The 228,098-nt window shown below is 57.0% G+C and carries 219 protein-coding genes, 6 tRNA genes, 2 pseudogenes and 2 riboswitches (2 of these 229 only partly in view); of the genes and pseudogenes, 125 read left to right on the top strand and 102 right to left on the bottom strand.

The genetic code is table 11. The features are described 5' to 3' along the window. Together DL239_RS02220 and DL239_RS02215 are read right to left on the bottom strand one after the other, a co-directional pair. Positions 1–24 carry the beginning of an ArsR/SmtB family transcription factor gene (locus tag DL239_RS02220; RefSeq protein ID WP_167681970.1) on the bottom strand. 315 nt of this gene lie to the left of the window's left edge, so the window shows 24 of its 339 coding nt (coding positions 1–24); it begins with the start codon at positions 22–24; its stop codon lies beyond the left edge, outside the window. A 65-nt stretch (positions 25–89) separates the two neighbouring features. Continuing rightward, positions 90–458 (bottom strand): thioredoxin fold domain-containing protein, encoded by a 369-nt coding sequence (locus tag DL239_RS02215; RefSeq protein ID WP_167681790.1) that lies wholly within the window; start codon positions 456–458, stop codon positions 90–92. Between the two features lie 70 nt (positions 459–528). On the opposite strand from DL239_RS02215, the gene DL239_RS02210 reads away from it, so the two are divergent. Next, positions 529–1,269, top strand: coding sequence for a cytochrome c biogenesis CcdA family protein (locus tag DL239_RS02210; protein ID WP_167681788.1), 741 nt, complete (start codon positions 529–531; stop codon positions 1,267–1,269). A gap of 460 nt (positions 1,270–1,729) precedes the next feature. On the opposite strand, the gene DL239_RS02205 is transcribed toward DL239_RS02210, so the two are convergent. Further along, entirely contained in the window at positions 1,730–2,791 is a 1,062-nt protein-coding gene (locus DL239_RS02205; protein ID WP_167681786.1) for a YeeE/YedE family protein, read from the bottom strand. Positions 2,792–3,076: 285 nt separating this feature from the next. Here DL239_RS02205 and soxX point away from each other — a divergent pair, with 285 nt between their 5' ends. From soxX to DL239_RS02165, 8 genes are all read left to right on the top strand, one after another. Continuing rightward, positions 3,077–3,532 (top strand): sulfur oxidation c-type cytochrome SoxX, encoded by a 456-nt coding sequence (gene soxX, locus DL239_RS02200; RefSeq protein WP_167681784.1) that lies wholly within the window; start codon positions 3,077–3,079, stop codon positions 3,530–3,532. A gap of 29 nt (positions 3,533–3,561) precedes the next feature. Continuing rightward, on the top strand, positions 3,562–3,984 hold the full coding sequence (gene soxY / locus DL239_RS02195; RefSeq protein ID WP_167681782.1) for a thiosulfate oxidation carrier protein SoxY: 423 nt from the start codon (positions 3,562–3,564) through the stop codon (positions 3,982–3,984). A 20-nt stretch (positions 3,985–4,004) separates the two neighbouring features. Then, complete coding sequence (gene soxZ / locus DL239_RS02190; protein ID WP_167681780.1) at positions 4,005–4,334, top strand: thiosulfate oxidation carrier complex protein SoxZ; 330 nt, start codon at positions 4,005–4,007, stop codon at positions 4,332–4,334. A 28-nt stretch (positions 4,335–4,362) separates the two neighbouring features. Further along, the gene (soxA, locus tag DL239_RS02185; protein WP_167681778.1) at positions 4,363–5,199 is read left to right on the top strand and encodes a sulfur oxidation c-type cytochrome SoxA; all 837 of its coding nucleotides are present in this window, start codon (positions 4,363–4,365) and stop codon (positions 5,197–5,199) included. Positions 5,200–5,295: 96 nt separating this feature from the next. Next, complete coding sequence (gene soxB / locus DL239_RS02180) at positions 5,296–6,999, top strand: thiosulfohydrolase SoxB (RefSeq protein WP_167681777.1); 1,704 nt, start codon at positions 5,296–5,298, stop codon at positions 6,997–6,999. A 31-nt stretch (positions 7,000–7,030) separates the two neighbouring features. Beyond that, positions 7,031–8,314 carry a sulfite dehydrogenase gene (gene soxC, locus DL239_RS02175; protein WP_167681774.1) on the top strand — a complete coding sequence of 428 codons (1,284 nt, stop codon included), beginning with the start codon at positions 7,031–7,033 and terminating at the stop codon, positions 8,312–8,314. Beyond that, the gene (locus DL239_RS02170) at positions 8,298–9,323 is read left to right on the top strand and encodes a c-type cytochrome (protein ID WP_167681772.1); all 1,026 of its coding nucleotides are present in this window, start codon (positions 8,298–8,300) and stop codon (positions 9,321–9,323) included. Before soxC ends, DL239_RS02170 begins: the two co-directional genes overlap by 17 nt. A gap of 110 nt (positions 9,324–9,433) precedes the next feature. Further along, positions 9,434–9,883 carry a DUF302 domain-containing protein gene (locus DL239_RS02165; protein WP_167681770.1) on the top strand — a complete coding sequence of 150 codons (450 nt, stop codon included), beginning with the start codon at positions 9,434–9,436 and terminating at the stop codon, positions 9,881–9,883. A 72-nt stretch (positions 9,884–9,955) separates the two neighbouring features. On the opposite strand, the gene DL239_RS02160 is transcribed toward DL239_RS02165, so the two are convergent. Together DL239_RS02160 and DL239_RS02155 are read right to left on the bottom strand one after the other, a co-directional pair. Continuing rightward, on the bottom strand, positions 9,956–10,900 hold the full coding sequence (locus DL239_RS02160) for an MBL fold metallo-hydrolase (protein ID WP_167681968.1): 945 nt from the start codon (positions 10,898–10,900) through the stop codon (positions 9,956–9,958). A gap of 2 nt (positions 10,901–10,902) precedes the next feature. Then, on the bottom strand, positions 10,903–11,823 hold the full coding sequence (locus DL239_RS02155) for an MBL fold metallo-hydrolase (protein ID WP_167681768.1): 921 nt from the start codon (positions 11,821–11,823) through the stop codon (positions 10,903–10,905). A 220-nt stretch (positions 11,824–12,043) separates the two neighbouring features. On the opposite strand from DL239_RS02155, the gene DL239_RS02150 reads away from it, so the two are divergent. The 12 genes from DL239_RS02150 to DL239_RS02095 all read left to right on the top strand — a co-directional run bounded on the left by DL239_RS02150 (position 12,044) and on the right by DL239_RS02095 (position 24,263). Then, positions 12,044–14,335, top strand: a complete 2,292-nt coding sequence (locus tag DL239_RS02150; RefSeq protein WP_167681766.1) for a bifunctional salicylyl-CoA 5-hydroxylase/oxidoreductase — start codon at positions 12,044–12,046, stop codon at positions 14,333–14,335. Next, a complete protein-coding gene (locus DL239_RS02145) occupies positions 14,332–15,072 on the top strand; it encodes an SDR family NAD(P)-dependent oxidoreductase (RefSeq protein ID WP_167681764.1) in 741 nt (246 codons plus the stop codon). The genes DL239_RS02150 and DL239_RS02145 overlap by 4 nt, the downstream gene beginning before the upstream one ends. Continuing rightward, positions 15,069–15,527 carry a MarR family winged helix-turn-helix transcriptional regulator gene (locus DL239_RS02140; RefSeq protein ID WP_167681762.1) on the top strand — a complete coding sequence of 153 codons (459 nt, stop codon included), beginning with the start codon at positions 15,069–15,071 and terminating at the stop codon, positions 15,525–15,527. The genes DL239_RS02145 and DL239_RS02140 overlap by 4 nt, the downstream gene beginning before the upstream one ends. After that, the gene (locus DL239_RS02135; protein WP_439650836.1) at positions 15,520–16,323 is read left to right on the top strand and encodes an enoyl-CoA hydratase family protein; all 804 of its coding nucleotides are present in this window, start codon (positions 15,520–15,522) and stop codon (positions 16,321–16,323) included. Before DL239_RS02140 ends, DL239_RS02135 begins: the two co-directional genes overlap by 8 nt. Continuing rightward, positions 16,323–17,480: an acyl-CoA dehydrogenase family protein gene (locus tag DL239_RS02130; protein WP_167681758.1), complete on the top strand. Its 1,158-nt coding sequence runs from the start codon at positions 16,323–16,325 to the stop codon at positions 17,478–17,480. Before DL239_RS02135 ends, DL239_RS02130 begins: the two co-directional genes overlap by 1 nt. A 1-nt stretch (position 17,481) precedes the next feature. Continuing rightward, positions 17,482–19,104, top strand: a complete 1,623-nt coding sequence (locus DL239_RS02125) for an AMP-binding protein (protein WP_167681756.1) — start codon at positions 17,482–17,484, stop codon at positions 19,102–19,104. Between the two features lie 173 nt (positions 19,105–19,277). Next, positions 19,278–20,411, top strand: coding sequence for an ABC transporter substrate-binding protein (locus DL239_RS02120; protein WP_167681754.1), 1,134 nt, complete (start codon positions 19,278–19,280; stop codon positions 20,409–20,411). A 51-nt stretch (positions 20,412–20,462) separates the two neighbouring features. Beyond that, positions 20,463–21,380 carry a branched-chain amino acid ABC transporter permease gene (locus DL239_RS02115; protein WP_167681752.1) on the top strand — a complete coding sequence of 306 codons (918 nt, stop codon included), beginning with the start codon at positions 20,463–20,465 and terminating at the stop codon, positions 21,378–21,380. A 1-nt stretch (position 21,381) separates the two neighbouring features. After that, positions 21,382–22,365, top strand: a complete 984-nt coding sequence (locus DL239_RS02110) for a branched-chain amino acid ABC transporter permease (protein WP_167681750.1) — start codon at positions 21,382–21,384, stop codon at positions 22,363–22,365. Next, the gene (locus DL239_RS02105) at positions 22,358–23,119 is read left to right on the top strand and encodes an ABC transporter ATP-binding protein (protein ID WP_167681748.1); all 762 of its coding nucleotides are present in this window, start codon (positions 22,358–22,360) and stop codon (positions 23,117–23,119) included. The genes DL239_RS02110 and DL239_RS02105 overlap by 8 nt, the downstream gene beginning before the upstream one ends. Continuing rightward, positions 23,116–23,805: an ABC transporter ATP-binding protein gene (locus DL239_RS02100; RefSeq protein WP_167681746.1), complete on the top strand. Its 690-nt coding sequence runs from the start codon at positions 23,116–23,118 to the stop codon at positions 23,803–23,805. The genes DL239_RS02105 and DL239_RS02100 overlap by 4 nt, the downstream gene beginning before the upstream one ends. Positions 23,806–23,861: 56 nt before the next feature. Continuing rightward, on the top strand, positions 23,862–24,263 hold the full coding sequence (locus DL239_RS02095; RefSeq protein WP_167681744.1) for a RidA family protein: 402 nt from the start codon (positions 23,862–23,864) through the stop codon (positions 24,261–24,263). A 104-nt stretch (positions 24,264–24,367) separates the two neighbouring features. Here DL239_RS02095 and DL239_RS02090 read toward each other — a convergent pair whose 3' ends face one another. From DL239_RS02090 to DL239_RS02070, 5 genes are all read right to left on the bottom strand, one after another. After that, the gene (locus DL239_RS02090; protein ID WP_167681742.1) at positions 24,368–24,937 is read right to left on the bottom strand and encodes a thermonuclease family protein; all 570 of its coding nucleotides are present in this window, start codon (positions 24,935–24,937) and stop codon (positions 24,368–24,370) included. A gap of 330 nt (positions 24,938–25,267) precedes the next feature. Then, positions 25,268–25,474 carry a cold-shock protein gene (locus DL239_RS02085; RefSeq protein ID WP_138161676.1) on the bottom strand — a complete coding sequence of 69 codons (207 nt, stop codon included), beginning with the start codon at positions 25,472–25,474 and terminating at the stop codon, positions 25,268–25,270. Between the two features lie 555 nt (positions 25,475–26,029). Then, positions 26,030–26,878, bottom strand: coding sequence for an alpha/beta fold hydrolase (locus DL239_RS02080; RefSeq protein WP_167681740.1), 849 nt, complete (start codon positions 26,876–26,878; stop codon positions 26,030–26,032). Between the two features lie 526 nt (positions 26,879–27,404). Next, positions 27,405–29,819, bottom strand: coding sequence for a M10 family metallopeptidase (locus DL239_RS02075; RefSeq protein WP_167681738.1), 2,415 nt, complete (start codon positions 29,817–29,819; stop codon positions 27,405–27,407). A 550-nt stretch (positions 29,820–30,369) separates the two neighbouring features. After that, positions 30,370–31,407 carry a LacI family DNA-binding transcriptional regulator gene (locus tag DL239_RS02070; RefSeq protein WP_167681736.1) on the bottom strand — a complete coding sequence of 346 codons (1,038 nt, stop codon included), beginning with the start codon at positions 31,405–31,407 and terminating at the stop codon, positions 30,370–30,372. A 195-nt stretch (positions 31,408–31,602) separates the two neighbouring features. Here DL239_RS02070 and DL239_RS02065 point away from each other — a divergent pair, with 195 nt between their 5' ends. The 5 genes from DL239_RS02065 to DL239_RS02045 all read left to right on the top strand — a co-directional run bounded on the left by DL239_RS02065 (position 31,603) and on the right by DL239_RS02045 (position 37,467). Further along, positions 31,603–33,126 carry a sugar ABC transporter ATP-binding protein gene (locus DL239_RS02065; protein WP_206188303.1) on the top strand — a complete coding sequence of 508 codons (1,524 nt, stop codon included), beginning with the start codon at positions 31,603–31,605 and terminating at the stop codon, positions 33,124–33,126. A 38-nt stretch (positions 33,127–33,164) separates the two neighbouring features. After that, positions 33,165–34,142: an ABC transporter permease gene (locus DL239_RS02060; RefSeq protein ID WP_240931682.1), complete on the top strand. Its 978-nt coding sequence runs from the start codon at positions 33,165–33,167 to the stop codon at positions 34,140–34,142. Between the two features lie 97 nt (positions 34,143–34,239). After that, positions 34,240–35,196: a substrate-binding domain-containing protein gene (locus DL239_RS02055; protein WP_167681730.1), complete on the top strand. Its 957-nt coding sequence runs from the start codon at positions 34,240–34,242 to the stop codon at positions 35,194–35,196. Between the two features lie 71 nt (positions 35,197–35,267). After that, the gene (locus DL239_RS02050) at positions 35,268–36,326 is read left to right on the top strand and encodes a sugar phosphate isomerase/epimerase family protein (protein ID WP_167681728.1); all 1,059 of its coding nucleotides are present in this window, start codon (positions 35,268–35,270) and stop codon (positions 36,324–36,326) included. 1 nt (position 36,327) lies between these two features. Further along, positions 36,328–37,467 carry a Gfo/Idh/MocA family protein gene (locus DL239_RS02045; protein ID WP_167681726.1) on the top strand — a complete coding sequence of 380 codons (1,140 nt, stop codon included), beginning with the start codon at positions 36,328–36,330 and terminating at the stop codon, positions 37,465–37,467. Positions 37,468–37,512: 45 nt separating this feature from the next. On the opposite strand, the gene DL239_RS02040 is transcribed toward DL239_RS02045, so the two are convergent. Next, the gene (locus DL239_RS02040; protein WP_167681724.1) at positions 37,513–38,718 is read right to left on the bottom strand and encodes a cation:proton antiporter; all 1,206 of its coding nucleotides are present in this window, start codon (positions 38,716–38,718) and stop codon (positions 37,513–37,515) included. 265 nt (positions 38,719–38,983) lie between these two features. On the opposite strand from DL239_RS02040, the gene DL239_RS02035 reads away from it, so the two are divergent. The 18 genes from DL239_RS02035 (at position 38,984) to nuoG (ending at position 58,426) form a co-directional block, all read left to right on the top strand. Beyond that, positions 38,984–41,923, top strand: coding sequence for a PAS domain-containing protein (locus DL239_RS02035; RefSeq protein ID WP_167681722.1), 2,940 nt, complete (start codon positions 38,984–38,986; stop codon positions 41,921–41,923). A gap of 192 nt (positions 41,924–42,115) precedes the next feature. After that, complete coding sequence (gene nuoH, locus DL239_RS02030; protein WP_167681720.1) at positions 42,116–43,102, top strand: NADH-quinone oxidoreductase subunit NuoH; 987 nt, start codon at positions 42,116–42,118, stop codon at positions 43,100–43,102. A 17-nt stretch (positions 43,103–43,119) separates the two neighbouring features. Next, positions 43,120–43,692 (top strand): NuoI/complex I 23 kDa subunit family protein, encoded by a 573-nt coding sequence (locus DL239_RS02025; RefSeq protein ID WP_167681718.1) that lies wholly within the window; start codon positions 43,120–43,122, stop codon positions 43,690–43,692. Between the two features lie 71 nt (positions 43,693–43,763). Beyond that, entirely contained in the window at positions 43,764–44,189 is a 426-nt protein-coding gene (locus DL239_RS02020) for a CBS domain-containing protein (RefSeq protein WP_206188302.1), read from the top strand. Positions 44,190–44,247: 58 nt separating this feature from the next. Next, positions 44,248–44,790, top strand: a complete 543-nt coding sequence (locus tag DL239_RS02015; protein ID WP_167681714.1) for an NADH-quinone oxidoreductase subunit J family protein — start codon at positions 44,248–44,250, stop codon at positions 44,788–44,790. Then, positions 44,787–45,089, top strand: coding sequence for an NADH-quinone oxidoreductase subunit NuoK (gene nuoK / locus DL239_RS02010; RefSeq protein WP_167681712.1), 303 nt, complete (start codon positions 44,787–44,789; stop codon positions 45,087–45,089). The genes DL239_RS02015 and nuoK overlap by 4 nt, the downstream gene beginning before the upstream one ends. Then, positions 45,086–46,588, top strand: coding sequence for a monovalent cation/H+ antiporter subunit D family protein (locus DL239_RS02005; protein ID WP_369410524.1), 1,503 nt, complete (start codon positions 45,086–45,088; stop codon positions 46,586–46,588). The genes nuoK and DL239_RS02005 overlap by 4 nt, the downstream gene beginning before the upstream one ends. Then, positions 46,588–46,842 carry a hypothetical protein gene (locus DL239_RS02000; protein WP_167681708.1) on the top strand — a complete coding sequence of 85 codons (255 nt, stop codon included), beginning with the start codon at positions 46,588–46,590 and terminating at the stop codon, positions 46,840–46,842. The genes DL239_RS02005 and DL239_RS02000 overlap by 1 nt, the downstream gene beginning before the upstream one ends. Beyond that, positions 46,835–48,607 carry a Na(+)/H(+) antiporter subunit D gene (locus DL239_RS01995; protein ID WP_167681706.1) on the top strand — a complete coding sequence of 591 codons (1,773 nt, stop codon included), beginning with the start codon at positions 46,835–46,837 and terminating at the stop codon, positions 48,605–48,607. Before DL239_RS02000 ends, DL239_RS01995 begins: the two co-directional genes overlap by 8 nt. After that, positions 48,607–50,082 (top strand): NADH-quinone oxidoreductase subunit M, encoded by a 1,476-nt coding sequence (locus DL239_RS01990; protein WP_167681704.1) that lies wholly within the window; start codon positions 48,607–48,609, stop codon positions 50,080–50,082. The genes DL239_RS01995 and DL239_RS01990 overlap by 1 nt, the downstream gene beginning before the upstream one ends. Before the next feature lie 10 nt (positions 50,083–50,092). Continuing rightward, positions 50,093–51,544: an NADH-quinone oxidoreductase subunit N gene (locus DL239_RS01985; protein ID WP_167681702.1), complete on the top strand. Its 1,452-nt coding sequence runs from the start codon at positions 50,093–50,095 to the stop codon at positions 51,542–51,544. Between the two features lie 87 nt (positions 51,545–51,631). After that, positions 51,632–51,994 (top strand): NADH-quinone oxidoreductase subunit A, encoded by a 363-nt coding sequence (locus DL239_RS01980; RefSeq protein WP_167681700.1) that lies wholly within the window; start codon positions 51,632–51,634, stop codon positions 51,992–51,994. After that, positions 51,982–52,491 (top strand): NuoB/complex I 20 kDa subunit family protein, encoded by a 510-nt coding sequence (locus tag DL239_RS01975; protein ID WP_167681698.1) that lies wholly within the window; start codon positions 51,982–51,984, stop codon positions 52,489–52,491. Before DL239_RS01980 ends, DL239_RS01975 begins: the two co-directional genes overlap by 13 nt. Then, a complete protein-coding gene (locus DL239_RS01970) occupies positions 52,491–53,000 on the top strand; it encodes an NADH-quinone oxidoreductase subunit C (RefSeq protein WP_167681696.1) in 510 nt (169 codons plus the stop codon). The genes DL239_RS01975 and DL239_RS01970 overlap by 1 nt, the downstream gene beginning before the upstream one ends. Beyond that, positions 52,997–54,214 (top strand): NADH dehydrogenase (quinone) subunit D, encoded by a 1,218-nt coding sequence (nuoD, locus tag DL239_RS01965; RefSeq protein WP_167681694.1) that lies wholly within the window; start codon positions 52,997–52,999, stop codon positions 54,212–54,214. The genes DL239_RS01970 and nuoD overlap by 4 nt, the downstream gene beginning before the upstream one ends. Then, positions 54,211–54,723: an NADH-quinone oxidoreductase subunit NuoE family protein gene (locus DL239_RS01960; protein WP_206188301.1), complete on the top strand. Its 513-nt coding sequence runs from the start codon at positions 54,211–54,213 to the stop codon at positions 54,721–54,723. The genes nuoD and DL239_RS01960 overlap by 4 nt, the downstream gene beginning before the upstream one ends. Continuing rightward, the gene (gene nuoF, locus DL239_RS01955) at positions 54,720–55,979 is read left to right on the top strand and encodes an NADH-quinone oxidoreductase subunit NuoF (RefSeq protein WP_167681692.1); all 1,260 of its coding nucleotides are present in this window, start codon (positions 54,720–54,722) and stop codon (positions 55,977–55,979) included. Before DL239_RS01960 ends, nuoF begins: the two co-directional genes overlap by 4 nt. A 14-nt stretch (positions 55,980–55,993) precedes the next feature. Next, positions 55,994–58,426 (top strand): NADH-quinone oxidoreductase subunit NuoG, encoded by a 2,433-nt coding sequence (gene nuoG / locus DL239_RS01950; protein WP_167681690.1) that lies wholly within the window; start codon positions 55,994–55,996, stop codon positions 58,424–58,426. A 15-nt stretch (positions 58,427–58,441) separates the two neighbouring features. Here nuoG and DL239_RS01945 read toward each other — a convergent pair whose 3' ends face one another. The 9 genes from DL239_RS01945 to DL239_RS01905 form a co-directional block, all read right to left on the bottom strand. After that, complete coding sequence (locus tag DL239_RS01945) at positions 58,442–60,364, bottom strand: beta-galactosidase (protein WP_167681688.1); 1,923 nt, start codon at positions 60,362–60,364, stop codon at positions 58,442–58,444. A gap of 9 nt (positions 60,365–60,373) precedes the next feature. Further along, positions 60,374–61,225, bottom strand: coding sequence for an SMP-30/gluconolactonase/LRE family protein (locus DL239_RS01940; protein ID WP_167681686.1), 852 nt, complete (start codon positions 61,223–61,225; stop codon positions 60,374–60,376). Continuing rightward, positions 61,222–61,827: a 2-dehydro-3-deoxy-6-phosphogalactonate aldolase gene (locus DL239_RS01935; protein ID WP_167681684.1), complete on the bottom strand. Its 606-nt coding sequence runs from the start codon at positions 61,825–61,827 to the stop codon at positions 61,222–61,224. Before DL239_RS01935 ends, DL239_RS01940 begins: the two co-directional genes overlap by 4 nt. Further along, positions 61,824–62,735 carry a 2-dehydro-3-deoxygalactonokinase gene (locus tag DL239_RS01930; protein WP_167681682.1) on the bottom strand — a complete coding sequence of 304 codons (912 nt, stop codon included), beginning with the start codon at positions 62,733–62,735 and terminating at the stop codon, positions 61,824–61,826. The genes DL239_RS01935 and DL239_RS01930 overlap by 4 nt, the downstream gene beginning before the upstream one ends. A gap of 11 nt (positions 62,736–62,746) precedes the next feature. Beyond that, positions 62,747–63,517, bottom strand: coding sequence for an SDR family NAD(P)-dependent oxidoreductase (locus tag DL239_RS01925; protein ID WP_167681680.1), 771 nt, complete (start codon positions 63,515–63,517; stop codon positions 62,747–62,749). 112 nt (positions 63,518–63,629) lie between these two features. Then, a complete protein-coding gene (locus tag DL239_RS01920; RefSeq protein WP_167681678.1) occupies positions 63,630–64,997 on the bottom strand; it encodes an alpha-glucosidase/alpha-galactosidase in 1,368 nt (455 codons plus the stop codon). A 33-nt stretch (positions 64,998–65,030) separates the two neighbouring features. Beyond that, positions 65,031–65,879 (bottom strand): carbohydrate ABC transporter permease, encoded by an 849-nt coding sequence (locus tag DL239_RS01915; RefSeq protein ID WP_167681676.1) that lies wholly within the window; start codon positions 65,877–65,879, stop codon positions 65,031–65,033. Positions 65,880–65,882: 3 nt separating this feature from the next. Continuing rightward, the gene (locus tag DL239_RS01910; protein WP_167681674.1) at positions 65,883–66,767 is read right to left on the bottom strand and encodes a carbohydrate ABC transporter permease; all 885 of its coding nucleotides are present in this window, start codon (positions 66,765–66,767) and stop codon (positions 65,883–65,885) included. A gap of 89 nt (positions 66,768–66,856) precedes the next feature. Beyond that, positions 66,857–68,095, bottom strand: coding sequence for an ABC transporter substrate-binding protein (locus DL239_RS01905; protein WP_167681671.1), 1,239 nt, complete (start codon positions 68,093–68,095; stop codon positions 66,857–66,859). A gap of 129 nt (positions 68,096–68,224) precedes the next feature. Here DL239_RS01905 and DL239_RS01900 point away from each other — a divergent pair, with 129 nt between their 5' ends. From DL239_RS01900 to DL239_RS01870, 7 genes are all read left to right on the top strand, one after another. After that, entirely contained in the window at positions 68,225–69,034 is an 810-nt protein-coding gene (locus tag DL239_RS01900) for an IclR family transcriptional regulator (protein ID WP_167681669.1), read from the top strand. A 3-nt stretch (positions 69,035–69,037) separates the two neighbouring features. Beyond that, the gene (locus DL239_RS01895; RefSeq protein ID WP_167681667.1) at positions 69,038–70,099 is read left to right on the top strand and encodes an ABC transporter ATP-binding protein; all 1,062 of its coding nucleotides are present in this window, start codon (positions 69,038–69,040) and stop codon (positions 70,097–70,099) included. A 105-nt stretch (positions 70,100–70,204) separates the two neighbouring features. Then, positions 70,205–71,197: a BMP family protein gene (locus DL239_RS01890; protein ID WP_167681665.1), complete on the top strand. Its 993-nt coding sequence runs from the start codon at positions 70,205–70,207 to the stop codon at positions 71,195–71,197. Between the two features lie 146 nt (positions 71,198–71,343). After that, the gene (locus tag DL239_RS01885) at positions 71,344–72,861 is read left to right on the top strand and encodes an ABC transporter ATP-binding protein (protein WP_167681663.1); all 1,518 of its coding nucleotides are present in this window, start codon (positions 71,344–71,346) and stop codon (positions 72,859–72,861) included. Continuing rightward, positions 72,861–73,931, top strand: coding sequence for an ABC transporter permease (locus tag DL239_RS01880; RefSeq protein ID WP_439650835.1), 1,071 nt, complete (start codon positions 72,861–72,863; stop codon positions 73,929–73,931). Before DL239_RS01885 ends, DL239_RS01880 begins: the two co-directional genes overlap by 1 nt. Further along, entirely contained in the window at positions 73,928–74,872 is a 945-nt protein-coding gene (locus tag DL239_RS01875; protein ID WP_240931658.1) for an ABC transporter permease, read from the top strand. Before DL239_RS01880 ends, DL239_RS01875 begins: the two co-directional genes overlap by 4 nt. 124 nt (positions 74,873–74,996) lie before the next feature. Further along, complete coding sequence (locus DL239_RS01870; RefSeq protein WP_167681659.1) at positions 74,997–76,289, top strand: amidohydrolase family protein; 1,293 nt, start codon at positions 74,997–74,999, stop codon at positions 76,287–76,289. A 9-nt stretch (positions 76,290–76,298) separates the two neighbouring features. Here the strand turns inward: DL239_RS01870 and DL239_RS01865 are convergent, their stop codons facing one another. Both DL239_RS01865 and DL239_RS01860 read right to left on the bottom strand, forming a co-directional pair. Continuing rightward, positions 76,299–77,129 (bottom strand): DeoR/GlpR family DNA-binding transcription regulator, encoded by an 831-nt coding sequence (locus DL239_RS01865; RefSeq protein ID WP_206188300.1) that lies wholly within the window; start codon positions 77,127–77,129, stop codon positions 76,299–76,301. Further along, the gene (locus DL239_RS01860; protein WP_167681655.1) at positions 77,095–77,898 is read right to left on the bottom strand and encodes an inositol monophosphatase family protein; all 804 of its coding nucleotides are present in this window, start codon (positions 77,896–77,898) and stop codon (positions 77,095–77,097) included. The genes DL239_RS01865 and DL239_RS01860 overlap by 35 nt, the downstream gene beginning before the upstream one ends. 458 nt (positions 77,899–78,356) lie before the next feature. Here DL239_RS01860 and DL239_RS01855 point away from each other — a divergent pair, with 458 nt between their 5' ends. The 3 genes from DL239_RS01855 (at position 78,357) to DL239_RS01845 (ending at position 82,663) form a co-directional block, all read left to right on the top strand. Then, complete coding sequence (locus tag DL239_RS01855; RefSeq protein WP_167681653.1) at positions 78,357–79,376, top strand: putative 2-aminoethylphosphonate ABC transporter substrate-binding protein; 1,020 nt, start codon at positions 78,357–78,359, stop codon at positions 79,374–79,376. Between the two features lie 129 nt (positions 79,377–79,505). Next, complete coding sequence (locus DL239_RS01850; protein ID WP_369410522.1) at positions 79,506–80,642, top strand: putative 2-aminoethylphosphonate ABC transporter ATP-binding protein; 1,137 nt, start codon at positions 79,506–79,508, stop codon at positions 80,640–80,642. Continuing rightward, positions 80,642–82,663, top strand: a complete 2,022-nt coding sequence (locus DL239_RS01845) for a putative 2-aminoethylphosphonate ABC transporter permease subunit (RefSeq protein WP_240931657.1) — start codon at positions 80,642–80,644, stop codon at positions 82,661–82,663. The genes DL239_RS01850 and DL239_RS01845 overlap by 1 nt, the downstream gene beginning before the upstream one ends. Before the next feature lie 51 nt (positions 82,664–82,714). Here DL239_RS01845 and DL239_RS01840 read toward each other — a convergent pair whose 3' ends face one another. After that, on the bottom strand, positions 82,715–83,581 hold the full coding sequence (locus DL239_RS01840) for a LysR substrate-binding domain-containing protein (protein ID WP_167681651.1): 867 nt from the start codon (positions 83,579–83,581) through the stop codon (positions 82,715–82,717). Between the two features lie 115 nt (positions 83,582–83,696). Between DL239_RS01840 and DL239_RS01835 the strand changes: the two genes are divergently transcribed. From DL239_RS01835 to DL239_RS21885, 5 genes are all read left to right on the top strand, one after another. Beyond that, a complete protein-coding gene (locus tag DL239_RS01835; protein ID WP_167681650.1) occupies positions 83,697–84,884 on the top strand; it encodes a 2-aminoethylphosphonate--pyruvate transaminase in 1,188 nt (395 codons plus the stop codon). Positions 84,885–84,902: 18 nt separating this feature from the next. After that, a complete protein-coding gene (gene phnA, locus DL239_RS01830) occupies positions 84,903–86,147 on the top strand; it encodes a phosphonoacetate hydrolase (RefSeq protein ID WP_167681648.1) in 1,245 nt (414 codons plus the stop codon). 19 nt (positions 86,148–86,166) lie between these two features. Then, positions 86,167–87,618 (top strand): phosphonoacetaldehyde dehydrogenase, encoded by a 1,452-nt coding sequence (phnY, locus tag DL239_RS01825; RefSeq protein ID WP_240931655.1) that lies wholly within the window; start codon positions 86,167–86,169, stop codon positions 87,616–87,618. A 67-nt stretch (positions 87,619–87,685) separates the two neighbouring features. Next, on the top strand, positions 87,686–89,044 hold the full coding sequence (pbfA, locus tag DL239_RS01820; RefSeq protein WP_167681644.1) for a (R)-1-hydroxy-2-aminoethylphosphonate ammonia-lyase: 1,359 nt from the start codon (positions 87,686–87,688) through the stop codon (positions 89,042–89,044). Next, positions 89,041–89,880, top strand: coding sequence for an EamA family transporter (locus tag DL239_RS21885; protein ID WP_167681642.1), 840 nt, complete (start codon positions 89,041–89,043; stop codon positions 89,878–89,880). The genes pbfA and DL239_RS21885 overlap by 4 nt, the downstream gene beginning before the upstream one ends. Positions 89,881–89,899: 19 nt before the next feature. On the opposite strand, the gene DL239_RS01810 is transcribed toward DL239_RS21885, so the two are convergent. After that, entirely contained in the window at positions 89,900–90,373 is a 474-nt protein-coding gene (locus DL239_RS01810; RefSeq protein WP_167681639.1) for a tRNA (cytidine(34)-2'-O)-methyltransferase, read from the bottom strand. 353 nt (positions 90,374–90,726) lie between these two features. On the opposite strand from DL239_RS01810, the gene DL239_RS01805 reads away from it, so the two are divergent. Continuing rightward, on the top strand, positions 90,727–91,506 hold the full coding sequence (locus DL239_RS01805) for an MBL fold metallo-hydrolase (RefSeq protein ID WP_167681638.1): 780 nt from the start codon (positions 90,727–90,729) through the stop codon (positions 91,504–91,506). Between the two features lie 176 nt (positions 91,507–91,682). Beyond that, positions 91,683–92,522, top strand: a complete 840-nt coding sequence (locus DL239_RS01800; protein ID WP_167681636.1) for a GNAT family N-acetyltransferase — start codon at positions 91,683–91,685, stop codon at positions 92,520–92,522. 162 nt (positions 92,523–92,684) lie between these two features. Here the strand turns inward: DL239_RS01800 and DL239_RS21970 are convergent. After that, a pseudogene (locus DL239_RS21970) lies at positions 92,685–94,709 on the bottom strand (methyl-accepting chemotaxis protein). Positions 94,710–95,424: 715 nt separating this feature from the next. Next, positions 95,425–96,174, bottom strand: coding sequence for a precorrin-6A synthase (deacetylating) (gene cobF / locus DL239_RS01785; RefSeq protein WP_167681632.1), 750 nt, complete (start codon positions 96,172–96,174; stop codon positions 95,425–95,427). A gap of 234 nt (positions 96,175–96,408) precedes the next feature. Here cobF and DL239_RS01780 point away from each other — a divergent pair, with 234 nt between their 5' ends. Further along, the gene (locus DL239_RS01780; protein ID WP_240931652.1) at positions 96,409–96,852 is read left to right on the top strand and encodes a globin domain-containing protein; all 444 of its coding nucleotides are present in this window, start codon (positions 96,409–96,411) and stop codon (positions 96,850–96,852) included. A gap of 97 nt (positions 96,853–96,949) precedes the next feature. Here DL239_RS01780 and DL239_RS01775 read toward each other — a convergent pair whose 3' ends face one another. The 9 genes from DL239_RS01775 to cbiE form a co-directional block, all read right to left on the bottom strand. Beyond that, the gene (locus tag DL239_RS01775; protein WP_167681630.1) at positions 96,950–97,450 is read right to left on the bottom strand and encodes a hypothetical protein; all 501 of its coding nucleotides are present in this window, start codon (positions 97,448–97,450) and stop codon (positions 96,950–96,952) included. Between the two features lie 61 nt (positions 97,451–97,511). Next, positions 97,512–98,204: a CbtA family protein gene (locus tag DL239_RS01770; RefSeq protein ID WP_167681628.1), complete on the bottom strand. Its 693-nt coding sequence runs from the start codon at positions 98,202–98,204 to the stop codon at positions 97,512–97,514. A gap of 3 nt (positions 98,205–98,207) precedes the next feature. Then, positions 98,208–98,378: a CbtB domain-containing protein gene (locus DL239_RS01765; protein WP_167681626.1), complete on the bottom strand. Its 171-nt coding sequence runs from the start codon at positions 98,376–98,378 to the stop codon at positions 98,208–98,210. Positions 98,379–98,411: 33 nt separating this feature from the next. Then, positions 98,412–98,631: riboswitch (cobalamin riboswitch) on the bottom strand. A gap of 168 nt (positions 98,632–98,799) precedes the next feature. Beyond that, positions 98,800–99,135 (bottom strand): DUF1636 domain-containing protein, encoded by a 336-nt coding sequence (locus DL239_RS01760; RefSeq protein WP_167681624.1) that lies wholly within the window; start codon positions 99,133–99,135, stop codon positions 98,800–98,802. After that, the gene (gene cobA, locus DL239_RS01755) at positions 99,132–99,854 is read right to left on the bottom strand and encodes a uroporphyrinogen-III C-methyltransferase (protein WP_167681622.1); all 723 of its coding nucleotides are present in this window, start codon (positions 99,852–99,854) and stop codon (positions 99,132–99,134) included. The genes DL239_RS01760 and cobA overlap by 4 nt, the downstream gene beginning before the upstream one ends. Further along, positions 99,851–101,167 (bottom strand): cobyrinic acid a,c-diamide synthase CobB, encoded by a 1,317-nt coding sequence (locus DL239_RS01750; protein ID WP_167681620.1) that lies wholly within the window; start codon positions 101,165–101,167, stop codon positions 99,851–99,853. Before DL239_RS01750 ends, cobA begins: the two co-directional genes overlap by 4 nt. Next, positions 101,167–101,952, bottom strand: coding sequence for a precorrin-4 C(11)-methyltransferase (cobM, locus tag DL239_RS01745; protein WP_167681618.1), 786 nt, complete (start codon positions 101,950–101,952; stop codon positions 101,167–101,169). The genes DL239_RS01750 and cobM overlap by 1 nt, the downstream gene beginning before the upstream one ends. Then, complete coding sequence (locus tag DL239_RS01740; RefSeq protein ID WP_167681616.1) at positions 101,949–102,329, bottom strand: cobalamin biosynthesis protein; 381 nt, start codon at positions 102,327–102,329, stop codon at positions 101,949–101,951. Before DL239_RS01740 ends, cobM begins: the two co-directional genes overlap by 4 nt. Beyond that, positions 102,326–103,513 carry a precorrin-6y C5,15-methyltransferase (decarboxylating) subunit CbiE gene (gene cbiE, locus DL239_RS01735; RefSeq protein ID WP_167681614.1) on the bottom strand — a complete coding sequence of 396 codons (1,188 nt, stop codon included), beginning with the start codon at positions 103,511–103,513 and terminating at the stop codon, positions 102,326–102,328. Before cbiE ends, DL239_RS01740 begins: the two co-directional genes overlap by 4 nt. Between cbiE and DL239_RS01730 the strand changes: the two genes are divergently transcribed. Next, complete coding sequence (locus DL239_RS01730; protein ID WP_167681954.1) at positions 103,512–104,246, top strand: cobalt-precorrin-6A reductase; 735 nt, start codon at positions 103,512–103,514, stop codon at positions 104,244–104,246. The two genes, cbiE and DL239_RS01730, sit on opposite strands and share 2 nt — an antisense overlap. Here the strand turns inward: DL239_RS01730 and cobJ are convergent. From cobJ to DL239_RS01695, 7 genes are all read right to left on the bottom strand, one after another. After that, the gene (cobJ, locus tag DL239_RS01725) at positions 104,243–105,001 is read right to left on the bottom strand and encodes a precorrin-3B C(17)-methyltransferase (RefSeq protein WP_167681612.1); all 759 of its coding nucleotides are present in this window, start codon (positions 104,999–105,001) and stop codon (positions 104,243–104,245) included. The genes DL239_RS01730 and cobJ overlap by 4 nt on opposite strands. Then, complete coding sequence (gene cobI / locus DL239_RS01720) at positions 104,998–105,714, bottom strand: precorrin-2 C(20)-methyltransferase (protein ID WP_167681610.1); 717 nt, start codon at positions 105,712–105,714, stop codon at positions 104,998–105,000. The genes cobJ and cobI overlap by 4 nt, the downstream gene beginning before the upstream one ends. A 2-nt stretch (positions 105,715–105,716) precedes the next feature. Next, on the bottom strand, positions 105,717–106,346 hold the full coding sequence (locus tag DL239_RS01715) for a precorrin-8X methylmutase (RefSeq protein WP_167681608.1): 630 nt from the start codon (positions 106,344–106,346) through the stop codon (positions 105,717–105,719). A 1-nt stretch (position 106,347) separates the two neighbouring features. Then, entirely contained in the window at positions 106,348–107,508 is a 1,161-nt protein-coding gene (gene cobG / locus DL239_RS01710) for a precorrin-3B synthase (protein WP_167681606.1), read from the bottom strand. Beyond that, positions 107,505–110,750 carry a cobaltochelatase subunit CobN gene (gene cobN / locus DL239_RS01705; protein ID WP_167681604.1) on the bottom strand — a complete coding sequence of 1,082 codons (3,246 nt, stop codon included), beginning with the start codon at positions 110,748–110,750 and terminating at the stop codon, positions 107,505–107,507. Before cobN ends, cobG begins: the two co-directional genes overlap by 4 nt. Before the next feature lie 138 nt (positions 110,751–110,888). Next, positions 110,889–111,923: a cobalamin biosynthesis protein CobW gene (gene cobW / locus DL239_RS01700; protein WP_167681602.1), complete on the bottom strand. Its 1,035-nt coding sequence runs from the start codon at positions 111,921–111,923 to the stop codon at positions 110,889–110,891. A gap of 4 nt (positions 111,924–111,927) precedes the next feature. Next, positions 111,928–112,302 (bottom strand): DUF1636 family protein, encoded by a 375-nt coding sequence (locus DL239_RS01695; protein ID WP_167681600.1) that lies wholly within the window; start codon positions 112,300–112,302, stop codon positions 111,928–111,930. A gap of 95 nt (positions 112,303–112,397) precedes the next feature. Further along, positions 112,398–112,607, bottom strand: a riboswitch (cobalamin riboswitch). Between the two features lie 51 nt (positions 112,608–112,658). Here DL239_RS01695 and cobO point away from each other — a divergent pair. Continuing rightward, entirely contained in the window at positions 112,659–113,294 is a 636-nt protein-coding gene (gene cobO / locus DL239_RS01690) for a cob(I)yrinic acid a,c-diamide adenosyltransferase (RefSeq protein WP_167681598.1), read from the top strand. 93 nt (positions 113,295–113,387) lie between these two features. Here cobO and glpD read toward each other — a convergent pair whose 3' ends face one another. From glpD to metG, 11 genes are all read right to left on the bottom strand, one after another. Then, positions 113,388–114,965, bottom strand: a complete 1,578-nt coding sequence (gene glpD / locus DL239_RS01685; RefSeq protein WP_167681596.1) for a glycerol-3-phosphate dehydrogenase — start codon at positions 114,963–114,965, stop codon at positions 113,388–113,390. Further along, entirely contained in the window at positions 114,958–115,743 is a 786-nt protein-coding gene (locus DL239_RS01680) for a DeoR/GlpR family DNA-binding transcription regulator (protein WP_167681594.1), read from the bottom strand. The genes glpD and DL239_RS01680 overlap by 8 nt, the downstream gene beginning before the upstream one ends. A gap of 185 nt (positions 115,744–115,928) precedes the next feature. After that, positions 115,929–117,008 carry a DUF1513 domain-containing protein gene (locus DL239_RS01675; RefSeq protein WP_167681592.1) on the bottom strand — a complete coding sequence of 360 codons (1,080 nt, stop codon included), beginning with the start codon at positions 117,006–117,008 and terminating at the stop codon, positions 115,929–115,931. A gap of 1 nt (position 117,009) precedes the next feature. After that, entirely contained in the window at positions 117,010–118,008 is a 999-nt protein-coding gene (locus DL239_RS01670; RefSeq protein ID WP_167681590.1) for an imelysin family protein, read from the bottom strand. 3 nt (positions 118,009–118,011) lie between these two features. After that, complete coding sequence (locus DL239_RS01665) at positions 118,012–119,595, bottom strand: di-heme oxidoreductase family protein (protein ID WP_167681588.1); 1,584 nt, start codon at positions 119,593–119,595, stop codon at positions 118,012–118,014. Continuing rightward, on the bottom strand, positions 119,531–120,016 hold the full coding sequence (bfr, locus tag DL239_RS01660; RefSeq protein WP_167681586.1) for a bacterioferritin: 486 nt from the start codon (positions 120,014–120,016) through the stop codon (positions 119,531–119,533). Before bfr ends, DL239_RS01665 begins: the two co-directional genes overlap by 65 nt. Further along, positions 119,964–120,257 carry a (2Fe-2S)-binding protein gene (locus DL239_RS01655; protein ID WP_167681584.1) on the bottom strand — a complete coding sequence of 98 codons (294 nt, stop codon included), beginning with the start codon at positions 120,255–120,257 and terminating at the stop codon, positions 119,964–119,966. The genes bfr and DL239_RS01655 overlap by 53 nt, the downstream gene beginning before the upstream one ends. Positions 120,258–120,510: 253 nt before the next feature. Continuing rightward, positions 120,511–121,779 (bottom strand): imelysin family protein, encoded by a 1,269-nt coding sequence (locus tag DL239_RS01650; protein WP_167681582.1) that lies wholly within the window; start codon positions 121,777–121,779, stop codon positions 120,511–120,513. 27 nt (positions 121,780–121,806) lie between these two features. Continuing rightward, the gene (locus DL239_RS01645) at positions 121,807–122,283 is read right to left on the bottom strand and encodes a hypothetical protein (RefSeq protein WP_167681580.1); all 477 of its coding nucleotides are present in this window, start codon (positions 122,281–122,283) and stop codon (positions 121,807–121,809) included. Further along, complete coding sequence (gene hemP, locus DL239_RS01640; protein ID WP_167681578.1) at positions 122,280–122,444, bottom strand: hemin uptake protein HemP; 165 nt, start codon at positions 122,442–122,444, stop codon at positions 122,280–122,282. The genes DL239_RS01645 and hemP overlap by 4 nt, the downstream gene beginning before the upstream one ends. A gap of 402 nt (positions 122,445–122,846) precedes the next feature. After that, positions 122,847–124,565: a methionine--tRNA ligase gene (gene metG, locus DL239_RS01635; RefSeq protein ID WP_167681576.1), complete on the bottom strand. Its 1,719-nt coding sequence runs from the start codon at positions 124,563–124,565 to the stop codon at positions 122,847–122,849. Between the two features lie 259 nt (positions 124,566–124,824). Between metG and DL239_RS01630 the strand changes: the two genes are divergently transcribed. Then, a complete protein-coding gene (locus tag DL239_RS01630; RefSeq protein ID WP_167681574.1) occupies positions 124,825–125,556 on the top strand; it encodes an OB-fold-containig protein in 732 nt (243 codons plus the stop codon). 35 nt (positions 125,557–125,591) lie between these two features. Further along, positions 125,592–127,295: pseudogene (locus tag DL239_RS01625) on the top strand (flotillin family protein). A gap of 85 nt (positions 127,296–127,380) precedes the next feature. Here DL239_RS01625 and DL239_RS01620 read toward each other — a convergent pair. The 6 genes from DL239_RS01620 to DL239_RS01595 all read right to left on the bottom strand — a co-directional run bounded on the left by DL239_RS01620 (position 127,381) and on the right by DL239_RS01595 (position 132,730). Further along, positions 127,381–129,063: a saccharopine dehydrogenase family protein gene (locus DL239_RS01620; RefSeq protein WP_167681572.1), complete on the bottom strand. Its 1,683-nt coding sequence runs from the start codon at positions 129,061–129,063 to the stop codon at positions 127,381–127,383. Then, positions 129,060–129,518: a thiol-disulfide oxidoreductase DCC family protein gene (locus tag DL239_RS01615; RefSeq protein WP_167681570.1), complete on the bottom strand. Its 459-nt coding sequence runs from the start codon at positions 129,516–129,518 to the stop codon at positions 129,060–129,062. Before DL239_RS01615 ends, DL239_RS01620 begins: the two co-directional genes overlap by 4 nt. Before the next feature lie 63 nt (positions 129,519–129,581). After that, positions 129,582–130,805: an MFS transporter gene (locus tag DL239_RS01610; protein ID WP_167681568.1), complete on the bottom strand. Its 1,224-nt coding sequence runs from the start codon at positions 130,803–130,805 to the stop codon at positions 129,582–129,584. Positions 130,806–130,886: 81 nt separating this feature from the next. After that, entirely contained in the window at positions 130,887–131,480 is a 594-nt protein-coding gene (locus DL239_RS01605) for a YceI family protein (RefSeq protein WP_167681566.1), read from the bottom strand. Between the two features lie 171 nt (positions 131,481–131,651). Continuing rightward, on the bottom strand, positions 131,652–132,266 hold the full coding sequence (locus DL239_RS01600; RefSeq protein ID WP_240931649.1) for an ImuA family protein: 615 nt from the start codon (positions 132,264–132,266) through the stop codon (positions 131,652–131,654). A 62-nt stretch (positions 132,267–132,328) separates the two neighbouring features. After that, on the bottom strand, positions 132,329–132,730 hold the full coding sequence (locus DL239_RS01595; protein WP_167681564.1) for a rhodanese-like domain-containing protein: 402 nt from the start codon (positions 132,728–132,730) through the stop codon (positions 132,329–132,331). Between the two features lie 145 nt (positions 132,731–132,875). Here DL239_RS01595 and DL239_RS01590 point away from each other — a divergent pair, with 145 nt between their 5' ends. Beyond that, positions 132,876–133,919, top strand: a complete 1,044-nt coding sequence (locus DL239_RS01590) for an aldo/keto reductase (RefSeq protein ID WP_167681562.1) — start codon at positions 132,876–132,878, stop codon at positions 133,917–133,919. A 106-nt stretch (positions 133,920–134,025) separates the two neighbouring features. On the opposite strand, the gene DL239_RS01585 is transcribed toward DL239_RS01590, so the two are convergent. Beyond that, positions 134,026–135,009 (bottom strand): GlxA family transcriptional regulator, encoded by a 984-nt coding sequence (locus DL239_RS01585; protein ID WP_167681560.1) that lies wholly within the window; start codon positions 135,007–135,009, stop codon positions 134,026–134,028. A gap of 132 nt (positions 135,010–135,141) precedes the next feature. On the opposite strand from DL239_RS01585, the gene bcoG reads away from it, so the two are divergent. The 3 genes from bcoG (at position 135,142) to DL239_RS01570 (ending at position 138,402) form a co-directional block, all read left to right on the top strand. Continuing rightward, positions 135,142–136,059 carry a 3-dehydrocarnitine:acetyl-CoA trimethylamine transferase BcoG gene (bcoG, locus tag DL239_RS01580; protein WP_167681558.1) on the top strand — a complete coding sequence of 306 codons (918 nt, stop codon included), beginning with the start codon at positions 135,142–135,144 and terminating at the stop codon, positions 136,057–136,059. A 115-nt stretch (positions 136,060–136,174) separates the two neighbouring features. Then, positions 136,175–137,647 carry a carnitine 3-dehydrogenase gene (locus DL239_RS01575; RefSeq protein WP_167681556.1) on the top strand — a complete coding sequence of 491 codons (1,473 nt, stop codon included), beginning with the start codon at positions 136,175–136,177 and terminating at the stop codon, positions 137,645–137,647. Continuing rightward, the gene (locus tag DL239_RS01570) at positions 137,647–138,402 is read left to right on the top strand and encodes an SDR family oxidoreductase (protein ID WP_167681553.1); all 756 of its coding nucleotides are present in this window, start codon (positions 137,647–137,649) and stop codon (positions 138,400–138,402) included. The genes DL239_RS01575 and DL239_RS01570 overlap by 1 nt, the downstream gene beginning before the upstream one ends. A 67-nt stretch (positions 138,403–138,469) precedes the next feature. On the opposite strand, the gene DL239_RS01565 is transcribed toward DL239_RS01570, so the two are convergent. Further along, positions 138,470–139,333, bottom strand: a complete 864-nt coding sequence (locus DL239_RS01565) for a helix-turn-helix domain-containing protein (RefSeq protein ID WP_167681551.1) — start codon at positions 139,331–139,333, stop codon at positions 138,470–138,472. 104 nt (positions 139,334–139,437) lie between these two features. Here DL239_RS01565 and DL239_RS01560 point away from each other — a divergent pair, with 104 nt between their 5' ends. From DL239_RS01560 to DL239_RS01550, 3 genes are read left to right on the top strand one after another with little or no spacing between them, the layout of a single operon-like run. Further along, on the top strand, positions 139,438–139,644 hold the full coding sequence (locus DL239_RS01560; protein WP_167681549.1) for a DUF2061 domain-containing protein: 207 nt from the start codon (positions 139,438–139,440) through the stop codon (positions 139,642–139,644). After that, entirely contained in the window at positions 139,637–140,539 is a 903-nt protein-coding gene (locus tag DL239_RS01555; RefSeq protein ID WP_167681547.1) for a fatty acid desaturase, read from the top strand. Before DL239_RS01560 ends, DL239_RS01555 begins: the two co-directional genes overlap by 8 nt. 17 nt (positions 140,540–140,556) lie before the next feature. After that, the gene (locus DL239_RS01550) at positions 140,557–141,459 is read left to right on the top strand and encodes an EamA family transporter (protein ID WP_167681545.1); all 903 of its coding nucleotides are present in this window, start codon (positions 140,557–140,559) and stop codon (positions 141,457–141,459) included. A 17-nt stretch (positions 141,460–141,476) separates the two neighbouring features. On the opposite strand, the gene DL239_RS01545 is transcribed toward DL239_RS01550, so the two are convergent. Together DL239_RS01545 and DL239_RS01540 are read right to left on the bottom strand one after the other, a co-directional pair. Then, positions 141,477–142,202: an NUDIX hydrolase gene (locus DL239_RS01545; RefSeq protein WP_167681543.1), complete on the bottom strand. Its 726-nt coding sequence runs from the start codon at positions 142,200–142,202 to the stop codon at positions 141,477–141,479. A gap of 26 nt (positions 142,203–142,228) precedes the next feature. After that, entirely contained in the window at positions 142,229–142,633 is a 405-nt protein-coding gene (locus tag DL239_RS01540) for a DUF983 domain-containing protein (RefSeq protein WP_167681541.1), read from the bottom strand. Positions 142,634–142,860: 227 nt separating this feature from the next. Here DL239_RS01540 and DL239_RS01535 point away from each other — a divergent pair, with 227 nt between their 5' ends. From DL239_RS01535 to DL239_RS01520, 4 genes are all read left to right on the top strand, one after another. Beyond that, positions 142,861–143,352 (top strand): EF-hand domain-containing protein, encoded by a 492-nt coding sequence (locus DL239_RS01535; RefSeq protein ID WP_167681539.1) that lies wholly within the window; start codon positions 142,861–142,863, stop codon positions 143,350–143,352. 64 nt (positions 143,353–143,416) lie between these two features. Next, positions 143,417–144,001, top strand: a complete 585-nt coding sequence (locus DL239_RS01530; RefSeq protein WP_167681950.1) for an RNA polymerase sigma factor — start codon at positions 143,417–143,419, stop codon at positions 143,999–144,001. After that, positions 143,994–144,377, top strand: a complete 384-nt coding sequence (locus tag DL239_RS01525; RefSeq protein ID WP_167681537.1) for a hypothetical protein — start codon at positions 143,994–143,996, stop codon at positions 144,375–144,377. Before DL239_RS01530 ends, DL239_RS01525 begins: the two co-directional genes overlap by 8 nt. Beyond that, positions 144,377–144,862, top strand: a complete 486-nt coding sequence (locus DL239_RS01520) for a periplasmic heavy metal sensor (protein WP_167681535.1) — start codon at positions 144,377–144,379, stop codon at positions 144,860–144,862. The genes DL239_RS01525 and DL239_RS01520 overlap by 1 nt, the downstream gene beginning before the upstream one ends. Before the next feature lie 24 nt (positions 144,863–144,886). Here the strand turns inward: DL239_RS01520 and DL239_RS01515 are convergent, their stop codons facing one another. Further along, positions 144,887–146,389: a diguanylate cyclase gene (locus DL239_RS01515; RefSeq protein ID WP_167681533.1), complete on the bottom strand. Its 1,503-nt coding sequence runs from the start codon at positions 146,387–146,389 to the stop codon at positions 144,887–144,889. A gap of 94 nt (positions 146,390–146,483) precedes the next feature. On the opposite strand from DL239_RS01515, the gene DL239_RS01510 reads away from it, so the two are divergent. The 5 genes from DL239_RS01510 to DL239_RS01490 all read left to right on the top strand — a co-directional run bounded on the left by DL239_RS01510 (position 146,484) and on the right by DL239_RS01490 (position 151,267). Then, positions 146,484–146,768, top strand: coding sequence for a DUF3572 domain-containing protein (locus DL239_RS01510; protein WP_167681523.1), 285 nt, complete (start codon positions 146,484–146,486; stop codon positions 146,766–146,768). A 39-nt stretch (positions 146,769–146,807) separates the two neighbouring features. Continuing rightward, positions 146,808–147,497 carry an HAD family hydrolase gene (locus tag DL239_RS01505; RefSeq protein ID WP_167681514.1) on the top strand — a complete coding sequence of 230 codons (690 nt, stop codon included), beginning with the start codon at positions 146,808–146,810 and terminating at the stop codon, positions 147,495–147,497. 181 nt (positions 147,498–147,678) lie between these two features. After that, complete coding sequence (locus tag DL239_RS01500; RefSeq protein WP_167681512.1) at positions 147,679–149,235, top strand: trimethylamine methyltransferase family protein; 1,557 nt, start codon at positions 147,679–147,681, stop codon at positions 149,233–149,235. A gap of 344 nt (positions 149,236–149,579) precedes the next feature. Then, positions 149,580–150,167, top strand: a complete 588-nt coding sequence (locus tag DL239_RS01495) for a heme NO-binding domain-containing protein (RefSeq protein WP_167681510.1) — start codon at positions 149,580–149,582, stop codon at positions 150,165–150,167. Beyond that, a complete protein-coding gene (locus tag DL239_RS01490) occupies positions 150,164–151,267 on the top strand; it encodes a GGDEF domain-containing protein (protein WP_167681508.1) in 1,104 nt (367 codons plus the stop codon). The genes DL239_RS01495 and DL239_RS01490 overlap by 4 nt, the downstream gene beginning before the upstream one ends. Before the next feature lie 300 nt (positions 151,268–151,567). Here DL239_RS01490 and DL239_RS01485 read toward each other — a convergent pair. The 6 genes from DL239_RS01485 to DL239_RS01460 form a co-directional block, all read right to left on the bottom strand. Then, positions 151,568–151,642 (bottom strand) — tRNA-Glu (locus DL239_RS01485). Positions 151,643–151,871: 229 nt separating this feature from the next. After that, a tRNA-Glu gene (locus DL239_RS01480) sits at positions 151,872–151,946 on the bottom strand. 102 nt (positions 151,947–152,048) lie between these two features. Beyond that, positions 152,049–153,791, bottom strand: coding sequence for a single-stranded-DNA-specific exonuclease RecJ (recJ, locus tag DL239_RS01475; protein ID WP_167681506.1), 1,743 nt, complete (start codon positions 153,789–153,791; stop codon positions 152,049–152,051). A gap of 118 nt (positions 153,792–153,909) precedes the next feature. After that, complete coding sequence (gene glpX, locus DL239_RS01470) at positions 153,910–154,893, bottom strand: class II fructose-bisphosphatase (RefSeq protein WP_167681504.1); 984 nt, start codon at positions 154,891–154,893, stop codon at positions 153,910–153,912. 143 nt (positions 154,894–155,036) lie between these two features. Beyond that, complete coding sequence (locus DL239_RS01465; RefSeq protein WP_167681502.1) at positions 155,037–156,323, bottom strand: homoserine dehydrogenase; 1,287 nt, start codon at positions 156,321–156,323, stop codon at positions 155,037–155,039. A gap of 404 nt (positions 156,324–156,727) precedes the next feature. Further along, complete coding sequence (locus DL239_RS01460) at positions 156,728–156,988, bottom strand: hypothetical protein (protein WP_167681500.1); 261 nt, start codon at positions 156,986–156,988, stop codon at positions 156,728–156,730. Between the two features lie 95 nt (positions 156,989–157,083). Here DL239_RS01460 and DL239_RS01455 point away from each other — a divergent pair, with 95 nt between their 5' ends. Continuing rightward, positions 157,084–157,671 carry a TetR/AcrR family transcriptional regulator gene (locus DL239_RS01455; RefSeq protein ID WP_167681498.1) on the top strand — a complete coding sequence of 196 codons (588 nt, stop codon included), beginning with the start codon at positions 157,084–157,086 and terminating at the stop codon, positions 157,669–157,671. Positions 157,672–157,682: 11 nt separating this feature from the next. Further along, on the top strand, positions 157,683–158,150 hold the full coding sequence (locus DL239_RS01450) for a GNAT family N-acetyltransferase (RefSeq protein WP_240931648.1): 468 nt from the start codon (positions 157,683–157,685) through the stop codon (positions 158,148–158,150). A gap of 15 nt (positions 158,151–158,165) precedes the next feature. On the opposite strand, the gene DL239_RS01445 is transcribed toward DL239_RS01450, so the two are convergent. Both DL239_RS01445 and DL239_RS01440 read right to left on the bottom strand, forming a co-directional pair. Next, complete coding sequence (locus DL239_RS01445; protein WP_167681494.1) at positions 158,166–159,044, bottom strand: lysophospholipid acyltransferase family protein; 879 nt, start codon at positions 159,042–159,044, stop codon at positions 158,166–158,168. A 182-nt stretch (positions 159,045–159,226) separates the two neighbouring features. Further along, positions 159,227–160,138: a pirin family protein gene (locus DL239_RS01440; protein ID WP_167681492.1), complete on the bottom strand. Its 912-nt coding sequence runs from the start codon at positions 160,136–160,138 to the stop codon at positions 159,227–159,229. 234 nt (positions 160,139–160,372) lie between these two features. Between DL239_RS01440 and bioB the strand changes: the two genes are divergently transcribed. The 18 genes from bioB to DL239_RS01350 all read left to right on the top strand — a co-directional run bounded on the left by bioB (position 160,373) and on the right by DL239_RS01350 (position 177,341). Then, positions 160,373–161,350: a biotin synthase BioB gene (bioB, locus tag DL239_RS01435; protein ID WP_167681490.1), complete on the top strand. Its 978-nt coding sequence runs from the start codon at positions 160,373–160,375 to the stop codon at positions 161,348–161,350. Beyond that, positions 161,347–162,489: an 8-amino-7-oxononanoate synthase gene (locus tag DL239_RS01430; protein WP_240931647.1), complete on the top strand. Its 1,143-nt coding sequence runs from the start codon at positions 161,347–161,349 to the stop codon at positions 162,487–162,489. Before bioB ends, DL239_RS01430 begins: the two co-directional genes overlap by 4 nt. Further along, positions 162,486–163,199 (top strand): dethiobiotin synthase, encoded by a 714-nt coding sequence (gene bioD, locus DL239_RS01425; RefSeq protein WP_167681488.1) that lies wholly within the window; start codon positions 162,486–162,488, stop codon positions 163,197–163,199. The genes DL239_RS01430 and bioD overlap by 4 nt, the downstream gene beginning before the upstream one ends. Next, entirely contained in the window at positions 163,196–164,494 is a 1,299-nt protein-coding gene (gene bioA / locus DL239_RS01420; protein WP_167681486.1) for an adenosylmethionine--8-amino-7-oxononanoate transaminase, read from the top strand. The genes bioD and bioA overlap by 4 nt, the downstream gene beginning before the upstream one ends. Continuing rightward, positions 164,494–165,183, top strand: a complete 690-nt coding sequence (locus tag DL239_RS01415) for a pimeloyl-ACP methyl esterase BioG family protein (RefSeq protein WP_167681484.1) — start codon at positions 164,494–164,496, stop codon at positions 165,181–165,183. Before bioA ends, DL239_RS01415 begins: the two co-directional genes overlap by 1 nt. After that, positions 165,180–165,971, top strand: a complete 792-nt coding sequence (bioC, locus tag DL239_RS01410; RefSeq protein WP_167681482.1) for a malonyl-ACP O-methyltransferase BioC — start codon at positions 165,180–165,182, stop codon at positions 165,969–165,971. The genes DL239_RS01415 and bioC overlap by 4 nt, the downstream gene beginning before the upstream one ends. A gap of 385 nt (positions 165,972–166,356) precedes the next feature. Then, positions 166,357–167,322, top strand: a complete 966-nt coding sequence (locus DL239_RS01405; RefSeq protein WP_167681480.1) for an ABC transporter substrate-binding protein — start codon at positions 166,357–166,359, stop codon at positions 167,320–167,322. A 10-nt stretch (positions 167,323–167,332) separates the two neighbouring features. Beyond that, the gene (locus DL239_RS01400) at positions 167,333–168,385 is read left to right on the top strand and encodes a quaternary amine ABC transporter ATP-binding protein (protein ID WP_369410521.1); all 1,053 of its coding nucleotides are present in this window, start codon (positions 167,333–167,335) and stop codon (positions 168,383–168,385) included. Continuing rightward, positions 168,385–170,421: an ABC transporter permease gene (locus tag DL239_RS01395; protein ID WP_167681476.1), complete on the top strand. Its 2,037-nt coding sequence runs from the start codon at positions 168,385–168,387 to the stop codon at positions 170,419–170,421. Before DL239_RS01400 ends, DL239_RS01395 begins: the two co-directional genes overlap by 1 nt. Before the next feature lie 124 nt (positions 170,422–170,545). Next, positions 170,546–171,211 (top strand): NnrU family protein, encoded by a 666-nt coding sequence (locus DL239_RS01390; protein ID WP_167681474.1) that lies wholly within the window; start codon positions 170,546–170,548, stop codon positions 171,209–171,211. 90 nt (positions 171,212–171,301) lie between these two features. Then, a complete protein-coding gene (locus tag DL239_RS01385) occupies positions 171,302–171,832 on the top strand; it encodes a DUF2478 domain-containing protein (RefSeq protein ID WP_167681472.1) in 531 nt (176 codons plus the stop codon). A 260-nt stretch (positions 171,833–172,092) separates the two neighbouring features. Beyond that, positions 172,093–172,266 (top strand): periplasmic nitrate reductase, NapE protein, encoded by a 174-nt coding sequence (locus tag DL239_RS01380; RefSeq protein ID WP_167681470.1) that lies wholly within the window; start codon positions 172,093–172,095, stop codon positions 172,264–172,266. Positions 172,267–172,271: 5 nt separating this feature from the next. After that, positions 172,272–172,763 (top strand): ferredoxin-type protein NapF, encoded by a 492-nt coding sequence (gene napF, locus DL239_RS21880; protein ID WP_167681468.1) that lies wholly within the window; start codon positions 172,272–172,274, stop codon positions 172,761–172,763. Then, positions 172,756–172,995, top strand: coding sequence for a chaperone NapD (locus DL239_RS01370; protein WP_167681466.1), 240 nt, complete (start codon positions 172,756–172,758; stop codon positions 172,993–172,995). Before napF ends, DL239_RS01370 begins: the two co-directional genes overlap by 8 nt. A gap of 47 nt (positions 172,996–173,042) precedes the next feature. After that, entirely contained in the window at positions 173,043–175,547 is a 2,505-nt protein-coding gene (napA, locus tag DL239_RS01365; RefSeq protein WP_167681463.1) for a nitrate reductase catalytic subunit NapA, read from the top strand. Positions 175,548–175,550: 3 nt separating this feature from the next. Then, a complete protein-coding gene (locus tag DL239_RS01360; RefSeq protein WP_167681461.1) occupies positions 175,551–176,021 on the top strand; it encodes a nitrate reductase cytochrome c-type subunit in 471 nt (156 codons plus the stop codon). Next, positions 176,021–176,656: a NapC/NirT family cytochrome c gene (locus tag DL239_RS01355; RefSeq protein WP_167681459.1), complete on the top strand. Its 636-nt coding sequence runs from the start codon at positions 176,021–176,023 to the stop codon at positions 176,654–176,656. The genes DL239_RS01360 and DL239_RS01355 overlap by 1 nt, the downstream gene beginning before the upstream one ends. Positions 176,657–176,807: 151 nt before the next feature. Further along, entirely contained in the window at positions 176,808–177,341 is a 534-nt protein-coding gene (locus DL239_RS01350; protein ID WP_167681457.1) for a hypothetical protein, read from the top strand. A gap of 426 nt (positions 177,342–177,767) precedes the next feature. On the opposite strand, the gene DL239_RS01345 is transcribed toward DL239_RS01350, so the two are convergent. The 3 genes from DL239_RS01345 to DL239_RS01335 form a co-directional block, all read right to left on the bottom strand. Then, positions 177,768–178,463, bottom strand: coding sequence for a hypothetical protein (locus DL239_RS01345; RefSeq protein WP_167681455.1), 696 nt, complete (start codon positions 178,461–178,463; stop codon positions 177,768–177,770). A gap of 298 nt (positions 178,464–178,761) precedes the next feature. Beyond that, positions 178,762–179,688, bottom strand: coding sequence for a 23S rRNA (adenine(1618)-N(6))-methyltransferase RlmF (rlmF, locus tag DL239_RS01340; RefSeq protein WP_167681453.1), 927 nt, complete (start codon positions 179,686–179,688; stop codon positions 178,762–178,764). A 166-nt stretch (positions 179,689–179,854) separates the two neighbouring features. Beyond that, on the bottom strand, positions 179,855–180,478 hold the full coding sequence (locus DL239_RS01335; protein WP_240931646.1) for a Crp/Fnr family transcriptional regulator: 624 nt from the start codon (positions 180,476–180,478) through the stop codon (positions 179,855–179,857). A 297-nt stretch (positions 180,479–180,775) separates the two neighbouring features. Between DL239_RS01335 and DL239_RS01330 the strand changes: the two genes are divergently transcribed. After that, positions 180,776–182,197, top strand: a complete 1,422-nt coding sequence (locus DL239_RS01330) for a cytochrome P450 (protein ID WP_240931645.1) — start codon at positions 180,776–180,778, stop codon at positions 182,195–182,197. Next, entirely contained in the window at positions 182,194–183,345 is a 1,152-nt protein-coding gene (locus DL239_RS01325; RefSeq protein WP_167681449.1) for an alkane 1-monooxygenase, read from the top strand. Before DL239_RS01330 ends, DL239_RS01325 begins: the two co-directional genes overlap by 4 nt. A 59-nt stretch (positions 183,346–183,404) precedes the next feature. Here the strand turns inward: DL239_RS01325 and DL239_RS01320 are convergent, their stop codons facing one another. From DL239_RS01320 to ubiT, 5 genes are read right to left on the bottom strand one after another with little or no spacing between them, the layout of a single operon-like run. Further along, the gene (locus tag DL239_RS01320; RefSeq protein ID WP_167681448.1) at positions 183,405–183,917 is read right to left on the bottom strand and encodes a DUF2478 domain-containing protein; all 513 of its coding nucleotides are present in this window, start codon (positions 183,915–183,917) and stop codon (positions 183,405–183,407) included. After that, a complete protein-coding gene (locus DL239_RS01315; protein WP_167681446.1) occupies positions 183,917–185,170 on the bottom strand; it encodes an NnrS family protein in 1,254 nt (417 codons plus the stop codon). Before DL239_RS01315 ends, DL239_RS01320 begins: the two co-directional genes overlap by 1 nt. Beyond that, positions 185,167–186,084 (bottom strand): ubiquinone anaerobic biosynthesis protein UbiV, encoded by a 918-nt coding sequence (gene ubiV, locus DL239_RS01310; protein ID WP_167681444.1) that lies wholly within the window; start codon positions 186,082–186,084, stop codon positions 185,167–185,169. The genes DL239_RS01315 and ubiV overlap by 4 nt, the downstream gene beginning before the upstream one ends. A 4-nt stretch (positions 186,085–186,088) precedes the next feature. Beyond that, the gene (ubiU, locus tag DL239_RS01305) at positions 186,089–187,066 is read right to left on the bottom strand and encodes a ubiquinone anaerobic biosynthesis protein UbiU (protein ID WP_167681442.1); all 978 of its coding nucleotides are present in this window, start codon (positions 187,064–187,066) and stop codon (positions 186,089–186,091) included. Then, positions 187,066–187,608 carry a ubiquinone anaerobic biosynthesis accessory factor UbiT gene (gene ubiT / locus DL239_RS01300; protein ID WP_167681440.1) on the bottom strand — a complete coding sequence of 181 codons (543 nt, stop codon included), beginning with the start codon at positions 187,606–187,608 and terminating at the stop codon, positions 187,066–187,068. Before ubiT ends, ubiU begins: the two co-directional genes overlap by 1 nt. 130 nt (positions 187,609–187,738) lie before the next feature. Here ubiT and DL239_RS01295 point away from each other — a divergent pair, with 130 nt between their 5' ends. Next, positions 187,739–189,247: a UbiD family decarboxylase gene (locus tag DL239_RS01295; RefSeq protein WP_167681439.1), complete on the top strand. Its 1,509-nt coding sequence runs from the start codon at positions 187,739–187,741 to the stop codon at positions 189,245–189,247. Then, positions 189,244–189,816, top strand: a complete 573-nt coding sequence (locus tag DL239_RS01290) for a UbiX family flavin prenyltransferase (protein ID WP_167681437.1) — start codon at positions 189,244–189,246, stop codon at positions 189,814–189,816. Before DL239_RS01295 ends, DL239_RS01290 begins: the two co-directional genes overlap by 4 nt. Before the next feature lie 108 nt (positions 189,817–189,924). Here DL239_RS01290 and DL239_RS01285 read toward each other — a convergent pair. Next, positions 189,925–190,008, bottom strand: a tRNA-Tyr gene (locus tag DL239_RS01285). A 119-nt stretch (positions 190,009–190,127) separates the two neighbouring features. Between DL239_RS01285 and rlmB the strand changes: the two genes are divergently transcribed. From rlmB to DL239_RS01270, 3 genes are all read left to right on the top strand, one after another. Beyond that, the gene (rlmB, locus tag DL239_RS01280; protein ID WP_167681435.1) at positions 190,128–190,904 is read left to right on the top strand and encodes a 23S rRNA (guanosine(2251)-2'-O)-methyltransferase RlmB; all 777 of its coding nucleotides are present in this window, start codon (positions 190,128–190,130) and stop codon (positions 190,902–190,904) included. Positions 190,905–191,001: 97 nt separating this feature from the next. Next, positions 191,002–191,466 carry a YHS domain-containing (seleno)protein gene (locus tag DL239_RS01275; RefSeq protein WP_240931644.1) on the top strand — a complete coding sequence of 155 codons (465 nt, stop codon included), beginning with the start codon at positions 191,002–191,004 and terminating at the stop codon, positions 191,464–191,466. Between the two features lie 190 nt (positions 191,467–191,656). Continuing rightward, positions 191,657–192,127 carry a CoA-binding protein gene (locus tag DL239_RS01270; RefSeq protein ID WP_167681433.1) on the top strand — a complete coding sequence of 157 codons (471 nt, stop codon included), beginning with the start codon at positions 191,657–191,659 and terminating at the stop codon, positions 192,125–192,127. 67 nt (positions 192,128–192,194) lie between these two features. On the opposite strand, the gene DL239_RS01265 is transcribed toward DL239_RS01270, so the two are convergent. The 5 genes from DL239_RS01265 to hisA are packed head-to-tail and all read right to left on the bottom strand — an operon-like array spanning position 192,195 to position 194,945. Then, a complete protein-coding gene (locus tag DL239_RS01265; RefSeq protein WP_167681431.1) occupies positions 192,195–192,512 on the bottom strand; it encodes a phosphoribosyl-ATP diphosphatase in 318 nt (105 codons plus the stop codon). Then, positions 192,509–193,270: an imidazole glycerol phosphate synthase subunit HisF gene (gene hisF, locus DL239_RS01260; RefSeq protein ID WP_167681429.1), complete on the bottom strand. Its 762-nt coding sequence runs from the start codon at positions 193,268–193,270 to the stop codon at positions 192,509–192,511. The genes DL239_RS01265 and hisF overlap by 4 nt, the downstream gene beginning before the upstream one ends. Before the next feature lie 56 nt (positions 193,271–193,326). Further along, on the bottom strand, positions 193,327–193,758 hold the full coding sequence (locus tag DL239_RS01255) for a YqaA family protein (protein WP_167681427.1): 432 nt from the start codon (positions 193,756–193,758) through the stop codon (positions 193,327–193,329). Then, positions 193,755–194,219, bottom strand: coding sequence for a DUF2867 domain-containing protein (locus DL239_RS01250; protein ID WP_167681425.1), 465 nt, complete (start codon positions 194,217–194,219; stop codon positions 193,755–193,757). Before DL239_RS01250 ends, DL239_RS01255 begins: the two co-directional genes overlap by 4 nt. Positions 194,220–194,222: 3 nt before the next feature. Then, on the bottom strand, positions 194,223–194,945 hold the full coding sequence (gene hisA, locus DL239_RS01245; RefSeq protein ID WP_167681941.1) for a 1-(5-phosphoribosyl)-5-[(5-phosphoribosylamino)methylideneamino]imidazole-4-carboxamide isomerase: 723 nt from the start codon (positions 194,943–194,945) through the stop codon (positions 194,223–194,225). Between hisA and DL239_RS01240 the strand changes: the two genes are divergently transcribed. Beyond that, complete coding sequence (locus DL239_RS01240; protein ID WP_240931643.1) at positions 194,889–195,476, top strand: DUF2147 domain-containing protein; 588 nt, start codon at positions 194,889–194,891, stop codon at positions 195,474–195,476. The genes hisA and DL239_RS01240 overlap by 57 nt on opposite strands. 26 nt (positions 195,477–195,502) lie before the next feature. Here the strand turns inward: DL239_RS01240 and DL239_RS01235 are convergent, their stop codons facing one another. Together DL239_RS01235 and DL239_RS01230 are read right to left on the bottom strand one after the other, a co-directional pair. After that, positions 195,503–195,754 carry a WGR domain-containing protein gene (locus DL239_RS01235; RefSeq protein WP_167681421.1) on the bottom strand — a complete coding sequence of 84 codons (252 nt, stop codon included), beginning with the start codon at positions 195,752–195,754 and terminating at the stop codon, positions 195,503–195,505. Positions 195,755–195,832: 78 nt separating this feature from the next. Beyond that, positions 195,833–196,369 (bottom strand): peroxiredoxin-like family protein, encoded by a 537-nt coding sequence (locus DL239_RS01230; RefSeq protein ID WP_167681419.1) that lies wholly within the window; start codon positions 196,367–196,369, stop codon positions 195,833–195,835. Between the two features lie 85 nt (positions 196,370–196,454). Here DL239_RS01230 and DL239_RS01225 point away from each other — a divergent pair, with 85 nt between their 5' ends. Then, entirely contained in the window at positions 196,455–197,183 is a 729-nt protein-coding gene (locus DL239_RS01225; RefSeq protein ID WP_167681417.1) for a helix-turn-helix transcriptional regulator, read from the top strand. On the opposite strand, the gene DL239_RS01220 is transcribed toward DL239_RS01225, so the two are convergent. The 3 genes from DL239_RS01220 to DL239_RS01210 form a co-directional block, all read right to left on the bottom strand. Then, positions 197,180–197,950 carry a tetratricopeptide repeat protein gene (locus tag DL239_RS01220; protein WP_206188296.1) on the bottom strand — a complete coding sequence of 257 codons (771 nt, stop codon included), beginning with the start codon at positions 197,948–197,950 and terminating at the stop codon, positions 197,180–197,182. The two genes, DL239_RS01225 and DL239_RS01220, sit on opposite strands and share 4 nt — an antisense overlap. A 122-nt stretch (positions 197,951–198,072) precedes the next feature. Next, entirely contained in the window at positions 198,073–198,711 is a 639-nt protein-coding gene (gene hisH, locus DL239_RS01215; protein ID WP_167681939.1) for an imidazole glycerol phosphate synthase subunit HisH, read from the bottom strand. 55 nt (positions 198,712–198,766) lie between these two features. After that, entirely contained in the window at positions 198,767–199,378 is a 612-nt protein-coding gene (locus DL239_RS01210) for a TetR/AcrR family transcriptional regulator (protein ID WP_167681414.1), read from the bottom strand. 86 nt (positions 199,379–199,464) lie between these two features. Here DL239_RS01210 and DL239_RS01205 point away from each other — a divergent pair, with 86 nt between their 5' ends. Further along, complete coding sequence (locus tag DL239_RS01205) at positions 199,465–200,082, top strand: DUF2306 domain-containing protein (RefSeq protein ID WP_167681412.1); 618 nt, start codon at positions 199,465–199,467, stop codon at positions 200,080–200,082. Positions 200,083–200,099: 17 nt separating this feature from the next. Here DL239_RS01205 and hisB read toward each other — a convergent pair whose 3' ends face one another. Further along, positions 200,100–200,687 carry an imidazoleglycerol-phosphate dehydratase HisB gene (gene hisB / locus DL239_RS01200; protein WP_167681410.1) on the bottom strand — a complete coding sequence of 196 codons (588 nt, stop codon included), beginning with the start codon at positions 200,685–200,687 and terminating at the stop codon, positions 200,100–200,102. Between the two features lie 169 nt (positions 200,688–200,856). Between hisB and DL239_RS01195 the strand changes: the two genes are divergently transcribed. Next, the gene (locus DL239_RS01195; RefSeq protein WP_157022216.1) at positions 200,857–201,096 is read left to right on the top strand and encodes an Lrp/AsnC family transcriptional regulator; all 240 of its coding nucleotides are present in this window, start codon (positions 200,857–200,859) and stop codon (positions 201,094–201,096) included. Between the two features lie 85 nt (positions 201,097–201,181). Here the strand turns inward: DL239_RS01195 and DL239_RS01190 are convergent, their stop codons facing one another. From DL239_RS01190 to DL239_RS01165, 6 genes are all read right to left on the bottom strand, one after another. Further along, on the bottom strand, positions 201,182–202,537 hold the full coding sequence (locus DL239_RS01190; protein ID WP_167681408.1) for an aminotransferase: 1,356 nt from the start codon (positions 202,535–202,537) through the stop codon (positions 201,182–201,184). 172 nt (positions 202,538–202,709) lie between these two features. After that, positions 202,710–202,784, bottom strand: a tRNA-Gly gene (locus DL239_RS01185). Between the two features lie 164 nt (positions 202,785–202,948). Further along, positions 202,949–203,023 (bottom strand) — tRNA-Gly (locus tag DL239_RS01180). Between the two features lie 89 nt (positions 203,024–203,112). After that, positions 203,113–204,015, bottom strand: a complete 903-nt coding sequence (locus DL239_RS01175; RefSeq protein WP_167681406.1) for a NaeI family type II restriction endonuclease — start codon at positions 204,013–204,015, stop codon at positions 203,113–203,115. Between the two features lie 105 nt (positions 204,016–204,120). Beyond that, positions 204,121–205,080 (bottom strand): DNA cytosine methyltransferase, encoded by a 960-nt coding sequence (locus DL239_RS01170; RefSeq protein ID WP_167681404.1) that lies wholly within the window; start codon positions 205,078–205,080, stop codon positions 204,121–204,123. 144 nt (positions 205,081–205,224) lie between these two features. Then, positions 205,225–205,299, bottom strand: a tRNA-Gly gene (locus tag DL239_RS01165). A gap of 152 nt (positions 205,300–205,451) precedes the next feature. On the opposite strand from DL239_RS01165, the gene DL239_RS01160 reads away from it, so the two are divergent. Beyond that, on the top strand, positions 205,452–206,351 hold the full coding sequence (locus DL239_RS01160) for a YHYH protein (RefSeq protein ID WP_167681402.1): 900 nt from the start codon (positions 205,452–205,454) through the stop codon (positions 206,349–206,351). An 89-nt stretch (positions 206,352–206,440) separates the two neighbouring features. Here DL239_RS01160 and DL239_RS01155 read toward each other — a convergent pair whose 3' ends face one another. After that, positions 206,441–209,881, bottom strand: a complete 3,441-nt coding sequence (locus DL239_RS01155; protein ID WP_167681400.1) for a pyruvate carboxylase — start codon at positions 209,879–209,881, stop codon at positions 206,441–206,443. 125 nt (positions 209,882–210,006) lie between these two features. Further along, positions 210,007–211,167, bottom strand: a complete 1,161-nt coding sequence (locus DL239_RS01150; RefSeq protein WP_167681398.1) for an alpha-hydroxy acid oxidase — start codon at positions 211,165–211,167, stop codon at positions 210,007–210,009. Between the two features lie 282 nt (positions 211,168–211,449). On the opposite strand from DL239_RS01150, the gene DL239_RS01145 reads away from it, so the two are divergent. Beyond that, complete coding sequence (locus tag DL239_RS01145; protein ID WP_167681396.1) at positions 211,450–213,876, top strand: ATP-dependent helicase; 2,427 nt, start codon at positions 211,450–211,452, stop codon at positions 213,874–213,876. A 644-nt stretch (positions 213,877–214,520) separates the two neighbouring features. Here DL239_RS01145 and DL239_RS01140 read toward each other — a convergent pair. Continuing rightward, a complete protein-coding gene (locus DL239_RS01140; RefSeq protein ID WP_167681937.1) occupies positions 214,521–214,739 on the bottom strand; it encodes a DUF1127 domain-containing protein in 219 nt (72 codons plus the stop codon). Positions 214,740–215,032: 293 nt separating this feature from the next. On the opposite strand from DL239_RS01140, the gene DL239_RS01135 reads away from it, so the two are divergent. The 9 genes from DL239_RS01135 (at position 215,033) to murD (ending at position 226,183) form a co-directional block, all read left to right on the top strand. Next, positions 215,033–216,097: an Mrp/NBP35 family ATP-binding protein gene (locus DL239_RS01135; RefSeq protein WP_167681394.1), complete on the top strand. Its 1,065-nt coding sequence runs from the start codon at positions 215,033–215,035 to the stop codon at positions 216,095–216,097. 780 nt (positions 216,098–216,877) lie between these two features. Continuing rightward, a complete protein-coding gene (gene mraZ / locus DL239_RS01130) occupies positions 216,878–217,384 on the top strand; it encodes a division/cell wall cluster transcriptional repressor MraZ (protein ID WP_167681392.1) in 507 nt (168 codons plus the stop codon). After that, positions 217,384–218,376: a 16S rRNA (cytosine(1402)-N(4))-methyltransferase RsmH gene (gene rsmH / locus DL239_RS01125; RefSeq protein WP_167681390.1), complete on the top strand. Its 993-nt coding sequence runs from the start codon at positions 217,384–217,386 to the stop codon at positions 218,374–218,376. Before mraZ ends, rsmH begins: the two co-directional genes overlap by 1 nt. After that, a complete protein-coding gene (ftsL, locus tag DL239_RS01120; protein ID WP_167681388.1) occupies positions 218,373–218,735 on the top strand; it encodes a cell division protein FtsL in 363 nt (120 codons plus the stop codon). The genes rsmH and ftsL overlap by 4 nt, the downstream gene beginning before the upstream one ends. Then, entirely contained in the window at positions 218,732–220,513 is a 1,782-nt protein-coding gene (locus tag DL239_RS01115) for a peptidoglycan D,D-transpeptidase FtsI family protein (RefSeq protein ID WP_167681386.1), read from the top strand. Before ftsL ends, DL239_RS01115 begins: the two co-directional genes overlap by 4 nt. A 14-nt stretch (positions 220,514–220,527) precedes the next feature. Next, positions 220,528–222,012 (top strand): UDP-N-acetylmuramoyl-L-alanyl-D-glutamate--2,6-diaminopimelate ligase, encoded by a 1,485-nt coding sequence (locus DL239_RS01110; RefSeq protein WP_167681384.1) that lies wholly within the window; start codon positions 220,528–220,530, stop codon positions 222,010–222,012. Continuing rightward, positions 222,009–223,445 carry a UDP-N-acetylmuramoyl-tripeptide--D-alanyl-D-alanine ligase gene (locus DL239_RS01105; RefSeq protein WP_167681381.1) on the top strand — a complete coding sequence of 479 codons (1,437 nt, stop codon included), beginning with the start codon at positions 222,009–222,011 and terminating at the stop codon, positions 223,443–223,445. Before DL239_RS01110 ends, DL239_RS01105 begins: the two co-directional genes overlap by 4 nt. Before the next feature lie 23 nt (positions 223,446–223,468). Further along, complete coding sequence (gene mraY, locus DL239_RS01100; RefSeq protein WP_167681379.1) at positions 223,469–224,551, top strand: phospho-N-acetylmuramoyl-pentapeptide-transferase; 1,083 nt, start codon at positions 223,469–223,471, stop codon at positions 224,549–224,551. A 234-nt stretch (positions 224,552–224,785) separates the two neighbouring features. Beyond that, on the top strand, positions 224,786–226,183 hold the full coding sequence (gene murD / locus DL239_RS01095; protein ID WP_167681377.1) for a UDP-N-acetylmuramoyl-L-alanine--D-glutamate ligase: 1,398 nt from the start codon (positions 224,786–224,788) through the stop codon (positions 226,181–226,183). Positions 226,184–226,378: 195 nt separating this feature from the next. Here murD and DL239_RS01090 read toward each other — a convergent pair whose 3' ends face one another. Next, positions 226,379–227,557: a BaiN/RdsA family NAD(P)/FAD-dependent oxidoreductase gene (locus DL239_RS01090; protein WP_167681375.1), complete on the bottom strand. Its 1,179-nt coding sequence runs from the start codon at positions 227,555–227,557 to the stop codon at positions 226,379–226,381. A gap of 131 nt (positions 227,558–227,688) precedes the next feature. Between DL239_RS01090 and ftsW the strand changes: the two genes are divergently transcribed. Continuing rightward, positions 227,689–228,098 carry the beginning of a putative lipid II flippase FtsW gene (ftsW, locus tag DL239_RS01085; RefSeq protein ID WP_167681373.1) on the top strand. It continues 760 nt past the right edge of the window, so 410 of the gene's 1,170 nt are visible here — the first part of the coding sequence; the start codon lies at positions 227,689–227,691; its stop codon lies beyond the right edge, outside the window.

Below are 228,098 nucleotides of genomic sequence, written 5' to 3'. Positions count from 1 at the left end.
ACCGTCAAATACTGGCAGGCCCATCTGGTTGTCTTCCTTTAGATCTGTATTGGCCATTTCGTCGCTGTGCTTGCCATAACAACTGGAGTTCATCCAGATATATCAATGCTGGCGTCCGACAACATCTGCCCTAACAACCCCCAGAAAAAGTCCTCTCCAGGGTATCCTTCGATCCTAGAGGCTTCTTTTCCGTCGACCATCAAAACAAATGTAGGCGTGAAGTTAAGTGATTGGCTAAACGTCAAATCATCGGGCCGCGCTGCGTGAATATCCATACGCCGCAGAGGCGCGGCTTTGCCCTCGGTAGTTTTTGGATAAATATGCGCGATCTCATCGTTCCATTGCGCGCACCAGACACAGCCCTTTTCCTCTACCATCACCAAAACAGTTTCAGCCGCAGCGGACAATGCGGACGACAGGCTTAGAACCAAGCTGAAAAGGAGAAGACGGAGTGACATGTGAAATTGACCTTTGCTTAACAAACAACGTAATATGAATATGTGAATTACACAAGAGAGAGTGCCTGCCTTGTTGGATATTACGTTTGCAGGTGCTGCATTTGCGGGCATTTTGTCATTTTTGTCGCCCTGTATCTTGCCCATTGTGCCGTTCTATCTGAGCTACCTTGCCGGTGTCGGCATGAACCAGATCTCTGCGGAGACGCCGATTGACGGCAAAATGCGGCTGCGTGCGGTGCTTGCGGCCTGTTTCTTCGCGGCGGGTGTCATCACCATCTTCATGGGGTTGGGCGCTGCTGCGACAACGTTTGGTCAGGTGGTACGTGAGTATTTTGGCGTTCTGCGCTGGTTTGCGGCGGCAATCATTATCGCGATGGGGCTGCATTTTCTTGGGATCATGCGGATTGGCATTCTGTATCGGCAGCTCCGGTCTGATGCGGGCGAGACATCAAACGTTAGCCTGATAGGGGCCTATGTTATCGGCCTGGCATTTGCATTTGGTTGGACACCCTGTGTAGGGCCCGTTCTGGCGGCGATCCTGTTCACCGCAGCAGGGGCCGAGACCGCGTCATCCGGGGCTGGCCTGTTGTTTGTCTATGGCTTGGGCATGACAGCGCCTTTTGTATTAGCGGCGCTCTTTATCGGTCCGTTCATGCGGTGGATGTCCAAATTCCGCAGGCATCTTGGGGTCGTTGAGAAGGTGATGGGGGTAATGTTGATTGTGTTCGGGCTGCTGATTGCGACGAGTTCAATGAACTATATTGCGTTTTGGATGTTGAGCATCGCACCGGATATTGGCGTTTTGCGTTAGGTCTAGCGCACTGGTTGAGGCGGTATCTATTAGGGCATGTGTGGGGATTTGAGTATTTTCAGCAAAAAGAAGCCGTCATGTTGGAACTCCAGTTTTTCTCGTTGCTCCAAATACTCATAAGGCTGCAGTTCAGCAAAGTCTGACGTTTCGGCAAGGGTGTTGCCTGGGCAGCGCGCGGTCTGTTTACGGTAAATTCTGCCGTATGCCGCAGTATTTGGCCAATCGCGATTACTGCCGGGACTGACAACCCCGGCATTTGGAACTGGGTCCCGATACGATAGGGGCGCGCAGAGACAACGTTTAGCACGCGGGGTTTGATCCCCGTCCACATCCGCTTTGGCGGTACCGCTATTTCTAAGGCTTCTTGGAAATTCAGAACGACAAAATGATCAATTGTAAGGGGGAACCGGGCAGGGCGGCAGTCTTGGCTGTGAGTTCGCCTGTGCGGCGGACCGACCTGTCAGGCTGTTCTGACCGCGCCACGCTGATCCACCAGCCAATCGGTTGCCATTGCGCCAATCCACATACAAAACAGGGCCAGCCAGGCGGTGCCGACAAAGATAGATCCGCCGGTAACACCCGCGCCGATGGCGCAGCCGCCGGCCAACATGCCGCCAAAACCCATCATGGCTGCGCCGGTCATTGCCTTGCGCATTGTGGGCGCATCGTCAAAGGCTTGGAATTTCAGTTCCCCGCCGAGAGCAGCCGCAATCAGGGCGCCGATGAAGACGCCGGGCACCAAGCCAATGTCGAATTGCAGCACAGAATCGCGTTCGAGAAAGAACATCAGTGTATTGGCCGAGGGGCCAGTGAATGTCGCGCTTTCCACTTGCACCGGATCAAAAGCCACTTGGCTTAGGGAGAAGGTCAGCACCCAGCCCAAGGCCACCGCAAAGCCTACACCCGAGGCAAACACCAGCCGTGTGGCGCCGATCCGGTTGCGGCGGGCAAGGACCAGCGCCAACATTGCAATGCCAGCTCCGATCAGCAGTCCTGCAAAATCGGGTAGGCGGGTGGCTGCGAGCAGATCCATGTTGCGGCCGCCGCTGGTGACCCAGAGTGAGGCCAGTTGGTTACGCAGAGGGGTCAAGATGCCGGACAAGCTCATCTGCGCGACAACGGCAAAGATTAGTCCTGACACCACTGAACGCAGGTTGCCGGTGGCAGCGAGAACTAACAGTCGTCCGGAACAGCCTCGGGCCAGCACCATACCGACGCCGAATATCAACCCGCCGATCATAGCGCCAGACCAACTGCCGGGGACGGCCATCATCCGGGCGCTATAGGAATCCATCAGCCCTAGCATCTGCGCGCCCTGAACCCAGACCAGCGCGGTGGAAAAGGTCAGCAACCAAACGGCGACGCTGTCTTGCATCTTGCCGCGCGCAAATTCCACCGTCGCGGCGCGTAGACAGAATCGGGAGCGTTGGGCAGAGGCACCGAACACAACTCCGGTGAGTAAACCGAATAGAGCCGCAGTGGGGGCTTCGCCAATCCGCTCAATCAGGGTGATCAGGTCCATGACATGCTCCGTTCAATTCACATATTGTGATATGTAATGGCAAGTTTCCAGATCTGCTTTGATACAGATCAGATGTACATCCGCCTGTGGAAACGCCGAAACATGGGTCTGTGGTGAATTGGTGGGGCTTTCAATTGACCGAAATACTGTTCTGCTAATTAGGGGAGGCGGAGAGTATGTCTTGGCCCCCGAACAAATACAATAATTCAAGTAAGTGAATTTGTTGTTGCGTCATCACAGAGTCGTGCGCTAACGTACATCAAAATGAAATGTTTGGGAGGACGCATGAGGATCATCGGTATATCAATCGCGGTGGCGGGGGTGCTGGCAAGTCCGCTGGCAGCTGAACCCGTGGCACCAGGCGATGTCAAATATGAAGATGGCGTGGTTATGGCCTCTTTGACTGGCGTTGCCGGAGACGCGGCAAACGGGCGTGACGTTTTCAAAAACAGAAAACAGGGCAATTGCCTGGCCTGCCATGTCAACGCAGACATGCCTGAGGAATCGTTCCATGGCGAAGTTGGCCCTGAAATGACCGGCGTTGCGGATCGTTGGAGCGCGCAAGAGCTGCGCGCCATCGTCGCCAATTCCAAGATGGTTTTCGAAGACACCATCATGCCAGCGTTTTATCAGGACGCAGGTTTTGAGCGTACGCTCGAGAAATTCGAAGGTCAGAGCATCCTGACCGCGCAGCAGGTCGAAGATGTCATCGCCTATCTTCAAACCCTGAAAGAACAATAATTTACCCAGATTCCATGGGAGGAAATGAAATGGACCTAACACGTCGAAAAGCGCTTGCGCTGGGCACTGGCACACTTGCCTTTGCTACGCTGGCTGGCCTTCCGGCATTTGCGTCGCTGACTGATGATGCGATCGCTGCCATGACTGGCGGAGCGGAAGTGACCGAGGGTGGTATCGATCTGACCGCCCCGGAAATTGCGGAAAACGGCAACACTGTTCCGGTTGAGGTTTCGGCCGCTGGCGCGGTTGAGATTTCCCTGTTTGCAACCGGCAACCCAACACCAGCTGTTGCGACCTTTAAGTTCGGGCCTCTTGCTGGCTCGCGTTCGGGATCAACCCGTATCCGTTTGGCCAAGACACAGGATGTTGTTGCGATTGCCAAAATGGAAGACGGCTCGTTCCGTAAGGCAAGTGCAACCGTAAAAGTAACAATCGGCGGCTGCGGCGGCTAACTCAGACGAGGAGAACAACAATGGCTTCTGGTGTAAAACCTCGTGTCAAAGTTCCAAAAAAGGCTGCGGCCGGTGATGTCATCACAATCAAAACTCTGATCAGCCACAAGATGGAATCTGGTCAGCGCAAGGGTGATGACGGCAACCTTATTCCGCGCTCGATCATCAACCGGTTTACTGCAGATTTTAATGGTCAGAACGTCATCGACGTCACCATTGAACCTGCGGTTTCGACAAACCCGTATTTTGAATTTGAAGCAATGGTCCCCGAGGCCGGCGAGTTCAAGTTCACTTGGTACGACGATGACGGATCTGTCTACGAAACAGCGAAAAAAATCGCAATCGGCTGAGGTCGGACGGATTAGGGAGGACGACCGAATGAAGACACTTAAAGTACTGGTAAGTACGGCATGTTTTATGGGGATGGCAGTCAGTACCCATGCGGATGAAACCGCAGCACTATCTATTGAAGGGCAAGAGTTCACCATTCAGACTGCAGCCCCTGCGCACGCGGAAAACCTTGATGAAGTGACATCAGGGTGGATCTATCGTGCCAAGGAAACGCAGGCCCTTCAGCTTGATGATTTTGACAATCCTGGATTTGTCTTTGTCGATCAGGCGATTGACTCGTGGAACGAGGTAGACGGCAAGGAAGGTAAAGCCTGTGCCAGCTGCCACGAGGATGTCGAAGACTTTGCTGGTCTGCGGACCACATTGCCCCGTGTCGAAGACGGCAAGGTAGTCACCATGGAGGATTTGGTGAACAACTGCCGTACTGAGCATATGGGTGCGGAGCCTTGGAAGTATTCTGGCGGCCAGATGGTCGCTATGACGGCCTTGATCGGGCTGCAGTCGCGCGGCATGCCGATGAATGTGGCTATCGATGGTGAGGCTGCCGAGTTTTGGGAGCAGGGTAAAGAGCTATACTATACCCGCGTTGGTCAGCTGGATATGTCCTGTTCCAATTGTCACGAAGACAATTATGACACGATGATCCGTGCCGATCACCTAAGTCAGGGCCAGACCAATGGTTTTCCGACTTACCGCCTAAAGAACGCCAAGCTGAATTCGACCCATGCACGTTTCAAGGGCTGCATGAAGAATATTCGGGCGCAGCCTTACAAGGTTGGTGGCGACGAGTTCAAATCGCTTGAGCTGTATATCGCTTCGCGTGGTCAGGGGCTTTCCGTTGAAACGCCTTCGGTCCGCAACTAATACACAAACAGGGCCCCAATGCCGGATGGTATTGGGGCTTTTGCACCTCAAAACGAATTCATATATGCGTATATGTCGTAACAGCTAGGACGGACTATGATATCTCGCCGTGATTTTTTGCAAACCAGCATGGCCGCCGCTGCGCTTTATGGGGCGTCAGGGTTCGGAAACTGGGCGCGGGTGGCTGCGCAGCAATCGCTGACGCAGGACAAACTGTTAGAGTTTGATACCTTTGGCAATGTCTCGCTAATCCATGTCACCGACATTCACGCACAGCTAAAGCCGATCTATTTCCGCGAGCCTTCGGTTAATATCGGGGTCGGGGGAAACAAGGGCGCGGTTCCCCACGTAACGGGCGCCGATTTCCGCAAGCTGTATGGCATTGATGACGGTAGCCCATCGGCCTATGCGCTGAGCCACAGTGATTTCTCATCCCTTGCGCAGGCCTATGGCCGCGTGGGCGGGTTGGACCGTGTTTCGACAGTCATCAACTCGATCCGCGCCGCGCGCCCGGATGCACTGCTGTTGGATGGCGGCGACACATGGCATGGCAGCTATACCTGCCACCAGACCGCTGGTCAGGACATGGTCAACGTCATGAACGCACTAAAGCCTGACGCGATGACGTTCCACTGGGAATTCACGCTTGGGTCAGAACGGGTGAACGAAATTGTCGAAGGCCTGCCGTTCGCCGCGCTAGGTCAGAACATTTTCGATGCGGAATGGGACGAGCCTACCGAGCTGTTCCCGCCGTATAAGTTCTTTGAAAGTGGCGGTGTAAAGGTCGCTGTGATCGGTCAGGCATTTCCCTATATGCCAATCGCCAACCCCGGCTGGATGTTCCCCGAATACTCGTTTGGTATCCGCGATGAGCGGATGCAGGAGATGGTCGACGAGGTCCGCGCCCAAGGGGCTGAGCTGGTTGTCTGCCTTAGCCACAATGGCTTTGACGTTGATAAGCAGATGGCGGGTATCGTCACCGGAATTGATGTGATCCTGTCTGGTCACACCCATGACGCACTGCCGGAACCTGTTCTGGTGGGAGAAACAATTATTGTGGCGTCTGGGTCGAACGGTAAATTCGTCAGCCGTGTGGATCTGGATGTTCGCAACGGCCGCATGATGGGTTTCCGCCACAAACTGATCCCGATCTTCTCCGATGTGATTACGCCTGATCCTGAAGTGGCACAGCTGATTGATGACCAACGCGCGCCGTATATGGATGCGCTGAGTGAGGTCATCGGTCAAACGGCGGATGATCAGACCCTGTACCGCCGTGGCAATTTTAACGGAACATGGGATGATTTGATTTGCGATGCGCTGATTTCGGAACGTGACGCGGATATTGCCTTGTCACCTGGTGTGCGCTGGGGGCCTTCTATCCTACCGGGGCAGGACATCACCCGCGAGGACATCTGGAACGTGACTTCGATGAGCTATGGCGAGGCTTACCGGACTGAAATGACCGGTGAATTCCTGCATGTGGTGCTAGAAGACGTTGCTGACAACCTGTTCAATCCCGACCCCTATTATCAGCAGGGTGGCGACATGGTGCGTGTTGGTGGTCTTGGCTACCGGATTGATGTGACCAAGCCGCAGGGCAGCCGCATCACTGAAATGACCTTGTTGAAGACAGGCGAGATCATTGATCCATCCAAGACCTACCAGGTTGCCGGCTGGGCGTCGGTCAATGAAGGCACCGAAGGTCCAAAAATCTGGGACGTGGTCGAGGCGCATATCGCCAAACAGGGCACCATTTCGCTTGATCCAAACAACAGTGTGAAAGTCGTCGGAGCCTAGGCTCTGCACTCACAAGTAAGAGGCATCTGATATGTCAGATAAAGACAACAATATCGTCAGCTCTCGGCGCGCCTTCCTAGGTGGTGCGGTGGCTGCGGGGGCAGGGGCGTTGACGGCGAATGCGGCAAATGCGCAAACACCAGATCCGTTGATCACCGAGATCCAACCATGGGCACAGGAATTCGGCGATGGCGTGGACGCGGTGCGCTATGGGTTGCCAATCGAACACGAAGGCGATGTTATCCGCCGCAACGTGGAATGGTTGACCGCTGATACTGTCAGCTCAATCAACTTCACTCCGATCCATGCTCTGGATGGCACCATCACCCCACAGGGCTGCGCGTTTGAGCGGCATCACTCGGGCGCGATTGACCTGAAAAAGGAAGATTATCGCCTGATGATCAACGGCTTGGTCGATACGCCTCTGGTCTTCAGCTATGCCGATCTGGAACGGTTCCCGCGCGAAAACCACGTCTATTTCTGCGAATGTGCGGCCAACACCGGCATGGAGTGGGCGGGCGCACAGCTGAACGGTGCACAGTTCACTCATGGTATGATCCACAACATGGAATACACCGGCGTGCCACTGCGTACCCTGTTGGAAGAAGCCGGGCTGGATACGGCGGGTGATCTGGCGGGCAAGTGGGTGTTTGTTGAAGGTGCTGATGCCTCGTCCAACGGGCGGTCTATTCCGATGGAGAAAGCGTTGGATGACGTCTTGGTCGCGTTCAAGGCCAATGGCGAAGCGCTGCGCAAAGAGCATGGCTACCCCGTGCGTCTGGTTGTGCCCGGTTGGGAAGGCAACATGTGGGTCAAATGGATCCGTCGTATCGAGGTGATGGACGCCCCGGTTGAAAGCCGCGAAGAGACCAGCAAATACACCGATACGCTGGAAGATGGCACCAGCCGCAAGTGGACCTGGGCGATGGATGCCAAGTCAGTCGTGACCAGCCCCAGCCCGCAGGCGCCGATCAAACACGGCACTGGGCCACTGGTTATCACAGGTTTGGCTTGGTCCGGGCGCGGCGCAATCACTCGTGTGGATGTGTCCAAGGATGGTGGCAAGAACTGGGAGACAGCGCGTCTAGCGAAGCCGGGTGAGAAGATGGCGTTGACGCGGTTCTATCTTGATACCGATTGGGACGGATCAGAAATGATGCTGCAATCGCGTGCCATGGATGACACCGGATATGTGCAGCCCACCAAGACCCAACTGCGCGAGGTGCGCGGGTTGAACTCGATCTATCACAACAACTGTATCCAAACCTGGCTGGTGCGTTCTAACGGTGAGGCAGAAAATGTCGAAGTTTCTTAAATCAACTGCTTTGGCTGTTGCGGTTTCTCTGATCGCTGCCCCAGCGTTTGCGGGCAAGTTTGGTCTGGGTCGTCCGGCGCTGCCAGAGGAAATCTCCGCTTGGGATGGCGACATCACTCCGGACGGAACAGGGTTGCCTGTTGGGTCGGGGGATGCGCTGGATGGTGAAGAGATTTTCGCTGAAAAATGCGCGTCGTGTCATGGTGACTTTGCCGAGGGTCTTGGCAATTGGCCCAAGCTGGCAGGCGGGGCGGATACGCTGAACCACGAGGACCCGCTTAAGACGGTTGGATCTTACTGGCCGTATCTGACAACCACCTTTGACTACATCAAACGCTCGATGCCTTATGGTGATGCGGGCAGCCTGACGGATGATGAAGTCTATGCGATGGTGGCCTATATTCTTTACTCCAACGATCTGATTGAGGATGATTTCGTTCTTTCAAACGAGACGTTTTTTGACGTTGAGATGCCCAATGCAAACGGGTTCATCGTCGATAACCGGGCTGAGACTGAATACGCCCAATGGACTGGTGAACCCTGCATGCAGGACTGCAAGGATGTGGTCGAAGTGACCATGCGGGCGCTGGTCTTGGATGTGACCCCAGATCAGGGGGGCGCGGCTGAGGACGCGGTTGCAGAAACAGCTGAGGACGAAGTGGTCGAGGTGGCGGTTGATGTCATCGACGCAGAACTGGCTGCTGCCGGGGCCAAAGTGTTCAAGAAATGTAAGGCGTGTCACCAGATCGGCGAGGGGGCCAAGAATAAGTCCGGGCCGCTTTTGACTGGCATCGTGAATGGTGAAGCTGGCGCGGTTGAAGGCTTTAAATACTCGAAGCCGATGAAGAAGGCTGCTGAGGGCGGATTGGTTTGGACTGAGGCTGAGCTGGCTGCGTTTCTGGCTAAGCCGCGTGCCTATCTGAAGGGGACAAAAATGTCCTTTGCTGGGCTAAAGAAAGAGGCCGATCAGAAGGCATTGATCGAATACCTGAGGTCGTTCGAAAACTAAGAACCGGGATGCTGTGTTCGGTGTCTTGTAACCCTTGCGACTATTCTGGTTGCAAGGGTTTTAAATTGGCAGAATTGCAGCAATGCTATTGGTATCAAGGGAGTGAAGTCATGAGATCATTTTTATCCGGCGCTGTATTGGCCGTTATGACGACAATCACCACTGCTGGTCTTGCCAGTGCAGATGGGACTTCGACGATTTACAAATACGATGGAAGCTTTGAGGACGCAGCATTTAGCCTGGAAAGTGCGATCATCGATAAGGGACTGAATATCGACTATGTCAGCCATGTCGGCGAAATGCTGAGCCGCACGGGGCAGGACGTGGGCAGTGATGTGACCCTGTTTGATAATGCTGAGATCTACATTTTCTGCTCGGCTGTGCTGTCACGGAAAATGATGGAAGCAGACCCCCTGAATATCGCCCATTGCCCCTATGGCATTTTTGTTGCCGACCGTGAGGGAGAGGTGATGGTTGGGTATCGCAATTACCCCGAAGGCCCGATGCAAGAGGTTCAATCCCTGCTGGCTGAGATTGTCGAAGAGGCACTGTCGTTTTGAAGGAATAGCAGTTGCTTAAACTGTGAAAGAGCCAATCAGGTGGAGATCTGATTGGCTCTTTTCATGTTTGGGTTATTCGAATTCCATCTGTTCGTAGACCCGACCTGCGTTTTTGGTGGCCAGCTCTTCAAAGGTATCAAGGTTGGCGTAGGGCGATTGGTCAACGTAATAGGCATCTGCCAGATCGCCGTCATTTTCCAGGTGAGCACCGATTTGGGCGCGCAGGTAGACCAGATAGTCACGGGTATAGCGCCGCACCTGATCCATGTTGGTGGGGTGGCCGTGACCGGGAATGACGTAGGTAGCGTTCAGCGCCTCGAACTCGGTCTCCCAAGTTTCGATCCAGTCGGCGGTCATTGTGTGCTCAAAAATCGGCAACATGCGCTCGTGGAACGCCATGTCGCCAGATATGACCATGCTCTTTTCAGGTAGCCAAACAACGATGTCGCCGGGGCTGTGGGCTGGGCCAAGGTAGCGAGCTTCGATCTTCATATCGCCCATCTCAACCACATAAGCGTCGTCAAATGTCTGCGTAGGTAGGGCGACACGGGTGTTGTCTGCTTTCTCCATCACCCGCGCCTGAGCGGCCCGCAGGGATTGCCCGCCGTGGCTTTCGAATTCAGCGGCGGCGTCTGTGTGGGCTACAATTTCAACGCCCTGATCTGCCCAGTAAGAGTTGCCAAGCATGGCGTGGCCCTGGCCGTTTTCGTTGAACACCAGTTTTACTGACTGATCTGTCACGGCCATGATTTCATTGTGCAGCGCCTCGGCCAGTTGGTAGGATGCGCCGCCGTTGATCACGACAACCCCATCGCCGGTTATGATGAAGCTCAGGTTGTTGTTGTGACCGGCGTTTTCATATGTCGGCGGTGCGGTGGCCCCAATCGCCGAGAAGACACCCGGGATCACTTCGTATGGTTTGGAATACAGCACCGAGCCGGGGTACTGATCGGCGATGTCTTCGCTGGCAAGGGTAGGGGTGGCGAGCAGGGCGACGGCAAGGAAGGATTTTTTCATCATTATGCCTCCGCCACAAAGGCATAGCCGTCGGATGTCTTGTCGACATAGCCGGTGCCATTGCCGGTTAGGTGGTAGCCGATCACGCGGGTCTTTTCGTGTGAGAGCTGATCCATCAGAGAGCTACGTGTTGCGGCGGCTGTTTCGGGGTCTTGGTCTGATCCGGAAATCCAGCCCGGTCTTGCAAAGGCGATGTGATCGTTGCCAATGCTATCCCCCAGAACCATTACGGACTCGGACCCATTGCGGATTTCCAGCGCCATGTGGCCGGGGGTGTGCCCAACCGTTGCGCGGGCGGCGATGCCTGTCATAATTTCTTCTCCGTCCTCAAATAATCTAATCTGATCCTCGATCATCGATAACCTGCGCTGTGCGCCGACGGCAAAGGACGCTCGGGCCTCGCCTATGTCAGTGATGGTGTTGGGGTTCATCCAATACTCCCATTCCGTTTTGCCAATCATGTAGCTGGCTTCTGGAAAGAGAGGGTCGTCAAAATCGTCCAGCAATCCCCACAAATGGTCTGGATGAGCGTGGGTGAAAATGATGTCTGTCACGTCGTCTGGTGAGACACCTAACGCATCCAGCGAGTCCAATAGAATTCCGGAGTTCGGAGAGAAGTCTGGCCCGGCCCCGACGTCAAACAAGACTGTCCGGTCGCCGTGCCGCAGCAGGGTAACATTGCAGGGTGGGGTCAAAACCTCGGCGGATTGGCCGTGTTTTTCGAGAATGGGCAGAAGTTCGTCCTGTGGCATTGGGTCGAATATGAAACTGCCCGGCAATGTCAGAGATCCATCGCTGACTACGTCAATTTTGAAGTCGCCCAAGGCGAGTTGTGCGTGTGATGGACTGGAGTGCAGACCGAGTGCCGCGCCAGCCGTTAATGCTGCGCTGCCCGCAAGAAACTGTCTTCTGGGTAAGGTCATCACTCTCTCCAATAATTCTTCTATTCGAATATGTATTATTGTTTTCGATGGAGCAAGAGGTTCGGTGAAACTGCAAAGTGTTTTCTGGGGTTTGGTGCGCAACCTGGGAAAAGCTGTGTTTGCGGTGTTTTAAATCCAAAGCTTTAAGCTTGAAATAATTATTCGCCGTGCTAACCTCAATAGTGAAGTGCCGGGAATCGTGTGAACAAAGGGCTGTGTCATGAAAGTAATGTGTCTGGGCGGCGGGCCTGCAGGTTTGTATTTCGCAATCAGTATGAAGCTGCGCGATCCGGATCATGACGTCACAGTTCTGGAGCGTAACAAGGCCAATGATACCTTTGGCTGGGGTGTGGTTCTGTCTGACGATGCGTTGGAGCAGATGCAGGAGAATGACCCGCAGAGCACGAATGCGATCCGCGATAATTTTGCCTATTGGGATGACATCGCGGTCGAGCATAACGGTGATCGGACGGTTTCGGGTGGGCATGGGTTTGCCGGGATTGGCCGCAAGCAGATGCTGATCCTGTTGCAGGCGCGCGCCCGTGAGCTGGGCGTGAAGATGCAGTTTGAAACGATCTTCAAGAGCGCCGAAGAATACCGCAAAGACTATGATATTGTGGTGGCGACTGACGGCATCAACTCGGTTGTGCGCAAAGAGTACGAGGACGTCTATAAGCCCGATATCGACACGCGGCTTTGCAAGTTTATCTGGCTGGGAACGCATCAGAAATTTGATGCCTTCACCTTTATCTTTGAAAAGACAGAGTTCGGCTGGATGTGGGCGCATGTCTACCAGTTCGATGACAACACGGCGACGTTCATTGTGGAATGTCTGCAGCCAACCTGGGATGGGTTCGGCTTTGCAGATATGACCAAGGAAGAGACCGTTGCGACCTGTCAGAAGGTGTTTGCCAAGTATCTGGATGGCAACGATCTGATCTCTAATGCGGACCATTTGCGCGGCTCAGCGGTTTGGATGAACTTCCCGCGGGTCATCTGCGAAAAGTGGTACAATGAAAACGTTGTGCTGATGGGGGATGCAGCGGCGACGGGGCATTTTTCAATCGGGTCCGGGTCGCGGTTAGCGTTTGATAGTGCGATTGCGCTGGCGAATTATGTGCATTCGGAGCCAACGCTGGAGCAGGCGTTTCAACGGTATCAGGAAGAGCGGCGGTTAGAGGTGCTGCGGTTGCAGTCAGCGGCGCGCAACTCGTTGGAATGGTTCGAGGAAGTGGAGCGGTATCTGGATCAGGATCCAGTGCAGTTCAATTACAACCTGCTAACGCGGTCACAGCGTATCAGCCACGAAAATCTGCGCCTGCGTGACCCTGAGTGGGTTGAATCAGCAGAGCGCTGGTTCCAGACCAAGGCGGGTGTGCCAGAGGATGCGCCTGTTCGGGCGCCGATGTTTGCGCCTTATAAACTGGGTAACATGGAGCTGAGTAACCGCATCGTGGTGTCACCAATGGCGCAGTACAAGGCGGTGGATGGCTGCCCGACTGACTGGCATTTCGTGCACTACAGCGAGCGTGCCAAGGGCGGTGCTGGTTTGGTTTACACCGAAATGACCTGTGTCAGCCCTGAGGGGCGTATCACCCCAGGCTGTCCTGGACTGTATGCGCCAGAACATCAGGTCGCGTGGTCGCGTTTGAATGCGTTTGTGCATGCGGAAACCGCTGCCAAGACTTGCTGTCAGATTGGCCATTCGGGGCGCAAGGGATCAACGCAATTAGGCTGGGATGAAATGGATGCGCCTTTGGGCGAGGGGAACTGGGATCTTGTTTCAGCGTCGCCCATACCGTGGTCTGTTCGCAATGCAACGCCGCGGGAAATAAGCCGCGCGGAAATGGATGTGGTGCGGGACCAGTTTGTTGCTTCGACCCAAATGGCGGATCGCGCAGGGTTTGACATGGTGGAGCTGCATGCGGCGCACGGCTATCTGATTTCGTCGTTCATTTCACCATTGTCCAATATCCGGTCTGACGAGTACGGCGGCAGCTTGGAAAATCGTATGCGCTATCCGGTAGAGGTGCTGAAAGCGATGCGGGCGGCCTGGCCTGCTGAAAAGCCGCTGTCGGTTCGGATTTCAGCCAATGACTGGGTCGAGGAAAACGGTGTTACACCAGAAGACGCGGTAGAGATTGCCCGGATGTTCCGGGATGCGGGCGCCGATATCATTGACGTGTCAGCAGGGCAGACCAGCACCGAGGCCCGCCCGGTTTACGGTCGGATGTTCCAAACCCCGTTTTCGAACCGGATCAGAAATGAGCTGGGTATGCCGACAATGGCGGTGGGCAATATCTTTGAGACCGATCACGCGAACTCTATTCTGATTGCCGGGCGTGCGGATCTGGTTTGTTTAGGGCGGCCCCATTTGGCTGATCCTTACTGGACCCTGCATGCGGGGACCGCGCTGGGCGATGGGGCCGTTCAATGGCCGGATCCGTATTTGGCCGGGCGTGATCAGGCCTATCGCCTGCAAGAAAAGGCGCAGGAGGCCATTCGGGTATGACACTTGCGGGTAAGCGCGTTTTGATAACCGGTGGCGGAACTGGGCTAGGGGCCGACATGGCGGCGCATTTTGCCGGTGCTGGTGCCGAGGTGGTGATATCCGGGCGCAGGCAGGACAGGCTGGATGCGGTTGCCGGTGAAATTGAAAACACCCGCGGTGTTCAGGCTGATGTGACCAATGAGGGCGATGTGCAGGCGCTGTTTAAGGCCGCGGGACCGGTGGATATTGTCATTGCCAACGCCGGGGCGTCGTCCAGTGCGCCGTTTGGCAAAACGTCGCTGGACGACTGGAACGCCATGTTGGCGGTCAATTTGACAGGTGTTTTCCTGACGTTGCGCGACGGGTTGAACCAGATGCAGGGCTGGGGGCGGTTAATCTCGGTCGCGTCTACTGCGGCGCTAAAGGGATATGCCTATGTCGCGCCCTATGCGGCGGCCAAACATGGGGTGGTTGGACTGACCCGGTCATTGGCGCTGGAGACAGCGAAGCGGGACATCACCGTCAATGCGCTGTGCCCCGGATTTCTGGAGACGGAAATGACCGAAAGGTCGATCCAGAATATTGTTGAGAAAACCGGAAAATCGCGCGCCGATGCTGTTGCGGCATTGGCGTCGCATAATCCGCAGAAACGATTGGTGCAGCCGCATGAAGTGTCCCGTGCGGCGTTATGGTTGTGCGGTGATGGGTCCGAAGGGATCAACGGGCAGGCAATTTCCATCGCTGGGGGAGAAGTATGAGCGAGACCATTTCACTGTCACGGCGGCGGTTGCGCACCTGGATCAGGTTGCTGCGGTTGACGCGCAGGTCTGAAAGCCATCTGCGCGAATTCCTGCGGGTCAATCATGACACCACCTTGCCCCGGTTTGATGTGATGGCTGCCCTGCATCGCAATGAGGCTCCGATGAAGATGAGCGAGCTTAGCCGGATGTTGTTGGTTTCAAACGGCAATGCAACCACGGTCATTACCCGGTTAGAGCAAGACGGGTGGGTGGTGCGCACCCCTGTGAAAACGGATCGTCGGGTCATCGAGGTTCAGATGACAGATCAGGGACGGGCCGAGTTCGAAGTCCTGGCCGCCGCGCACGAGGCCGAGGTCGACAAGCTGTTCGCGGACTTGGGCCACGACGAGTTGGATGCACTTCGTGATTTGCTGCAGCGCGCCAGAGGAGATGATGATGACACGGATGAGTGAATTGCAGCCGCAGCATTTTGAAATGCAGGTGAAGGATCAGATCGCGGTGATCCGGTTGAACCGGCCTGACCGCAAGAACCCGCTAACGTTCGATAGCTATGCCGAGCTGCGCGATACGTTCCGCGCCATGGTCTATGCCGACGATGTGGATGTCGTGGTGTTTGGATCGAACGGGGGCAATTTCTGCTCTGGTGGTGATGTGCATGACATCATCGGGCCTCTGGTTAAAATGGACATGAAAGAGCTGCTGGCGTTCACGCGGATGACTGGTGATCTGGTCAAGGCGATGATTGGCTGTGGCAAGCCGATCATTGCGGCGGTGGACGGAATTTGCGTCGGCGCAGGGGCCATTGTTGCGATGGCGTCAGACCTGCGGCTGGCTACGCCTGACGCGAAATGCGCGTTCTTGTTTACCCGTGTTGGGTTGGCGGGTTGTGACATGGGGGCCTGCGCGATGTTGCCGCGTATTATTGGGCAGGGCCGTGCTGCCGAGTTGCTGTACACTGGCCGATCATTCGGGGCGCAGGAAGGGCAGATTTCAGGGTTCTGGAATGCCATTCATGAGGCCGAGGAGTTGGACGCGGCTGCGTTGAAAATGGCGTCGCGACTGGCTGCCGGGCCAACGTTTGCGCATGGCATCACCAAGACGCAGTTGAACCAGGAATGGAACATGGGGCTAGAGCAGGCGATCGAGGCTGAGGCTCAGGCTCAGGCGATTTGCATGCAGACCGGTGATTTTGAGCGCGCATATCACGCCTTTGTCGGGAAAGAGAAACCAGAGTTTGAGGGCAACTGATGGCTGATAAGACCTTTCTGGATTGGCCGTTCTTTGAGAACCACCACAGGGCGTTGGCGCAGTCGCTGGATGCCTGGGCGGCAGAGGCCGTGGCTGGGGTGGATCATAGTGATACGGATGCAGCTTGCCGCGCACTGGTCAAGGCGCTGGGCCAGGATGACTGGCTGCAGCATACAGCAGCCGCCGAGGGCGAGGCATTTGATGTGCGCGCCCTGTGTCTGACACGGGAAACGCTGGCGCGGCATGATGGATTGGCGGACTTTGCCTTTGCGATGCAGGGGCTTGGGACCGGGGCGTTGTCACTGTTCGGGACATCCGAGCAGCAGGCGGAATGGTTGCCGTTGACGCGGACGGGTAAAGCCATTTCAGCCTTTGCTCTGACCGAGCCACAGTCGGGGTCGGACGTTGCCAATTCGACCATGACGGCGACACGTGACGGCGACAGCTATGTGCTGAACGGTGAAAAGACCTGGATTTCGAATGGTGGGATTGCGGATGTCTATACCGTATTTGCCCGGACTGGCGATGCACCTGGTGCGCGCGGGCTTTCTGCCTTTGTGGTGTCAGCGGACACGCCGGGATTGGAAGTCGCTGAACGGCTTGAAACTATTGCCCCGCATCCACTGGCGCGGCTTCGGTTTGCGGACTGTCGGATACCGGCGTCGGCCTTGATTGGCGCGCAGGGGCAGGGGTTCAAGATCGCGATGTCGGTTTTGGATGTGTTCCGGTCTACGGTGGCGGCAGCGGCGCTGGGGTTTGCGCGTCGTGCGCTGGATGAAGCACTGGCGCGGGTTGCAACCCGTGAAATCCAAGGCGCTACGCTGTTTGATTTGCAAATGGTGCAGGGGCACATCGCCGATATGGCGACGGACGTCGATGCCGCAGCCTTGCTGGTGTATCGGGCGGCATGGGCCAAGGATACCGGCGCGCCCCGGATTACCCGAGAGGCGGCGATGGCCAAGCTGTTTTCCACCGATCAGGCGCAGGTTGTCATTGATCAGGCGGTTCAGCTGTTTGGTGGCGATGGCGTCAAGTCGGGTGAAGTGGTTGAGAAATTATACCGCGAAATCCGCGCCTTACGGATCTATGAGGGTGCCTCTGATGTTCAGAAAGTCATCATTGCGCGCCAGACAATGGCTGCATTCCAGGGAGATTGAGATGTTGGGACCAACCGGACATGTAGACACGTTTTCACGAGATGGGTTGCCACCGGTTGAGCTACAGCCGGACTATCTGCTCGATGGGTTTGATTACCCTGACCACCTGAACGTTGGGTACGAACTGACCGATGCCATGGTGGCCAAAGGGTTTGGCGATAACACCGCGCTGATTGGCAATGGTCGGCGGCGCACCTACAAAGAGCTGACGGATTGGACCAACCGACTGGCGCATGTTCTGGTCGAGGATATGGGGGTTCAGCCGGGAAACAGGGTTCTGATCCGGTCGGCCAACAATCCGGCAATGGTGGCGTGCTGGCTGGCGGCCACCAAGGTTGGGGCGGTTGTGGTCAATACCATGCCTATGCTGCGGAGCGGTGAAATCGGGCAGATTGTCGACAAGGCCGAAATCACCCATGCGTTATGTGACACACGCCTGATGGATGATCTGGTGAAATGTCAGAAGGCCAGTAAGCACCTAAAGCACGTTATGGGCTTTGATGGCACGATGAACCATTCGGCGGATCTGGACCACTTGGCGTTGGAAAAACCGGTTCAGTTTGAGACCGTCAAAACCGGTCGTGATGACGTAGCGCTGTTGGGGTTCACGTCGGGAACGACGGGTGAGCCAAAGGCGACGATGCATTTCCACCGTGATCTGCTGATCATTGCGGATGGCTATGCCAAGGAAGTGCTGAATGTTCAGCCAACGGATGTCTTTGTCGGCTCACCACCGCTGTCGTTCACTTTTGGGCTGGGCGGTTTGGCCATTTTCCCGCTGCGGTTTGGGGCGGCTGCGACCCTGTTGGAAAACGCATCTCCGCCGTCGTTGATTGAGATCATCCAACAGTACAAGGCCACGATCTGCTTTACCGCGCCGACGGCCTATCGGGTTATGCTGGCCGCGATGGAGAAGGGGGCTGATCTGTCGTCCTTGCGCGCGGCGGTGTCTGCAGGTGAGACCCTGCCAGCGCCGATCTATCACGACTGGATCAGGAAGACAGGCAAGACCATGTTGGACGGCATTGGTGCGACAGAGTTGCTGCATATTTTTGTCTCTAACCGGTTTGAAGATCACATGCCGGGTTGCACCGGGAAAACTGTCGGTAGCTATGAGGCCAGGATCGTTGATGCCGATATGAACGATGTGCCGCAGGGCGAGACGGGGCGGTTGGCTGTGCGTGGGCCGACTGGCTGCCGGTATTTGAATGACGCCCGACAAACGGCCTATGTCCGCGAGGGTTGGAATATCACTGGCGACAGCTTCACCATGGATGAAGATGGCTATCTGCACTTTGCGGCCAGAAATGACGACATGATCATTTCGTCTGGCTACAACATCGCGGGCCCCGAGGTCGAAGCGGCGTTATTGGGGCATCCGGCGGTATCGGAATGCGCGGTTGTGGGTGCCCCAGACGAAGACCGTGGCATGTTGGTCGAAGCGCATGTGGTGTTAAAGCCGGACAACAGTGCAACCGACGAAATGCGCAAAATCTTGCAAGATCATGTGAAGGATACCATCGCACCTTATAAATACCCCAGATCCATTAAATTCCGCGAAACCTTGCCCAAGACAGCTACTGGGAAAATTCAGCGCTTTTTGCTGCGTGAAGCAGACGCGTAGAGAAGTAGGGCTGAGGGAGCGTGGTTGTTGAAACTTTTTCTCGACGATCACACGGATATCGGGCACTTCTTCAATGGCAAACTGCTTGATGTTGACGGGATCGGGCAGACCATAAGGCGCTGACCTATAAAGCGTTTTAAAACCGTCAAGGACAACACTGGAGGATTTAAAATATGAAACTGAAATTTCTGGCGCTTGTAACTGCGCTGACGTCTGTTGCCAGCCTGGCGCAGGCCGACGTGAAGGTAGGCATGATTACCACCCTGTCTGGTGGTGGTGCTGGTCTTGGGATCGACGTGCGTGACGGCTTTATGTTGGCGATCAAACAGTCGGGTCGTGATGATATCGAAGTGGTGATCGAAGACGATCAGCGCAAGCCTGATATCGCTGTGCAACTGGCGGATCGCATGATCCAGTCGGAAAAAGTTGACGTTCTAACCGGTATCATTTGGTCCAACCTTGCCATGGCTGTTGTGCCAAGCGCGCTGGCGCAGGGTAAATTCTATCTGTCGCCTAACGCAGGCCCATCGCAACTGGCCGGTAAGGGCTGCCACAAGAACTATTTCAACGTTGCTTGGCAGAACGACAACCTGCACGAAGCAGGCGGCGCTCATGCGAATAGCACAGGGTACAACAACACCTTCGTTCTGGCACCAAACTACCCGGCTGGCAAAGACGCGTTGACCGGCTTCAAACGTGTTTATGAAGGTGGGCTTTCGGGTGAGCTGTACACAAAGCTAGGTCAGAAAGACTATGCATCTGAGATCGCTCAGATCCGGGCATCTGGTGCTGATAGCGTGTATTTCTTCCTGCCGGGCGGAATGGGTATTTCGTTCCTGAAGCAATACGCAGACAGTGGTCTGGAGCTGCCTTTGGTTGGACCGGCGTTCAGCTTTGATCAGGGTATTTTACAGGCTGTTGGTGATGCCGCGCTGGGCGTTGCAAACACTAGCCAGTGGTCAAAAGACACTGCCAACCCAACAAACGAAGCCTTTGTTGCGAGCTTTCAGGCGGAATATGGCCGTCTGCCATCGCTGTATGCGTCGCAGGGTTTTGACACTGCGAACCTGCTGATCAGCGCGGCGGGCTCGGCTGATGTTGCTGACGGTGATGCATTTCAGGCTGCGCTGAAGGCGGCAGATTTTGCGTCGACACGCGGCGACTTTGCCTTTGCGGGCAACAACCACCCGATCCAGGACATCTATGTTCGTGAAGTGATCAAAGAAGGTGACATCTACACAAACAAGATTGTGTCGACAGCGCTGGAAGATCACTCAAACGCATATGTTTCTGACTGCAGCATGTAAAAAGACTGCCGGGCCGTTCATGCGGCCCGGCACCAAGATAAGGGGCAGGAAATGTCACTAGTTCTGCTCATCGAGCAAGTATTAAACGGACTACAATTCGGAGTGATGCTGTTTTTGATGGCGGCCGGTTTGACCCTAATTTTTGGGGTGATGGGGCTGATCAATCTGGCGCATGGCTCGTTCTACATGATTGGCGCATTTGCGGCTGCTGCGACGGCTGCTGCAACGGGGTCGTTCCTGTTGGCACTGGCGGCCAGCCTGGTTGCGGCGGCGGTGGCTGGGGCCATCGTTGAAATGACGGTGATCCGGCGGCTGTATAACCGGGACCATCTGGACCAAGTTTTGGCGACATTTGCGCTGATCCTGATCTTTTCCGAGGGCACCAGATGGCTGTTTGGGTCGTTCCCGTTGTTCCTGGATATTCCTGATTACCTTGCTGGGCCGATTAGTCTGCCGTTTGGTATTCAGTACCCCCAGTACCGATTGGCGATCATCGCGGTGGGGCTGGTTGTTGCCGGTGGTTTGTTTGCGCTGATTGCCAAGACGCGCATTGGTATTCAGATCCGCGCGGGCGAGAGCGATCGCGAAATGATCGCCGCCTTGGGCGTTGATATCTCAAATCTATATACATTCGTTTTCGCCCTAGGCGCGGCCTTGGCTGGTATCGCTGGCGCATTGATCGGCGCCATTCAATCGGTGCAGGTGGGGATGGGCGAACCCGTTCTGATCCTTGCCTTTGTTGTCATCGTGATTGGCGGAATTGGTTCGATCAAAGGCGCGCTCTTGGGGGCGCTGTTGGTCGGGTTGACCGACACATTGGCCGGGTTCCTGCTGCCCAATGCATTTGGTTTGGTCATGGACCCCGCTGCGGCGTCGGCGGTGGGATCATCACTGGCATCGATGTCGATCTACGTTCTGATGGCCGGTGTACTGTTGTTTAGGCCCACTGGCCTGTTTGGAAGTTCATAAGATGCGCAAAGAAACAATCCTGAACGCCTGCGTTCTGCTGGGCCTGCTTGCGGTGCCACTATGGGCTCTGAGTGTGGATGAGCCGTTTATCATTACCCTTGCAACCAAGGCCGTTATTTTTGCCATCGCTGGGGTCGGGTTGAACTTTGCCCTGGGACTTGGTGGGCTGGTCAGCCTAGGGCATGCCGCCTTTTTCGGAATTGGTGGCTATACGATGGGCATTCTGGCCAGCCACGCACAAAATTACGCGCCGTTGATGGAATGGCCGCTGGTCATTGAGGGCACGAAATCGATGCCGGTGATCTGGCTGTTTGCGGTGCTGTTCAGTTCCCTGGCCGCCCTGGTGATCGGGGCGCTTAGTCTGCGGACCTCTGGTGTGTATTTCATCATGATCACGCTGGCGTTCGGTCAGATGTTGTTCTTTTTCATGATCAGCTGGCCTGCCTATGGGGGCGAGGACGGATTGGTTATCTATGTTCGAAACGGGTTCCCCGGATTGAATACGCTTGATCCGATCCAGTTCTTTGGCATCTGCTTTGCGATCCTGTGCATCGTTCTGTTTCTGGTGTCGCGCATGGCAAGATCGTCGTTTGGTTTGGCCCTGAGTGGTGCGCGCCAGAACGAAGAACGGATGCAGGCTGTTGGGATGGTTCCTTACCGGCTCTACTTGATCGCATTCACGATTTCCGGCGCGATTACTGGGCTGTCGGGCGCACTGTTTGCGGATCTGAACAGGTTTGTCAGCCCGACAATGTTCAGTTGGCAGACCTCGGGTGAGATTATGATCTTTATCATTCTTGGCGGGACAGGGCGCTTGTTTGGGCCGGTTGTCGGTGCGGCGGTGTTTATCCTGCTTGAGCACATGTTGGGTGGATTGTCAGAGTTCTGGCATGTCTATCTGGGGGCTATCCTGCTGGGTGTGGTGCTGTTTGCGCGTGGTGGCCTAATTCACTTGGTCGCCGGTCGGGAGGTTGCCCATGACTGATCCTATTCTGGACGTCCGCAATGTCTCAAAATCTTTTGGCGCGTTAAAGGCCAGTGACAACATTTCACTGACTTTGGTTCCGGGTGAAATTCACGCTTTGATCGGCCCAAACGGCGCCGGGAAATCGACGCTGATCAAACAGATCGCCGGTGGGCTAAAGGCAGACAGCGGTGAGGTTTGGTTTGATGGCGAGGAAATCACTCATAAAACCACGGTAGCGCGGGCGCGACTTGGTCTGGGGCGTACGTTTCAGGTGTCGTCGCTGGCAATGGATTACACGGTTGCGCAGAACGTCGTGCTAGGGGCGCTGGGTCACCGGGGGAAGATCGGGCTGAAAGGGTTTTTCCGTCCGGCGATGAAGGACAAGGCGCTGTTAGAGGTCGCCCATGATGCGTTGGCGCAGGTTGGGCTGGAAGAGTTTGCAAATACCATCACATCCGAGCTGTCGCATGGACAGCGCCGCCAGTTAGAAGTTGCGGTGGCGCTGACCTTGTCGCCCAAGGTGTTCCTGATGGACGAGCCGATGGCCGGGCTGGGGGCGGAAGGGTCACAGCGGTTGACCGGGTTCCTGGATCAGCTCCGTCACAAGGCGCCGATCCTGTTGGTTGAACACGATATGGACGCGGTGTTTTCACTGGCGGACCGGATCAGCGTGCTGGTCTATGGCGAGATCGTTGCAACAGGGACGGTTGATGAAATCCGCTCTAACCCAATTGTTCGGTCGGCCTATTTGGGTGAGGAGGACGAGGTATGAGCCTACTGAAGCTTTCGCATGTATCTGCGTTCTACGGGTCTGCGCAGGCCTTGTTTGATGTTCATCTAAGCATCGACGAGGGGCAGGTACTTGCCGTTATGGGGCGCAATGGGATGGGTAAGTCGACAACCGTTAAAGTGATTTGTCGCATGCTGGAGAACCGTGGTGGCAAAGTACTGTTTGCCGGGCAAGACCTGGCGAATGTGCCTACGCACCGCGCCGCGCGTTTGGGGCTGGGGCTGGTTCCGGAAGGGCGGCGTTGCTTTCCGAACCTGACAGTATATGAAAACCTGATTGCCTCGGCGCGTCCCGGTGCGTGGAATTTTGCGGCGATTGCCAAGCTGTTCCCCCGGCTAGAGGAACGCCGAGATCAGTTGTCGACGTCGCTGTCTGGCGGCGAGCAACAGATGCTGGCGATCGGTCGGGCGCTGATGACGAACCCACGGCTGCTTATTCTGGACGAGGCGACCGAGGGGTTGGCGCCGGTTGTACGTCAGGAAATTTGGGCTGCAATCTCGCGGCTGAAAAATGAGACCAATATGGCCATTCTGGTGATCGATAAGTCGTTGAAGGAACTAGGAACTGTGGCTGACACCGGGGTTATCCTTGAAAAGGGCCGCACAGTTTGGAGCGGCGCGTTTTCAGACCTTACGCCGCAGATCACTGATCAGTATCTGGGCGTCTAAGAGAATAGATTTCGAATTGCTGCCCCGCTGGGGCAACATTTGCAGGAGAAAAGCACATGAACAATACGGTAATTCACCCCGAAGGTTGGGCTCCGGCAAAGGGTTATGCGAACGGCGTTCTGGGGGGCGATGGCACGCTGTATATCGGCGGGCAAATCGGCTGGACCGCAGATCAGGTGTTTGTCGAGCACAGTTTCATCGGCCAGATGGAGCAGGTACTGAGGAATATTCTGGCGGTTCTGGAAGCCGCCGGTGGAACGGCCGAAGACCTTGTGCGTCTGACTTGGTTTGTGAAGGACAAAAAGGAATACATGGCCAATCAGGGGCAGATCGGCCAGACCTACCGCCGTGTGTTGGGGCGTAATTTCCCGGCGATGTCGCTGGTTGTTGTCGCGGACCTGCTGGAAGACGAGGCGCTTCTTGAGGTGGAAGGGACCGCGTTTCTGGGTGAGAAGTAAGACCGAAAATTGCGTTGTTACCTAGCGCAGCCATAACTCGGCTGCGTCAGTATAGAGTGCCGCCGCTCTTGCAGAGTGGCGGCAGTTTAGTGCGGACCAAGCGGTTAGTGTTGTTCCAGGCGCCATTCCCATGGGGGCTGTGTGTATGCCTGCCAAATGCCTATGCTATTGGCCTGAGCCGAGTTCGTTTCGGAAACGTAATAGCTTTGATCCCGATCAGGCCATGCCAGGCCTTCTTCGACCAGTAATGCACCAACATCACGTCCGTCTGCTTGGCAGGATGCCACATAAAGCCCATGGCTGCCGTCTTCACTGGTGAAGCATTCAACACGGGAAGCCTTGTTTATGATACTTCGAGCCCGATCACTTGATTTGGCAGAGCAATCCCACGAGGCGCCATCTGGTGTGTTACAGAGCTGTGCTGCCTCAGGCGCGTCGATGCCAACCAAACGTATTCTGAGATTGCCCAGTGCAAAGAAATCACCGTCGATGATCCGAAAGGCTTCGCCCGGAGCAGAGACGAGAGGGCGGATGTTGGCAGAAAGCGTCTGAAGACTGTGCAATTCCAAAAAGATCTTGGCCGAAATTGGATCTGTCGGCGGCAGCTCAGTGGCTGAGGTTAAGCTGGCTATTGTCGCAAGAGTGGCGGCTGCAATGGAACGCAAAATAATCATGGTACTGATCGCTCAAGTTATTGGGTTGGACCGTTGTCTGGTCAAATAATGCACCCAAAGAGAGAAAATTTCAGTTAACTCACCACAATTCATTGTGACCCAACACGCCGCATTTTGTGGTGGAGATAGTATGCCCTGTGTCCAGACCTCTACAAACTCCACTGGTAATGGATTGCGAGGCATGAAATGGGCTTTAGCCTAGCAGCCTCAATTCTTAGCCCGAAAAGGGGAGAAGAAGAGGTAAAGAGCTGCCGTCAGATTTAAGAGCTGAAATGCGAAGCGCGGCCCGCAGAAAAGGGGCCGCGCCTCAGAATTTGTCTTCGAAAAGGCTTAGGCCAGTGCGAGATTCACAGCGGACTCACGACCGTCACGGCCGGGCTCGATGTCAAAAGTCACTTTCTGGTTGTCGGCCAGGCCAGTCAGGCCGGAACGCTCAACGGCGGAAATGTGAACGAACACATCTTTGCTGCCACCTTCAGGTGCGATGAAGCCGAAGCCTTTAGTAGAGTTAAACCATTTTACGGTGCCAGTGGCCATATCCGTAGTCTCCTATTTAGTTGCTGTCCGCGTTGGTGCGACAGCCCGGCATGTCAGGTCTGGATCGAAAGACTGAACGCCGTAGAACGGGAGACAGTAGGCCGAAAAAGAAAAACGTAAGCCACCTTCATGTGCTGGATTGTGGCGCAGCTATCAAGAGTAAATTTTTCAATAGGCATAGTTTAGCTTAAACCTTTGATTTCAAGTCAGCTTGGGCTTTTGGGTGGTCAGAGTTCCATTGGGACGTGAAGTGAATGAAAGCGCTGGTGTGGTGTTGCTGTACTGCCTTGAAATCAATCGATAAATATGACTTATCGCGGTGTCTGGCTGTTGGTTTTCAGATCTGTGAGTTTGATTTGACCACCTTCCACCGCTTGGAAACGGTGGTTGCTGCGAGGTGGTCTATAGGCTGATGCTACTTGGGAAAGCGATTAAAAGTCAGTTGTAAACTACCGGTGATAGTAGCGTAAAAGAGGGGGAATAGGCTGATCTGCCCTGCAAATTAGGCTGTTTGGCGAGTGATTCGTTTCCGGAATCGACCGGTTGTTTGGGTCTTTAACTACAAAGGACCGCTAGTAATTCGCTGACCATCTGAATGTCTTTGGGCCGTGAAAGGGTAGGGGCGTGTCCGCAGTCTGGTATCTGTGTCACATGAGGGCGCGGGCCTTTGAGCTGCATGCGGGTTAGGATCTCAGTTGTCAGGATGTCCGACGACATGCCACGGATCACATGGGTTGGCAGGGTTATCGTGGCGTAGTCGCTCCATGTGGATTTGATGCCTGCGGATGATAAGAACTGTTGGGTAATGGCGGGGTCGTAATGGAGTGTGATATTGCCCTGATCTGTCCTCCGTATAGAGGCGCGTGTCATGCGCTGCCAGAACTCTGGACTGGCTGGGCCAAAGGGGGCGTAGGTGTTGCGCAGCCAATCGTGGGCCGCGGATATGTGATCAAACACTGGCGGTTCGCAGACGTATTGAACAATCCGGTCAATGGCTGACTGCGGAACTTCGGGCCCGATGTCGTTGACAATCAGGCAAGAGATGCGGCTGGCATCGGGGCTGGCGGCCAAGTGCATGCCTATTGCCCCTCCCATAGAGGTTCCGAGCCAAGCCACGCTGTTCATGTCGTAGTGATCCATCAGTGCAATGGCGAGGCGTGCGTAGGCGTCGATACAGTAGTCAGATTTCGGATCGCTCGACCAGCTGGACAGGCCACGGCCGATTGTATCGGGACAGATGATGAAATATCGGTCTGACAGTGCTGCGGCCAGTTCATCAAAATCCCGACCTGTTCGTGCCAAGCCGTGCCACATGACCAGCGGTTGATTGTTCCGGGTTCCCCATTCGGTGACGTGCACTTTGTGGCCTAGTGCCTTGACCAGTGAAAATTGGGGGCCGCGCATTTGGTCATTCCTTTTACAATCAAGTTTCGGCGACCCCATGGGCGAAAGTCGCGGCTTGTTAAATTTAGCTTTTCAGCGGAAAATTATCTGTCGTCGGATCTGATGAATGAGGCGCGGCGGGCCTGCGTATAGACCTGTTGAAAGGCATCGACGGACATATAGCCGCCGGTCTGGACTGCGCCAGCGGGGGCCCTTACTGATCTGCGCCCCGGTAGTGAGAATGAACCGTTATGTGCATGGTATTGCATACACTGGTTGTCCCAGCAGTTCAGGTTTCCCTGAAGTTTTATCTCGGTGCTGCCATTCGTCGACGTTCGCGCTGCACTATTAGGGGTGTCGCAGGCGGCCAAGATCAAAAGAGCCGGAAGAATATAATGTGCTTTCATTACCGTATCCTCAGAGCCGTTGTTTTTCGCGGGGTGGCTAGTGCTGCCCAAAAAAGAAGGCGAGCGGCCAGTCTGGATACTACTTGAAATCGGCCCAAATGCAATTTGGGCCGGTCTTGTTTTTTTGGCGTTCAGTCGACTTAGAAAATAAAGTCACTTCTATCCAGATCGGCAAGCAGCAGGTTCTCCAGCAGCACTGATCCGCCGTTGCCGATGTCAATCAGTAGCCCGTCAGCTATCTGCGAGGCCGCGGCTGTTACATCGGCAAAGGATGTCAGTGCTGTGACGCCTGTAAACAGGATCCGGTCGCCTTCCGTGGTGGAGAAATCGGTAATCCGGTCCGCCCAGCTGCCATCTGTAAAGACAAAGACATCTGCCTCTGTTCCGCCAATCAGGATGTCATCGCCGTCCTCACCTTCTAACCGGTCGGTGCCGCTGTTACCCAGCAAAAAGTCATTGCCAGAACCGCCGATCAGCCTGTCAGCGCCATCCTCGCCGTACAAGCGGTCATTCTGGTTGCCTCCGTGCAAGAGATCATTGCCGTGGCCACCAAACAACCGGTCAGAGCCGTCTTCTCCGAACAACCGATCATTTCCTTCGTTTCCGTACAGCCTGTCAGAGTTGGTTCCGCCGCTTAAGGTGTCGTTGCCCAAGCCACCAAACAGGCTGTCTGCGCCGTCTTGCCCATATAGTTTGTCCGCGTCATTTCCGCCGCTGAGGGTATCGTTGCCCGATCCGCCAAATAGGTAGTCCAGACCATCCTCTCCATATAGTTTGTCGGCGTCATTCCCACCGCTGAGGGTGTCGTTCCCCAATCCGCCGAACAATCGGTCTGTACCGTTTTCGCCATATAGCTTGTCGGCGCCGTCTTCGCCGACGAGTGTATCGTTGCCCGATCCGCCAAAGAGCCGGTCTGCGCCGTCTTGTCCATATAGCTTGTCTGCGTCATTCCCACCGCTGAGGGTGTCGTTCCCCGATCCACCATACAGGCTGTCTAACCCGCCTTGACCATATAGCTTGTCTGCGTCATCGCCACCACTGACGGTATCAGCGCCAAGCCCACCGATTAGCCGGTCCATACCGGTTTCTCCGTAGAGTTTATCCGCGCCACTGCCACCTGTTACGGTGTCGTTGCCTGCCTGTGCGTAGGCTCGGTTGTCGCCGTCGCCCAATTCAATGGTGTTGTCGGCGGTATTGCCTGTGACTGTGTCGTTACCGGAGCCGGAAATCAGGTTCTCTAGCAGGGTGCCCACCGCAATGCCTACATTGCCGATCAGGCCGCCCACATCAGAAAAATACCCACCCCGCATTTCGATCCGGTTTGCGGTTGAAAAGGGGCTGGTGTCCAGTGTGTCTGTGCCCTCGGTATCGTGGATCGTAAAGGCAATGGTGCCGCCACCGTAGGTGTTGGTGCTTGTTGTCAGGTTGCCAAAATACACGCCAAGTGGACCGCCGAGGTTAGAATTGGCTCCCCAGATTGTGTCGCCTGCTGTTTCGCTGTTGCCGTTGGCCGCGCCGTAGAGGTCCTGAATGGCGATGATATCCGCCATCATTGGTGTAAGTACCAGTGCTCGGCTGGCGTCGGTTTCGGTGTTTTCTGCCTGACTAAAGTAGGACATCAGCGACAGCTGCCAGCTGTCATTTGTAAACCTGTTATCCGTGCCGTAGGCGGCTCTTCCGTTGTAATCGCCCTGATGGCCTAACCCCAAGGCATGGCCGATTTCGTGGAGATAGGTCTGTAAGGAATAGCTGTCGATAGTGGTTCCGTAAGAGTCGATCCAGGATGTAGAGACATTGACGATGGAATATCCTGTGTTGCCGCCAACGACATTATGCGAGCTTGAGTAGGCGCCACTATCGTGATCCTGAAAACGGATATCCGCATCGGTATTGGTGGTTTCGTCGAACAGGATATCAGCGACCATTTCCCAGGCGTCAAATGCCCAACGCGCCAGTTGTTGTCCGGCTGCGGTTAGGCCGGTCAGGTTTACTGAGATGACGTTGCTAGACGATGTATCAAAGCTATGGCGAATAAAGCTGTTGTCCGCCCAAAAACCGTCGGTCAGGTAGGCGGCCAGTTCATTCAGTGTTCCCAGTACTGGGTCCGGGCCTGAGGGGCCGCCCGAAGTGACTGATAGTTCGTAGGTTCCGGCATATCTGTCCCTGTAGCTGCCAGCAGAGACATAATAGGTGCCACTGACGTCAACAGCCCCAACCATTGTCGAATTCAGGCTTTTGCCATTGTCGTCATTGGAGGCAACCATTTCGCCGGCGGAGTTGTAAAGGCGTAGATACGGGTCGGCGAGTGTACCGCTGCCGCCATATGCGCCTTCGAGATTGAATGTATTGACCTCTCCGGCGTGCAGCTCGATCCCAATCCAATCTCGGTCACCGGTGGACAGGTTTCCGGCAAACGTATCACCAACAGAAATAGAGTAAGTCGTCGCGGTCGTCGCCGCAGCGTCTATCGTTTCTGACACTCTGGCAGACGATGTGGGCCCTTCTGTGTGATGAAGCTGGTTTGGGTAAGTTTGCAGGTTTGAAAAAGTAGTCATTCAGTCTTCCCGTCTCGTTCCAAGCCGTGCTGATCCAGCGACGCAATGAAGGTTTTGCGTCTGGCTTGATGCTTCTTTAGGTTGTGAGTACTGCGTGTGACTCAACTATGTTACGATCGCCCTTTGAGCGAGTTTCGCCAAGTCAAAATCCTTAGTCTTGCGGCGTTTTATCGACGTCGGCACCATTGCAGCAGTAACTTAAAATCGGGTTTTCCGGGCAGGCCGACTAATTCAGTTTTTACAGGTCGCGCCGAATGTGACGTTCTAAAGGCATCCTGTCGCTGTGGCTTGCAGCTTGGCCTGGGGGAAGTGGTGTAAGCACGCCGGGGTGGTGTAGCGCAGAATTTTCACTTTGGCGAAAAAGCATTAGGCCAACGCAGCGTCAGCTGTGGCCAGAAATTGGCGGGGCGGGGAAACAAATAAAGCTGGCTCAAGATGCTATGAAACTGGCCATCGAGCCCAGTTTTAAAAGATGCTGAGGATTTTAGACAGCTTTACACGAGGCTTGGTTTGCAAGTCCTGTGGTTGAAAATAGAGAATTCTAGTTAGGTTAGCGGTTGCGATCAGTGGGCGCTGGGCCACAACTTTCACGAACAACTAGGTCGCCGTGCAACAGTGTTTCAAGCGTCGTTGTGTCCTTGCCTGCCAGTCGATCCAGCAGTTGCTCCATCGCCAGTTCGCCGATCTGGTTTCGGGGCTGACGGATCGTGGTCAGTGCTGGGGTAATGTTGTTGGCAAAGGGGATGTCGTCAAATCCGATCACCGAGAAATCCTCAGGTATTCGGTAGCCGCGCAGTTTCAGCGCGCTGATGACACCAATTGCTGTATCATCGTTGTAGCAGAAGAATGCAGTCGGCAGCGTGTCCTTGATGAACAGCCGTTCAACAGCCGCGCGACCGCCTTCGCTGGATCCATCGCCGTCAACGCGCCAGACGGGCAGGGGGTCGGCTGCCTCGGCCAGGCCTTTGCGGTATCCATCGTGGCGCAGGTCGGATACAGCGTCGCTGCTGTCGCCGGCAATATAGGCTATTTTGCGATGTCCCAGAGAGATCAGGTATTCGGTCGCCATCTTTGAGGCTGCAACATCATCGACCCCGACATAAGGCAGGTCAGCGCGGCTGACTGGGCAGCTTGCGGCCACGATTTGCGGGAAAGCTGAGACGGGGTTGCTGGGGCTGCCCGCAACAGGCAGGTGCCCGGTTAGCAGGATCAGCCCATCCACCATGCCAGAGGACAGGAACCGCATGTGGTTTTCCTCGAGCGAGATGGTGCCCTCGGTATTGCCGATCAGAACCCCATAGCCGCGGTCATTGGCGATCTTTTCCAGACCGATCAGAATGCCAGGGAAATTTGGGTCGGCGATGGATTGGGTCAGGACCATTACCATCCGCGATCGCTGCATGCGCAGGTTTTGCGCCATGGCGTTGGCGATGTACCCCGTACGGGCAATGGCGGCGGTGACTTTCTTGCGGGTGCTCTCGGCGACCTTCTCGGGTTTTCGAATCGCCCGGCTGACCGTCGCGATAGAGACGCCTGCCAGCTTGGCAACGTCTTCGATAGTCGCTGGTCTGTCAGGTGTTTCTTCCAAAACTCATGATCCTCAATTTCGGCGTGCTTGCGGTAGGTTTCGCCATTGTTTTGCAAGTGTTTAGGCAGGTCTATAGCGGCTTTGGCTGCCCCTGAAAAGGTTTGCATTGGTAAATGTAAAGGTTTACACCGCGAATGAAAAGGTTTACATCGAATTTGTGTTTACGAGTTTACTCAGCTGTTAATGGGGAAGAAGATGTTTGACGAGGCACCGGCAGTTACGTCAGTTTTGACGGCAGACCACATTAGCAAGTCTTTTGGGTCTGTGCCGGTGTTGTTCAGTGTCAGCATGGAAATTCACCCAGGTGAAGTACACGCGTTGATTGGTGAAAACGGCGCCGGCAAGTCCACATTGATGAAAATTCTGTCTGGGTTTCACGCGCCGACGTCAGGTCGCATCCTGTATGACGGTGCCGAGGTGACGCTGCCGCCGGATGGTGCGGCCGAGACGCTTGGGATTGTCCTGATCCATCAGGAACTGAACCTGGCCGAGCAGATGACGGTCGAGGAAAACATCTTTCTGGGTCGGGAGCTGACCAGCCGGGGCATGCTACAAAGTGAGAAAATGCGCACGTTGGTGTCTGGCTATCTGCGGGACATCGGCGTTGATATCTCCCCCTCGGCGCGGATTTCGGACCTGTCTATTGCTGAAAAACAGATGGTCGAGGTGGCTAAGGCGATTAGCCGTAATGCCCGTGTGTTGATCATGGATGAGCCTACGGCAGTACTGACCGAGGCTGAAACGGAGTTGTTTTTCCGTCAGGTTGAGCGGCTGAAAGCCAAGGGCGTCGCAATCGTGTTTGTGTCGCACAAACTGTCTGAGGTGAAACAGATCGCAGATCGCGTGACGGTTCTGCGGGATGGCCAGTGGATTGGTTCGCAAGAGGCTGAGACGCTGACACCGGATGCGATGGCACAGATGATGGTGGGTCGCGAGCTGTCTGATTTGTATCCGCCCATGCACGAGGCCGACGTTGATGCGGTGCGGGTGCTAGAGGTTCATGATCTTTGTGCAACGGATGTTCACAATGTCTCGTTTGACCTGCGCAGGGGGGAAATCCTGGGGTTCTCGGGGTTGATTGGGGCAGGGCGCACTGCCGTGTTTGAGGCAATTTGCGGTCTAGCGCCGATCGTGTCGGGACAGATTTTGGTTGATGGGGTCGAAACGCGGTTTGAAAACGTCGCATCGGCGCGCAATGCAGGTGTGGCTTATCTGACCAAAGATCGCAAAGCCAAAGGTCTGTTGTTGGACAAAAAGATGCGGCCCAACCTTACGCTTTTCTCGCTGCCAAAGTTCGTGCGTCGATTTGGTCTGGATGTCGCCGCCGAGGATAAGGCGCTGGAGCGGGCTATTCGCCGTTTTGATATTCGCACCCGTGACGCGAATATCAACGTGGGTGAAATGTCGGGTGGCAACCAGCAAAAACTGTTGTTAGCCAAGGTGATGGAGAGCGATCCGCGTATTGTGATCATTGATGAACCGACGCGCGGTATCGACGTTGGTACCAAACAACAAATCTATCACTTCATTGCCGCGCTGGCCGCCGAAGGCGTGTCGGTTGTGATCATCTCGTCTGAAATGCCCGAGGTTATCGGCATCAGCCACAGGGTTGTGGTGATGCGCGAGGGGCAGGTGATGGGCGTGCTGACAGGCGACGACATTAATGAAAATGAGATCGTGCGCTATGCCGCAGGACTGAAGCGGGAGAGCAAGGGATGAGCGACGTGACAGCAAGCACCGACACAAAAGTCAACTGGATGCGGATTGACATCAAGACAGCAGGCCCTGCCATTGCGCTGATCCTGTTGTGCATCATCGGCTTTCTATTGAACCCGGCGTTTTTGAGTGAGGGCAACCTGACCAATCTGCTGACCCGCTCGGCCTTTATTGGCATCATCGCGGTTGGCGCCACATTTGTGATTACCGCCGGAGGTATTGATCTGTCGGTTGGATCCATGGCTGCGGCGATTGCGGGGGTGATGATCATTATCATGAATTCAGCCATGGAAACGCTGGGGCCGGGGCTGGCCACTGTGTTGCTTGGCTGTGGCTGTTCTATTCTGTTGGGGCTGGGTGCCGGGTGGATCAATGGGATGTTGACCACCAAGGGTAAGATTGAAGCCTTTATTGTGACGCTGGGCACCATGGGCATCTATCGCTCGCTGGTCACCTACTTTGCTGACGGCGGCACGCTGTCGCTAGAGTTTGCCATCCGTGGCGTCTATCGCCCGGTCTATTACGGCAGCGTGCTAGGCCTGCCAACGCCGGTTTGGGTGTTCATCGTAGTGGCGATCTGTGGATGGCTGCTGATGAACCGGACCGCATTTGGCCGCTACTGCACCGCGATTGGGTCCAATGAATCCGTTGCCAAATACTCGGCCATCAAAGTCGACCGGATCAAGACCATGACCTATGTGATCCAAGGGCTATGTGTGTCGCTGGCGACCATCATCTATGTGCCACGGCTTGGCTCGGCGTCATCGTCTACCGGGGTGCTGTGGGAGTTGGAGGCCATCGCGGCGGTGATCATTGGCGGTACCGTGCTGAAGGGTGGGTATGGCCGGATTGGCGGCACCATTCTGGGCGCGCTGATCCTGACCACCATCGGCAATATTCTGAACTTTACCGATCTGATCTCAAATTACCTGAACGGTACGATGCAGGGTCTGATCATTATCATCGCGGTGTGGTTGCAGCGCGGAGATTGGGGCAAGGCAAAAGCCAACAAGAGCTAAGAACTTAAAACTAAGGGAGAAAGTATTCCTAAGTGAGACGAACCGGGCGTCACCGGATTGGAGAGGTGCGCCCAGATTTAAGAGTGGAGGAGTTACTATGAAGACCTTGAAAACCCTGACAGCACTGGCCTTTACCGGCGCATTGTCACTAACCGCAGGTGCGGCGACTGCTGAGAAACTTAGAATTGGTGTCAGCTATCCTACGCCGACCCATGCCTGGGCTGCCGGCATGAACTGGCACGCAGAGCAGGCTGAAAAACGGCTTGAGGCGCTGTATCCTGACATTGACCTGATCCTGGTGAACTCACCTGATCCAAGTGCACAAGCAAGTGCGCTGGAAGATCTGGTGTCGGTCCACAAGATCGACGCGCTTGTTGTTCTGCCGTTTGAATCCGAGCCGCTGACAGACCCTGTGTTGAACGTTAAAAACACAGGCGCGCGGATTACGGTTGTTGACCGTGGTCTTAGCCAGCCGGGGATCGAAGACATCTATGTGGCAGGGAACAACCCGGAAATGGGACGTGTGTCTGCGGTCTACATGAAAAGCCGCCTAGAAGCTGGCGACAACATCGTGATCCTGCGGGGCATTCCGACCCTGATCGACAACGAGCGCTTTGACGCCTTTATGGCTGAAATCGATGGTTCGGGTATCAATGTTCTGGATCACAAACATGCCAACTGGAACCGGGATGACGGGTTCGAAGTGATGCAGGATTTCCTGAGCCGATTCCCGGACATCGATGCCGTCTGGGCGCAGGATGATGACATCGCAATTGGTGTTGTGGCTGCGCTGAAGCAAGCGGGTCGTGACGGTGATGGCATGTTCGTTGTTGGCGGTGCTGGCATGAAGGAAACCATCAAGTCGATCATGGACGGCGATGAGCTGGTCCCAGTGGATGTTCTGTATCCACCATCGATGATTGCAACTGCAATGGATGTAACGGTTGCGTCTTTCAAATCTAATGGTCCGGTAGCTGGCCGCTATATTCTGGGTGCAACTCTCATCACCCAGGACAACGCGAAAAGCTTCTATTTCCCTGACTCGCCGTTCTAACTCTTAGGTTTGAAGTTGCAAAAGAAGGGGGCTGGCGAAATGGCCCCCTTCATTTTTCGGGAGGGACTATCATGAAAACGATCAAGGGACCGGCCCTTTTTCTGGCGCAGTTTGCTAGCGACGAGGCCCCGTTCAATTCCTGGGCGGATATTACAAAATGGGCGTCTGATTGTGGCTACAAAGGCGTGCAAATCCCCAGCTGGGATGGGCGTCTGATTGACTTAGTCAGGGCTGCCAGCTCACGGTCGTATTGTGACGAGTTGGTTGGTGTTGCCGCTGAAAATGGCATAGAAATTACCGAATTATCCAGTCACCTGCAGGGGCAGTTGGTTGCTGTGAACCCAGCCTATGATCACGCCTTTGACGGGTTTGCAGCCGAGCATGTGCGCGGCGATCCAAGGGCGCGTCAGGCCTGGGCGGTGGAACAGGTGAAACTGGCAATCACTGCCAGCTACAATCTGGGTATTACCGAGCACGCAACGTTTTCCGGTGCGCTGGCCTGGCCCTATATCTATCCGTGGCCACAGCGCCCCGAAGGCCTGGTTGAAACCGCCTTTGACGAGTTGGCAAAACGCTGGCGGCCTATTCTGGATCATGCAGAAAACATGGGCGTTGATGTGTGCTATGAAATCCACCCCGGTGAGGACCTGCACGACGGTGTGACATTCGAGATGTTCCTGGAACGGCTGGATAATCACCCGCGATGCAACATGCTGTATGATCCGTCCCACTATGTGCTGCAGTGTCTGGATTATCTCGACAACATCGACATATACAAAGACCGGATCAAAATGTTCCACGTTAAGGATGCCGAGTTCAATCCGACGGGTCGCCAAGGGGTTTACTCGGGCTATCAGTCTTGGGTGAACCGCGCGGGACGCTTTCGTTCATTGGGCGATGGGCAGGTCGACTTTGGCGCGATCTTTTCCAAAATGGCGGCTAATAATTTTGACGGCTGGGCGGTGGTTGAGTGGGAATGCTGTCTGAAGCACCCCGAAGACGGAGCCCGCGAAGGCGCGCAATTCGTCAAGGACCATATCATCCGGGTTACAGAACACGCCTTTGACGACTTTGCAGGCGGTGGCGCGGACGAGGTTGCAAATCGTAAGATGCTGGGACTGGGGGACTGATATGAGCAACAAGAAACCTATCCGGCTTGGTATGGTTGGCGGTGGCAATGATGCCTTTATTGGCGCTGTCCACCGCATTGCGGCCCGCATTGATGGTGAGTTTCAGCTGGTGGCGGGGGCGCTGTCCTCGACGCCGGAAAAGGCGATGGCGTCGGGGGCTGCGCTGGGGCTTGATCCTGCGCGCACCTATGAAGATTTCAAAACGATGGCCGCTGCGGAGGCCGGGCGGGAAGATGGGATTGAGGCGGTGGCGATCGTCACCCCCAACCATATGCATTACCCGGTGGCGCGTGAGTTTCTGAAACACGGCATTCACGTGATCTGCGACAAGCCGCTGACCTCGACCTTAGAGGACGCCAAGACCTTGGTGAAGGTGGTGGAAAGCTCGGATGGGCTGTTCATTCTGACCCACAACTACACCGGCTACCCCATGATCCGGCAGGCGCGCGAGATGGTCGCCAACGGCGATTTGGGTGATATCCGGGTGGTACAGGCGGAATATCCACAGGACTGGTTGACTGAGCCTGAGGACAACAAGCAGGCCGAGTGGCGTACCGATCCGGCCCGGTCAGGGGCAGGGGGATCAGTCGGTGATATTGGCACCCACGCTTTCAACTTGCTCAGTTTTGTCACCGGACTGCAGACCGAGGCGCTGGCGGCAGATCTGCAAAGTTTTGTGCCGGGTCGTGCGTTGGACGACAACGCCCATGTTATGCTGCGATTTGCTGGTGGGGCGCGGGGAATGCTGTGGTGCAGTCAGGTTGCGCCGGGCAATGAAAACGGGCTGCGTTTGCGGGTCTATGGCGCCAAGGGCGGGATCGAGTGGGATCAGGAAGAACCAAACAAGCTGTGGTTCACGCCGTTTGGCGAACACAAGCGTTTGATCACTCGGGGCGGCAATGGGGCTGGTGAAGCGGCAAACCGCGTCACCCGTACACCTGGTGGCCACCCCGAGGGATACCTGGAAGGCTTTGCCAATATCTATGCCGAGGCGGCGCTGGCTATTCGCGCCAAGCAGACCAATACGCCGTTGCCGCCCGAGGTGGTGTTCCCAACGGTTCAGGATGGTCTTACAGGCATGTTGTTCATTCAGGCCTGTGTGAATTCATCCAACGAAAATGCGGCTTGGGTTTCGCTGTAGGGCTTTGGTTGCCACTGCTGATTTCAGAATAACATTCGGGTGCGGTTAGTCGCCTGTGCCCGAATGTTGTCTGGAAATCCATTTCGACAAGGGTTTGGCCGTGAACCCATGGGCGATAAGGCTAAGGAACACAGTCAGAATTACAACAAGAGCAATAACCTCGCCGCCCGGCAGATCACTGTCCAAAACGATAACAACAAATACGATGCTAGCCAGACCGCGGGGGCCGAACCATCCTAGAAATAATCGATCTTTCTTGGTCGAGGCCGTTCTGGTTAGCGAAATGAAAATGGGCAGGATCCTGACTACGGTCAAACTGAGCAGGGCGTAGATCATAATTTGCCACGTCACCAAGCCAATAATACCGGCAACGACTGCTATTCCGAACACAAGCCAGGTCAGCATGGCAAGCGCTTCGCCGATGCCCTCGGCCGCTACAACAAATTGGTGCTTGGACTTTCCCAAAAGACGCCCGAACAACAGGCCACCGGTAAAGGCTGCGATATAACCGCTTCCGTGTAGCTCTGTTGCCAAGGCAAAACAGGCTAACGCTAATGCCGGGACTGTCACCTGCGCCCAAACTTCCGTCAGCCATCCCTTTGACATGCTGAATTTAAGGAGGAGGCCTGCCACCCAAGTCAGGCCCAAGCCTACCACCAGGCCTATACCTATCTCTTCGATAACAATGAGCAGCGGATCGACACTGCTGGCCGCTGTTCCAGTTGCCTCTAATGCCAGAGCAATGAAAATAAACAGGAAAGGAACGCAAATTCCGTCGTTTAATCCGCTTTCAGCATTCAGGCTGGCCCGGATCCAATCTGGCACACGCTCGTCTGCGATGACTGCCTTGCCCAGGGCTGCATCGGTGGCTGCCAGGATGATCCCTAATATGGCGGCTTCATAAATGCTCAGCGTATCAAGCAGTACTAGGGCCAGCACAAAACCCAGCAAAATAACACCGGGCAGGCCGATCAACAGCATCCTTGCCGGGATTTTCAATTTGGATCGTAATACCGACAGTTCAGCATTCGCCGCGTCGCTGAACAGGATCAGAACCAGTGTCATGTCTGCAAGCGCCCGCAGCCCTTGAAGTAGTATCTCGCCTTCAAACCATCCAAGAACCAGAGGGCCCATCAAGATGCCTGACGACACAAATACTACCGGCCCCGAAACCACGCTGCGCTCTATTCGACCAGCCACTATGCTGTAGAGAAACGCAAATATCGCCAGTATGAGAACTTCGCTATGCATTGTTATGTTCCGTTTCTGCAGCGACCATTGCCCATGAGATGGCCTCGCCAATTCATTTGCCACCCTAGCACAAAGAAATTGTTGAGGGAGATTTGTCTGAACACTGGAAAAATCCCCGGGCAGGAGAAGATGAAGATCGCCAAATGGTGTTTATTGCGAGTACGATAAACCAACAAAAAAAGCTTTATTAAGCGATGTTGAACTCTTGCCGCTTATCAAGGCTGGATAGTCTGGAACCGAAACCGAAATTGGGAATGAAATTCATATGACATTTGGCTTTCGCCCCAGCTCTTGGCTTGGTCCCATTCAAACGCGAACTCACCTTCCAACATTGGTGACTTTTGTTGCCGTTCTTGTCGCTTCTTTTTTAGCGGAAAAGCAAAATCTGACGATCCATGACCAAAGTCTTCGTGCGAGTGTCCAACACGAGGCCAGTTTGATCGCGACACGGTTACAGGGGCAGCTGAGCGCTGACATTCAGCTGGTTCAGGGACTGGTGGCGGTGCTTTCAACCGAACCAGACATGAGCCAGGCTCGATTCAGCAAACTGGCCGAACAGGTGCTTGGAGACCATAAAGAGATACGTATCTTGGCCGCCGCTCCGGATCTGATTGTCTCATTGCTATACCCAGTGAAGGGTAATGAGGCGGTATTTGGCTTGGACTACAACAAGAACGAGGCACAGCGTGAGGCCGCTTATCGTGTGCGCGACAGCGGTGAAATGGTGCTGGCTGGACCGGTTAACCTAGTTCAGGGCGGTCGCGGTTTTATCTGCCGCTTTCCAATTTTCGTAGGAACCGGTTCCGACCGAAAGTTTATCGGTATTTTTTCAGCCGTCATAGATGTTGATGCTCTGTACGCGGGAACTGGTGTTACAGATCCGGAATTGGGTATTGAACTGGCGCTGATAGGCCATGATGGAAAGGGCGTGACGGGGGCCCAGTTCCACGGGGACAGCAGTATAGTTGAAGACAACCCGGTACTGGCAGATATCTCATTTCCGGTTGGCAATTGGCAATTGGCGGCACGTCCATTGGGGGGGTGGTCAGTACAACCCGCAAATCTATGGTCCCTTAGGTTTGCACTATTGGTTGCGGGAACGGTCATATTGTTCCCGACGATTCTGTCCGGGCGACTTTCTGCCGCGCGCCGATCGGCAATTCGCACGCTAAAGAGACGTGAACGGGAATTGGAAACGCTTTCATGGCGGTTAAAAGTTGCGTTGGAATCCTCAAAGATGGGGGTCTGGGATTTTGAACCTGACAGCGGCAGTCTGATCTGGGATCAACAAATGTGCGACCTCTCTGGGTACTCCGGAGAGCCCGGCAGTCTTGGGTTGGATGTCTGGTGGAAGTGTCTGCATCCCGATGATCTGAAGACCTCAAGTCAATTCTTTGAGGGGGCACTGCGGGATGGCGGACATTATTCTGAGGATTTTCGCGTTCTTCACCCAAACGGGGACGTACGTCATATTCGTGGAGTTGGCGTCTCGTTCATGGATGCTGATGGCAAAAAACGAATGATCGGGGTGAACTGGGATGTTACCCGTGACATGGAGTTGCGGGACGAACTGATGCGTACCAATGAAGCCCTGCAGCACCAAAATATCGAGCTGTTTGACGGTCAACAAGCGTTGGAACAAGCCCACGCTGAGCTACAGAAACAACAGGCCGAGCTTCACCGGCTCTCGCTGGTTGCCAAACATGCATCTGACAGCATTATTTTGACCGACGCCGACCGTAAAATTGTTTGGGTCAACGATGGATTCACGCGGGTTACGGGATATTCTCTGGGAGAGGCGATTGGCTCTACCCCCAAAGAATTGCTTGTCGGCCCGAAATCAGATCCGACAGTGATGGAGCATATTGCGGCCCATCTGGCGCGTGGTGAGCGGTACCATACAGAGGTGCTGAACTACAAAAAGTCAGGAGAAGAAATCTGGATTAGTACTCACCTGGTTCCGATTTTTGACGATGAGGGGCAGGTTGAACTGGTTCTCGGGATTGAGCGCGATGTCACCGGCTCCAAAACGCGTCAGCGTGAATTGGCAGAGGCTAAAATCGCGGCTGAACTGGCTGACCGGGCCAAGTCAGAGTTTCTGGCAAATATGAGCCACGAAATTCGCACTCCGATGAATGGGATCATTGGAATGGCGGGTCTTTTGGCGGAATCTGATCTTGGCGCGGATGAAAAACAATACGTGGAAACGATTCAGGATTCTTCTGATGCATTGTTGAAAATCATCAATGATATCCTTGATTTATCCAGATTGGAGGCCGGACAGTTTGAAATTTCATCAACTGCCTTCGATCTGCGCCACTGTGTTGACCGTTCGGTAGATCTGCTAAGACCCAAAGCCAGCGAGAAAGGGATCTCAGTTGATGTCCATTATGCCGACGGCCTGGTGGACCGCGTGCTTGGCGATGATGGGCGAGTGCGGCAGATCCTGGTGAACTTGATTGGCAATGCGGTAAAGTTCACCTCTGAGGGAAGTGTGACGATCAACGTAGGGGCCGATCGCGATGATCCTTATCGGTTGTTGATAGAGATTGAGGATTCCGGGATTGGTATTTCTCCAGATCAAGCAGAGCATATTTTTGACCGGTTCTCGCAGGCGGACGCGGCCATTACGCGGGCCTTTGGCGGTACCGGTCTTGGGCTGACCATCTCTAGTGCCTTGGCCAAAAGAATGGGTGGTGACATCACGTTGCGGTCAGAGCTGGGCGAGGGATGTTGTTTCACCCTCTGCCTGCAAATGTCGCCTGCTGAAAGTGATGGGAAAGACGCAGATATGGCTGTCGTATCCCCCGCAACCATGCTGAGCGAAAGTCGAATACTATTGGCAGAGGACAACCGCGTTAATCGGCTTCTGATCCATAAATACCTGAATGATCAACCTCTTGAGTTGGTTGAGGCGGTAAATGGACGCGAGGCTGTGACCCTGTGTCAGACACACGCTCCGGATATTGTGCTGATGGACATGTCGATGCCAGAACTGGATGGCATCGCAGCCACACGTGAGATCCGGGCGCTAGATATCGAGCAGCCGACAATTGTTGCCCTGACAGCCAACGCCTTTGAAAGTGATCGTGAGGCCTGCCTGGCAGCGGGGATGGATCATTTCCTGTCTAAACCCATCAACAAATCCCATCTGATCGATACACTTGCGACCCTACAGGCTGAACGGCGGCTTGGGTTGAGCTAGCAGTAAACTGATCGACGACTAGACGGCGCAAAGCGGCTGAAACAGCTGGGATGCGCACACCTGTTTTCTGACAGGTATGCAGTTTCTTGCGGCAATTTTTCTGAACTGCGCCATCTATCTATTCCAGAACAGCAGGATCCAAGCGCAAATAACCGGATCTGCTGGTGTTGGTCGACCCGGAGGTTCGGCACTATGGAATACGTTTTGAGTTTGGCTCCACTGTTTATCAAGATGGCAATAGTCGTGGGCATTCTGCTGCTTCTGCCGCTGCCTTTGACCTGGTTGGAACGAAAAATTGCCGCGCATATCCAACAACGGCCTGGCCCGATGCGGGTTGGGTGGCATGGACTGCTGCAACCACTGGCTGACGCAATCAAACTGCTGACCAAAGAAGATCACATTCCGGCGCAAGCTGATCGGATGTTGTTTGCGATCGCTCCTGTGGTGGCGCTGGTGCCGCCGTTTCTGGTGTTTGTCGCCATTCCGTTTGGTGAGCCCGTTCAGATCTTTGGCACCACGGTCACGCTGTCATTGGCGGACCTGAATGTTGGATTACTGTTCATTCTGGCAGCTTCCGGGATCGGGGTGTTCGGCACTATTCTTGCTGGGTGGGCCTCGAACAGCAAATATGCGGTTTTGGGTAGCCTGCGGTCCATTGCGCAGATGATTTCCTATGAAATTCCAATGGGGTTTTCTGTGATCGGCGTTGTGATGCTGGCCAACTCTATGCAGTTGAGCCAGATCGTCGCAGCGCAGGAGGGGTTGTGGAATATCGTAGTGCAACCGATTGGATTTTTTGTATTCTTTGTCGCTGGTCTGGCTGAGGCACAGCGAATTCCATTTGATCTGCCCGAGGCCGAAGGCGATCTGGGTGCAGGCTATCACACTGAATACAGCGGTATTCGGTTCTCTTTGTTCATGCTGGCGGAATACCTGGTTTTGGTTTTTTTAGCCTTTCTGAACGTGCTGCTTTTCTTTGGCGGTTGGCTAGGTGGTCCGGCGTTTTTGCCGCCTTTCCTGTGGCTGTTTATCAAGGTCGGTTTCTTCATTTGGGTGTTTATGTGGTTGCGTTTCACTTTTCCGCGCTACCGTTATGACCAGTTGATGACCATCGGCTGGAAAGTTTTGTTGCCGCTTTCGTTACTTAATATTTTAGTGAGCGGCTTTTTGATGTTGTAGAAAACGGGTCAATTGCAATGGCTAGAACAGGAGTAAAACAAAGCAGTTGGATTGGGCGGGTATTCTTTGCCGATTTGTTGGCCGGGTTACGTCTGACACTGGGATACATGATGTCCAAAACTGTGACACATCACTACCCTGATCATGAAAAATGGGTGCCTTACCAACGTCACCGGGGCCACCATTTTATGAATACCAATGAAGCGGGCGAGGTGAATTGCGTTGCTTGCGGGCTGTGTTCAAAAATCTGCCCCTGCAATTGCATTACCGTTATCCCGTTCGAAAATGATCAAGGTGACCGCCGACCCAAAGTGTTTGATATCGATCTGGCTCGCTGTCTGTACTGTGGATTGTGCGAGGATGCCTGCCCGGCGGACGCGATCAAACTGGGGCAGGAATATGAGGTCTCGACTACCAACCGCGCCACACTGAAGGTGCATTTGGAGGACCTGATCGCGGCGCCGCGAAAGTCCGAGGATGGCGGCGACATCAAACCAGCAAAATTGGATTCAGCCGGTAGTCAGCATTCAATTCTGAGACCTGAATCGGATGCTGGCCGGGATTGGTGGTCCCGAGTCCGAAGGGATTAACAGCCAAGATTGTTTGGCAATTGGCCCGCAACAGCAACAGGAAAGGGCGAAAAATGTATGTCAGCACAATATTGCTCCAGAAGGGAGCTGATATCTATTCGGTTGGGCCAGATGACAGCCTGATGACGACGGCTCAGTTGTTTGACGCTAAAAAAATTGGTTTTGCGCTGGTTATGGATAAAGACGGGAACCCGTTAGGTGGGATCTCGGAACGTGAGATTTGTTCAGCAATGGCGAGCCCAGATGGTGCCGGGCGGCAGACACCAGTTCGGGATGTTATGCATTCAGAAGTGGCCAGGTGCGCGCCGGGTGACAATCTGATCCGGATTATGGCGATGATGACCGGCGGACGAAACCGCCACATGCTGGTCTTTGACAATGATGAATTGAAGGGCGTGATCAGCATTGGCGATGTCGTCAAGCACCGGCTGGACGAGATCATGCGCGAGGAAGAGGAACTGCTCAAATACATCGAGGGGACTGGCTACAGTCATTGAATTTCGCGCCACCTGATCGCGTGAAAACCTGATCAGGAGCCACACTCAGGGGACGGAAATGGAACGTGAGTTTTTTCTGCTGCTGTCAGGGGTTGCAATCATATCAGCGCTGCTGGTGATTGTGGCACGAAATCCTGTCCATAGTGCCTTGGCCCTTGTCGCTTGTCTGGTTCAGGTCGCTGCGATTTACATTCTGCTAGGCGCGCCGTTTTTGGCGGTGATACAGATTTTTGTCTACGTCGGGGCAGTGATGGTGCTGTTTTTGTTCGTCATCATGATGCTGGACGTCCGCAAGGAAGCGAAAACCCGATATCTAAAGAAAGCGGCATGGCCCGGCCTAGTGGTGCTGGTGGTCTTGGCGGCAGAACTGTTTGTCTTGTTGATGCAAAGTGCCAAGATACACACGGTCATGGGACCGGGACTGGCGATCACCGAACAGCCATCCGTCGAAGATCTTAGCCTCTTGCTCTTCCAGGATTTCCTGCTTCCGTTTGAGGTCGCCTCGGTGATTTTGCTGGTTGCCTTGATCGGGGCGGTGATTTTGGCCCGCCCAGATGAGGCTGTGGCAGCTGACAAACCCCAGAATGGGGGGCGCCGATGATCCCGACGCTTTGGTATTTGATCCTTGCAGTGACTTTATTTGTGATCGGGGCGGCGGGTGTTTTGCTGCGCCGTAACGTGCTGATCGTTCTGATGTCGCTAGAGCTGATGTTGAACAGCGTGACCATCAATTTGCTGGCCTTTGGACACGTGCTGCAAGATCTGCGCGGCCAGATCATTGCCATTTTCGTTATCGCCATCACAGCCGCCGAAGTCGCGGTGGCCTTGGGCATTCTGGTTGCCCTGCTGCGCAATAAAGACACGTTGGAAGTGGATGAACTGACCATCTTGAAGGGTTGAGATTTTTGGAATTATTGTTATCGATCAGACCACTACTGGCAGTTTTAGTCAGCCTTATGGCTGCTGTCTTGATCTTGTGTCTGCGCCGCCGGGCTAACCTTCGGGATACGGTTTCGGTTGTGGCGGCGGTGGTGAAATTTCTGATCGTGATCTCGCTGGCCCCGCTGGTGATGGCAGGTGGCACCCATGATCTGACCCTGTTTGAGGTGCTGCCAGGGGTGGCGTTTTCTTTTCGGGTTGATGCGTTGGGCATGGTGTTTGCAACGGTTTCCAGCCTGCTGTGGATCCTCGCGGCGCTGTATTCCATCGGCTATATGCGCAGTCAGAACGAACACGCGCAGACCCGGTTTTTTGCCGCCTTTGCGGTGTCGCTGTCGGCTGCCGTTGGCGGTGCATTTGCGGCCAACCTGTTCACATTGGTGATTTTCTACGAGGTCCTGAGCCTAGTTACCTATCCACTGGTTTACCACAAAGAGGATGATGCCAGTTGGTCAGGCAGTCGCCGCTATATGGTCTATTTGCTTGGCGCGTCGAAATCCTTGCTGCTGGCCGCATTGGCGCTGACCTATCATCTGGCGGGTACGTTGGATTTCATGCCGCGTGGCCTGTTTGGTGGTGTCGACGCATCCGGCGCGCTGCTTAGCGTGGTCTATTTCTGCTATCTGTTTGGTTTTGCCAAGGCGGCGATCATGCCGTTCCATGCGTGGTTGCCAGCCGCGATGGTTGCGCCAACCCCGGTCAGCGCCCTGCTGCACGCGGTGGCCGTGGTCAAAATGGGTGTGTTCTGCCTGTTGCGGGTGATTTTCCATGTCATGGGTGTTGATCTAATGGGCAGCCTTGGGCTTGGCATCGCCACGGCCTATCTGGTGTCGTTCACCATTGTCATGGCGTCGATCTATGCGCTGACACGTGATGACCTAAAGGCGCGGCTGGCCTATTCAACGGTCAGCCAGCTGTCCTACATCATCCTTGGTGCAGTGTTGCTGACGCCGATGGCGGCCGTTGGTGGAGTGACCCATGTCGCTGCGCATGCGTTTTCAAAAATCACGTTGTTCTTTTGTGCCGGGTCAATCTACTGCGCCTCGCACCGTCGCAATATCAGCGATCTGGCTGGCATCGGGCGGCAATTGCCCTGGACAATGGCGGCGTTTTTCATTGGTTCGCTTGGGATGATAGGGCTGCCGCCGACCGGTGGGTTCATCAGTAAATGGTATCTGGTGTTGGGTTCTGCCAACGCGGGCGAGATGGTGTTTTTGGCGGTTCTACTGGTCAGCGCCGTGTTGAATGCCGCGTATTTCCTGCCGGTCACCTACACCGCCTTTTTTGAACGCGCGAAACCCCAACAGGATCAATCGTTGGTCGCCATGCAAGAGGTGCGCGAGATCCCGATGGTGGCGGTGCCGCTGATGGTAACGGCTGTTTTGTCTGTTCTGCTGGGGCTGACCCCTGGATTTTTTGTTGAACTGTCGCAGCTTGTTATGCGCGGGGCGGGGTTGTGATGATTGCTGGTTTGGTGAATTTCTTTGGAGAGGCCCGATACGCAAAACAGCGCTGGCGGCTATTGCAAGCGGTGCTGGTTGTGATTGTCATCGCCGATTTTTTCGTGCCACGTGCGCATACCTATTACTTTTGGCAGACCATTCCGGGGTGGTCGGCGGGCTTTGGGTTCGTCAGCTGCGTCGCCATAATTTTCATCAGTAAGTTCATCGGCCACAGCGGCGGCATAATGCGCGATGAGGATTACTATGATTGAGTGGCTGCACCCTGCATTTCTGATGCTTCTGGGCGCGCTGGTGCTCCCCTTGCTGCGCGGGGTTTGGCAGAAATCGCTTTCAGTGCTGGTGCCTATACTGGCCCTCATTAGCGTTGCGCAGATGACTGCCGGTAGCAGCGGGCACGTCCATTTCGCCGGGGTGGATCTGGTACTGTTTCAGGCCGATCAACTGTCGTTGGTCTTTGCTTGGGTGTTTGCGATCATGGCGGTGATTGGCAATATCTATGCTTGGCACATTACGGACACTGGCCAACGGGTTGCGGCGTTCTTGTATATCAGTAGCGCATTTGGTGTGGTCTTTGCCGGTGATTGGTTCACCCTGCTGGTGGCCTGGGAGGTAATGGCCTTAGCCTCGGCCTATCTGATTTTTGCCTCGGCTAATGCAGCAGCGGTGGCTGCTGGGTTTCGCTATCTGATGGTGCATGTCGCCGGTGGAGTACTGCTGTTTGGTGGCATCATATTGCACGGTGTGCAGACCGGGTCGTACCTGATTGGGCCGCTGGATCATGGGCAGGGTGGGTTGGCCTATAACCTGATCCTTATATCCTTCATGCTGAACGCCGCCGTGCCGCCGCTTAGCGCGTGGCTAACGGATGCCTACCCCGAGGCAACGGTGACAGGCGCGGTATTCCTCAGCGCTTTTACCACCAAAACTGCGGTCTATGTGTTGATCCGCAACTATCCGGGGGCCGAGGTGCTGATTGGGTTTGGTGTCGCAATGGCGCTGTACGGCGTGGTGTTTGCGGTGCTGGAAAACGATTGCCGCCGGTTGCTGGGCTACCACATCATCAGTCAGGTCGGGTACATGGTGGCCGCCGTGGGCATGGGGACAGAGATGGCCCTGAACGGTGCTGCCTCACATGCCTTTGCACATATCCTGTACAAGGGGCTGCTGTTCATGGGCGCAGGGGCGGTGATCCTGATGACCGGGCGCCGCAAGCTGACCGAGCTGGGCGGGTTGTATCGCACCATGCCAATAACGGTCTGCCTGTATATGATCGGGGCGCTGGCGATCTCGGCCTTTCCCCTGTTCAGCGGCTTTGTCAGTAAAAGTATGATCATTTCTGCCGCCGCCGGGGATCATCGCGCGGCCGTGGCATTGCTGCTGACCGTGGCCTCGTCCGGGACGTTTCTGCACACCGGACTAAAGCTGCCGTATTACATGTTCTTTGGCAAAGACTGCGGGCTGCGACCGGCCGAGCCGCCACGGAATATGTTGTTGGCAATGGGGATTGCTGCGGTGTTCTGCATTGGGATTGGTGTGTTCCCGCAACTGCTGTACGCCCAGTTGCCTTATCCGGTGGACTATCACCCCTACAGCGGCGCCCATGTAACCGAGAGCCTGGGGGTGCTGATGTTCACCCTGTTGGCCTTTGTTCTGTTCTTGAAATATCTGGATCCGGAAAAGACCATAAGCTTGGACACCGACTGGGTCTATCGTCGTGGTGCCAGCCTGTTCATGTGGATCGCCCGCCGTCCGGTGCTGATCTGGGAACAATGGCTGACTACGCTGGGCGACGGGGCAGGGCTGCGGTTGTTGCACCGTCTGTCACGGGGCAGCCTGCGTGTTGATATGATGGTGATTGATGCGATCGTGAACGGGGTCGCATTGACTGCGCTGCGCCTGGGGTCCGTGTTGCGGCAGTTGCAAACTGGGATCGTGTCGCATTACGCGGTGGTGATGGTCGCCGGGTTGATCCTGCTGCTTGGTTGGCCGCTATACATCGCGATGGGGGCACCATGATGGGCGTGCCGCTCCTTAGCCTCATGATCCTGTTGCCCGCTGTTGGGGCTGTGTTGGTGCCGTTTTTGCGGGATGCGCAAACCGCCCGCTGGTTCGCCTTTGTGTTTCTATTCGCCGACTTCCTGCTGGCGGTTTGGGTGTTGGTGGGCTTCGACGCCAGTTCGGCAGCGATGCAGTTTGGCGAGCATTATGCCTGGGTGCCGTCACTGGGCATCAGCTATCGCTTGGGCCTTGATGGGATCAGCGTTTGGTTCGTGTTGCTGACAACGCTGTTGGGCTGGATTTGCGTGTTGGCGTCCTGGACATCGATCACCACTCGGGTACGCGAATTCATGACCTGCCTGCTGGCAATGCAAGGCCTGATGGTCGGGGTGTTCTGCGCGTTGGATATGATCCTGTTCTACATCCTATGGGAGGCGATGTTGGTGCCGATGTACCTGATCATCGGCATCTGGGGCGGCGACAATCGGATCTATGCAGCGTTCAAGTTCTTTTTGTATACGTTGGCGGGTAGCCTGCTGTTTCTGATCGGTATTCTGCTGCTGTATTTCAACGGCGGGCAAACCTTTGATGTGCTGGCCCTTATGGATGCAGAGTATCCGTTCACCTTGCAGGTCTGGGTCTTTCTGGCCTTTCTGGTGGCCTTTGCGGTTAAGGTGCCTATGGTGCCGCTGCACACTTGGCTACCGGATGCCCATGTGCAGGCGCCGACGGCGGGCAGTATCATTCTTGCAGGTGTATTGCTGAAAATGGGTGCCTATGGCTTCCTGCGGTTCTCTCTGCCGATGCTGCCCGAGGCCTCGCATTATTTCGCACCGATGATGATCGCGCTGTCGGCTGTGGCGATTGTCTATGGCGGCTTTTTGGCGCTGGTGCAGCGCGACATCAAAAAGCTGATTGCCTATTCGAGCGTCAGCCACATGGGGTTCATCACTTTGGGCCTGTTCACATTTGATACTATGGGCCTGTCCGGCGCGGTGATTCAGATGTTCAACCACGGCATCACCACCGGTGCGCTGTTCCTATGTGTGGGGCTAATCTACGAGCGTACCCACTCACGCGAGATCGCGAGTTATGGCGGGCTAATCAAGGCGGTGCCGCTGTTTGGCATATTGTTTGCGGCTTTTCTGCTGGCCTCGATGGCGGTGCCGGGGCTGAACGGGTTTATTGGAGAGCTTCTGGTACTGGCCGCAGCCTTTGGAGTTAGCGGCTGGGCCGGGGCCGCCGGGGTTCTGGGCGCGCTGACCGGTGCGGCCTATCTGATGGGCGTCTATCGCCAGATGTTGCTGGGGCCAACTGCCGCGCCGTCCGAGGCGCCGCTGTGGGATCTGAACCCGCGAGAGCTGCTCTGTACCCTGCCGCTTATACTGTTTGTGGTCTGGTTCGGGCTCTATCCGAAGCCATTTCTGACCATTCTACAGCCTTCACTTGATCACCTAATGATCCAGTTGTCCCTGCCAGTGGTGACACCATGAGGAGGGCAAGATGGATCTAACCCAAATCAAGATGTCTGTGCAGCTGTCTGGCCCCGAGATCATCGTTATCCTGGGGGCATGTGTCGTGTTGATGCTGTGTCTGGTGCCGCGACCGGGGCAGGGTGGGCTGATTGCCGGCCTGTGTCTGCTGATGATCGCGCTGGCTGCTGGGATGAGCGCAACACTGGGGCACGTGCCGCAGTCCGCCTATCAGGGGATGTTCGTCGTCGACGGAATTTCGACCTATTTCAAACTGGTACTGTATCTGGGCACGGCGCTGACCGTGCTGATGTCAGGCGGCTACCTTAGGGCGGAAAACACCGACAAGGGCGAATACTACGTGTTGTTGCTGTTTGCCCTGTCGGGGGCGATGATCATGGTGTCCGGCACGGATTTGCTAATCATCTACATCGGGATCGAGCTACAGGCCCTGTCGATCTATGTGCTGGTGGGGTTCCTGACCACCAATACCCGCTCAAACGAGGCGGCGCTGAAGTATGTCATTTTGGGTGCGTTTTCGTCCGGGTTGCTGCTGTTCGGCCTGTCGCTGTTCTACGGGTTGACCGGAACCACTCAGTTGGGCGCAACGGCCACGGCGCTGGGCAATGCGGATGCACAGGACCCGATGTTGATACTGGCAACGCTATTTCTGCTTGCTGGGTTGTTGTTCAAGGTCGGCGTGGTGCCGTTTCACATGTGGTTGCCCGACATCTATGAGGGCGCGCCGTCGCCCGTGACTGGCTTTATGTCCACCGTCGGCAAGGTTGCCGCCTTTGCGGTGGTTCTGCGCGTGCTGATGCAGGACCTGACAGCGCTGGATCCGGTTTGGCGTGACAGTGTTGTGGTTGTGGCGGTGCTGACCATGGCTGCGGGCAGTCTGGTGGCCTTGGTGCAGACCAATATCAAACGGATGCTGGCCTATTCCTCGATTGCGCATGGGGGCTTTCTGCTGTTGGGCCTGCTGGCGGGTGGCAGCGACGGGTTGGCCAGCGTGATGCTCTATCTGTTGGTGTTTACGCTGATGAACCTTGGTCTGTTTGCGGTGATTATCCTGCTGAACCAAGGCGCGGACCGTGGAGAGCCGATTTGGGATTTCAGCGGCCTAGCCAAGAGCCACCCCGGATTGGCGCTGATTACACTGGTCCTGTTGCTGTCGCTGGCGGGTATCCCACCAACCGGGGGCTTCTTTGCCAAATTCTATGTTCTGGCCGCACTGGTTTCCTCTGGCCAAGTCACACTGGCGGTGATCGCGGTGCTGTTCAGCGCGGTGTCAGCCTGGTTCTACCTGCGCATTATCATGTTGATGTATATGGATGAAACGGATCACCCAGCCGAGGTTCTGATGACGCCGTCGTTGCGTGTGGCGCTGGCGGTGACACTGATCGGTACCATTATGACTGGCGTTCTTCCTGCCTTGTTTCTTGACGTGGCGCAGGCCGCAGCAAGCGCCGGTTTGGGTTGAAATTGCCCAGTTTGATTTACGTTGTTCTGAAGACCCCTGTGACAATGATTTGAGGAAAAAGCAGGGCCACACCAATAAGGATATGACATGCCAATAGACTTCCTACCGGTGTTTTTGATGGTTGCAGTGATCGTGGCGCTGTCGGTGTTCATTCTGACGCTGTCACGGCTGATCCGCCCGCATAATCCATACCCCGAGAAAAACCGCCCCTATGAATGTGGGGTGGACCACGTGGGCGAGGCCTCGGCTGGATTGTTCAAGGTGCAGTACTTTGTGATCGCCATCCTGTTTGTGGTGTTCGACGTTGAAACCATGTTCCTGTTCCCTTGGGCTGTGGTGCTGCAGGACATGGGGCTGTTTGGTTATATCGAGATGTTTGTCTTCATCGTGCTGCTGCTGGTCGGCTTTGCCTATGCCTGGATAAAGGGGGCGCTGGAATGGGTGTCCTGAGCAATCGATTTCAAGACAACGTGTTTTTCACCAATTCTGACGCAATCATCAATTGGTCGCGCAAGTCGTCGCTATGGCCGCAGACCTTTGGCATTGCTTGCTGCGCGATCGAGATGATTTCGGCTGGGTGCGCGCGGTATGATCTGGACCGGTTCGGCGTTGTGTTTCGCCCGTCGCCCCGGCAGTCGGATGTGATGATTGTGGCGGGTACTGTGACGCGGAAAATGGCGCCGATTGTGCGCCGCCTGTATGACCAGATGGCTGAACCGCGATATGTCATCGCCATGGGGACCTGTGCCATTTCCGGTGGGGTATATAACACCTACGCCGTGGTGCAGGGGGTTGATCATGTTGTGCCGGTGGATATCCACGTTGCAGGATGCCCGCCACGCCCCGAGGCCCTGTTGCATGGGTTTGTGCAGCTACAGGAAAAGATTACCGGCACTCGGGTTCTTAGGGTTCAACATCCTGATGACGCCGCGATGGAGCCCTCCTGATGGTCGCGGGGGACATGCCTCTGGCTGCGGTGCTGCAACCCTATGATCAAAGGGTCAGCCTAGATCAGGGCGCGGCGGATATGCCTTGCCTGCTGGTGCCGCCTGATGATCTGGTCGCGCTGTGTACCCAGTTGCGTGACGATCCGTCCCTAAGGTTTGATTTCCTGTCTGACATCTGCGCGGTTGATATCTTTCCTAAAACACCGCGTTTCATGCTGGTCTATCATCTGTTTTCCGTGACGCATAAATGGCGGCTTCGGTTGAAATGCTGCTTGGACGATCCCGCCATTGCTCCGACGGTTATTCCTGTTTGGACAACCGCCAATTGGCACGAGCGTGAGGCCTATGACATGTACGGTATCCACTTCGACGGCCACCCCGACTTGCGGCGGATTTATATGTGGGACGGTTTTGATGGTTACCCCATGCGTCGGGATTTCCCATTGCGCGGCTACAAGGATGACTACAATCCCTTGGGTGTCGAACCCGTGGCCGAGGGCTCCGAATGACGGAGGCAACTGTCATCAACGAGGTCACAACGGACACTGGCCTGTCGCGCGAAGTGCTGTTGAACCTTGGCCCTCAGCATCCCAGCACCCATGGTGTTCTGCGCCTGTTGTTGCAGATGGATGGGGAAATCATCGAGCGGGTCGAGCCGCACATCGGGTTGCTGCATCGGGGCACGGAAAAGCTGTTCGAGAGCTTCACCTATACGCAGATCTTCCCCCTGACGGATCGGCTGGATTACCTGTGCCCACCGTCTAACAACCTGGGCTACGCACTGGCGGTTGAGGGGCTGCTGGGGATCGAGGCCCCTGAGCGGGCGCAGTATATCCGGGTGATCATGGCCGAGCTGTCGCGGATTTCGGGCCATCTGCTGATCACAGGGGCGCTGCCGATGGACGTGGGGGCGATGACTTCGCTTCTGTATACTATGCGCGATCGCGAAATGGTCATGGACCTGATGGAAATGATCACGGGCGTGCGAATGCATACTTCGTTCTGCCGGGTCGGCGGGGTACGCGAGGACCTGCCCGAAGGTGCCGAGGCTAGGATACTGGAGTTCTGCGATATCTTTGCGGCGCGGATTTCTGATTATGAGACGCTGTTGGATAACAACCGGATCTTTCTGGCTCGTGTCGAAAACATTGGTAATATCACCGGCGAAGATGCCATCGCGCTGGGTCTAAGCGGCCCGAACCTGCGTGCCTCGGGGGTCGACTGGGACATCCGGCGGGATGAGCCTTATGAGATTTACGGTCAGGTTGAGTTTGATGTTATCGTTCGCCAAGACGGTGATTGCTATGACCGTTGGAAATGCCGCGTGGATGAAATGCGCGAGAGCCTGCGGATCATTCGCCAGTGCATTGGTCAGATGCCCAAGGGCGACGTTCTGGTTGATGACCCCAAGATCGCATTTCCGGTCGACAAGGATCTGCTCTCCCACTCGATGGAGACCCACATCCACCACTTTCTCCTGTCCGCCAATGGCTTCAAGGTTCCGGCGGGTGAGTTCTACTCGGCGATAGAGGCTCCAAAGGGAGAGCTGGGCTATTATCTGATTTCGGACGGCAGCGAAAAACCATTCCGGCTCAAGGTACGCTCGCCGTCTTTTGTCAATCTTCAGTCACTGACCGAACGCACCACCAATATCAAATATCTGGCGGATGTGATTGCGATGTTGGGCAGTCTGGATCCGGTAATGGGAGAGGTCGACAAATGAGCGATACCCGCAGTCTGGACGAGATCAAGAGCGACCTTGCTGAGAGGGTTGAGCAGATCATGACCCGCTATCCCACGGCCCGCAGTGCTATCATGCCCTCGCTGGATTTGGCGCAGCAGGAATATGGTAGCGTCGATGAACTGACCTACCGCGCCATTGCCGAGCTGCTGGACGTTCCCGAAATCTGGGTGTTTGAAGTGGCCAGCTTCTACAGCCTCTACGATCGGTCAAAGATGGGGCGCCACCACATTCGACTGTGTACAAACCTGCCCTGTATGCTGCGCGGGGCCGAGGCTTTGATGCAGCACCTGCAACAACGGCTGGAGGTGGAACCGGGCGAGACCACATCGGATGGCAGTTTTACATTGTCAGCAGTCGAATGCCTGGGCGCCTGCGAGGTGGCTCCGGTTTTGATGGCGCATGCGCAGTATCACGGGGATCTGACGGTTGAAAAACTGGATGCGCTGCTGGCCACGTTTGCGGCTCAGCCTGCCGAGGAGATGTCATGAGCGAGCAGGTCCTTCTGAAAAACATCGACAACCCCAGTGCCCACCGGATTGAAACCTACGAGGCCTCGGGCGGCTATCAGGGGTTGCGAACGGTGCTGCGCAATTTCGCCCCGGACGAGGTGATCGAAGAGGTGAAATCCGCAAACCTGCGTGGTCGCGGTGGGGCAGGGTTTCCGACCGGGTTAAAGTGGAGCTTTGTGCCCAAGGACAGCCCGTTGCCCCGTTACCTGTGCTGCAATGCCGACGAAGGAGAGCCAGGCACCTTCAAAGATCGCATTCTGATGGAGCGCGACCCACATCAGTTGATCGAAGGCATGATAATCGCGGCCTATGCCATCGGCTGCCGGACGGCGTATCTGTACATTCGCGGTGAGTATGGGTTGTCGATCGAACATTGCCAGCAAGCCATAGATGAGGCCCACGCGCTGGGCTATCTTGGGCCCAATATTCTGGACAGTGAGCACTCGCTGGAAATCCACATTCACAAAGGGGCCGGGGCCTATATCTGTGGCGAGGAAACTGCGCTGTTGGAATCCATCGAGGGGCGGCGTGGTCAGCCCAAGCTGAAGCCTCCGTTTCCGGCGGTGGCGGGGTTGTACGAATGCCCGACAGTGGTGAATAACGTAGAAACATTGGCCTGCCTGCCACATCTGTTCAGTCGCGGTGGTGAATGGTTCGCCTCTATCGGGCCGGACCATTCTCCGGGGCCGAAACTGTTTTGTATTAGCGGGCAGGTGAAACGGCCGGGTGTGTATGAACTGCCGATGGGGCGGACACTTGGTGAAATGCTGGAGGACTACGGCGGTGGCGCCTTGACCGGGCAATTCAAGGCCGGAATTCCCGGAGGGGTTTCGGCGCCGATGTTTCCGCGCAGCGAATTTGATATCAAGATGGACTTCGCCTCGCTGGCCGAGGCTGGCAGCATGTTGGGGTCCGCCGGGATAATCGGTTTGGATGAAACCGCGTCAATCCCACAGGTGGCGCGTCGGGTGACCGAATTCTTCAATCATGAAAGCTGTGGCAAGTGCACCCCGTGCCGCGAAGGGCTGACCTGGGCCGCCAAGATCCTGCGCCGGATTGAGGCCGGGCGGGGGCAGCGCGGCGATGTGGAACAGCTGGAAATGTTGTGCGGTGGGATTTTTGGCAAATCCTTTTGTGCGCTAGGCGACGGGGCCGCTTGGGCGTTGGGTGCGGCTCTGAAACATTTTCGCCATGAATTCGACGCCCTGATCATCCCGCAATCAAAGGCTGGCTGAAAGGAGCCGCAGCAATGGTAACCTGCACAATGGACGGCCAGACACTAGAGGTGGACCCTGGTACAACAATCCTGACGGCTGCCAGCTCGGTTGGGATCAAAATCCCGACGTTTTGCTTTCATGAAAGGCTGTCACTGTCGGCCTCGTGTCGTATGTGCCTGGTCGAGGTCGAGGGGCGCGGCAAACTGGAACCTGCCTGTGCGACGGTTATCGCGCCTGACATGGTCATCCATACCCAGTCTGCTCAGGTGGCAGGAACGCGTCAGGACATGCTGGAAATCCTGCTCGCCAATCATCCTCTGGATTGCCCCGTTTGCGACAAGGGCGGCGAATGTGAGCTGCAGGATACGGTGTTTCGATACGGCAAAGGCGACTCGCGGTTACGCGATCCTAAACGGGTGTTTCGTCAGGACGATATCGAACTGAACCAAGTGATCGTGTTCAATGCCAACCGCTGTATCCAATGCCAACGCTGTGTGCGCGTCTGCGAGGAAGTGGTCGGCGACGTCGCGCTGGGTACATCTGAACGAGGGCTGGACAGCGAAATCACCGGGGTTGGAAACAGCCTGAAAGATTGCAGTCACTGCGGTAATTGCATCGAGGTTTGCCCCGTAGGGGCGCTGATGAGCATTCCCTACCGCTATAAGGCGCGGCCTTGGGATTTGGAAAAAACCGAAACGATTTGCGGCATGTGCGGCTCTGGGTGCTCCATTTCAGTGGAATTTGCCGATGGCAGGTTCAAGCGGGTCAAAAGCGACCCCGACACAGGCATGAACAAGGAACTGTTGTGCGCCAAGGGCAGGTTTGGATTTGATGCCATTGATGGCGGCAAGCGGATCGAACACCCTATGATCCGCAAAAATGGGGTGTTGAAGCCGGTTGGTTGGCCCGAGGCGATCCAGCTAATCGCCACTAGGGCCTGTGAAATCAAAGAGAGACATGGCCGTATTCAGGGCCAGATTTCTCCACGTCAGAGCAACGAAACGGCCTATAAATTCCAACAGTTGATGCGGCGAGTGTTTGAATCGCAGGACATTCATTCTAGCACCCGGTTTAGCGGCTTGCAGGCTCCCGGAGCCGTGGCTGCCTTGGCGCGATTGGTGACCGGCCCCATGCAACGCAAACCCTTACAGTCGTTGCTAGAGGCGGACTGCATTTTCCTGTTGGGTGCAAACGTAAGCGAAGAGAACCCGGTATCGGGTTATCTGCTGCGGTCTGCCATGATCGACTCTGGCAAGCGGCTGATTGTTTCCTCGTCCAGACCCAGCGGGTTGGACGCTATCGCCTCCGCCAAACTGCGTCTGTTGCCGGGAAAAGAGGCCAGTCTGATGTCTCGATTGATCAGTGACGCGTCTTCGCTGGGTGACGATCCCAAACCAACTGACAATATGATCGCCAAGGCCCGTGGCATTCTGAACGGTGCAGAACGCATTACTCTGCTTATCGGGACCGAGTTTTTGCGCACCTCAAAGGCCGCTGAATGTCTAAGGTGGATTGAAAAGGCTGTTGGCCATTTTGGTGCGCAAGGGAAAACAGTTGAGTTGCAGTTTTTGTTCGACAGGCCAAATCAGTTGGGGCTGTGGGATATGGGTTGCCTGTCTGGGGTCGCGCCCGGATGGCAGGGCAGTCTGACACCATTACCTGAACCAGAGGACCCGGTTGAGCTGCATTATATCCTTGGCGCCGATCCACTGCCCAACGAGCCAAGTACCGACAGGCCTGCTTTCTTGGTGGTCCATACTTCTCACTTCAACAAAACAGTTGAACGAGCAGACGTTGTGTTGCCGTCGGCGTCTTATGGCGAGGAAAGCGGGACCTACACCAACAATGAAGGCCGGGTGCAAACGCTTCGCCCGGTACGGTCGCCGCTGCCTGATCTGCTTGCGGCGCGGCAGGTGTTTAACCTGATTTCCCGCGCCATGTGGCAGGGGCCATTACCGGTAGAGGAAGGCTCGGTTCGCAACAGGATAAAAGCGAAGTACCCGGCGTTTGGCCTGTTCGATCAGGAAACCATCCAGAGCGAGGCTGGGCAGACCTGTATTTGGCCTAAAGAAGACAGCCTAGAGCCGCCAGAGGATGATCTCTCGCAAGGCAATGGCGCAGCGCAAGGCAGGCGTCACTTGATAACCGGTGACAACCAGTTCCAATCAGGCAAACTGGCGACCCGGTCGTCCATTCTGTCGTCGCTCGACAAAGGTCCCTATGTGGAAATGAACCCGGGGGCGGGGGCTGACCGAGAATATGAGGGCATGATGGTCACGCTCTTTTCCACCGGTGAAAGCTTTACCGCGCCTCTTAGGATCAACCGGAATTTGGATGAGGACACCGTATTCGTGCCCGAGAGTTTTCTGATGGAACATGGCAAGAAAATTCTGTCTTGCGTCGACTACCCCCGAGACGTGGATGTTGTGCTGTCTGGTTTCGGGCATGCGTCCAATAAGGGGTGAACCAATATCGGCGCGCTACGGCAATTTCACACGCAGTACTCCGGCGGGTGGCAGGGTTCCAGCGTCACTGGTGACGGGCTCAGCATTGTAATTGAACCAGAACCGTTCGTTCGCGGTGTCACGAATGCGCACCCCTTCGGGTAGGGCCAGCGTGGCTAAACTGGCTCGCGCGCACAGATCGCCAATCAGAGTATCCAACGCCGCATCATCGCCCCATCCACCCATATAGGTCACATGGCCCGTCCGCATTGCCACTGCGGCCCCGGCTGTGGTTTGCAGGGTGACTTCTGCCGATCCTTCCAGCTCTTCCAGGTATCCAATGGCCGCGCCGCCTGAATGCAGTGCAACGGGTCGGTCTGGGCGCATTGTTTCAACGCGGGATACGGTGACATCCAAACCAGGAAAGGCTGGGGGCAGGGGCACTGGGATCGCCATATTGGCATCCCGTGCGGCGGTCCGTGGTCCAACTAGCACCTCAGCGTCGCAGGTGCTCAGCGCCTGTTTTAAATCCTCCGGCATATGCATCATGCCCGGAGCAAGCACCAAGCTATATCCGCTGAAATCGCGGCTGTCCGGCGGCAGGATATCGACCGACAATCCCGCTCGACGAAGGGCGCGATAGTGATCAAAGATCAAGCCAAAATAGCTTAGCCCGGTGCCCTGCGGCTGAATGGTCCAGGCCCAGTCAGCATCATAGTCGAACATCAGTGCGACCTTGGCCTGCATGGGGTGTAAATCCGGCGACTGCTGGATTTCGTCTGCGACCTGACGTGCCTCGACAATTGCAGGGGCGTCTGCGCTGTCTGGGCGCAGCAGGCCTGCATGCATCTGTTCCTGCGCAAATGGTGCCTGCCGCCAGCGGAAATAGCACACGGCCTCAGCGCCATGGGCAAAGGCCTCCCAGCTCCACAACCGGACCATGCCGGGCAGCGGAGCGGGGTTGTAAGGCGCCCAGTTCACCGGTCCCGGTTGCTGTTCCATCACCCACCAACGCCCACGCCCGACGGCGCGGTACAGATCGTGGTGAAAGGCCTGAAAATCGGGGTGCCCCTGATTGGCATATTTTCGCTGTTCATCGGCACTGGCGCCAACGCGATCCTCTAGGAACCCCAGCGGATAGCTGTCCCAACTGGCGATATCCAGATCCGCGCCGACCTTGAAGTGGTCGAAATCTGTGATGCGCCCCATATAATTATGGGCAACCGGCGCCTGTGAATGCGCCCTGATGATATCCACCTGCGCGCGGTTGAACGCCACCACCTGATCCGAGGTATAGCGGCGAAATGCCAGCACATGGGACGGGTTCGGGTCAGTTACGGTCAAGTTAGGTAGGTCGATGTCGTCAAATTCGCTGTACTCCATCGACCAGAACACATTGCCCCAGGCCGTGTTTAGCGCCCCGATACCGTCGTTCTGACCTTGATCCGAAAATTGTTTCCGCAGCCAGTGGCGAAATCCCTGACGCGCCGCGTCGGAATAGGACAGGGTGGTATCGTGACAGCCATACTCATTATCCGTTTGCCAGGCCGCCACATGCGGGTTCTGCCCATATCGCTCGGCCATCAACTCAACGATACGGCGGCATTCCTCTAGGTATCCGCTGTGGCTGAAACAGTAGTGCCTGCGCGAGCCGAACTTGCGGGGGCGGCCCTGATCATCCACCGCCAGCATATCGGGATGCTTGTCCAATACCCATTTTGGCGGCGTCGCGGTTGGGGTGCCTAGCACCACCTTTAGCCCGGCCTGACCCAGCACATTGATCGCCTGATCCAGCCAGTCCCAGTGCAACTCACCCGGCTTGGGTTCAATCCGCGACCAGGCGAATTCACCAATCCGGACCCAGGTCAGACCGGCCTCGGCCATGCGCCGTGCGTCTTCGGCCCAGATGTCAGGTGACCAGTGTTCCGGGTAATAGCAGGTGCCAAGGGTGCGTTGCATTTTCTGACCTCAGAGGATGACTTGGTGTTCACGTTGTCCGGTGGTGTTGGTGGCTAAGCAAAAGGTTTGCCCAGCTTGTACATCACTGCTGTTTTCGGCGGCGGTGGTGACAAACAGAGTGGTCAGGTCAGGCCCGCCAAAGGCTGGGCAACTGGCCTGTGTAGCTGGAACGGATAGCGTCGATAACAACTCACCCGAGGGCGAATACCGTGCCACCCGCGCGGCGCCCCATTGGGCGTTCCACAAACAGCCCTCGGCGTCGACCACCGCGCCATCCGGGCCAAAGTCCTCGGCTGAGAAGTCCAGAAACACCTCGGGCTCTCCCACAGGCCAGCCATCTGTCTGTTCCAGCGGCTGACGCATGATGCGGCCATCGGCGGTGTCGGTGTAGTAGGCACAGGACCGATCCGGGGCAAAGCAGATTGCGTTGCTGATAGTGACATCGCTGATCAACTGCTTCAGCTCGCCTCGATAAAACCGATAGATCGCGCCAGCACCGGGTTCGGCATTGAACCCCATGGTGCCAATCCAAAACCCACCCCATGGGTCGGCGCGGCCGTCGTTTGACCGGGTCACCGAGTTGTCAGCCTCTAGCGGCACCACCAGTTCTCGCTGCCCTGATGGGATGTCGAACTGGTACAACCCGTTTTCGCTAGCCATCAACAGGGTTTCGTGATCTACCCAACCCGCGGCGGAAACACATTCATCAAAGCACCATTTTTGCTCGCCGTCTTCGTTACGGGTTAGCAACTTCTTGGACAAGATATCGAACCAGAACAATTGCTTTCGTTCAGGATGCCAAAGGGGGCCTTCGCCTAGGGTGCAGGCAGTGTCGCTAAAGACTTGGGCCTTATCGGTCATGTGTAGGCCGCGTCATAGGAGGCAACAATTTCTTCCGCCCGCGTTTTGACATCCTCGGGGGTGAACCCGATCTTGTAGATGCCTGATCCAATTCCAAACCCGGTGACACCAGCCGCCTGCCAGTCGGCAAAATTGGCTGGGCCAACACCACCAACTGCATAGGTTTTGGTCTCAGCAGGCAGTACGGCCTTTATCGCTGCCAAACCATCCAGCCCCAACTTGAAGGCCGGGAACAGCTTGATCCCATCGGCGCCAGCGCGCAGGGCGGCAAAACATTCGGTGGGGGTCATGACACCGGGATAAGACAGCATACCTGCGGCCTTGGTCGCGGTTATCACTTCAGTGCAGGCGTCGGGTGATACTACCATCTGCGCGCCGATCTCGGCCAAGTGGGCAACTGCATCCGCGTCCAGAACCGTGCCCGCGCCAACAACCGCGCGGTCGCCTGCATGGCTGACCAACTGCGCGATGGTTGCAAATGGATCGGGAGAGTTCAGCGGAACTTCGATCTTGGTGATACCCGCAGCGATCAGCACATCGGCGATGTCACAGATTTCGTGGCTTTGAACACCACGTAGAATGGCGATGATTTCGCGTGTCATTGGGCTATTTCTACCATCTTGGCGTGGGCAGCCCGCAGGCCGTTCAGGGTCATGTTCTCGGCCGTCACACGGCGCGCCATCGCGCCCTGTTGGATCAGACCGACCTCATAGGCCGAGGCAATGCCGCTCTCGCCGACAATCACCACATCCTGACCCAGCCAATAGGGGCGGGCGGCTGCCAGTTCGATACCGATCAACAGGCCAGAGATCCGTGAGCGTGCAGCGGCGGCGCTTAGGCCAGACAGCAGCGATTCTGCGCGGATGGAAAACAGGTTGCCTGCAATCGCCGCCGGTCTAGAAATCGCATCGGACACAGCCGCGTCAAACGCTTCGGCGTCCCAGCCCTCATCGTCGACCGAATGGCGCAGCACTGATGAACCGCAAATTAGCGCAAACAGCTCGCCGGTCATGAAGGTGCGAAAGCTGACGACCTCGCCCGCGCTGATATGGACCCATTTACAATGTGTGCCCGGCAGGCAGATCACCCCGTCAAAGTCAGAGTTTTCGGCCAGAAAACCGGCAATCTGCGTCTCTTCTCCGCGCATGACATCGGCAGCGGGTAGCTGTTTGATGCCGGGCAGAATAAAGACGCTGATCCGGGAAACCTTGGTGCTGACCCGAGTCGCCGCATCGATTGACGGCGGCGTGCAAGGGGCCTTGCCATAGGGGGCCTCGGCCCATCCCTGACGTGACCCGGCCATGCCGCAGCAGATCACCGGGATGCTACCCTGATCGGGCAGGGCGTCGCCGACCATCTCTATCAGCGTGGCCTCATACTCTTCGGGTTTCAGGCTGGACATCCCGCGATCTGATGCAAGGTGCTGTAGTACTTTGCTTTGGTCATCCATCAGCCATACCCGCAGGTGCGAGGTGCCCCAGTCAACGGCGATCCAATTTAGCTTTTCCATGTCCTGTGTCCTCACCCTGATACCACCACGCCGCCGTCAACCGCCATGGTTTGGCCTGTCATCATGCGGCTGGTTTTTGAGGCCAGGAACAACACAGCGTCAACGATATCCTGTGGTTTTAGGTGGTCCTTTAGACACTGGCGTTCCAGATGCGCCGATAGCGCCTCGGGTGTGGCCCATTTCTCTATTTGCTTGTCTGTCAGAACCCATCCCGGCGCCAGCGCGTTGACGCGGATGCCATCGGCGCCAAACTCACGCGCAAGGCCACGTGTCATGCCGGTGATGCCAGCGTTGGCCGTGACATAGGCCGGGTATCCTGCATTGCCCATCATATAGCTGATGGAAGAGAAGTTGATAATCGACCCGGCACCCGCTGATTTCATACCTGACAGGACGGCCTGACAGGCAAAGAAATAGGCCTTTAGGTTGATCTCCTGCATCCAATCCCAGAACTCTTCGGTTACTTCCAGTGTCTCATGGCGCTGGTCGTTTGCAGCGTTGTTGACCAGAACGCTGACCGTGCCATGGGCCTCTGCGCTTTGGGTGATTGCAGCCTGCAATGCTGCGGTGTCAGTGATATCGCACTGGATGAACAGTGGCCGCTGGCCTGTCTCACGTTCCATTTCATCGACAAACTCTGACGCATCTGATCTCCCGACAAATGCCACCTTGGCCCCTTGACGCAAGAACCCTTCGGTGAGCGAGGCGCCAATACCTGAGCCCCCGCCGGTGATGAAGACAGAGGCGCCCTCAAGATCGTGAAATGTGGCTGTTTTGCTCATTGTTCCATCTTCCGTCTTCCGTCTGAAAGGGGACAGGGATGCCCCCAATTAAATTAGCTATCTGTGTCCGCGACATGCGGTTTTAAAATGGGTAAATAAATACGTGATAGGGTCATGTTGTAGGTCCGCCTGTCTTACCGCCAACCCAATCAGGCATCCAGTCACCATGTGCGGTTAGCAAATCATCCACCAGCTTGCGGATCTGGCGCAGGTCCAGCTCGGCGGCGGTGCGTGGGTCCATCATGGCGGCGTGATAGATATGTTCGCGGTTCTCGGTCAACAGTGCCTGCACCGTTAGGTCCTGAACGTTGATGTTGGTGCGCATCATTGCGATCAGCTGGGGTGGGATGTCATCGACGACCGTGGGCTGAATACCATTGCCATCCACCAGACAAGGGACCTCAACCGCTGCTCCCATGGGCAGTTGTGGGATCTGACCGCTGTTTGGAACGTTGCCATAGATCACCGCAGGTGCGCCGGTGGTGATTGCGTTCATGATGGTCGCTGCATATTCGTGGCTTTGAGCCACGTCGAGCGTTGGCGCATCGCGCAGCGCCTCGGCCTGAGCAGCCCAGTCGGCAATCTGCTCTTCGCAGCGCAGCGGGTATTCATCCAGCGGGATCTGAAACTGTTCGATCAGATCTGGGCGGTGTGACTTGATGAACCAGGGTACATATTCGGCAAAATGCTCGGACGATTCAGTCACGAATAGCCCGAAATGCTTCATCACCTCATAGCGCACATAGTTTGGGCACCGCGCATTGGCTCCGGTGGCAGTGGGATAACGGCCTTCCTCATACCCGGTTTTCAGGGCAGGGTAGAGATCGCGGTAAGAGCCGTCCTTTAGGCGCTGTTCGAATTCCAGATAGAACGCCATGTGGTTGATACCGGCCGCACGATAGCGCAGGCCAGCGACAGACACATCCAGATCCCGCGCCAGTTCTTCGGCGGTGCCTTGAACTGAATGGCACAATCCGACCTGCTTGATCTGCGGATACTTGGCGCCAATCGCCCAGGTGTTGATCGCCATCGGATTGACGTATTGAAGCAGCGTTGCCTCGGGGCAGACCGCCAGCATATCTTCGCACACCGACCACAGATGCGGCACGGTGCGCAGGCCACGCATGATGCCGCCAATGCCCAGCGTGTCAGCAATTGTCTGATCCAGGCCATAGTTTTTGGGAATGTCGAAATCGGTGACCGTGCAGGGTTTGTATCCCCCGATTTGAAAGGCCACTACGACGAAGTCCGCCTCGGCTAGGGCTGCGCGCTGGTCGGTATGGGTGGTGATCTGTGCCGCAACACCCATGGATGCGACCATCTTGTTTGCCACCAGCTCGGATTCTTCAAGCCGGGTTCTATCGATGTCCATCAGCGCGATCTTGGCATCGCTCAGCGCAGGGTGGTGCAGGACATCGCCGATGATGTTGCGCATGAAGATGGTCGAGCCTGCGCCGATGAAGGCAATCTTGACAGCCATTGGCTTTCCTATTCGATATTCGCTCTTGGCGGTTTACTTGACGGCACCCAGGGTCAGACCTGCGATGAAGTGTTTTTGCAGAAGAAAGAAGATCGCAACCGGCGGCAGCGCTGCCACGATCGACCCTGCGGAGACCAAGTGCCAGGCGGCAACCCACTGGCCGTTTAGCGAGTACAGTCCCGCCGTGACAGGCTGGCTCTCGGCGCCTTGGGTCAATACAGTGGCCCAGAAATAGTCGTTCCAGATGAAGGTAAAGATCAGCACCGCAAGCGCAGCAATCGCCGGGCGCATCAGGGGCAGGATAATGAACCAGAAGATCCGCCATTCCTTGACGCCCTCAACCCGCGCGGCCTCGATCAGCTCTACCGGCAAGGATCGGATAAAATTGCGCATGAACAGGGTGCAGAACCCGGTTTGAAACGCGATGTGGAACAGCGCCAGCCCGGTAACGGAATTGTATAACCCCATTTGCAGGGTCAGGTCGCGCACTGGTACCATAAGGATCTGAAAGGGAACAAAGTTGCCGGCCACAAACATGAAGAACACCAGCATGTTGCCCTTGAACTTGTAAACTGCCAGCGCAAAGCCGGACATGCACGACAATGCCAGTGTGCCTATCACCGTAGGGATGGTCACCCGGACCGAGTTCCACATGTAATTGCCCAGCGGCGTGTTGGTGAAAATGTCCGAGTAGTTCTGCACCAGATTAAACGATGTGGGCCAGCCCCAGTAATTGCCAGCGGTGATATCACCGGCAGATCGGATAGAGGTCAGTGCAACTGCAATCAGCGGTAGCAGCCACATTATCATGGCGATGGGCAGGGCGGTTTTATACATCCGTTGCAGAGCAATGGAACGGCGCTCAATGGGGGTTGGGAACATGGATCAGCGCCCCTTTTCGTCGCGGTACATCTTCACAAGGAAGAAGGTGATGTAGATCATCATGATCAGGAACAGGATAACGGCGATTGCAGCGCCATACCCCATGCGGAAGCCGTATTCAGAGAAGGCTTTTTCGTACATGTAAAAGGCCAGCACCCGTGAGCTGCCCCAGGGGCCGCCAGCCGTCATGATCGAAACAAGGTCGAAACTGCGGAGCGCGCCGATAACGGTGACGACAATGGCAATGAAGGTGGCAGGTTTTAGCTGCGGCAGAATGATATACCACAGCATGTTCCAGCCCTTGGCATTGTCCAGTCGCCCGGCCTCGATCTGTTCGGGGTCAACTGCGTTTAGCCCGGTGATATACAGGATCATGCAATAAGCCGTCTGCGGCCACAAACCCGCAAAGATGATGCCATAGGTCACCCAGGTCTCATCGCCCAGGATCGTAACAGGCCCTAGGCCAAACCATCCCAATATCACATTCAGCAGTCCGAATGACGGATCATAGAACCAGGTGAACACCAGACCAACCACCACTTGGCTGATCACGAAGGGAAAGAAAAACAGCGACTTGTACAGGCGCATGCCAAACACAGTCTGGTTCAGGAATAGCGCGATGAACAGACCTGCCGGGATCGCCAGCATGTACAGAATCAACCAGATCACGTTGTTTTTCAGCGAGGTATAGAAGGCCTCGTCGTCCATCAGTTCAACATAGTTGTCCATGCCGACATAGGTTTTTTCACCTAGCCCGTCCCAGTCGTACAGTGAGATCTGCATCGATTGGAAAATCGGAAAGATCACGTAGAACATGAAAAACAGAATGGCCGGAGCCAAGAATAGCACCGGGGCAATGCTGCGCTGATTGAAGCGGGAGGTCGACATAGGTCAATCCTGTAAAATTCGGGAGAAACTTGGCTGCCTTAGGCAGTTGCACAGGACCCGCAGGCCCTGTGCTATTTGTAGTACTGCTCTTATTTGTAGACCCGCATGCGGGTTTTCTCGAGACGGGTCAGGATGGCGTCCAGACGATCAGGCTTGACCATGAACTCCTGGAAACCTTCCATGCCGATTTTGGCCATTTCAGCTGGCGCATCCCGGTCAAAGAACTGAGCAATGCCGCCTTCGGTGGACGACAGCATGGTCAGACCAGCCTGCAGGAACTTGTCGTCGCTAACGGTCGATGCATTGTTGATCGGTAGCTGACCCAATGTAGCGTTGATCTTGGTCTGCTGCTCAGCCGTGGCCAGGAAGGCAAGGAACCGTCTTGCGTCTTCTTTGTTGGTGGCGTTTGCAGGAATGTGCAGCGTATCGGTTGGCGCTTCCTCGGCCAGTGGTACGTCCGGGTTGATAATCGGGAACTGGAAGAAGCCCAGTTGGTCGTCGGTCAGACCAGCTTCACGTAGCGGAGCCACAGCGAAGTTGCCCATGACATACATGGCCGCATCCCCAGCAACCATTGGTGCCAGTGCTTCCTGCCACGAATAGGATGTGTGGTTTTCCAGGAAGAAGCCCGCGTCGATCAGCTCTTTCCAATTGTTCATGGTGTCAACAACACGTGGATCGGTCCATTCGACTTCACCCTTGGTCAGCGCCATGTGGAAGTCATAGCCGTTGGTGCGCAGGTTTAGGTAGTCAAACACACCGCCCGCAGTCCACAGGTACTTGGTGCCGATGGTGATCGGGGTAACGCCCGCCTCGGTTAGCTTGGCGCCTGCTGCCTTGAACTCGTCCCAGTTAGTTGGAACTTCGATTCCTTGGGCTTCAAAGATGTCTTTGCGGTAGTAAACGCCCCACTGGTAGTATGTGTAAGGCACCCCCCAGATCTTGCCGTCGATGGTCATCGACCCTTCAGCCGAGCCGAGGCTCTCGCGCAGGCCATGTTCATCCCAGACGTCGCTGACATCTTCGAACAGGCCGGCGTTGACGTAGGGCAGCATGCGGTTGCCGGCATACCAGTTGGCCAGATCAGGCGCATCAGCAGTCAGGAAGTTGCGGATCGAGGTTTTATAGCCCTCGTGATCGAACAGGTTCCATTTGACGGTCACGTCAGGGTTAGCCGCTTCAAAGTCAGCGATCAGCTGCTCAAACGCTGCCTTTGGGGCAGGGTCAGATGTGTCGGTGTTGATCACCAGCTCACCCGCAAATGCAGATGTCGCAAGGATCGTCGAGGCAGCCAGCGCCGCAATGGTTGTTTTGAATTTATTAACCATAATGCCCTCCCAAGGCAGTTTCACTATTTGAAACACGATTTCACATATTGAAAATATAACCGCGACTCGCTATGACTTGTCAATGCTTTCGTCCAAGGCTTAGGTCGGAAGTGATCAAAGGAGACGTAGATGGCAGAGCGGCAGGCAGGCGACGGAACCGTGGGAAAAGCACTTGAAGTGCTTGATATGGTGGCGGCATTTGAACGCCCTGTACGGTTTTCAGAGGTGCTAGAGGATAGCCCTTATCCAAAAGGCACGCTGTATCGATTGTTTCAGACTCTGACCAATCAGGGCATGTTGTCCTATGATCCGGATCGCCAGACCTATGGTCTGGGCGTTCGTCTGGTCCGATTGGCCCACGCTGCTTGGCAGCAAAGCTCGCTTGCGCCGATTGCGCGGTCCTATGTCGAGGCCCTGTCTCAAAGCACGGGTGAGACGGTTCATCTGGCACAGTTCGACCATGCGCAGGTTCTCTATCTGGATAAACGCAACGCGCTGAAACCAATTGAAATGTACTCGCAGGCTGGCAAAGTTGGGCCAGCCTATTGCACGGGTGTTGGCAAGGCGATGATGGCCTTTCTGGATGAAGAAGAGGTCGCGCGGATCATTTCCCAGCAAAGTTTCCACCGCTTTACCGAGCATACGCTGACCTCTGAGGACGAATTGCGGCACGATCTTGCTGACATTCGCAGTAAGGGCTTCGGCATGGACCGAGAAGAGCACGAGCCCGGCATCATTTGCATCGCCGCACCGATCCTGACCCCAGGCGGGCGGGTGCTGGGCGGGCTTTCGGTTACGTCAACCACAGCACAGAAATCACTGGCCGATCTCGAGGCGCTTGCGCCGCAGGTTCAGGCCACAGCACAGAACATCGCGGTCGAGGCCCAGAATTGGCACTTTCCAGACCAAGCCACTGACACTATTAGAACGGGGACATAATTTATGTCAGGACTGACACTGAACGCCGTAGTCAAAAAATATGGCGACATCCAAGTGATCCACGGCGTTGATCTAGAGATCGACGATGGCGAGTTCTGCGTCTTCGTCGGCCCATCTGGCTGCGGTAAATCCACTCTGTTGCGGATGGTTGCAGGGCTAGAGGAAACCTCTGACGGCAAGATCGCAATTGGAGGTCGCGATGTCACGGCGATAGATCCCGCTGAACGTGGTGTGGCGATGGTGTTCCAGACCTATGCCTTGTACCCGCACATGACGGTCGAAGAAAACATGGGGTTCGGCCTGAAAATGACCGGCCACCCCAAGGCTGAGGTGAAAGAGAAGGTCGCAGCCGCCTCGAAGATCCTAAAATTGGACGAGTATCTTTCCCGCAAACCCAAGGCCTTGTCCGGTGGCCAGCGCCAGAGGGTTGCCATTGGTCGTGCTATTGTACGCGGCCCTGAAGTGTTCTTGTTTGATGAGCCCCTGTCCAACCTAGATGCCGAGTTACGCGTGGATATGCGGATCGAAATCGCCCGTCTGCACAAGGAAATCGGCGCGACAATGATCTATGTGACCCATGATCAGGTCGAGGCGATGACCCTTGCTGACAAGATTGTGGTTCTGCGTGATGGCAGGATCGAACAGGTCGGCAGCCCGATGCATCTGTATAAAGACCCTGACAACAAATTTGTGGCTGGCTTTATCGGCTCACCCAGCATGAACTTCATCGACGGCGTGGTTGAGGGCGGCAAGGTCCGTGTGCCCTCGCTAGGGAATATGCTGGTGGAGACTTCGGTCGCTTTGCCGGGTGAGGGCAAGCCTGTCTTGGTTGGCTTGCGCCCACAGCACCTGAACATCGAAGCAGGCGACAGCGATATCACGCTCGACATCCGCGAACAGCTAGGCGGCGTTGCCTATGACTACCTCACCGCGCCGGGTGGTGGGCGTATCACCGTCGAAACCCGTGGCGATGACACCATCCCCGAGGGCAGTTCGGTTACGCTCAGTTTTGACGCTGCTGATGCGTTGTTGTTTGACGCTGCAACTGAACAGCGCCTTCGATAGCAGGTACCCAAATAGCCTCCTGAAGAGTGTCGCAAAGAGAAATTGTTTGACCGATTGGTTAAAAAAGTGCCTCATTGCGACATTCATTCAACAGGGGACTGCCAGATGAAGAGCAAATTTTCTATCACACGACGTGCATTTATGGCCGGAGCAGCAGCTCTGGCGCTTATGTTACCAGCCGGAATGGCCTTAGCCGAGGGCGTTAAAGTCGCGGCCATTTACACGCTGCCGGTGGAGCAGCAATGGATCAGCCGCATCCATTTGGCGCTCAACGCCGCTAAGGATCGTGGCGAGATTGACTATGTATTTTCTGAAAACGTCGCCAACACCGACTATGAGCGTGTCATGCGCGAATACGCCGAGCAGGGCGTGCAGCTGGTCGTGGGCGAAGTGTTCGGTCTGGAACGCGCCGCGCGTAAAGTGGCGGCGGATTATCCCGAAACTGCATTCCTGATGGGGTCGTCCTTTGGCGCAGTCGCGCCGAACTTCTCGGTGTTTGACAACTGGATCCACGAGCCAAGCTATCTGTCCGGCATGGTGGCTGGTGCGGCAACCGAAAGCAACGTGATCGGTATGGTCGGTGGATATGCTATCCCCGAAGTGAACCGGCTGATGAACGCCTTTATGGAAGGGGCTCGCGCGGTCAATCCGGATGTTAAATTCCTCGTGAACTTTATCGACAGCTGGTACGATCCGCCCAAGGCCAAAGAAAGTGCCTTTGCGATGATGGATGCAGGCGCTGACATCATGTTCGCTGAACGGTTCGGCGTAGCAGATGCTGCGGTTGAGCGCGGCGTCAAGGCGGTTGGCAATGTGATCGACACCTCTGGCGATTATCCCAACACCATCCTGACCTCGGCCCTTTGGCACATGGAGCCGACCATTGACCGTGCGATCGCAGCCGTGGCTGGCGGCACGTTCGAGGCGGCAGACTATGGTCAGTACAGCTTTATGGGCTATGGCGGTGGTTCACTGGTGGTCGACAAGACGCTGGTCCCGGCTGAAGTGCTGACCAAGGTCGAGGAAGCCGAAAAGTCGATCATGGAAGGCATGTTCCGTGTCAACGTGAACGACGAACGCCCGGTTTCGGATAAGTAATCTGAACTCAGAATAACAGGTTGGGCCCGGCCGATAGGTCGGGCCGCGCCTGACCTTCCCCCCGGGAAGGCGCTTTGCACCTCCCCAAGGTCAGGCGCGGCCCTTTGCCGGGAAACAATCATTATGACCTGACCCCTGAGAGACTTATGACAGAGTCCAAAGTTCTATCGCTGAACGCACTGTCCAAACGGTTTGGCTCCGTTGTAGCCAATGATGCCGTCAGCCTTGACCTGCACCGCGGCGAAGTTCTGGCCCTGCTGGGTGAAAATGGCGCGGGTAAAACCACGCTGATGAATATGCTGTTTGGTCACTACATGCCCGACGGTGGCTCCATTGATGTGGCCGCACCAAATGGCGAGATGCAACCGTTGACCCTCGGCCACCCGCAGGCGGCTTTGTCGGCGGGTATCGGCATGGTGCACCAGCACTTTACCCTGGCGGAAAACCTGTCAGCACTGGACAATATCACTCTTGGTTCTGAGCCGCTGTTTGCACTGCGCCGCGACCGCGCGGGTGCGCGTGCCAAGGTGCAGGGGATCATGGATCGCACAGGTCTGGTTGCGCCGCTCGATACGCCGGTTGGCAAATTGTCGGTGGGCGAACGCCAGCGGGTCGAGATCCTCAAGGCGCTGTATCGCGACGCCCGTATCTTGGTGCTGGATGAGCCCACCGCCGTGTTGACCCCGCAAGAGGCTGACACCCTGTTTGAGAACATCGGCGCTATGACTGGTGACGGGCTGGCGGTTATCTTTATCTCTCACAAGCTGCGCGAGGTGCTGGCCTTTTCTCATCGTATCGCGGTGCTGCGCCACGGTATTAAGGTGGGTGAGATCGCCACCTCGGATGCGGATGAGCGGGTGATTGCCCGGATGATGGTGGGCGAGGACACGCCTGTCACGCAGCGTGATGCAATGACACCCGGCGCACCGGTGCTGACCTTGTCGGGTATCAGCGTGCGCAACCCGTCGGCGCGTGACAGTCTGACGGATGTAAACCTGACCGTGCACGCCCATGAAATCCTTGGCATTGCAGGGGTGTCTGGCAATGGCCAATCGGCGCTGGCCTCGGTCATCTCTGGTCTGCGACGGCCAGATAGTGGCAGTATTCAGGTCGATGGGGATGAAATTCTGAACCCAGATCCCAAGACCATGATCAAGGCTGGCGTTGGCCGTATCCCCGAAGACCGTCATCACGACGGGATTGTTGGTGCAATGTCGGTGGCCGAGAACATGGTCATCGAACGGCTGGACGACCCCGAGGTGCAAACCAACGGATTGATGAACCGCAGCGCAATGGCAGCCAACGCTGAAAAACTCAGTCAAGCCTATGACGTGCGCGGGCCCGGTATCAATGCGCGCGCCCGGCTGCTGTCCGGCGGCAATATCCAGAAACTGATCCTTGCGCGTGTGTTTGAACAAGGTGCCCGGCTGATCCTTGCCAACCAACCGATCCGGGGCCTCGACATGGGCGCCGCCGCCGAGGTCAGCCGCCGCCTGCTAGAGGCGCGTGCTGGTGGGGCAGGGGTGCTGCTGATTTCCGAGGATCTGGACGAAATTCTAGGGCTGGCGGATCGGATCATGGTGATCCACGACGGCCAGCTGACCGAAGTCACCAGTCGAAACCGCGAAGATATTGGTCTGAAAATGGCAGGAGAGCACACATGATCCGTATCGAGCCCCGCACCGCGCCGGGTCGGTGGATGACACTGGGCGTGCCGGTGTTGTCGGCCGTGATCGCGCTGGCCTTGGCCGCCATCCCGCTGGCCCTGGCCGGGGCTGACATCACTGTGGCCTACGGCGAGATGGTCAAAGGTGTGTTTGGTTCGGTCTTTGCGTTCTCCGAAATGCTGACCCGTGCCACCCCGCTGATGTTCACCGGCCTTGCCGCCGCGCTCGCGTTTCGGGCCAAGCTGTGGAACATCGGAGCAGAGGGCCAGTTATATCTAGGGGCCATGGCTGCCGTCGCCATTGGTGCCGGGGCGGTGGATATTCCCGGTATCTTTTTGGTCCCACTGATTGTTATCCTTGGCGCCGCCGCTGGTGCGGCTGGAATGGCCGTTCCTGCACTGCTGAAAACCCGTTTTGGCGCAGACGAGGTGGTGACAACCCTACTGCTCAACTTCATCATTCTGATCTTTGTGCAGATGATGCTTGAGGGTGCGTTGAAGGATCCAATGAGCCTGGGTTGGCCGCAATCCGCGCCGGTGCTGGATCAGGGGATGTTGCCGCAACTGATGCCTCGGATGCGGGTGCACTCGGGGTTGATCTTGGCACTGGTGCTTGCAGGCATCGCGCAGTTCATGCTGGCGCGATCCGTCTGGGGGTTCCGCTTGCGGGCCGTTGGCGAAAACGCCGCCGCCGCACGTCATGCAGGCATCGGCGTCAACCGGTCTCTGTTTGGCGTTGCAATCTTGTCCGGCGGGTTGGCCGGGTTGGCTGGCGTCAGCGAGGTTGCAGGGCTCAAGGGATACTTGACCGCCGATCTGTCGCCCGGCTTTGGCTATACCGGCATCGTGGTAGCTATGTTGGCTGGGTTGTCGCCGGTGGGCGTAGTGATCTCGGCGCTGTTCATCGCATCCGTCTTTGTTGGTGCCGACAGCATGAGCCGCGCCATGGGCGTGTCGTCTTATCTGGCGGATCTTGTGGTGTCGATGTCGTTGCTTTGCGTGCTGATCGGCGGCTTTGTCGCCCGTTACCGCATCACCCGCACCAAAACGGCAGAGGGCGTAGCATGATGGATATCTTGCAAATTCTACTGTCCGAGAGCTTCTGGGCCGCCTCGATTCGTATCGCCACGCCATTGATCTTTGGCGTGATGGGCGCGCTGCTGTGTGAAAAGTCCGGCGTGCTGAACCTCGGGATCGAGGGCATTTTTGCCGCTGGCGCCATGTGTGGTTGGATGGCGGTCTGGCTGGGCGCAGGCCTGTGGGGCGGGGTGCTGATAGCCGCGCTTGCTGGCGCGTTCTTTGGCCTGATCCATGGGATCCTGACGGTGCCGCTCGGCCTATCGCAGCATGTTTCGGGGCTGGGGGTGACGCTGTTTGCCACCTCGCTTAGCTATTTTACTTACCGCACCGCACTGCCCAATGTGTCATCGCCTCCGAGGATCGAACCCTTTCGCGCGCTGGACATCCCGCTTCTGTCAGATATCCCGTTTCTGGGGCCAGTGTTGTTTCAGCAAACCGCAATGACCATGCTGGCGCTGCTGGTGGTGGGGCTGGTTTGGTACGTCCTGAACCGCACCGCGCTGGGGGTGGCCTTGCAGGCGGTTGGCGACAATCCCGACAGTGTCGATGCCCAGGGCCTGTCGGTCTACGGGCTGCGCATTGGGGCGGTGATGGTTGGGTCTGCGCTGATGGCGCTTGGTGGCGCGTTTCTGACCATGTCTGCCTTTGATGCGTTCTTTTTTGGTATGGTCAACGGGCGCGGCTGGATTTGCATTGCGCTGGTGATCTTTGCCAGCTGGAAGCCCGGAAAGGCCTTGCTGGGCGCTTTGTTGTTCGGGGCCTTTGATGCGCTGCAAGTCCGCCTGCAAACCGAGGTCGGCGCCATGGTGCCGGGGCAGGTGTTCCTGATGGCACCCTATGTGCTGTCGATCATCGCACTGGTGGTTGCTGCACGCAAAGCTGAATACCCCCGCGCCTTGCTGACCCCTTGGTTTAAAGGTCAGCGGTAATAATCGGTTTGCCCTACCGATAGGTCGGGCGCGCCTGACCTTCCCCCCGGGAAGGCGCATTGCACCTCCCCAAGGTCAGGCGCGCCCGGATGATAAAATACAAAAACCAACACGAGGCACCCACATGTTCGACTTGATCCTCAAAAATGCCACCCTGCCAGATGGCCGCACCGGCATCGATATCGCCTGCCATAATGGCACAATCGCCGCCGTTGAGCCGAATATCACGGCGCAGGCACAAGAGGTGATCGACGCCACCGGCTACCTCGTCTCGCCACCCTTTGTGGACCCACATTTCCACATGGACGCCACCCTGTCTCTGGGTACACCGCGGATGAACACCTCTGGCACGCTGCTCGAAGGTATCGCATTGTGGGGAGAGCTGAAGCCCATCCAGAGCGTCGACGACATTGTCACCCGCGCCCTGCGCTATTGCGATCTGGCGGTGTCCATGGGCATCGGTGCTATCCGCAGCCATGTGGACGTCTGTGATGATGCGCTGACTGGTGTGCAGGCGCTGCTAGAGGTCCGCAAAAAGGTCGCCCCCTATCTGGACCTGCAACTGGTCGCCTTTCCACAGGACGGTGTGCTGCGCGATCCAACCGCGATGGAGAACCTGATCCGCGCACTGGACATGGGCGTGGATGTGGTTGGCGGCATCCCACATTTTGAACGCACTATGGCCGACGGGGCCGAGTCGGTTCGTCAGCTGTGTGAGATTGCCGAGAAACGCGGGTTGATGGTCGATATGCATTGCGACGAAAGTGACGACCCGCACAGTCGCCATATCGAAACCTTGGCTTCCGAGACCCAGCGGCTGGGATTGCAGGGCAGGGTGGCAGGTTCACATCTAACTTCGATGCACTCGATGGATAACTACTACGTCTCCAAACTGATCCCGCTGATGGTCGAGGCGCAGGTCCACGCGATCCCCAATCCGCTGATCAACATCATGTTGCAAGGGCGTCACGACACCTATCCCAAACGTCGGGGGCAGACTCGCGTGCCTGAACTGCGCGATGCCGGGATTACCGTTGGCTTTGGCTCTGACTGCGTGATGGACCCGTGGTACTCGCTGGGCCGCGCCGACATGCTGGATGTCGCGATGATGGGGCTGCATGTGGGGCAACTGTCCAGCCGCGCTGATATGGCTTGGTGTTTTGAAGCCGTCACCCAGAATTCAGCCGCAATTATGGGGCTGCAAGGTTATGGGCTAGACAAAGGTTGCGACGCGAACATGGTGCTGCTGCAAGCGCAGGACCCAATCGAGGCAATCCGTCTACGCGCCACGCGATTGGCCGTCATTCGAAAGGGCAAAGTGATCGCCCGCACCGCGCCGCAGCTGACTGAACTGGCTCTGCCCGACAGGCCATCAGGGCTGAACCCGGCTGACTACGCACCGCAGCAGTCCAGCTAGGCGGGCGGTTTATTCAGCGATGATCAGCCGCTTCACCCGTCCTGACACTGTCTGCACCAGATCCGCCTGCTTGCGGATCTGGGCATCTGTCACCAGCGCATCCATCTGTTCAAACCGGCAATAGCGATAATTCCCATTGGTCGAAAACTTGGCCGCATCCGCCAGAACCGCGTTCTCGCGGCTGTTTTCCAGCATCGCTTGGGCAACCTCAGTCTCTGCTTCGGCTGCGTTCAACGCGCCATATTGATGGTCGATCGCCGTGGGCGAGACAAAGGCAATATCCGCCTGAATACGAGAGATCTCGCGGATTGTCTGCTGGCCTGAGGTGGCAAAATTAAACGCCGTCAGGCTGCCGCCCAGCAACGATACCCGGCTGGAGATTCGGTTGGCGTCATAGTCTTTCTGCAACCGGCTTGCCGCATCCAGGGAATTGGTGATGACGTGAAGCCCATGAATCGTGGCCAGTCGCCGGGCTAGAAATATCGTGGTGCTACCAGTGTCGAAGAACACCACCTTATGATCCGTGATCAGATCACAAGCTGCCCGAGCAATCGATTGTTTTTCCCTGACGTGCAGTTTTGAGCGTACATCCAGTGGGGGCTCCGAATGGGCGTCGGCAGACACCGCGCCGCCGTGGACGCGCCGTAGCAGCCCCAGTGCCTCCATATCCAACAGATCCCGGCGCACAGTTTCGCGCGACACCGATAGGTCATCGACCAGATCATCGGTGGTGACGCTCTGTAACTCTTCGAGCCGCCTGAATATTCTTTGGTGTCGTTGGTTTTTCCACATGGCGGTGTTTGTTTCAGATCCGTTGTAATATTTCCAGCGCTGCCGCATGCAATTGCGGTGTCGCTGCTGCAATGACCCGTCCGTCTGAGCCTTGATGTAGTGGATTTCCGGACCAGTCTGTGATCACGCCGCCCGCACTTTCCACCACCGGGACAAGGGCGAAGTAGTCATAGGGCTCTAGTTTTGCCTCGACCACTAGATCCACATGACCCAGCGCCAGCAATCCGTAGGAATAGCAATCGCCCCCAAAGCGTGGCACCGCGACTGTCTGCAGCAGTGTTTCAATGTTCACCCTGTCTTCGGGTTCAAAGTACAGGATGTTGGTGGTGTAGAACCGTGCGTCGGCTAGCGTGTCACATGTCGACACCCGGCAATTCCGCTTGACGCCACTGTGATCTTCAAAAGTGCAACCTTTGCCACAAATCCCCAGCCATCTCTCCCGAATCGCGGGCATATCGATAATGCCAATCTCTGGGCGCTCGTTACTCAGCTTGGCCAGTAGCGTGCCCCATATCGGCCAGCCAGTGATGAAACTGCGGGTGCCATCGATAGGATCAACAACCCATAGGTCCTTGGAATCCAGATTTACTGAGCCAAATTCCTCGCCCAGAAACCCATGTGATGGAAATGTTTTTCCGACCATTTCACGCACAAAACTTTCGACGTTTCGATCGATTTCAGTCACTGGGCTATGATCATCTTTCCTTATGATTTCAACATCTTTGCGAAAACCTGGCAGTGATACAAGACGGGCTTGATCCGCCAGGTATATGGCAAAGTCCACGGCGCTTTTTGAGATGTCGTGAGTATTGGTCATAGGCGTTTCCAAATGTGGCTGTCTTGGCCCGGCGCGAAGCTGCGCGGCTTGCCGTGGGGGGTAATTGCATCAGAGTACTAATTAGCATGGTTGTAGACAGAAAAGCACATTTATGCAAGAAAACATAGAAATGCACAAAGATGCAGACTAGGGTTACCTGATAGGAGGCAGGAAACCCAAGGCACGGCGACAGCTTATGTCGAGATCTCAATGAGTTGAGATGTGATCGATAAGTTTGCGTGAATTTTGAGGACGTTCAACGACTGACGGCTTTCACGGTTTGGATGATCAGGGAAGAATGAAATATCAACTATAGGTCCGAGTAATGAAGTTGTAGGTTTAATCGATTTTTCTTGTTGTAAAATCATGCCAAACTGACCGCGGCTTCACAGGAATATTACAAAGGGGTGATCAACAACCTCGCAGAAATATCACTAAGAAAAACAGAGGAGACTAAAATGAAACGTAAGGTATCAACTCTCACATCTCTGGTCGCGGGGGCACTATTAGCGACATCAGTTGCGGCTGAAACAGAGCTGACAGTCTACACTGCGGTCGAGGCTGAAGATCTGGCCCGTTACGCTGCAACCTTTAACGAGGCCAATCCAGACATCAAAATCAACTGGGTGCGCGATTCAACCGGTATCATCACTGCCAAACTGCTGGCCGAGCGTGACAATCCGCAGGCTGATGTGGTCTGGGGACTGGCTGCAACCTCGCTGCTGCTGCTGAAATCTGAAGGCATGCTAGAGGCCTATGCGCCGATGGGTGTGGAAAAGCTGGACGCCAAGTTTGTGGATGGCGACAATCCACCTGCATGGGTTGGCATGGATGCCTGGGTTGCCTCAGTCTGCTATAACACAGTCGAAGCAGAAAAGGCTGGTCTCACGCCTCCTACTTCGTGGCAGGACCTGACTGACCCGCAGTATGCCGGTCATGTGATCATGCCGAACCCGAACTCTTCGGGCACCGGCTTCCTGGATGTGTCCAGCTGGTTGCAGATCTTTGGCAAAGATGGCGGTTGGGAGTATATGGACGCGCTGCACAACAACATTGCGCGTTATACTCATTCTGGTTCCAAGCCTTGTAAACTGGCCGCTGCTGGTGAAATCCCAATCGGTATTTCCTTTGCCTTCCGCGGCGCCAAGTCCAAGGCCGCAGGTGCGCCACTGGAAATCATCGTACCAAGCGAAGGTGTAGGCTGGGATATGGAGGCCACTGCGATTGTAGCTGGTACCGCCAATCTGGAAGCTGCGCAAAAGCTGGTTGATTTCACGGTCACTTTGGGCGCGAACGAGATGTACAACACCGGTTATGCGGTTGTTGCCTATCCTGGCGTTGCCAAGCCGGTCGAGCATTTCCCAACTAATTTGCTGGATAAGATGATCGACAACGATTTTGAGTTCGCAGCCAACAACCGGGCTGAGATCCTGAAAGAGTGGCAGTCGCGCTACGACGGCAAGTCGGATCCTAAGTAAGCACTATCCGACGAGGGGCATTTTTTGCCCCTCGTCACCTAAATCCCTCAAATTATTCCGACAGTGTATGGTGGCTTTGGCCGCGACGTGTCGGCCCGTGCGCATGGCGCAGACCGAAGGACTAATCTCGTGACGCAAGCAACAGCATCTGGTGATCTCTATCTGAGCATCACGAACCTCTGGAAAGCCTTTGGCGAATTCCTTGCCCTCAAAGACATTTCGTTGGATATCAACGAGGGGGAATTCATATGTTTCCTTGGGCCATCGGGCTGTGGAAAAACCACTCTGCTGCGTGCAATCGCCGGGCTGGATCTGCAAACCAAGGGTGAGGTCCTGCAAGATGGCAAAGACGTGTCGAACCTGCCACCGTCACAGCGTGACTTTGGTATTGTGTTCCAGTCTTATGCCTTGTTCCCGAACCTGACGATTGAGAAAAACATCGCCTTTGGCCTGGAAAACACTGGCCGCGGCAAGTCGGAAATCACTGCGCGGGTTAATGAATTGCTGCATCTGGTTGGGTTGCCTGAGCAGGGCAAAAAGTATCCGGCGCAATTGTCCGGTGGCCAACAGCAGCGTATTGCACTGGCACGCGCCATTGCAACCAATCCTGGACTATTGTTGCTGGACGAACCGCTTTCGGCACTGGATGCTAAGGTGCGAGTGCATTTACGCCACGAAATCAAAGAGCTACAGCGCAAGCTGGGTGTGACCACCGTGATGGTGACCCACGATCAGGAAGAGGCCCTGACCATGGCCGACCGGATTGTGGTGATGAACCAAGGGGTGATCGAACAGGTCGGCTCTCCGACTGAGATTTACCGCGAGCCTGCCAACCTGTTTGTTGCTGACTTCATTGGTGAGATGAACCAGCTGCCCGCTACGGCGCGCGGCAAGGCCGGCATTTCCATTGGCGCAGACAGTGATATTGTCAAAAGCCAGGAACATAAATTTGCAGACGGCGAGGCCATCGTGGCCGCCATCCGCCCCGAAGATGTGATCCCACACGCAAATGGTTCGGGCACTCCAGACGAAACGGATGTGATCGGCGACCCAGAAAACGTCTTTACGGTGCTGATTGCAGAAATGGAGTTCCTCGGCTCGTTCTGGCGCTGCCGGTTGCAGAATGAATATTTTTGTGACTCTGAACTGATCGCCGATCTGTCCATCAACGCCGTCCGTCGATTTGAACTAGAGGCGGGCAAAACCATGGTGGTTGAACTGCCGCAAAATCGTCTGATGGCCTTTCCCCGCTCGGAGGCAAGCTGATGAGCACGCCCTCGACCAATATCACCTCGATGCCACCCGGCCCGGTGATTAAAAGCAAGCTAAGCCGGGACGACATTGTCATGCGTGGCGGCATGGTTGTGATCGCGCTCTATCTAATCGTGACGCTGGCCTTTCCGCTGTATGCGATGTTGTCGAAGTCATTCTCGACCTACCGGTTTGAGCTATCCCAGTATGAAATGCAGGTGTCTGATCAGGACGGAGTGTTTGACGGTACGGTGCTGAACCCCGTTGATCTGAATGCCGCAACGGGTGCCTTTGAGGACGCCGATTTCAGTGCCGGATCAGATAGCCGTCTAGCGGTGACAAAGCTGTTCCCCGATTTCAGTTTCCGCAGCCCGGTGATGTACCAGATCCGCAATGCGCAGCCTGGTGGGCGGTTCCTAGTCGGGTCAACCCTGCATGACGATATGGAATGGCTTACGCTGGACAGCAATTCATTCAGGCGGGTGCAGTTGCGACCGGTGAAATCCACTGGCGTCGACAACTTTGTCAATTATTTCTCGACCCCGGCCTTGTTCAACTCAGTCAAGAATTCACTGGTTATCGCGGTAATCAGCACCGTGGTCACTGTCACGCTGGCGTTCTGGTTTGCCTATGCGCTGAACCGTAGCTGTATGCGGTTCAAGGGCGTGTTCCGGCTGATCGCCATGGCGCCGATCTTGGTGCCGTCGCTGCTGCCCGGCATCGCGCTGGTGTATCTGTTCGGCAATCAGGGCATGCTAAAGGAGCTGTTGTTTGGTGCCAGTATCTATGGCCCCATCGGTATTGTTATCGGTTCGGTGTTCTTCACCTTTCCCCATGCGTTTCTGATCATTTCCACTGCGCTCGCGATATCCGATGCCCGCCTGTACGAGGCGGCTGTGTCGCTGCGCGCCTCGCCGTGGCGCACCTTCTGGACGGTCACCATCCCCAGCGCCCGCTACGGCCTGATCTCGGCTGGGTTTGTGGTGTTCAATCTGGTGATCACCGATTTTGGCCTGCCCAAAGTGATTGGCGGTCAGTTCAACATGCTGGCTGTGGATATCTACAAACAGGTGATCGGCCAGCAAAACTTTGAGATGGGCGCTGTGGTGTCTGTGGTGCTGATTGTTCCGGCAATCTTTGCCTTTGCCTTGGATCGCTATGTGCAAAGCAAGCAGGTCGCCACCCTGTCGGCGCGGTCCGTACCGTTCCAACCCAGCCCTAACGCCAAAATGGACCGGATCTTTCTGATCTACTCCAGCCTGATAGGCCTGTTCATCGTTGGTATTCTGGCCGTCTGCCAGTTTGCGGCGCTGGTTAAGTTCTGGCCCTATGATCTTTCGCTTAGCCTGAACAACTATCAGTTCGACAAAATGGACGGCGGCGGTTGGAACTCGTATTACAACTCGATCAAGCTGGGGCTACTGACAGCCGTCATCGGCACATCGGTAATCTTCTTCGGTGCTTATTTGGTTGAGAAATCCAACGGCTTCCGGGTAGGGCGGTCGCTGTTCCAGATGATCGCAATGTTGCCAATGGCGATCCCCGGAATGGTGCTGGGTCTGGCCTATATCTTCTTCTTCAACAACCCGGCCAACCCTTTGAATGTGATCTACGGTACCATGGCCATTCTAGTCATCTCAGCCGTCACCCACTTTTATACGGTGTCGCACCTGACAGCGGTCACAGCATTGAAGCAGATGGATCGCGAGTTTGAATCGGTCTCGGCCTCGCTAAAACAGCCAACCATGAAACTGTTCACCCGCGTAACGGTGCCCGTCTGCCTGCCTGCGGTGCTGGATATCTCGATCTACCTGTTTGTCAACGCATTAACGACGGTGTCGGCGGTGGTGTTCCTGTATTCTCCTAAAACCTCGCTTGCCTCGATTGCGGTTTTGAACATGGACGATGCTGGCGATATTGCCCCGGCTGCGGCGATGGGGATGATGATCTTCTACACCAACGCAGGCGCACGGATCATTCACCTGATCCTATCCAAAGGTGTCCTGCGACGCACCCAGGCCTGGCGCGCGCGCTAGGTGATAGAGCGTTGTTAAAGAGTGCCCCGCCAATGATCTTGGCGGGGTTTTTTATGCCTGCAGGCCGCGGGCACAATCCATGAAGGATCGTATGACTTTGACATCCCGTCGCTGGGATAAATGCACCAGCGATTCACTCATGCTGATGTCCAGATCTTTGATCTTTAGCGGTACCAACCGTTCGTCGTTTACAAACTCTGCCTTTGACACAAACCCGATACCGGCGCCTGATGCCACCACTTCGCGAACCGCCTCGCGTCCTTCGGCCTCAATTGCGGGGTATAACGCGAATTTCTTCTTCGCTGCGGCCTGAACCAACTTCTCGCGGGTCTTTGATCCTTGCTCGCGAAAAATCAGCGGCAGTTTCGACAGTTCCTTTACCGTGACCGACGTCTTGCCGACAGGCAGCAGGTCCTTGCTGGCATAGCCGATAATCTCGGTTGCGCCCAGATCCAGTATATCCATGTCTTTGCCGGGGGATGGGCTGCCAGCCACGCCGATTTCGGCGTTATAGGATCGCAGCTCTTCCAGGATTTCCTCGGTGTTCCCGACCCGTAGGCTTAGGGTGACATTGGGATAACGCAGGCGATAGGCGCGCAGGATGTCGGTTACATGGTGGGCTGAATCCGCGACGATCCGCAGGGTTCCGTGAACCGCCGCGCTGTTTTCGGTCAGGTAGTCGTGAATGTGCTGCTCGATCTCGAAATACTGTTTGGTCCGCAGGAACAACTGCTCACCAGGTTCGGTCAATGTTACCCGCTTTCGATCACGGCTGAACAGCAACACATCGTGTTCTTGTTCCAGCTTTCGCACCTGTTCCGAAATCGCCGGTTGCGTCAAATGCAGGGCTTCGGCAGCGCGCGAAAAGCCCCCGAGCATGGCCACATGGTGAAAGGCTTTTAACTGACTGTGGCGCATTGGGTGTCCTCTGGTTTGATATAGGCTCAGCTTATCGACTGATCGTTATTTGCAATTTTACATATAGATCTGAATCCCGCAATGCTTGCTTTGAAACGAGTGTCCGGAGACGATCATGACGAACCATGACAGCGCGCTTCCTGCCCCCCGGCTGGGTGAGCCATATTTGTTGACACCGGGGCCGCTTACGACCTCATACCCGGTAAAATCTGCGATGCTGCGCGACTGGGGCAGCTGGGACGGTGACTTCCGTGCCATGACGGTTGAGATGCGGACCAGGCTACTGGCGATGCTGGGGCAGGGCGCAGATGACTTTGACTGTGTGCCGATGCAGGGCAGCGGTACCTTTTCGGTCGAAGCGATGTTGGGCAGTTTTATCCCACGCGATGGTAAGGCGCTGGTGCTGGCCAACGGTGCCTACGGTCAGCGCACCGCTGAAACCCTTGCATATCTGGGCCGCGACCATGTGGTGCTGGATAAAGGCGATTACCTGCCTCCACGCGGCGATGAAGTGGCGCAGATCCTAGCGGACGACCCAGAGATTACCCATGTGGTGGCGATCCACTGCGAGACCAGCTCGGGCATCCTGAACCCGGTCGAGGAAATCTCACAAGTCACCTACGCGGCAGGCCGTAAACTGCTGATCGACAGCATGTCAGCCTTTGGTGCGTTGCCACTAGAGGTGGCGCGGATCCGCTATGAGGCGCTAGTGTCATCTGCCAACAAATGCATCGAAGGTGTTCCCGGTTTTGGCTTTGTCATCGCACGCAAGTCCGAGCTGGAAGCAGCCAAGGGCAACAGCACCTCGATCAGTCTGGACGTGCATGCCCAATGGGCCACGATGAACAAAACCGGGCAGTGGCGTTTCACTCCGCCCACCCATGTGGTTGCTGCCTTTCTTGAGGCTCTGCGCGCCCATGAGGCCGAAGGAGGCGTTGAAGGACGTGGTGCACGCTACATTCGCAACCGCGATGTGATGGTGGCTGGCCTGCGCGATCTTGGCTTTGAAACCTTGCTAAAGGACCGTTGGTTGTCGCCGATCATCGTGACCTTCTTCTGCCCGGCAGATCCAAAATTCATCTTTGATGATTTTTACGAACTGATGAAGGCAAAGGGCTTTATTATCTACCCCGGCAAGCTCACAGTGGTCGATAGTTTCCGCATCGGCTGCATCGGGCAGATGGACGAACATGTTATGCGGCAGGTGATTGCCGCAGCCAAAGATACACTGGACGAAATGGGCGTGAAATCCGCGACCCCTCCCGCTCTAGCACTGAAAGAACGCGCCAAGCTGGCTGCCTGAAGACACAAAGGAAGACCCATGACTATTCAATCCCCCGTCGAAGCCAATGGCCGCACATATCCCACGCCCAAAACCTGCGCGATCGCGATCTGCCTAGATGGCTGCGAGCCCGAGTATCTGGATGTGGCAATTGCCAAAGGCCTGATGCCCACCCTGAAACGTATGCGTGAAACCGGCACAGACCGGCTGGCCCATTCGGTGATCCCGTCGTTCACCAACCCCAATAACCTGTCCATCGCGACAGGCCGCCCACCTTCGGTGCATGGCATCTGCGGTAACTTTCTGTACGAACCGGAAACAGGCGAAGAAGTGATGATGAACGACGTGCGCTTCCTGCGCGCGCCGACCATTTTCTCAAAATTCTACGAAGCAGGCGCCCGCGTCGCCATGGTCACGGCCAAGGACAAGCTGCGCGCCTTGCTTGGCGCAGGCCTGAAATTCGACGAAGATCGTGCGGTTGCATTCTCGTCCGAGCGTTCCGGCGAAACCACCAAGGCCGAGCACGGCATCGACAACGCCAGCGAATGGCTGGGCATGGATGTGCCCGAGGTTTACTCGGCTGAACTGTCGGAATTTGTTTTTGCCGCCGGCGTCAAACTGCTGCAAGATTTCAAACCCGACGTGATGTATCTGTCGACCACCGACTACATCCAGCACAAGTTCGCCCCGGATCAGCAGGGCGCACTAGATTTCTATGCCATGTTCGACAAGTACCTGGCACAACTGGATGAAATGGGCGCAGCGATTGTTGTGACCGCCGACCACGGCATGAAGCCCAAGCACCTGACTGATGGCTCACCAGCCGTGGTTTATGTACAGGACGTGCTGGACGAATGGCTGGGCGAGGCTGCGGCACGGGTGATCCTGCCGATCACTGATCCTTACGTGGTGCATCACGGCGCGCTTGGCTCCTTTGCCACCGCCTATCTGCCCGAAGGGGCCGACCGTAACGATGTGATTGCACGTCTTCAGGCGATTGATGGCATCACCCATGTGCTGACCCGCGAACGGGCCGTTGTCGACTTTGAAATGCCGGCCGACCGCATTGGCGATATCGTTCTGGTCTCGGGTGAAAACATGACCCTTGGCACATCCGAACACCGCCATGATCTGGCCGCGCTTAAGGAACCGCTGCGCAGCCACGGCGGATTGACCGAACAGGTCGTGCCCTTCATCGTCAACCGCAAGATTGATCTGGGCAACATGCCCGACCTGCGCAACTTTGATGCGTTTTTCTACGCCACAACTGCGGCGGCAATTTGATATGAAGGATAACCAATCAATGGCAGACAAGATTGAAGTTCGCCACGAAGGCATGCGTATTGGTGGGGAAAAGGTGTTCACCGATGATGTGGTCGAGGTGCTTTACCCCTATACGGATGAAGTGATCGGAACGGTGCCTGCAGGCACCGCCGAACACGCGGCGCGGGCCTTTGAAATTGCTGCCAACTACAAATCCAAACTGACCCGCTACGAGCGCAGCCAGATCCTGCAACGCGCTGGTGAACTGATTGGCGAGCGCCGTGATGAGCTGGCCAAATGGCTGACACTGGAACTGGGCATTTGCCACCAGCATGCCATTTACGAGACCAAGCGTGCGCAGGACGTCTATCAGTTCGCATCGCATCAGGCGCTGAATGACGACGGCGAGATTTTTTCCTGTGATCTGACCCACAACGGTAAGGATCGCAAAATTTATACCAAGCGGGAACCAGTGCGCACGATTTCTGCGATCACACCGTTCAACCACCCGCTGAACATGGTCAGCCACAAGATCGCGCCCTCGATTGCGACCAACAACTGCATGGTCTGCAAACCAACCGAACTGACGCCGCTGACGGCAATTGCACTGGCGGACATCCTGTACGAAGCAGGTCTGCCGCCGGAAATGTTCCAGGTCGTCACCGGCCTGCCGCAGGACATTGGCGACGAGATGGTCACCAATGACAACATCGACATCGTGACCTTTACCGGTGGCGTTCCGGTGGGCAAGATCATCGCGGATAAGGCTGGTTACAAACGTCAGGCACTAGAGCTGGGCGGCAACGACCCGCTGATCATCTGCAATGATCTGACGGATGCCGATTTGGAAAAGGCCGCAACCATCGCTGTGGCTGGCGCTACCGGAAACTCGGGCCAACGCTGTACTGCGATCAAGCGTATCCTTGTGCAGGAAAGTGTCGCTGAAAAGTTCGTGCCGCTGGTGGTGGAGAAAGCCAAGGCGATCAAGTTTGGCGATCCGCAAGATCCGGACACGCAGCTTGGCTGTGTGATCCATTCCCAGGCAGCTGAGCTGTTTGAAAATCGCGTTTATCAGGCCGAAAAAGAAGGGGCTGAGATCCTGTATCACCCCGGTCGTCAGGGCGCACTGCTGCCGCCGATTGTGGTCGACAAGGTGCCCCATGGCAGTGAGCTGGTGATGGAAGAAACCTTTGGTCCAATCATTCCAATCGTACGGGTGCCGGATAATGATGAAGAGGTCATGGCGATTTCCAACTCAACCGAGTTTGGCCTGTCGTCGGGCGTCTGCACCAACGACCTGAATCGCGCGATTTCATATATCAACGGTTTGGACGTGGGCACCTGCAACATCTGGGAACAACCTGGCTATCGCATTGAAACCTCTCCATTCGGCGGCATCAAAGACAGCGGTAATGGCGTCAAAGAAGGCGTGACCGAGGCGATGAAATTCTTCACCAACGTCAAGACCTATTCGCTGCCCTGGCCAAACTGATCGGAACAATCCCCGACTGCGGGGCCTGTCTCGGGCCCCGCTTTTTTACCCATCCTATCGAGGCACCATGGCACCCCAAATCGTACACACAGAAGGGGAGTCCAATACCTCGGACGCCCGCAAAACCTGGCTGAAGAAATCCATCGGCCCCAAATCCAAACCTTTGCTAGCGCGCGACTCAGACGCGTTCCTGCACCAAAGCCTCTCCAGCCCCTGCGTCAGTACCATCGCCAAGGCCGACGGCCTTTGGATCGAAGACAAAGACGGTCGCCGGTTCATGGATTTCCACGGCAACTCGGTACATCACATCGGCTATGGACATCCAAAACTTGTTGCCGCGATCAAGGCGCAGTTGGATGATCTATCCTTTGCCCCGCGTCGGTTCACCAATGATCCAGCGGTAGAGCTGGCAGAGAAACTGGCCGAAATCGCACCGGGAGATCTGTGTAAAACTCTGTTCACCACCGGCGGATCCGATGCCAACGAGGTGGCCCTGAAAATCGCCCGCGCGGCAACCGGTCGGTTCAAGACCGTTTCGTTCTGGGATGCTTTTCACGGGGCCGGTCTTGGCGCGGCCTCGGTTGGTGGTGAGGCGACGTTCCGCAGCCACATCGCTGGGCCGCTGCTGCCCGGCTGTGAACACGTCGCCCCCTTTGCCTGCTATCGCTGCCCCTATAACCACGCTGGCCCCGATGTCTGTGGATTGGCCTGTGCCCAGATGGTCGACTACGTTTTGGAACGCGAAGGTGACGTCGCCGCGGTGATCGCCGAACCGATGCGCGCGGTGCCCTACGTGCCGCCCCCCGGTTTTTGGAAGTCCGTACGCGAGGCCTGCAACCGCCGTGGTGCGCTGTTGATTATGGATGAAATCCCCACCGGTTTGGGCAAGACCGGCAAAATGTTTGCCTTTGAACATGATGACATCATCCCCGACATCGTCACCCTTGGGAAATCGCTAGGCGGGGGCATCCTGCCCATTGCCGCCTGTGTGGCGCGCAAGGATCTGGATGTTTGTGGTGACTTTGCCATTGGTCATTACACGCACGAGAAAAACCCGGTCACAGCCCGTGCTGCCCTGACCACATTGCAGATCATCGAAGAAGAGGGGCTGGTTGCGCGCTCTGCCGAGCTGGGCGACTACGCCATGCAGCGGTTGCAGAATGAGCTGGCAGATGTCCCAACCGTCGGTGACATCCGTGGCCGAGGACTGATGTTCGGGGTCGAGATTGTCGAAGACCGTGCCGACAAAACACCGGGCAACAAACGGGCCGAGCAGATCTATTACGCCTGTCTTGAGGCGGGGCTTAGCTACAAAATCTCGCAGGGTTGCGTTTTGACGCTATCTCCTCCACTAACCATCACGCGCGCGGATCTGGATCACGCGCTGGATATCGTCATCACAGCTATCAAGGAAGTCCCTGGGTGAGCACAACCACTGTCCTGATCGTACTTAGCGCGGCATTTTTACATGCGTTTTGGAATGCGGTTGTCAAAGGGGCAGGGGATAGGACGATTACTCTGGGCTTTATCGCCTTGGGGCATGTGGTGCCCGGCATTTTTCTGGTCTCGGTCTTTCCCTCACCGGGATGGGACGTGGTGCCCTATGTGATTGCCTCAACAGTGATCCACTGGGGCTATTACTTCTTGCTGAACGTGGCCTATCGGCTGGGTGATCTCAGCATGATCTACCCGATCACCCGTGGGCTGTCGCCGGTGCTGATCGCACTGGGTGCGCAGTTCTGGCTGGGGGAAACACTGCCTGCTTTGGCCTGGTTCGGCGTTCTGATCGTTTCCCTTGGCGTGTTGGTCCTGACCAAGGGGATCGTGCGTGGCGGCATGTCACGTACCGGCGTGATGGCAGCGATGGGTGTGGCTGTGATCGTTGCGTCCTATTCTCTGGTGGATGGTGCAGGGGTTCGGCTGGCTGACAACGCCATGGGCTATATCGGCTGGCTGTATATTTCTGAGCTGACTGTGGTGCTGTTTGTTTTTGCCACCCGCTGGCGGCGGCTGCTGCAGATGCCGCTGCGAAGCTGTATGCTCGGATATGCAGGGGGCGTGTTGTCAGGCGTGGCCTATGGGCTGGTGCTTTATGCCAATACGCTGGCGCCGCTTGCTATGGTTTCGGCGGTGCGGGAAACCTCGGTTATTTTTGCGGCGATGATTGGCGTGATGTGGTTTGGCGAAGGCCCCAAACGCCGCCGCTTGCTGGCCGCCGTGGTGGTGTCGATAGGCATCATCTGCATCGGGCTGGCTAAGTAGAGCGACCCCAAAGCCGTTTTCAACCGCCCAGTTGAGTTCGCATTGCTTGATAGACAACTGCCGTGGCTACATTTGCCAAGTTCAAAGACCGGACACGCGAGTCCAGCATCGGCAAATGAAACACCCGATCCTCCACGCCATTTAAAATCTCAGCAGGCAGGCCTTTGGATTCACATCCAAAAACCAAATAGGCATCATGTTGATAGTCAGGGGTGAAAACACTTTGTGCGCCATGTTCTTCGAAAAAATACAGGCTGTCGCGCGGCGGTTTGCGAGCGTCGACGAAACTTTGCCAGTTGTCATACTCGCACAGATTGACGTGCTTCCAGTAATCCGTTCCGGCGCGCCGCACTGATTTTTCATCAAGAGAAAACCCATAGGGTTTGATCAGGATAAGTTCCAGATTCAACGCCACACAGGTCCGCCCTATGGCTCCGGTATTGTATGGAATTTCAGGCGTCACCAATACAATTTTCATGCGGGGATCAGACATAGGGTGTTTGGGCTTTCTAAATCACTGGCCTAGGATCGGCCGATTGTTGCGCCCTGTTAGCCCATCTAGCGGGGCGGGAACAATGTCATTCTATCAGCTAGGCGAACTGGCCGGGGCCGCGGCGATGTCAGTGAAAGGTATCGGATTGCCCGATAATGTAATAAGGTGCCAATTACGATTACACCGTTGACCAAATTGAAGAGGTGGCGTGATTGGACATTGAACGTCTAGGCAATCACAGTTGCCCTGACACCATGACCCACTGCCTCGCCCTCACTTAGCAGATTTGCGATCACCGCAACATCGCAGGCTGACAAGTTGAACACATGTTTGAACCCAGACCGGAGGAAGAAATGTTTTCAAGACGCACGTTTTTACAAGCCACAGCCGCAGCCGTAGGTCCCATCGCGGTACTGCCATTTACCGCCGCCGCAGATGAAACTGCCATGGAGTTTGGCGATGGTGCCGTTCGGCTTTTCCCGATTTCCCATGCCTCGCTGGTTATCGAAACCCCACGGGGTGTGATCTACGTTGATCCGGTGGGTGATCCTGCGCAATACGCTGGTCGGCCTCCCGCCGATCTGGTGCTGATTACCCATCACCACGGCGATCACCTGAACAATGAAACGCTGGCTGCGGTGATGCGGGACGAGGCAACGCTGATTTCGAACAAGGGCGCGCAGGACAAGATGAGCGGGGATCTGGCCGCGCGTGCTCAGGTCATTGGCAACGGTGAGGCCACCAGTTTTGGGGACATCGCGATTGATGCGATCGCGGCCTATAACACCACCGAAGGGCGCCTGAAATTCCACCCGCAAGGGCGTGATAATGGCTATGTGCTGAACATCGGTGGAACACGGGTTTACCTTTCAGCTGACACCGAAGACGTGCCTGAAATGCGCGCACTAAAGGATATCGATGTTGCGCTGCTTTGCATGAACCTGCCGTTTACAATGGACATCAACGCCGCCGCCAGTGCCGTGGCTGAGTTCAAGCCATCAGTTGTGATCCCCTACCATTATCGTGGCAGGGACGGCGGCAGTCAGGACCCCATTGCCTTTGCTGCCATGCTGGACAGCGCCATCAAGGTTGAACAGGGCGACTGGTACGGCAAGGGTAAGGGGATGGTCTAAGGCGTTCTGGCGCCTATGGGATAGCTAAGCTTTTGTCTTGAGAGCAGTTTCCAGCAGCCTGCCGAAGCTGAGGCTGCTGGCAGTTTCTTTCTGTTCGTGCATATACAGATGGAGGCTATGATCATGGATTGTGGTGATAGCCTCCAAAATTGATGCACCAGACAAAGAAGCCCCAGATGTTTGAAATCCTTTCGGCCACGCATGTTACCTTTGATCAGTTGCACGAGACTATGCTGTCGTCGTTTTCGGATTATGCGATCCCGATGCAGCTAAGCCTTGGGGCGTTTGAGATGATGATGCGTCAGCGTGGCCTTGATCTGCACAGCTCGCGGGTTGCTGTTGTGGATGGTCAAGTGGCCGCCATTTGGCTGACATCGGTACGCGGATCGAAAGGCTATTTGATTTCCAGCGGGACACGGCCAGAGTTCAGGTCAAAAGGGCTTGCACGCGCAATGGCCAATGACTGCCTGGACTATCTGCGCAGCACCGGAATTCGATCCTTTCAAACCGAGGTTCTGCGCGACAACGAAACGGCTGCCGGGCTGTACTATTCCTTGGGAATGACAAAAGCACGAGCGCTTGATTGTTATACGCTACCCATATCCCAAGCGAGCAAACCGGGATCAGAACTCTTTGAGCCAGTCTATTGGCGGGACTTGGCGCCACGGGTTGCCAAGCTGCGAGACTGGGCTCCTAGTTGGCAAAACAATGATGCTTCGATGGAGGCCATTGCGGATCAGCTGCTGTGTGTGGCGATGATTGATGAGGGAGGTGAGCTGAAAGCATATGCAGCAGTTAGCCCGAACTCAGGAACGGTTCATCAATTGGCGGTCAGCAAAGATTATCGTCGGCGCGGCATGGCGCGGGCGGCACTTATAGCCATTCAGCGCCAGTTGCCCGAAACACCCCTTCGGCTGATCAACGTGCAGCAGGACGATGCGGCGTTCCGGGCGTTGATGACGTCAGTCAGCGCAACTGAAACCAGTGGTCAGTATGAGCTTTGGTTGGACCTGTGATTGCGAGGTCGCCGCTAGATTGAGCCCTTTGAAGTTGTCTTTACGAACGAGGAAACATCTGGTGGCTAAGACACCAGATGCCACTTAGTTTGGATAGTGCGGCCGCAGGGGATCATCACAGATGGTCGTCGTGGTGATCAGCCTGCGGCCGTTGCCTTGGGTTTAGAAATCTTCCCAAACGCCGACCCTGGATCCGGCAACTTTTGCGGGCTTGATTTCGATTTCTTCTTCCTGCTCCCAGTTGCCGCGCGCAGTTGGGCTGACGGGAGGAGTAGCCGTTGCCGAACGAGTGGTTCCTTTGCCAATGTTGAACTGGGACACCATGTCCGACAGCTTAGTGGCGTCGCCATTTAGCAAATGCCCTGCGGCAGTGGCCTGTTCGACCATTGCGGCGTTTTGCTGTGTCACCTGATCTAGCTGGGTGACACCAAGATTGATCTCGCCCAGACCGGTTGACTGTTCAGCAGATCCTTCGGACATTTCGGTGATGAGTTGTGAAATATGATTGACCCTATCGACGATATTGCCCAAGGCATTGCCCGCCTGACCAACCAGATCAACCCCGTTATCCACGTGCCGAGAACTATCGTTGATCAGTGACTTGATTTCGGTTGCAGCGTCCGAGGAGCGCTGCGCCAGCGCGCGTACCTCTGAGGCGACAACGGCGAACCCTCGTCCTGCTTCACCGGCGCGTGCTGCCTCTACCCCGGCATTCAGCGCCAGCAGGTTTGTCTGAAACGCGATGTCGTCGATCACACCGATGATCTGCGAAATGCGCCCGGACGATTGTTCTATTTCCTTCATTGCCGAAACGGTTTTTTGCACGACCTCGCCGCTGTTTGTCGCTTCCTGACGGGCCTCATCCATTATGGTCTCGACACTACGCGCGCCTTCCGCGGAGGATTTGACCGAGACGGTCATCTGTTCCAGTGCAGCGGCGGTTTGTTCCAGTGTGGCAGCCTGACTTTCGGTTCGGTGGGACAGATCGTCCGAGGCCTGACTGATTTCAGCAGCGCCATTGCGAATGCTGTCCGCAGCATGGACCACCTGCTCGACGGTTGTTCTTAATGTGGCGACAGTTGTGTTGAAGCTTTCGCGCAGTTGTTCGTATTCCTGTGGGAAGGCTTGGTCGATTGTGCAATCCAAATCCCGCGCTGCCAGTCGGGAAAGTTGTTGGTCGAGTTGGCCAATAACAGCGCCCCGATCTGCCACACGCTCCTGTTCGATAGAGGCAAGTTTCTCTTCGGCTTTTTGCAGCTCGGCCCGGGTTATGTTCATGGCCCGGCTCAGATTGCCGATTTCGGTTTTCGACTCCATCCCCGCAGGTTCGAAGTCGAATTCTTTGTGCGCAAGTTTATCCAGATCCTTTTGCAAGGCGCTAAGTTGTCTAGTGAACGTCAGGATAAGCCGAGCACCAATTACGGTGGTTGCCAAGATGGACAGAGTGACCAGTGATATCGTGATGAGCAGGGCGGTTCTGGCGGCCTGAGCCTCTTGTGCGGCCAGTTCGTCCATTTTGGCGGCGGTCATGTCCTCGACAGAATGCAAGTAGGTCAACCAGGTTGTGGCGAGGCTGAACCATTTCTGTGCAGTCAGGTCTGGAACCGGGCCGTTTGGTCCTGCGGCAAGAATTTCGTTGCGGATGTTTTGAAGGTTGTTTTGGCGTAACCCTTCGGCAAAATCCAGATCTGGTAGGTATTGTCCGAGCGTCAGAGCCGCAAGGCGCAGTAGCTGCGATTCTGCGGCACCTTTTTCGGCAAATTTCTGATAGGTGGGCAGTTCAAACCGGCCAAGCCCGAATCCAGTCGCGCCGGCTGCACGCTGTACACCGGCGGCTTCCTTGGCGTTGCTAAGGGCAACCATACCTGAGCCGATTTGTACAATTTGCGGGTTCTCCTGCAGAACCAGCTGCCCACCAACTTGGGTCAGGATCTAGTCGATTAGACCAGAGTAATAGGCGGCCATGTCCGGTGTGCTGATCGACAGCGCGTCGACCGAACGACGCATTTCCTGCAGTTGGGCGAATTGTGGGAATATTTCAATTGTTGACACTGGCGTTTTGTCAAAAGAGGCATCCGTTGCGCGGCGCGCTTCTTTGATTTCATTTTTGAAAACAGTTCCTTCTGACGAAATCAGACCAGCAGATTGGCCCCGTTCCACCTGAAGGAAATGCACGAGATTTATCATCGTTAGGGCGTTAAGTGTCTCAGATTGTATCGTTTTTGCGCTGCGGTACCTGGCAAAATCAGCCGAACCTTTCAAACCTCCGATAAAGACAAGAACAATAAGTGGAAGGGTAACTAGTAACAATATTTGGGATCGCAGTGTCATAACGCGATTCTCCTTTAGCGTGTAGGCGACAGGCTTTGTCTGGAAACTCCCACGTAAAGGATAATGTTCGATTACTGTAAAACATGTGTTTCGGAGTAATGTATTGATTTTAGTTGGATAAGCTGATGTCGCCTAGGGGCGCATCAGGTAACATTTATAATCCAGCCAAGACAAGTGCCGGGCCGATACAGGGGCCGATATGATGCAATTTGGCACATCTTTCAATGGCCAGAGGGCAAAAATTTTTACGTGTATTCCTGCATAGGTGGATCACAAGACCCGAACGCCTGCTGTATCAGCATTTTGGTACGAACAATCACCGTTCAGCAGGCAATTAGCGTGCTGGCGTTGCTGAGTGCAAAACCGTTTTTCTGAACTGATTTTGAGGTTCTGCGCACCGGTGCAATGGCAAGGGAATGGGGCAATCCTGATCATAATCGACGTCAACCCGAGGCAGTGATCAAATCATAGGCGCTCTGTGCGTCGTCCAGCGTTGAACGCCGTTGGTGGGCCTTGGTCGACTGATAGACTGTGACTTACTGATGGAATTGCGTCATTTGGTGCAAGCTGGCTACCGGCGCAGCAGGTAGATATCCATGATCCAGCCATGATCAGTGCGGGCCCTGGCGCGGGTTTCGATGATCTGGTCGGACACCTCGGCTAGCGGGCCAGAGATCAGGATCTCTTCTTTCATGCCAGCATAGGCGGACCACCAAATCTTTACACCGGTTGCGTCAATGCTTTGGAATGAGCATTCGCCGTCCAACATGATCACTAATGTATCTGCACTGTCCGGCCAACCTTTGTCGCGCAACTGGCGGCCGGTTGTGATGGTGAAGGGCGCACCGATTTCGTTGACGGGGATCGCATGGGATGCGGTCAGGGCCTGGATCGAGGTGATGCCGGGGATCACAGTCATTTCAACCTGCTGCTGGCGCTGCAAACGGTCGGCAATGCGCATGGTGCTGTCGTACAGCGAGGGATCACCCCAGACCAGAAAGCCAACTTTGCCACCATCGGGTAGGTGCCTGTGGATCTCATCCGACCAGACCCGTGCGATGGCATCGTGCCAGTCATCGACACGCTGGCGGTAGTCGGCGGTTTTGGGATCGCGGGTGGGCAGGTCGAATTCAGTGATTTTGACATCCCGGTTCTGGATCACCTGATCACAGATCTCGCGGCGCAGGCCTGCCAGATCATCTTTGCCCGCGCCCTTGTTGGGGATCAGGATTAGGTCAACCGTGTTCAAGGCGTTGATAGCCTGCAACGTCAGATGCTGCGGGTTGCCGGTGCCGATACCAATTAGGGTGAGGTCGATCATTTTCAGGGCCTTTCAGCATAACGGCCCCATAGGGGCCGCAAAAGTGGTTGGCATATCCAAACAGGATCAGGAGGCGCTATACAAGCGTGGTTTGACGAGTTGGAGGCATTCAGTTGATGCAGTGTCCAAGACGTTGGGCGACGTCTTGATGGCTACAATAAGAAAGACGTCTTGGCCCACCAAAAATGTGGGCGCAAATTGGACCAAAATGGGTGTTCGCGCTATATCTTAGATATGGCTGACAAGGAGAATGCCATGTCCTTTACCAAAGAAGAACTGGAGCTTTTGCACAACAGCTACGAAGAACTCAGAAAAGGTGTCGCCCTGCACCCAAGGGCGTTTTATGACGCCTTGTTTGAACACGCTCCCCAGATGCGGTCGATGTTCCGCGAGGACATCGAAGGGCAAAACATGAAGTTCATGACTACGCTTGGTGTTATTCTGACCAAACTGCAGGACGAAGATGCCGTAGACGAGCGTTTTCAGGAGCTGGGCACCAAACATGCCGAGCTGGGTGTTCAGGTCGGACATTTTCAACCCATGGAAGATGCTCTGATCGACACCCTTAAGAATGAACTAGGAGCAGGTTTCACAGCAGAGCATGATGCGCTGTGGCGCCGGGCGTTCCTGACGATTTCAGAGCGGATGATCCGCCGGGGGAATATCCCGGAACAGTAGATCGGGTCTGCAGCAACTAGATGATAGCTGTGAAGGCTCGACATGCTTTGGGGTGGGCTGCCAAGGGACGTTTGCAGACCTTGGCAAACCCAGTATCTTAGTCGACTTGAACCGTGACGGATGCTTCGACCAGTGCACCGTCAACCAGCAGGGCGCTGTGGCTGTTGGCGTTCAGCGAGACCTTTACTTCGACGTCGCCCTTGGGCAACTCGCCGATGTGCAGCCAGTTGCCATACAGACGGCCCAGTTTGGTGCCGTTGATATAGACATGCGCGTGGCCTTCACCGTCGACATCCTGTTTCGAGGCGTTTTCAGGTGAGAAGCGGAAGTTCTGCGGCATCACTTGCAGGTTCCAGCCGGCCATTGGGTCTTTGGTCAGTTTGACCTCTAATCCGGGGGCGTTTTCGCCTGCGGGCAGGTTCACTGCTGCGGCGTGGTCGTGGCTGGTCATTTCGGCATGGCTTTCGCCGCTACCGTGCTGGGCCGGATCGTTGTGATCGTGGCCTTCGAAGGTGACGCCGTTACCTGCGGCAACAACAAATCCAGCAGCGCCACCGAAAACTAGGCCGATGGCAAAAAGTGCGAGAGGGCGGGACATTCTTCTTCCTCATAAATGAAAACCCCTCCGCCAGTTCTGGCGAAGGGGGAGGTAGCTTTGATTAGGCTGAGGCCTCGGCTCGTTCACCTTCGGCTTGCCAGAAGTATCCGGCAAAGGTGCCCACCAGGGCCCATGCGGCCAGACCAACGCCAAAGGCGCGGGCGGCGAACAGGGCTCCGATCTCGGTTGGGACCGGACCTGAGAAGCTGTCAGGTTCAGGTGCGCCGATCAGATGCGGCGCCATCAACAGCGCGACGGCGATCAGGTAGCTGACTTTGTTGCCACCAAAGGCAATCAACCACATGGCAACACCGGCGGTGGCCACAGTTACTGTCCACCAGACTTGACGGTCGGCAACATCCGCTGCTGCAACACCCGGAACCTCAGGTGCAAGGGTAAAACCTGGCGCCAAGTGAAAGGCGATGAAGCCTGCAATACCCCAGATCAGACCTGTGCGGGCATTGATCACAGCACCGCGGCCTTCGGCCAGCGACATCAGCGCTACCATCACCAGCGTGTAACCGGTGTAGGTCAGCATGGTGAAGACGATGCTCAGTCCGTCGCGCATCAGGTCGAAACCCGGCAGTTCGGGATGTGCGGATACATGCGTGCCGCCGAAATGCACCAACTCACCGGTCTCATAAAGCTCGGCGTGGAGCAGAACAGGCTGCACGAATATCAACTGCAGCAGGGCGGCTATCAACCCTGCTGCAGCACCAGCGAACAACGCGCTGGTCAGAATGCGGCTATACATTGGTTAGTGGCAGGGGAAGCCAGTTGCGTGACGCACGTCATGTGCGGCGTCATGCAGGGCGGCTGCCTGTACGTGGCCAGTCAGGGTGATCACACCCAGGCCCAGAACGATAGCGAATACAGCTGGCAGAAAACCAAGGCCAGCAGCAGAAGCGTTCAGTGTTTTAGTCGTCATATTTTCTCTCCTTACCGTCACACCCGACGGCATCAATTTGCGTTCCACATGGCCGGTCTCCTGACTCGTGGGTCACAGCCAACTTTCCCCTTCCCACCGGGCAGTTGCCCGACAGTGGTTTGGAAAGCCGCTCGCCACTCACAGTCGCGGGGGCGGTTGAGGTCTCGACGCCGCGATTGGGTCCGCCGTTCCTCATTCCCGTTTCAGTCCTAACGCTTTGCGCTGTGCGGACACCATATCATGCCAATGTGCCTTATTGGGTATCGGGGGGTCAAGTTTGAAACCGACGGTTTAGGAGGGTTGTTGCGACTTACGTGCTTGTTTGAGACCAAAACGCCCGGCGGCACGCCGGGTATTGCCCGACCGCCCCCATGGGCGGGCAATTCTTGCCCACCCGCGGTCAGGCGATACCCTATGTTCGTCAGTCAATATCCGCAGGGATTCGCGCGAGGGCCTTGAACCGCAACCCACCTAGCGGGCGGGCATCGGCAAGGTTGCCGTCCTTGGTCTCGGCGAACAGGCGTAGAAACGTCAGGATGTCGGGGATATCCGCTGTTGAAACCTCGCCAAACAAATAGGCGGTCTTGCCGGGTTGGCGTACCGACAGGGCTTGCGGGCGTTTACAGCCCGACATGCAGTCAACCTGCTGCAGTTTGACCGTTAGCCCTGCGCCGGTGACGGCCTCGCGCAATTGGTCCAAGAGGGTCGGATCAGCATCGCGGCAAGTACGGCACAGGGTCAGGGTTGGGATGCTCATTCCGGTTCAGCCAAAGGCCCATAGAGGATCAGCACCGGCGCGGTGGTTTTGAGTTCGCGCAGCAGGGTTGGCAGCTCGCCTACGGTGTGATGCGACAGCTCTTGTTCCGGGGTGGAGATGGCCAGCGCCAGCATGGCGGGGGTTTCGGGGGGTAACCCATGGGTTACCAGCAGTTCCGCCAGCGCGGCAAAGGTGCGTTTGCCCATGTAGACCACAGTGGTGGCATTGGCATCGGCCAGCGCGGTCAGGTTCAGGTCTTCGGGCAGCTCTCCGGTGACGTCGTGGCCGGTGATGTATTGCAGCCGCCGCGCGGTCAGGCGGCGGGTCAGTGGGATGCCTGCCGCCGCTGCTGCTGCGGATGCGGCTGTGACGCCGGGGATGACCTCGTATTTGATACCGGCCTGGCGCAGAGCGGTGATCTCTTCCTCGAGTCGTCCAAACACGCCGGAATCGCCGGACTTTAGCCGTACAACCTTGGCACCGGACCGGGCGTAGTCCACCAGTAGTTTGCTGACGTGATCTTGTTTGGGTGAGGGCCGACCTGCGCGTTTGCCGACGCCGACCAGATCAGCGTCACGGCGGGAATGGTCCAGGATCGGGCCGGATGACAGATCGTCAAACAGTACAGCATCTGCGGCTTCCAGTCGTTTCACTGCCTTGACCGTCAGCAGGTCAGGGTCGCCGGGGCCTGAAGAGACAAAGCTGACAAAGCCGCTCATCTGCGCTCTCCGTTGATCAGGTGGAAGAAGGTGCCGGTGACATGGCCCTTGATGGAACCGGTTTCCGGCACCGGGTTGCCGTCAGCGTCAGAGACCTGCGCCAGTGGGGCGTCGGGTTCGTCCAGAATGGTCGAGTAGTGGAACTCGTGCCCGCGCAGGGCGCTGCCTGCGTCAAAGCCGGGCATGGCGGCATCCAGCACCGCGCGGCGATAGCCGAGGTGGAATTTGCGTTTCTCGTATGAGGTGACAAGGCCCAGCAGACCGGCCATCTGGTGGCGGTTGCCTTGCTTGTCGATCAGAGCTTCGCCCAAGGCCATGTAACCACCGCATTCGCCGTGCACCGGCTTGGTTTCGGCATGTTTGCGCAGGCCTGCGCGGTAGGTTTCCGCCGCAGCTAGCGCTTCGCCGTGCAGTTCGGGGTAGCCGCCGGGGAGCCAGACCAGATCGGCGTCTGGGGCGGGGGCCTCATCCGCCAATGGCGAGAACGGCAGGATCTCGGCGCCCGCGTTGCGCCAGCCTGTCAGCAGGTGCGGATAGGTGAACGAGAATGCCGCGTCGCGGGCCAGCGCGATGCGCTGTGCAGGTGGTGTGGGCAACGGTTGGGCCGTGGGGGCTGCACCGGATAGGGCGGCGGCTTTGATCGCCTCTAGATCCACGTTTTCGCGCAGGAAGGTGGCATAGCCTGAGATTGCTTCTTCCAGATCCGGGTGTTCCACCGCTTGGATCAGGCCAAGGTGGCGTTCGGGTAGGGTCAGATCACCACGACGGGGCAGCGAGCCGAGCACCTTGATGCCAGCCTTTTCCATGCCCAGCCGGGTGAGGCGTTCGTGACGGGGGCTGGCGACGCGGTTCAGGATGACGCCGGCAAAGGGCACCTCGGGGTCGTAGTTTTTGAACCCCAGTGCGGTGGCAGCGGCGGATTGTGCCTGACCACCCACATCGACAACCAGAATGACAGGCCAGCCCATGCGTTTGGCGGTTTCGGCGCTGGTACCAAAGGCGGTTTGGCCACGGGTGGCGACGCCGTCATACAGGCCCATGGAGCCTTCGCCGATGCAGATTTCTGCGCCTTCAGCCTGTCCGGCCACAGCATCCAGCAGGGTGTCGTCCATTGCCCATGTATCAAGGTTAAACGAGGCGCGTTTGGCGGCGGCGAGGTGAAAGGCCGGGTCGATATAGTCGGGGCCGGATTTGAAAGGTTGCACCGACAGGCCGTCCTCGGCAAAGGCACGCAGCAGGCCGAGCATCACGGTGGTTTTTCCAGTGCCCGAAGAGGGGGCAGAGATCATCAGGCCGGGAGGGTTTTGGGACATTATTCGGTTCCTTCCGGAAAGCGGGGATCGGTGCCGACGGGGCGATAGCGGCGGTCGTAGTCACCCGCGTACAGGCAGCTTTCGTCAAACTCCTCGGCCCCGATGGCGCGGCCCACCAGAATCAACGCAGTGCGGCCACGTTCGCCGCCGGTGGCGTCTTCCAGTGTTTCCAGCGTCGCCTTGACCACACGCTGGTCGGGCCAGGTGGCGCGCCAGACGATGGCCACGGGGCAGTCGCCGCCATAGTGGGGCGTCAGGCGAGAGATGACTTCCTCGAGCACATGCACCGAGAGGTGAATGGCTAGGGTGGCGCCGGTTTTGGCAAAGTTTTCCAGTGTTTCGCCGTCGGGCATCGACGAAGCGCGGCCTGAGGTGCGGGTCAGGATCAGCGATTGGGCGACGCCGGGCAGGGTGAGTTCTGCGCCAAGGGCTGCCGAGGCAGCGGCAAAGGCAGGGACACCGGGGGTGACGTCGTATGGAATATCCAGCGCGCGCAGGCGGCGCAGCTGTTCGCCCATGGCTGACCAGACCGATAGATCGCCGGAATGCAGGCGGGCCACGTCGTGACCGGCGTCATGTGCCGCTTTGATCTCAGCCATGATTTCATCCAGCGACATCGGCGCGGTGTTGATGATGCGGGCCCCATCTGGGCAGTGTTGCAACAGGGCCTCGGGCACCAGCGATCCAGCGTAGAGGCAGACGGGGCAGGTCGCGATCAGGTCGCGGCCGCGCAGGGTGATCAGGTCGGCGGCACCGGGGCCGGCGCCGATGAAATGTACGGTCATGTTGTCGTCCTTTGGGCAATTGCCGCAGTGGCAAGGCCATTGTCTGTAATAACGCGGGGGGCCAGCAGGCGCACGGTTGCATTCGGCTGGTCCTGTTGAGCGGCGGCCAAGGCTGCAGCCTCGGCCAGAGAACCGGTGCCAAAACGGGCTTGGATCCGGGGGGATTGGGTAGGTGTGTCGATGCCCTGAATGTCGTCGTCGGCCAGCGCGATCACTGGCAGGCCCATGTCGGTGGCCAGTTGCTGCATCTGCGGGGCGCTGGCCTTGGCCGTGATCGAGGCAAGGGCGTCAGGTTTAGAAAAACCTGTTTGCTGCAGTGCAGCGAGCAGATCGGCGGTACTGGCCGATTGGCGAAATCCGATACCGGCGATTTTCATCGGGTGACGCTCCATTGCAGGACCGGGCGCGCGCGTTCCCAGCCGCGCATAGAACCCAAGGGGCCAGCTTCGGCAATCTCGGCTTTCATTAGGTGGCCACCGTGTTGGGCATGGGCTGTCATCAACAGGGTCTCGGTTTCCAAGGTTACGCCATTGGCGATGATGCGGGTGCCGGGGGGCAGGATCTGCCACAACTGGTCCAGCAGCGCCTGCGAAGCGCCGCCGCCGATAAAGACGGTGGCGGGTAGTTCTTGTGTTTCCAGCGATTGCGGGGCCTGTCCGATAACCAGGCTCATACGGTGGGTCAGACCAAACTTTGCTGCGTTTCGGTTAATATTTTCGGACCTCTGCGTACGCTGTTCGAATATCAGCGCGCGGGCACCGGGAGCCGCGAGGCACCACTCGACTGAGATTGAGCCAGAGCCACCGCCGATGTCCCAGAGCAGTTGGCCGGGGCGCGGGGCGAGGGCTGAGAGGGTCAGGGCGCGGATCGGGCGTTTGGTGATCTGGCCGTCGTGGTGGAACACGTCGTCTGGCAGGCCAGAGGCGCGGGGTAGGCCGGGGTTGCCCATGGCGGCAAGAGCCACGGCCACTGGGGCTTGCACATCCGATAGGTCAAAGGCATCAGCACGGGCGCTGCGCACCCGCTGGTTTGGCCCGCCGAGGAGTTCCATCACAGCCATCTGTGTTTCACCGAACCCTTGTTGGGTGAGCCATGCGGCGAGTTCAGCTGGGGCAGCGCCATCGCGCAGAGTGCAGATCAGTTGGGTGTTGGGGGCCAATATGGGCAGCAGGCGCTCAAATGGTGCGGCGTGCAGGCCAAGGCAGAGCGTATCCTCGATCCGCCAGGCCATGTGGTTGGCCACCAGTGCGAATGTGGAGGGCACGGGGTATGAGGCCCACTCGCCCGGTTGCAGGTGCGAGGCCAGCGAGCCGCCTGCGCCATGCCAAAAGGGATCACCCGAGGCCAGGACGGAGACCTGTTTGCCGCGTGATTGCAGCACCGGATCAATGGAGAAGGGGACCGGCCAAGGCTGGCCTCGGTCGCCTGCATTCACCAGATCGAGGTGGCGGGGACCTCCGAAAATAAGATCGGCCTTGTCCAGCGCGGATCGGCTTGCATCTGACAGGCCGCTCAGTCCATCTTCGCCCAGACCGATAATCGACAACCAGGGATCAGACATAATGCGTATCCTTTTGCTGGGGGGCACAACCGAGGCCTCGGCGCTGGCGAAACAGCTGGCCATGGCCGGGCGGGACGCGGTGTTCAGCTATGCCGGCCGGACCGCGCGCCCGGCGTCGCAGCCGTTGCCCATGCGGCAAAGCGGGTTTGGCGGTGTGGCTGGGTTGGTTGAGTACCTTCATTGTGAAGGGATCACCCATGTGGTAGATGCCACTCATCCCTTTGCCGCGCAGATGAGCGCCAATGCAGTTGCAGCCTGCAGTGAGGCAGGTGTGGCACTCTGTGCGCTGGAGCGGCAGCCGTGGCAGGCTGGGGAAGGTGACAACTGGATCAGCGTAGGTGATATGCAGGGCGCTGTGGATGCGCTGCACGTGGAGGGCGCGCGGGTGTTTCTGGCGATTGGCAAACAGAACCTGGATATCTTTGCCGCGAAGCCGGACAACCATTATCTGTTGCGGTTGGTGGATGCACCCGAGGCGGCGTTGCCGCTGCCGGACTGCGAAGTTGTGGTGGCGCGAGGACCGTTTGATGCGGCCAGTGACCAAGCCCTGATGGCAGAACATGGGATCACCCATGTGGTGGCCAAGAATGCAGGTGGCGCGGGAGCCGAGGCCAAGCTTCAGGCCGCGCGGGCGCTGGGCGTGCCGATCGTGATGATCGACAGACCACAGGTGCCGGATCGGATGATCCTGCGCAGCGTTGGCGAGGTTATGACCTGGCTGGAGCATTCTTAGCCTTCTTTGGCGTAGCGCGGGGTGTAGACATGGCGGCCGACGCGGCGGGTGTCGGCATTGCCCACTATAACAACCGTGCGCATGTCTGCCATCTCGGCTGTGGCTTCATCTAGTGTGACGGTAGTGATCGTCTCGCCCGGTTTGGACACATCGCGGGCAAAGGAAATCAGGGTCTCGCCGCCGCAAGCCTGGCGTAGGATTTCAAGGGCGCGGCCAAACTGGTGTGGGCGGGATTTGGAGCGCGGGTTGTAGAAGCCCATGGCAAAGCCGGCCTCTCCCGCCAGGCGCAGACGTTTTTCGATCAGCGACCAGGGTTTGAGGTTATCCGAGAGGTTGATGGCAGCAAAGTCGTGGCCCATAGGAGCGCCGATCCGGGCCGAGGCCGCGAGCATGGCGGTGATGCCGGGTAGGACCTGAATGTCGAGGTTGAGCCAGTCTGGGTTATTTGCCACTTCCAGCGCTTCGAATACGGCTGAGGCCATGGCAAAGACACCGGGATCACCCGAGGAGACCACCGCGACGCGCTTGCCTGTGGCGGCCATTTCCAGCGCATGGGTGGCGCGTTCGATTTCAACCCGGTTGTCCGTGGCGTGCAGGGTCAGGCCGGGGCGTTCGGGGATGCGTTTGACGTATGGGATATAGCCGACCACGTCGGTGGCCTCAGTCAGAACCTCCTGCACCTGGGCGGTGACCATGGATTCGTTGCCTGGGCCAAGGCCAACAATCTTGACCCATCCTGTTGCTGTCTGGGTCATGGGCGGCGTCCCTGGCCGTGTAGGATGACAATCGAGAAATAGGGCACTTTACCAGTGACCTCGGTGAGTTTCTGCACGGTTTGGTCACTCATGGTGCCGCGTTCAACCAGCCATGCGTCGTTGAGCCGTCCGGCGCGTTCCAAGGCGCGGCGCAGCTTGGGCAGGTTGCGGCCGATCTTCATGATCACCAAGGCATCCGTATTGGCGGCGCGGGTGGCCAGATCGTCCTCGGATAGGGTGGCCATGGCGACAGTCAGCACGTCGTCACCCCAGGTGATGGGCTGGCCAGTGGCGGTCCAGCAGCCGGACATGCCGGTGATACCTGGAATGATCTCGACCTCGGCGCGGTGTTCGAGCCGGATGTGCAGATGCATGAAGGAACCATAGAGGAACGGGTCGCCCTCGCAGAGCACCACGACATCGTCGGTTTTGGCCATCTCGGCCAATGTGTCGGCCCATTCGTCGTAAAAGGCGCCGAGGATGCGGTTGTATTCCGGATCGGTGAAGTGGATCTCAGTCGTGACGGGGTATTCCATCGGATATTCCGCTGCGCCCTCGGGCAGCATGCCGTCGACCAGACGGCGGGCCTGGCCCTCGTAGCCGGCCTTGCGGAAGTAGGCGATGTGGCGTGCGCCCTGAAGGGCGCGGTACGAGCGTAAGCTCATCAGGTCGGGGTCGCCGGGGCCGAGGCCTGCGCAGATGATTTTACCCATGGTTACTCTTTCCAGCTGGCAAGCGCGTTGACGGCGGCGACGGTGATGGCGGATCCGCCCAGGCGCCCTTGTACGATCATCGAGGGCACTGGCAAGTCTTTCATCAGTGCGTCCTTGGATTCCATTGCACCGACAAAGCCAACCGGGCAGCCGATGATTGCGGCGGGGCGCGGGCAGGATGGGTCTTGCAGCATGTTCAGCAGGTGGAACAGGGCGGTGGGGGCGTTGCCGATAGCGACCACGGCGCCGTCCAGTTTGGGACGCCAGAGTTCCAGCGCGGCAGCAGACCGTGTGTTGGACATTTCCTTGGCCATATCCGGCACCTTAGGATCGCGCAGGGTGCAGATCACCTCGTTATTTGCGGGAAGGCGCGTGCGGGTGATGCCCTCAGACACCATATAGGCGTCGCACAGGATTGGGGCACCGGCGGCCAGTGCGGCGCGGGCGGTTTCAGCCATACCTTCGGAGAAACGGATGTGTTCCTCGAGCCCGACCATGCCGGCGGCGTGGATCATGCGAACGGCGACGCTTTCCTCGTCCTTGTTGAAGCGGGCCAGATCGGCCTCACCCCGGATGGTGGCAAAGCTTTCGGCGTAGATGGCGGCGCCGTTGGTTTCATAGGTGTGGAGCATGTTAGCTGCCCTTTGTCAGAAGATCGGGAGAGGCGCGTAAGTCAGCAGCGCTCAGATGTGTTTTGGCGGGGGGATCCGAGGCTTTGCCGTTGCGGATCAGGTTGAATGTGTCAGCGCCTGTGGCGGTCAGGGTGAGCGGTGCGGCGGCGGGGTGGGCGCAGCCCTTGGCACAGCCGGATAGGTGCAGGGGCGATTTGGCCGGGACGTGAGGAGCCAGATCACGGGCCAGTTGCCGGGTGGGCGAGAGCGCCTGAGTGCAACCGGGTGCGCCGGTGCAGACGCTCACCCGCAGGCGGGGATCTGTTGCGTCAAGGATCAGGCCGGGCAGTGGCGCGAGGTTGCTGGCGCCTTCGACCAGAAGTGCGCGCCATGGGGTGAGTCGTAGGGCACGGTGGGTGGCGAGCTGGGCGTAGCTGGTGGCGGGGATCTGGCCGAATTCCAGCCCTACGAGCTGTCCGGTGGCGGTTTGGCCCAGAATTGGGCGTTCTGCGGGGGAACCAAGGTTCGCCACATGCGCCGAGGGTGGACCGCGGCGCGCGATGAGGGTTTTCATTCTGCCACGCCCGTCGGGCGCGCCGCCATGGGCAAGGAACCAGTGGGCAAGCGAGAGGGCTTCTTTGACGGCGGTGGCAGCGGTCACGGGCAGACCGGTTTCCGCTCTGTCTGCGATAAGGACTAGGCCATCAGAGTTGCGTTCGATGCGGATGTCGGCGGCGGTGTCGCGCAAGACTGGGGAGGGCCCGGTGTCTATGGCAAAGCCGAATTTTCCCGGTAGGCTGAGATCTGTGGCGGCGGTCAGGGCGTTGCTGAGCTGTTGGCCTAGCTTGTGGGTTTCATCGCCTTGGTTCCAGAATGGAGTGATCAATACATTGCGGCGGGCTTCGGTGGCGGCATCTGTGTCAACCAACCCTAAGTCTTGCAGGGCGGCGATCAGGATGGGGTGATCTTTCTCACTCACGCCGCGCATTTGCAGGTTGGCGCGGGCAGATAGGTCGAGCAATCCGTTACCATAGCGTTGGGATAGATCTGCCACCGCCTGCGCTTGATCAGAAGTGAGCCGTCCCAGAGGCGCGCGGATGCGGACCACCAGCCCGTCGCCCGACATCATCGGGCGTAGGGCGCCGGGGCACCAGCCGTAGACCTTGGGAGCAACTTCACTCATGCCGCACCTTCTAGCTCGGCCATGATGGAATTGCGGCGGGTGCTCCAGAGGCCTGCGTCAAACAGGGCGCGGAAGCGGTCACGCATGGCTTGCAGGGCCTGCGGGTTTTCGGCCTCCATGAACTCCACCAGATCCTCACGGCCCAGGGTAGCCTCGAAATACAGATCAAACAGATGCGGCTGCACCACCTGCGCCAGATGGGCAAAGGCGGCCATGTGATCCAGGGTGGCGGCAATCTCGGCGCCGCCACGAAAGCCATGCTCCATCATAGATGTAGCCCAGTCGGGGTTGGCAGCGCGGGCGCGAGTGACGCGGGCGATTTCCTCACCCAGCGATCGCGCCTTGGGCTGGTCGGGGCGGGTGGCGTCCATGTGATAAAGCGCCGGGGTGGATTGGCCGATACGGGCCATGGCGGCGGCAAAGCCCGCCTCGTGCGCGGCATAGTCCGAGGCGACCAGAAGATCGGTTTCGGGCAGGTCCTGCAGGTGGACAAAGCTGTCGGCAGTTTGAAGGCGGGTTTCCAGCGCTTCGCGGGCCGGGGCAATGTCACCCTTGGCGTCGATGGCGTGAGAGGAGGCGTTGAGCCACGCCTCGCCTGCCGCTTCACGGGCGCTGTCAGTGTAGGTTTCCAGATGCGCGCCCATGTTGAGGCCATACTGACCCGGTTTGGGGCCAAAGACGCGGGGGGTTTGGTCCAGATATGGGTTGTCGCTAGCTGTTTCTTCGCGGGTTGCCAGGGTTGCGGCGGCAGCTTCGAACATCTGGGCCAGGCCGGGGAAGACATCGCGGAACAGGCCGGAAACGCGCAAGGTCACATCAATGCGGGGTCGACCGAGCAGAGCCAGTGGGATCACCTCGAACCCCGAGACACGTTCGGAATTGTCATCCCATTTGGGGGCAAGGCCCGCGAGATGCAGGGCCATGGCAAATTCCTCGCCAGCGGTGCGCATGGTGGCCGAGCCCCAGAGATCGATCACCAGCCCGCGGGGCCAGTCGCCGTGGTCTTGGAGGTGGCGGCGCAGCAGCTCTTCTGCCAGTTTGACCCCTTGGGCCTGCGCCGCCCGCGAGGGTACCGCGCGTGGGTCGGTGGTAAAGAGGTTGCGCCCGGTGGGCAGCACATCCGCGCGGCCCCGGAAAGGTGAGCCGGAGGGGCCGGGAGCGACCAGCTGGCCGTTTAGGGCCGCGAGCAGACCGGTTTTCTCGGCCTCGCCACAGTCGCCGGTGCCAAAGATATGCAGGCCCTCGCCATACTGACTTTCTTTGATGTCGCAGACAAAGGCATCAATGCGGGTGAGCGCCTCGGCGGCGGAGCTGTCGTCGTTTAGGCCCAGATCAGCCTCGACCCCGGTGGCCTGCGCCTCGCCCCGGATGTCGATGATCAGGCGGTCGCGGCGGGCGGGGTCCAGACCTTCGGCGGTGGAGTATTCATCCAGCAGGCTTTCGAGCCGTCCCATGCCTTGGGGCAGCGATGTTTGGGCCAGTGGCGGCGGCAGGTGGCCAAGGGTCACGGCCCCGATGCGGCGCTTGGCCTGGGCGGCCTCGCCGGGGTCGTTGACGATAAAGGGGTAGATGACGGGCAGGGTGCCGGCTAGAGCTTCGGGCCAGCAGGCGGAAGACAGCGCGACAGATTTACCGGGCAGCCATTCAAGCGTGCCGTGGGCGCCGATGTGAACCACCGCGTCCATCTGTGTCTGTAGCCAGAGATAGAAAGCGACGTAGGCATGGCGTGGGGTACGTTCGACATCGTGGTAGTCGTCGATGCGGCTGGCGACGTCGCCGCGTTCGGGTTGCAGGGCGATCAGAGCTTTGCCGGAGTGTAGGGCGCGGAAGTGGAAGGCATTGTCGGCAAAATCGGGGTCTGACTGCGGGTCGCCCCAGGCTTGGGCCAGATCGTCTTGCAAGGATTGCGGGAGGCGAGACAGGGCGTTCAGGTAGTTCTTGAGCGGGAAGCTCAGGGTTTCTGTCATCAGGCGTGGGGCGAGATCGCCAGGATGTTCTACAACATAACCCTGTTCATGCAGCGAAGTCAGGATGTTCTCGGCCGAGGCCAGCGCATCCAACCCTACCGCGTGGGCCAGTTGATAGTCTTTGCCGGGGTAGGTGGACAGGATCAGCGCCAGCTTTTTGTCGGCGTTGGGTTTGGTTGACAGTTGGTGCCAGCCCATGACCCGGTCGACCACAGCCGTGACGCGGTTGGCGTCGGCTTGGTGGGCAAAGCGCGAGTATTGCAGGTCGGGGTCTTTGCGGCCCGGGGATTTGAAACTGACCACACCAGCAAAGATGCGGCCGTCAACCTCGGGCAGGACCACATGCATGGCGAGATCGGCGGGTGAGAGGCCACGGGTGGCGCTGTCCCAGTCCTTGCGTCGCGCGGTGGAGAGGGCGACTTGATGGACCGGGCAGCCCGTTGTGTTGAGCGGTGAGGCATTACCGTCGCTGCCGATTGCCGAGAATGCCGTGGCGTTGATGATCGCTGAAGGAGTCAGTTGCGGCAGGGTTTCGCGCAGCCACTTGGATGTAGCGGGGGCCTTGAGGCTGGCGGCGAAGATGCCATAGGCGGCAAAGCCCCGGCTGCGTAGCTCGGTGATCAGAGCGTCAATCGGTGCGGTGTCGGCTGCGGTTAGGTATGAGCGGTAGAAGCTGACTAGGAACAGAGGTTTGTTGTCAGCGTCGATTGCGGAGACGACACCTTTCTCTGGGTCGTAGAATCCATGTTCGGGGGTGGATTTTAGGCCAAGAACTGGGCTGGCATAAAGACCGGCTGCAAGGGAAAGCTGTGCGAGGGCGGCCTGAGCGGCGACGGCGCCTCCAGCGTCGCACAGGGATTGCAGGCGGCGCAGGGTTGAAACTGGTAGGGTCGATAGCTCGTCTAGGCGGGGATCTTCGCGGCCATCGGCGGGGAGAATGGCCAGGGCGATGCTGTTGCGGCGGGCGAGATCCTGCAGGGTAGCAAGGCCATAGGACCAGTAGCTTTCACCGCCGATCAGGCGAACGAGGATGCCCTTGACGCCCTCGAGTGTTTGCTCGGCGTAGACGTCGACAGACAGCGGGTGTTTCAGGGCAACCAGATTGGCTAGGCGCAGCGAGGGCAAAGAGCCGTCAGCGCGGTGCCAGCCTGCCGCAAAGGCGCCAAGGTCGCTGTCGGAGAAGGACAGCACCACCAGATCAGCCGGGGTTTGGCCCAGATCCTGTGGGGTCTCACTTTCTTCGAGACCGTGGCTTTCGCGGAAGACGACGTGCATATGCGTTAAACCCTTGGGGTGCTTAGATGATAGTGATGTTTTTGCCCGGCCGATAGGTCGGGCGCGCCTGACCTTCCCCCCGGGAAGGCGCTTTGCACCTCCCCAAGGTCAGGCGGGCCCTATCTATCTTTGGCAGCATCAGGCTCCCAGTGCGGCGTGGATGGCGGCGGTGTCGATGTTGTCGTGCTCGGCAATCACCACCAGCTGGGTGCGGCGGGTGTCGCTGCCCCAAGGCTTGTCATATTGCGCGCGCAGGCGTTCGCCCACGGCCTGTACCAGCATCCGCATTGGTTTTCCTTCGACCGCTACATAGCCTTTGACGCGCAGGATGTTGCGCTCGCGGGCGAGTTTGATGATCGCATCTTGCAATGCCTGCGGATCGGCCACTTCGCCCATTTCGACTACAATGCTTTCAAAATCGTCATGCTCGTGATCGTGGTGGCCATCGTGATGAGATGGACGTGCGTCCAAATCGTCCTCGGCTGCCGCATTCAGGCCCAGCACAACACGGGGATCAATCACACCTTCGGTCATGGGCAGGATTGGCAGCTTGCGGGGGCTTTCCTTTTCGATCACGGCGCGGGCAGTGGCTAGGCCATCTTCGCCTGCCAGATCAGCCTTGGACAGCAGAATGATGTCAGCGCAGGAAATCTGATCTTCGAACACCTCGGAAAGCGGAGTTTCGTGGTCTAGGCTGTCATCGGCGTCGCGCTGCGCCTGTACTGCGTCCAGATCAGGCGCAAACTGGCCGCTGGCGACGGCTTCGGCATCGGCCAGGGCGATCACACCGTCCACGGTGATACGCGAGCGGATGGCGGGCCATTCAAAGGCTTTGAGCAGCGGCTTGGGCAGCGCCAGACCTGAGGTTTCGATCAGGATATGCTCGGGCGGCTGCGGCAGAGCCATCAGCGCCTCGATTGTCGGGATGAAGTCATCGGCCACGGTGCAGCAGATGCAGCCATTGGCCAGTTCGACAATGTTGTTCTCGGGGCAGTTTTCATCGGCGCAGGACTTCAGGATGTCACCATCAACACCGGCGGTACCAAATTCGTTGACCAATACGCCCAAACGCTTGCCCTGTGGGTTTTGCATCAGGTGGCGGATCAGTGTGGTCTTGCCCGCGCCCAGAAATCCGGTGACGACTGTGACGGGGATCTTGTTGAGATCGCTCATGTATTTACTCCTCAGAAGGGGTGTCGACCGGTGGAATGCGGGCGATGGATTGTTTGCGGAAGACGACGGGGCGTTCGCGCCATGGGACGAGGCCGTCCTCGGTGGCGGCATAGGCGGCGGCACCTGCGATGATTTCTTCGACATGTTCGTTGGGATCAAGGTCGCCGTAAACATAGGTCCAGCGTTTGTCGCCGCCGCTAAGCACCATGGAACAGCCGCGTTTGCAGGCGGAGAGGCATTCGACGCCGCGGATGTTCACGCCTTCGGGTACTTCGGTTTCTTTCAGTGCTTCGAGCAGGATGGATCCCGGACGCGTGGCGTCGGGGTCAACATCTGCGCGGCGGCAGGTTGTACAGACAGTTAGTGTTACATCACCCATAGGGGGCCATCTCCTTGTGGTGACAAAAAGGGTAAGGCCAGAAGGGGGACCCGTGGTGTGGGAGCCCTCAACCGGTTGCGAAACACCCCGTTCGCCCGTTGATCATTTTGTTGGCAGGTCTCCCGGCTTGCGGAGTCAAAAGGCCAAGGCGGCCTTTGTGCGGTTCTCTTGCCTTCCCGGCTTAGGCCAGTGGCATCAGAGACCTCTCCGGTCACGGTCGCGGGGGCGGCTGTGCTTGCGCATATTCGCGCATCACATTCCCTCTTCGCCTGTTAAAAACAGGAACCAACAAAACCCCCTTGCGTCATCCCCCATGTCCTTGTCAAGTCATAGCTGGAATCAGCAGGAGACTCGCCGTGAGTGATACCCCGAAAAAAGAAGCGCCCATCGATGATGAGGCCCGCCACGCAGCCAAGATGGCCAAGAAAAAGGCGGCGCGTGATCGGATGATGGCGACCAAGGATGGTGAGAAGGGGCTGATCATCATTCACACCGGGCCGGGCAAGGGTAAATCCAGTTCCGGCTTTGGCATGATCATGCGCTGTATCGCGCACAAGATGCCTTCGGCTGTGGTGCAGTTTATCAAGGGCGGATGGCAGACCGGCGAACGCACCCTGATCGAAGAGAACTTCGCTGACCTGTGTCAGTTCTATGCGATGGGCGAGGGCTTTACCTGGGAGACGCAGGATAAAGCACGCGATATTGCAGCGGCGCAGGCGGGCTGGGAAAAGGCCAAGGAAATGATCCGGGATGAACGCAACACCATGGTGCTGCTGGATGAGATCAACATTGCGCTGCGGTATGAGTATCTGGATCTGGCCGAGGTGGTCGAGTTTCTGGAGACCGAGAAACCGCCGATGACCCATGTGGTGCTGACGGGGCGTAACGCCAAGGAAGAGCTGATCGAGATTGCTGATCTGGTGACCGAGATGGGGCAGATCAAGCATCCATTCCGCGCGGGTATCAAGGCGCAGAAGGGTGTTGAGTTTTAAGTCTATAACCGCCCGGCCGATAGGTCGGGTGCGCCTGACCTTCCCCCCGGGAAGGCGCTTTGCACCTCCCCAAGGTCAGGCTCACCCTGTGTTTTATGCTGCCAACTTGGCCACTTTCTGCGTGATGTACCCATCCACCGCAGCACGTTCGTCTTCGCTTAGCCGCAGGCCCAGTTTGGTTCGGCGCCACAGGTAGTCCTCGCCGGTGCGGACCCATTCCCGCTCGATTGCCCAGTCCAGTTCGCGCGCGGTGATGGTCGCGCCAAAGTCCTGGCCCAGATCTGTGGTGAAGGTGGCGTTGCCCAGTACCTCCCATGCCTCGGTGCCGTAGGCGCGGATCAGGCGGCGGGTGGCGTAGGGAGAGAGGAATGGATAGTCGTTGGCCAGCTTGGCTTGCAGTTGTTTCACGTCCTCGACCGCGAAGTCGCCGCCGGGTAGGGGTACGCCTGCGGTCCATTCCGGCTCGACACTAGGTAGTGCCTGGCTGATCTTGTCCAGCGCGGCCTCGGCCAGTTTGCGATAGGTGGTGATTTTACCGCCAAAGACGTTCAGCAAGGGGGCTGCGTCTTGATTGAGCGACAGCACATATTCGCGGGTGGCTGCCGTGGCCGAGCTGGCGCCGTCGTCATAGAGCGGACGCACGCCGGAGTAGGTCCAGGCAATCTGTTCCCGTGTTACCGGCGTGTCGAAGTACTCGGATGCGAAGTTGACCAGATAGTCTTGTTCGGCTTCGGTACATTCCGGGGGCGTGTCGACGTCTGAGTGGTCGGCGTCAGTGGTGCCGATCAGGGTGTAGTCTTCCTCGTAAGGGATAGCGAAAATGATCCGCCCGTCAGTGCCTTGGAAGAAGTAGCAGCGGTCGTGATCGTAAAGTTTGGGCACCACGATGTGGCTACCCCGGACCAGACGCACGGTTTCGTTGCTTTGGATTTTCAATTGCTTTTGCAGCAGGTCCGCCACCCATGGGCCGCCGGCGTTGACCAGCATTTTGGCCCGGCGGGTGTAGACCTCGCCGCTGTCGCGGTCTTGCAGTGTGATTACCCAATGGTCGGATTGGCGCTCGGTGCCGATAACCTTGGTGCGTGTCATGATTTCGGCGCCACGGTCCTGTGCATCACGGGCGTTCAACATAACCAGTCGGGCATCTTCGACCCAGCAATCGGAATACTCAAAGGCGGTTTTGAACTTTGAATTCAGAGGCTTGCCAGCTGTGTCCGTTGTCAGGTCCAGCTTGGACGTGCCGGGTAGGATGCCGCGTTTGCCCAGGGTGTCATACATGAACAGGCCCAGACGGATCAGCCATGCCGGGCGGCGGCCTTTCATCCAAGGCATAATGCCAGACAGAAGTTTCGACGTGGGTGTGTCATTCTCAAAACGCATATCCGCGTGATAGGGCAGCACAAAGCGCATCGGCCATGAAATGTGCGGCATCGCTTTGAGCAGCACCTCGCGTTCGATCAGAGCTTCGCGTACAAGGCGGAATTCAAAGTATTCCAGATACCGCAGCCCGCCGTGGAACAGCTTGGTCGCAGCCGAGGAGGTGGCCGAGGCCAGGTCGTTCATTTCGGCCAGGGTGACCGAGAGGCCACGGCCAGCAGCGTCGCGGGCAATGCCGCAGCCATTGATGCCACCGCCGATGATAAACAGGTCGGTGATCGGATGATCATTCATTTTCGCGGCTTTCGTTTTGACTGGTCGTTATTATTCGGGTTTCTGCGCGCTTTGCAGCTTGGGTAAATTCACGGGGGACGGGGCGGTCGGTGATCACCACATCCAAGTCTTCGACAGAGCAAATACGGACGGGGGCAGAACGTTCGAACTTGCTGCCGTCACAGACCAGAATTTTGGTGCGCGCATTTTTCAAAATGGCGCGGGCGACGGAAACTTCGCTGCTGTCATGGTCCATTATCGCCCCATCGGCATCCAATGCTGAGGCTCCGATGATGGCGTAGTCGACTTTGTATCGAGAAATGAATTCCACCGCGTCCTCACCGACGATGGCGCCGTCGCTTTGCCGGACGGTGCCACCAACAAGGATCAGATCCATGGTCTGGCCGCCCATCATTGTGGTGACGATATTTATGTTGTTGGACAGGACAGTCAGCCCGCGATGCCCTGCCAGTGCGCGGGCGACCTGTTCAGTCGAGGTGCCGATGTTCAGGGTGATTGAGCAGTTTTCGGGGATAACATCGGCTGCCACTGCTGCCATTGCCAGTTTCCCCGCGGCATTTTGTTTGCGGCGGTCGGCGTAGGCGCGATTGGCGGCGGTGCTGATGCGGACGGCGCCACCGTGCACGCGCGACAAGGCATTGCGGGCGCTGAGGTCGCGCAGGTCGGCGCGGATGGTCTGTAGTGAGACTTTGAATCGACCAGCCAGATCTTCGACCTCGACCCGATCCTGATGATCCAGAAGTTTCAGAATTTCAGATTGGCGAGCGTCGGCGTCCATTTGGGAATCCTTTTTCCGCATTGCTAGCGTTTTGCTTTCGGATTGTCACTAGGTGATTTCGATATGCTTTCGGGTTTGATCCGGATGTCGAGAGGCAGTGGAAGACGCGCGCATGCTAATTGGGCGGAGCAACTTGGTTCCGCCTGAGATCATTGCAGCCCCGAATTGCCATGTGCAGAAGACGCTTAGCGCAAGCGGATCAGATGATTGTCCCAGCGCAGATCGGTTTTGGACATGACTGTCATCTTGCCCTTGTTCAACGCGACAAGCTGACCCGCACCTGTGCTGGCAACGAAACCAGTTTCATTGGTGGACAGCCCGCAGACATCTGCCAAGTGGTGCTCTTGTTGCAGCAGGCCAGAGGCCGTGTCCATGACCTGTACCACACCGCCGCGGGGCGAGGTGACGGCGATGGTTGAACCATCTGCCGAGAACTGGATCGAGCCGCCATAGCCATTCAAGTTGCGCACACGAGGGTCGTCCTCGGCCAGCAGGCGTGGAGACGTGCCGGGTCTATGCAGGCCGACAATTGGCACATCCGCGCCCGGCTCGCCCTGCCATTGCATGGCAAAGCCTACGGTGCCGTTGTCGTGCATGCTCAGATGGCGGATGGAGTTCTGGTGCAGATCATCCGACAGCTGCATCTGGTCAATGACAGTGCCGTCGAAATCCAGATAGGTCAGGTTGGGCTGCATGCTGTCGAGGTTCAGTTTTTCGCGGCCCCTGTCGGGGTGGGTCTGGATGCCGCCATTGGCGACGACCAGCCCACCTACCTTCTGGTGCAGCAGCACATCATGTGGGCCGATGCCGCCAGAGGCAAAGCTGCCAATGCGGCGGTAGTTGTCGGTTGTGTCCCAGACTCCAATAATCCCACGGGCGGTCTCGTATTCGTTTTCTGTGGTGAATAGTTGGCTACCGTCGTGGCTAAAGCAGCCGTGCCCGTAGAAATGGTGCCCTTTGGTCGGCGTTATCCGGGCCAGTTGGTTTCCGGTTCGGCAGTCGATTACATCGGCAAAGCGGCCGGGGCGGCGGGCAAAGGCGACCACTTCGGGGCGTTTGGGGTGGGCGCTGGCGGCGTGGCCTCGGTCGGGCAGGGGGCAGCGGAACAAGATCGTTCCCTGTGCCGACAGGCCGACAAAGGTGTATGTGCCATCTGGTTGTTTGGCAGCCGATAAATAGGCTGGGCAGCCGAGATCAGCCCAACTGGCCTGTGGGGCCAGCCCTGTAGCCAGCAAACCGGCCAAAAAACCACGGCGCGAGGTCATATCAGTCTCCGTCGAGGGAGTTAAAACCGGGATCGACACCCAGAGAGGGGCCAAGTTCGGTATCCGCAATGGCGCGGATGTCATTCACCAGCTGTTGCAGTGCCTCAACCCGAAAGCGGTCAGCGGGGTCTGCGACGCTGGCAAAGATGGGATCATCTAGGCGTTCGACAGCCTTGTGCGCCTTGGCAAAGGTAAGGTGGAACTTGTCAGCCAGGGCGACATTGTCTACGGACAGGGCAATGGCCAGAGGCTTTAGTGCTTGCAATGACAGCGCAACATGGCGTTGGCTGCGGCGGGAACGGCGTGCCTCGGCCCGTTTGGGGCGGGGTTTGTCAAATGTGCCAAGTGGGCGGCCAAGGCGCATGTCGGCGGTGACCTGCAGGCCGGTGTTCAGGGCTTTGTATAGTTCTTGCTTAACCTCACCCTCAGTCTGATAACGGTCGCCGGGGCTGCGCAATTGGTCGGCGTAACTCGCTTGCCAGTCATTGTGGATCAGCTGTGCGGTATTGGCGATGTCTGCGGTGATGGCCTGGAACAGGTTGCAGTGGTATTCGGCTGTGCTGGCGCCAGTGATTTCGGAATTATACAGCAAATAGTCCATCGCGTAGAAGCCGCGCGCGGCGATGGATGCTGTTGCGAAATCCTCGGGCGTGTTGATCACAGGATCCTGATTTCTGACCAGTGCAGACAATGCCTTGGGGATCTTGCCGCGGCTGTCAGGCCAGAACGATAGCGCAAAGGCGCGGTTGTCGGTTTCTGTTGGGCCAAAGCGGAAATGGCTGACCATCATCCAGGCGTCAAAGGCATCATCATAGGCGCGGCGCATGAGGGTTGAGTTGGAACGGCAATCTGCCTTGGCCGCGCGGGCCAAGGTGGTTGATGTGCTGGCAAGGGTCTCCATGCCCGGCAGGATCTGCTGATCCAGAATGTCGTCGACCATGTCTGCGCTGGCGCAGAACGGGGTCAGGATCAGGCTAAAGGCAAGGGCAGTGGATCGCATATTTTAGAGACTTTCCAGAAAGCGAATGAGAGCGGCGCGGTCGTCGGGGGCAAGTTCGACCACCGTATCACGCGCGGTCTGGGCTTCGCCACCATGCCACAGCACCGCCTCTAGCAGGGTGCGGGCGCGGCCGTCGTGCAGGAAACCAGCCTGATCAGATACTTGCTGGGTCAGACCAACACCCCACAACGGCGGTGTTCGCCATTCGCGACCTGTAGCACGGCCTTCGGGGCGGTTGTCGGCTAGGCCTTCGCCCATGTCGTGTAGCAGCAGGTCCGAGTAAGGCCAGATCAGCTGAAAGCTCTGCTCGGGGCGGTCCGGCAGGCGGTGGGTGACGAACTTGGGCGTGTGGCAACTGGTGCAGCCAGTGTCATAGAACACCTGCTTGCCGTGCAGCACCTGCGGATCATCCAGATCGCGACGGGCGGGGACGCCCAGATTGCGGCTGTAAAAGGTCACCAGATCCATGTTGGGCTGGTCGATCTCGGTTCCACGCACATCGTCGTTGCCATGGGGGGCGTTGCGGCAGTCGGTTTGTGTTGATGTGCACTCCCCCCAAGGATCGGGGAGCAGCGGGGTGGAAATGCCCATGTCACCGGAGAAGGCGCCTGCTGATTGTTGGTGAATTGTAGGTTGGCCAGCCTTAAGGCCAAAGCGCCCCAGCATCACCTGATCAAATTCGGCTGACCAGACCAGATTGGCCCGTCCCGAAATGCCGTCGCCGTTGGCGTCGTCCGCGTCAGCTTGGGCCAAAATGTCGCTAACCGGTATTGCTTCGAGTAGGCCAAGGCCAATCATCGGCGGGGCCACCCGTGGGGACAGCATTGCGTCTGCGTGCAGCGGGCCATATCCGAGGTTGAGCGCCGCGTAGCTGGGATCACGCAGAGTGACGGTTTCGCTACCGGACAGGGCGACCTCAACATCTTGGTAGGTGGCAGAAAATTTGTATTCCGAAGCAATGTTCGGCGGAGAAAGATCCTGCAGTTGTGTGCCGTAATTGGGATCTGGTGCGGTGCCGATATAGTCATGTACTGCGGCCATCTCAGCAGGCACATCGCCGGGGATGGACAGGCGCAGGAACATGGAGCCAGCGCTGTCTTCTGGGCTGCGTGGGGTGTGGCCGCGACCATCCTTGACGTGACACCGCTGGCAGGAACGGGCGTTGTATAGGGGGCCCAAACCGTCTGACGCCTTGGTAGAGGCTGGTGAAAATACCCAGATTTTCTTGAACAACCCGTTGCCGAGTTTGAATTCCAGCTCTTGCTCAAAGCTGATGTTTGCGGAGTGTTGTGAAAACGCTTCGTCATCGCTTCGGGCGCGGACGGTTCCGGCTCCGGCAGAGTTTTCCTCAAAGGGTTCCGCTGCTTCAAAGTCCTGCGTCGGCAGGGTAACCGCGTTGATCCGGTTCTGCTCAGCCGCTGTGCGCGGGACACTGTTGAGATGGGGGTCGCCAAGGGGCAAGGTGTTCAAATCAAGGGCCTGGGCGGGTGCGGTCGCTGCAAATACAGCGACCGATGTCGCTTTAATCTGCGTCTTCCAATTTGGTTGCGTTGAGGTGGGCAAAGTGTTCGGCGCCAATTCTGTCATGGAGTTCAAGATGTGTTTCGAGGAAATCGATATGACCCTCTTCGTCCGTCATTAAGCTCTCGAACAATCCCATGGTGACATAATCGCCGGCTTCTTTGCACACATCGCGTGCTTCTTTGTACAGGTCGCGGGCTGAGCGCTCGGCGGCCAAGTCGGCTTCCATGCATTCTTTGGGGGTTTGTCCGATCCTCAGTGGGTCAAGTTTTTGGAGGTTCGGGTGGCCTTCTAGGAAAATGATCCTTTCTATCAATTTGTCCGCGTGTTCCATCTCTTCGATGCTTTCTTCGCGGCTTTTCTTGGCCATGCTGCCCAGGCCCCAGTCGTCTTGCAGCCTGTAATGCAGCCAATATTGGCTTACAGCAGTCAGTTCATGGCGCAGTGCTTTGTTCAGGTTGTCGAGTACTTTGGCGTCGCCCTTCATTGTCACTCTCCTTGGATATCCCGCTGCGCAAGTTTGCCAGCTGAGCGGGTACCTTTAGGTTAGTGTTGGAGCGCATGGTGTCGAGAAAGAGGGGCATGCATCCGCCGCAGTCGGCGGATTTGCCGAGTGCGTGGTAGATTTTGCCGGGGGTGATGATTGTATCGGGATCAGCACTTCGCATCCAGTCTACCGCTGCGTGGATGTCATGATCTGAGATGCGAGTGCAGTGGCAAATGATCATTGTATTGGTCCTGCCCGAAGGCCCCGTGATTCCGTTAGTTTTATTTCCGATAAAAACCGTAGGGATACAAGTGTATTCTTACTAAAATAATCAGAAATGTGCCAGTGAAGTGGACGCACAGGGGGGGGCATTGGAAAGGGGCCGCGAAAAACGCGACCCCCTTTGGCGATGCTCGAAATAACTTTTGGGGATAATATACTGGTAATCAGAGCACCCCCTAGATCTGCCCGGAACAGCAGATCATCTGCGTGGCTTACTGGAAAACAGCCGATGGGTTATCGAGAGAGTCGGAGCCTTCAAATTCGATGCCTTCCAGCTTTAATGCGGTGACTACGCGCTCGATGGATTGAGTTTGGTCAACCAACCCGTTGATGCCGCCCATGATCAATGCTTCGCCTTCGGCGTTGCCCTGTTCCAGCATCTGATCGTATGAGAAACCACCGTCTGCGGCTGCTTTCATAGCGCCCAGTGCATCCATGGTGGCAGACAGCTTGCCGCGCATTTCGGCGTCCAGATCGTTGTTCACGGCCATCACCAGATCAGACAGCGAGGCGCCGGAAACAACGTCGCCGTTCACGCGGGTGTATTCGCCTAAGTAGACGTTCTGAACGCCCTTGCCGTCATAATAGTGGCTGTTGTGGGTGTTGTCCGAGAAGCAATCGTGCTCTTCTTCTGGGTCGTTCAGCATCAGGCCCAGGCGCATACGCTCACCCGCCTGTTCACCGTAGGACAGCGAGCCCATGCCGGTCAGCATGGCCGAGATGCCAGCGTCTTCGTCACCTAGCAGCGCCGTGCGGGCGTCACCATCGGTGGCCCACTGGGCGGCCATCCATTCCAGATCAGAGACCAGCAGATCCGTTGCGGCCTTTAGATAGGCACCGCGACGATCACAGTTGCCGTTGGTGCAGTCTGCGCCAGCGGCGTAATCAGTAAAGGCACGAGCGCCGGCACCGTGGTCGGTTCCGTTCAAGTCTTGACCCCAGAGCAGGAATTCGATGGCGTGGTAGCCTGTGGCGACGTTGGCTTCGATGCCATCGGCCTCGTGCAGCGAGCCTTCGAGCAGGGCGGGGGTGATGTCGGATGCGTCGATGGTTTTGCCGGACAGTTCAAACGTGGGGTTGGCCACAACATTCAACGCGGCCAGCGCGTTTTCGTCCGATGGGCCGCCGTAAGCTGCGTCAACGTAGTCGATCAGGCCTTCGTCCAGCGGCCATGCGTTTACTTTGCCTTCCCAGTCGTCGACGATGGCGTTGCCAAAGCGGAAGACTTCGGACTGCTGGTAAGGAACGCGCGCGTCGATCCATGCGGTGCGGGCGGCGTCCAGAGTTTCTGCTGATGGCGACGCGACGAGTGCTTCGACGGCGGATTGCAAGATCTTGGCTGTGGTCAGGCTGTCTTGGTATTTTGCCTCGGCGATGTTCGAATAGTTGGTCAAGACGGCAGCCTTGTCAGCGGCGAAAGCTGCTGTTGTGCTGGCCGCAAATAGAGTTAGCGCCGTGCTGGTTTGGAGCAGGGTTTTCATAAAGGATAGTCCTTGAAGGTGTGTGAATTAGTGTAAGGTTGCAGAGCAAGGCCGGCCCAAAATGGGCGGTGGCGTTGCGGTGGTCATCTGCCGAAGCAGGCAACCAAATTCAGAGGCAAGAGGCAGGAGCTCTCGGGCCATTTGGGGGCGCACGATCAGCGAGGCGAACAACATGGAGTCGTTCACCTGACCGTCGGCAGCTGCCGCGATCATGTTGGCAAAACAGTTTTCATCGGCGCCAATGCAGTCGCATTTCAACCCGTGCCGCATCAGTGGGCGACGGCCATGTTCGACACAGAGCATGCACAATTGGCCAAAGGTCTCGATTGCGATGTCTGACAGTTCTGGGCCTAGGCGGCTGGTCACGTCATCGTGCATGTCGAGACGTGTTTCAGGACTGCTAAACCACTGGCGCAGATGACGCACGGCGGTGGCTTCGATAGGGGACAGCTCTGAGAGGACACCAACAGTGGCGCCCCCCCGACGTAAAGATGGATGGGTCATTTGGTCAGGATCAGTTTCCCGGCGCGGGTAATGCGCAGGCTGTAGATTTGACCATTCAGAAGGATCCGGGCTTGGTTGCCGCCACAGGTCAGTTCTTCGGCATGGTAGGTTGGGAAAACTTCTTGGGTGGGTGCTACCACTTTGGATACGTGCATGTTCATGACGGTTGCCCTTTGCTGATGTCCGCCCGATCCTGGATCCATTCCAGGCAAAAGCCGGACAGGGTTTCCGTTTCAATTCTGGCTTGGGTCCAGAGCGTGTTCAGGCTGGGCTGAATCACTACTGTGGTTTGCGGCTTATGAATTGTTGAAACACTGTGCGACATGGGGCGTTCTAATCTATTGCTTGCTGCTCGGGCTGACCTAATTGAACAGGCTGGCTAGAATGTCGCTAACCTGATTTATTTACTCAGGTATGTCAACCTGAGTTTTTTGGTCGGATTTAATTTTTTAAGATAATCAGAAAGTCGGCGGGTCATGCAAGGGTTTGAACGCGGGTCGTCAGAAACAAAAAACGCGCCCCGTTAGGAGCGCGTTGGAAGCTATAGTTGGTCGTTATCTAGTTTAGTCGCGTTTGCCGGAAAATCGTGATTGCCAGTCTTCGCGCTGATCGTCAGTGATCTTGGCGAACAGAACATCAGGCACGCTGAAATCATGACCAACGGGCAGGGCGTTCAGGGCCTCGGCCACGTCATCTGGCCAGCTGGTGTTCAGCGTGTTCATTGCGCTTAGCATGCTGGCTGCAGCCGTCGGGATGAACGGTGCGCTAAGCACGGCATACAGGCGGATCAGGTTCAGACCCATGCGAACCTGAGTGGCGGCTTTTTCTGGTTCAGTTTTGAAGGTCGACCATGGAGCTGCGCTTTGCAAGTATTCGTTGCCTGCAACCCAAATGGCGCGCAGCTCTTGGGCTGATTTGCGCACTTCCATTGCATCCATGTGGCCCTCGTAGGCGCGGATGCGGGTGGTCAGCTCGGCGATCAATGCCTGTTCCTGCTCGCCGTACTCTGCGCCCTCGGGTACTGCTTCGCCAAACTTGGAGCGGCAGAATTTTGTGATGCGCGAGACAAAGTTACCCAGCACGTCAGCCAGATCCTTGTTCACAGACTGCTGGAAGTTTTCCCAGGTGAATTCGGAATCGCTGCTTTCTGGTGCGTGGCTTAGCAGCCACCAGCGCCAGTAATCGGCGGGCAGGATTTCCAGCGCCTGATCCATAAACACGCCGCGCCCTTTGGAGGTCGAGAACTGGCCGCCGTCGTAGTTCAGATAGTTGAATGATTTCAGGTGATCGACCATCTTCCAAGGCTCGCCGGATCCCAGAATGGTGGCGGGGAAGGACAGGGTGTGGAACGGCACGTTGTCCTTGCCCATGAACTGGACGTATTTCACATCATCCGCGCCCATGTCGGTGCGCCACCAGCGCTGCCAGTCGGCGTCTGTTTTGCCGTTGGCTTCGGCCCATTCGCCAGTTGCGGCGATGTATTCGATGGGCGCATCAAACCAGACATAGAAAACTTTGCCTTCCATGCCGGGCCAGTCTTCATCACCTTTTTTGACCGGAACTCCCCAGTCGAGGTCACGGGTGATGCCGCGATCCTGCAATCCGTCACCATCGTGTAGCCATTTCTTGGCGATTGAGGTGGTCAGAATAGGCCAGTCGGTTTTAGAGTCGATCCACTGGTCCAGTTGATCGCGCAATGCTGATTGGCGCAGGAACAGATGTTTGGTCTCGCGGACCTCTAGATCAGTCGAGCCGGAAATGGCCGAGCGCGGGTTGATCAGGTCGGTTGGGTCCAGCTGCTTGGTGCATTCCTCGCATTGGTCACCGCGTGCGCCGTCGTGGCCGCAGTTGGGGCAGGTGCCCTCGACATAACGATCAGGTAGGAAACGACCATCGGTGTTGGAATAGACCTGACGGTCTTCGACTTCGGTGATCAGACCGGCATCGGCCAGTTTGCTGGCAAAGTGCTGGGTCAGCTTGCGGTTCTGCATACTGGACGAGCGACCATAGTGATCAAACGACAGGCCAAAGCGATCGGCGATGTCGGTTTGAACCTTGTGCATGTCAGCGCAGTATTCTGCGACGGGTTGATCCGCCTTGGCTGCGGCCAGTTCGGCGGGTGTGCCGTGTTCGTCAGTGGCGCAAAGGAACATGACTTCATTGCCGCGACCGCGATTGTAACGGGCGTATAGATCCGCCGGCAGCTGACTGCCGATGAGATTGCCCAGGTGCTTGATCCCATTGATATAGGGAAGTGCCGAGGTAATGAGAATTCGTGCCATATCACTTTTCCGCCTAGCTGTCTGAAGATCCGTCTAACGTAAGTTTTGGCGGTTAGAAATCCCCCTGCGGACGGAACGCGAATTTTCCATCCATTTTGACCGCAAATTAGTGTATGCTGGTCTGGGTATAGTTTACCGGTGGGAGAGCGTTGTTATGCTTGTGGTTGAATTTATCAACGACTAACCCCTTGAAAATAAGATGCGCGACTTCCATATGGTATTGTATACCTTTGCATACTAACTGATTGGTGGCCCATATATGTTTGACTTTCTGCTCGGAGGTGCGTTTGCACCTTTTTCCTTTGCTCTGGCGCTTTTGTTCGGCCTGATGGGGCTTGAACTGGTGGCTTTGTTGCTGGGCGGTAGTTTGATGGGCGGCGATAATGACGTCGCTCCTGACATTGGGGATGCGCCGGATCTGGGTGACTTTGACCTGGATCTTGATCCCGAAGGGGCTTTGGTTGATCCGGGTGAACTGGAGCTGGCAGAGTTTGAGGCCGACGTCGAAGTCGAGGGCGGGGTTGAGGCCAGCGGTGGTTTGGCCAGTTGGCTTGGGCTTGGCAAAATGCCGACGCTGATCTGGTTGGCGGCTTTGCTGATGGGCTTTGGCCTAAGCGGTCTGGGATTACAAATTGCCTTGCAGGAATTGTTTGGCTTTTTGGCCCCGGCTTGGCTTGCTGCGCTTCCGGCTGGTGCCTTTGGGATTTGGTTCGCGCGTGGCTTTGGCGGGGTGTTTGCCCGGCTGTTGCCACAAACGGAGACCGAGGCATCATCGCTGAACCAGTTGGGCCGTCGCCGTGGTATCATCACGCAGGGCACTGCCGTGCGTGGTCGCGCGGCCGAGGTGCGGGTCACTGATCGGTTTGGCAATGCACATCACCTGCGGGCTGAGCCCCTGCGCGATAACGAGACCCTGTCACAGGGCACAGAGGTATTAGTGCTGCGCGATCGTCGTAGTGGCACCTATGTTCTGGTCGGCTTGTCCGACTAAACGATTTTAAATTCAAACTTTTGGGGAGATAAATCATGGAGTTGCAATTCTTGGTAATTTCCGTCGCCAGTGTTCTGGTATTTCTTGTTCTTTTGGGGCTTATTCTTGGCCGTCTCTATCGGCGTTCCACCCGCGAAGTTAGCCTGGTTAAAACCGGGGCTGGCGGGAAACGGGTGATTATGGATGGAGGTACCATTGTGGTGCCGCTGCTGCACGAAGTCAGCCCAGTCAATATGAAGACCCTACGCCTAGAGGTGCAGCGTAATGGCGACGCGGCGCTGATCACGCAGGACCGGATGCGGGTTGATGTTGGTGTTGAATTCTATGTCTAGGTAAATGCCACCGAAGAAGGCATCGCCCGTGCGGCACAGACCTTGGGTGACCGGACATTTGATGTGAACCAGCTGCGCGAAATGATTGAGGGTAAGCTGGTGGATGGCTTGCGCGCTGTTGCGGCGCAGATGACCATGGATGGCTTGCACGAAAAACGCGCTGACTTTGTTCAAGAGGTGCAAAATGCGGTCTCCGAGGATCTGTTGAAGAATGGCCTGTCGCTGGAATCGGTTTCGCTGACCGCGCTGGATCAGACTCCGTTCGAGGCACTGGACGAAAACAACGCCTTTAACGCGGTCGGTATGCGCAAACTGGCCGAGGTTATTGCCAACTCCAAAAAGGAGCGTGCCCAGATCGAAGCGGATTCTCAGGTGGCGGTGCGTCGCGCCCACATGGAAGCGGAGCGTGAGCGTTTGGCGATTGAACAGGACGAAAAGCAGGCTGAGATCGAACAGATCAAGCAGCTTGAGGCTATGCGTGCGGCGCAGGAGTCAGAGATCGCGCAACGTCGCGAGGTGTCTGAGCAAGAGAAAGAGCGGGCCCGCATTGCGCGTGAAGAGGCTATTCGCTCGGCTGATATTGAACGCGAGCGGAAAATTCGCGAGGCTGAGATCAGCAAGGAGCGCGAGCTGGAAGTTGCAGAACAGGACCGTCAGGTGATTGTTGCGCAAAAATCCGAAGAAGAAAGCCGCGCCCGTGCATCTGCCGATCTGGCCCGCGCCGAGGCGACCAAGGCAACCGAGTCGGTGATTACTGCCCGCGAAGTGGCTGAAGCTGAACGTGCAAAACAGATCGTACTGATTGAGGCCACACAGGAAGCCGAACGTCAGGCTACAGCGATACGTCTTGCGGCAACGGCAGAGAAAGAGGCTGCGGCAGACCGGGCCGATGCCCGTCGCGAAGAGGCTCAGGCCGAAGCAGATGCACTGAACATTCGCGCCGAGGCCAAGAAGAACGACATGCTGGCCGAAGCAGAAGGTAAGCGCGCGATTGTCGAGGCAGACAACGTGCTGTCCGGCGAACAGATCCGTATGAAGGTGGATCTGGCACGGATCGAGGCGATGCCGACGATCATTGCTGAAATGGTCAAGCCGGCCGAGAAGATCGACTCGATCAAGATCCATCAGGTCAGCGGTATTGGTGGCAATGGTTCGGTTGCGCAGGGGGGCTCTGGCGGGGCTGGCAGCGGTGAAAAACCGGTGGTCAATCAGGCGTTGGATTCGATCATGGGCATGGCCGTGCAAATGCCCGCGCTCAAGAAACTTGGTGAAGAGCTGGGCCTGTCGATGGAAGATGGTGTGAGTGGTCTGGCCAATGGAGCGGTGGCGCAAAAACCGGCGGCTCAGATTGCTGAAGAGAAGGTTGAAGAAGAACCAGAAGCCGAAAGTGATATCATTGAGGGCTAATGTCCCACTGATAAATTCTGAAAGGGGTCGGATTTGTCCGGCCCCTTTCTATTTGTCACCCGAAAATGTCTTTGATTTAGATAGATTAGTTCGCGGCAACCGTGCTGGGGGCAGTGGAGTGCAACTCTCCCTGATAGGCGGCGATCAGACCAATCAAAGGGGCTGAGATTTCCACATCAAAGCAAAAGGCCCCGTCAACCTGAGTTTCAAAGCTTTGACCTTTGGGCAGTAAAAACTGCGGTAAGGGGAGGCCTAAGAATGACCAACTGCGCGGGATCAGAAAGAGTTTTTGCGCGTCAACGACAAGCGCCAGAGCAACTGTTACGGGGCCAAAACGCTCTAGCACAAGATGGTTTCTGCGTTTTCTACCAAGTGTTTGGACCGATGAAAATGACCGGGTTCCAAACCTGCGGGTCCATGTCTCGCCACCATCTTGCGGGGTAAAGCACACATTGACCGGCACTTGGTCAGCTGTGTTTGGAAAGCCAAAAAGAGCGCCCAGAGCCCTTGATATCAGTCCGGTGCCACGTTGGACCCGGGCGGTTCCGCTCCAGCTGCGGGCACGGACATCGTCATGCAACGCCTGAACCTGTGGTGGCAACAGGTCAAAGGCGTCTCCCAAGACTTGCCGGTACAGCGGTACTTCGCCCTTGGCCTTACTGCGAAACCCCATATAGAGCGAGCGGCCGTCAAAGAGGTGCTCATAATCGGACAGGTTCAATTCTCGGATCGCGGCCCGTGCGCCCAGTTCTGGAGGATTGCCGTCCAGAATTTTACGAATGATGGCTTCGATCGCCATTGATGGAATATAGGGGCCATCGTCTCCTTCGGCCAGCAGATGCCAAGAACGTTCAACGGGCTGACCGTTCCGGTGGCCAGTTGCATGAACGAACATCCCGCCCCGATGCTCGCCAAACTTCAACACATTCAGAACTCGGTGGAAAAATGGGGCCAAGGGGGCAAAGCTGGGTAAGTTCAATCGGTGACGCAGTTTTGCCAGCATATTCAACATGCGATGCAGGGCTTCGGGGCGTGGACCAGCGCCGATCCAGATGTCTGTCAGCTCTGGAAATTCAGGCGGCAGTACCTGCAATTCGGGCACGTCGACCAGCGAGAAATGAGTGTTCTTCAGGGGCATTTTGCCAGGAACTGCAATGGTATACCGCTGGCTTTCGGCCAGACCGGGCGCGGTTGTATGCTGGCCCTGCCGGGTCAGTTTGACTGGGGTTCCGGCATAGTCCAGCACCGCGCGCATCACATTCAAACCGATCCCTGCATAGGGAGAGGGCGCGATGCCTCCTTTGACTGTCTCAATGGTCATGTCTTTGCACATCTCGCGCAGCACGGCCGAGGTCATAACCGGAAAACTACTGACGCCCGAGAGCACAAAGATGCCGACCTCGCGCGCGGCCTGATCAAACTGAGATACCCCAAAAACAAAGTCAGCCGCATCTGCAAAGTCGAGATAGTTCACGCCGTGGCGAATGCAGGCTTCGATCACTTCGTATCGTGCCGCGCCATATTGCTGGAATGGCCCTGAGGCATCGATAACCAGATCTGGCGCCAGTTCGGCCAACTTTTGACCGATATCCTTGCGGTCCAACTGTACCGGCGTTACCTTGGCCTCCCCCAGTAGGGTCTGGCAAAAGGCGGTTGCCCTAGGTTGGTTGCGGCCGGAAATCAGCAGCTCCAGCTTGGTGATGTTTGAAAGCAGTTCGGCCAGGCGACCGCCAAACACCCCATATCCACCCAGAATGAGGATCTTCATGTCATCAACCGTTTTTGGACTTCGGGGTCCGGCAGGTTGCACAGATCCGTTGTGCCAAACCAGCGATAGCGGTTTCTGGCAACGGTTCGGTACAGGGCATCGCGCAGCCCGCCTGGAAGGATGTGCAAGACGGACAGCAGGCGCCAAACTCCACCCAGCCGCTGCCCAACCCGGATAAGAGCATCCAACGAGGCGTGCCCCTGGCCGTTTTCCAAGAATAGCCAAGATGTGGGGTCCTCTGGATCCATGCTATAGTGGATCAGCAGGGCACCACCAAGATCAGATTGCATCGGGATAATTCGAAATGCCTGTGTCTTGTCATTACGGGCAATCCAGGCTGCTCCACGGGCGCAGAGCGAACAGCGCGCATCCATGACACAGAGCGGTCCGGTGTCCTTGAACTGCGGTACGGTTTTGTCATTGCGATAAGAGTAACGCGACAGGTTCAAATACATGGTTCAAATCTATGTCGAGCGGGGTCTACTTACAACTGTCAGAGCGTGGTGTCAGTGTCGCAGCTACTTGCGCTCGCGCGATCGTTTCAGCAGCCGCCCGATGGTAAACGAGGTGCGTGGCGCATAGACATAGCTGGTTCGCTGGTCCGGCGTTGGTCGGGCGCGCATCCGGCTAAGGCCAAAAATGATTAGTGCCAGATGGCCCAAGGCGATCATCGCAAACAGCGCGGTTGGTCCGTAGTTCTCGATCAGGGCAGAGGCGACAAATGGGCTGGCGATGGCGCCCAGAGCGAAAAAGAACATCAGCGCCGCCGAGAGTTCAACCCGCTGGCTGGACTTGGCAAAGTCATGGGCATGGGCGGCCGATACCGAAAAAATAGGAAAGGTGGTGAAGCCAAACAAACCAGCCGAGAACATCACGGCGAGAGTTCCCATGCCCGAGGCACCGATGGTGACGCCGCTGGATAGGATCGCCGCCACAGACAGCCAGATCAGAACCCAGCGGCGGTCATATTTATCGGCCAACCAGCCCATCGGGTATTGTGCCAGTGCGCCGCCCAGCACAAAGGCAGCAAGGAAAAAGGCTATCTGGTCGATCTCTAGGCCAACTTCCTGACCATAGAGCGGCCCAACCATCCGAAACGAGGCCGAGCTGAGCGCGGCCACCAGCACGCCAGCAACCGCCAGTGGCGAGCATCGCCAGGCCAGTTCTGGGCGCAGTCGCGGTGCCGATGGGGTTTCGGGTTGGCTGGCGCGGGTCAGGGTCATTGGCAGTAGTGCTGCGCAACATAAGATGGCCAATAGGTTATACGAAACATAGGCCGCTGGCGGCAGTACCGCGATGATCAACTGCGCGGTCAGCGAGGCGCCCATGTCGACAATCCGGTAGCTGCCCATAGCGCGGCCACGGGTTTCATTGGTTACTTTGGCGTTCAGCCAGGCCTCGATCACCGTGTAGCAGCCCGCCACACAGAGCCCCGATGCAATCCGCATTGCAGCCCAGGCCAATGGGTTGTCTGTCAGGGTATGACCAATCAATCCTATGGCCCCAAGGGCGGTAAAGGCGGCAAAGGCGCGCGAATGACCGACGGTGCCCATCAGCCGTGGTGACCACCAGCAGCCGATAAAGAACCCTAGAAAATGCGCCGATCCCAGCAGGCCGATCTGTTCCTTGCTGAACCCTAGCGTGAGCCCGGAAATCGCATCCAGCGGCCCCACACCTCCGGTGGACAGCTGCAACAGCACGACGGACAAAAGCAGGGCGGCAAAGGATATAATCAGGCGCATAGTTGCGCAGAATGCCGCGTCATTGCAGGCAGGCGCAAACGTTTTCGACAGCAATGTCGTATTTGGCCTGTCTGTGGCAGTTTATTTGACCGCGGTGATCCGGGCGCGGATGTCCAGCGCCACTGTGTCCGCGACCAGATTGGGAAACCCGGACGCGCCAAAGTGATTTCGGTTCAGACCACCGCTTAGCACCACATCCAATTGGCGCAGGTCATCCGGTGCGGTGCCGCGTTGTCGATACAGCGCCGCCTGCAATGTGATAGGTCTGGTTATCCCTCGCAGCGTCAAATCGCCAGTTATACGCGCGCCGTTGGATATCCGCCCAGAGGCGCCCAGAGCGATCCGGCGTGACACAAATCTGATGGTGGGAAACTGCGCTGTATCCAGAACCTCGGGGCTGGTCATGGCCTGGGTGATAAAGATCAACCCGGTGCGGGCGCGCGCAGCCGTCACTGTCACATCAACTCTGGATGCAGACAGGTTTTGTGGGTCAACAGTAATATCGGCGCGCTCAACCGGCATCGAGCCGCTCTGGGTGGTGCCATTCAGTTTGAACCTAAAGCCAACTTGGGAATGATCCGGATCCAGTTGGTAGCGGATCGGCGCACCAAGTGCGGTTGAGGGCAGAACGCAACCGGTTGCAAGCATGATCAGGGCGTGGCGTCTTTGAAACATGCGTCCTCCTGTCCGGTATTCTAAGGCACAGGGGTTCAATTAACATCTTTTTTCCTGCTTCGCCCGTTCGATCCTGAACTGATCCCCCGGATCACTTCCGGAACGGATCTCACTATCATCTGGCTAAAAATATCCCGGGGTTTGGGGCAGAGCCCCAATCTTGCCAAAAGATCAGGACACGACGGCCAGCGGCGGTTGTACCACCTCTAATCTGGCGCGGGGGGCAGGGTGGTGCATCCGCCAGCTGCGGGGCGGCAGGGTGCGGGCGCGTAACCGCTGTAGCTGCCAGTGGTGGTGCTGATCCCGGTGGTCGGGGGACAGGTGCCAGCGGCTTTCGATGCCAGCAGCGCCACCGCTGCCCGGTGTCAGCAGCAATCCCAGTGGCTGTGGCCCATGCCGTCCGCCACTTTGCGCCGCCAGATGCAGGCGCCGCACCGGTTTCAGGGCTGGCGGGGCAGGCAGGTCGGTCACCACCAGGGGCACCTGACCTGCCCGCAGGGCTTCCTCGGTGGCCCAGAGCAGATCATCCTGACGGCGCGCGTGCAGAAACAAAAAACGGCTGGGGCAGGCAAAGTTCATCATCCCGTCGGGGTTCAGCTGATCCACTTCCCAGGCGGGCGAGATCCACAGCACAGGTCCGGTGGTTGCGGCGGCCAGCCACAGGGCAAATGTGCGCCGGGCGGGGCCGCAGGCCTCGTGGGTGCGGCCATATTCCAGGGCAATGCCGTCACAGATAGAGACCTGAGGACGGCGGTGAGACGGGGGATGCAGGGTACGAGTCGGCATGCTGAAATGTAGCATGTTCTCATTTTGTTCTCAATCGACGTTTTGCGGGCCTGCGCGCGACTTCAGCCTTTCTTAGGGATAACAGCGCCGCCCTGTTTGACCCATTCACCAAAGCCGCCCTCGAGGTGCACAACTGGTTTTAGCCCCATTTCCATCGCCTGTTTGGCGCTAAGGGCTGACCGCCAGGCGCTGGCGCAGTAGAACACATAGGTCTTGTCCTGATTGAATACCGGTTTGTGGTAGGGGCTGTCGGGGTCGATCCAGAACTCTAGCATGCCGCGTGGGCAAGAAAATGCCCCTGGGATCAGACCCGAGCGGCGCAGCTCACGGATGTCACGCAGGTCAATGAAGACATGATCGTCACTGTCCACCAATTCTTTGGCCTCGGCCACCGGCAGGGTGGTGACGATGTCATTGGCTTCGGCCAGCAGGGCCTTGATGCCCTTGGTGATGTTCTGCGGCATGGGTAATCCTTTGCGATCCATGGGGAACTGTTGGGGCAGAGGCTGGATGATTTCAGATCCAACTACAAGGCATCTTGGCATGGTGCTTGCGCTTGTGAAAACCGACACTACATTCGCAGCCCAAAGTATTTAAGGAACGCGCGATATGAAAATGAACCCATTGGGCCGCACGGGGCTGCAAGTTTCGGAGCTTTGCCTGGGGACCATGACCTTTGGCACCCAGACCCCGGAACAAGATGCGCATGCGCAAATCGATTATGCACTGGATGCGGGGATCAACTTTGTCGACACCGCCGAGATGTATCCGGTCAATCCGGTCCGCCGCGAAACTGTTGGCGTTAGCGAAGAGATCATTGGCACCTGGAATGCTAAAACCGGGCGTCGTGGAGATTACATCCTGGCGACCAAACACTCTGGTGAAGGCCTGCAAATCGTCCGCGATGGTGCTGCTATCACTTCAAAGACTATCGCTACCACGATTGAAGGCTCGCTGAAGCGGCTACAAACCGATTACATCGATCTCTATCAGTTCCACTGGCCGAACCGGGGCAGCTATATGTTTCGCAAGAACTGGAGCTATGATCCGTCCTCGCAGAACCGAGAGGAAACGCTGGCCAATATGGTTGATTGCCTAGAGGCGTTGCAGGCCCAGGTGGACAAGGGCAATATCCGTGCCTTTGGTCTGAGCAACGAAAGCGCCTGGGGCACGGCGCAGTGGCTACGTCTGGCGGAGGAAGGCAAAGGCCCACGGGTGGCCTCGATCCAGAATGAGTATTCGCTGCTATGTCGGATGTATGACACTGACCTGTCCGAGCTGAGTGTGAACGAGGATGTTGGTTTGCTGGCGTTTTCACCGCTGGGGACTGGGTTGTTGACCGGTAAGTATCAGGATGGTGCGGTGCCTGGCAGCTCGCGAAAATCGTTAAGCCCAGAGCTGGGCGGTCGCGATGTGCCCCGTGTCTATGACGCGGTTGCGGTCTATCTGGAGATTGCTGCGCGCCATGAATTGGATGCTGTGCAGATGGCGCTGGCCTGGTGCCGGACGCGACCGTTTATGGCCTCGGCTATTTTTGGCGCAACCACGCAGCCGCAGCTTGAGCATGCGTTGGGATCGGTGGATGTTCAGCTGAGCGATGAGGTCTTGCAAGAGATCGATCAGGCACACCGCGCCAATCCGATGCCGTATTAAGGCAACCAAGGGGAGGGGGCGCTGCCCCCTCTGGGCCTGATAGGCCCATTTACCCCGGGATATTTTTGGCCAGATGAAGTTGGATCTGGGGCAGAAAATCACCCGCTTAATGTTGAAAGGGCTGTGTGCTTTCCTGGCGCAGATCACGGGCGGTGCTGCCATGTGCGGTTCTGAAGGCGCGGGCAAAGGTGGATTGCGAGGTAAAGCCGGTGGCCAGGGCCACATCCATCAGTGACAGATTGGTATCGGTGACCAGACGGCGGGCCTCGGCCATGCGCAGTTGCAGGTAGTGATCCTGCGGTGTGGTGTTCAGGCGCAGGCGGAACTGTTGTTGCAGGCTGCGCGGGCTGGTGCCCAGGCTTTCGGCGATATAGCTGAGCGGCAGTGGCTCATCCAGTGAGGATTCCATCAGGGCGTTGGCCTTGGCGGTGAGGGCACTGTGTTTTTGGCTGCCCAGACGGCTTTGTGGCCGGGTTGGGGCGGCGGGGCCGTCATACAGGAACAGGCCAGCCACGCGTGAGGCAAAGCCGTGGCCGTGGCGTGCGCCGATGATGTGCAGCATCATTTCGATCGCCGGGGTGGCGCCGCCGGAAGTCAGGCGGCCTTCGGACAGAGTGAAGCGGTCTTGGCGGGTGTCGACATCGGGGAACCGGTTGGCGAAATTGTCCAGGTCTTCCCAATGGGTGGTGGCGGCGTGGCCGTCCAGCAGGCCAGCCTCGGCCATCAGCCAGGGGCCGCCGTCGATGCCCGCGATGGTGGCGCCGGTGGCAGCGATGCGGCGCAGACCGGCCAGCAGGCTGGGGGTGGCTTGGCGGGCCAGTTGGAAGCCCGCCACAACAATCAGCAGCTCGCATTCCTGAAGTCGGGCCAGCGGAATGCCGGGAACGGTCAGGCCGCTGGTCAGCATTGCGGGCTCGTCCGTTGCAGTGACATAATCCCAGTCGAACGCATGACGCCCGGCCAGCCGGTTGGCGGCGCGCATCGGATCAACCGTGGCCGCAAAGGACAGGGTGTTGCATTCATCCAGTACCAGCACGGCAGTTTTCAGCGGTCTGTTTTCCGGCTGCAGTATGTTTTTTGCGTATTTCATCAAGTACGATTCGCATATTGTAAAGTTTAGATCTCAAGGCTGAGCCACAGTGGGGATCAAATCAAACAGGAATCTGGGGAAGAGCTTGGGGATAACTCGGGCACAACTCTGTACATCGCCGGGAAAAGCGAAATGCCTCTGAATATGAACAAAGACGTCTTTATCACCTGTGCCGTGACCGGGTCCGGCAGCAGCCAGGATCGCAGCCCACATGTGCCCCGTTCACCGGCGCAAATCGCCGACAGCGCCATTGCTGCGGCCAAGGCTGGCGCGGCGATTGTGCACTGCCATGTGCGCGATCCGGAAACCGGGGTGCCAAGTCGCGATCTGGGATTGTACCGCGAAGTGACCGACCGCATTCGCGAGTCCGAGGTGGACATGGTGCTAAACCTGACCGCCGGAATGGGCGGTGACATGGTGTTTGGAGATGTCGAGAATCCGTTGCCGGTCAGCGAAGCGGGCACCGATATGGTGGGCGCGACCGAACGCATGGCGCATGTGGCGGAATGTCTGCCCGAGATTTGCACACTGGACTGCGGTACCATGAACTTTGCCGAGGCCGATTACGTGATGACCAACACGCCGGGCATGTTACGCGCAATGGGCCAGATGATGACCGATCTGGGGGTCAAGCCCGAGATCGAGGCCTTTGACACCGGGCATCTTTGGTTTGCCAAAGAACTGGTGAAAGAGGGCGTGCTGGACGGTCCGGCACTGGTGCAGCTGTGCATGGGGGTGCCATGGGGCGCTCCGAATGATCTGAATACATTCATGGCGATGGTCAACAATGTGCCCGACGACTGGACCTGGTCGGCGTTTTCACTCGGCCGCGATCAGATGGCTTATGTGGCGGGTTCGGTTCTGGCGGGCGGCAATGTGCGCGTCGGCCTTGAGGATAATCTGTGGCTGGGCAAGGGCGATCTGGCCGAGAATTGGCAGCTGGTCGAGCGCGCCGGCACTATCATCGAGAATATGGGTGCGCGGGTGATTGGACCGGATGCGGTGCGTGAGAAGCTGGGGCTGGTGAAGCGGGCGCCGGTGGCGAAGTGAAAATCAACATTAGGGCGTGTCTGACCTTGGGGAGGCGAGAAGCGCCTTCCCGGGGGGAAAGTCAGGCGCGGCCCGTGCGGTGCACGGGCCAGAGTATTTCTGCGGAGAAGGTAGTATGAAAACAGCAGCAATCATCGGTGGTGGTGTTATTGGCGGCGGATGGGCCGCGCGGTTCTTGCTTAACGGTTGGGACGTGCGGGTGTTTGACCCGGACCCCGAGGCCGAGCGCAAGATTAGCGAAGTGCTGGACAACGCCCGTCGCAGTCTGCCGGGGCTGGGCAATGTGGCGCTGCCTGCCGAGGGGAGCCTGACGTTCCATGCGACCATCGCTGAAGCCGTAGACGGTGCGGACTGGGTGCAGGAAAGCGTGCCCGAGCGGCTGGATCTGAAGCAGAAGGTTTACGGTGAGTTGCAGCAGCACTGTGCGCCAGAGGCGGTGATTGGCTCTTCGACCTCGGGCTACAAGCCTTCGCAGTTGCAGGAGGGCTTTGACAATGCGGCGCAGATCGTTGTGGCGCATCCATTTAACCCGGTTTACCTGCTGCCGCTGATCGAACTGGTCGGGACCGAGGTCAATACGCCCGAGGTGATTGCCAAGGCCAAGGAGATTATCACCAGTATCGGCATGTACCCACTGCACCTGCGCAAGGAGATCGACGCACATATCGCGGATCGTTTCCTTGAGGCGGTCTGGCGGGAGGCGCTGTGGTTGGTCAAAGATGGCATCGCTTCGACCGAAGAGATTGACAACGCGATCCGTTATGGATTTGGCATTCGCTGGGCGCAGATGGGGCTGTTTGAAACCTATCGTGTGGCAGGGGGCGAGGCAGGCGTGAAGCATTTCATGGCGCAGTTTGGCCCCTGTCTGACAGAGCCCTGGACCAAGCTGATGGATGTGCCCGAATTCACAGATGAACTTGTGGATCTGATTGCAGATCAATCGGATGAACAGTCGGGGATGCATTCGATCCGCGAGCTAGAGCGTATTCGTGACGACAACCTTGTTGGCATGATGCGGGCGATGTCGGCCAACGACTGGGGCGCGGGCGCACTTCAGAATGCACAGGACAAGGTGCGCGAGGGTGAGGCGGGACTGCTGAGCCATATCGATCAGATTTCTGATCTGTCGCAGCCCGTACTGACGCTGAACCGGACGGTGCCGCTCGATTGGACCGACTATAATGGCCACATGACCGAGAGCCGCTATCTGGATGCCTTTGCGCAATCCACCGACCGGTTGATGTTGCTGATCGGCTGTGACGCCGAATATATCGCCTCGGGTGGCAGCTATTTCACGGCAGAAACCCATATCCGTCATATCGACGAGGTGCATGCTGGGCATGCCATTCAGGTTCGAACTCAGGTGATACTGGGGGCGGGTAAAAAAATGCACCTGTGGCACGAGATGTATGAGGGCGATCGTTTGCTGGCGACGGGTGAGCATATGTTGCTGCATGTGGATCTGGCGACCCGGCACTCGACTCCGCCTGCGCCACATGTCGAGGCCGCTCTGGTGAAACTGGCCACAGGCCATTCGGCACTGCCTGCACCCGAGGGGCTGGGCCGCGCAATCGGAGCACCACGGTAATGGCGCGGGTTCTAATCACCGCAGGCGCGTCTGGGATTGGGCGCGCCATGGGCGAGGGGTTTGATGCGGCGGGCTATGAGGTTTGGGTCACAGATGTGAACGAGGCCGGGTTGGCTGCGCTGCCTTCTGACTGGGTCACGCATCGTGCCAATGCAGCCAGCGAAGAGGATATGTTGGCAGTGTTTGCAGCCATTTCTGCTGCAGGCGGGTTGGATGTTCTCTGCGCCAATGCAGGCGTTGCGGGCCCTACGGCCAAGGTTGAAGATGTAGAACTGGCGGATTGGCAGGCTTGTGTCAGCGTCAATCTGGAAGGCGCGTTTCTAGCGGCGAAATATGCAGCTCCTCTGATGAAGGCGGCGGGGAAGGGCTCGATCGTCGTGACTTCGTCCACGGCAGGGCAGTACGGATACCCTAACCGCGCGCCGTATTCGGCGGCGAAATGGGCGGTGATTGGTCTGACCAAAACGCTGGCGATGGAGCTGGGGCCGCATGGAATTCGTGCCAATGTGATCTGTCCCGGTGCAGTCGAGGGCCCCCGGATGGAGGGGGTGCTAGAGCGTGAGGCTGCGTCAAAAGGGATGACCCGTGATGAGGTGTATCAGGGCTATGCCTCTGGCACCTCGATGGGTCGGTTTGTTGAAGCACGCGATATTGCTGACATGGCAGTGTTTTTGGCGTCTGATGCGTCTCGTTTGGTTTCGGGGCAGGTGATTGCAGTGGATGGCCACACCGAAAACCCGGACCCTAAGGTTTAAAGCAACGGTGGCTCAAGTCATTGCCATGACTTGAGCCTGAACGCCGCCCGCTGGGCGTCGTGCGGCCCTAGCCGCCGATCTCTGCTTTGAGTGCGCGCAGGTGGCTGGGCAGTTGCCGGGCTGTTAGATCGGCCTCGCGGATGAGGGTGTCAAAATGGTTGGTAAAGGTTTCCACCCGGTCACTGTCTCGAAAGGCCATGTAGTGGGAACCCGCGTAAAAAACGCAGAGCAGTGGGCCGAAGATGGTCAGCGGTGACGAGTACAGCCGTTTGGCATCAAACAGATAGACCCGCAGGCGGGGATATAACTGGGTGCAGAGGCGCTCAAAATTGTCGAGTTGTTCGATGCGGGTTTCCAGAGGAAGCCCCTGATAATAGCCGGTGCCCTGGGCAAAGCTGTGTAGCTCATAAATTGGCAGGGCGATTTCATAATCGGATTGCGATTGACGCATCCAGGACAGGCGATCCTCGGACGCGCCAATCGCCTGATCAGCCGTGCGCCCCAGATGCGGGGTATATTCCCATTCCAGCATAGCGCGGGTTTTCATCATGTCCGGAAGCGTCGCGGGCACGTGGCGGATTTTGTAGCCTGCTGCCTCGCGGTGCCAGTCAAAAATACGGGCATCAACCAGCGACCGTGGGGCCTCGGAAAGGGATAGGGCACCGGCCAGCAATTCGGCGGCGCTCTCGGGGCGGTCGGACAGGCTGAGCAGCCAGTCAGCCGAAACTCCCAGCGCCGTTGCACAGGCGCCCACCACATGGGCATTGGGCAGTCGGGCGCCGTCGCCGGTTAGAAGCTGCGAAATGGTTGATCGGTCCACGTCGATTTGCCGCGCCAGCGCGCTTTGGCTGATTCCGCTGTCCTGCAGGGCGCGATTTAGCCGGACACGGAACTGGTCGGCACGGGCAAGTTTGTCGATTTTAATGCTCATGTGATGACTATTATCACACCCGTTGAGTTTTGTTAATCATATACGGAATTCTGCACGGCCTCGTAATGCGGTACTTTTGACGCAACGTTTCGTCAGGAGGTAGAATGGAAACGCGGGTACGGTCGCTGGTCAAGGCGGTTATTTGGAACATTATCGGTTTGGCGTCGATGGCGCTGGTCGGGTTTCTGGCCACTGGGTCAGTTGCAATTGGCGGCGCGATTGCGCTGATCAATACAGCAATCGGCTTTACCATGTATCTGATATACGAGCGGGTCTGGTCGCGTATTCGCTGGGGGCGGAGGCATGTCTGATCATCTGCCCAAAGGCCCGGAATGGGGCACATTTTTCCTGATACTGGCCTGTTACGGGATTTGGTTTGCGGCCTTGGCCCTGTTGCCACAAATCAGTCTGGTGCTGGCTGTTGTGGTCAGTGCTGTATTGGTGGCGTTTCACTCGTCCCTGACCCATGAGGCGCTGCATGGGCATCCATTCCGGCAGCGCTGGATGAACGAAGCCCTGATGGCACCGCAGTTGAACATGGCGATCCCCTATAACAGGTTCCGTGACACCCATCTGGACCACCACCGCGATGAAAACCTGACCGATCCCTATGATGACCCGGAAAGCAACTTTCTGGACCCTAAGGTCTGGCAGCAGATGCCAAGATGGAGGCGTCGTCTATACCGGATCAACAATACTCTGCTGGGGCGTATCCTGTTGGGGCCACTGATTGGACAAATCTGTTTCATGGCTGGTGATGCACGTGCCGCTGGGCGAGGGGACTGGGCGGTGATCTGGGGATGGATGCTGCATCTGCCGGGGCTGGTGCTGGTGCTGTGGGTGGTTAACCTGACGCCTATGCCGTTCTGGGCCTATGCTATCGCTGCCTATCTGGGGCTGGGGCTGGTCAAAATCCGAACGTTTCTGGAGCACCGCGCTCATGACCAGATGCACGCCCGCACTGTGTTGGTAGAGGATCGCGGACCGCTGGCGATGCTGTTTCTAAACAATAATCTTCACATTGTGCACCATATGCACCCCGGCGTGCCCTGGTATGCTCTGCCCAAACTGTATCGGGATCAACAGGCAAAATTTCAAAGTGCCAACGAGAATTATACCTACACCTGTTATGGTGAAGTGTTCCGCCGCTATTTTCTGCGCGGCAAAGATCCTGTTCCGCATCCGCTCTGGCATCCGGGTGAGTAAATCGCCATAACCCCCGCATGAGTTTATGGATTCCAGTCGCGATTGCGGCAGCTACATTTCAGACCGTGCGGTTTATGCTGCAAAAGGTTCTGGCCAGTGTCACCCTAACAGCCGCCGGGGCTACGTTTTCACGCTTTGCCTATTCTGCGCCGTTTATCCTGATCGGGTTGGCGACTTACCTAATGGTTTCGGGGCGGACGCTTCCTGATCTGACACCGGGGTTCTGGTTGTTTTCTGCCATTGGTGGGCTGTCACAAATTCTGGCTACAATCTGTGTGGTGGCCCTGTTCAAGCAACGCAATTTCGCGGTTGGCATCACGTTCAAGAAAACCGAGGTCATTCAGACGGCGCTGGTTGGATTGCTGGTTCTTGGGGATCAGATCAGCATTTGGGGCTGGGTGGCGATTATACTGGGATTAGGTGCCGTTCTGGTGCTGTCAAAGACACCCGGCAGCAGTGGGCCATGGTGGCAGCACTTGACCAATCGTGCGGCCAAACTGGGGTTGGGCTCTGGTGTGTTGTTTGCCTTTTCCGCTGTCAGCTATCGCGGTGCATCGTTGCAATTGGGCGATCTGGACCCAGCCTTTCGTGCCGGTGTCACCCTGGCGGTGGTCGTCTCTATGCAGACACTGATGATGTTGGTGTGGTTGGGTTGGCATGACCGGGGCGAGATCGCCCGGGTATGGGCTGCACGAAAGGTGGCGGTTTGGGTAGGTCTGACCAGTCTGGGCGGCTCATTCTGCTGGTTCTGGGCCTTTTCGATGCAGAATGCCGCCTACGTCAAGGCACTGGGCCAGGTCGAACTGATCCTGTCGATCTTGGCGACGGTGCTGTTCTTCAAAGAAAAGATCACCAAGCGCGAGATTTTGGGGATGGCTTTGCTGGTCCTGTCGATCCTGGCGCTGGTTTTGGCGTTCTGATCCGTTGGTTTCGACTATCAGCCGTTAGCGGGCATCTCTTTGCCGTATAGGCGCAGGAACAGACTGGCCTCGTCGGTATTGCGGAAATAGGGCACCGAGCCGGGCGGCGTTGGATCTGTGATCCGGGCGGCGACTTCGGCCAGCACCACTTCTGTTATGAACGGCAGGTCAAACTGGCGGGCCTGAGAGAGTTTGACCCATTGCAAATGGGACAGCTCGTCCGAGGCACGCGAAAAGTCATCAAGATCAGTGGCGATTTCATCCGCGTCGACAAGGAAGAAACGGGCGTCAAAACGGCGTGGGCGACCCGGAGGGGTGAGGGCACGGAAGACATATTGCAACGCGCTGGCTGAAGGGCGGTAGCCTGCGGATGCGAAAACTTGCCAATCAGCGGGGACCGGATCGGGCCAGTTGTGCTGGCTACCCAGTATCAGACCGGTTTCTTCCCATAGCTCTCGAATCGCGGCCACGGTCAGGGCGGCCTGCAAACCGTCGGGGGACTGATCGGCCAACCGGGTGTGGCAGAGCTCAGATATGGTATCAGCCAGCGGCACATCTGCATCGGTTGCATCAACAGCGCCGCCGGGAAACACGAATTTGTTAGGCATGAACGCGGCCTTGGAGCCGCGTTGTCCCATTAGAATAGAGGGGTCCGCACCCATCCGGTCCCGCACCACAATCACTGTGGCGGCGTTGCGAACTGCGGTTTTGTCAACGCCCGGATTGGCTTGGTCTGCGGTCATGAAACCCTCTTTCTGAATTGGGTGTCTTACGAGCCGTTATCAAACCCATACATTCGTTTTGCCCATTGGTAGGCAATCACAACACCTTTTAATCTGGGCAGAAGGTACAGCGACAGGCTGACACAGCCAATGGTGAAAAGTGTGAACAAAACCAGCGGCTCGGGACGCCACATAATAAAGGCGATGTGGATCAGCGGTGCCAACAGGTGGCCGACAATCAGGATGGTCAGATAGGCCGGGCCGTCATCGGCGCGGGCAGATGACAGGTCAAGGTCACAGCTGTCGCAGTGCGAATTGACCTTTAGGTAAGAGTGCAGCACGTCGCCTTTGCCGCAGCACGGACATTTACGGCGCCAGCCTTTCAACAGGGCGGGCATGGTTGGGCGATCGTTTTCGATTTCTGAGGCCAGCACGGTCTGAGTTTCAGTCATGATAAATCCTATATGTTCCACCTATCTTTGCGCTCTTCTTGCCGTGACGGAAAGGGGGTGCGTAAGGTTTGCGTTATAATGTCGCGACTTACGCTGTGAAGTACTTGTTTTTCATGGCGCAAATTTTTCTTCAGTTTTTTCATGTGTCGGGCGACGGAAACCTGATGCTGGGCCGTTTGACTTGCATGATCGGCGACACGGGGTCGCCAAGAACGAAGGAAAATGACATGAGAAAAGCAGCTTTCATCGCGGTTATTCTGGGCACGGCCAGCATCGTTACTACAGGCGCAGTTCTGGCCAAGGGTGGGCCCGGAGGTCAGGGACCGCGCATGTCATTCGAGGAAATCGACGCCGATGGTAATGGCGAGGTCACGCAGGCCGAAATGGACGCCATGAAGGCCGCTCGGTTTGCCGCGTCGGATACAGATGGTGACGGGGTGTTGTCGCTTGAGGAACTGACAGCGCAGGGTGTCAAAAGCGTTGCTGAACGTACAGAAAAGATGTTGGCGCAGCGCGATACCAATGGTGATGGTGTTCTGAGCCCTGATGAGATGACCAATTCTCGGCGCGCAGGCAAGATGTTGGAACGCTTTGACACTGATGGTAACGGGTCCATTTCGAAGGAAGAGTTCGAAGAGGCTAGCAACCGTATGCGTCAACGCGGTAAGGGTCAGCATCGTCCGGGACAGAAACCCGGCACTGAAACGGAGCAGAACTGATTAGTCTGACGTGTATTATAACGCAGAAATATCAAAGCGGCGGCCCCCGGATACGGGGCCGCTGATGGTGGGCGAGCCGGATCCCAATCTGAGCGACGACGCCTTGTTGGTGCTTTATGCCAACGGCGACGGACGCGCGGTGCAAGAGTTGACGATGCGGCTAAGCCCCCGGTGTTTTGGTGTTGCGATGCGGGTGTTGGGCAATAGGGCCGAGGCCGAGGACATCACCCAAGAGGCAATGATGCGTCTGTGGCGGATGGCTCCGAATTGGCAGCCGGGGCAGGCGCAGGTGTCGACCTGGTTGTACCGTGTGGCGATGAACCTGTGTATTGACCTGAAACGGCGCCAGCGTGGTGGTTATGTTGATCTGGATGCGGTGCCAGAACCGGCTGACACCAGCCGCAGTGCCTCCGAACAGATGCAAGAGGGCGCGCGCCACGATGCGTTGCAGGTTGCATTGATGCAATTGCCCGAGCGGCAGCGGCAGGCGGTGGTGTTGCGCCATATTGAAGAGTTACCAAACCCCGAAATCGCGGGGATCATGGACATTAGCGTCGAAGCGGTTGAGAGCTTGACCGCGCGTGGAAAGCGGGCGCTGGCGGCTATTCTGGCCGGTCGCCGCGAGGAGTTGGGGTATAGTGATGGCTGATACGGACAAAGCAATGCAAGAGCTTGATGACCTGTTTGCGTCAGCACGGCAGAACCCTGTGCCCTTGCCGGACCATCTGGCCACGGCAATCATGAACGATGCACTGGTTGCACGTTCCGAAGAACGGGTCCCCCAGCAAGAACCAGAAAATCGGCGGCAGGTGCATTTTGGTATTTGGCGGCAGCTGATGGTCGCCATCGGCGGGTTGCCAGCGCTTGGCGGTATGGCTGCGGCCTGCGTAGTTGGCGTGTGGGTCGGTCTGGCGCCGCCATCGTTCCTGCCTGACCCGGCACAATTGGTCGGGTATTCCGACAGCACCTCGGTGCCCTATGACAGTTACGACCTGGCCTCTGTGCTGGGTGAGGAGGTGCAATAATGAGCACAGAAAAACCGGCAAAGATGAAGTTATGGCTGCGGATTGTCCTGGCGGGGTCGCTGGGGTTGAACCTGGCTGTGGCTGGATTGGCCGTTGGCTCTATGATCCGTTTTCGCGACGAAGCGAAACCCCGGCCCAGCCCGACCTTTGGCGTGATGTTGTTTCGGGAATTGGACCGTGGTGAGCGGCGCGCGTTACGTGAACAGGCTGGTGGCGATCACGGGAACTTTCATGATCGGCGACGGGCTGAGGGAAAAGCAGTGTTGACCCTGTTGCGGGCTGACCCATTTGAGCCAGAGGCGCTGTCGCGTTTGCTGGATGCACAGGCCACGACTGGTCATGAGTTTCGGAACTCAGTGCAACGTGCCTGGGTGAGCAAGGTTGAAACGATGTCAGCCGAGGAACGGGCTAGCTATGCAGATGAGCTGCAGGGCCGTATGCGCAGGCCCTCTGGGCCTCCGCCGCGTCGTCGCTCTAATCCGTAAGTAAGGGCAGGCCGATTTATTCGCTCAGGCTGGCTGCGACCTTACAAATAACTCGCGGCGAGAGGTTTTAATTGAAGCCCGGATCGGAGCCGCGCGATCCTTGCGATCGGCCTTGCCCTTGGCGGGTGCAGAGCTGAGAATGACCTGATTGCGGCCTGCATCTTTTGCACGGTAGAGGGCTCGGTCTGCATCGGCGATTAAATCTGTCACATTGGTCAGGGGGCTGGGGGCAGAGCCAACACATGGGTTTCCGCCGCCAATGGCCAGACCAATGCTGGTGGTTAAGTGGATCGGTTTACCAACACCGGGAACCTGAAACGGTGTGCCGCTGATCTCGCTGCACAGTCGATCAGAAACTTCGCTGGCCTGTGCCTCACCCAGTCCGGGCATCACAATCATGAATTCCTCGCCGCCGACGCGGGCCAGCAGGTCAACAGGGCGCAGAAGTTTTAGCAACCGGTTAGACGTTTCGACCAGCACGGCATCACCAGCCGGGTGACCGTAGTGATCATTGACCCGCTTAAAGTGATCAAGGTCGATCAGCATCAGGGCAAAATGTTCATTTGTGTCCGTGGCATTGCGGGCGACGCGGTCCAAAAATGGTGTGGCATACCTCCGGTTATACAGGCCTGTCATCGGGTCCTCGACCGCTGCCCGAAGCCCGCTGCGCACCGAGGCGCGCAGTCGGTCGTTGTGCGCTTTGTAACGCAGTTGGGTCGACAGGCGTAGGGCCAGTTCCTGAACGTTAAAGCCGGATTGCAGAACGTCATGTGCGCCGCGATCCAATGCCTCGGCCGCAACATGTGCGTCAGCAGGACTGGGGATAGCGATCACGACAGAGTCGCGGGTCGCTGCACGGGCCCGCAGATCGGCTAGCAGTCGCAGGCCGGGGCCTACAGCGTTTTCGCTCAATTCAACCACAATCACGTCCGGTACTGGATCCGTCATCAGTAACTGAATGTCACCAATCTGGTGTGAATGCAGATGATAAGGCACCAAAGGTTGCAGTCTAGTTGCCCATTGGGCGGCAGTTGGGGCGTCGTGGGCCACCAGTGCCACCTTGGAGTTGCGGATCTCGATCAGGCATTCCTGCTCGGTCAGCGGTTGTTCAAATGTCCGCGCTGCCTCGTGCTGCAGGGTTAGGTCGTCGCGGCTGCTGCGGGTGCGGATCAGGCTGCGAATGCGGGCCTGCAAAATGACATCGTCCAGCGGTTGGTGCAGAACGTCGTCAATGCCTGCAGATAGTGCTTCGATCCGACTGGCGTTATCGTTTTGGGCTGAAACCGCAATGACGGGAATGTTTGCCAGTGTCGTATCCGAGGCCAAAGATGCGACTACTTCGGTAGCGCTGCCATCAGGCAGGGACATAGCCGTCAGCACCAGATCAGGGCTGCATCGCTGAGCGACCGACAGGGCGCTGGCGACACTATCGGCCTGCACCACACGGTAGTAGGACGCCGACAGCTGCACCTTTAGCATAATGCGGTTGGTGGCCACTCCGTCTATGATCAGGATTGTGCCTTGCACGCGGTTCCCTTTCGACCCTTGCAATTCGACTTTCTCAGAGTCTTTATGACTTGGGTTAACAAACCCTTTCCCAACCCCGTAAAAGTGTCATTAAATGCCAAATACCTCCGCTGCCGCCGAAACCTTAGCGCTGCAGGCCTTGGCCTGGCTGGTTGGGAACGAAGAATTACTGCCCGTCTTTCTTGGTGCTTCTGGCGCCAGCGAGGCAGATCTGCGGTCTCGGGCGGCGGATCCAGAGTTTTTGGGGTCGGTTTTGGATTTTCTGACAATGGACGATGCCTGGGTCATTAGCTTTTGTGATGCGCAGGGACTTGCCTATGAGGCGCCGATGCAGGCGCGGATGTCGCTCCCGGGTGGTGCACAGGTGAACTGGACCTGATAGAGAGCCGGTAATCTCTGCGACTGAAAAGGACCGCCAATGCCCGTAGATGCACTTTTGTTCGATAAGGACGGTACCCTGTTCGAGTTTGCGGCCACTTGGAACAGTTGGACCGAGACCTTGATTCGTGATCTTGCCCAAGGGCAGGACGATGTCGCACAGAAATTGGCTAGCGTACTGGGGTATGATCTGAACGCCGGGGCGCTCCGGCCTGACAGCATCGCCATTGCCTGTGCTAATGCAGAAATCGCCGCGGCAATTGCATCGGTCATCGACCATATGGATGCATCCGAGATTGAGGATCATCTTGGCGTTAGCGCGGCGAGTGCTGATCTGGCCGAGGCAGTGCCTCTTGTTGCGTTCCTTGATGATCTGCTTGCTCGTGGCAAGGTGCTGGGTGTTATGACCAACGATGCCGAGTACTCGGCGCGTAGCCAGTTGGAACGATCCGGGGTGCTGGGGCATTTCGAATTTGTGGCAGGCTATGACAGTGGTCATGGAGCCAAGCCGGATCCAGACCCATTGCTGGCGTTTTGCAAAGCCGTCGGCGTTGAACCAGGCCGCACGGCTATGGTTGGGGATAGCCGCCATGATCTGGAGGCCGGCAGTGCCGCTGGTATGCGCCGGATTGGCGTATTGACCGGACTGGCCCTGCAAGATGATCTTGCCCCGTTGGCTGATGTGGTTTTGCCTGACATTGGGCACATTCCGGCTTGGCTCGACACCTAATCAAATTGCAAGGACTGGGCATGTCTGTCCAGAATTTGAGGTAGAACTGGGCACATATGTACAGAAACTTCCCGTAGCGCCCTAATAGAGGGTGAAAACGACATGAGATGTCGTGTTTGAAGCGGTCAAGGCGTGGTAAATTGGGCCTGCTGGTTTTGTTACCAAGACCGGGGAGGCGAAAATGGCGACAGGCGGGCGTAGGCGACGCAGCGGAGGCCGGGCAGGGGCAGCGAACCGGCGTGGTGAGGCTGTAATTGAACAGATGCCTTGGCAGATTCCAGTCAATGTTGACCGCCCCACCGAACCGCTACCGCCAGAGGGCGTGCAAGCGATCCACGAGGGCGCTATGCGCATTCTTGAAGAGATCGGTGTGGTGTTCCTGAACCCCGAAGCACTGGAAATCTTCAGACAGGCTGGCTGCAAGGTTGAGGGTGATCTGGTCCGGATGAATCGTGACTTTGTGATTGAGATGGTGGGCAAGGCCCCCAGCACATTCACCATCACCCCTCGCAACACCGACCGCACGCTACCGATCGGTGGAAATCACATGTTGTTTGGCAACGTGTCATCGCCGCCGAACTACTGGGATCTGAAGCTGGGTAAGAAGGTTTCTGGCACCCGTGCGCAATGCCAGAATTTGCTGAAACTGACCCAGTATTTCAACTGCATCCACTTTGCGGGTGGCTACCCGGTTGAACCTGTCGACATCCACGCCTCAGTGCGTCATCTGAATGTGCTCTATGACAAGCTGACGATCAGCGACAAGGCGGTGCATGCTTACTCGCTGGGGGCGGAACGCGTCGAAGACGTGATGGAGATGGTCAAGATCGCGGGGGGCCTAAGCGAAGAAGAGTTTCAGGCCAAGCCGCGGATGTATACCAACATCAATTCGACCTCGCCGTTGAAACACGACTATCCAATGATCGATGGCTGCCTGCGGATGGCACGGCGGGGGCAGGCCATTGTGGTGACGCCCTTTACTTTGGCGGGGGCAATGGCTCCGGTGACTATGGCAGGTGCTGTGGCCCAGTCGATTGCAGAATCGCTTTGTGCTATCGCGCTGTTTCAGTACGTGGCACCCGGCACCCCCTGCATGATCGGCACTTTTACCTCAAACGTAGACATGAAGAGCGGCGCGCCCGCATTTGGCACTCCGGAATACATGCGATCGACCCAGATGACCGGGCAGATGGCGCGGTTCTATGGGTTGCCGATGCGTTCTAGCGGCGTCTGCACCGCAAATGTGCCGGATGGGCAGGCGATGTGGGAAACCTCAAATTCACTTTGGGCGGCGGTGCAGTCGGGCACTCATATGGTCTATCACGCGGCAGGCTGGCTTGAAGGCGGGCTGATTGCCTCGCCTGAGAAGTTCATCATGGACTGCGAAGTGTTGCAGCAGATCCAACGCTATATGCAGCCTGCGACCTTTGCCACCACAGCCGACGACATCGCGCTGGATGCGATCAAGGAGGTCGGCAACGACGGTCATTTCTTTGGCATCCAGCACACACAGGACCGCTACACAGATGCCTTCTACCAGCCGTTCCTAAGTGACTGGCGCAACTATGAGGCCTGGGAGGAGGCCGGGGCAGAATGGACACCGCAACGGGCGCACAAGATTTTCAAGTTGATTACCGCTGGGTTTGAAGAACCGCCCATGGCGGATGCAATCCGGGGTGAATTGCAAGAGTTTGTGGCCCGTCGCAAAGAAGAAGGTGGTGCCCCTACTGATTTCTAGGGGTAGAATGGCGTTGTGGCGTTCTACCCGCGCTGGCGCCGAATTGCATTTTGGCGGATTTTGCCCTAGATTTATCAGAGCCAAGTTGCTTGTCTGCCGCCAAATGCTTGGTCGCAAAGGACGACCCAATGTCTGCAGTCTGACCACTGTGTGATTATGGGCGATCAATGCCCCGTGGGCCGGGCTCTCTCGCGGCGCTAAATGGTGGTCACGAAAAAAACACTTCAAGACCATGAATTTCACCATTAAAAGCGCGCACATAATAAAGTTGGCATTTTATATGTTGGGCCTTTCTTAAGGTTCATAAGTCATGTGTCGCACAGTTTTAATCGAGGGGCCTTCTTATGCATGGGCTGATAAATCGGGCAATTCAGGCCTTTGTAAGCAGTACGTATGGTGAATCGCGTTGGCGCGAAGTGACGGATGCTGCCGAACTCGGATTTTTCGAGTTCGAGGCGATGTTGATCTATACGGATGAGCAATCTCAACAGCTGCTGAAGGCAATGGAAGAGGTGCTTGAGCGACCTCTGCCCGAAATGCTGGAGGATATGGGAACATTTTTAGTCTCTAACCCTCAAGTCGAAGCCCTGCGTCGATTGCTCCGTTTTGGCGGGGTTAGCTATGTGGAATTCCTTCATTCACTAGATGATCTACCTGATCGAGCCCGATTGGCGGTGTCTGATCTGCATTTGCCTGGGCTCGAATTAATCGAAACAGCGCCCGGTCAGTTCAAACTGCTGTGCCAAAGCGGTTTGCCGGGTTACGCCAGCGTGATGATGGGGGTATTGCGTGCTATGGCTGATGACTATGGCGATCTGGTTATTCTTGAACATTCGGGAACGCAGGATGGCGCAGAAGTAATTTCTGTAATGTTGGTCGAGACTGAGTTCGCCGAGGGTCGGACATTTGACCTGGGGGCAAAACTACAATGATGAACCTAAGCCAACTGGGTGACGTGGTCGCCAATATTGCACCAATGCATGTGTTGTTAGACACAGATGGCTGCATTGTCCGCGTAGGGCCAACCCTGCAGAAATTGCGTGCAGACCAAGACTGGACTGGGCGTCCATTTCTAGAAGTGTTTGAACTTCTGCGCCCCCGCTACGTTCAGAATATGGGTGATCTGTTGCGGACTGCTGGGGCCAAGCTGCACATGCAATTTCGGGATGAACCGCAAACCGGGCTCAAGGGTGTTCTGGCGCCGTTGCCAGGGGACATGGGCGCATTTGTGAACCTGTCTTTTGGGATCTCGGTTCTTGACGCCGTGCGTGACTATGACCTGACCAGCGCCGATTTTTCGCCCACCGATCTGACCATTGAAATGCTTTATCTGGTTGAAGCCAAGTCCGCCGCGATGGAGGCGTCTCGAAAGTTGAACACCCGCCTGCAGGGGGCAAAAGTCGCCGCCGAGGAACAGGCGTTTACAGATACGCTGACCGGGCTAAAGAATCGCCGCGCGATGGATCACATTCTGGATCGGATGATCAATACTGGTCGCAACTTCTCAGTGATGCAGGTCGATCTGGATTTCTTTAAGGCGGTCAACGACAGCCTGGGTCATGCTGCGGGTGATACCGTTTTGCAAAGGGTGGCAAGCATCATGGTCGATTGTACGCGCGCTACCGATACCGTGGCGCGAATTGGCGGCGATGAATTTGTATTGATCATCGATGGTCTGGTCGACCGCGAGAAGCTGGATATCATCGCCAGACGTTTGATCACGCAATTGGAAGTGCCGATTCCATATTCTGGCGAGTTGTGTCGCATTTCGGGCAGTATCGGCACCGTTACCGCCTTGGTCGAAGGTCGTAAGGACGCCGCTCAGTTGCTGAAAGAAGCAGACGTTGCGCTCTACGCCGCCAAGCGGGCTGGACGGGCCTGTCATTACTTCTACGACGTTGAATTGGATGACGGCAGCTTTAATAAACGGGCCGATGATGTATCTGACGCAGAGCTGGAAAAATCAGAGAGCAACGTCGAGGTTCCATCTGACGAAGCCATCTCTGAAACCGCCCATCGGCGATTGCTCTAATCGCGTCTTCGCTTTTCTGACTGCATCAAAAGAACGGTGTCCTGATACTTGTACTGGAACTGGCCGTCTCGGCTTTTTATCAGGTCAAGCAGCCTAGCTTGAGCGTGGGCGCGTTGTTGCCCGGCGTTGATTGCATGTTGTTACCTGACTGCTGCAGCACACAGCGTGCAGGGAAGTGGGTCTAGCCCTCTTAATGCATTCGGCCTGTTTGAACCGCAAAACAATCTGGATCTGATCGCGACAATGTTCACCATCAAGGCACGGTTTATAAACAGGTATATCTATGCAGCGAAGGGGAAGTGGCAGCCCGTACGAGAATCGAACTCGTCTTTCCAGGTTGAAAACCTGGCGTCCTAACCGATAGACGAACGGGCCACTTAGTCTGTGAGGCGGTATTTAGATAACCCGCATCCGGGACGCAAGAGGGTATTTTGCTAAAGTGACAATCATTTTGTTTACCCCTTATTCAAGAGGCTGGAACTGGTGTGCTTAGGAAAGGATTCTAGCTGATTTCCGGTATGTCAGAACAAAGGGCATAGGGTGGCAGATCCAACCATCAGTGGTAGATTTTTCAGCTATGTCTGTGTTTGGGAGATATACACCATGGCAGCCCGTACGAGAATCGAACTCGTCTTTCCAGGTTGAAAACCTGGCGTCCTAACCGATAGACGAACGGGCCACTCTTGGTGTGAGCGGGTATTAGGAAATCCCGCAGCGCACCGCAAGGGAAAAAATGCACTACGCAGTGTTTTTTTTAAATCGCCATCTGATGGGCATTTTCTTAGGCCGGTGCGGCGTCTTCCAGACGTAACTGTGCGCTTTGTCGACCACCCCATGTGTTGACCTCCAGCCGTCCGGCAAAATGGAACCGAGCACCGCCGTGATCCAACAACTGCTGGCCCATCGGTGTGTCAAACGCGCCGAAACAGATCGCATCAATGCCGCCACCCATGCCATCGCTCAGAGACAGTTTCAGGTGCGTTTCCCCAATACGCTTGGCAAACCGTATTTGCAGGTCGGGAAAGGCATAGCGCGGGGCAGGGGCACCCGCTCCAAATGGACCGGCCTGTTCGATCTGCTCGATCATATCCACGGTTGCGGCGCCGGGCATCAACATGCCGTCCAGCTTCAGGTCCGCAGGGCCCAGATCTCCGGCGCCCTGTTTTTCCAACAACTCGGTCAGGCGCTTCATTGCGGGTTCCAGTTGGTCGCGGCTTACACTCAGTCCGGCTGCCATCTTGTGACCACCACCCTTGATCAGCAGCCCATCACTAGCCAGCCGCTGAATGGCTGCCCCCAGATCAATGCCACTAACTGACCGGCCTGATCCCTTGCCCTCGTCACCGTCCAGCCCGATCACTACGGCGGGTCGCCCGGCGGCCTCCTTCAGCCGCGAGGCCACAATGCCCACCACACCGGGGTGCCAGCCTTCGCCCGCAGCCCAGACCAGCGGCGCATCAAAGCCACGCTCCTCGGCTTGTTCCATGGCGGCCGCGCGCACGGCATTCTCAATCTCTCGCCGTTCGGTGTTCAACTGGTCTAACCGGTCCGCTATCGATGAGGCCTCGTGGGGGTCATCCGTCGACAACAATCGCGCGCCCAGGTCGGCCTTGCCAATCCGACCACCGGCATTGACGCGCGGTCCCAGCATAAAGCCAAGACTATAGGTCGAGGGGGCCGAATCCATTCGCGACACATCCGCCAGTGCCACCAGGCCGGGGCGCTGTCGCGCAGCCATTACCTTTAATCCCTGTCGCACCAAGGCCCGGTTGGCCCCGATCAGGGGCGCAACATCGGCAACAGTCGCCAGTGCCACCAGATCCAGCAGCGCCATCAGGTCCGGTCCGGTGCCATGGCCGCCTTCGCGCAACTGTCGACGTGCCTCGACCAGCATCAGGAAGACAACACCCGCAGCGCAGAAATAGCCCAGTTCGCCATCTTCGTCCTGCCGGTTCGGGTTCACCACGGCAACGCAATCCGGCAGTGTTTCACCGCCCAGGTGGTGGTCCAGCACCACCACATCGGCACCTTTGGCCGCCGCAATCGGTCCGTGACTCAGGGTGCCGCAATCGACGCAGATGATCAGGTCATGATCCCGCGCCAGTGCAGCCATCGCCTCATCGTTGGGTCCATAGCCTTCGTCGATCCGATCTGGCACATACAACGTCGCGCTCAGCCCCATCTGCCGCAACCAAACTAGCAGCAAAGCGGCTGAGCTGCCGCCGTCGACGTCATAGTCGGCAAAAACAGCAATCCGTTCACGCCGTTGCACTGAGGTAATGAAACGCTGCGCAGCCACTTCCATGTCCTTCATGCGCCGTGGATCAGGCAACAGGTCTTTTAGTTGGGGTGTCAGAAAGCCAGATGCCTCATGCGCGGGAACACCACGTCGTGCCAGTACCTGACACACCGGGGCTGGGATCTCACTTTGCTGCGCCATCATCTCGGCGGCGCGTTCAATATCAATCCCAGGTCCCAGCCAGCAACGTCCAGTCAGCGATTTCTCAACATTCAGAAAGCCCATGGCGCAATTCTCCGCTTCATATGACAAAAGGCCGAACCTTGTTGCTAGGTCCGGCCTTTCTTCTTGTTCTAAATACCTCCGCCGGAGGCAGCGGCGCAAGCCGCTTCTGGCATCCGTCTTACTGGTGCGGTGCCAGCGGTGTGCGGTAAGACATCCGACGTACCGACCCGGTGCGCGAGCGCATCAGGAGGGTGGTGGTTTCAACCCAGCCCGGGCTGCGCTTGATCTCGGGCAGCAGCGAACCACCGGTCACGCCGGTGGCGGCAAAGATAACGTCCTGCGTCACCATCTCGTCACGGGTGTAGACGCGGTCCAGATCGGTGATGCCAGCCTTGGCTGCGCGGCCCTTTTCGTCATCGTTGCGGAACAACAGGCGACCAAAAATCTGTCCGCCCATGCATTTCAGCGCAGCAGCGGCCAGAACACCCTCGGGTGCGCCGCCTTGGCCCATGTACATGTCGATGCCTGTAATCTCGCTCTCGGCGCAGTGCATGACACCAGCCACGTCACCGTCTGTGATCAGGCGGATAGCAGCACCGGTTTCGCGAACCTCAGCGATCATCGCTTCGTGGCGCGGACGCTCCAGAATGCAGACAGTGATGTCACTCGCTTCGCAGCCTTTGGCCTTGGCTAGGGCCTCAACCCGCTCACGTGGGGACATGTCCAAATTGACAACACCCTCTTCAAAACCGGGACCAATGGCCAGCTTGTCCATGTATGTGTCTGGCGCGTGCAGCATCGAACCACGTGGACCCATGGCAATCACGGTCAGCGCGTTGGGCATGTCTTTGGCGGTCAGCGTGGTGCCTTCCAGAGGGTCCAGCGCGATGTCCACGCCGGGGCCTTTGCCGGTGCCGACTTCTTCGCCAATGAACAGCATCGGGGCCTCGTCACGCTCGCCTTCACCGATGACCACAACACCGGCGATGTCCAGCAGGTTCAGCTGCTCACGCATGGCGTTGACCGCCGCCTGATCAGCAGCCTTTTCGTCGCCACGCCCAACCAGCGAGGCCGAGGCCAGCGCCGCTTGTTCTGCAACACGGGCCAGGCCCAGCGACAACATCCGGTCGTTAAATGCAACGTCAGTGGTGTTCGAGGTCATGTAAATATCCTGTCTCAATCATAGAGGGTCGTTCGTCGCATACCCCGTGCGGGGCAGGGCGGGCAAGGGCCGATAGCGGTCACAGCGGCCTGACATGGCCGCTGATTGGGTTTTTGCACTGTTTTTAGCCGTTGTGGCGGCAATCAGAGCTCTTCAATGCGCAGTGCAACCGGCGTGCCATCAACAACATCACTGGCCGCCAGGGCCTCTAGTGCGATGTCCAGTGTAGCGCGGGTGCATTTGTGGGTCACGATCAGAACCGGGGCTGTGGGCTCGGAATGGCTGTACTGACGCATCCGGTCGATTGATACGGCCGCATCACCAAGGGCTGCGGCCACTTTGGCCAGCGCGCCGGGTTTGTCGTGCAGGGCCAGACGCAGATAATAGGGTGCGGGCAGGCCGGTTTGCGCTGCCGGAATGTCCTGCAAACCGGTCGCGGGTTGACCGAAGGTGGCAATCCGCAGGCCGCGAGCAAGGTCACAAATATCGCCCAGAACGGCGCTGGCTGTCGGGCCTTCACCGGCACCCGGTCCACGCAGCACAACCTGTTCTACCGCATCACCTTCGATCACCACCATATTGGTGCCGCCTTCCAGCTGTCCCAGTGGAGAGTCTGCCGGAACCAAACAGGGTGACATCCGCTGTTCCAGCCCGCGGGCGGTGCGCTGAGCGACACCCAAAAGCTTGATGCGAAAGCCCATGTCAGCAGCCTGGTTGATATCTTCCAAAGTGATGCGCTGGATGCCTTCTAGCTGCACCCGGTCAAAGGTGGGCTTGGAGCCAAAGGCAATCGAGGCCAGCAGCGCCAGCTTGTGGCCGGCATCAATACCGCCGACGTCTAGGTTGGGGTCGGCTTCTAGATAACCCAGCTTGCCGCATTCTTCGAACAGGGCGTTATAGCCCTGACCGGTGGCCTGCATCTGGGTCAGGATATAGTTGCAGGTGCCATTCATCACGCCCATGACGCGGGTGATTTCATTGCCCGCCAGCCCTTCGGTCAGCGATTTGATCACCGGAATTCCGCCAGCCACAGCCGCCTCAAAGCGAATGACCTGACCTTTGGCTTCGGCCTGTTCGGCTAGCGCCTGACCGTGAACCGCCAACAGCGCCTTGTTGGCGGTGACCACATCCTTGCCAGCCGCCAATGCGGCTTCGGTTGCAGCTTTGGCCGGGCCTTCGTGGCCGCCCATCAGTTCAACAAAAACATCGACATCGTCGCGCACAGCCAAGGCCACGGGATCGGTTTCCCAGGCATACTGGCTCAGCGAAATGCCGCGATCTTTGTTTGCATCACGGGCGGATACAGCCGAGATGACCACCGGACGCCCGGTGCGGGCCTCTAGCAAGGCGGCTTGACGGCGGATGATTTTCACCACGCCAATTCCGACGGTGCCCAAACCTGCAATCCCAAGACGAAGCGGCTGTGTCATAGCTGGTGATCCCTTGTTTTCTCTTCGCCTTCCGCCTTAGCCGGCTCTGCCCAAGGGTGCAACGGGGGAAGGTCAGCTAGCAAGCCAGTGGTCCGTTCATTAGGGCGGATTTTAAGGCAGGCGGAAGTCTCCCGCACCATCTTGTTCCATCGGCAAAGCCGATACCACCGGCTGGTTTGGGCGTGGCGCCGCTTCGCGGCGCCACGCCCAACGGGAGGACGGCATCTAAGATGCCTGACGACGGGCGGGAGCCCTCGGTTTCATTGTCTTGGGAATTTGAAGGAGCTTGGCTGTGGCCCAAAGGGGAGCAGATTCGTTTGAGCGTCACATTCAAGTGTGGCGCTGTTTGACCGTAATGCTTTTTAGACAACCTGCCATATGGAGCGGGTAGGCCCCAAGTTTGACTAGTTTGAAATAGACTGCAATGCTCTGGCACGTTGCTGCAAACTGGCGCTGCGGGACAGCAATTGCTGTTCCAGCTCGGCGCTTTGGGTTTCGGGCAGCGGTAGCGGGGCAAGGGCCTGCTCTAGCGGGATCAGATCTGGGTAGTCGGCGGATTTCAGATCTGGGGTTAGTTGATCTTCCAGTTCGGGTACTCTGGTGCAGGCAGTGGCCATTAGCGTCAGAACGCAGGCGCAGGTTGTCAGAGAGAGAGAGCGTCGCATGTCATAGGTCCTTTGTCCGTGACTTTGATGCCTGTTTCTTGGAAAAGTCGCAAGCAGGGGTTTTTTCTGAACGTCTGTTCAGATAGCCTGTCCTCATGGCGCGCACTCAAGGATCTCACTCCGGTATCACCGGCCCCCGTATACAGGATGCGGCGCTGCGGCTGTTCGCCCAGCACGGCTTTGCGGCTGTGTCGATGCGCCAGATTGCAAGTGCGGTGGGGGTGCAGGCTGGGGCGCTGTATAACTATACCCCGGACAAGCAAAGCCTGCTGTTTCGATTGATGGAAACCCACATGACCGAGCTGCTGACCGCGTGGCGGGATCAATCGGTCGCTGGCGATGCCCTGTCACAGCTAGAGGGTTTCACTCGGTTTCATATCCGCTTCAACTTTGAAAACCCTGACGCAGTTTTCATTGCCTATATGGAGCTGCGCAATCTGTCGGAAGAGAACTTTACAGTGATCGAATCTCTGCGTCGCGAGTATGAAAACACCCTTGAGACGATTCTAAGGCTGGGTGTCTCCGAGCGCGTGTTTTCGGTGCCGGATACCAAGATCACTACTCTGGCGATTATTGCAATGCTGAACGGCGTCAACACCTGGTATCGCTCTGGTGGGCGCCTGTCGCTGGATCAGGTCGAAACCAGCTATTGGGAAATGGTGCGCCGGGCCGTGACGACGTGACGTCGGTCGGGTTGTCTACGGAACGTCTGCGTGGCGGGCACTGGCAGCAGTTAAGCCGGGATGATTTGGCGGCTTTGTTCGCGCCAGATGTTGTGGCGTTCCTGCCGCCCGGCTTTCATGGCTTAACCACGCAGATCAGTCAGCGCAATTTCCTGACCATCTTGTCAAAACAGGCAGAGGTCGTGGGTTTGTTTGAGCCGTCGGGTGCGGGCGTTGGGCTACTGATCCTGTCAAATGCTGAACCGAACAGTTCCGACCGTCATCTGGGTTATCTCTTGGCCCAGAGGGTTTGGGGGCAGGGGCTGGCGACAGAGCTGATTGCAGCGCTGCAAGATCGGTATCGTGGTACGGATGTCACCCTTAGCGGCGGCGTCATGCACGACAATACCGCCTCGGCTCGGCTGCTTCAACGGGCGGGATTCGCAGGAGAAGCACATGGCGACGAGACCGTGTATCGGTGGTCTGGCACGCAGGGTTGAGTTCAGGCTAAAGGCTTAGGTCTGATACAACCCAGGCACCAATCCCTCGGCGGTGTGTTTCAGCGTGGCAGGATCTGTTCCAGGGGGCAGTTCCGGTGAGTATAGCACATCATATTTGCCACCCAGTTTTTCCAACAGTTCCGCCGAATAGCGCAGAGATGCGATCATAGCGCCGAAATGATCGTTGCCACCACTGATAAACCGAGCGAAGGCGCGGGTTCGGTAATAGGCGTTTGAGTTTCGGGCATTCAACGCGGCTGCAACTATCGGTGCCTGACAGAGTTTTGATATGGTGGTGGCCCCCCGCCGCCAGGCTGGCTCGACCAAGTGGCCTTGTTTGAAATCCGGCACCCGGCCAGAGCCAAAGATCAACAATGCGCCACCGTCTTTTAAATGGGCCTGCATTGCCTGTTGGGTTTTGCCCCCAGACACAGTTTTGTTACGCTTGTCGACGGTGACCTGGATGATGATATCAGAGCCAACGAACTTTTCGGCCTCACGGTTGGCGACCACCTTCATATCTGGCCGCTTGTCCAGCAGCGCAGATGCGTGGGCGGCAAAATCAAACATGCCGGTGGGGTGCGTTGCGGCAATGATGATCGGGCCGTCATCAGGAATATGCTGTAACCCATGTGCAATGACTGTCGTGCCGCCTTCTTGTTCCATCAGTGAGTGGATAAGATCGGCGCCCTCTAGTCCGTCCATTTGCCGTAGAAAATCCTCACTTTCCCGGAGCGCAAGGAATGGGTGGCCAAACAAAGTACGACTGACAGCGTCACTTGAATGAATAAGACCGCGAATGATTTTGAGCGCAGCCGAGTTTTCGCTGCGAAGATGAAGTCTTTCGATCATCGCGCCGTCCAGCGGGTGGTTCATGGCGTGTTGCAATTTCATTCTAGGAAAATCCCCAAAAAATGAAAACACTAGTCAAGAAAGTTTGGCGTTCAGTTTGGAGGGGATTAAATTTCCCCATCCTCACAGTGACAGATTGTGTCGAAAATTTCCAGCATCACGTGGCGTTAGGACATCATGCCGAAAATATTTTGCGCTTAGTTGAGTATTGGACCGTTGAGTATTTAGTGCGCAGGGCGGATAAAACTACCGTTGCGCAGCTCAGCAAATGCCTTTTGCAGTTCGGCCTGGGTATTCATCACAATCGGCCCGTGCCACGCTACTGGCTCATCAATCGGCGCGCCTGAAATGAGCAGGAACCGCACTCCTTCGGGGCCTGCCATTACCGTAACTTCATCCCCGCTGCCAAAGCGGACCAATGTACGATCACCCGACATGTCGCGAATTTGCAGTTCTTCACCCGCCACTTCTTTCTCCAGCAACACCCCTTGTGGAACAGAGGCATCGGAGAACGCCGCCTGACCTTCGAACACATAGGCAAAGGCGCGGCGGTAAGTGTCGATCTTGAAAGTTTTTTTCACCCCGGCTGGCACAAAAACATCCAGATACTGAGGGTCGGCGGCAATTCCATCAACCGGACCGCGCTTGCCCCAGAACTCCCCTACAATGACCCGCACGCGGGTGCCGTCGTCATCAATGACCTCAGGGATCTCTTTGCTAGCCACATCCTGATAGCGCGGCGCGGTCATCTTTTGCGCGCTGGGCAAGTTGCCCCACAGCTGAAACCCATGCATCTGGCCCGCCGTGTTACCGTTGGGCATTTCCTGATGCATGATCCCGGACCCGGCGGTCATCCATTGCACGTCGCCAGCGCCTAGGGTTCCGCTGTTGCCGAGTGAGTCCGTGTGGTCAACGGTGCCAGACAGCACATAAGTGATGGTTTCGATGCCGCGATGGGGGTGCCAGGGAAAGCCTTTCTGAAAATCTTCGGGGCGTTCGTTGCGAAAATCGTCGAATAGCAGGAATGGGTCCAGTTCGCTGGGGTCCTGAAAACCAAAGGCGCGGTGCAGTTTGACGCCTGCACCCTCTATGGTTGGCATCGCGTTGCGGGTTTCGAGTACGGGTCTTAGCGACATTGCTGGTCTCCTGAAGGCTTGTGTTGTCTCTAAGATAGCCGTGCATCGTTGCCGCGCAATCGGCGTCAGGGCGCGGAACCTGTGCGCCTGCGCGCAGTGAGGCGAGGTATTCTGCGGCTAATTGCGGCAGTTTGGTAATGGGGCTTGAAACCTCTATGAGGAATTATCTATTAATCACCGAAATCGGAGAGGTCCGGTCAGTAAATTATCTATAATTTTCCCGTGGGAGATCACATGTTGGACGCTAGCCCTATCCGCAATGACTGGACCCGCGAGGAAGCGGAGGCAATTTACAACCTTCCTTTCATGGATCTTTTGTTCCGCGCCCAAACTGTGCACCGCGAGAATTTTGACCCCAATCAGGTGCAGAAATCCAAACTGCTCAGCATCAAGACCGGTGGTTGCGCCGAAGATTGCGCCTATTGCTCGCAGTCGGCTCGCAATGGTGCGCAGCTGTCTGCGTCGAAACTGATCGAGGTTGAGCGTGTGATTTCCGAGGCCCGCAAGGCCAAAGAGGGCGGCGCGACACGCTATTGCATGGGCGCTGCATGGCGCTCGCCCAAGGATCGCGACATGGCCGCACTAGAGGCGATGGTCAAAGGTGTCAAAGATCTCGGCATGGAAACCTGCATGACGCTGGGCATGCTGGACGAGGAACAGGTGTTCCGTCTGCGTGATTCCGGTCTGGATTATTACAACCACAACATCGACACGTCTGAGCGCTACTACTCCGAAATCATCACAACCCGCACCTTTGCCGACCGGATCGACACACTGAACAAGGTGCGCGAGGCCGGTATCAAGGTCTGTGCCGGCGGTATTGTCGGCATGGGCGAAAAGCAGATGGACCGCATCGACATGATGCTGGCCCTTGCGACGCTTGAAGAGCACCCAGACTCGGTGCCAGTCAACATGCTGATCCCGATCGACGACACCCCGCTGGCTGATGTGGCCAAGCTGGACCCGATCGAATTTGTCCGCACCGTCGCGTTGGCCCGTATCCTGATGCCCAAGTCCCACGTACGCTTGTCTGCGGGTCGTACAGACATGAGCGATGAGATGCAGGCTATGTGTTTCTTTGCGGGTGCAAACTCGATCTTTGTCGGTGAAACCTTGCTGACCGCCGATAACCCCGAAGAGGATAAAGACAGCGCGCTGTTTGCTCGTCTTGGCATTACGCCTATGGCGGTTGGTTGCGACGGATCTAAATGAGCACGGGCGCTTTCCCGCGCCATCAAAAGGCGCTGGATGCACTCCGGTCGCGGGGCCGCTATCGCAGTCTGATGCCTCGCACCGGGCATGACTTTGCTTCGAACGATTACCTTGGGTTGGCCGGGTCTGACGTGCTGCGCGATGCTGCAAATGCAGCATTGGCGCGTGGCGTGCCCGTGGGGGCAGGCGGTTCTCGATTGCTGCGCGGCAATGACGGCGAGCACCAGTTGCTTGAGTCTGAGGCTGCCGCGTTTTTCGGCACGGAAAGCGCGCTTTTTATCAATGGCGGCTTTACCGGCAATATGGCGATCTTTTCTGCGCTGCCGCAACATGGTGATCTGGTGCTCTATGATGCGCTGATCCACGCCAGCACCCATGATGGCATGAGGCTGGGCCGGGCTGAGACCCGCAGCTTTGCCCATAACGATGTCTCTGCCGCTGAAAATGCCATTACCCAGTGGCGCGCCGAAGGTGGCACCGGCCAGATCTGGATCGCGGTAGAGGCTGTGTATTCCATGGATGGCGATTGCGCCCCAATTGCCGAACTGTCAGACTTGGCAACCCGCGAAGGTGCAGTTCTGGTGCTGGACGAGGCGCATTCGACCGGCGTGTTCGGCGATCAGGGCAGGGGGCTTGGCCATGCCATCGCCCACCTGCCCAACGTGCTGTCCCTGCACACCTGCGGCAAGGCGCTGGGTGTGTCCGGCGCGCTGATCTGTGGCGCGTCCACCTTGATAGAGACCCTGATTAACAAGGCCCGCGCCTTTATCTTTGCCACCGCGCCATCACCTTTGAATGCGGCTCTGGTGCGCGCATCTCTGCAAGAATTGCGTGATAACCCCGCGCGTCAGCAACAGGCTTGGGAGTTGATCCACCACTCTCAGGCTGAGGCCGAAAAATATTGCGGGTTAAGAGGCTTTCAAAGCCAGATCCTGCCGATCATCATCGGCGACGACAAACGCACCATGGCTGTGGCCAGCGCCCTGCAAGAACGCGGCTATGATATGCGCGGCATCCGCCCGCCCACCGTCCCCCGCGGCACCTCACGTCTGCGGGTCTCGGTCACATTGAACACGTCAAAACAGATGATTTCAGCGCTGTTTGCTGATCTCGCCCAAGAACTGGAGGCCGCGGCATGAGCGCCATTGTCGTCACCGGCACCGATACAGAAATCGGCAAAACCGTGTTTTCCGCTGGACTGACCGCCGCGCTAAACGCCACCTACTGGAAGCCAGTACAATCGGGCCAAGAGGAAGAAACCGATAGCCAGATCGTCACCCGCCTGTCTGGCCGCCCATCCTTGCCCGAGGGCTATCTGCTGCAACTACCAGCCTCTCCCCATCTGTCGGCCGAGGCCGAAGGGGTGACGATTGACCCAGACACGCTGGACTTACCGCAAGTAGACGGCGTTCTGGTTGCCGAAGGTGCTGGTGGCTTGATGGTCCCGTTGAACCGCGAGATTCTGTATCTTGATCTGATGGCCCGTTGGGGCGCGCCGGTGATCCTCTGTGCCCGAACTAAGCTCGGCACGATCAACCACACACTGTTATCCTTGCAAGCCTTGCGCAATGCTGGCTGCAATGTGGTCGGGGTGGCCTTTATTGGTGAGTCCGAAGAGGCGGTAGAGAAAACTATTTGTCAGTTCGGCAAGGTTGCGCATTTGGGCCGTTTACCGATGATCAACGGATTGCACAACGAAACGGCAGCGCCTGACCTTGGGGAGGTGCAAGGCGCCTTCCCGGGGGGAAGGTCAGGCGCGGACCAGCCTGGCGGCCGGTCTGAAGCACTTGTGGAAGCCTTTGCCAAACACATCGACCTCGACACGATCAAAAAGGCGATACAGCTATGAGCGCATCTGACCTGACACAGCTGGAATTCGACCAACAGCACCTGTGGCACCCCTATACAAACGTCACGCAACCGGGACCGACCTTTGTGGTAAGGGAATCTCAAGGTGTACATCTGACACTGGACGACGGCTGCCAATTGATCGACGCGATGTCGTCTTGGTGGTGCATGATGCATGGGCATCGTAACCCACGGGTTACTCAGGCAATGCATGACCAGCTAGACCGGCTGCCGCATGTGATGTTTGGCGGGTTGACACATGACCCGGCGATCAATCTGGGGCGCAAGCTGCTGGAAATCACGCCAGACAGCCTGACGCGCATTTTCTACTGCGATTCCGGTTCGGTTTCGGTTGAAGTGGCGATGAAAATGGCCGTGCAATATCAACATGCTATGGGCTTTTCGGGGCGATCCCAATTCGCCACTGTGCGGTCCGGCTATCATGGTGACACATGGAAGGCGATGAGCGTTTGTGACCCGGATACCGGCATGCACCACCTGTTTCAGGGCGCGCTAAGTGTGCAGCATTTTGTCAACCGTCCACCCATCCGGTTGAACGAGGACTGGAATGACGATCCTGCGCAAAACGGTCTTGCTGAATTGCGCAATGTGCTGGAGACCAACAAGGACAAGATCGCTGGGTTCATCCTAGAACCTGTGGTACAGGGAACTGGTGGGATGTATTTCTACCACCCCGAATACCTGAACCAAGCCCGCGCGATCTGTGATGAGCTGGGTATCCTGCTGATCTTTGACGAAATCGCCACGGGTTTTGGCCGCACAGGCAAGATGTTCGCCACCGATTTCTGCAGCATCGAGCCGGACATCATCAGCCTGGGCAAGGGCCTGACCGCCGGGCATATCTCTTTCGCCTGTACCATGACCAACGATCGTGTGGCCGAAGGGATTGGTGGCGGTAATCCCGGCATCTTTATGCACGGCCCTACTTATATGGCGAATCCGTTGGCCTGTGTTGCGGCGCTGGCTTCGCTGGAGTTGCTGACCGAACAAGACACACGGGCTACCGTTTCTGCCATCGAGGAGCAAATGAAGGTCGAGCTGGAACCTGCACGTGCCTTGCCCAACGTAGCAGATGTGCGGGTGCTGGGGGCGATTGGCGTGATCGAGATGAAGCACCACGTTTCCGCGGATCAGGCCCATGGGTTGGCCCGCGAGATGGGCGTGTTCCTGCGGCCGTTTGGTCATAATATCTACACCATGCCTCCCTTTATAACTACGCAGGATCAACTGACCCAGATCACCGATGGCATGTTGCGATTGGCGCGGGAACTGTAATGGAGTTTCGCTGGCTGCATCATGACACGCGCCCGACCTTGGGGAGGCGAGAAGCGCCTTCTCGGGGGGAAGGTCAGGCGCGGCCCGGCGTCGCCGAGCAAAATGAAGACGCTGTTGTGGTGTTTGGTGGCTGGGCCGTTGGGTCGCAGGTGTTCGACCATTTGACCGGCCCTTTTGACGTTCTCTTTGCCAGCGATTACCGCGATCTCGACGCTGACCTGCCAGACCTGTCCGCCTATAACCGAGTTAGCCTTGTGGCCTGGTCCTTTGGTGTTGCCTCGTACGCACATTGGCAGCAAGGGCGTGATGATCCTTTTGCACGCAAGGTGGCCGTGAACGGTACCCTAACGCCGGTCAATCGTCGTACGGGTGTGCCGCCCGTGGCGATGTCCAAGACCATCGAAACCCTCAGCGAGGATGCTTATCTGCTGTTTCTTGAGCGTGCCTTCAATGCACCGCAGCCAAAGGCTGGAATAGATGTGGCGGCCCGTCAGCAAGAGCTGCTGGCGATTGAGGAACGCGGAGATGCGCCAGACCAATGTTTTGACCGAGTGTGGGTCAGCGCAGATGACAAGATCTTTCCTGCGGCTAACCAGAAACGGGCATGGCCGCAGGACAAGATACGCTTAATCGACGCGCCGCATACGCCGTTTGGGCAGTTTGAGACTTGGCAGGAGATTCTGGCATGAGAGACAACATGCTGTCTGACCTGAACCAGAACCGGGTGCGGCAAAGTTTTCGCCGTGGTTTGGCCAGCTATCATCAGCATGCCAGCGCGCAGGCCGATATCGCGGCAAAGCTGGTGCAAGTGTTGCAAGGGCAGGGCGCGCCTGATCGTTTTGAAAACGTGCTAGAATTTGGCTGTGGTACTGGCCATTTGACCCGGCCAATGCTGCACAGTTTTGATATTCACCATCTGACCCTGAATGATCTGGTGGCCGAGGCTGCACCGGGATTGGGTGCACTGACCGAGGACCGGTCAGATCGAACTCATTTCACCTTTGGCCCCATTGAAACCGTACCGTTGCCGTCAGAGTTGGACCTGATCATCTCAAGTTCGACCGTGCAGTGGATCAGCGACATCCCTGCCTTGATGGCCCGTTTGTTAGCCCGGCTAAGCCCTGGTGGATGGCTGGCAGTTTCCGGTTTTGGAACCGGACAGTTTCACCAATTGCGCAATCTTGGCTCTTCAGCTGCGGCGCCAAGTTACGTTGATGCAGCGGATTGGCCTGGCTTGTTGCCGAGTGACGTTGATCTGGTGCATGTTTCGCAGTCCACAATCGAAATGCAGTTTGACAGTGCCATGTCGCTGCTGCGACATCTGCGAAATACCGGCGTCAACGGGCAGGCTGAACAGCAGTGGAGCCGCGGGCGGTTGCGGGAATTTGAAGATCGCTATCGCAGTAATTTCGGCCAGAATGGGCAGTTACCGCTGACCTATGATCCGGTTTGGATGATCGCCCGCAAGCACGGTTAATGGTGTTGGATCGCGTAATGCGTCTCCGTCTGATGGGTGCTGGGAAACTGGCTTCGCAACACGTCAGATCGACACCCGAAAACTGGTAGAGATTCGATTGCATAGGTCGCTTGGCCGAGTTGAGAAAATTTGATTGATTGCATTAAAAGTTGAATGGCCAAACAAAAAATGCCATTGCAGGGCGTAGATGCTCGACAAAGTGTCGTTATCTGGGCAATCATTGGATGAATATCAGCCAGTCTAGCACCAGAGTGCCTGGTCAGACCGGGTAAGGGAATGAACCGATCGTCCAGTGGTTGCTTTTGCGACATGGAGGGCAGGGTTCCAATTAAGATACCGCTCTTTTTCAATAGGGGCGTGCAATAACACATTAGGGAGTTAATTCATGACGTTTAAGGGATATGCTGCAGCACTGGGTGCTGTTTCATTCGCGGTTACAGCTGGTATGGTCAGCGCAGCAGACATGGGTGCCGTCGACAAGCCGATCCGTTTGGCGGTCAACGAATGGACCGGTCAGCACGTTACCACTCATATCGCTGGTGAAATGCTAAAGGCGGCTGGCTATAAGGTTGAGTATGTCTCAGCCGGTATGATGAACCAGTTCCAGGCGATTGCGGATGGCGACATCCACGCAACGCTGGAAATCTGGTCTTCAAATGTGTCCGATGACTACGCCAAGAAAATTGGTGAAGGCACCGTGGTCGAGCTGGGTGATCTGGAATTGGCCGCCCGCGAAGGTATCGCCTATCCGGCACATGTGGGTGAACTGTGCCCAGGTCTGCCAGCATGGGAAGCGCTAAAAGACTGCGCGCCGCTGTTTGCTTCGGCTGAAACACTGCCAGCAGGTCGTCTGGTTGACTACCCTGCCGATTGGGGCACACCGGGTGCTGACCGGATGACGGGTCTGGACCTGCCGTTCAAAGCTGTACCTGCTGGTTCCGAGGCTGCTCTGATTGTTGAGCTGCGCGCCGCAACCGAGCGTAAGACACCGTTGCTGGTTACCTTCTGGCAGCCGCACTGGGCGATGTCGGCTTATGACGTGAAATTCGTTGATCTGCCAGCCGGTGAAGATGCCTGTTTCTCAGATCCAGCTTGGGGCCCGAACCCCAATGCGATCAACGACTGTGATTTTGCCGCTTCGCGCATCTTCAAGGCCGGTTGGTCTGGTCTGGCTGAAACATGGCCTGCTGCCAGCGAAATCTTGTCAAACTACACTCTGGCCGTTGAAGATCAGCAGCCGATGATGGGTGCCGTCGATGTGGACGGTGGCAAGGTTGAAGAAGTGGTTGCTGCCTGGATGGCCGAGAACGAGGCCACATGGCGTCCGGTTGTCGACGCAGCCACCAAGTAAGCTGACGGTCGTGAACGATACGCCTCAGGCCGCCATCTCCTGCCAGAATGTCTGGCAGGTGTTTGGCCCCAACGCAGACAGCGCCTTATCTGAGGCGCTGTCTGTACATTCTGAACCCGAAGCCGCCGCCGCTGCGTTGCGTGAAAAAGGGCTGATCCCCGCGGTGCAGGACGCCAATTTTGAGGTGGCCGAAGGAGAGCTATTTGTCATCATGGGGCTGTCCGGTTCGGGCAAGTCTACCCTGATCCGCTGTATCTCGCATTTGTTGCATGCGACCCATGGCGAAATCCGCATTGACGGTGAAAACATTGTTGAGGCGACGCCTGATCGGCTGATCGAGTTGCGGCGCAAAAAGCTGGGCATGGTGTTCCAGCATTTTGGTTTGTTCCCGCATATGAGCGTGATCGACAACGTGGCCTATCCGCTGCGCGTGCAGGGCGTTAAACGCAAGGCCCATTTGGAGAAGGCCCAGAAGGTTATCGAACTGGTTGGTCTAGCCGGGCGCGAGACGCACCACCCGCGTGAACTGTCCGGTGGTCAGCGTCAGCGTGTTGGCATTGCCCGCTCGCTGGTGACCGATTGTTCTGTCTGGTTCCTTGATGAGCCGTTTTCGGCGCTTGATCCTCTGATCCGGCGGCAATTGCAGGACGAATTCTTGCAAATTCAGGCCGAGCTGAAGACCACCATTGTCTTCATCACCCACGACATCAACGAGGCGCTGAAACTGGCCGACCGCATTGCCATTATGCGCGACGGTAAGGTTGTGCAGATTGGCACGCCGTCGGACATTATCCTGAACCCGGTTGATGACTATGTGCGCGAGTTTTCCAAGGATGTGGCCAAGGGGCGTCATGCCCATGTGGCCTCGGTCATGGAACCCGGCGAGGGGCATGTTTACGGCGCCGACGATCCGGGGTTGCGCGTAGATATGACGCTGGATGCTGCATTGGCGCGGTGTATGGACCTGTATGAACCGGTTCCGGTACGCGCCGAAGATGGCACGCTTTTGGGTGTTGTGAACCCGGCTGATCTGGCTGCCGCCTTGCATGTGGAAGCCGGGTGATGGCGGGTCTTAGCAAGGGGAGCCTTGCCGCATTGGTGGCCTTGATCGTAGGCGCACTGTGCCTGCTGCTTGAAACCACACTGCCCTGGCTGGTGAAATTCCCCGAAGCGCTGGTTGTGCCTGCAACCGATTGGGTCGGTGCGGCTATGACCTGGTTGTTGCAGCTGATCAAACCCATTGCCCGCGGATTTTCGGCGTTGATGTCCTATCCGATGGAGGCCACCAATCTGATATTGGGGAGCTCGCCTTGGATCCTAGTGATCGCTGTGGTGACAGCAATCGGCTGGATGCTGGGCGGCGTGTCGATGGCGCTGATGGCCGTTGTGGGGTTGGGCTTTGTGCTGGCCTCGGGCTATTGGGCCGAGAGCATGAACACCTTGTCACTGGTTGCGGTTTCGGTGCCTTTGGCGTTGATCGTCGGCGGTGGCATCGGTGTGCTGGCCAATGAATATCCGCGCTTTCGCAAACCGGTACAGGCGATGCTGGACATCATGCAGACGGTTCCAACATTTGCCTATCTGACACCGTTGCTGGTGCTGTTTGGCTTTGGTCCTGTGGTGGGGCTGATTGCCAGTGCGATCTATGCAGCACCACCGATGGCGCGAAATGTGTTGCTGGGATTAGAGCGGATCGAGCCAGAGATCAAAGAAGCTGCGATCATGGCCGGGGGAACCCGGCTGCAGCAGCTATTTCAGGTCGAGATCCCTTCGGCGGCGACGCAGATTTTGGTTGGGGTCAATCAATGTCTGATGGCGGCGCTTTCGATGGTGATCATCGCGGCTGTGATCGGTGGCTTTGATGACATCGGCTGGGAAGTTCTGCTGACCATGCGCAAGGCTCAGTTTGGTCCGGCGTTGATGGCTGGCTTGGTCATTGTGGTGTTTGCCGTGATCATCGACCGGATGAGCGGAACCTTGGCGCAGGATAATCGCAAACGTTATGATGCACGGGTTGCCTGGGGCATTCTGGCGGTTGGTGTTATTGCCAGTGCGGTCACATGGAACAGCCTGCCGAACCCATCCGAGTATTCGGCCTTTGATGGCGCAGTTGATGCAGTTGATGCGGGGCTTAGCGCCTTTACCACGGCCAATTGGCAATGGCTGGCTGCTGTCAAAAACAACGTGTTGTACTTTGGTCTGTTGCCGCTGCGCATTGGCCTGGATGAGGCTGTGCTGCCGTTTACCTGGGGGTTCCAGTGGACAGCACAATGGAGCCTAGGGCTGTTTGCTGTTGGTGCGGTTGCCGGACTGATTCTGGCGCTGCGCGGGCAGGTGACGTGGGGGATCATGACGCTGATCTTCGTTGGTATGCTGGAAACCGGTATCACCAATCTGCCATGGCCGTTTGTTCTGGTCGGCGTTGCGGCCCTAGGCTGGGTGGCATCGGGGCGTGGGTTGGCTGTTTTGTCGGTTGGGTTGCTGTTGACCATTCTGCTATCGGGACTGTGGGATCGTGCGATGTTGTCGCTATACCTTAGCGGTGCTGCGGTATTTGCCTGTGCGATTGCCGGTGGCGGTATCGGTTTGTTGTGCGCGGAGTCACCAATGGCATGGAGGATCACCCGTCCGATTTGTGATATGTTGCAGACTATTCCGCTGTTTGTGTTCCTGATCCCTGTTCTGATGGTGTTTCAGATCGGCGAGTTCTCGGCGTTTCTGGCGATCATCGCGTACGCGATCGTGCCGATGATCCGCTATAGCCGTCATGGGCTGACAGAGACACCGGACGAGATGATCGAGGCAGCAATTGCATCAGGGGCAACCACTTGGCAGATCCTGCGGGATGTGCGTGCGCCTTATGCGGCGCCGACCATCCTGTTGGGGCTGAACCAAACCATCTTGTATGCCTTTGCCATGCTGGTGATTGCGGCGCTGATCGGTACCACTGGTTTGGGGCAGCTGATCTATCTGGCGCTGGGTCAGGCGGATGTGGGGCTTGGCATTTCGGCTGGGGCTGCGATGGCAATTCTGGCATTGATTGCTGACCGCATGGTGCAGGGCTTTGCTGAAGAACGGCGCAAGGTGCTGGGACTGTAAAACATAGGGCGCGCCTGACCTTGGGAAGGTCAGGCGCGCCCGACCTATCGGTCGGACAATGGTGGTCTTTGCGCTTGTAGTCCGATAGATCCCTCCCGACCATCAACTTGAGCAGGGGGATAGTATGGTAGATTGGCTCGAATTCATTGCAGCGCTGACCCTGTTCATGGTTAGCCACATGTTCCCTGTTCGCCCACCAATGCGACCATGGCTGATTGCTCGGTTGGGAACCAAAGGGTACTTCATATCCTATTCCATTCTATCGCTGCTGGTCTTGGCCTGGCTGATCATGGCCGCCGCACGCGCGCCTTATGTTGGTGTGCTGCCCCAGTGGGAGATCTTTCGCTGGGCGCCGTTGGTGGTGATGCCGTTGGCCTGTCTAATCGCGGTAGGCGGCATGATGACACAGAACCCGCTTAGCTTTGGGGGCTTGGGGAAACAGCCCTTTGACCCTGATAAACCCGGTATGCTGGCCGCGACTCGTCACCCGCTGTTGGTGGCGATGGCGCTGTGGGCGGGGGCGCATTTGCTGGCCAATGGAGATCTGGCACATGTCATCCTGTTTGGTCTTTTCGGTGGCTTTGCTGTTATGGGCATGATGGTGATTGATCGCCGTAAGCAGCGCGTACTGGGGCAGGAGGAATGGCGGCGGTTAGCGACAGGGACTGCGCGGTTGAACCTGATGGGCCTGTCTTGGTCGCCCTTGCCGCTGGTCCTTGCCGGAGCGGTCTTTCTGGTGCTGATCCTGGTTCATGAGCCCGTTATCGGATTTGTCCCGCTGCCATGGTGAGGTGTTTTGTATCATGGGCGGTGCGACCTATGGCATTGCTGGTCAATGATGATTACCATTATCGAACTGATATAAAGAAAGAGACTTAAGATGCACCTTGCCTATGTGATGACCAAAGACCGTGGCGCAACGGATCGGTTGTTGAGTGAACTGGCCGACCGACTGCAAGCGCAGGGCACAGCTTTGGCGGGGATCGTTCAAACCAACACGGAATGTCATGATGCAGCCCTGTGCGACATGGATGTGCGGGTGCTGCCCAAAGGTGAGACCATCCGGATCTCCCAATCTCTGGGACCTGAATCGCGTGGATGTCGTTTGGACCCGTCTGCGCTGGAACAGGCCGTGGCGCAGGTTACCAAATCGCTGCAGGGCGAGACCGTGCCTGACGTCTTGATTGTCAACAAGTTCGGTAAGCATGAAGCCGACGGTCGCGGGATGCGTCCGGTTATCGGCGAGGCGCTGGAACTGGGGATTCCGGTGATCTCGGGTGTGAACTCGCTGAACGTCGAGGCATTTCAGACCTTCGCAGATGGGCTGGCTGTAACTGTCGAGCCGAATATTGAAGCCATGATGGACTGGCTGACGCAGGTGCAGAAGCAGGTACAGTCTGACAAGACTTAAATGGAATCAACGAATGCTGGTGGTGGGGTGGGGACCCGTGAGAGGGATCACATGTCTGCGATAAATACCTACTTGTCCCGGGTGGGTTAACAGTCTCTTGCCATTTTGCTGTGGATTTTTAGCTGTTTAGCTAATTTTTCCGGTGCCTTGGCCATTTAGGGCCGGAATGGTGCTTTCACACAGATTTGAATTGGAATAGGCTTTGGGCTGAGCAATCCGCTCAGTCGAAAGTACCATTTTATCTTATTTAGGAGGTGGCGATGGTAACTGATACCGGCGAAGCCGCAGTAGGGACAATTTCGAAATCCGATGAACGTTGGGCTTTTCTTGTTCTTGCAGTTTTTTTAGCCCCTGTTTTGGCAGGTGTTATCGTTGGAGGGTTTGGCTTTAGTGTCTGGATGCTTCAACTGGTCTTTGGTCCACCTACGGGCTAATTCTCATGGGCAGGTCAGGATCACAAACGTTATCCCGACGCGCGCTGTTCTCAGGTAAGCATGGCGCGCCGATCCGCCCCCCATGGACCTCTGAAACATCAATCCTGGATGCATGTATTGGATGCGGTGACTGCGTTGCCGCCTGTCCAGAAGACATTTTGTTTAACGGCCCAGCCAATACACCGGTTGTGTCGTTTGAAAATGGTGAATGCACCTTTTGCGAGGCTTGCGCCAAAGCCTGCAAAGAGTCTGTTTTTGATCTTGATCAGCCGGCCTGGACGATTCAGGCTGTGATTTCGGATTCCTGTATTTTGCAGAGCGGAATAAGTTGCCGACTTTGCACGGATAATTGTGAGGTCGAAGCCCTTGTCTTTGATCTATCTCAACGCCCGGTGGGAGCCGTCTTTGTAGATCAGGACTTATGCAACGGATGTGGTGCCTGCGTGGCTGCATGCACTTTTTCAGCAATATCGATCATGGAGCCTCAGCGTGACTGAAGTAGTACATATATCCAGCCTTTTGCTGAGGGCTGATCCCCAGAAAATGGACCAGATCCTGGAAGAAATTGCGACGATTGAGATGGCCGAGGTGCCAGTTGCCGACCCAAGTGGCAAAATTATCGTGACGTTGGAGACAGAGAATCAAGGCAAGATAGTTGAGGCACTGACCCAACTGCAGCTATTGGACGGGGTCGTTAATGCGTCTCTCGTTTATCACCAAACAGATTGATATGCCGATCCGGGTTTCGACCCACGGCAGACTAATTGGAGAGAAAAATGACCAAACTGACTAGACGGGACGTCATTAAGGCGCAGGCGGTTGCAGCGGCTGCTGCAGCGGCTGGATTGCCGCTATCTGCCGAAGCGCAGAACCTGGTGACAGACGCCAGTATTACCGACCTGAAGTGGTCCAAGGCGGCCTGTCGTTTTTGCGGCACCGGCTGTTCTATCATGGTCGCCACCAAAGCGGGCAGAGTTGTGGCAACACACGGGGATGCCGAAGCCGAAGTGAACCGCGGTTTGAACTGCGTCAAAGGATATTTCCTATCCAAGATCATGTACGGCAAAGACCGTCTGACCCAGCCGTTGCTGCGCAAGACCGACGGCGTGTATGACAAAGAAGGCGATTTCACCCCTGTTTCATGGGATGAGGCCTTCGATATCATGGCCGAGAAGTGGAAGGCCACGCTGAAGGAAAAAGGCCCGACAGGCATTGGCATGTTCGGTTCCGGTCAGTGGACTGTCTGGGAAGGCTACGCCGCATCCAAGCTGATGAAGGCCGGCTTCCGCTCTAACAATATCGACCCTAACGCGCGTCACTGTATGGCGTCTGCTGTGGGTGGGTTCATGCGCACATTCGGCATCGACGAGCCAATGGGCTGCTATGATGACTTTGAAAACGCCGACGCCTTCTTCCTCTGGGGCTCGAACATGGCGGAGATGCACCCGATCCTTTGGACCCGGATTGCAGATCGCAAGTTCTCGAACCCGCATGTAAAAGTTGGTGTTCTGTCGACATTCAAGCATCGCAGCTTTGATCTGGCCGACATTCCGATGATCTTTACGCCCCAGACCGATCTGGTGATGCTGAACTTCATTGCCAACTACATCATTGAAAACGGTGCTGTGAACGAGGACTTCGTTTCCAAGCACGTCAACTTTAGGCGCGGTAATCAGGACATCGGCTATGGGTTGCGTCCCGAACACCCGCTAGAGCAAGCGGCTGAGAACAACGACAAGGCCGGTGGCTCCACGGAAATGACGTTTGAGGAATTCGCGGAGTTCGTGAAGCCTTATACGCTGGAATACGCCTCGGAAATATCCGGTGTTCCAGAAAACCGTCTGTTGGAAATGGCAAAAATGTATGCCGACCCTGACGTCAAAATCATGTCCCTGTGGACTATGGGCGTCAACCAGCACACCCGTGGTGTCTGGGTCAACAACATGCTGTATAACGTGCACTTGTTGACTGGTAAGATCTCAACACCGGGCAACTCGCCGTTCTCGCTGACTGGGCAGCCATCGGCCTGTGGTACCGCGCGTGAAGTTGGCACGTTCTCGCACAGACTGCCGGCGGATTTGGTTGTTGCCAATCCCAAACACCGCGCCTTTGCTGAGGATATCTGGAAGCTGCCGGAGGGCACTATTCCACCAAAGCCCGGTGCCCACGCTGTTCTGCAAAACCGACACCTGAAAGATGGCAAGATCAATTGCTATTGGGTGCAGGTGAACAACAACATGCAAGCCGCGCCTAACATGATGGAAGAGACCTTGCCGGGGTATCGCAATCCGGACAACTTTATCGTTGTGTCCGATGCCTATCCAACCGTCACTTGTGAAGCTGCTGATCTAATCCTGCCAACAGCAATGTGGGTGGAAAAAGAAGGCGCCTATGGCAACGCCGAGCGCCGTACTCAGTTCTGGCACCAGCTAGTGGATGCCCCCGGTGAATCCAAGTCTGACCTGTGGCAGTTGGTAGAATTCTCGAAACGTTTCAAGATCGAAGATGTTTGGGATGCCGAGCTTCTGGATGCAAACCCAGAGTACAAAGGCAAGACCATGTATGACGTGCTCTATGCTAACGGTCAGGTCGATGCCTACCCGCTAGAGCAGACATCGGACGAGTATGAAAACCAGGAAGCCAACCACTTTGGGTTCTATATCCAGAAAGGCCTGTTCGAAGAATACGCTGCCTTTGGTCGTGACCACGGCCACGATCTGGCACCGTTTGACACCTATCACAATGTTCGTGGCCTACGTTGGCCTGTTGTCGACGGCAAAGAAACTCGCTGGCGGTTTAAGGAGGGGTCTGACCCCTATGTAACACCCGGTGCGGATTATGAGTTCTATGGTAAGCCGGATGGCAAGGCCGTGATTTTTGCGCTGCCGTTTGAACCAGCACCAGAAAGCCCGGACGAAGAATATCCGTTCTGGTTGGCGACTGGACGTGTTCTGGAGCATTGGCACTCGGGCTCGATGACCCAACGTGTGCCCGAATTACACTCGGCTGTGCCTGATGCTCTTTGCTACATGCATCCGGATGATGCCAAGGCTCAGGGTCTGCGCCGAGGCAGTGGAGTGCGCGTTGTTTCTCGTCGGGGTGAAATCAACCTTCGGGTCGAAACCCGTGGTCGTAACAAACCGCCAAAGGGGCTGGTCTTTGTGCCTTGGTTCGATGCTGCCAAGCTGATCAACAAGGTCACGCTGGATGCAACCGACCCGATTTCCAAACAAACCGACTTTAAGAAATGTGCGGTTAAAATCGTACCGATGGGAGCGTGAGCCATGATCAAGATACATGCTATAGCCACCGCTTTGGTCTTGGCCTTGTCAGGGGCAGCATTTGCACAAGAATACGTTGCAACGCTGCGCGCGGGCGCGCCGTTGGCAGAGCAGGGAGACCTGCCTCAGATTGCTAAACGTTTGAACACTGACCTGCGTCAGGTGCGCAACTATCCAGAGCAACCGCCGTTGATCCCGCATAAGATCGACGGCTATCAGATCGATATCAACGTCAACAAATGCCTGAGCTGCCACAGCCGCGCGGCTGTTGGTGACAGTCAGGCACCAATGGTGTCGATCACGCACTTCATGAACCGGGATAATCAGTTCCTCGCCTCGGTTACGCCGCGCCGGTATTTCTGTACCCAGTGTCACGTGCCGCAGTCTGATGCCAAAGATCTGGTAGAAAACACATTTGTCGATGTGGATCAGGTTCTTGAATATGTGGCCGGCACCAAGTCGGGAGACAACTGATGCTGGGGTTCGCCAAACGGATTTGGTCGGCCATTCGCCGGCCTAGTGTGCACTACAGCCTTGGGTTTCTGACCATGGGCGGTTTTGTCATGGGGATCATTTTCTGGGGTGGTTTCAACACCGCCCTAGAGGTCACCAACACCGAAGCCTTTTGTACCAGTTGCCATGAAATGCGTGACAATGTGTACGAAGAGCTGAAGCCGACGATCCACTACTCTAACCGCTCAGGCGTGCGGGCGACGTGTCCCGACTGCCACGTGCCACATGAATGGACCAGTAAGGTTGCCCGCAAGATGCAGGCCTCAAAAGAGGTTTGGGGCAAAATTTTCGGTACCATCAACACGCGTGAAAAGTTCCTGGAACACCGCCTGGCACTGGCGCAAAACGAATGGACCCGGTTAGAGGCCAACAACTCGCTTGAATGCCGCAACTGTCACTCGGAAGAGTCGATGGATATCACCCGGCAGAGTACTCGGGCAGCAGAGGCGCATGAGCGGTTCCTGTTCACCGGCGAGAAGACCTGTATCAGTTGCCACAAGGGTATCGCGCACCAACTGCCAGACATGGGGCAGGCGAGCCTGATGGGTGGTCACGCCTCGGAGCAGGTTTTGACCGAGTATCTGGCAACAGATTAAGGTTTCGACAGATTGAAATTTATAAGGGCGGCCTGAATTGGGTCGCCCTTACTTTTTGACATGCCGCCAAATTGTGTGGTCAATTTCAACTAGCCATACCAAAGCGTGAAGCCGTGCAACACCAGAGAGATACGGGAAGAAGGGAGTTTACGTGAAAATTCTAAAAACACTGGCTTCTGCAGTTCTGGTTATTCTCAGCCTTTGGGGGCTCTATAGCGGCTTTCAACTGGGCTTCAGAAGCGAAAATGGGCCTGCGTTGGTCTTGTTTTCCGTTTTGGGGATCATGGCTGGCGTCGGTATCTTGTTGCCCAATCAGGACAGTAATTCGCAGACAGTGGAAGATGCACCTGCCGCACCCGCCGCGCCTGATCATAACCCCAAAGGCGCACCTGTTCTGGATGAGAGACAGTCAAAAGCTGAGTTTATGGTTTTGCGAAATTACTCAGACGATGGGCTAGGCACCGTCGAACTTTTTTTGGAACAAGACATGCGCGTTTTGAATATGGGTCGCGACGAAGGACGCTATTATACGGTGCCTGACGGGAGGGATTTGCCGGAATGGTTTTCCATTCATGCCAGCTGCCGGCAAAATGATCTGGATGCTCTGTTGGCTGATCTGACGGAGCATATGAAAACCAATCTGGATGACAGTATCGCCGACGAGATTTCGATATCCGTTCTTTAAGTCGATGCGCCAATAGATGCCACAGGGGCATGGCGCTCCAACTGTCTGACAAGGGGCAGGCGAGCTAAATAATCCGGCCTGACTTGGCAATAGAATAAAGCTTCGATAGATTGAAATTTATTAGGGGGGCCTGAATTGGGCCGCCCCAATTCCTGCCTCGTCACCAAAGTTTGCAGGTCGATTTTGCCTTGAGGAAGTCGTTTAAAATTGATCTATGAGTTTTCCTGACCCTAGCGGCGGTATCGGTCAAGTCGGGCCTCCTGTACTCTGCCAAAAGCGGCAGTACAGCCTTCGATTGCGGCCTTCGACGATGATACATCAACTGTCATCGGAAGGATGGTTGCAATGCGGACGGTCCAGTCCTTTAAACGAGGTCAGAGAAACTGAACTGAAGCTTGTCCTGCTGGTTCACTAGAGTGGGGTAGGTTAAAGGCTCGCCTTCGGTTCGAAACCATACATATGATTTTTTTGGAACTCCCTTGACTTTAATAGTCCGCAAAGAACCATTGCCCCAGTCGAAAGGCTCAATAACCAGCCGGCTGCCGTGAGTGGAACAGGGACAAGCACCGGTCGAACTGAAGTAACTACGTTGTCGAAAGAATAATTGGTAAGAAACGGCCCCGGCAGATCGGACCTTTCAAAGGTAAGGCTTTTCAGGCCATACTTGTCATAGAAAGCCAATTTTGAGGTCAAATTTGAGGTGCTAAAGCCCGAAAATGTTCTGGTAGACTTTGCCCCAACAACAGTAATCGCAAGCGTCGAGAACTGATTTGGATTTACCCAACCCAAATGAACCCCGAAGGCTTTTGTGCCAGAGTGGAGATTCGAAAACTGGCGCGCTCGGTTGGATAATAAATCGTTGTCAGACAGGCACCTACCTGCTGATCTGCAGATGGTTTCTAACTCTGCTATCATCGGAGAACCTGCAGTAAAAGAGAACGTTTCAAAAGTTCCGGGATTCAAAAACCCGCCCACAGGCTCATCTTCAAAGTCCTCGTACGTTTTCGGACGTAATTCATCGTAGTTGATCAGTACAGGCACCGCATGTGCCGATCCTGCGAAAATAACGACACTTGTAGAAATAAGGGCAATAACTAAATGTACCAACAAATTGGAACGCATTTTCTACCTCCGACGTCAAAAGTGTATATGGTTCTCGCTACTCTTCGTTGATCTAAATCAAATGTGGTAGATTCGACAGATTGAAACTGATGAGGGCGGCTTGAATTGGTGCGTCCTTATTTATTGCCTCGTCGCTAAACTTTGCAGGTCGATTTTGTCTTGAGGAATCGGTCAACATAGCTCTTTGAGATTCGTCGCCCTACGGGCAACTGTGGATATCCATAGTGTCACAGGTTTCTGCGACGCAGTTACGCTGACCTAGGCATTAACCGCATTGCAGAATATCGGCACGTAGCCGCTATTTCTCGGCGTTGTTAACAAACTGGGTGCGTTGTTTTTTCTTCATGTAAGTCCAAGCAATAAAACGACTTGTCTTTTGCCCCTGTGCCATTTCTACGACCTTGTAATCAGCAACCCTGGCTTTTTTCAAAATTCGAGCAAGGGGCTGGAGGTTATCTTTCTTCGACACCAACGAGGTAAACCACAGGCACTGGTCGGCGAACTCCATGCTCTGTTCAACCATGCTGGCGATAAACTTTATTTCGCCACCCGGACACCAAAGTTCAGCGTTTTGGCCACCAAAGTTGAGCTTCTTTGAACGCCCCTTGCCAAGGTTCGCCCACTTGCGTTGGGTGCCTTTGTTCGCTTGTTCCATGGACGAATGAAAAGGCGGGTTGCACATGGTTACGTGGAAGACATCGTTGGGTTGGATCACACCGTGAAAGATATTCTCAGGTTTGCTTTGTCGCCTAAGGGTAATTGCCAACTTGTTGAATTCACAAATTTTCCGTGCCGATTTGATTGCGCCTGCGTCGATATCGACACCAGTGAAGTGCCAGCCGTATTCGCTCTGGCCCAAAACTGGGTAAACCAAGCTCGCCCCGGTGCCGATGTCCAACGCTTTGATATGACGCCCACGCGGGATTTCTTGGTTATTGCTGCTGGCAAGCAAGTCCGCGAGATAATGGATGTAGTCGACGCGGCCGGGAATTGGGGGGCATAGATAACCGGCTGGAATATCCCAAAAATCAATATTGTAATGCGTCTTCAGAAGCGCCCGATTAAGCATACGGACGGCCGTAACGTCTTGAAAGTCAATCGTGGTCTGACCGGTCGGGCTACTGATCGTGAAGGCTTCAAGATCGGGTGTCTGCGCCACTAAACGCCCAAAATCGTAACCCTCGGAGTGTTGATTACGGGGATGCTGCTTCGTTTTGGTGGCCATGGGGGACGCCTTCATGAAAGTTGGTGGACGTCTTTCGCCAGACGGTTGGTTGGTTTTAGGGCTTCAGGTACAAATAGTAAAACAAGGAACGTGGCAGATCCTTTGTTGATGAAACGGCCCAAATCCAGCCATCACGACGCAGTGGCAAGGCTTACCCTTGGGCGGCTTAACCCGTGGCAGCGGGTCGCGTTGGTGGAGGCAGTGGCATCTGGAACTCGCGGCCGGAAACCTGAAATGTGCCATCTTGCTGAATGCGTTTAAGCAGGCGAGAGACGGTTTCGGTTTGCACCCCCAACAGATCGGCCAAATCTGTTCTGGACAGGGGCAAGTGCATGCGCAGGTGGTTATCTATCTGGGTGCCGTGTGCGGTCATCAGGCGCTGAAGGATACCAACCAGTCTTAGTTTGTTTGGGGTTTTCGCTGCGGCGATGATCCGGTCGTGATTGCGGTCAATTTCCGTGATGCAGCGTGACGCGAGGCGAGTCAGGACGGATGGGTTGGTCTGCACAACCTGCTGTGCATCTCGCTGCGCCACTGTACACACACGAGAAGTCAGCAAGGCCCGCGCCTCGGTTCGGTGAGGGCGGAATTCCAAGAATGATCGAAAGCCGATGATCTCGCCCGGGTATGCCAGACGCAACAGGGTGGACGAGCCATCCATGTGATGAGTGCGTAGCGCGATCAAGCCTTTGGAAACGCAGTATACGCCTCGGTTGTCGTCATCCTGATGGTATAGCGGTTGCCCCGCGCTTAGGTCTTGGCGGGTAAATCCGCGGGACAGCGTCGACATGGCGCCAGAGGAAACAGGTTGCCAGATGCTGTCTGTGTAGAAGCTGCAGTTGCCACAGGGGTGGGGTGGGGGCGAAGGGTTGGGCATTTGGGTCCAGTGCACAGAATTCTGATCTGTCAGAGAGTGCCCTGTATTTAAACGATTTGGCGCGCGGGGTCGCCGTGACCCATTGTATCAGGCGTTTGCCATATGGAAACGGTCTGTCCGCGGAAAAATTGACGCCGGTCAATTACAAAATTCTTTGCCATTGAAACTATCGCGCGACGATAGATCAGCCCAATGTGATGGAGGCCCCTGTTGCTGGACGGCAAATTTGAACCCGATATTGACCTGCCACCCAAGCCCAAGGCGAGGACGGGGCGTGTTTCCCTGTGGGGCTATTTCAGGCAATTCAAAAAGGATATTCTGTCGGCACAGCCCGGGCATCTGTATCGCGCGTGGATGGCTGAAATGCGGACACCTTTCTTTCGGTCTTACCTGTGTAACGACCCTGAACTGGTAGATCTGGTTCTAAAACAGCGGTCGCATGATTTTCCAAAATCAGAACGGATCCGGGTGGGGTTGAAGCCGCTATTGGGTGAGAGCGTGTTTATCTCAAACGGGGAAACATGGGCGCGGCAGCGGCGTATTATCGATCCGGCATTCGAGGGTGGGCGGTTGCGCACGGTGTTTCCGGCGATGTGGGACAGTGGCGTTGCGGCGGTCGAGCGCCTTAGGCCTCTGGCGGATGGATCTCCGGTTGAGATTGAAGAACAGACCAGCCATGTGGCGATGGACGTGATTTTTCGCACCTTGTTTTCAGTGCCAATCGAGCATGAAATCGCAACTGCGGCCTTTGAGGCGTTCCGCCAACATCAGGCGGCGCAGCCGGTTGCCAATATCACGGCAGTTTTGCCTTATCCAAAGTGGTTGCCACGGCTGCATTCCCGCAAAACCCGTGATACGGCACGCACCATTCGGGGCTTGATCGGGCAATTGACCCAGCAGCGAGCCAAAGAGATTGCAGATGGAACAGCCCCGGATGATCTGTCGACCAAGATCATGACAACTCCTGATCCGGAAACGGGTGAGCTGTTTGAAACCGAAGAGATGATTGATCAGGTCGCCATTTTCTTTCTGGCCGGTCACGAGACCTCGGCGGCGGCGTTGGCCTGGTCGTTGTACCTGTTGGCCCGCTATCCGGACTGGCAGGACAAGGTGGCGCAAGAGGCGTTGAGCGAGATGGAGCCTGAGAAGATCTATTTCTCAACCGTGTCAAAGCTGCGCCACGCGCGGTCCGTGTTTCGCGAATCCATGCGGCTGTATCCACCGGTCCCGATGTATGTCCGCGAGGCGAGCTGCCCAGAGCAGTTTCGGGCGCGCAGGGTCAAGCCCGGTTCGCAAGTGATCCTGAGTCCCTGGCACCTGCATCGCCATGAACGGCTATGGGACAGGCCGGATGAATTTGATCCGGGGCGGTTTGATACGCCCAACGGAAAGGAATGTCTGCGGTCCGCTTATATTCCGTTCTCGGCGGGGCCTCGGGTGTGTCCGGGGTCGGGGTTTGCCATGGTCGAGGGGCCGTTGCTGTTGTCGATGCTGGTGCGGGCCTACCGATTTGAGCTGGTCGAGGGGGACACACCCGTTCCCGTCGCGCAACTGACCGTGCGTGCGGCCGATGGTATTCGCCTGCGTCTGACGCCGCGGGATGATCACTTAAACAAGGAGACCGGGAAATGACCCTGGCAACTGAATCACCCACCAATAAGACCGGGTTAAGCGCCTGGCCTTACTGGATGACATTGAGTTTTGTACCGCTGGTGGCCCTAGCGGTGCTGTATGGTGGCTGGGTGGTCCTGCTGATCCCATTCTATGGCTGGGTGTTGATGCCTTTGCTGGATGTAATCCTGGGCAAGGACTTGCGAAACCCGGACCCGGACACGCCTGATGCCGAGCTGTTTTGGTTCCGACTGCTAACTTGGATCTGGTTTCCTGTGCAGCTGATGCTGGTATTTGGCACGTTGTATTACCTGACATATGTCGGGCAGTATTCATCGCTGGAAACCTTGGGGATCATGTTCGGGATCGGTGTCACCACCGGGACTGTGGGTATTGTCTATGCACATGAGCTGTTCCACAAACCCAACCGGGTTGAGCGCGGATTGGGGGATCTGTTGATGGCGCTGGTGCTGTATGGGCATTTTCGGACCGAGCATATGCTGGTGCATCACCCCTATGTTGGAACCCCGCGCGACACGGTGACGGCGCGGTATAATGAAGGGTTCCACCGGGCGTTTGCCCGCGTCTTGCTGACCGGATTTGGTTCGGCTTGGCGCGCGGAGAAGGCGATGCTGGCCCGGCGTAAGCGGTCGCCCTGGCATCTGTCCAACCCGATTTGGAAGTATCTGGTGCTTCAGCTGGTGTTCCTTGGTGTTGCCTTTGCCATTGGTGGCTGGGTGGGTGTGGGGCTGTTTGCCTTTCAGGCCTTTGTCGCGATCTGGCAGCTAGAGCTGACCAACTATGTCGAGCACTATGGGCTGACCCGCAAACATCTGGGGGATGGTAAGTATGAGCCAGTAAAGGCGCACCATTCCTGGGATTCAGCCCATCGGGTGTCGGGACTGCTGCTGATCAATCTGCAACGTCATGCGGATCATCACTTGCATCCGATGCGGCGGTTTCCGCTGTTGCAAGTCTATGATGAAACAGAGGTGCCGATGCTACCGACTGGGTACCCACCAATGACGGCGCTGGCGATGTTTCCACCGCTGTGGCGCCGGATGTTTAACCCGCGTGTGCGGGCGTGGCGCAAGCAGTTCTACCCCGAGATCACCGACTGGACAGCCTATAAGGACGGAAGCCTGCCGCCGCCTAAAGGTGCCGGGTAAAGAAATCGCTGGTCTATCCGGCGGTGGGCCCAATGTGGTCTTACCGCCGGTCCCTTGGTCTAGGCTTTGGGCAGTGCAGAATGGACCCAGTCAAGAATGGACTGTTTGTCGTCTGTCAGCGCCACGGCCAGGCCGCCCGCAAACCCTTTGAATGCGTCAACGCTCGCCGCACCCACGCCAACCAAAACCGGTACGTCGTCGTCCAGCGCCGCGCCGATAACATTGCAAAACCCTCGCCCGGCGGCCTCCTCTGGTCCGAACTTGTTGAGCATGAACAGGTCTGACTGCTCCATGGATCCGGCTTCGACCCGCGTTACGGCTTCGGTGATTGCGGTGGGGTCCAACCGACAGGCATCTGACCCAGCGCCAAGGTTCTGCGTGATCTTGATTACGGGGCCTTCGGGCAGCACCCGGACCTTCATGTCGCAACCGTTTTCAAATTGGCTTTCGTAAGACTGGACTTTGACAATCCCGGCCAGCGATTTGCCCTGTGCTTGCAGTTGGTCTGCGATTTCGGACAGCAGGCGATCTGTCTCGCCCCGTTTCTGCGATGTGACATATGCGATGTGCATCAGGTTCTCTTTCCTGTCTGAAGGGGGATGGCGGTGGCGGTTTGGTGCTTTTTGCCGCTTAGGATCGGTCGCACGACAGGCCCGGTCAGGGCAGGGCGGAAGCCTGCGATGAAGGTGGCCCAAGCAAGGCACCATAATCCAGCCGCTGCCAATAGGATTGTGGGTGTATGTTGATCAAGAATGGGTGCTGACAGCCGAACCCAAGTGGTGACCCAGATCAGTAGCGCACCCAGTATGAAGCCAGTGTTGGCGCGCATGTCACCACTGATGCGATGGCAGGCGGCGCGGCCCGCGATGGCCATGATCAGGCCAGACATTGCGCCGATTGTCAGGGCGTGAAGGGCATCACCTGTTGGGTAGGTCTGTGGTGCAAACGCCAGGGTGCCAGTCAGGGCCAACCCTAGCGGAAGCCAGAGAAAACCCAGATGCTGGGCGGCCAGCAGTGGGTTGGTCAGGGCTGTTGCTGTTCTCCATCGGCGCATCATCCACAGGATGGTGATGGCAGCGCAGATCAACGCAGCATTGGCAGCGTCAGCCAGCCCGGCCAGCATCGCAATGATGGCCAAGGCCAGTGCCCCCTGCGCGATAAGGCGGGGCAGCCAAGGGGACTTGATCCTAAGATCTTGTCGATTGGTGCGGTCCAGCCAGTTGTTGGTAAAGGCCGGAATAGCCCTGCCGCCGATGAAGGTTATCAGCAGGGCAAAGCCAAACAGAACGACGCGTGCGATGGTCAGGCTGACATCCGGGTTTCCAGTTAGGGCAGTGGCCATAAACAGGGCATCAGCGGTGCCTAGGCACAGGACGGTCAGACCAAACCCGGCCTTGCCGTAAAGTCGGCAGGACAGAGTTTGGCGGAAGATGATCGTGGCAAGGCATAGGGGATAACCCGCATTCAGGACCAGCAGTAGGGTAGCTGGGATATGGTCGGCCAAGGCGGTTGTTAGTCGGGAAAGAAGCCAGAGAAATAACAGGGCTTTAAGCGGGGTTCCCTGAACCAAGGGTAAACCGGTCCAGCTGGGCAGGGCTGTTAGCAGGTAGCCCCCGACGGCAGCCCCGGCAAAGCCAAAAATCAGCTCGTGCGCATGCCACATAACGACGGGTTCAAACCCCGGCGGGGGCAGACCAATTTCTACCCCCAATGGCCACCAGGCCACGGTGGCAAAGGCGCAGAGGAAAGAGGCCAGAAACAGCGGTCGGTGCGGGGCCTCCCAGAAATGGGAGAAGGACCGTGGCTGTTCCGGCGCGAGTGTCATGACCCTTGGTAGGCAGGCGGTTGTTTCCCGGACCAGTCCACGCCCCGATCACCGGTCAGGAAACCGTCGGACAAGCGGATGTTTTTGTCGATGCTGCAGATCGCATCTGCGACATCCGCGCCGCTGATCTTACCATCCAGCAATTGCCGGTATTGGTCACATAGCTGCGTGAACCCCTTGGACTGTGGGGATAGGCGCAGCGATGAAACTCCCGCCTGGGTCAGGGCGTCGATTTGATGGGCCGCGCTGGCGTAAGTGTCGGACAGGGTTTGCACGCCGTTCATGGTTAGAAAGGGTTGGTCCTCCATGGTGCGGACATCCAGACCGTCTGGATCGTCTTCGCAGGCAAATTGGCAGTTGTCCTTGGTGCGCTTGTGCAGGCGTGCGTGATAGCAGCGACCTGAGATTGCCAGCGGCAGGCGGCCGTGGCCCCAGACCTCAATCGCGACGCCATGATCCGCTCCGGCCTTGGCAAGGGTTTCCACCGAGGCAAGAGGCAGTTCCGGCGGCAGGCAAATGCGGGTCGCTCCCTTGGATGCCAGCCATGCAAGGGTGCCCTCGTTATAGACATTGACCAGCGGGCCAACGGAAAAATTGGCACCATCAGGCAGGTGCGGCAGGCCGGTTAGGTCGTTGATTTCAATCTCGACGCCCATTTCAGCCAGAGCGGCAGTTTGATTGCGTTCGCGTTTCAGCGTCACCAGCGCCAGACTGGTCAGGGCAACCTCTTTTCCTGCGTCGATCAGGGTAGAAATGGCATCGGGTATGCGGTCTTGAAAGAACGGCAGGCGTTTGGAACAAACCAATTCACCCAGCACAACACGATCAACTGGTAATGCGGCCAAATCGTCATAGAACTCGGTCCAGCGATCGGCTGACCAAAAGAACTGGTTTGGTCCAACTGTCAGGTCCATCCGGTTATCTCCACGTTTTCTTATAAGCGCCGGTTGTCATGGCTTGGCCCTCGGACAGGCGCGCTAGCATGCCCTCGGGCATCGGCTGGCCAGCCTCTAGCGCATCCACAGCGGCGCGAAAGTTGCGTACGACCTGCGCCACATAAGAACGGGACCGCTGGCGACCCTCGATCTTGAGCGCCGTGACGCCGGCTTTTTGTAGCTGAGGGATCAACTGTTCTGCATTCAGACTAACCGGATCCTCAAACAGGTGCCCAGTTGTATCCTTGGCACCAAAGCAGCCCTTGCACAGGGTTGGATAGGGGGCGGGTTCGTTCTGGCCGACGCGGTGGATGGTGTAGCCGCCCAAGCGGGCATCCAGCGCGCCGTTGTCCTCGTGGTATTCCACATGGCTGGCGGGTGAACAGACGCCGTTCATATTGGGGGATAGTCCGGTGGCATAAGACGATAGTGAACAACGCCCCTCGGCCATGACGCAAAGACCGCCAAAGACAAAGACCTCTGTCTCGACTTCGGTTTCGGCATTGATCGCGGAGATTTCGGGGACTGACAGAACCCGCGGCAGCACCACGCGTTTCACGTCAAAGACCTTAGCATAATAGTTGATGATATCGGCATTGGCGGCTGCTGCCTGAACTGACAGGTGGCGGCGCAGGTGAGGATGGTTGCAAGCCGCATAGTCCAGCAGGCCCGGATCGGCCAAAATCACCGCATCTGCACCACAGGATTCGGCATCTGCTACGGCGCGGTGCCATACACCCTCATCTCCGGCGCGGGGGAACGTGTTAATCGCAATCAGGACTTTGGAGACGTGTGAATGGGCAAAGGCGATGCCTTCACGCATTTCGGTGCGGTCAAAATTCAGACCGGGAAAGTTGCGGGCGTTTGTTTCATCGTTGAAGCCACAATAGATCGTATGGGCACCAGCCTTTACGGCGGCGCGCAGAGACGCCGGTGTGCCCGCTGGGCAAACGATTTCCATTACCATGCTTCGGCCTCGTCTGGTCGTGTCAGGCAAACGCCGGTGCGCCGCTGGGTGAATTCGATTATGTGATGCAATGGACGTGCAAGCGGGCCGGTGATCGAGGCGATTTCCTGCGCCAGATCCAGCTCTGCGTCATCGACGGCATTGCGCAGGGCCAGCGCGGCGCCGGTGTCGCCTTCGACCACCAGATCACGGGAAAAGAACAGCGCATCGCCATCATAGGCACCGTGGACTAGCCCGATCAGGGCTGCAAGTGGCCCGGATATGCGGGCTGCGCCTTCGCCTTTACCGCGCACTACAGTCACACGCGGCACGCCTCCATTTGGATCCAGACAGATCACAAATGGCAGATCGGTTGGGTCCAGCACAAACGGGGTGTGGTCAAACTCGCCCAAGCGACGAAACAGTCCGGGATGGTTTTTTGCGATCTTCCGGCTGTAGGCGGTCAGCGAAAGAGACAGTGGTGGCAATGGCACCACCCTTAGGGCGCGCGCAAGAATGGGCGGAAACAGCGGGATGGTGGCCTGAGTTTGGGACAAATGAGACTCCTGTTGCCTCGGTGTTTGATGTTCTTTTATGGGTTTGGATGTTTCGTGAAATTGATGTTAGTCAAATCCCTGAAACATTTTTGCTGGTAGGCGCTGTACAACGTCATTCAGGACCAGCCCAATGCGTAGTTTGCCCTCATACCCCAGCCTTCGCAGTTTTCTTGAGTGGTGCGCCGAGACGGAGCAGTTTCAGAAGGTGGCTGACCCGGTATCGGTAGTTCACCAGATGACCGCGGTTCATCGTAACGTTCTGGAAACGCAGGGGCCGGTGCTGCAGTTTGATCATCCGGTACTAGAGGGCGGTGCACCGTCGGATGTGCCTGTGGTGGTCAACCTGTTTGGTACAACTGCCCGCGTGGCTGCTGGGTTAGGTGTCACGTTGGATGGCTTGGATGATCTTGGCGCATTTCTGGCGGCGTTGCGGTCGCCGACGCCACCTGATGGGATGCGCGATGCCCTGTCGCGCTGGCCGATGCTAAAGGCAGCACTGGCGACGCGCCCGAAAATCGTACGATCAGCCCCTGTTCAAAGTGTTGTGCTGGAAGGGGGCGATGTGGATTTGGCCGCGCTGCCGATCCAGACCCACTGGCCGGGGGACGTGGGGCCGCTGATCACCTGGCCGGTTGTGATCACCCGTCCGTTTGAGACTGAGGCCGAAGATGTGGGCCGTTACAATGCAGGTGTCTATCGGGCGCAGGTTCTGGACCATAACAGATTGATCATGCGGTGGCTGCCCCATCGCGGCGGAGCTGCGCATCACCAAAGCTGGGCAAAGCAGGGGGAAAGGACCCCGGTGGCCGTGGTACTGGGGGCTGATCCGGCGACCTTGCTGTCGTCGGCGCTGCCTTTGCCTGAAACGGTGTCAGAGTTGACCTTTGCCGGGGCGTTAAACAACGCTCGGCCCCGATTTGTACGGGCCAAGACGGTTCCGTTGATGGTGCCTGCAGATGCCGAGATGGTGCTAGAGGGCTGGGTGTCGCCCAGCGAGACCGCGCCGGAGGGGCCGTTTGGCGATCACACCGGCTATTACAATCGGGCCGAGCCATTTCCAGTGATGGAAGTGACAGCGGTGACGCATCGGCAAGACCCGCTGTACCTGTCTACTTATACTGGTCGCCCGCCGGACGAGCCAGCGATCATTGGCGAGGTTTTCAATCGGCTGGCGCTGCCAACAATCCGTGCGCAGATCCCCGAGGTTCATGATCTGTGGCTGCCGCCCGCCGCTTGCTCGTATCGGATGGCGGTTGTCAGCATCAATAAGCGCTATCCGGGGCAGGCGCGTCGGGTGATGATGGCGCTGTGGGGGATGCTGCCGCAGTTCAGTTATACCAAGATGATTGTGGTTGTGGACGCGGATATCGACCCAAGAAACTGGGACGATATTGCTTGGGCGCTGGCCACGCGGATGGACCCAGTGCGGGATGTGATGATGGTTGAAAACACGCCAATGGATTATCTTGATTTTGCCTCTCCCGAACCCGGATTGGCAGGCAAGATGGGCATTGATGCCACGGTGAAGGTCGACAGTGAAACAACGCGGGAGTGGGGTGAGGTTATGAAGACATCTGATGAGGATGCTGCGTTTGCTGCAGATCTGGTGGCACGTCTGATGCCGGGTGGTGGATCATGACTGCGCCGCGTGTGATTCTGGGGGTTGCCGGGGCCTCGGGTGCGGCGCTGGGCCTGTCGGTTGCGCGTCAGTTGTCTGAGATGAATGTCCGGATTGATTTGGTCACCAGTACAGCAGCAGAGCGGACGCTGGCTGAGGAATGCGGGTCGGATGCCTTTGAGACGCTAAAGAAGCTGGCGACGCGGGTTCACCCGCTTGGTGATATTGGTGCCAGTATTGCATCAGGTTCGGTTCCAGTTGCAGGCATGATTGTCGCGCCTTGTTCGATGCGCTCATTGGCGGCAATTGCCCATGGGCTGGACGATAACCTACTGACCCGTGCGGCAGGCGTTCAGTTGAAAGAGCGGCGGCGGTTGATTCTGTTGACCCGTGAGGCTCCACTGACACTGGCGCATCTGAGAAACATGACGGCTGCCACCGAACTGGGCGCGATTATCTTGCCACCTGTGCCTGCGTTTTACCTGAAGCCAAAATCGGTGACTGCGATCGTTGACCAAATTGCGGCACGCGCCATCGACATGTTGAATATTTCCACACCGATTGCTCAGCAATGGTCAGATAAAGCCTAAGCGATAGTGATATTTCTGAACCTGCGAACTGCCGTGAGAGGGCAGGTTATCGCGTAAGGATCTTCACCGCTCTAGCGGCGCTCTCCACTTGACAATAAAAAAGAAAAGTGGTGGGCGACCCTGGAATCGAACCAGGCGTGCGTCTCCGCGAGGGAGTTACAGTCCCCTGCCACACCTTGCGGCCTGTCGCCCACTATCAGGTGGCTGTTGCACCTGATGTGGGGCGTGACTACAAGCGCACCAACGGAGCGTCAACAGGAAAATCGCAGGTTTTTCACGATGACTCAAAATTCCTTTTGCCGGAGAGCAATATGACCAAGAAACCTAAGTGGGTCGTCGAAAAAGAGCAGGCCAAAAAAGCGGCAGATGCGGAAACTGTCTGGCTGTTTGGCCTGCATGCAGTGCGGGATGCGTTGCTGAACCCAAAGCGTAAGAAACTGCGTTTGATGGTAACGTTGAACGCGCAAACCAAACTGGCGGATGCCATTGCCGAATCCGGGATTGAGCCGGAATTGGTAGACCCGCGCAAGTTCAACGCGCCGATTGATCGAAACTCAGTTCACCAGGGTGCGGTGTTGGAAGTGAAGCCGCTGCATTGGGGTGGTTTGGCTGAAAACTGCATTGGCGCCGAGGTGCCACGGGTGTTGCTGCTGGACCGGGTGACCGATCCGCATAACGTTGGCGCGATTCTGCGAACAGCCGAAGTGCTGGGCGCGAGCGCGGTGATTGGTACGCGTCACCACTCGGCGCCCGAAACCGGGGCCTTGGCCAAGACCGCCAGTGGAGCGTTGGAACGCCAGCCCTATCTGAGGATGCGCAATCTGGCTGACACCATTATCGAGCTACAGAACATGGGCTTTATTGTTCTGGGTCTGGACGGTGAGGCCGATGAAACCATCGAGGCCTCGCTAGACGGGCGTCGGGATCGTCCGGTGGCCTTGGTTCTTGGGGCTGAAGGGCCTGGGCTGAGGCAGAAGACCAAGGAAACCGTGGATCAATTGGTCAAGATTGATGCCGCGGGTGGATTTGGCTCGTTGAACGTGTCGAATGCTGCGGCGTTGGCGCTTTATGCATCGATTGAGCGGTAACCCCTGATCGCGGAACTGTCACAGCTTGTTCACATCTTCGTATTCTGTCTAGGCAGGGTTAGTCTGATCCGGCACATTGGACCAGCCTAACCTTGGGATGGAGTACCTTTTGCTGCTGCGCATTGCCTTTTTAACCGTTTTTGCCCTGTTGATGCAGCCGGTGCGTCCGGTGCTGGCGGATCAACCGATGTTTCATGCTCAAGAGGGTTTGGCCATTGGGGGCTACGACACAGTGGCCTTTTTTATCGACCATCGCCCGGTTCTTGGCCACTCGGATCACGCGGTGATGTGGAAGGGGGCGGTGTGGCAGTTCGTGTCGTCTGAAAACCTGCGACGGTTTGAATCCAACCCACGGGCCTATGCGCCAATGTTTGGCGGATACTGTTCCTATGCTGTGTCACAGGGCTATTTGATGTCCGGCAGTCCGCAGTCCTGGGAGATCGTCGATGGTGACCTTTTCCTGCTGTACAACTCTTCGGTACAGAATGTTTGGCGCAATGAAATGTCAGAGTTGATCGAGATGGGGCGCGGAAATTGGCCGAATGTGCTGAGGCATGAATAGGGGCCTCACGAAAATGCGATCAAACCTTTAAATCCGACTCATTCACTCCATATTATCTAGTGATCACGGTGTGGAACCGCCGTGGATCTATTTTCACTGTCCCTCGTTCCAGACCTTGCGCCCGGGCTATAACCTGGGCGCCTTTTTTATGGGCTTTCCTTTGTGGATGGCATCCGCGTAGGGTGCTGGAATGACAGCATATAGTGATCAGTTTCTGAGGGATGTCCTGAACCGCACCAAGACGGTGGCGGTGATTGGGGTGTCGATGAATCCGGTGCGCCCGAGTTATTACGTGGCGCGGTATCTGGACCTGAAGGGATACCGGGTGATCCCGGTCAATCCTCGACATGCGGGAGAGATGCTGTTTGGGCAGGTCGTGCAGCCCAGTCTGTCGGCCATTGCCGAACCCGTAGACATGGTTGATATCTTTCGCCGCTCTGACGCGGTGCCGGAAATTGTGGATGAGGCGTTAGAAGTGTTTGCTGATTTGCAGACAATCTGGATGCAGATTGGTGTTGAACACGTTGAGGCCGCAGCCAAGGCAGAAGCACGCGGGGTTGATGTGGTGCAGAACCGCTGCCCGAAGATCGAGTATCAGCGTTTGTATGGCGAGCTGCGCATGGGCGGCTTTGCCACTGGAATTATCAGTTCAAAGCTGTAGCCGGGCAGGGGGCGTTGCCCCCTCGGCCTGTGGCCTCACCCCCAGGATATTTTTGGCCAGATGAAGATCAGGTATTGGGGCGGGCGGCTTTTTCGTCAATGCCGCTGAGACCCTGGCGGCGGGCCAGTTCGTTTAACACATCATCCAGTGGTACATCGCGGGCCGCGAGCATAACCAGGAAGTGGTAAAGCACATCGGCACCTTCTGAGGTCAGTTTTTCGCGGTCGCCTTTGACGGCTTCGATGATGGCCTCGATGGCTTCTTCACCAAATTTCTCGGCGCATTTTTCTGGGCCCTTGGCCAGCAACTTGGCGGTCCAGCTGCTGGAGGGATCTGCGCCTTTACGGGATTCGATGGTTGCGGCGAGGTCGTGGAGAATGCTCATGTCAGCCTCATCGGGATGCCGGCGGCCTGCATATGGGCCTTGGCCTCGGCAATAGTGTAGTCGCCAAAGTGGAAGATCGAGGCGGCCAGTACGGCGCTGGCACCGCCCTTGGTGACGCCTTCGACCAAGTGGTCCAGATTGCCGACACCGCCCGAGGCAATCACAGGCACGTTGACAGCATCTGAGATGGCGCGGGTCAGGGGCAGGTTGAAGCCTGCCTTGGTGCCGTCGCGATCCATTGAGGTGAGCAGGATTTCTCCGGCTCCCTTTGCGACCACAGTTTTAGCGAATTCTACAGCGTCGATGCCGGTTTCACGTCGCCCACCATGGGTGAAGATTTCCCATTTGCCGGGAGATACGGTTTTGGCGTCAATGGCGCAGACGATACATTGGCTGCCAAACTGGTCGGCGGCTTGTGCAATCACGTCGGGGTTGGCCACAGCAGCCGAATTAAACGAGACCTTGTCGGCCCCAGCCAGTAGCAGGGCGCGCACGTCTTCCTTGGTGCGCACGCCGCCGCCAACGGTCAGCGGGATGTAGCATTGCTCGGCGGTGCGGCGCACCACGTCGAACATGGTGCCGCGGTTTTCCTCGGTGGCCATGATGTCGAGAAAGCAGAGTTCGTCTGCACCGGCGGCGTCATAGGCTTTGGCGCTTTCGACTGGATCACCGGCATCACGCAGGCCAACAAAATTGACGCCTTTGACCACACGGCCATCAGCGACGTCGAGACAGGGAATGATACGGGTTTTCAGCATGGTTCGCCTCTGGTTACGGCGCATTCATAGAGGGTTGTCTGGTGGATTTCCAGTGCTCAGGTAAAGCTGTTGAATAGGCCCAGCAGGGCGGCATAGCGCAGGGTTTTGGAGAGGGTGACGAGGATTAGAAATGTCAGCCAGTTCATCCGCATGACGCCGGCGGTAACGGTGATGGGGTCGCCGATGAGCGGCAGCCAGGCACCCAGAACTGACCATTGGCCCCAGCGAGAGAACCAGTTTTGCGCTTTGGTCAGATGTTTGGCAGATACCGGGAACCATCGGCGATCCTGATAGTGTAATGCGTAGCGGCCCAGAGCGTAGTTGACCAAAGAACCGAGGATGTTGCCGGTGCTGGCGACAATCAGCAGGGTTAATGTGGTGTATGTGCCCTCAGCGGCGAGCAGCAGTAGGGCGGCCTCTGAGCCGCCGGGCAAGAGCGTGGCGGCTGAGAAGGACAGTATGAACAGGCCGGGCAAGGACCAGATCATTGGGTTTTGGTATTGGGGCGCCAGATCTGGCTGACGGCATTGCGCACGATTAGCACGTGAAAGGGCATGATCACGGCCAGATAGATACGGCCCAGCCAGTTGTTGCGATGCACCCATGTGGCGCAATAGGCCTGTGTTCCTGTTGTCAGTATTGAGATGCGAAAGTTCAGGTGAGAATCATCAACACCCAGAATGATCTCGTTTTCATTGCGCTGATCGATGGGGAAGGGGCCGATTTTCTCGCCATCTTCGAACTTATTTTTTAGCCCCAGTGGGGCCACGAGAATGTTGCGCAGGCGGAGAAGGCCCTTAGCCCATCTGGGAAAGGCCATGGCGCGGGCAGCGGCTTGGTCGACTGAGAGATCGGTTGTGCAGGTGTAGCAATCTACGAAGTCTCCCTGTTGCAAATAGCTATGCAGCAGGGAGTGTGCCGGCAGTTCGGTTTTGCTGGTGCGCGACATGGATTAGGCTTTGAGCACCGACAGGGCCTGTGCCAGATCAATGGCACCGTCATAGAGCGCGCGGCCGGAGATGGCTCCATTCAGGTTGGCGCCGCAGGATTTCAGCGCGCGCAGGTCGTCGAGCGAGGAGACCCCACCAGACGCAATGACCGGGATTGAGACGGCATTGGCCAGATCAGCGGTGGCGCTGACGTTGGGGCCCTTCATCGCACCGTCGCGCATGATGTCGGTGTAGATAATGGCGGCCACACCTGCGTCTTCGAACGATTTGGCCAGATCTGTGACCATGACGTCGGTTTCCTCGGCCCAGCCTTTGGTGGCGACCTTGCCGTTGCGCGCATCAATGCCGACGGCGACCTTGCCGGGGAATTCGCGGGCGGCTTCGCGGACCAGATCGGGGTTTTCGACTGCTACGGTGCCAAGGATCACACGGGCGAGGCCCTTGGTGATCCAGGCCTCGATTGTGGCCATGTCGCGGATGCCGCCACCCAGTTGCGCGGGCACCTTGGTTTGCTTCAGGATTTCCTCGACCGGGGCGGCGTTAACCGGCTCGCCTGCAAAGGCGCCGTTCAGGTCGACCAGGTGCAGCCATTCGCAGCCCGCCTCGACAAACTCCAGCGCCTGGGCGGCGGGGTTGTCGTTGAACACGGTGGTTTTGTCCATGTCGCCATGCAGCAGGCGCACGGCCTGGCCGTCTTTGAGGTCGATGGCGGGGTAGAGGATCATGGCGGTGCCTTTCTGAAGGTGCTCGGCGGTGTTTTGCACAAGCGTGGCCCGGAATGCAACGCGACCCCAAGTCAACCTTGCCTGAAAATGCGGGACTGGGTCACAGTGACGCCATCAATGGGAGAATTTGCGATGAAGAAATGGGTTTTGGGGCTGGCTATGGGGCTAGGATTGTCCGGTGTGGCCTCGGCTGATCCGGCGGCAGGCATGTGGCGGACTGCGCCGGGGGATACTGGCGGCTATTTGCATGTCGCTATCGCCACGTGCGGTGGTGCGATCTGCGGCAAGATCGACTCGGCCTATGACAAATCCGGTGCGGTTCAGGCGGACTATGAGCATCTGGGCAAGAAGATGCTGTGGGGCATGAGCGGTGATGGCGCGGGCTATTACAGCGGCGGCAAGATCTGGGCGCCGGATTCGGACAAGACCTATTCGTCAAAGATGTCGCTGAGCGGCAATACGTTAGAGGTTAAGGGCTGTGTCGCTGGCGGACTGATCTGCCGGGGGCAGGACTGGACCCGGATCAAGTAGACTGAGGCAAGTAGCGGGGCCTGCGGTTACAGCAGGCCCAACTGTACTGGGATCGGAACAAAGCCGCGTTTGACCTGTCGGTCGCGGTGAGTTTCGACCGTGCTAAGTGCCTCGGCATAGCTGCCGAGGTAGAGCCGTTTTTGCTGACCACCCGGCGCGCCAAGCGGGCCTGCGACCCGTTCCACACACCAATCGCCAAACAACGTTTGGTACAGGCTCAGCACGCAATAGCGATGCTGACCCTGATGGTGGTCAAATTTTTCGAGGCGGATATGCACGGGCTGGACCTGATTTGAATGGGTCCGGCCCGTATGCCCTTAACTGGGCGGTGTGTCCATCACTTGCTGACGGCAGGGTTAAACCGCGCCGGTGTACTCGCCGCGTGCCGGATAGTTGTTGGCGATGGCAAAATCCAGTGCCGCTACCAGCTCGGAAAAATGCGGACGTACGAATGGCATGGTCTGGACCGAGCCATAGTACAGCGACTGATCTGGGCTGACCATGAACAGACCCGGTTCGGCAAAGAGGGCAGGTTCTTCGATCCCGATTGAGGTGGTGCCGCGCGAAGTCGAGATGTACAGGCCCCAGTCCTTGGCCACGCTTAGCGGCAGGTCATAGCCAAAGCGCAGTGATTTGGCCTCGATCTTTTCGGCCATGGCGCGGGTGCGTTCTTCGCCATCCGTGCTGATGGCGATGCAGTTGACGCCGCGCTCGGCGAAATCCGACACACGTTTTTCCAGTTCTTTCAGGTAATTGGCGCAGATTGGGCAGTGCAGTCCGCGATAAAAGCAGATCACCGTGCCGCGCTCGCCCTGTTCGGCGGTCAGATCGAAGGTGCCGTTGTCGAGGGTAGGAACTGTCAGGTTGGGTGTCTTCTGGCGTGGGATCAGCATTTGGGTACTCCTGTTATCTGCTTGAGTGCGGTTATGTCAGGCGATAAGGTTTGGAAAATCCGAAAAAACTGATGAGAAATCCGAAATGGATCGACTGACAACACTGATGGAACGATTTTACCTGTCGGTGCAGGCGGCACCTGTAGAAGAGGCAAATCTGTTGGCCCTAGCCGAATTTGGCGATGAGCCCACGCAGTTGGTGTATTTCCCGGCTGGCCGACATCCGGCGGCAATGGGCGGTGACGTGGTTTTGTCGGCACTGGTGGATTGGTCTGGACATAGTAATCCGTTCTTGGCCGCGCTGCCCGATGTGGTGGATTACGACCTGACCCAATCCGCCGAAGCGCAGGCACTGGTGCGATTGATGATGGATGAGGCGCAGGGCGGACGCTGTGGGGCGCAATCGGTGGTCAACCGGTTAGGCGAAGTGCTGATGGTGCGGCTGTTGCGTGAGCAGATTGAACGAGGGGCGACCGAGCCGGGGCTGCTGGCGGGCCTGTCAGACGCACGGTTGAGCCGGGCGATTGTGGCAATGCATGACCATCCAGGTCGAGTCTGGACCACTGCAGACCTGGCGCAAGAAGCAGGGCTGTCGCTGTCGCGGTTTTCCGAGTTGTTCGCGGCTGAAGTGGGAGAGACCCCAATGGGATACCTGCGCCGTTGGCGGCTGATTTTGTCGCGGCAGGACTTGCAGCGTGGCGACCGGGTTGAGGCGGTGGCGAGGCGATATGCCTATAGTTCACCCGAGGGGTTTAGCCGGGCGTTTCGGAAGGCATATGGAGAAACACCGGTGGCGTTGCGGCGGGTTGGTTAGGGGCAGTTCCTATAGCTACTTCTAACGCAATTTTTGACTATCTCGTTTACTTTCAAGAGGTCGTCAGTACTAAGCCTTGAAATACTAATGTTAAGGGTCTTCTCGCTAGCTTCGCTATTGTTTACGGCAATTTTGTACCAGACAACAGCAAGCAGATCGTCTTGAGGAACTCCAAGGCCCCTATGATACAAGTCACCTAGTGCACTTTGAGCAATCGTTTCTCCTTGTTCTGCGGCTTTTCGAAGCCATTGCGCTGCGAGCGCGTAGCTCTGCTCAACTCCATCACCCCGAGAATACAGGGAAGCAAGGTTAACTTGGTAACGAGAGTGCCCTTGTTCAGCTGCTTTCAAATACCATGCAGCAGCCTGCGCGAAGTTTTGTTGAACGCCATCGCCTTTGGAATACATCATCGCGATATTAAACTGGCTACCAAGGTCTCCATTTTTAGCGGCTTCTAGATACCAAAGTGCCGCTTTTTCTAAGTTCCCTGGTGTTTCTTTTCTTCCAATGAATGTCTCGGCTAGAAGAACTTGTGAAGCCATGTGACCCATGTCGGCTGCTTTTCGTAACCAGAAAGCTGCCAGTTCTAAATCTTGTTCGACTCCCCATCCCCTTTGGTACATCGCTCCTATGGTGAACAAACTTAGAATGTCGCCTTGTTCTGCGAATGGGCGAAGTTCTTTCAGGGCAGTTTGGTAGTCTCCATTTCTAAATGCAGCGTTTCCGGCATCATAATCCTGTGAAAAAAGTTCTGATGGGAGAAACATCAGGGAAAAAAATATGGAAAAAAGGTGCTGTTTCAAATTCTTAATTCGCTCAGTAGGTGGTGTTGATCAATAGGCAGTGCTCAGAGGAAGGAGTTTCGCGCATTACTCTTCCTATTTGTCTCCTAAGGTGTCCACCGCAGAAAGTTGCCGATCATCCGCAGGCCCACATCCTGGCTTTTCTCAGGGTGGAATTGCATGCCGACCATGGTGTCGCGGCCGATCACGGCAGTAACGTCGCCACCGTACTCCACATGGGCCAGTCGTTCGGCCGCGTTGCGGACCTGAAATTGGTATGAGTGTACAAAATAGGTGTGGTCGCCGGATTTGATACCGTCAAAGATCGCGTGGTCATTGTCGATGACCAGATTGTTCCAGCCCATGTGCGGCACCTTCAGGCTGCCGTCAGTAGGGGTGATCTTGACCACATCGCCGCCGATCCAGCCTATGCCGGGGGTTTCGCTGTATTCGTGACCTGTGGTGGCCATCAGCTGCATTCCGACACAGATGCCCAGAAACGGGCGGCCCTTTTGCTCGACCGCTTCGACCATGGCGTCGTAGATGCCCTTGTGTCCGCGCAGCTCGGTTGCACAGGCTGGGAAGGCACCGTCGCCGGGTAGGACCAGACGGTCGGCGCGGGCGACGACATCGGCATCCGAGGTTACGACCACTTCGCCGGCGTCCATTTCATGTGCCATGCGTTGAAACGCTTTTTCTGCCGAATGCAGGTTTCCGGATTCATAGTCGATGATGGCGGTCAGCATGGAAGACGGGCCTCTTGTTTGGGTGTCTTTCACCTGTCTTGAAAGCGGCGGAAGGTCAAGCCTTGGGCGGGGTTGCAAGGCCATCAAGCAGGGACATTACCGCATCGATGGGACCTCGGGCCTGCATTGATGGGTCGATGGGGCCAAAACGGCCTGCCATGTACAGATGCGAATAGCCGTGAATCAGTGACCAGACTTGGGTTTCGATCACGATGGGGTCCTGACCGACGGGGACAAAGGGCGCGCAGGCCTCGCGCAGGACTTCGTAGGCAAAGGATGTGCCTTGCTTCAGGCCTTCCTCGAAGGTGCTCATCGGGGCGGCGCTAAAGATCAGGTCGAAAAGGGCCGGGTTTTGAATGGCAAAGTTGAGGTAGCCGCTACAGATGCCTTTGAGACGGTTCAGGTCATTGTCACCTGCAGTGGCGCGTGCCTCAAGCATGGAAAGCCGGAACAGACGGAAACCTTCTTGAGCGATTGCGCCCCGCAGGCCTGCCAGCCCGTCAAAGTGATGCGCCGGGGCGGCGTGGGACACGCCCGCGCGGGCCGCACATTTGCGCAGAGTTAGCGAATCTTTGCCGCCCTCGGTCAGCAGGGCAATGCCCGCCTGGATCAAGGCGGCACGTAGATCACCGTGGTGGTGCGGCTTTTGGATTGGGGTATCGGTCATTGAGCGGAAATTATCAGCTGGCTTGACAGTGTCAAGTTGATCTGATCTTTACAGTGTCAAGTTTGAGTTTGACTGAAGGATTGATCATGCAACTAGTTTCCCGGGTCCGGGTATTTCTGTTTTGGTTCCTTTGCCTGGCGGTTGCCTTGGCGTCGTGGCGGTTTTTGGCGCTGGGGGTCGAGGTGTCGATGGAGTTTGTCGCCTACCACGCGGTAGAGCGCCAGTTGGCGTTCTATGCTCATATTATCCTGGCACCGGTGGCGCTGATGCTGATGCCGTTTCAGTACTGGAAGGGGCTGCGGATGCGACGTCCGCAGGTGCACCGCTGGATCGGGCGAGCCTATGGCGTCAGCATTCTGTTGGCCGGGCTTGGTAGCCTGTCGATGGCGTTTGGCACCACGGCGGGGCTGGTGGCCGCCTGGGGCTTTGGCGCGCTGGCAGTTTTTTGGTTGGGCACCACTGGCTATGGAATTTGGCTGGCGCGGCAAGGGCGTATCGCAGAACATCAACGTTGGATGTTCCGCTCGGCAGCGTTGACATTTGCGGCTGTCACTCTGCGGGTCTATCTGCCGTTTCTGTTCATGACACTGGGCGAAGAGACCGGCTATACGCTGGTGTCCTGGCTGTGCTGGGTGCCGAACCTACTGTTTGCAGAGTGGTACCTTAGGCGGCCCATGCGTCGGTCAGCGGCGCTGGCAGCCTAAGATAGTAGTGGGGGCGCTTAAAGCGCCCCTTTTGTTGAGGGAATTGCATCTGCTTTGCGTGGGTCGGTCTCAACCGCTGGGCGCAGGGCGCGAGCGACTGACTTGAACGCAGCCTCGACGATGTGGTGGCTGTTGAAGCCGTGGATCTTATCGACGTGCAGGGTGATGCCGCCGTGGGTCGCGAAAGCGGTGAAGAATTCACGCACCAGTTCAGTGTCAAACGTACCGATTTTCTGGGTTGGGATGTCTAGGTTCCACACCAGAAATGGCCGTGCCGACAGGTCCAGAGCGCAGCGCACCTGAGCCTCGTCCATTGCAAGGTGGCATTCGCCGTAACGACGGATGCCTTTCTTGTCGCCAAGCGCTTGGGCCAAGGCCTGACCCAGGGCAATTCCCGTGTCCTCAACCGTGTGGTGATCGTCGATGTGATAATCCCCTTCGGCGCGGATGGTCATGTCGATCAGCGAGTGGCGCGATAGCTGGTCCAGCATATGGTCGAAGAAGCCAACGCCGGTCTTATTGTCATAGACACCGGTACCATCCAGATTGATCTCGACGGAAATTGAGGTCTCGGCGGTCGAGCGGCTGATCTTGGCTGTGCGCATGGGGCAAATCCTTATTACATCCGGGGTGCTTATAGGGGCAGGCTGGGGCCGGGCTCAAGCCTGTGGTGGGGATTGGCTGACAGGTGTTGCTAAAAGGGACAAGGGATTGCGCCCGGCAGATGGGCGTGCCAGCTTGGGGTCAACACATCCTGAAAACCTGAGGCCTTTTATGTCCATCTGTGTCTTTATCCAAATTCGCTGCAAACCCGGCACCACCTACAAGGTGGCCGAAGATATTGCGCTGCGGGAAATTCATTCCGAGCTGTATTCCACCAGTGGGGACTTTGATCTGCTGATGAAGCTGTACATTCCGGCGGATGAGGATGTGGGCAAGTATATCAATGACCACTTGCTGGTGATCGAGGGCATCGAGCGGTCGCTGACTACGATGACCTACAAGGTATTTTGAGGTTCGCGCCTGACCTTGGGGAGGTGCAAAGCGCCTTCCCGGGGGGGGGAAGGTCAGGCGCGGCCCGGCAGAGCCGGGCCAGTTTTTATCCAGCGATCAGGCCTTTGTCCTTCAGCTCAGCATATGTGCTGTCGATCGCGGCCTTTAGTTTGCCCATCAGTTCATCCACCTCGTCACGGGTGATGATCAGCGGTGGGCACAGGGCCAGAGCGTTTCCACCCACAGCACGCAGAATCAATCCATTGTCCTGACAGTGCTTTTGCGAGGTAGCGCCGGCAATGCCGCCGTCAAAGCTGGCACCTGTGGTTTTGTTTGACACCAGCTCCAGTGCTGCAATCAGTCCTTTGCCGCGGACTTCGCCCACCAATGGATGACCGGTGAATGCTTCGCGCAGTTGCTCCTGAAGGTATTCGCCAACCTCGGCTGCGTGAACGAACAGATTGTCGCGCTCGTAGATTTCCAGCGTCTTCAGCGCGGCAGCGCAGGCGACCGGGTGGCCAGTGTAGGTATAGCCCTGACCAAAGACGCCAACTTGATTGGTTTGCTCGATCATTGCCTCGTACATCCAGCCGGGAATAACAGCGGCCGAGATCGGGAAGTAGGCCGAGCTGAGCTGTTTGGCAAAGGACATCAGGTCAGGCTTGATGCCCATGGTGGTGCAGCCGAAATCGTTACCGGTGCGGCCAAAGCCGGTGATCACCTCGTCCGCCCAGACCAAAATGTCATGCTTGCGCAGAACGGCCTGTAGCTTCTCGTAGTAGCCTTCGGGTGGGACAATCACACCGGATGCGCCGGTGATCGGCTCAACAATCATCGCGGCTATGGTGTCTGGACCCTCGGCGATGATCTGTTCTTCGAGGTTGTTGATGATGCGGTCAACAAACTGGGCCTCGGTTTCGTTGCCTTTACGGTTTGTGTAGTAGTGCGGAGAATCAGCACGCAGCACGCCGAGAGCGTCAACCGGGGCATCAAAATGTGCGAGGTTGGCAGGCAGCGAAGTCATTGAGCCAGCAGCAACGGTGACACCGTGATAACCGCGCTCGCGGGTAATGATCTTGCGCTTTTCCGGTTTGCCAATGGCGTTAAAGTAATAGCGCAGCATTTTGTAATGCGTGTCGTTGGCATCTGAGCCCGAGTTGCCAAAGAAGAAATAGGCGTCCTCTACCGGGACGATTTCCCGTAGCTTTTCGGCGAGTTGCATGATCGGGTCATGGGTTTTGCCGCCAAAGGTGTGGGAAAAGGGCAGGGTGTTGAGCTGGTCGGTGATCGCATCCACCAGTTCGGTGTTGCTGTAGCCCAGTGAGGTGCACCACAGGCCTGCCATGCCTTCGATGTATTTGTTGTCGTCTTTGTCAAAGACATAGATACCATCGCCGCGCGTCAGGCACAGTTGTTCGGCGGCGGTGAAATTTGTGTAGGGGTAAACGACGGGGGCGGCCATACCGGAACTCCTGTTGTAGTGTACTTGGCTGATCGCAGGATTGACCGGTTTTCAGGGCGACGTCAAAGGAATTTGATCAAAAAAATAAAGCAAGTGTTTATGGAGGCCTGAAACGCGAAAAGGCCGCCCAAAGGCGACCTTTCGAAATCCACCGGGGTATTGGTGGTCCAACTGGAGCGGGCGAGGCGATTCGAACGCCCGACCCTAACCTTGGCAAGGTTATGCTCTACCCCTGAGCTACGCCCGCATTCCGTTGGTGTCGCGGTGAATAGGGTTTCCCGGCGCGGGCCGCAAGAGGGAAAACAGCCGTGTCGGCAGATTTTTTATGAGCCGCATTGCGGGGGTACTGAAACGCGAAAAGGCCGCCCTAAGGCGACCTTTCGAAATCCACCAGGGTATTGGTGGCCCAACTGGAGCGGGCGAGGCGATTCGAACGCCCGACCCTAACCTTGGCAAGGTTATGCTCTACCCCTGAGCTACGCCCGCATTCCGTTGGTGAGGCGCTGAATAGAATTTCCCGGCGCGCGCTGCAAGAGGTAAAATAGAAAAAAATGTCGTGGATTGGGTTTTCGTGGTTAACCGGCAATCTGAGGCAGATTGAAACCAGCCTGCGCTGCCATGCGGTGGTGTTGGGCCGTTGTTGGGCGGCACGAAATGAATTCGCTGGGCGAACAATGGGGCAGGTCCAGCGCCTTGATCAACTGTCCGTGGAGCTGACCCTGTAGCAACAGAATGCCATCAAGTTCCAACAGATCACGGGCGCCGCGCCCTTTGTCGGATCGCACCCGGCGCATAAAGTCCTTTTGCATGGCGACGGCTTCGACCACATCGCGCGAGATCGGTTGATTCTGTACTTCGCGGAACAGTGCAGCCATTCGGGCGTTGCCGGTGTCATGGTAAAAAATCTGCTCTACAACGTGTTCGTCCACGGTGCGCCAGAAGTTGGCCGGGTAGGGCTGGTCACACAGCAGCCAGAGGATGTGTTGGAACCCTTCGGCAGAGATGGAGCGTTTGGCATCTTTGTTCTGACCAGCGGTCAGATAGTCGCGGCGCGCAACGATGAGGCCAAAATAACAGCTCGCACGGACCTCATCCGCAGCGACGAGCATGCAAACGTGATCCACCGCCTCTGTGGGGATCATCCAGTTGCTGCCCATGGTGTTCTTGATGTCGACATCATGGCCAAGGATCTCGGTATCCAGCTTGCCGCGTTTCAAGCGCAGTAAGGCGCGCAGCTCGATTTCGACGCGGGTGCCGATGTAGGTCTTTTCGGTTTTTTCCAGCTCTTCATAACTGCGCCGTCCGGTTTTGGGGGTCATGATGACATCGTCGATGCAGGTGCGCAGCATGGTGGGGAAGTCATCCGCCAGGGCGAGGGCGCTGCCAGCACGGGCGGTGATCTCGGTTTGCAGTGAAGATAGCAGTTCGAAATCTGGGTGCCCCGGTTGGACCAGGCTGGGGGGAATGGATTTTTTCATAGCTGTGCCTTTGGTCCGACCGATAGGTCGGACCGCGCCTGACCTTCCCCCCGGGAAGGCGCTCCACGCCTCCCCAAGGTCAGGCGTGGTCCTACATAAAAAGTGTCAGGCCCGCACGACATGCAGGTTTGGCTTGGAAATGGCTGCTTTTAGCTGAGTGGCAACGGCCTGTGCGACAGGAGGCGGGAAGGCGTTGCCCACCTGTTTGTAGGCATTGGTCTTGGCGCCGGTGAAATGCCAGTCATCCGGAAAGCCCTGTAGGCGGGCCACCATGCGCACGGTCAGTCGGGGCATGTCGTTGTGGAAAGGATCTGGGGCCTCGGGCGCGATAGTGCGGCCCTCTACCCCCAACGATGCCCATGCCTTGCGCGAGCGGGTTGGGCCCAGATCCGGGCCGCCGTGTTTTTTGGAGCCGCCAACGATGGTAGGCGCGATCTCATCAGCCTTGGCAGCCCAGTCGTCTGCTCCACGCCAGCCACGTTCCTTCATTAGGTCAATCAGCGTTTCACCGACTTTGGGCGGGTTGTGTGGCAGCGGTTCGGGCCAGCAGAACTGATCGTTATATTCCTTGCGCAGAGCAACAATCACCACGCGCGGGCGTAGCTGTGGCACGCCATAGTCTGAGGCGTTCAGCAGCCGCCAGTCAGTGGTGTAGCCCAGTTTGCCAAGTTGTTTTTTCAGCTTTTCGCGGTAATCAAGGAACACTGCATCCAGAAATCCGCGTACGTTTTCAATCATCACCGCCTTGGGGCGGGTGGCGTCGACGATTTGCAGCGCGTCGTCGAACAGGTTGCGCTCGTCCTTATCGCCGAGCTGCTTGCCGGCGACTGAAAACGGAGGGCAGGGCAGACCGCCAGCTAGCAGGTCGATCCCGGCAAAGTCTGAGGCGCGCTCTTTGAAAAGGCGCACGTCTTCTTCGAGCACATTCCAGTTGGGGCGGTTGTGACGCAAGGTGGCGCAGCAATGCTTGTCGATCTCGACCAGTGCAGTGTGATCAAATCCGGCTTTCTCCAGCCCCAGGGCCTGACCGCCCGCACCCGCGCAGAGTTCAACTGATGTCAGCATGCTACCTCGTCGTTGTTATTTCGCCGTTAAGGCGTTCTTGCTCTGTTCTTAGCGGTGAAGCTGATTCCCCGCAAGGCTGGACACTAGAGCCTGAGCCACAAATGCGAAAGGGCCGCCCGAAGGCGACCCTGTTCGTTTGACCGATGGAGCGGGCGAGGCGATTCGAACGCCCGACCCTAACCTTGGCAAGGTTATGCTCTACCCCTGAGCTACGCCCGCATACCGTCGGTGAGGGCTGAGATATGAATTCCGCGCCCGCGCTGCAAGTGCAAAACGATGCTGAGCTAAATAATTTTTGGAAAAACTTCGACGGAACGGCTCGGCTCAGGCGTGAAACCGTATAGCAGACATAAAAAGCAGGGAAAAATAGCATGCGTGTTTCTGATACAATCAAGCTGGTCGCATTGGGTAGTATGATTTCTGTAGGGTTCGTTTTGCAGAGCGACGCGCAGGGGCGACCAAAAATGCGCAAGCACACCACTACGCTGGCACAGGACGTTGACCTTGTTCCGGCTCAGGTCGCGGTTCAGGGGGGCAAGGTCAAGCTGAGGGCGAGTGGTGATTCAGTGAAGATTCGCGCCAATGGCATCCCGGACCATGCGGTGGGTCAGTTCCCCAACCGGGGTAACCCACATGCGATCAAAGCGCAGAATTATCGGTTCTCTGCTGATACAGACCAGTTGCCGCGTGTTGCCAAGGCCTTTGGTCTGGCTGGCTTGTTCGGGGTCGCGGTTAATGGCGTGCCGTTTGATCCGGGAGCGGCAGAGTTCTGGAATGGCAATCGCCAATCCGGTTGGCAGTATGAAGCCTTGGGTGGGGCGGTGACATTAGGGTTGGATCAGAACTATGCCCATGTGCAGCCAAGCGGGGCCTATCATTACCACGGAATGCCCTGGGGGTTGATGCAGCAGGTGGGGTGGTCGGCTGACAAGGCCTCGCCTTTGATTGGTTACGCGGCGGATGGGTTCCCGATTTACGCCATTACGGCAAATGCGAATGGCAAGGTGCAGGAAATGACCAGTTCCTACAAATTGAAAACGGGCAATCGCCCCGGTGGCTCCGCTCCGACGGGTCGTCATGATGGGGCTTTTGTGCAGGACTATCTGTACAGCGCAGGGGCGGGTTCACTGGATGAGTGTAATGGTGCGCAGGTTGTCACGGATGAGTTCCCAGGCGGTACCTACGCTTATTTCCTGAGCCGGGAGTTTCCAGTGGTGCCGCGTTGCCTAAAAGGTCAGGCGGATCGCAGTTTTGGAAAGCGCAGAGGGTAAAAGGGCCTTTGGCCCTTGCCTCCGGCGGGAGTATTTTGGGCAAAAAGAAGCGCGCGGGCAAAGAGTGACCCGCGCGCGTCTGGTTTAGGTTATTCCAGCTCGATCAGCAGGTCCTTGGCGTCGATCTGGGCGCCCGGCTGGACGTGCACAGCTTTGACCACGCCATCCTGTTCGGCGTGGATGCCGGTTTCCATCTTCATTGCTTCGATAGTCAGGAGCAGATCGCCTTCGTGTACTTGTTGGCCGGTTTGAGCCGCCACAGTTGCCACCACGCCGGGCATTGGTGCGCCAAAGTGGTTGTCGTTGGCGGGGTCTGCCTTGGGACGTGCTTCGGTGGTGGCTTTCACCAAGCGGTTGGGCACTCGGATAACGCGGGGCTGGCCGTTGAGTTCAAAGAACACTCGCACCTCGCCCTTTTCATCAGTTTCACCAATGGCCTGCAGGCGAATTTCTAGGGTTTTGCCCGGGTCGATTTCGGCCTCGATCTCGTCGCCGGGTTCCATCCCGTAAAAGAAGGTCTTGGTTGGCAGCGCGCGGACCGGTCCATAGGTGCGGTGGCGGCCCATGTAATCCAGGAAGACCTTGGGATACATCAGGTAGCCGTTCAGATCTTCGTCATCGATTGCCTTGCCGTTTAGCTCGGCGCTGAGCTCGGCGCGGGTGGCCTCTAGATCAACAGCCTCAAGGTGCTTGCCGGGGCGCTCAAGATTGGGCGATTCACCTTTCAGGACTTTGTTGAGGAAGGCGTCGGGGAAGCCGTTGGGGGGCTGGCCCAGGTTACCACGCATCATGTCGATGACAGAATCCGGGAAGGACACATCGGTTTTTGGGTCTTCAACCTCGGCGCGGGACAGGCCCTGTGAGACCATCATCAAAGCCATGTCGCCGACCACTTTGGACGAGGGGGTCACCTTGACGATGTCGCCGAACATCTGGTTCACGTCGGCATAGGTTTGGGCGACCTCGTGCCACTTTTCCTCGAGCCCCAGGCTGCGGGCCTGCGCCTTGAGGTTGGTGAACTGGCCGCCGGGCATCTCGTGCAGGTACACCTCGGATGCAGGAGCCTGAATGCCGCTTTCAAAGGCGGCGTATTGCGCGCGGACCTGCTCCCAGTACCCTGAGATTTCGCGCACGGTGGCGATATCAATGCCGGTGTCGCGGTCTGTGTTGCGTAGGCCCTCGACAATGGAGCCGAGGCAAGGCTGCGAGGTGCCGCCCGAGAAGGCATCCATGGCGGCATCTACAGCATCAACTCCTGCATCTGCGGCGGCGAGGATCGTTGCGCCTGCAATGCCGGATGTGTCGTGGGTGTGGAAGTGGATCGGCAGGCCGACCTCTTCTTTCAGGGCCTTGACCAATACACGGGCGGCGGCAGGTTTCAGCAGGCCGGCCATGTCTTTCAGACCCAGAACATGGGCGCCAGCGGCCTCTAGCTCTTTGGCCATGCCGATGTAGTATTTCAGGTCATACTTGGCGCGGTTGGGGTCCAAGATGTCACCGGTGTAGCAGATGGTGCCTTCGCAGATCTTGCCGCTGTCGACCACGGCATCCATGGCGACGCGCATGTTTTCGACCCAGTTGAGGCTGTCAAACACGCGGAAAACATCAATGCCCTTGGCGGCCTCGGCGACAAAGCTTTGCACCACGTTATCGGGGTAGTTGGTGTAGCCGACGCCGTTAGAGGCGCGCAGCAGCATCTGGGTCATCACGTTTGGCATTGCCTCGCGCAGGTCGCGCAGACGCTGCCATGGGCATTCCTGCAAAAAGCGATAGGCCACATCGAATGTCGCGCCACCCCAGCATTCGACCGAGAACAGCTGGCTTAGGTCATTTGCATAGGCCGGGGCGACCTTGATCATGTCGATCGACCGCATCCGGGTGGCCAGCAGCGACTGGTGACCGTCGCGCATTGTGGTGTCGGTCAGCAGCAGTTGCCGCTGGGCCTTCATCCAGTCGGCCACCGCCTGCGGGCCTTTTTGCTCCAGCAAGTTACGAGTGCCATAGGGCAGGTTGCCGGGTGCGACCTTGGGTGGGCGCGGGGCCTTTAGGTCAGCGTGCGGCGCAGCGCGGCCTTCGGTTTCCGGGTGACCGTTGACCGAGATATCGGCGATATAGGTCAACACCTTGGTGCCACGGTCGCGACGCTTGGTGAACTGGAACAGCTCGGGCGTCTCGTCGATGAACTTGGTAGTGTAGCTGTTGTCGAGGAAGGTTGGGTGCTTCAGCAGGTTTTCGACAAAGGCGATGTTGGTCGATACTCCGCGCACGCGGAATTCGCGCAGGGCGCGGTCCATGCGGGCGATGGCCATTTCCGGCGTTGGCGCCTTGGCAGTGATCTTGGTCAGTAGGCTGTCATAGTAGCGGGTGATAACGCCGCCTGCATAGGCGGTGCCGCCGTCCAGACGAATACCCATGCCGGTGGCTGAACGATAGGCGGTGATGCGGCCATAATCGGGGATGAAGTTGTTTTGTGGATCTTCGGTTGTCACGCGGGTTTGCAACGCGTGGCCTGTCAGAACCACCTGATCCTGGCTGGCCTTACCAGTAGCCTCGGCAATGCTCTTACCTTCGGCGATCAGGATCTGGGCGCGCACAATGTCGATGCCGGTAACTTCTTCGGTGACCGTGTGCTCTACCTGCACCCGTGGGTTCACTTCGATAAAGTAGAATTTGCCGTCGTCCATATCCATCAGGAATTCGACCGTACCGGCGCATTCATAGTTCACATGGGCGCAGATCTTGCGGCCTAGCTCACAGATCTCGGTGCGCTGTTCCTCACTTAGGTAGGGCGCAGGGGCGCGTTCCACGACTTTCTGATTGCGGCGCTGCACCGAGCAATCGCGTTCAAACAGGTGATAGATGCCACCCTGTTTGTCACCCAGAATCTGCACCTCGACGTGGCGCGCGCGCTGGATCATCTTCTCCAGATAGCCTTCGCCATTGCCGAATGCGGCCTCGGCTTCGCGGCGGCCTTCTAGGATCTTTTCTTCCAGTTCGTCTTCGCCATAAATAGGGCGCATGCCGCGACCGCCGCCGCCCCATGAGGCTTTGAGCATGAAGGGATAACCAACTTCCGCAGCTTCCTTGCGGATGGCATCCATGTCATCGCCTAGGACTTCGGTTGCTGGAATGACTGGAACGCCAGCTTTGACCGCAACCCGGCGGGCCGAGGCTTTGTCACCCAGAGCGCGCATGGTTTCGGCCTTGGGGCCGATGAAGGTGATACCATTACGCGAACAGGCATCTACAAAGTCGGGGTTTTCCGACAGTAGACCATAGCCGGGGTGGATCGCATCTGCGCCACATTCCTTGGCGACGCGGATCATCTCGTCGATGCTAAGGTAGGCAGCAACAGGCCCCATTCCTTCGCCAATGCGATAAGCTTCATCCGCTTTGAACCGGTGCAGGCCCAGTTTGTCTTCTTCGGCATAGACGGCAACGGTGGCTTTGCCCATCTCGTTGGCGGCGCGCATTACGCGGATGGCGATTTCGCCACGGTTGGCAATCAGGATTTTTTTGAAGTCTGTCATGTCACCCTCGGGGTCGTGCAATTTAGAGCAAGTGTTAGGCACATCTTAGAGACAGGTATACGCGTAGTAGTGGGTATAACCGGCAGGATAGTGCGGTTCTGCGGCTTGGTGGTGCGGTATTGTTCCTATTTATCGATCTTTATTGACGGTGACATCATCACCGGTGTGGGCAGGTTGTTCAGGTTATCGCAGCCCATCTGGCCCATGTTGGCCTTTAGATCCTTTTTCAGGATGTCGATCAGGTGGGCAGGGCCAGTGGGGCCCAGTGCTGCCAGCGCAAAGTGGAAAGCGCGTCCCAGCATGACATAGTTCGCGCCCAAAGCCAGTGCGCGTAGGATATCCAACCCGCTTTCAATCCCGCTGTCAAAGATCAGTGGCAGATCGGTGGCCTGTCGGATCAGCGGTAGCATCTCGATGCTGGCGGGGCAGCCGTCGAATTGGCGGCCTGCGTGGTTTGAGACCCACAGGGCGTCAGCGCCGACTTTCTCTAATCGTTCAGCATCTTCGGGGCGCAGTACACCCTTGATGACCAATGGGCCGTCCCAGTGATCGCGCAGCCATTGCACATAATCCCAGTCGGGCGAGGTCCGCAGCAGGTAGCCGATATGAGCGGTCGAAGACAGGCTGCCCAAACTGGCGTCGATGTACTTGTCGAGTGTGCGCATGTGCGGCATGCCGCGCTGGGCCATACCCAGTGCCCAGGCTGGGCGCATCATCACCTGTGCCAGCAGGCGTGGAGTCAGTTTGGGCGGTTGTGTTAGTCCCGATCGCACTTGTCGTTCCCGGCGCGAGGCAACGGGGACGTCTACTGTTAGCACAAGTACTTTGAACCCAGCCGCCTTGGCGCGTTCCAACATGTCTTTACGGATGTCGGGGGCTTTTGGCGGGTAGAGCTGAAACCAGCCTTGGTTGCCCAGATGTGGTGCCAGATCCTCGGGGGATTGGGTTGCCACGGTGGATAGGGAATAGGGAATGCCCGCGGTGGCGGCTGTCTGGGCTAAGTGGCGCTCGGCATTGGGCCAAATCAAGCCAGACATGCCCAATGGGGCGACACCAAATGGCAGAGGCAGCGTTTCCCCCAACAATGTGGTGCTAAGGTCGACATCAATAGGGCCGTGCAGGATTGAGGGCAGGAAGCCTACCTGATCCAGTGCTACGCGGTTACGGGCCTTGGTGGCTTCGGTGCCGGTGCCACTGTCCAAGTACTCCCAAACGAACTTTGGCAACCGCTGGCGGGCGCGGTGGGCTAAATCTGAAACAGCAGGGTAGCGACTATCTAATTCCATGGGGATTTGTGGGAAAGCCTGCGGTAAATTGCAAGTGCTGCGGTGCAGCGAAGGTCATTTTGAAACATTTAGCAAGGAAACCGACTGATTTTGGTGCTTCTGTTCCGTTTTGAAGGGGTGGAGTGGTCGAAAGTTACAGGCATATCGAACGGGCGGGAGGCGTTTTGTGTTCGTGCTGCCTAAATCCTGTTGATGGAAGAAATGAAAAAGCGTAAATAATTTGGGGAACATTGTGTGAACGTCCTCTTTCGCGCTGTGTTAAATCACGCTAGGATTACGCCCATGAGCAGTTTTGATGAAATGGACGCCTTTGAGGGCGCCTCGCTATCCTCTCGTGCCATGGCGGCGCGGCCCAAACCATACCTTGATGCGCTGAACCCGGCGCAGCGAGAGGCCGTGGAGTGTTTGCATGGGCCGGTGTTGATGTTGGCCGGGGCGGGTACTGGTAAAACCAAAGCGCTAACGGCGCGGATTGTGCACCTGCTGACCACCGGGACAGCCCGCACGAACGAGATTTTGGCGGTGACATTCACCAACAAGGCCGCGCGCGAGATGAAACAGCGGGTCGGCGGCATGCTGGGCCAACCGGCCGAGGGTATGCCTTGGCTGGGCACGTTCCACGCGATCTGTGTGAAGTTGTTGCGCCGTCATTGCGAACTGGTGGGGCTGAAGAGCAATTTCACCATTCTGGATACAGATGATGTGATCCGGCTGTTGAAACAGCTGATCCGCGCCGAAGGGATCGACGACAAGCGCTGGCCAGCGCGGACATTGGCCAATGTCATTGATGATTGGAAGAACCGCGCATTGGTTCCGACTAAGGTGCCAGTCGCGGATGCTTCGGCCTATAATGGTAAGGGCGTGGATCTGTATGCACAGTACCAAACCCGCCTGCGCGAGCTGAACGCGGTGGATTTTGGCGATCTGTTGTTGCACATGGTGACGATATTTCAGAACCACCCCGACATCCTAGAACAATACCAGCGCTGGTTCCGGTTCATCATGGTTGACGAGTATCAGGATACCAACGTCGCCCAGTATCTGTGGCTGCGGTTGCTGGCTGGTGGGCACAAGAACATCTGCTGCGTCGGTGATGATGACCAGTCGATCTATGGCTGGCGCGGTGCCGAGGTGGGTAACATCCTGCGGTTTGATAAGGACTTTCCCGGTGCCAAAGTGGTGCGGCTGGAACAGAACTATCGCTCGACCGAGCATATTCTGGCGGCAGCATCGGGTGTGATCGCCGGCAACGAGGGTCGGTTGGGCAAAGAGCTGTGGACCGATGCCAAGGGTGGCGAGAAGGTTCGGCTGATTGGCCATTGGGATGGTGAGGAAGAGGCTCGCTGGATTGGCGAAGAGATTGAAGCCATGCAGCGTGGTACGCGTGGGCAAGGGCCTCGGGATCTGGATCAGATGGCGATCTTGGTCCGCGCCTCGCATCAGATGCGCGCGTTTGAGGACCGTTTCCTGACCATTGGCCTGCCTTATCGTGTAATCGGTGGGCCGCGATTCTATGAGCGGCTCGAGATTCGCGACGCTATGGCCTATTTCCGGGTTGCCACCAGCCCGGATGATGCGCTGGCGTTTGAGCGGATTGTGAATACTCCGAAACGGGGGCTTGGCGACAAGGCGCAACAGACCATTCAGATGACGGCACGGGAAAACGGTGTGTCATTGGTCGAGGGCGCGCGTCTGGCGGTTGAAAACGGCCTCATCAAGGGGAAGGGCGCTGGGCAATTGCGGCAGTTGCTGGACAATTTGGCCCGCTGGAGCGCGATGACCGTTGGTTCGGTTCTTGAGGTCGACGATAATTCTGTGATCGACGAAGGCGGCGCGCCGCAGATGCGGTTTGGTGAGCCAGACGTGCCGCACCATGAGCTGGCACAGATCATTCTGGACGAGTCTGGCTACACCACCATGTGGCAGAACGACAAAACGCCGGATGCGCCGGGTCGGTTGGAGAACCTGAAAGAACTGGTCAGCCAGCTAGAGAATTTCGAAAACCTGCAAGGGTTTCTGGAGCATGTCAGCTTGATCATGGACAACGCATCCGATGACAACGGGCAGAAGGTGTCGATCATGACCCTGCACGGCGCCAAGGGGCTTGAGTTTCCGGCGGTGTTCCTTCCCGGTTGGGAGGATGGTCTGTTCCCGTCACAGCGCAGCATGGATGAAAGCGGGCTGAAGGGCTTGGAAGAAGAGCGCCGTCTTGCCTATGTAGGCATTACGCGGGCCGAAGAGGTTTGCACCATTTCCTTTGTTGGCAATCGACGGATTTTTGGGCAGTGGCAATCGCAATTACCGTCACGGTTCATTGATGAGTTGCCCGAGGAGCATGTCGAGGTTCTGACACCGCCCGGCCTGTATGGCGGCAGTTATGGTGCTGCGGCCCCGACCGAGGCTCCGGTGCGATCGACCATCGAGCAAAAGATGCAGCAGGCCGACGGGTATAATTCACCTGGGTGGAAGCGGATGCAGGCACGGGCTGGTCAACGCGGCATGGCGCAACCTCAGGCGGCCAAGAATCAGATTATTGATTCTACCGTGGTGTCAAAGTTCACATTGGGCGACCGGGTGTTCCACCAAAAGTTTGGGTACGGCATGATCGCTGGAATCGATGGCGATAAGCTGGAAGTCGATTTTGACAAGGCGGGCCTGAAAAAGGTGGTCGCGGCCTTTGTGTCACCTAAAGATGACATTCCGTTCTAGGGGCTGTCGTCGAGGATTTCGCTTGCAGTGGTAAGGATGTGAAACGCCTTGGTTCGAATGAAACCCGAGCGAGGCGTTTCTTGCTGTCTGGAGTTACAGACCTGCGGCGCTAAGGATAATGTGGAAGACAAGTGCGCTAACTGTCCACGTTAGAATCTTGATACCGTGCTTTTGGATATATTCGCCAATAGGGCGAGATTTTGGGCGTTGTTGGTAATGACGCCCAGAACTGTAGTGGTGCTGGTTCGACAAATTCCCGGCTGCCATGGGTGCCTCCAAAACGATCAACTTGGTTAACAGCAAGTTATCGGTGATTGCTTAACCAAATCCTAACAGCGGTTGCAGCAGCTCAGTTTTGCTAAGCCTGAGGGGTGCTTGCATTGCAATGGCCGGGATGCGGCAGAATTGCCCCGGTAAGTGCGTCAATATGAGATGAGATCGATTAGGCAAAGAAAAACGGCGGTGCCTAGGGAGGAGGAGGGGCACCGCCGTTCTTTGCAACACCGGGGTTTCAGGGAGGAGGAAGTCCCGGTGTATTCAGACCCGGTTTTGAACCGGTATAGGGTGCGGCAGCATCAGGGAGGAGGAGGATGCTGCCGCGTAGGACAGGTCTTTTAAGGGAGGAGAAAAAGACCTGATCTCTATTACTTGGTGCCGTAAACGGCTTCGTGTGCGACGCTGTGCAGCATCGAGCGGTTCAGACCCAGGTCGGCCAGTTCGCGGCGGGTCAGCGTGGAGAGTTCATCCAGTGTCCGACGAAACTGACGGTATTGAGTGAAGCGAGCCCACGCGGCCTCGGCCATGGCGACAGGCGCGCAGAACAGCGATGGCTTGGTGGTGCTGACGTGATCAATTGCGGCCATTGTCTTGTTCCTTGGTGTATTTCGGTGCGTTGCCTGTTTGGCGTTGCTTGAGGGGAAAATAGGAATTTGCGGCGTGGGCACAATCCCCAGCTTGGTCATTTCTGCTATGCAGCATTTGCATGGGTCAGCTGTTGACGTCCCGGATTTGCTGAACTTTTGGGATGTCAGTTTGGCGTTGCATTATTACTGGGCAAAATGTGAACGCTTGCCTTGGTTGGGTTGTGCGCCATCTTGGGGTTTTTGCCAGACGCCGCAGCACCTATATGAGGTCGCAATGAGATAAGGAGACCAAGATGACCGTGACACAGGCAGAGATATACGGGGCACTAGAGCGGCTGGAGATGCCTGATGGCGGCAACTTGGTATCCCGCGATATGGTGCGGGCTTTGCGGGTTGATGGGGGGAAAGTCAGCTTTGTGATCGAGGCCCCCAGTCCAGACATTGCCAAACTCATGGAGCCGTTCCGCCGCGCAGCCGAAGAGGTGGTGCGCGGCCTGGATGGGGTGCTGGCGGTTTCAGTTGCATTGACGGCGCACGGGCCAGCGGCTGAAGCGCCAAGTCTGAAGATTGGTGGCCATGCCAAACCGCAAGCGGGGCCAATGAAGCCGGCGGGCGTGCAGCGCATTCTTGCGGTGGGGTCCGGTAAAGGGGGTGTTGGTAAATCAACTGTCGCCTCTAACCTTGCTGTGGCGCTTGCCCGGCGGGGGCGCAAGGTGGGGTTGTTGGATGCGGATATCTATGGCCCTAGCCAGCCACGCATGATGGGGGCGTCAGGGCGCCCGGCCAGCCCGGATGGGAAGACCATTGAACCTTTGCACGCGCATGGCGTCACTTTGATGTCGATTGGGTTTCTGTTGGAAGATGACAAGGCGGTGATCTGGCGTGGACCTATGCTGATGGGGACGTTGCAGCAGATGTTGGGGCAGGTCAACTGGGGAGAGTTGGATGTTCTAATCGTCGATCTGCCGCCAGGGACCGGTGATGTGCAGTTGACGCTGTGCACCAAAGCTGAACTGTCAGGCGCCATTGTTGTGTCGACACCTCAGGATGTGGCACTGCTGGATGCGCGCAAGGCGATGGATATGTTCAAGACGCTGAAGACGCCAGTTTTGGGGCTGATCGAGAACATGTCGTTCTTTACCTGCCCGGATTGCGGAGGCGAACACCATATCTTTGGTCACGGAGGTGTCACGAGTGAAGCTAAGGACATGGGGCTGCCATTGTTGGGTGCCCTTCCGATTGATCTTGAGACCCGGCTTGCGGGTGACAGTGGTACGCCGGTCGCGGCAGGCGATGGGATGATGGCGCAGGCCTATGCGCGCATTGCCGAGGGGCTGGTCAAGGGTGGGATGGCCTGACTGAAGCTAACCTTCAAAGCGACATTTGCTGGTAAATCGGCCCACCTTCACAGGTGGGCCTTTTCGTTTTAAGGGGGCAGGTGCCATCTTCGAGAGGTGGTGGGTGGTCATTTGGGAAAGTATGGTCCTGTGGGAATTTATGGGCATCATGGGAGGCTGTGGGCGCAGAAGCCACGGTTTTGGAGCGGAATTGACGATTTTCTTCGAATCAATTTCGATTCGATGTCGTGATGCTCAATTCGCCTGTGGGTTGCTTGGGGATAATTCCGGAACGTAAAGGGAACGGAAATTGAGAATCGGATTCGTGAGTTCTTTCCTGGGAAATTAAGGGAAATTTTTTGAAGCTCTGCGATTCACCTTATATTGTGACAATGAGTTGCGGATATGCTATATTTTGTGATGATCGCTCAATGATTGGATTTTTCTACAGGCAATTTTAACTCTTGTTAACCAATCCGACATGGTAATTCAGAAAAAAGCGTTGCCATACCATCAAGTCCCATAGTATCCCTATATATATCGAATGAGACGAAGAGCACGGGGCAACACAACGACCCCATACTTATAAAAAGAGCAGGTATCATACAGGCCTTCGCTTTCATCAGATGCTGAGATCCGGCGCGCGAGCGAGCAGACATCCCCCCAGGTGGCGCGCGCAGTCGGGCACTCCCGCTAGGCGGGACGAAGATGGCGAATTGATCCGTGGCAGCTGATCAATTCGCCTTTTTCCATACTGGGGCACAAACGAGACGCGAGGAACGTAGCAGAAGGGACGTAAGGTTGGGCCGCAGGTTCAGAGGCGAAAGCCAACACAAGGTGGATACGAAGGGCAGGGTGTCTATCCCGGCCTCGTTTCGCCGTGTGCTTGAATCTGGTGATGATAACTGGCAGCCCGGCGGCAATCCTGAGTTGGTTATCGTGTACGGCGATAGCGACCGCAATTTTCTGGAATGTTATACGATGCAGGCTATCGACGAGGTCGATGCCAAGATTGATGCTCTGCCACGTGGATCTATGCCACGTAAGGCGTTGCAGAAATTGTTCCACGGGCATTCCTTTCCAACAACCGTTGATGAGACTGGTCGCCTGGTTCTGCCAGCAAAGCTGCGTAACAAGATTGGGCTCAAGGGTGAGGCCTTCTTTATTGCCGCTGGTGACACATTTCAGATTTGGAACCCTGAAACGTATGAGAGTGAAGAAGGGGCGCAGACAGATGAATGGCTGGAGACCCTGCCGGAAGGCTATGATATAATGCAGTTCCTTGATGGGACTGGAGAGGCTAAGTGATGACTACGGACCAGAATTCCGGTTCTGCCCCCCACATTCCCGTCTTGCTGCGCCCACTGTTGAAGGCCGTAGCACCGGTATCAGGGCGGTGGCTGGATGGTACATTTGGCGCTGGTGGTTATACGCGTGGCTTGCTGGAGGCGGGTGCCTCGCAGGTCATTGGCGTGGACCGCGACCCTTTGGCGTTTGAAATGGCTGAAAGCTGGGCGGGCGAATATGGCGACCGGCTGGTGATGCAGCAGGGCGTGTTCTCGCGCATGGACGAATATGCCAGCAATTTAGACGGCGTTGTTCTAGACTTAGGTGTGTCGTCGATGCAATTGGACTTGGCCGAACGTGGGTTCTCGTTCATGAAGGATGGCCCGCTGGATATGAGGATGTCCCAGGATGGACCCTCGGCGGCTGATCTTGTGGCTGAGTTGTCCGAGGTTCAGTTGGCGGATATTCTGTTTCATTTTGGCGAAGAACGCGCTAGCCGCCGTATTGCCAAGGCTATCGTCAAAGCACGTGCACTGGAACCGATCACTACCACGTTGCAATTGACCAAGATTGTCGAGGGATGCTTGCCGCGGTCCAAGCCGGGCAAATCGCACCCCGCCACCCGCAGCTTTCAAGGGCTGCGCATTGCCGTGAATGCCGAATACGAAGAGTTGTTTCAGGGGTTACTGGCTGCCGAGCGGGCGCTAAAGCCTGGTGGCTTGCTGGCTGTTGTCACCTTTCATTCTATCGAAGACCGTATGGTCAAACGTTTCTTTCAGCACCGTGCGGGTAAGACCGGGCGTGCCAATCGATTTGCTCCAGAGATTGAGGAAATTCCATCGCAGTTCACACTGGTCACCCGCAAGGCCGAAGGGCCGGATGATCAGGAGCTGGCGGAAAACCCACGGTCGCGGTCAGCGCGGTTGCGGGTTGGGCGGCGTAGCGAGGCACCAGCCACGCCGATTGAGGCCCGCGATGTTGGTATGCCGCAACTGAAAGAGGCACGCCGATGAAAACTCTGGCTTATGTCTTGTCCGCGCTGGCGGTGTTCGGTTTGGCCTTTTGGGCATACCGCGAAAACTATACAACGCAGCAAGTGTTGAAAGAGACCCGGACGCTTCAGCGTGAAATTGGTTCAGCCCAAGTGCGACTTGGGGTCTTGCGGGCCGAGTGGGCCTATCTGAACCGCCCTGACCGTTTGCGGGAACTGGCCGAGTTGAACTTTGACAGCCTCGGCCTTTTGCCTCTTCGTCCCAATCAGTTTGGCCGGGTGGATGAGGTTTCTTACCCTCAGGCACCGTTGTTGCCACTGCTGCCCATCACTAATGGTATCGATGTGTCGACTATGGCGGCGGAGGGGGCGAACCAATGATCCGTACTCCTCTTCGTCCACTGGCCCGTATTCTGACCGCCCGAGCAAAAGGGGAAAACCCGGACGCGATCGAAAAAGAGAACCTGCGCCAGCGACATGCTGAAATTCAGGCCCGCTCGCAGCAGCGCTCTGAGGGGCGGTTGTTGGTGTTGGGGGTGTTCTTCATGTGCGCCTTTGGGGTGATTGGTCTCCGTATGGGGATGATGTCGACATCAGAGCCAACTGAGCCAACCTCTAGTGCGTCGGGTAGCGCCATTGCCGCGCAACGTGCTGATATCGTTGATCGTGAAGGTCGCATTCTGGCGACCAACTTTGAAACGCACTCGCTTTATGCCCATCCACAACAGCTCATTGATTCGGCTGCGGCAGCTGACGCGCTGGGCAAGATCTTCCCGGATCTGGATCGCGAGCGGTTGCTGAAGGATTTCTCTGGCAAACGCAAGTTTGTCTGGATCAAGAAAAAGATCAGCCCTGAGCAAAAGCAGGCAGTACATGACATTGGTGATCCCGGTTTGCTGTTTGGACCACGCGAAATGCGTCTGTATCCGAATGGCAGTCTGGCGGCCCATGTTCTGGGCGGGGCCAGTTTTGGCAAGGAAGACGTCGACGCGGCAGAAGTGATCGGTGTTGCGGGTGTTGAACGTCAGTTCGACAGTTATCTGCGCGATCCTGCAAACGGCGCCGAGCCGCTGCAATTGTCGCTGGACCTGACTATTCAGGCCGCCGCCGAGCGGGTGTTGTATGGCGGTATGCGGTTGATGAACGCCAAGGGCGCGACCTCTATCCTGATGGATGTGCACACCGGCGAGGTGATCTCGGTTGTGTCTCTGCCCGACTTTGACCCGAATGAGCGCCCACGTCCGTTGACTACTGGTGATTCGTCCGACAGCCCGCTGTTCAACCGGTCGGTGCAGGGCGTGTATGAGCTGGGCTCTACCTTTAAGATTTTTACCGCAGCGCAGGCGATGGATCTGGGGTTGGTTAATCCTGATACCATGGTTGATATCCGGGGGCCGCTGCGCTGGGGCCGCTTTGCGATCCGGGATTTTCATAACTACGGCAATAGCTTGTCAGTTGAGCGGATCATTGTGAAGTCGTCGAACATTGGCACCGCGCGTCTGGCGCAACAGATCGGAGCCGAGCGCCAGCGCGATTTCCTGTCACGTCTTGGCATGCTGGAAGCCACTCCGTTTGAAATTTCCGAGGCGAGTGGTGGCCGGCCATTGTTGCCGCCAAACTGGTCCGAACTGTCAGCTATGACCATTTCATATGGCCACGGGCTGTCGACTAGTCCAATGCATCTAGCCGCAGGGTACGCGACCATTGCCAACGGCGGCAACTATGTCAGCCCAACCATTCTGAAACAGGACGGGCCACAACTGGGTCCACGGGTTATGTCAGCCGAGGCTGCCGCTGCGTCGCGCGATATGTTGCGCATGGTGGTGACGGAGGGCACAGCCAGCTTTGGTGAGGTTCCGGGCTATCAGGTTGGCGGTAAGACCGGCACTGCCGATAAGCCGAAGCCAAGTGGCGGTTATTACGATGACAAGGTGATTGCCACTTTTGCGTCGATGTTCCCTGCCCATGACCCAAAGTATGTTCTGGTGGTGACGCTGGATGAACCTTCGATCATTGCCTACGACGAAGAGCGTCGGACGGCTGGCTGGACCGCTGTTCCAGTTGCTGCTGAAATGATTGGCCGGATTGCACCTTTGCTGGGTCTACGCCCGCAAGTTGAACCTGCCACGGTGACTGATATAACACTCACCTCAAACTGACAGGTGAGGTCGCTATGAGCAACACATCCGAGAAAGCCCTCGGCCGGTTGGGCCTGACTGCGCGCGGTGGTGCAGACCCGATTATCAAAGGCGTAACGTTAGACAGTCGCGCAGTCGGCGATGGCTTTCTGTTTGCGGCCCTTCCCGGCAGTGTGGTGCATGGTGCCAGGTTTATTGCCACAGCATTAGATCAGGGGGCGGCGGCCATTCTGACTGATGCAGAAGGTGCCAAGATCGCGGCATCCGAACTGGCGGCCGGTCATGCCGCAGTGGTGGTAACCGAAGATCCGCGTCAGGCATTGGCCTATGCTGCTGCCCTTTGGTTTGGTGCGCAGCCGCAAACGGCTGTGGCGATCACCGGCACCAATGGCAAAACATCGGTAGCGACATTTGTACGCCAGATCTGGGAAGAGCTGGGGCACGCTGCCGTGAACCTTGGCACCACCGGGGTTGAAGGTGCCTGGAGCTATCCGCTGGCCCATACCACGCCAGACCCGATCACTCTGCATAAGGCGCTAGCGAAAGCTGTTGAAAATGGGGTGACCCATGTGGCTATGGAGGCGTCGAGCCACGGGCTGGACCAACGACGCCTTGATGGTGTGCGTCTGGCGGCTGCAGGGTTTACCAATTTTAGCCAGGATCACCTGGACTATCACCACACGTTTGAGGCTTATTTTGCCGCCAAGGCCGGATTGTTCCGCCGGGTGTTGCCGGACGAGGGCGTCGCGGTGATCAATATGGATGACCCGCGCGGCGCAGAAATGCGGGCTGTCTCTGGTGCGCGCGGTCAAGAGGTCATTACTGTAGGGCGTGGCGTGGGCGATCTGAGCCTGATGAGCCAACGCTTTGACGCGTCTGGGCAGGACATGCGGTTCAGCTGGCATGATAAACCGTTTCAGGCTCGGCTTAATCTTATAGGCGGCTTTCAGGCTGAAAACATCCTGCTGGCCTGTGGCTTGGTGATTGCATCGGGCGAGAACCCCGAGCTCGTGTTTGAAACCTTGCCACATTTGAAAACCGTGCGGGGGCGAATGCAGTTGGCAGCGACCCGCAATAACGGTGCAGCGGTGTTTGTTGATTTCGCCCACACGCCCGACGCCATTACCACCGCGCTAAAGGCGCTGCGGCCGCATGTATTGGGTCGCCTAGTAGCTATTGTTGGCGCAGGTGGAGACCGAGACGCCGCCAAACGGCCGTTGATGGGGCAGGCTGCAGCTGAGAATGCCGATATGGTGCTTGTCACGGATGATAACCCTCGCAGCGAAGACCCGGCCGTGATCCGCGCCGCTGTCAAAAGCGGAGCACCGGGTGCGCTTGAATATGGCGATCGCGCCGAAGCCATCCTGCGCGGTGTTGATGCGCTGGAACCCGGCGATGCACTGATGATCTGCGGCAAGGGGCACGAAAGCGGTCAGATCGTTGGCGATGACATTTTGCCCTTTGACGATGTGGAGCAAGCCAGCATGGCCGTCGGCGCCTTGGACGGAGGGATGGTATGAGCCTTTGGACAGCGCAAGACGCGGTTGCTGCTACAGGTGGCCGTGCACAGGGTGACTGGAGCGTCGATGGCGTTTCGATTGATACCCGAACTTTGCAGTCGGGTGACTTGTTTGTCGCGCTAAAGGCGGCCCGTGATGGGCATGACTTTGTGGCGCAGGCCTTGGCCGCTGGAGCAGGGGCTGCTTTGGTATCGCGCGTTCCTGACGGGCTGGATGATGATGCGCCGCTGTTGATTGTGGATGATGTGTTAGAAGGGCTAGAAGCTTTGGGCCGCGCGGCGCGTGCCCGCTGTGGTGGGCGTGTTGTGGCGGTGACCGGGTCGGTAGGTAAAACCTCGACCAAGGAAATGTTGCGCACGGTGTTGTCGGCGCAGGGGCGCACGCATGCGGCCGTCGCCAGCTACAATAACCACTGGGGCGTGCCGCTGACACTGGCGCGCATGCCCGCTGACAGCGAATTCGCGGTCATTGAAATTGGCATGAACCACCCGGGCGAAATTGCTCCGCTGGCTGTTCAGGCCCGTCCACATGTGGCACTGATCACCAATGTGGCTGCGGTGCACATCGAAGCTTTCGAGTCCATCGACGGCATCGCTCGTGAAAAAGCCGCTATTTTTCAAGGGTTAGAGGCGGGTGGCATTGCGATTAGCAATGGCGATCTGGAAACTGCTCCGATCGTTTCATCTGCCGCAGCCGAACAGGGGGCTCAGCTTGCTAGCTTTGGTGAAGGTGCTAGAAATGACTGCCGGTTGTTGGATGTCTCTTTGCAGGACAAGCAGACCATTGGCACGGCTCTAATAGGGTCGCAGAAGCTATCGTTCACGATCAATGCGCCAGGACGGCATTTTGCTCAGAATGCAGTGGCTGTCCTTGCAGTCGTTCAGGCGCTTGGGATCGACCTGGCAAAGGCTGCTGGTGATCTGGCGCAGTGGACTCCGCCCGCCGGGCGCGGCATGCGCGAGATTATTAGGATTGACCCTGAAAGAGATGACCAAACGCTGGAACTGATCGACGATGCGTTCAACGCCAGCCCCACTTCGATGAAAGCCTCGCTAGAGGTTCTGGCAGCAGCTAAGCCCAAAGATGGGCTGGGTCAAACAGCCAAAGGGCGCCGAGTGGCGGTTCTTGGCGACATGCTAGAGCTGGGCGGGGCCGAGGGTGTCTTGCATGCTGGCTTGGCTGATCTGCCGTTTCTGTCAGAGATCGACATCATCCATTGTGTCGGCCCGCGTATGCAAAACCTGTGGCAACGCTTACCTGCGGGGCAGCGTGGACGTTGTGCCGATAGTGCCGACGAGTTGCTGGATGAACTGTCTCAGCTGATAGATGCCGGCGATGTTGTGCTGATTAAGGGCTCCAAAGGCATCAAAGTCTCCAAGATCGTTGACGGCATCCGCAAATTAGGCCATGGCGGCGCCACCCAATCCAAATAAACTAGCGAACAGGACCCCTTTACATGCTCTTTTGGCTTACCGAGCTATCGGACGGCGGCGATTTTTTTAACCTGTTCCGCTATATCACCTTCCGTGCGGGCGGGGCGTTCCTGACCGCGCTGATCTTTGGCTTTCTGTTCGGCAAGCCGTTGATCAATGTGCTGCGCAAAAAGCAGGGCAAAGGTCAGCCAATTCGTGATGACGGCCCCGAGGGGCATTTCGTCAAGGCCGGAACCCCGACCATGGGGGGGTTGCTGATTGTGGGGGCGCTGCTGACCTCTACCTTGATCTGGGCGCGTTGGGATAACCCATTTGTTTGGCTTGTTCTTTTTGTGACGATGTCCTTTGGCCTGATCGGCTTTCTTGACGACTACGCCAAGGTGTCTAAGCAGAATACCGCAGGCGTTCCGGGTAAGGTCCGTCTGCTATTGGGTATTCTGATCGCCATAATCGCCGCGCTATGGGCTTCGGCCTATCATCCCGAAGCCTTGCAAAATCAGCTGGCGATGCCAGTGTTCAAGGATACGCTGGTCAATCTGGGCTACTTCTATGTGCCATTTTCAATCTGCGTTGTGGTGGGCACGGCCAATGCGGTGAACCTGACCGACGGGCTGGACGGGCTGGCTATCATGCCAGTGATGATCGCAGCGACCACTCTGGGCATCATCGCCTATGCCGTCGGCCGGGTCGATTTCACCGAGTATCTGGACGTGCACTATGTCCCCGGTACTGGCGAGATCCTGATCTTTACCGCTGCGCTGTTTGGCGGAGGTTTGGGCTTTTTGTGGTACAACGCCCCACCTGCGGCTGTGTTCATGGGCGATACTGGTTCGCTGGCCTTGGGCGGCGCTTTGGGTGCCATCGCTCTGGTCATCAAGCACGAACTTGTGCTGGCCATTGTTGGTGGCCTGTTCGTGGTCGAGGCACTGAGCGTGATCATTCAGGTGCTGTACTACAAACGCACCGGCAAACGGGTGTTCTTGATGGCTCCGATCCATCACCATTACGAGAAAAAGGGTTGGGCCGAGCCGACTATCGTGATCCGTTTCTGGATCATCTCGCTGATCTTGGCGATGATTGGTCTGGCGACGCTGAAGGTTCGGTAAAACACCAGCCTTTGGTCCGGCCGTGAGGCCGGGCCGCGCCCGACCCTCCTCACGAGTGGGCGCTTTGCATCCACCCAGGGTTAGGCGCTGCCCTAAGTGGTTTGCCAAACCAAGGATTTAGCGCAAAGGCCTATGGCCGTTCTTGGCCAATCCCTGAAACTAGCCTGCTTGCAATTTCTCATACCTCCGGTGCACTGTGCCGCCGGTATCTAAGGTTAAGGAAAGGGCGCGCGGATGATCCCGGTTTATGGATTTTCAGGGGCCAATGTGGCGGTTTTGGGCTTGGGGCGTTCTGGCCTGGCAACGGCGCGAGCGTTGCGGGCGGGGGATGCCACTCCGATCTGCTGGGACGACAACCCAGCGGCGCGCGAGGCGGCTGAGGGCGAGGGCTTTACCTGTCGCGATCTGCACAAACAGGGGGGCTTTGATGACGTTGCCTCGCTGATTGTCTCGCCCGGTATTCCGCATCTTTATCCTACGCCCAACCCTGTAGTGCGCGCTGCGCTCGACGCGGGCGTGCCGGTAGACAATGATATTGGGTTGTTCTTCCGCTCCGTCGCGACATCGCAGTGGGACAACTTTGAACGCATCCCGCAGATCGTGGCAGTGACCGGGTCGAACGGCAAATCCACCACCGTCGCGCTGTTGCATCACATCCTGGAAAGCGCTGGCAAAGAGGTGCAGATGGCGGGCAACATCGGCCGTGGCGTGCTCGATATAGACCCGCCTGGCGATGGCGGCATCGTGGTGCTGGAGCTGTCCAGCTACCAGACCGAACTGGCCCGTTCGATGACGCCGGATGTGGCGGTGTTCACCAACCTGTCCCCCGACCATCTGGACCGTCATGCAGGCCTGGGGGGCTATTTTGCTGCCAAACGTCGGCTGTTCGCAGAAGGTGGTCCTGATCGCGCGGTGATTGGCGTGGACGAGGATGAAGGCGTATTTCTGGCTGGGCAGCTGTCGATGGGGGCGGCGGATGATCGGGTGATCCGGGTGTCCTCGGGGCGTAAGCTGGCTGGCGTTGGCTGGAACGTTTTTGCGCGCAAGGGGTTCCTGTCGGAATACCGCAAGGGGCGGCAGGCGGGATCGATTGACCTGCGCCAGATGACTGGGTTGCCGGGTGCCCACAACCACCAGAACGCTTGTGCGGCCTATGCCGCCGCCAGGACACTGGGTTTGGCTCCACGGATGATCGAGGGTGCGTTGGAGACCTATCCCGGCCTGCCACACCGCAGCCAGACCATCGCCGAGGTAGATGGCGTGCGGTTTGTGAATGACAGCAAGGCCACCAATGTCGACAGTGCGGTCAAGGCGCTGAGCGCGTTCAAGAAAGTTCGCTGGATTTGTGGTGGGCTGGAAAAGGATGGCGGGCTGGAGGCCTTGAAGGGGCAGACCGGCAATGTGCAAAAAGCCTATGTGATTGGGCGTGAAGCCGCGAATTTTGCCATGCAGCTGGATGTTGAGGCGGAGGTTTGTGGCGACATGGCCCGCGCGGTTGAGCAAGCGATTGCGGATGCGCAAGAGGGTGAGACCGTATTGCTGGCTCCGGCGGCGGCGAGTTTTGATCAATACGATAGCTTTGAAAAACGCGGTGATGATTTTATTGCCGAGGTTGAGAAAAGGCTAAAGTAAGAAGGGGGCTCGGGCTCACTATAGCAGATACCGCGTCTGACCCACTCTCGCCTGACTTTTGCCTGCCACAGCCTGCCCCCGTGCTCCAGCAAAATAGCCGTATCCCCGCAATAGCGGGGCCCCGCGGCGATTTGGCGTGACCCCGGCGACTGCCTATGGCCGTCAGAATTCAGGCGAGGGCGGCTCCGAAGCAGATCAGCGGTTGGCGATGGCAGTTCCGGCGGCGTGCCCCGAGGACCAGGCCCATTGGAAGTTGAAGCCCCCCAGCCAGCCTGTGACATCGACCGCTTCGCCAATGGCATAGAGGCCAGGAATAGACTTGGCTTCCATGGTTTTCGACGACAGCGCATCGGTGCCGATGCCACCCAGTGTGACTTCGGCCGTGCGATAGCCCTCGGTGCCGGATGGGGTGAGCTGCCAGTTGGACATTTTGTTGCACAGGTCTTGAAGTGCCGCGTCGGATTGATCGGCAAGACGCCCCTTTAGCTGAAACTCTTGTGTTAGGTGGTCGACCAGCCGACCCGGCAGCAGCCGTGACATTTCGGTGGTGAGATCGCGGCGGCCTTCGACCTGACGTTGTTCACGCAGCAAGTCGTACAGGGGTAGTTCGGGGATCAGGTTGACCGTGATGTCCTCACCCTCGCGCCAGTATGACGACAGCTGCAGTACCGATGGGCCAGAAAGCCCGCGATGGGTAAACAGCAAGGCCTCGTCAAAAGATGTGCGTTCATTGGATAGGCGGGCGGGCAGGGCGACGCCGGCCAGAGGCTTGAACCGATCTTCGGAAAAGGTGAAAGGCACCAACCCGGGGCGGGTTTCGGTAACTGGCAGGTCGAATTGACGGGCGATGTCGTAGGCAAGGCCAGTGGAGCCCATCTTGGGGATGGATTTGCCGCCAGTGGCCAGCACCAGATTGCGGCAGGTTATAGTCTGGGTTTTGCCGTCTCGGTCCAGAGTGACGAAAAACCCCTGATCCGTGCGCTTGATCGAGGTAACCGAGGTTTGCAGCCACAGCTCTGCCCCGGCGTCCTTCAGCTCGTCGACCAGCATGGCCACCACTTGCTTGGCGGAACCATCACAGAACAATTGCCCCAGAGTTTTCTCGTGCCAGGCGATACCGTGTTTGTCCATCAGTTCGATGAAATCCCATTGGGTATAGCGCGCCAGTGCGGATTTGCAGAAATGAGGGTTGGCCGACAGGAAGTTCTTGGCCTCGGCGTACATATTGGTGAAGTTGCAGCGCCCGCCACCGGAGATGCGGATTTTTTCGCCGGGATTGCGCGCGTGATCGACCACCAGAGTGCCGGAACCCGCGAAACGGGCGCACATTATGCCAGCCGCGCCGGCGCCAAGGATGAGGGTTTGATACAACATTGTCAGCCCATGGCGCGGATTACCTCCAAAGGCAAGAGGAAGAGGCTGGCTTGAATCTGCGAAATAGCGTAAGAATGGGGCAGAGACCCCGATAACGGGGCGAAATTGAGGCACAGATTGGCGGTATTCCCATGACTGAAATGGTCTATGGCGCGGTTCCCACGCATGTTGGCGAGCCTATTCTTCCCAAATGGTGGCGGACGGTGGATCGGTGGACTTTGTCCTGTATCCTAGGGCTGTTCATTGTCGGCTTGTTGTTGGGGCTTGCAGCTTCGGTGCCGCTGGCGGCGCGTAACGGGTTTGATAATTTCCACTATGTGCAACGACAGGCGGTCTTTGGATGTTCCGCGCTGGTGGCCATGGTGATGACATCGATGATGACGCCGACTTTGGTGCGCAGGTTGGCGGTGATTGGCTTTGCTTGTTCCTTTGTTGCACTGGCGATGCTGCCGGTGTTTGGCACTGACTTTGGCAAAGGCGCTGTGCGTTGGTACAGCCTTGGTTTTGCCTCGGTTCAGCCGTCTGAATTTCTTAAGCCCGG

Source organism: Parasedimentitalea denitrificans (genome assembly GCF_011813015.1).
Classification (GTDB): domain Bacteria; phylum Pseudomonadota; class Alphaproteobacteria; order Rhodobacterales; family Rhodobacteraceae; genus Parasedimentitalea; species Parasedimentitalea denitrificans.
The sequence above is the reverse complement of the archived record's forward strand: the minus strand, read 5'-3'. Positions and strand labels throughout refer to the sequence as shown.

Coding starts and splice junctions, on each gene's coding strand:
- DL239_RS02165 (WP_167681770.1), top strand. CDS start 9,434: ATGAGATCATTTTTATCCGGCGCTGTATTGGCCGTTATGACGACAATC.
- DL239_RS01895 (WP_167681667.1), top strand. CDS start 69,038: ATGTCAGGACTGACACTGAACGCCGTAGTCAAAAAATATGGCGACATC.
- DL239_RS01175 (WP_167681406.1), bottom strand. CDS start 204,015: ATGAAAAAATCCATTCCCCCCAGCCTGGTCCAACCGGGGCACCCAGAT.
- DL239_RS02040 (WP_167681724.1), bottom strand. CDS start 38,718: ATGCATAGCGAAGTTCTCATACTGGCGATATTTGCGTTTCTCTACAGC.
- DL239_RS01320 (WP_167681448.1), bottom strand. CDS start 183,917: ATGCACATCGCATATGTCACATCGCAGAAACGGGGCGAGACAGATCGC.
- DL239_RS01315 (WP_167681446.1), bottom strand. CDS start 185,170: ATGACACTCGCGCCGGAACAGCCACGGTCCTTCTCCCATTTCTGGGAG.
- DL239_RS01855 (WP_167681653.1), top strand. CDS start 78,357: ATGAAACGTAAGGTATCAACTCTCACATCTCTGGTCGCGGGGGCACTA.
- DL239_RS01885 (WP_167681663.1), top strand. CDS start 71,344: ATGACAGAGTCCAAAGTTCTATCGCTGAACGCACTGTCCAAACGGTTT.
- DL239_RS01520 (WP_167681535.1), top strand. CDS start 144,377: ATGAGCACAGAAAAACCGGCAAAGATGAAGTTATGGCTGCGGATTGTC.
- DL239_RS01585 (WP_167681560.1), bottom strand. CDS start 135,009: ATGAAATACGCAAAAAACATACTGCAGCCGGAAAACAGACCGCTGAAA.
- DL239_RS01670 (WP_167681590.1), bottom strand. CDS start 118,008: ATGCGATCCACTGCCCTTGCCTTTAGCCTGATCCTGACCCCGTTCTGC.
- cobN (WP_167681604.1), bottom strand. CDS start 110,750: ATGCACGTCGTCTTCCGCGAAAGCCACGGTCTCGAAGAAAGTGAGACC.
- DL239_RS01195 (WP_157022216.1), top strand. CDS start 200,857: ATGTCCATCTGTGTCTTTATCCAAATTCGCTGCAAACCCGGCACCACC.
- DL239_RS02095 (WP_167681744.1), top strand. CDS start 23,862: ATGAACAATACGGTAATTCACCCCGAAGGTTGGGCTCCGGCAAAGGGT.
- DL239_RS02000 (WP_167681708.1), top strand. CDS start 46,588: ATGATTGCTGGTTTGGTGAATTTCTTTGGAGAGGCCCGATACGCAAAA.
- DL239_RS01230 (WP_167681419.1), bottom strand. CDS start 196,369: ATGCTGATCCCACGCCAGAAGACACCCAACCTGACAGTTCCTACCCTC.
- cobJ (WP_167681612.1), bottom strand. CDS start 105,001: ATGACCCAGACAGCAACAGGATGGGTCAAGATTGTTGGCCTTGGCCCA.
- DL239_RS02060 (WP_240931682.1), top strand. CDS start 33,165: ATGCGGATTGACATCAAGACAGCAGGCCCTGCCATTGCGCTGATCCTG.
- bcoG (WP_167681558.1), top strand. CDS start 135,142: ATGCCTCTGAATATGAACAAAGACGTCTTTATCACCTGTGCCGTGACC.
- DL239_RS01925 (WP_167681680.1), bottom strand. CDS start 63,517: ATGAGCAAAACAGCCACATTTCACGATCTTGAGGGCGCCTCTGTCTTC.
- DL239_RS01620 (WP_167681572.1), bottom strand. CDS start 129,063: ATGAAGATCCTCATTCTGGGTGGATATGGGGTGTTTGGCGGTCGCCTG.
- nuoD (WP_167681694.1), top strand. CDS start 52,997: ATGACGGAGGCAACTGTCATCAACGAGGTCACAACGGACACTGGCCTG.
- DL239_RS01945 (WP_167681688.1), bottom strand. CDS start 60,364: ATGCAACGCACCCTTGGCACCTGCTATTACCCGGAACACTGGTCACCT.
- DL239_RS01565 (WP_167681551.1), bottom strand. CDS start 139,333: ATGAGCATTAAAATCGACAAACTTGCCCGTGCCGACCAGTTCCGTGTC.
- DL239_RS01715 (WP_167681608.1), bottom strand. CDS start 106,346: ATGCTCCACACCTATGAAACCAACGGCGCCGCCATCTACGCCGAAAGC.
- bioC (WP_167681482.1), top strand. CDS start 165,180: ATGAGAGACAACATGCTGTCTGACCTGAACCAGAACCGGGTGCGGCAA.
- DL239_RS01940 (WP_167681686.1), bottom strand. CDS start 61,225: ATGACCGATAAGGCCCAAGTCTTTAGCGACACTGCCTGCACCCTAGGC.
- DL239_RS01545 (WP_167681543.1), bottom strand. CDS start 142,202: ATGACCGCAGACCAAGCCAATCCGGGCGTTGACAAAACCGCAGTTCGC.
- DL239_RS01355 (WP_167681459.1), top strand. CDS start 176,021: ATGCTGGGGTTCGCCAAACGGATTTGGTCGGCCATTCGCCGGCCTAGT.
- DL239_RS01960 (WP_206188301.1), top strand. CDS start 54,211: ATGAGCGATACCCGCAGTCTGGACGAGATCAAGAGCGACCTTGCTGAG.
- DL239_RS01160 (WP_167681402.1), top strand. CDS start 205,452: ATGCGTGTTTCTGATACAATCAAGCTGGTCGCATTGGGTAGTATGATT.
- DL239_RS01465 (WP_167681502.1), bottom strand. CDS start 156,323: ATGACACAGCCGCTTCGTCTTGGGATTGCAGGTTTGGGCACCGTCGGA.
- DL239_RS02050 (WP_167681728.1), top strand. CDS start 35,268: ATGAAAACGATCAAGGGACCGGCCCTTTTTCTGGCGCAGTTTGCTAGC.
- DL239_RS01405 (WP_167681480.1), top strand. CDS start 166,357: ATGACGTTTAAGGGATATGCTGCAGCACTGGGTGCTGTTTCATTCGCG.
- cobM (WP_167681618.1), bottom strand. CDS start 101,952: ATGACCGTACATTTCATCGGCGCCGGCCCCGGTGCCGCCGACCTGATC.
- DL239_RS01800 (WP_167681636.1), top strand. CDS start 91,683: ATGTTTGAAATCCTTTCGGCCACGCATGTTACCTTTGATCAGTTGCAC.
- DL239_RS01905 (WP_167681671.1), bottom strand. CDS start 68,095: ATGGTTAATAAATTCAAAACAACCATTGCGGCGCTGGCTGCCTCGACG.
- DL239_RS01995 (WP_167681706.1), top strand. CDS start 46,835: ATGATTGAGTGGCTGCACCCTGCATTTCTGATGCTTCTGGGCGCGCTG.
- DL239_RS01385 (WP_167681472.1), top strand. CDS start 171,302: ATGCACCTTGCCTATGTGATGACCAAAGACCGTGGCGCAACGGATCGG.
- rlmB (WP_167681435.1), top strand. CDS start 190,128: ATGACCAAGAAACCTAAGTGGGTCGTCGAAAAAGAGCAGGCCAAAAAA.
- DL239_RS01540 (WP_167681541.1), bottom strand. CDS start 142,633: ATGACTGAAACTCAGACCGTGCTGGCCTCAGAAATCGAAAACGATCGC.
- DL239_RS01505 (WP_167681514.1), top strand. CDS start 146,808: ATGCCCGTAGATGCACTTTTGTTCGATAAGGACGGTACCCTGTTCGAG.
- DL239_RS01930 (WP_167681682.1), bottom strand. CDS start 62,735: ATGGAAAAGCTAAATTGGATCGCCGTTGACTGGGGCACCTCGCACCTG.
- soxZ (WP_167681780.1), top strand. CDS start 4,005: ATGGCTTCTGGTGTAAAACCTCGTGTCAAAGTTCCAAAAAAGGCTGCG.
- bfr (WP_167681586.1), bottom strand. CDS start 120,016: ATGAAGGGCGACGCCAAAGTACTCGACAACCTGAACAAAGCACTGCGC.
- rlmF (WP_167681453.1), bottom strand. CDS start 179,688: ATGGCCACCAAAACGAAGCAGCATCCCCGTAATCAACACTCCGAGGGT.
- DL239_RS01460 (WP_167681500.1), bottom strand. CDS start 156,988: ATGCGACGCTCTCTCTCTCTGACAACCTGCGCCTGCGTTCTGACGCTA.
- DL239_RS02055 (WP_167681730.1), top strand. CDS start 34,240: ATGAAGACCTTGAAAACCCTGACAGCACTGGCCTTTACCGGCGCATTG.
- DL239_RS01600 (WP_240931649.1), bottom strand. CDS start 132,266: ATGCCGACTCGTACCCTGCATCCCCCGTCTCACCGCCGTCCTCAGGTC.
- DL239_RS01205 (WP_167681412.1), top strand. CDS start 199,465: ATGCAACTAGTTTCCCGGGTCCGGGTATTTCTGTTTTGGTTCCTTTGC.
- DL239_RS01155 (WP_167681400.1), bottom strand. CDS start 209,881: ATGACAGACTTCAAAAAAATCCTGATTGCCAACCGTGGCGAAATCGCC.
- DL239_RS01115 (WP_167681386.1), top strand. CDS start 218,732: ATGATCCGTACTCCTCTTCGTCCACTGGCCCGTATTCTGACCGCCCGA.
- cobW (WP_167681602.1), bottom strand. CDS start 111,923: ATGAGCGATCTCAACAAGATCCCCGTCACAGTCGTCACCGGATTTCTG.
- DL239_RS02105 (WP_167681748.1), top strand. CDS start 22,358: ATGACTGATCCTATTCTGGACGTCCGCAATGTCTCAAAATCTTTTGGC.
- nuoG (WP_167681690.1), top strand. CDS start 55,994: ATGGTAACCTGCACAATGGACGGCCAGACACTAGAGGTGGACCCTGGT.
- mraY (WP_167681379.1), top strand. CDS start 223,469: ATGCTCTTTTGGCTTACCGAGCTATCGGACGGCGGCGATTTTTTTAAC.
- DL239_RS02145 (WP_167681764.1), top strand. CDS start 14,332: ATGACACTTGCGGGTAAGCGCGTTTTGATAACCGGTGGCGGAACTGGG.
- DL239_RS01150 (WP_167681398.1), bottom strand. CDS start 211,167: ATGGAATTAGATAGTCGCTACCCTGCTGTTTCAGATTTAGCCCACCGC.
- DL239_RS01760 (WP_167681624.1), bottom strand. CDS start 99,135: ATGAGCATCCCAACCCTGACCCTGTGCCGTACTTGCCGCGATGCTGAT.
- DL239_RS02025 (WP_167681718.1), top strand. CDS start 43,120: ATGGCTAGAACAGGAGTAAAACAAAGCAGTTGGATTGGGCGGGTATTC.
- DL239_RS01210 (WP_167681414.1), bottom strand. CDS start 199,378: ATGACCGATACCCCAATCCAAAAGCCGCACCACCACGGTGATCTACGT.
- recJ (WP_167681506.1), bottom strand. CDS start 153,791: ATGGGCTTTCTGAATGTTGAGAAATCGCTGACTGGACGTTGCTGGCTG.
- DL239_RS01910 (WP_167681674.1), bottom strand. CDS start 66,767: ATGTCGACCTCCCGCTTCAATCAGCGCAGCATTGCCCCGGTGCTATTC.
- DL239_RS02090 (WP_167681742.1), bottom strand. CDS start 24,937: ATGATTATTTTGCGTTCCATTGCAGCCGCCACTCTTGCGACAATAGCC.
- DL239_RS02215 (WP_167681790.1), bottom strand. CDS start 458: ATGTCACTCCGTCTTCTCCTTTTCAGCTTGGTTCTAAGCCTGTCGTCC.
- nuoK (WP_167681712.1), top strand. CDS start 44,787: ATGATCCCGACGCTTTGGTATTTGATCCTTGCAGTGACTTTATTTGTG.
- DL239_RS01345 (WP_167681455.1), bottom strand. CDS start 178,463: ATGCGTTCCAATTTGTTGGTACATTTAGTTATTGCCCTTATTTCTACA.
- hisB (WP_167681410.1), bottom strand. CDS start 200,687: ATGCGCACAGCCAAGATCAGCCGCTCGACCGCCGAGACCTCAATTTCC.
- DL239_RS01890 (WP_167681665.1), top strand. CDS start 70,205: ATGAAGAGCAAATTTTCTATCACACGACGTGCATTTATGGCCGGAGCA.
- DL239_RS01805 (WP_167681638.1), top strand. CDS start 90,727: ATGTTTTCAAGACGCACGTTTTTACAAGCCACAGCCGCAGCCGTAGGT.
- DL239_RS01390 (WP_167681474.1), top strand. CDS start 170,546: ATGGTAGATTGGCTCGAATTCATTGCAGCGCTGACCCTGTTCATGGTT.
- DL239_RS01455 (WP_167681498.1), top strand. CDS start 157,084: ATGGCGCGCACTCAAGGATCTCACTCCGGTATCACCGGCCCCCGTATA.
- DL239_RS01560 (WP_167681549.1), top strand. CDS start 139,438: ATGGAAACGCGGGTACGGTCGCTGGTCAAGGCGGTTATTTGGAACATT.
- DL239_RS01810 (WP_167681639.1), bottom strand. CDS start 90,373: ATGTCTGATCCCCGCATGAAAATTGTATTGGTGACGCCTGAAATTCCA.
- DL239_RS01695 (WP_167681600.1), bottom strand. CDS start 112,302: ATGGGTGATGTAACACTAACTGTCTGTACAACCTGCCGCCGCGCAGAT.
- DL239_RS01570 (WP_167681553.1), top strand. CDS start 137,647: ATGGCGCGGGTTCTAATCACCGCAGGCGCGTCTGGGATTGGGCGCGCC.
- DL239_RS01550 (WP_167681545.1), top strand. CDS start 140,557: ATGAGTTTATGGATTCCAGTCGCGATTGCGGCAGCTACATTTCAGACC.
- DL239_RS01605 (WP_167681566.1), bottom strand. CDS start 131,480: ATGTTTCAAAGACGCCACGCCCTGATCATGCTTGCAACCGGTTGCGTT.
- DL239_RS01270 (WP_167681433.1), top strand. CDS start 191,657: ATGACAGCATATAGTGATCAGTTTCTGAGGGATGTCCTGAACCGCACC.
- DL239_RS01840 (WP_167681651.1), bottom strand. CDS start 83,581: ATGCGCCACAGTCAGTTAAAAGCCTTTCACCATGTGGCCATGCTCGGG.
- hisA (WP_167681941.1), bottom strand. CDS start 194,945: ATGATCCTCTACCCCGCCATCGACCTCAAAGACGGCCAGGCCGTGCGC.
- DL239_RS01265 (WP_167681431.1), bottom strand. CDS start 192,512: ATGAGCATTCTCCACGACCTCGCCGCAACCATCGAATCCCGTAAAGGC.
- DL239_RS01290 (WP_167681437.1), top strand. CDS start 189,244: ATGACTGCGCCGCGTGTGATTCTGGGGGTTGCCGGGGCCTCGGGTGCG.
- DL239_RS01630 (WP_167681574.1), top strand. CDS start 124,825: ATGTTTGACTTTCTGCTCGGAGGTGCGTTTGCACCTTTTTCCTTTGCT.
- cobF (WP_167681632.1), bottom strand. CDS start 96,174: ATGATCGACCTCACCCTAATTGGTATCGGCACCGGCAACCCGCAGCAT.
- cbiE (WP_167681614.1), bottom strand. CDS start 103,513: ATGTCTGATCCCTGGTTGTCGATTATCGGTCTGGGCGAAGATGGACTG.
- phnA (WP_167681648.1), top strand. CDS start 84,903: ATGACTATTCAATCCCCCGTCGAAGCCAATGGCCGCACATATCCCACG.
- DL239_RS01500 (WP_167681512.1), top strand. CDS start 147,679: ATGGCGACAGGCGGGCGTAGGCGACGCAGCGGAGGCCGGGCAGGGGCA.
- DL239_RS01770 (WP_167681628.1), bottom strand. CDS start 98,204: ATGTATAGCCGCATTCTGACCAGCGCGTTGTTCGCTGGTGCTGCAGCA.
- metG (WP_167681576.1), bottom strand. CDS start 124,565: ATGGCACGAATTCTCATTACCTCGGCACTTCCCTATATCAATGGGATC.
- DL239_RS01980 (WP_167681700.1), top strand. CDS start 51,632: ATGCCAATAGACTTCCTACCGGTGTTTTTGATGGTTGCAGTGATCGTG.
- DL239_RS01665 (WP_167681588.1), bottom strand. CDS start 119,595: ATGACAGAATTGGCGCCGAACACTTTGCCCACCTCAACGCAACCAAAT.
- DL239_RS01740 (WP_167681616.1), bottom strand. CDS start 102,329: ATGAAAATCGCCGGTATCGGATTTCGCCAATCGGCCAGTACCGCCGAT.
- DL239_RS01610 (WP_167681568.1), bottom strand. CDS start 130,805: ATGCGCCTGATTATATCCTTTGCCGCCCTGCTTTTGTCCGTCGTGCTG.
- DL239_RS01555 (WP_167681547.1), top strand. CDS start 139,637: ATGTCTGATCATCTGCCCAAAGGCCCGGAATGGGGCACATTTTTCCTG.
- DL239_RS02100 (WP_167681746.1), top strand. CDS start 23,116: ATGAGCCTACTGAAGCTTTCGCATGTATCTGCGTTCTACGGGTCTGCG.
- DL239_RS02115 (WP_167681752.1), top strand. CDS start 20,463: ATGTCACTAGTTCTGCTCATCGAGCAAGTATTAAACGGACTACAATTC.
- DL239_RS01415 (WP_167681484.1), top strand. CDS start 164,494: ATGGAGTTTCGCTGGCTGCATCATGACACGCGCCCGACCTTGGGGAGG.
- DL239_RS01595 (WP_167681564.1), bottom strand. CDS start 132,730: ATGCCGCAGAACATCACCAAGGGCATCAAGGCCCTGCTGGCCGAAGCC.
- soxA (WP_167681778.1), top strand. CDS start 4,363: ATGAAGACACTTAAAGTACTGGTAAGTACGGCATGTTTTATGGGGATG.
- bioA (WP_167681486.1), top strand. CDS start 163,196: ATGAGCGCATCTGACCTGACACAGCTGGAATTCGACCAACAGCACCTG.
- DL239_RS02140 (WP_167681762.1), top strand. CDS start 15,069: ATGAGCGAGACCATTTCACTGTCACGGCGGCGGTTGCGCACCTGGATC.
- DL239_RS02080 (WP_167681740.1), bottom strand. CDS start 26,878: ATGCGCGGCCCCCAATTTTCACTGGTCAAGGCACTAGGCCACAAAGTG.
- cobA (WP_167681622.1), bottom strand. CDS start 99,854: ATGAGCGGCTTTGTCAGCTTTGTCTCTTCAGGCCCCGGCGACCCTGAC.
- DL239_RS01680 (WP_167681594.1), bottom strand. CDS start 115,743: ATGGACGCCGACGCTCGCCAATCTGAAATTCTGAAACTTCTGGATCAT.
- DL239_RS02065 (WP_206188303.1), top strand. CDS start 31,603: ATGTTTGACGAGGCACCGGCAGTTACGTCAGTTTTGACGGCAGACCAC.
- DL239_RS02150 (WP_167681766.1), top strand. CDS start 12,044: ATGAAAGTAATGTGTCTGGGCGGCGGGCCTGCAGGTTTGTATTTCGCA.
- DL239_RS01865 (WP_206188300.1), bottom strand. CDS start 77,129: ATGCGGCAGCGCTGGAAATATTACAACGGATCTGAAACAAACACCGCC.
- glpD (WP_167681596.1), bottom strand. CDS start 114,965: ATGAATGATCATCCGATCACCGACCTGTTTATCATCGGCGGTGGCATC.
- DL239_RS02110 (WP_167681750.1), top strand. CDS start 21,382: ATGCGCAAAGAAACAATCCTGAACGCCTGCGTTCTGCTGGGCCTGCTT.
- DL239_RS01240 (WP_240931643.1), top strand. CDS start 194,889: ATGCAGCAGGCGCACGGCCTGGCCGTCTTTGAGGTCGATGGCGGGGTA.
- DL239_RS01395 (WP_167681476.1), top strand. CDS start 168,385: ATGGCGGGTCTTAGCAAGGGGAGCCTTGCCGCATTGGTGGCCTTGATC.
- pbfA (WP_167681644.1), top strand. CDS start 87,686: ATGGCACCCCAAATCGTACACACAGAAGGGGAGTCCAATACCTCGGAC.
- DL239_RS02035 (WP_167681722.1), top strand. CDS start 38,984: ATGACATTTGGCTTTCGCCCCAGCTCTTGGCTTGGTCCCATTCAAACG.
- DL239_RS01170 (WP_167681404.1), bottom strand. CDS start 205,080: ATGCTGACATCAGTTGAACTCTGCGCGGGTGCGGGCGGTCAGGCCCTG.
- ubiU (WP_167681442.1), bottom strand. CDS start 187,066: ATGGAAATCGTTTGCCCAGCGGGCACACCGGCGTCTCTGCGCGCCGCC.
- glpX (WP_167681504.1), bottom strand. CDS start 154,893: ATGACCTCGAACACCACTGACGTTGCATTTAACGACCGGATGTTGTCG.
- DL239_RS01870 (WP_167681659.1), top strand. CDS start 74,997: ATGTTCGACTTGATCCTCAAAAATGCCACCCTGCCAGATGGCCGCACC.
- ubiV (WP_167681444.1), bottom strand. CDS start 186,084: ATGGACCTGACAGTTGGACCAAACCAGTTCTTTTGGTCAGCCGATCGC.
- DL239_RS01990 (WP_167681704.1), top strand. CDS start 48,607: ATGGGCGTGCCGCTCCTTAGCCTCATGATCCTGTTGCCCGCTGTTGGG.
- DL239_RS01655 (WP_167681584.1), bottom strand. CDS start 120,257: ATGATCATTTGCCACTGCACTCGCATCTCAGATCATGACATCCACGCA.
- DL239_RS01615 (WP_167681570.1), bottom strand. CDS start 129,518: ATGTATTTGAACCTGTCGCGTTACTCTTATCGCAATGACAAAACCGTA.
- DL239_RS01575 (WP_167681556.1), top strand. CDS start 136,175: ATGAAAACAGCAGCAATCATCGGTGGTGGTGTTATTGGCGGCGGATGG.
- DL239_RS01255 (WP_167681427.1), bottom strand. CDS start 193,758: ATGATCTGGTCCTTGCCCGGCCTGTTCATACTGTCCTTCTCAGCCGCC.
- DL239_RS02075 (WP_167681738.1), bottom strand. CDS start 29,819: ATGACTACTTTTTCAAACCTGCAAACTTACCCAAACCAGCTTCATCAC.
- soxY (WP_167681782.1), top strand. CDS start 3,562: ATGGACCTAACACGTCGAAAAGCGCTTGCGCTGGGCACTGGCACACTT.
- napA (WP_167681463.1), top strand. CDS start 173,043: ATGACCAAACTGACTAGACGGGACGTCATTAAGGCGCAGGCGGTTGCA.
- DL239_RS01875 (WP_240931658.1), top strand. CDS start 73,928: ATGATGGATATCTTGCAAATTCTACTGTCCGAGAGCTTCTGGGCCGCC.
- cobI (WP_167681610.1), bottom strand. CDS start 105,714: ATGGGTAAAATCATCTGCGCAGGCCTCGGCCCCGGCGACCCCGACCTG.
- DL239_RS01295 (WP_167681439.1), top strand. CDS start 187,739: ATGCGTAGTTTGCCCTCATACCCCAGCCTTCGCAGTTTTCTTGAGTGG.
- DL239_RS02135 (WP_439650836.1), top strand. CDS start 15,520: ATGAGTGAATTGCAGCCGCAGCATTTTGAAATGCAGGTGAAGGATCAG.
- DL239_RS01445 (WP_167681494.1), bottom strand. CDS start 159,044: ATGAAATTGCAACACGCCATGAACCACCCGCTGGACGGCGCGATGATC.
- DL239_RS01935 (WP_167681684.1), bottom strand. CDS start 61,827: ATGACACGCGAAATCATCGCCATTCTACGTGGTGTTCAAAGCCACGAA.
- cobG (WP_167681606.1), bottom strand. CDS start 107,508: ATGAGTGAAGTTGCTCCCAAGGTCTACGGCTGGTGCCCCGGCGCCCTA.
- DL239_RS01490 (WP_167681508.1), top strand. CDS start 150,164: ATGATGAACCTAAGCCAACTGGGTGACGTGGTCGCCAATATTGCACCA.
- hemP (WP_167681578.1), bottom strand. CDS start 122,444: ATGAACATGCACGTATCCAAAGTGGTAGCACCCACCCAAGAAGTTTTC.
- soxX (WP_167681784.1), top strand. CDS start 3,077: ATGAGGATCATCGGTATATCAATCGCGGTGGCGGGGGTGCTGGCAAGT.
- DL239_RS01325 (WP_167681449.1), top strand. CDS start 182,194: ATGACCCTGGCAACTGAATCACCCACCAATAAGACCGGGTTAAGCGCC.
- DL239_RS02130 (WP_167681758.1), top strand. CDS start 16,323: ATGGCTGATAAGACCTTTCTGGATTGGCCGTTCTTTGAGAACCACCAC.
- DL239_RS01110 (WP_167681384.1), top strand. CDS start 220,528: ATGAGCAACACATCCGAGAAAGCCCTCGGCCGGTTGGGCCTGACTGCG.
- DL239_RS02205 (WP_167681786.1), bottom strand. CDS start 2,791: ATGGACCTGATCACCCTGATTGAGCGGATTGGCGAAGCCCCCACTGCG.
- DL239_RS01535 (WP_167681539.1), top strand. CDS start 142,861: ATGAGAAAAGCAGCTTTCATCGCGGTTATTCTGGGCACGGCCAGCATC.
- rsmH (WP_167681390.1), top strand. CDS start 217,384: ATGACTACGGACCAGAATTCCGGTTCTGCCCCCCACATTCCCGTCTTG.
- DL239_RS02170 (WP_167681772.1), top strand. CDS start 8,298: ATGTCGAAGTTTCTTAAATCAACTGCTTTGGCTGTTGCGGTTTCTCTG.
- DL239_RS01145 (WP_167681396.1), top strand. CDS start 211,450: ATGAGCAGTTTTGATGAAATGGACGCCTTTGAGGGCGCCTCGCTATCC.
- DL239_RS01380 (WP_167681470.1), top strand. CDS start 172,093: ATGGTAACTGATACCGGCGAAGCCGCAGTAGGGACAATTTCGAAATCC.
- DL239_RS01915 (WP_167681676.1), bottom strand. CDS start 65,879: ATGTTCCCAACCCCCATTGAGCGCCGTTCCATTGCTCTGCAACGGATG.
- DL239_RS01970 (WP_167681696.1), top strand. CDS start 52,491: ATGGTCGCGGGGGACATGCCTCTGGCTGCGGTGCTGCAACCCTATGAT.
- DL239_RS01275 (WP_240931644.1), top strand. CDS start 191,002: ATGGAGTACCTTTTGCTGCTGCGCATTGCCTTTTTAACCGTTTTTGCC.
- hisF (WP_167681429.1), bottom strand. CDS start 193,270: ATGCTGAAAACCCGTATCATTCCCTGTCTCGACGTCGCTGATGGCCGT.
- DL239_RS01530 (WP_167681950.1), top strand. CDS start 143,417: ATGGTGGGCGAGCCGGATCCCAATCTGAGCGACGACGCCTTGTTGGTG.
- DL239_RS01250 (WP_167681425.1), bottom strand. CDS start 194,219: ATGTCGCGCACCAGCAAAACCGAACTGCCGGCACACTCCCTGCTGCAT.
- DL239_RS01495 (WP_167681510.1), top strand. CDS start 149,580: ATGCATGGGCTGATAAATCGGGCAATTCAGGCCTTTGTAAGCAGTACG.
- murD (WP_167681377.1), top strand. CDS start 224,786: ATGATCCCGGTTTATGGATTTTCAGGGGCCAATGTGGCGGTTTTGGGC.
- soxB (WP_167681777.1), top strand. CDS start 5,296: ATGATATCTCGCCGTGATTTTTTGCAAACCAGCATGGCCGCCGCTGCG.
- DL239_RS02160 (WP_167681968.1), bottom strand. CDS start 10,900: ATGAAAAAATCCTTCCTTGCCGTCGCCCTGCTCGCCACCCCTACCCTT.
- napF (WP_167681468.1), top strand. CDS start 172,272: ATGGGCAGGTCAGGATCACAAACGTTATCCCGACGCGCGCTGTTCTCA.
- DL239_RS01510 (WP_167681523.1), top strand. CDS start 146,484: ATGCCAAATACCTCCGCTGCCGCCGAAACCTTAGCGCTGCAGGCCTTG.
- DL239_RS01430 (WP_240931647.1), top strand. CDS start 161,347: ATGAGCACGGGCGCTTTCCCGCGCCATCAAAAGGCGCTGGATGCACTC.
- DL239_RS01650 (WP_167681582.1), bottom strand. CDS start 121,779: ATGAAAACCCTGCTCCAAACCAGCACGGCGCTAACTCTATTTGCGGCC.
- DL239_RS02045 (WP_167681726.1), top strand. CDS start 36,328: ATGAGCAACAAGAAACCTATCCGGCTTGGTATGGTTGGCGGTGGCAAT.
- nuoF (WP_167681692.1), top strand. CDS start 54,720: ATGAGCGAGCAGGTCCTTCTGAAAAACATCGACAACCCCAGTGCCCAC.
- DL239_RS01220 (WP_206188296.1), bottom strand. CDS start 197,950: ATGTTTCTCCCATCAGAACTTTTTTCACAGGATTATGATGCCGGAAAC.
- DL239_RS01140 (WP_167681937.1), bottom strand. CDS start 214,739: ATGGCCGCAATTGATCACGTCAGCACCACCAAGCCATCGCTGTTCTGC.
- DL239_RS01985 (WP_167681702.1), top strand. CDS start 50,093: ATGGATCTAACCCAAATCAAGATGTCTGTGCAGCTGTCTGGCCCCGAG.
- DL239_RS02085 (WP_138161676.1), bottom strand. CDS start 25,474: ATGGCCACTGGCACCGTAAAATGGTTTAACTCTACTAAAGGCTTCGGC.
- DL239_RS02155 (WP_167681768.1), bottom strand. CDS start 11,823: ATGACCTTACCCAGAAGACAGTTTCTTGCGGGCAGCGCAGCATTAACG.
- DL239_RS01975 (WP_167681698.1), top strand. CDS start 51,982: ATGGGTGTCCTGAGCAATCGATTTCAAGACAACGTGTTTTTCACCAAT.
- DL239_RS01845 (WP_240931657.1), top strand. CDS start 80,642: ATGAGCACGCCCTCGACCAATATCACCTCGATGCCACCCGGCCCGGTG.
- DL239_RS01190 (WP_167681408.1), bottom strand. CDS start 202,537: ATGGCCGCCCCCGTCGTTTACCCCTACACAAATTTCACCGCCGCCGAA.
- bioB (WP_167681490.1), top strand. CDS start 160,373: ATGTTGGACGCTAGCCCTATCCGCAATGACTGGACCCGCGAGGAAGCG.
- DL239_RS01900 (WP_167681669.1), top strand. CDS start 68,225: ATGGCAGAGCGGCAGGCAGGCGACGGAACCGTGGGAAAAGCACTTGAA.
- hisH (WP_167681939.1), bottom strand. CDS start 198,711: ATGCTGACCGCCATCATCGACTATGAATCCGGAAACCTGCATTCGGCA.
- DL239_RS01360 (WP_167681461.1), top strand. CDS start 175,551: ATGATCAAGATACATGCTATAGCCACCGCTTTGGTCTTGGCCTTGTCA.
- DL239_RS01780 (WP_240931652.1), top strand. CDS start 96,409: ATGGCTGACAAGGAGAATGCCATGTCCTTTACCAAAGAAGAACTGGAG.
- DL239_RS01090 (WP_167681375.1), bottom strand. CDS start 227,557: ATGTTGTATCAAACCCTCATCCTTGGCGCCGGCGCGGCTGGCATAATG.
- DL239_RS01440 (WP_167681492.1), bottom strand. CDS start 160,138: ATGTCGCTAAGACCCGTACTCGAAACCCGCAACGCGATGCCAACCATA.
- bioD (WP_167681488.1), top strand. CDS start 162,486: ATGAGCGCCATTGTCGTCACCGGCACCGATACAGAAATCGGCAAAACC.
- DL239_RS02120 (WP_167681754.1), top strand. CDS start 19,278: ATGAAACTGAAATTTCTGGCGCTTGTAACTGCGCTGACGTCTGTTGCC.
- phnY (WP_240931655.1), top strand. CDS start 86,167: ATGGCAGACAAGATTGAAGTTCGCCACGAAGGCATGCGTATTGGTGGG.
- DL239_RS01225 (WP_167681417.1), top strand. CDS start 196,455: ATGGATCGACTGACAACACTGATGGAACGATTTTACCTGTCGGTGCAG.
- nuoH (WP_167681720.1), top strand. CDS start 42,116: ATGGAATACGTTTTGAGTTTGGCTCCACTGTTTATCAAGATGGCAATA.
- DL239_RS01750 (WP_167681620.1), bottom strand. CDS start 101,167: ATGTCCCAAAACCCTCCCGGCCTGATGATCTCTGCCCCCTCTTCGGGC.
- DL239_RS01920 (WP_167681678.1), bottom strand. CDS start 64,997: ATGGCTGTCAAGATTGCCTTCATCGGCGCAGGCTCGACCATCTTCATG.
- DL239_RS01590 (WP_167681562.1), top strand. CDS start 132,876: ATGAAAATGAACCCATTGGGCCGCACGGGGCTGCAAGTTTCGGAGCTT.
- DL239_RS01765 (WP_167681626.1), bottom strand. CDS start 98,378: ATGACGACTAAAACACTGAACGCTTCTGCTGCTGGCCTTGGTTTTCTG.
- DL239_RS01835 (WP_167681650.1), top strand. CDS start 83,697: ATGACGAACCATGACAGCGCGCTTCCTGCCCCCCGGCTGGGTGAGCCA.
- ftsL (WP_167681388.1), top strand. CDS start 218,373: ATGAAAACTCTGGCTTATGTCTTGTCCGCGCTGGCGGTGTTCGGTTTG.
- DL239_RS01335 (WP_240931646.1), bottom strand. CDS start 180,478: ATGTCGACGCTGTCCCGCGGATTTACCCGCCAAGACCTAAGCGCGGGG.
- DL239_RS01860 (WP_167681655.1), bottom strand. CDS start 77,898: ATGACCAATACTCACGACATCTCAAAAAGCGCCGTGGACTTTGCCATA.
- DL239_RS01775 (WP_167681630.1), bottom strand. CDS start 97,450: ATGTCCCGCCCTCTCGCACTTTTTGCCATCGGCCTAGTTTTCGGTGGC.
- DL239_RS01525 (WP_167681537.1), top strand. CDS start 143,994: ATGGCTGATACGGACAAAGCAATGCAAGAGCTTGATGACCTGTTTGCG.
- DL239_RS02015 (WP_167681714.1), top strand. CDS start 44,248: ATGGAACGTGAGTTTTTTCTGCTGCTGTCAGGGGTTGCAATCATATCA.
- DL239_RS01105 (WP_167681381.1), top strand. CDS start 222,009: ATGAGCCTTTGGACAGCGCAAGACGCGGTTGCTGCTACAGGTGGCCGT.
- DL239_RS02125 (WP_167681756.1), top strand. CDS start 17,482: ATGTTGGGACCAACCGGACATGTAGACACGTTTTCACGAGATGGGTTG.
- soxC (WP_167681774.1), top strand. CDS start 7,031: ATGTCAGATAAAGACAACAATATCGTCAGCTCTCGGCGCGCCTTCCTA.
- DL239_RS01675 (WP_167681592.1), bottom strand. CDS start 117,008: ATGACCTCGCGCCGTGGTTTTTTGGCCGGTTTGCTGGCTACAGGGCTG.
- DL239_RS01135 (WP_167681394.1), top strand. CDS start 215,033: ATGACCGTGACACAGGCAGAGATATACGGGGCACTAGAGCGGCTGGAG.
- DL239_RS01645 (WP_167681580.1), bottom strand. CDS start 122,283: ATGACCCATCCATCTTTACGTCGGGGGGGCGCCACTGTTGGTGTCCTC.